Annotated in this window: 205 protein-coding genes, 1 pseudogene and 1 riboswitch (2 of these 207 cut by a window edge); of the genes and pseudogenes, 100 read left to right on the top strand and 106 right to left on the bottom strand. The window is 43.9% G+C overall.

Annotated features, from left to right (window positions below; translation table 11 throughout):
* Both ABNE31_RS13860 and ABNE31_RS13855 read right to left on the bottom strand, forming a co-directional pair.
* On the bottom strand, window positions 1-50 hold the beginning of the coding sequence (locus ABNE31_RS13860) for a helix-turn-helix domain-containing protein (protein ID WP_036385881.1). 532 nt of this gene lie to the left of the window's left edge; 50 of the gene's 582 nt are visible here — the first part of the coding sequence; it begins with the start codon at window positions 48-50; its stop codon lies off the left edge, out of view.
* An 869-nt stretch (window positions 51-919) separates the two neighbouring features.
* Window positions 920-1,099: a hypothetical protein gene (locus ABNE31_RS13855; RefSeq protein ID WP_139297725.1), complete on the bottom strand. Its 180-nt coding sequence runs from the start codon at window positions 1,097-1,099 to the stop codon at window positions 920-922.
* A 136-nt stretch (window positions 1,100-1,235) separates the two neighbouring features.
* Here ABNE31_RS13855 and ABNE31_RS13850 point away from each other — a divergent pair, with 136 nt between their 5' ends.
* The 18 genes from ABNE31_RS13850 to mobB all read left to right on the top strand — a co-directional run bounded on the left by ABNE31_RS13850 (window position 1,236) and on the right by mobB (window position 23,817).
* A complete protein-coding gene (locus tag ABNE31_RS13850; RefSeq protein ID WP_051947534.1) occupies window positions 1,236-1,616 on the top strand; it encodes a hypothetical protein in 381 nt (126 codons plus the stop codon).
* 104 nt (window positions 1,617-1,720) lie between these two features.
* On the top strand, window positions 1,721-5,557 hold the full coding sequence (locus tag ABNE31_RS13845; protein ID WP_349351556.1) for an efflux RND transporter permease subunit: 3,837 nt from the start codon (window positions 1,721-1,723) through the stop codon (window positions 5,555-5,557).
* A gap of 1 nt (window position 5,558) precedes the next feature.
* On the top strand, window positions 5,559-6,782 hold the full coding sequence (locus ABNE31_RS13840) for a TolC family protein (RefSeq protein ID WP_275648307.1): 1,224 nt from the start codon (window positions 5,559-5,561) through the stop codon (window positions 6,780-6,782).
* Between the two features lie 4 nt (window positions 6,783-6,786).
* Complete coding sequence (locus tag ABNE31_RS13835; protein ID WP_349351555.1) at window positions 6,787-8,628, top strand: efflux RND transporter periplasmic adaptor subunit; 1,842 nt, start codon at window positions 6,787-6,789, stop codon at window positions 8,626-8,628.
* A 25-nt stretch (window positions 8,629-8,653) separates the two neighbouring features.
* Entirely contained in the window at window positions 8,654-11,110 is a 2,457-nt protein-coding gene (locus ABNE31_RS13830) for a multicopper oxidase domain-containing protein (RefSeq protein WP_275648766.1), read from the top strand.
* Window positions 11,111-12,418, top strand: coding sequence for an APC family permease (locus tag ABNE31_RS13825; RefSeq protein WP_036385867.1), 1,308 nt, complete (start codon window positions 11,111-11,113; stop codon window positions 12,416-12,418).
* 131 nt (window positions 12,419-12,549) lie between these two features.
* Complete coding sequence (locus tag ABNE31_RS13820; protein ID WP_119647252.1) at window positions 12,550-13,179, top strand: DUF3347 domain-containing protein; 630 nt, start codon at window positions 12,550-12,552, stop codon at window positions 13,177-13,179.
* Window positions 13,180-13,638 carry a heme-binding domain-containing protein gene (locus ABNE31_RS13815; RefSeq protein ID WP_036385864.1) on the top strand — a complete coding sequence of 153 codons (459 nt, stop codon included), beginning with the start codon at window positions 13,180-13,182 and terminating at the stop codon, window positions 13,636-13,638. It begins immediately after the preceding gene.
* A 340-nt stretch (window positions 13,639-13,978) separates the two neighbouring features.
* The gene (locus tag ABNE31_RS13810) at window positions 13,979-14,476 is read left to right on the top strand and encodes a nuclear transport factor 2 family protein (protein ID WP_275648305.1); all 498 of its coding nucleotides are present in this window, start codon (window positions 13,979-13,981) and stop codon (window positions 14,474-14,476) included.
* Window positions 14,476-15,177 (top strand): PepSY domain-containing protein, encoded by a 702-nt coding sequence (locus ABNE31_RS13805; protein ID WP_225604824.1) that lies wholly within the window; start codon window positions 14,476-14,478, stop codon window positions 15,175-15,177. The genes ABNE31_RS13810 and ABNE31_RS13805 overlap by 1 nt, the downstream gene beginning before the upstream one ends.
* Before the next feature lie 320 nt (window positions 15,178-15,497).
* Window positions 15,498-16,037 (top strand): AraC family transcriptional regulator, encoded by a 540-nt coding sequence (locus ABNE31_RS13800; protein WP_081894514.1) that lies wholly within the window; start codon window positions 15,498-15,500, stop codon window positions 16,035-16,037.
* Window positions 16,038-16,241: 204 nt separating this feature from the next.
* Complete coding sequence (locus tag ABNE31_RS13795) at window positions 16,242-16,466, top strand: heavy metal-associated domain-containing protein (RefSeq protein ID WP_090294903.1); 225 nt, start codon at window positions 16,242-16,244, stop codon at window positions 16,464-16,466.
* 111 nt (window positions 16,467-16,577) lie between these two features.
* Window positions 16,578-17,141, top strand: a complete 564-nt coding sequence (locus ABNE31_RS13790) for a DUF305 domain-containing protein (protein ID WP_036385854.1) — start codon at window positions 16,578-16,580, stop codon at window positions 17,139-17,141.
* A 297-nt stretch (window positions 17,142-17,438) separates the two neighbouring features.
* Window positions 17,439-19,697, top strand: a complete 2,259-nt coding sequence (locus tag ABNE31_RS13785; RefSeq protein WP_275648303.1) for a heavy metal translocating P-type ATPase — start codon at window positions 17,439-17,441, stop codon at window positions 19,695-19,697.
* A gap of 27 nt (window positions 19,698-19,724) precedes the next feature.
* Complete coding sequence (locus ABNE31_RS13780; RefSeq protein ID WP_090297511.1) at window positions 19,725-19,934, top strand: heavy-metal-associated domain-containing protein; 210 nt, start codon at window positions 19,725-19,727, stop codon at window positions 19,932-19,934.
* Window positions 19,935-20,706: 772 nt separating this feature from the next.
* Complete coding sequence (locus ABNE31_RS13775; RefSeq protein WP_349351554.1) at window positions 20,707-21,942, top strand: site-specific integrase; 1,236 nt, start codon at window positions 20,707-20,709, stop codon at window positions 21,940-21,942.
* A gap of 262 nt (window positions 21,943-22,204) precedes the next feature.
* Complete coding sequence (locus ABNE31_RS13770; protein WP_349351553.1) at window positions 22,205-22,789, top strand: BfmA/BtgA family mobilization protein; 585 nt, start codon at window positions 22,205-22,207, stop codon at window positions 22,787-22,789.
* 5 nt (window positions 22,790-22,794) lie between these two features.
* Entirely contained in the window at window positions 22,795-23,817 is a 1,023-nt protein-coding gene (mobB, locus tag ABNE31_RS13765) for a MobB family relaxase (RefSeq protein WP_349351552.1), read from the top strand.
* Window positions 23,818-24,048: 231 nt separating this feature from the next.
* On the opposite strand, the gene ABNE31_RS13760 is transcribed toward mobB, so the two are convergent.
* The 3 genes from ABNE31_RS13760 to ABNE31_RS13750 all read right to left on the bottom strand — a co-directional run bounded on the left by ABNE31_RS13760 (window position 24,049) and on the right by ABNE31_RS13750 (window position 25,848).
* On the bottom strand, window positions 24,049-24,459 hold the full coding sequence (locus ABNE31_RS13760; RefSeq protein ID WP_127137598.1) for a HipA N-terminal domain-containing protein: 411 nt from the start codon (window positions 24,457-24,459) through the stop codon (window positions 24,049-24,051).
* 4 nt (window positions 24,460-24,463) lie between these two features.
* Entirely contained in the window at window positions 24,464-25,483 is a 1,020-nt protein-coding gene (locus tag ABNE31_RS13755; protein ID WP_349351551.1) for a HipA domain-containing protein, read from the bottom strand.
* A 149-nt stretch (window positions 25,484-25,632) separates the two neighbouring features.
* On the bottom strand, window positions 25,633-25,848 hold the full coding sequence (locus tag ABNE31_RS13750) for a helix-turn-helix transcriptional regulator (protein WP_127137602.1): 216 nt from the start codon (window positions 25,846-25,848) through the stop codon (window positions 25,633-25,635).
* Window positions 25,849-26,002: 154 nt separating this feature from the next.
* Here ABNE31_RS13750 and ABNE31_RS13745 point away from each other — a divergent pair, with 154 nt between their 5' ends.
* From ABNE31_RS13745 to ABNE31_RS13715, 7 genes are all read left to right on the top strand, one after another.
* On the top strand, window positions 26,003-27,193 hold the full coding sequence (locus ABNE31_RS13745) for a hypothetical protein (RefSeq protein ID WP_349351550.1): 1,191 nt from the start codon (window positions 26,003-26,005) through the stop codon (window positions 27,191-27,193).
* 10 nt (window positions 27,194-27,203) lie between these two features.
* Window positions 27,204-27,587 (top strand): hypothetical protein, encoded by a 384-nt coding sequence (locus ABNE31_RS13740; protein ID WP_349351549.1) that lies wholly within the window; start codon window positions 27,204-27,206, stop codon window positions 27,585-27,587.
* A 547-nt stretch (window positions 27,588-28,134) separates the two neighbouring features.
* Window positions 28,135-30,876 (top strand): TonB-dependent receptor, encoded by a 2,742-nt coding sequence (locus ABNE31_RS13735; RefSeq protein WP_349351548.1) that lies wholly within the window; start codon window positions 28,135-28,137, stop codon window positions 30,874-30,876.
* Window positions 30,876-32,183 (top strand): DUF4249 domain-containing protein, encoded by a 1,308-nt coding sequence (locus ABNE31_RS13730; RefSeq protein WP_349351547.1) that lies wholly within the window; start codon window positions 30,876-30,878, stop codon window positions 32,181-32,183. Before ABNE31_RS13735 ends, ABNE31_RS13730 begins: the two co-directional genes overlap by 1 nt.
* Window positions 32,168-33,406 carry a DUF4249 domain-containing protein gene (locus tag ABNE31_RS13725; RefSeq protein ID WP_349351546.1) on the top strand — a complete coding sequence of 413 codons (1,239 nt, stop codon included), beginning with the start codon at window positions 32,168-32,170 and terminating at the stop codon, window positions 33,404-33,406. The genes ABNE31_RS13730 and ABNE31_RS13725 overlap by 16 nt, the downstream gene beginning before the upstream one ends.
* Window positions 33,407-33,417: 11 nt before the next feature.
* Entirely contained in the window at window positions 33,418-35,196 is a 1,779-nt protein-coding gene (locus ABNE31_RS13720; protein ID WP_349351545.1) for a hypothetical protein, read from the top strand.
* A 747-nt stretch (window positions 35,197-35,943) separates the two neighbouring features.
* A complete protein-coding gene (locus ABNE31_RS13715) occupies window positions 35,944-38,220 on the top strand; it encodes a hypothetical protein (protein WP_349351544.1) in 2,277 nt (758 codons plus the stop codon).
* Between the two features lie 148 nt (window positions 38,221-38,368).
* Here ABNE31_RS13715 and ABNE31_RS13710 read toward each other — a convergent pair whose 3' ends face one another.
* From ABNE31_RS13710 to ABNE31_RS13685, 6 genes are all read right to left on the bottom strand, one after another.
* Window positions 38,369-39,046 (bottom strand): ABC transporter ATP-binding protein, encoded by a 678-nt coding sequence (locus ABNE31_RS13710; RefSeq protein ID WP_179384104.1) that lies wholly within the window; start codon window positions 39,044-39,046, stop codon window positions 38,369-38,371.
* Between the two features lie 10 nt (window positions 39,047-39,056).
* On the bottom strand, window positions 39,057-40,319 hold the full coding sequence (locus ABNE31_RS13705) for an FtsX-like permease family protein (RefSeq protein WP_349351543.1): 1,263 nt from the start codon (window positions 40,317-40,319) through the stop codon (window positions 39,057-39,059).
* Window positions 40,316-41,401, bottom strand: a complete 1,086-nt coding sequence (locus ABNE31_RS13700; RefSeq protein WP_349351542.1) for an HlyD family efflux transporter periplasmic adaptor subunit — start codon at window positions 41,399-41,401, stop codon at window positions 40,316-40,318. The genes ABNE31_RS13705 and ABNE31_RS13700 overlap by 4 nt, the downstream gene beginning before the upstream one ends.
* Before the next feature lie 108 nt (window positions 41,402-41,509).
* Window positions 41,510-41,923, bottom strand: a complete 414-nt coding sequence (locus tag ABNE31_RS13695) for a response regulator (protein WP_349351541.1) — start codon at window positions 41,921-41,923, stop codon at window positions 41,510-41,512.
* Between the two features lie 9 nt (window positions 41,924-41,932).
* Window positions 41,933-42,139: an ATP-binding protein gene (locus ABNE31_RS13690; RefSeq protein WP_349351540.1), complete on the bottom strand. Its 207-nt coding sequence runs from the start codon at window positions 42,137-42,139 to the stop codon at window positions 41,933-41,935.
* The gene (locus tag ABNE31_RS13685) at window positions 42,136-43,743 is read right to left on the bottom strand and encodes a hypothetical protein (protein ID WP_349351539.1); all 1,608 of its coding nucleotides are present in this window, start codon (window positions 43,741-43,743) and stop codon (window positions 42,136-42,138) included. Before ABNE31_RS13685 ends, ABNE31_RS13690 begins: the two co-directional genes overlap by 4 nt.
* A gap of 477 nt (window positions 43,744-44,220) precedes the next feature.
* On the opposite strand from ABNE31_RS13685, the gene ABNE31_RS13680 reads away from it, so the two are divergent.
* From ABNE31_RS13680 to ABNE31_RS13655, 6 genes are all read left to right on the top strand, one after another.
* Window positions 44,221-45,210, top strand: a complete 990-nt coding sequence (locus ABNE31_RS13680) for an AraC family transcriptional regulator ligand-binding domain-containing protein (protein ID WP_349351538.1) — start codon at window positions 44,221-44,223, stop codon at window positions 45,208-45,210.
* Window positions 45,211-45,313: 103 nt separating this feature from the next.
* Window positions 45,314-45,814, top strand: a complete 501-nt coding sequence (locus tag ABNE31_RS13675) for a DUF1772 domain-containing protein (protein WP_349351537.1) — start codon at window positions 45,314-45,316, stop codon at window positions 45,812-45,814.
* A 20-nt stretch (window positions 45,815-45,834) separates the two neighbouring features.
* Window positions 45,835-46,236, top strand: coding sequence for a DUF5367 family protein (locus ABNE31_RS13670; protein WP_349351536.1), 402 nt, complete (start codon window positions 45,835-45,837; stop codon window positions 46,234-46,236).
* Window positions 46,237-46,290: 54 nt separating this feature from the next.
* The gene (locus tag ABNE31_RS13665; protein WP_349351535.1) at window positions 46,291-47,136 is read left to right on the top strand and encodes an NmrA family NAD(P)-binding protein; all 846 of its coding nucleotides are present in this window, start codon (window positions 46,291-46,293) and stop codon (window positions 47,134-47,136) included.
* Window positions 47,137-47,229: 93 nt separating this feature from the next.
* On the top strand, window positions 47,230-47,424 hold the full coding sequence (locus ABNE31_RS13660) for a hypothetical protein (protein ID WP_349351534.1): 195 nt from the start codon (window positions 47,230-47,232) through the stop codon (window positions 47,422-47,424).
* A gap of 193 nt (window positions 47,425-47,617) precedes the next feature.
* On the top strand, window positions 47,618-50,629 hold the full coding sequence (locus ABNE31_RS13655; RefSeq protein WP_349351533.1) for a hypothetical protein: 3,012 nt from the start codon (window positions 47,618-47,620) through the stop codon (window positions 50,627-50,629).
* Window positions 50,630-50,707: 78 nt separating this feature from the next.
* Here ABNE31_RS13655 and ABNE31_RS13650 read toward each other — a convergent pair whose 3' ends face one another.
* Together ABNE31_RS13650 and ABNE31_RS13645 are read right to left on the bottom strand one after the other, a co-directional pair.
* Window positions 50,708-50,926 carry a hypothetical protein gene (locus ABNE31_RS13650; RefSeq protein WP_293282067.1) on the bottom strand — a complete coding sequence of 73 codons (219 nt, stop codon included), beginning with the start codon at window positions 50,924-50,926 and terminating at the stop codon, window positions 50,708-50,710.
* Window positions 50,927-50,935: 9 nt separating this feature from the next.
* Window positions 50,936-51,433: a DinB family protein gene (locus ABNE31_RS13645; RefSeq protein WP_349351532.1), complete on the bottom strand. Its 498-nt coding sequence runs from the start codon at window positions 51,431-51,433 to the stop codon at window positions 50,936-50,938.
* 224 nt (window positions 51,434-51,657) lie between these two features.
* Between ABNE31_RS13645 and ABNE31_RS13640 the strand changes: the two genes are divergently transcribed.
* The 12 genes from ABNE31_RS13640 to trxB all read left to right on the top strand — a co-directional run bounded on the left by ABNE31_RS13640 (window position 51,658) and on the right by trxB (window position 64,859).
* Window positions 51,658-52,620: a YafY family protein gene (locus ABNE31_RS13640; protein WP_349353053.1), complete on the top strand. Its 963-nt coding sequence runs from the start codon at window positions 51,658-51,660 to the stop codon at window positions 52,618-52,620.
* Window positions 52,621-52,629: 9 nt separating this feature from the next.
* Window positions 52,630-53,241, top strand: coding sequence for an alpha-ketoglutarate-dependent dioxygenase AlkB (locus tag ABNE31_RS13635; protein ID WP_349351531.1), 612 nt, complete (start codon window positions 52,630-52,632; stop codon window positions 53,239-53,241).
* A gap of 92 nt (window positions 53,242-53,333) precedes the next feature.
* Window positions 53,334-54,164, top strand: coding sequence for an endonuclease/exonuclease/phosphatase family protein (locus tag ABNE31_RS13630; protein WP_349351530.1), 831 nt, complete (start codon window positions 53,334-53,336; stop codon window positions 54,162-54,164).
* 183 nt (window positions 54,165-54,347) lie between these two features.
* On the top strand, window positions 54,348-54,803 hold the full coding sequence (locus ABNE31_RS13625; protein ID WP_127141510.1) for a (2Fe-2S)-binding protein: 456 nt from the start codon (window positions 54,348-54,350) through the stop codon (window positions 54,801-54,803).
* Window positions 54,804-54,821: 18 nt separating this feature from the next.
* Entirely contained in the window at window positions 54,822-57,023 is a 2,202-nt protein-coding gene (locus ABNE31_RS13620) for a molybdopterin cofactor-binding domain-containing protein (protein ID WP_349351529.1), read from the top strand.
* Window positions 57,024-57,490: 467 nt separating this feature from the next.
* Window positions 57,491-58,945: an arginine decarboxylase gene (locus ABNE31_RS13615; protein ID WP_349351528.1), complete on the top strand. Its 1,455-nt coding sequence runs from the start codon at window positions 57,491-57,493 to the stop codon at window positions 58,943-58,945.
* 19 nt (window positions 58,946-58,964) lie between these two features.
* On the top strand, window positions 58,965-59,900 hold the full coding sequence (gene speB, locus ABNE31_RS13610) for an agmatinase (RefSeq protein ID WP_349351527.1): 936 nt from the start codon (window positions 58,965-58,967) through the stop codon (window positions 59,898-59,900).
* The gene (locus tag ABNE31_RS13605) at window positions 59,893-60,867 is read left to right on the top strand and encodes a deoxyhypusine synthase family protein (RefSeq protein ID WP_179384087.1); all 975 of its coding nucleotides are present in this window, start codon (window positions 59,893-59,895) and stop codon (window positions 60,865-60,867) included. The genes speB and ABNE31_RS13605 overlap by 8 nt, the downstream gene beginning before the upstream one ends.
* Before the next feature lie 2 nt (window positions 60,868-60,869).
* The gene (locus ABNE31_RS13600; RefSeq protein ID WP_179384086.1) at window positions 60,870-61,178 is read left to right on the top strand and encodes a hypothetical protein; all 309 of its coding nucleotides are present in this window, start codon (window positions 60,870-60,872) and stop codon (window positions 61,176-61,178) included.
* Window positions 61,179-61,207: 29 nt separating this feature from the next.
* Entirely contained in the window at window positions 61,208-61,993 is a 786-nt protein-coding gene (locus tag ABNE31_RS13595; RefSeq protein WP_349351526.1) for an RMD1 family protein, read from the top strand.
* Between the two features lie 13 nt (window positions 61,994-62,006).
* The gene (gene rimK / locus ABNE31_RS13590; protein ID WP_179384084.1) at window positions 62,007-63,377 is read left to right on the top strand and encodes a 30S ribosomal protein S6--L-glutamate ligase; all 1,371 of its coding nucleotides are present in this window, start codon (window positions 62,007-62,009) and stop codon (window positions 63,375-63,377) included.
* 510 nt (window positions 63,378-63,887) lie between these two features.
* On the top strand, window positions 63,888-64,859 hold the full coding sequence (gene trxB, locus ABNE31_RS13585) for a thioredoxin-disulfide reductase (RefSeq protein WP_349351525.1): 972 nt from the start codon (window positions 63,888-63,890) through the stop codon (window positions 64,857-64,859).
* Window positions 64,860-65,025: 166 nt separating this feature from the next.
* Here the strand turns inward: trxB and ABNE31_RS13580 are convergent, their stop codons facing one another.
* The 7 genes from ABNE31_RS13580 to ABNE31_RS13550 all read right to left on the bottom strand — a co-directional run bounded on the left by ABNE31_RS13580 (window position 65,026) and on the right by ABNE31_RS13550 (window position 71,551).
* Window positions 65,026-65,469, bottom strand: a complete 444-nt coding sequence (locus tag ABNE31_RS13580; RefSeq protein ID WP_179384082.1) for a hypothetical protein — start codon at window positions 65,467-65,469, stop codon at window positions 65,026-65,028.
* 195 nt (window positions 65,470-65,664) lie between these two features.
* The gene (locus ABNE31_RS13575) at window positions 65,665-66,711 is read right to left on the bottom strand and encodes a pyridoxal phosphate-dependent aminotransferase family protein (RefSeq protein WP_349351524.1); all 1,047 of its coding nucleotides are present in this window, start codon (window positions 66,709-66,711) and stop codon (window positions 65,665-65,667) included.
* Window positions 66,711-67,721 carry a dipeptide epimerase gene (locus ABNE31_RS13570; protein ID WP_349351523.1) on the bottom strand — a complete coding sequence of 337 codons (1,011 nt, stop codon included), beginning with the start codon at window positions 67,719-67,721 and terminating at the stop codon, window positions 66,711-66,713. The genes ABNE31_RS13575 and ABNE31_RS13570 overlap by 1 nt, the downstream gene beginning before the upstream one ends.
* A 107-nt stretch (window positions 67,722-67,828) precedes the next feature.
* On the bottom strand, window positions 67,829-68,551 hold the full coding sequence (locus ABNE31_RS13565) for a head GIN domain-containing protein (RefSeq protein WP_179384079.1): 723 nt from the start codon (window positions 68,549-68,551) through the stop codon (window positions 67,829-67,831).
* A 168-nt stretch (window positions 68,552-68,719) separates the two neighbouring features.
* On the bottom strand, window positions 68,720-70,456 hold the full coding sequence (locus ABNE31_RS13560) for a PspC domain-containing protein (RefSeq protein ID WP_349351522.1): 1,737 nt from the start codon (window positions 70,454-70,456) through the stop codon (window positions 68,720-68,722).
* Between the two features lie 9 nt (window positions 70,457-70,465).
* Window positions 70,466-70,795, bottom strand: coding sequence for a PadR family transcriptional regulator (locus ABNE31_RS13555; protein ID WP_036385693.1), 330 nt, complete (start codon window positions 70,793-70,795; stop codon window positions 70,466-70,468).
* Window positions 70,796-71,068: 273 nt separating this feature from the next.
* The gene (locus ABNE31_RS13550) at window positions 71,069-71,551 is read right to left on the bottom strand and encodes a DUF4870 domain-containing protein (RefSeq protein WP_349351521.1); all 483 of its coding nucleotides are present in this window, start codon (window positions 71,549-71,551) and stop codon (window positions 71,069-71,071) included.
* Window positions 71,552-71,720: 169 nt separating this feature from the next.
* On the opposite strand from ABNE31_RS13550, the gene ABNE31_RS13545 reads away from it, so the two are divergent.
* Together ABNE31_RS13545 and ABNE31_RS13540 are read left to right on the top strand one after the other, a co-directional pair.
* The gene (locus tag ABNE31_RS13545; protein WP_349351520.1) at window positions 71,721-72,176 is read left to right on the top strand and encodes a DUF4442 domain-containing protein; all 456 of its coding nucleotides are present in this window, start codon (window positions 71,721-71,723) and stop codon (window positions 72,174-72,176) included.
* Window positions 72,177-72,344: 168 nt separating this feature from the next.
* The gene (locus tag ABNE31_RS13540) at window positions 72,345-73,145 is read left to right on the top strand and encodes a TIGR00266 family protein (RefSeq protein ID WP_179384075.1); all 801 of its coding nucleotides are present in this window, start codon (window positions 72,345-72,347) and stop codon (window positions 73,143-73,145) included.
* Window positions 73,146-74,154: 1,009 nt separating this feature from the next.
* Here the strand turns inward: ABNE31_RS13540 and ABNE31_RS13535 are convergent.
* Window positions 74,155-75,585, bottom strand: coding sequence for a BspA family leucine-rich repeat surface protein (locus tag ABNE31_RS13535; protein ID WP_349351519.1), 1,431 nt, complete (start codon window positions 75,583-75,585; stop codon window positions 74,155-74,157).
* A gap of 981 nt (window positions 75,586-76,566) precedes the next feature.
* Between ABNE31_RS13535 and ABNE31_RS13530 the strand changes: the two genes are divergently transcribed.
* Complete coding sequence (locus tag ABNE31_RS13530; RefSeq protein ID WP_349351518.1) at window positions 76,567-76,659, top strand: DUF2461 family protein; 93 nt, start codon at window positions 76,567-76,569, stop codon at window positions 76,657-76,659.
* Window positions 76,653-77,225, top strand: a complete 573-nt coding sequence (locus tag ABNE31_RS13525; protein WP_349351517.1) for a DUF2461 domain-containing protein — start codon at window positions 76,653-76,655, stop codon at window positions 77,223-77,225. The genes ABNE31_RS13530 and ABNE31_RS13525 overlap by 7 nt, the downstream gene beginning before the upstream one ends.
* Here ABNE31_RS13525 and ABNE31_RS13520 read toward each other — a convergent pair.
* Window positions 77,222-78,778 carry a M81 family metallopeptidase gene (locus ABNE31_RS13520; RefSeq protein WP_349351516.1) on the bottom strand — a complete coding sequence of 519 codons (1,557 nt, stop codon included), beginning with the start codon at window positions 78,776-78,778 and terminating at the stop codon, window positions 77,222-77,224. The two genes, ABNE31_RS13525 and ABNE31_RS13520, sit on opposite strands and share 4 nt — an antisense overlap.
* Before the next feature lie 80 nt (window positions 78,779-78,858).
* On the opposite strand from ABNE31_RS13520, the gene ABNE31_RS13515 reads away from it, so the two are divergent.
* The gene (locus ABNE31_RS13515; RefSeq protein ID WP_349351515.1) at window positions 78,859-79,446 is read left to right on the top strand and encodes an NUDIX domain-containing protein; all 588 of its coding nucleotides are present in this window, start codon (window positions 78,859-78,861) and stop codon (window positions 79,444-79,446) included.
* Here ABNE31_RS13515 and ABNE31_RS13510 read toward each other — a convergent pair.
* Window positions 79,440-80,723: a D-alanyl-D-alanine carboxypeptidase gene (locus tag ABNE31_RS13510; protein WP_349351514.1), complete on the bottom strand. Its 1,284-nt coding sequence runs from the start codon at window positions 80,721-80,723 to the stop codon at window positions 79,440-79,442. The genes ABNE31_RS13515 and ABNE31_RS13510 overlap by 7 nt on opposite strands.
* Before the next feature lie 120 nt (window positions 80,724-80,843).
* Here ABNE31_RS13510 and ABNE31_RS13505 point away from each other — a divergent pair, with 120 nt between their 5' ends.
* Window positions 80,844-81,041 carry a hypothetical protein gene (locus tag ABNE31_RS13505; protein WP_179384070.1) on the top strand — a complete coding sequence of 66 codons (198 nt, stop codon included), beginning with the start codon at window positions 80,844-80,846 and terminating at the stop codon, window positions 81,039-81,041.
* A 34-nt stretch (window positions 81,042-81,075) separates the two neighbouring features.
* Here ABNE31_RS13505 and ABNE31_RS13500 read toward each other — a convergent pair whose 3' ends face one another.
* Together ABNE31_RS13500 and ABNE31_RS13495 are read right to left on the bottom strand one after the other, a co-directional pair.
* Entirely contained in the window at window positions 81,076-82,017 is a 942-nt protein-coding gene (locus ABNE31_RS13500) for a LysR substrate-binding domain-containing protein (RefSeq protein WP_179384069.1), read from the bottom strand.
* 138 nt (window positions 82,018-82,155) lie between these two features.
* The gene (locus tag ABNE31_RS13495; RefSeq protein WP_293282104.1) at window positions 82,156-82,575 is read right to left on the bottom strand and encodes a DUF2141 domain-containing protein; all 420 of its coding nucleotides are present in this window, start codon (window positions 82,573-82,575) and stop codon (window positions 82,156-82,158) included.
* A 212-nt stretch (window positions 82,576-82,787) separates the two neighbouring features.
* Between ABNE31_RS13495 and ABNE31_RS13490 the strand changes: the two genes are divergently transcribed.
* The gene (locus tag ABNE31_RS13490; protein ID WP_349351513.1) at window positions 82,788-84,953 is read left to right on the top strand and encodes a TonB-dependent receptor; all 2,166 of its coding nucleotides are present in this window, start codon (window positions 82,788-82,790) and stop codon (window positions 84,951-84,953) included.
* A gap of 1 nt (window position 84,954) precedes the next feature.
* Here the strand turns inward: ABNE31_RS13490 and ABNE31_RS13485 are convergent, their stop codons facing one another.
* Complete coding sequence (locus ABNE31_RS13485; RefSeq protein ID WP_179384066.1) at window positions 84,955-85,377, bottom strand: DoxX family protein; 423 nt, start codon at window positions 85,375-85,377, stop codon at window positions 84,955-84,957.
* A 120-nt stretch (window positions 85,378-85,497) separates the two neighbouring features.
* The gene (locus ABNE31_RS13480; protein ID WP_349351512.1) at window positions 85,498-85,971 is read right to left on the bottom strand and encodes a GNAT family N-acetyltransferase; all 474 of its coding nucleotides are present in this window, start codon (window positions 85,969-85,971) and stop codon (window positions 85,498-85,500) included.
* 275 nt (window positions 85,972-86,246) lie between these two features.
* Between ABNE31_RS13480 and ABNE31_RS13475 the strand changes: the two genes are divergently transcribed.
* Window positions 86,247-88,034 carry a PorP/SprF family type IX secretion system membrane protein gene (locus ABNE31_RS13475; protein WP_349351511.1) on the top strand — a complete coding sequence of 596 codons (1,788 nt, stop codon included), beginning with the start codon at window positions 86,247-86,249 and terminating at the stop codon, window positions 88,032-88,034.
* Between the two features lie 4 nt (window positions 88,035-88,038).
* Here ABNE31_RS13475 and ABNE31_RS13470 read toward each other — a convergent pair whose 3' ends face one another.
* Complete coding sequence (locus ABNE31_RS13470; RefSeq protein ID WP_349351510.1) at window positions 88,039-88,650, bottom strand: FMN-binding negative transcriptional regulator; 612 nt, start codon at window positions 88,648-88,650, stop codon at window positions 88,039-88,041.
* A gap of 181 nt (window positions 88,651-88,831) precedes the next feature.
* On the opposite strand from ABNE31_RS13470, the gene ABNE31_RS13465 reads away from it, so the two are divergent.
* The 7 genes from ABNE31_RS13465 (at window position 88,832) to ABNE31_RS13435 (ending at window position 93,093) form a co-directional block, all read left to right on the top strand.
* Complete coding sequence (locus ABNE31_RS13465; RefSeq protein ID WP_349351509.1) at window positions 88,832-89,455, top strand: hypothetical protein; 624 nt, start codon at window positions 88,832-88,834, stop codon at window positions 89,453-89,455.
* A 6-nt stretch (window positions 89,456-89,461) separates the two neighbouring features.
* Complete coding sequence (locus ABNE31_RS13460; RefSeq protein WP_349351508.1) at window positions 89,462-90,790, top strand: 2TM domain-containing protein; 1,329 nt, start codon at window positions 89,462-89,464, stop codon at window positions 90,788-90,790.
* A 199-nt stretch (window positions 90,791-90,989) separates the two neighbouring features.
* Window positions 90,990-91,268, top strand: coding sequence for a 2TM domain-containing protein (locus ABNE31_RS13455; RefSeq protein WP_179384060.1), 279 nt, complete (start codon window positions 90,990-90,992; stop codon window positions 91,266-91,268).
* Window positions 91,269-91,312: 44 nt separating this feature from the next.
* Window positions 91,313-91,615, top strand: coding sequence for a 2TM domain-containing protein (locus ABNE31_RS13450; RefSeq protein ID WP_257023967.1), 303 nt, complete (start codon window positions 91,313-91,315; stop codon window positions 91,613-91,615).
* A gap of 2 nt (window positions 91,616-91,617) precedes the next feature.
* On the top strand, window positions 91,618-91,938 hold the full coding sequence (locus ABNE31_RS13445) for a 2TM domain-containing protein (RefSeq protein ID WP_349351507.1): 321 nt from the start codon (window positions 91,618-91,620) through the stop codon (window positions 91,936-91,938).
* Complete coding sequence (locus tag ABNE31_RS13440; protein ID WP_349351506.1) at window positions 91,928-92,260, top strand: 2TM domain-containing protein; 333 nt, start codon at window positions 91,928-91,930, stop codon at window positions 92,258-92,260. The genes ABNE31_RS13445 and ABNE31_RS13440 overlap by 11 nt, the downstream gene beginning before the upstream one ends.
* Window positions 92,261-92,337: 77 nt before the next feature.
* Window positions 92,338-93,093: a LytTR family DNA-binding domain-containing protein gene (locus ABNE31_RS13435; protein WP_349351505.1), complete on the top strand. Its 756-nt coding sequence runs from the start codon at window positions 92,338-92,340 to the stop codon at window positions 93,091-93,093.
* 91 nt (window positions 93,094-93,184) lie between these two features.
* Here ABNE31_RS13435 and ABNE31_RS13430 read toward each other — a convergent pair whose 3' ends face one another.
* On the bottom strand, window positions 93,185-94,375 hold the full coding sequence (locus ABNE31_RS13430; protein WP_349351504.1) for an LETM1-related biofilm-associated protein: 1,191 nt from the start codon (window positions 94,373-94,375) through the stop codon (window positions 93,185-93,187).
* Window positions 94,376-94,541: 166 nt separating this feature from the next.
* Between ABNE31_RS13430 and ABNE31_RS13425 the strand changes: the two genes are divergently transcribed.
* The 3 genes from ABNE31_RS13425 to ABNE31_RS13415 all read left to right on the top strand — a co-directional run bounded on the left by ABNE31_RS13425 (window position 94,542) and on the right by ABNE31_RS13415 (window position 97,344).
* Window positions 94,542-95,234 carry a DUF4331 family protein gene (locus ABNE31_RS13425; RefSeq protein ID WP_349351503.1) on the top strand — a complete coding sequence of 231 codons (693 nt, stop codon included), beginning with the start codon at window positions 94,542-94,544 and terminating at the stop codon, window positions 95,232-95,234.
* Window positions 95,235-95,253: 19 nt separating this feature from the next.
* Window positions 95,254-95,988, top strand: a complete 735-nt coding sequence (locus ABNE31_RS13420; RefSeq protein WP_349351502.1) for a hypothetical protein — start codon at window positions 95,254-95,256, stop codon at window positions 95,986-95,988.
* Between the two features lie 66 nt (window positions 95,989-96,054).
* A complete protein-coding gene (locus tag ABNE31_RS13415) occupies window positions 96,055-97,344 on the top strand; it encodes a hypothetical protein (RefSeq protein ID WP_349351501.1) in 1,290 nt (429 codons plus the stop codon).
* 92 nt (window positions 97,345-97,436) lie between these two features.
* Here ABNE31_RS13415 and ABNE31_RS13410 read toward each other — a convergent pair whose 3' ends face one another.
* Window positions 97,437-97,976, bottom strand: a complete 540-nt coding sequence (locus tag ABNE31_RS13410) for a mechanosensitive ion channel domain-containing protein (protein WP_349351500.1) — start codon at window positions 97,974-97,976, stop codon at window positions 97,437-97,439.
* A 71-nt stretch (window positions 97,977-98,047) separates the two neighbouring features.
* On the opposite strand from ABNE31_RS13410, the gene ABNE31_RS13405 reads away from it, so the two are divergent.
* Both ABNE31_RS13405 and ABNE31_RS13400 read left to right on the top strand, forming a co-directional pair.
* Complete coding sequence (locus tag ABNE31_RS13405; RefSeq protein WP_349351499.1) at window positions 98,048-99,028, top strand: CorA family divalent cation transporter; 981 nt, start codon at window positions 98,048-98,050, stop codon at window positions 99,026-99,028.
* 134 nt (window positions 99,029-99,162) lie between these two features.
* A complete protein-coding gene (locus ABNE31_RS13400) occupies window positions 99,163-99,810 on the top strand; it encodes an OmpW family outer membrane protein (protein ID WP_179384049.1) in 648 nt (215 codons plus the stop codon).
* Between the two features lie 75 nt (window positions 99,811-99,885).
* On the opposite strand, the gene ABNE31_RS13395 is transcribed toward ABNE31_RS13400, so the two are convergent.
* The 9 genes and pseudogenes from ABNE31_RS13395 to ABNE31_RS13355 form a co-directional block, all read right to left on the bottom strand.
* A complete protein-coding gene (locus ABNE31_RS13395) occupies window positions 99,886-100,689 on the bottom strand; it encodes an anti-sigma factor (RefSeq protein WP_313781201.1) in 804 nt (267 codons plus the stop codon).
* Window positions 100,686-101,213 (bottom strand): sigma-70 family RNA polymerase sigma factor, encoded by a 528-nt coding sequence (locus tag ABNE31_RS13390; protein WP_179384048.1) that lies wholly within the window; start codon window positions 101,211-101,213, stop codon window positions 100,686-100,688. Before ABNE31_RS13390 ends, ABNE31_RS13395 begins: the two co-directional genes overlap by 4 nt.
* Window positions 101,214-101,288: 75 nt before the next feature.
* Window positions 101,289-101,918 (bottom strand): hypothetical protein, encoded by a 630-nt coding sequence (locus ABNE31_RS13385; protein WP_349351498.1) that lies wholly within the window; start codon window positions 101,916-101,918, stop codon window positions 101,289-101,291.
* A gap of 105 nt (window positions 101,919-102,023) precedes the next feature.
* Window positions 102,024-102,611, bottom strand: coding sequence for a superoxide dismutase family protein (locus tag ABNE31_RS13380; RefSeq protein WP_179384046.1), 588 nt, complete (start codon window positions 102,609-102,611; stop codon window positions 102,024-102,026).
* Between the two features lie 77 nt (window positions 102,612-102,688).
* Window positions 102,689-103,387, bottom strand: a complete 699-nt coding sequence (locus ABNE31_RS13375) for a DUF2490 domain-containing protein (protein WP_306013215.1) — start codon at window positions 103,385-103,387, stop codon at window positions 102,689-102,691.
* Complete coding sequence (locus ABNE31_RS13370) at window positions 103,384-105,303, bottom strand: alpha/beta fold hydrolase (protein WP_349351497.1); 1,920 nt, start codon at window positions 105,301-105,303, stop codon at window positions 103,384-103,386. Before ABNE31_RS13370 ends, ABNE31_RS13375 begins: the two co-directional genes overlap by 4 nt.
* Window positions 105,304-105,310: 7 nt before the next feature.
* Window positions 105,311-108,520 (bottom strand): annotated as a pseudogene (locus ABNE31_RS13365) (hypothetical protein).
* A gap of 160 nt (window positions 108,521-108,680) precedes the next feature.
* Window positions 108,681-109,937 carry an amidohydrolase family protein gene (locus ABNE31_RS13360; RefSeq protein ID WP_349351496.1) on the bottom strand — a complete coding sequence of 419 codons (1,257 nt, stop codon included), beginning with the start codon at window positions 109,935-109,937 and terminating at the stop codon, window positions 108,681-108,683.
* 14 nt (window positions 109,938-109,951) lie between these two features.
* A complete protein-coding gene (locus tag ABNE31_RS13355; protein WP_349351495.1) occupies window positions 109,952-111,361 on the bottom strand; it encodes an amidohydrolase family protein in 1,410 nt (469 codons plus the stop codon).
* Window positions 111,362-111,458: 97 nt separating this feature from the next.
* Between ABNE31_RS13355 and ABNE31_RS13350 the strand changes: the two genes are divergently transcribed.
* The gene (locus ABNE31_RS13350) at window positions 111,459-112,718 is read left to right on the top strand and encodes an MFS transporter (protein WP_349351494.1); all 1,260 of its coding nucleotides are present in this window, start codon (window positions 111,459-111,461) and stop codon (window positions 112,716-112,718) included.
* A gap of 188 nt (window positions 112,719-112,906) precedes the next feature.
* Window positions 112,907-116,290 carry a ThuA domain-containing protein gene (locus ABNE31_RS13345; RefSeq protein ID WP_349351493.1) on the top strand — a complete coding sequence of 1,128 codons (3,384 nt, stop codon included), beginning with the start codon at window positions 112,907-112,909 and terminating at the stop codon, window positions 116,288-116,290.
* An 87-nt stretch (window positions 116,291-116,377) separates the two neighbouring features.
* Here the strand turns inward: ABNE31_RS13345 and ABNE31_RS13340 are convergent, their stop codons facing one another.
* From ABNE31_RS13340 to ABNE31_RS13325, 4 genes are read right to left on the bottom strand one after another with little or no spacing between them, the layout of a single operon-like run.
* Entirely contained in the window at window positions 116,378-117,988 is a 1,611-nt protein-coding gene (locus ABNE31_RS13340; RefSeq protein ID WP_349351492.1) for a M1 family metallopeptidase, read from the bottom strand.
* 44 nt (window positions 117,989-118,032) lie between these two features.
* Entirely contained in the window at window positions 118,033-119,364 is a 1,332-nt protein-coding gene (locus tag ABNE31_RS13335; protein WP_349351491.1) for a M28 family metallopeptidase, read from the bottom strand.
* A gap of 36 nt (window positions 119,365-119,400) precedes the next feature.
* Window positions 119,401-120,924, bottom strand: a complete 1,524-nt coding sequence (locus tag ABNE31_RS13330; protein WP_349351490.1) for a nuclear transport factor 2 family protein — start codon at window positions 120,922-120,924, stop codon at window positions 119,401-119,403.
* Window positions 120,921-123,131 carry a bifunctional alpha,alpha-trehalose-phosphate synthase (UDP-forming)/trehalose-phosphatase gene (locus ABNE31_RS13325; RefSeq protein WP_349351489.1) on the bottom strand — a complete coding sequence of 737 codons (2,211 nt, stop codon included), beginning with the start codon at window positions 123,129-123,131 and terminating at the stop codon, window positions 120,921-120,923. Before ABNE31_RS13325 ends, ABNE31_RS13330 begins: the two co-directional genes overlap by 4 nt.
* Before the next feature lie 103 nt (window positions 123,132-123,234).
* Here ABNE31_RS13325 and ABNE31_RS13320 point away from each other — a divergent pair, with 103 nt between their 5' ends.
* Window positions 123,235-125,034 carry a glycoside hydrolase family 15 protein gene (locus ABNE31_RS13320; RefSeq protein WP_349351488.1) on the top strand — a complete coding sequence of 600 codons (1,800 nt, stop codon included), beginning with the start codon at window positions 123,235-123,237 and terminating at the stop codon, window positions 125,032-125,034.
* Between the two features lie 208 nt (window positions 125,035-125,242).
* Here ABNE31_RS13320 and ABNE31_RS13315 read toward each other — a convergent pair whose 3' ends face one another.
* From ABNE31_RS13315 to ABNE31_RS13285, 7 genes are all read right to left on the bottom strand, one after another.
* On the bottom strand, window positions 125,243-128,275 hold the full coding sequence (locus tag ABNE31_RS13315; protein WP_349351487.1) for a hypothetical protein: 3,033 nt from the start codon (window positions 128,273-128,275) through the stop codon (window positions 125,243-125,245).
* 54 nt (window positions 128,276-128,329) lie between these two features.
* Window positions 128,330-129,100, bottom strand: a complete 771-nt coding sequence (locus tag ABNE31_RS13310; protein ID WP_179384032.1) for an outer membrane lipoprotein-sorting protein — start codon at window positions 129,098-129,100, stop codon at window positions 128,330-128,332.
* A 303-nt stretch (window positions 129,101-129,403) separates the two neighbouring features.
* Window positions 129,404-131,209, bottom strand: a complete 1,806-nt coding sequence (locus tag ABNE31_RS13305) for an acyl-CoA dehydrogenase family protein (protein ID WP_293290606.1) — start codon at window positions 131,207-131,209, stop codon at window positions 129,404-129,406.
* A 41-nt stretch (window positions 131,210-131,250) separates the two neighbouring features.
* Complete coding sequence (locus ABNE31_RS13300) at window positions 131,251-131,604, bottom strand: four helix bundle protein (protein WP_179384030.1); 354 nt, start codon at window positions 131,602-131,604, stop codon at window positions 131,251-131,253.
* Between the two features lie 38 nt (window positions 131,605-131,642).
* Complete coding sequence (locus tag ABNE31_RS13295) at window positions 131,643-132,833, bottom strand: acetyl-CoA C-acyltransferase (RefSeq protein WP_179384029.1); 1,191 nt, start codon at window positions 132,831-132,833, stop codon at window positions 131,643-131,645.
* A 78-nt stretch (window positions 132,834-132,911) separates the two neighbouring features.
* On the bottom strand, window positions 132,912-135,317 hold the full coding sequence (locus ABNE31_RS13290) for a 3-hydroxyacyl-CoA dehydrogenase NAD-binding domain-containing protein (protein ID WP_349351486.1): 2,406 nt from the start codon (window positions 135,315-135,317) through the stop codon (window positions 132,912-132,914).
* A gap of 15 nt (window positions 135,318-135,332) precedes the next feature.
* The gene (locus ABNE31_RS13285) at window positions 135,333-135,782 is read right to left on the bottom strand and encodes a MarR family transcriptional regulator (RefSeq protein WP_293282168.1); all 450 of its coding nucleotides are present in this window, start codon (window positions 135,780-135,782) and stop codon (window positions 135,333-135,335) included.
* Window positions 135,783-135,985: 203 nt separating this feature from the next.
* On the opposite strand from ABNE31_RS13285, the gene ABNE31_RS13280 reads away from it, so the two are divergent.
* The gene (locus tag ABNE31_RS13280; protein WP_349351485.1) at window positions 135,986-137,758 is read left to right on the top strand and encodes a BspA family leucine-rich repeat surface protein; all 1,773 of its coding nucleotides are present in this window, start codon (window positions 135,986-135,988) and stop codon (window positions 137,756-137,758) included.
* 218 nt (window positions 137,759-137,976) lie between these two features.
* On the opposite strand, the gene ABNE31_RS13275 is transcribed toward ABNE31_RS13280, so the two are convergent.
* The gene (locus ABNE31_RS13275; protein ID WP_349351484.1) at window positions 137,977-139,746 is read right to left on the bottom strand and encodes a long-chain fatty acid--CoA ligase; all 1,770 of its coding nucleotides are present in this window, start codon (window positions 139,744-139,746) and stop codon (window positions 137,977-137,979) included.
* 126 nt (window positions 139,747-139,872) lie between these two features.
* Window positions 139,873-143,574 carry a phosphoribosylformylglycinamidine synthase gene (gene purL, locus ABNE31_RS13270; protein WP_349351483.1) on the bottom strand — a complete coding sequence of 1,234 codons (3,702 nt, stop codon included), beginning with the start codon at window positions 143,572-143,574 and terminating at the stop codon, window positions 139,873-139,875.
* A 195-nt stretch (window positions 143,575-143,769) separates the two neighbouring features.
* Here purL and ABNE31_RS13265 point away from each other — a divergent pair, with 195 nt between their 5' ends.
* Complete coding sequence (locus tag ABNE31_RS13265) at window positions 143,770-143,928, top strand: hypothetical protein (protein ID WP_349351482.1); 159 nt, start codon at window positions 143,770-143,772, stop codon at window positions 143,926-143,928.
* A gap of 74 nt (window positions 143,929-144,002) precedes the next feature.
* Window positions 144,003-145,595 (top strand): amidohydrolase, encoded by a 1,593-nt coding sequence (locus ABNE31_RS13260; RefSeq protein WP_349351481.1) that lies wholly within the window; start codon window positions 144,003-144,005, stop codon window positions 145,593-145,595.
* Between the two features lie 345 nt (window positions 145,596-145,940).
* On the opposite strand, the gene ABNE31_RS13255 is transcribed toward ABNE31_RS13260, so the two are convergent.
* Complete coding sequence (locus ABNE31_RS13255) at window positions 145,941-147,155, bottom strand: methyltransferase domain-containing protein (protein WP_349353052.1); 1,215 nt, start codon at window positions 147,153-147,155, stop codon at window positions 145,941-145,943.
* A gap of 59 nt (window positions 147,156-147,214) precedes the next feature.
* Here ABNE31_RS13255 and ABNE31_RS13250 point away from each other — a divergent pair, with 59 nt between their 5' ends.
* Both ABNE31_RS13250 and ABNE31_RS13245 read left to right on the top strand, forming a co-directional pair.
* A complete protein-coding gene (locus ABNE31_RS13250; protein WP_349351480.1) occupies window positions 147,215-148,246 on the top strand; it encodes an oxidoreductase in 1,032 nt (343 codons plus the stop codon).
* Between the two features lie 160 nt (window positions 148,247-148,406).
* Window positions 148,407-149,378, top strand: coding sequence for a GNAT family N-acetyltransferase (locus ABNE31_RS13245; protein ID WP_349351479.1), 972 nt, complete (start codon window positions 148,407-148,409; stop codon window positions 149,376-149,378).
* A gap of 11 nt (window positions 149,379-149,389) precedes the next feature.
* Here ABNE31_RS13245 and ABNE31_RS13240 read toward each other — a convergent pair whose 3' ends face one another.
* From ABNE31_RS13240 to ABNE31_RS13180, 13 genes are all read right to left on the bottom strand, one after another.
* A complete protein-coding gene (locus ABNE31_RS13240) occupies window positions 149,390-150,316 on the bottom strand; it encodes a hypothetical protein (protein WP_349351478.1) in 927 nt (308 codons plus the stop codon).
* Window position 150,317: 1 nt separating this feature from the next.
* Entirely contained in the window at window positions 150,318-151,694 is a 1,377-nt protein-coding gene (locus ABNE31_RS13235) for an MBOAT family O-acyltransferase (protein WP_349351477.1), read from the bottom strand.
* 111 nt (window positions 151,695-151,805) lie between these two features.
* Window positions 151,806-153,041 (bottom strand): GNAT family N-acetyltransferase, encoded by a 1,236-nt coding sequence (locus tag ABNE31_RS13230; protein ID WP_349351476.1) that lies wholly within the window; start codon window positions 153,039-153,041, stop codon window positions 151,806-151,808.
* Entirely contained in the window at window positions 153,034-154,116 is a 1,083-nt protein-coding gene (locus ABNE31_RS13225) for a GNAT family N-acetyltransferase (protein WP_349351475.1), read from the bottom strand. The genes ABNE31_RS13230 and ABNE31_RS13225 overlap by 8 nt, the downstream gene beginning before the upstream one ends.
* A 373-nt stretch (window positions 154,117-154,489) precedes the next feature.
* The gene (locus ABNE31_RS13220; RefSeq protein WP_349351474.1) at window positions 154,490-154,639 is read right to left on the bottom strand and encodes a hypothetical protein; all 150 of its coding nucleotides are present in this window, start codon (window positions 154,637-154,639) and stop codon (window positions 154,490-154,492) included.
* Window positions 154,640-154,734: 95 nt separating this feature from the next.
* Window positions 154,735-155,178 (bottom strand): hypothetical protein, encoded by a 444-nt coding sequence (locus ABNE31_RS13215; protein ID WP_349351473.1) that lies wholly within the window; start codon window positions 155,176-155,178, stop codon window positions 154,735-154,737.
* The gene (locus tag ABNE31_RS13210) at window positions 155,175-155,525 is read right to left on the bottom strand and encodes a hypothetical protein (protein ID WP_349351472.1); all 351 of its coding nucleotides are present in this window, start codon (window positions 155,523-155,525) and stop codon (window positions 155,175-155,177) included. Before ABNE31_RS13210 ends, ABNE31_RS13215 begins: the two co-directional genes overlap by 4 nt.
* Window positions 155,509-155,703, bottom strand: a complete 195-nt coding sequence (locus tag ABNE31_RS13205; RefSeq protein ID WP_349351471.1) for a hypothetical protein — start codon at window positions 155,701-155,703, stop codon at window positions 155,509-155,511. The genes ABNE31_RS13210 and ABNE31_RS13205 overlap by 17 nt, the downstream gene beginning before the upstream one ends.
* A 32-nt stretch (window positions 155,704-155,735) precedes the next feature.
* On the bottom strand, window positions 155,736-156,278 hold the full coding sequence (locus ABNE31_RS13200) for an RNA polymerase sigma factor (RefSeq protein WP_293282186.1): 543 nt from the start codon (window positions 156,276-156,278) through the stop codon (window positions 155,736-155,738).
* Window positions 156,279-156,456: 178 nt separating this feature from the next.
* Window positions 156,457-158,283 (bottom strand): ABC transporter ATP-binding protein, encoded by a 1,827-nt coding sequence (locus ABNE31_RS13195; protein ID WP_349351470.1) that lies wholly within the window; start codon window positions 158,281-158,283, stop codon window positions 156,457-156,459.
* Between the two features lie 4 nt (window positions 158,284-158,287).
* Window positions 158,288-159,994: a phospho-sugar mutase gene (locus ABNE31_RS13190; RefSeq protein WP_349351469.1), complete on the bottom strand. Its 1,707-nt coding sequence runs from the start codon at window positions 159,992-159,994 to the stop codon at window positions 158,288-158,290.
* 58 nt (window positions 159,995-160,052) lie between these two features.
* On the bottom strand, window positions 160,053-161,000 hold the full coding sequence (locus tag ABNE31_RS13185) for a glycosyltransferase family 2 protein (protein ID WP_349351468.1): 948 nt from the start codon (window positions 160,998-161,000) through the stop codon (window positions 160,053-160,055).
* Between the two features lie 43 nt (window positions 161,001-161,043).
* Complete coding sequence (locus ABNE31_RS13180) at window positions 161,044-161,565, bottom strand: DUF4199 domain-containing protein (protein WP_293282193.1); 522 nt, start codon at window positions 161,563-161,565, stop codon at window positions 161,044-161,046.
* A 158-nt stretch (window positions 161,566-161,723) separates the two neighbouring features.
* Between ABNE31_RS13180 and ABNE31_RS13175 the strand changes: the two genes are divergently transcribed.
* Both ABNE31_RS13175 and ABNE31_RS13170 read left to right on the top strand, forming a co-directional pair.
* Window positions 161,724-161,993 carry a type B 50S ribosomal protein L31 gene (locus ABNE31_RS13175; RefSeq protein ID WP_166522010.1) on the top strand — a complete coding sequence of 90 codons (270 nt, stop codon included), beginning with the start codon at window positions 161,724-161,726 and terminating at the stop codon, window positions 161,991-161,993.
* Between the two features lie 80 nt (window positions 161,994-162,073).
* Window positions 162,074-163,255, top strand: a complete 1,182-nt coding sequence (locus tag ABNE31_RS13170; RefSeq protein ID WP_349351467.1) for a GlmU family protein — start codon at window positions 162,074-162,076, stop codon at window positions 163,253-163,255.
* 80 nt (window positions 163,256-163,335) lie between these two features.
* Here the strand turns inward: ABNE31_RS13170 and ABNE31_RS13165 are convergent, their stop codons facing one another.
* The 9 genes from ABNE31_RS13165 to ABNE31_RS13125 form a co-directional block, all read right to left on the bottom strand.
* Window positions 163,336-164,046 carry a hypothetical protein gene (locus ABNE31_RS13165; RefSeq protein WP_349351466.1) on the bottom strand — a complete coding sequence of 237 codons (711 nt, stop codon included), beginning with the start codon at window positions 164,044-164,046 and terminating at the stop codon, window positions 163,336-163,338.
* 67 nt (window positions 164,047-164,113) lie between these two features.
* Window positions 164,114-165,193: a family 16 glycoside hydrolase gene (locus tag ABNE31_RS13160; protein ID WP_349351465.1), complete on the bottom strand. Its 1,080-nt coding sequence runs from the start codon at window positions 165,191-165,193 to the stop codon at window positions 164,114-164,116.
* A 439-nt stretch (window positions 165,194-165,632) separates the two neighbouring features.
* Window positions 165,633-166,226, bottom strand: coding sequence for a hypothetical protein (locus ABNE31_RS13155; protein ID WP_349351464.1), 594 nt, complete (start codon window positions 166,224-166,226; stop codon window positions 165,633-165,635).
* Window positions 166,227-166,421: 195 nt separating this feature from the next.
* Window positions 166,422-166,913, bottom strand: a complete 492-nt coding sequence (locus tag ABNE31_RS13150) for a VOC family protein (protein ID WP_349351463.1) — start codon at window positions 166,911-166,913, stop codon at window positions 166,422-166,424.
* A 186-nt stretch (window positions 166,914-167,099) separates the two neighbouring features.
* Entirely contained in the window at window positions 167,100-167,390 is a 291-nt protein-coding gene (locus tag ABNE31_RS13145; protein WP_349351462.1) for a helix-turn-helix transcriptional regulator, read from the bottom strand.
* 1 nt (window position 167,391) lies between these two features.
* Window positions 167,392-167,694, bottom strand: coding sequence for a type II toxin-antitoxin system RelE/ParE family toxin (locus tag ABNE31_RS13140; RefSeq protein WP_349351461.1), 303 nt, complete (start codon window positions 167,692-167,694; stop codon window positions 167,392-167,394).
* A gap of 235 nt (window positions 167,695-167,929) precedes the next feature.
* Window positions 167,930-169,975 carry an amidohydrolase family protein gene (locus ABNE31_RS13135; protein ID WP_349351460.1) on the bottom strand — a complete coding sequence of 682 codons (2,046 nt, stop codon included), beginning with the start codon at window positions 169,973-169,975 and terminating at the stop codon, window positions 167,930-167,932.
* 73 nt (window positions 169,976-170,048) lie between these two features.
* On the bottom strand, window positions 170,049-171,002 hold the full coding sequence (locus tag ABNE31_RS13130) for a hypothetical protein (RefSeq protein WP_349351459.1): 954 nt from the start codon (window positions 171,000-171,002) through the stop codon (window positions 170,049-170,051).
* Between the two features lie 297 nt (window positions 171,003-171,299).
* The gene (locus ABNE31_RS13125) at window positions 171,300-172,601 is read right to left on the bottom strand and encodes an alpha-L-fucosidase (protein ID WP_349351458.1); all 1,302 of its coding nucleotides are present in this window, start codon (window positions 172,599-172,601) and stop codon (window positions 171,300-171,302) included.
* A 314-nt stretch (window positions 172,602-172,915) separates the two neighbouring features.
* Here ABNE31_RS13125 and mtaB point away from each other — a divergent pair, with 314 nt between their 5' ends.
* Window positions 172,916-174,244 (top strand): tRNA (N(6)-L-threonylcarbamoyladenosine(37)-C(2))-methylthiotransferase MtaB, encoded by a 1,329-nt coding sequence (gene mtaB / locus ABNE31_RS13120; protein ID WP_349351457.1) that lies wholly within the window; start codon window positions 172,916-172,918, stop codon window positions 174,242-174,244.
* Window positions 174,245-174,292: 48 nt separating this feature from the next.
* Here mtaB and ABNE31_RS13115 read toward each other — a convergent pair whose 3' ends face one another.
* The gene (locus ABNE31_RS13115; protein WP_179384006.1) at window positions 174,293-174,586 is read right to left on the bottom strand and encodes a GNAT family N-acetyltransferase; all 294 of its coding nucleotides are present in this window, start codon (window positions 174,584-174,586) and stop codon (window positions 174,293-174,295) included.
* Window positions 174,587-174,751: 165 nt separating this feature from the next.
* Between ABNE31_RS13115 and ABNE31_RS13110 the strand changes: the two genes are divergently transcribed.
* Window positions 174,752-175,414 carry an alpha/beta hydrolase gene (locus tag ABNE31_RS13110; RefSeq protein ID WP_349351456.1) on the top strand — a complete coding sequence of 221 codons (663 nt, stop codon included), beginning with the start codon at window positions 174,752-174,754 and terminating at the stop codon, window positions 175,412-175,414.
* A gap of 48 nt (window positions 175,415-175,462) precedes the next feature.
* Window positions 175,463-176,431: a lytic transglycosylase domain-containing protein gene (locus ABNE31_RS13105; protein WP_349351455.1), complete on the top strand. Its 969-nt coding sequence runs from the start codon at window positions 175,463-175,465 to the stop codon at window positions 176,429-176,431.
* Between the two features lie 7 nt (window positions 176,432-176,438).
* Here the strand turns inward: ABNE31_RS13105 and ABNE31_RS13100 are convergent, their stop codons facing one another.
* The 3 genes from ABNE31_RS13100 to ABNE31_RS13090 all read right to left on the bottom strand — a co-directional run bounded on the left by ABNE31_RS13100 (window position 176,439) and on the right by ABNE31_RS13090 (window position 178,359).
* Window positions 176,439-177,098: a peptidoglycan DD-metalloendopeptidase family protein gene (locus ABNE31_RS13100; RefSeq protein ID WP_349351454.1), complete on the bottom strand. Its 660-nt coding sequence runs from the start codon at window positions 177,096-177,098 to the stop codon at window positions 176,439-176,441.
* 144 nt (window positions 177,099-177,242) lie between these two features.
* The gene (locus ABNE31_RS13095; RefSeq protein ID WP_349351453.1) at window positions 177,243-177,767 is read right to left on the bottom strand and encodes a hypothetical protein; all 525 of its coding nucleotides are present in this window, start codon (window positions 177,765-177,767) and stop codon (window positions 177,243-177,245) included.
* Between the two features lie 76 nt (window positions 177,768-177,843).
* Window positions 177,844-178,359, bottom strand: coding sequence for a DUF2892 domain-containing protein (locus ABNE31_RS13090; protein ID WP_349351452.1), 516 nt, complete (start codon window positions 178,357-178,359; stop codon window positions 177,844-177,846).
* 166 nt (window positions 178,360-178,525) lie between these two features.
* Here ABNE31_RS13090 and rpmH point away from each other — a divergent pair, with 166 nt between their 5' ends.
* On the top strand, window positions 178,526-178,684 hold the full coding sequence (gene rpmH / locus ABNE31_RS13085) for a 50S ribosomal protein L34 (protein ID WP_072882462.1): 159 nt from the start codon (window positions 178,526-178,528) through the stop codon (window positions 178,682-178,684).
* Window positions 178,685-178,779: 95 nt separating this feature from the next.
* Complete coding sequence (carB, locus tag ABNE31_RS13080; RefSeq protein ID WP_293282220.1) at window positions 178,780-181,632, top strand: carbamoyl-phosphate synthase large subunit; 2,853 nt, start codon at window positions 178,780-178,782, stop codon at window positions 181,630-181,632.
* Between the two features lie 38 nt (window positions 181,633-181,670).
* Here the strand turns inward: carB and ABNE31_RS13075 are convergent, their stop codons facing one another.
* Window positions 181,671-182,258 (bottom strand): hypothetical protein, encoded by a 588-nt coding sequence (locus ABNE31_RS13075; protein WP_349351451.1) that lies wholly within the window; start codon window positions 182,256-182,258, stop codon window positions 181,671-181,673.
* 217 nt (window positions 182,259-182,475) lie between these two features.
* Here ABNE31_RS13075 and ABNE31_RS13070 point away from each other — a divergent pair, with 217 nt between their 5' ends.
* The 4 genes from ABNE31_RS13070 to ABNE31_RS13055 all read left to right on the top strand — a co-directional run bounded on the left by ABNE31_RS13070 (window position 182,476) and on the right by ABNE31_RS13055 (window position 188,810).
* Entirely contained in the window at window positions 182,476-182,877 is a 402-nt protein-coding gene (locus ABNE31_RS13070) for a hypothetical protein (protein ID WP_179383999.1), read from the top strand.
* Between the two features lie 140 nt (window positions 182,878-183,017).
* Window positions 183,018-184,100 carry an efflux RND transporter periplasmic adaptor subunit gene (locus tag ABNE31_RS13065; RefSeq protein WP_306013171.1) on the top strand — a complete coding sequence of 361 codons (1,083 nt, stop codon included), beginning with the start codon at window positions 183,018-183,020 and terminating at the stop codon, window positions 184,098-184,100.
* 20 nt (window positions 184,101-184,120) lie between these two features.
* Complete coding sequence (locus ABNE31_RS13060) at window positions 184,121-187,393, top strand: efflux RND transporter permease subunit (protein ID WP_349351450.1); 3,273 nt, start codon at window positions 184,121-184,123, stop codon at window positions 187,391-187,393.
* Window positions 187,383-188,810: an efflux transporter outer membrane subunit gene (locus tag ABNE31_RS13055; protein WP_349351449.1), complete on the top strand. Its 1,428-nt coding sequence runs from the start codon at window positions 187,383-187,385 to the stop codon at window positions 188,808-188,810. The genes ABNE31_RS13060 and ABNE31_RS13055 overlap by 11 nt, the downstream gene beginning before the upstream one ends.
* Window positions 188,811-189,002: 192 nt before the next feature.
* On the opposite strand, the gene ABNE31_RS13050 is transcribed toward ABNE31_RS13055, so the two are convergent.
* The 9 genes from ABNE31_RS13050 to gndA all read right to left on the bottom strand — a co-directional run bounded on the left by ABNE31_RS13050 (window position 189,003) and on the right by gndA (window position 197,001).
* Complete coding sequence (locus ABNE31_RS13050; protein WP_349351448.1) at window positions 189,003-190,175, bottom strand: amidohydrolase family protein; 1,173 nt, start codon at window positions 190,173-190,175, stop codon at window positions 189,003-189,005.
* A 40-nt stretch (window positions 190,176-190,215) separates the two neighbouring features.
* Window positions 190,216-191,136 carry an amidohydrolase family protein gene (locus tag ABNE31_RS13045; RefSeq protein ID WP_349351447.1) on the bottom strand — a complete coding sequence of 307 codons (921 nt, stop codon included), beginning with the start codon at window positions 191,134-191,136 and terminating at the stop codon, window positions 190,216-190,218.
* A gap of 11 nt (window positions 191,137-191,147) precedes the next feature.
* Entirely contained in the window at window positions 191,148-191,981 is an 834-nt protein-coding gene (locus tag ABNE31_RS13040; RefSeq protein WP_349351446.1) for a helix-turn-helix domain-containing protein, read from the bottom strand.
* Window positions 191,982-191,994: 13 nt separating this feature from the next.
* Window positions 191,995-192,525 carry a hypothetical protein gene (locus ABNE31_RS13035; RefSeq protein WP_349351445.1) on the bottom strand — a complete coding sequence of 177 codons (531 nt, stop codon included), beginning with the start codon at window positions 192,523-192,525 and terminating at the stop codon, window positions 191,995-191,997.
* Window positions 192,526-192,554: 29 nt separating this feature from the next.
* A complete protein-coding gene (locus tag ABNE31_RS13030) occupies window positions 192,555-193,589 on the bottom strand; it encodes an amidohydrolase family protein (protein WP_349351444.1) in 1,035 nt (344 codons plus the stop codon).
* A gap of 30 nt (window positions 193,590-193,619) precedes the next feature.
* Window positions 193,620-194,108, bottom strand: a complete 489-nt coding sequence (locus ABNE31_RS13025; RefSeq protein WP_349351443.1) for a DUF4440 domain-containing protein — start codon at window positions 194,106-194,108, stop codon at window positions 193,620-193,622.
* A 117-nt stretch (window positions 194,109-194,225) separates the two neighbouring features.
* Window positions 194,226-195,077: a ChaN family lipoprotein gene (locus tag ABNE31_RS13020; protein WP_349351442.1), complete on the bottom strand. Its 852-nt coding sequence runs from the start codon at window positions 195,075-195,077 to the stop codon at window positions 194,226-194,228.
* Entirely contained in the window at window positions 195,074-195,571 is a 498-nt protein-coding gene (locus tag ABNE31_RS13015; RefSeq protein WP_349351441.1) for a hypothetical protein, read from the bottom strand. The genes ABNE31_RS13020 and ABNE31_RS13015 overlap by 4 nt, the downstream gene beginning before the upstream one ends.
* Before the next feature lie 20 nt (window positions 195,572-195,591).
* A complete protein-coding gene (gene gndA, locus ABNE31_RS13010; protein WP_349351440.1) occupies window positions 195,592-197,001 on the bottom strand; it encodes an NADP-dependent phosphogluconate dehydrogenase in 1,410 nt (469 codons plus the stop codon).
* 163 nt (window positions 197,002-197,164) lie between these two features.
* Here gndA and zwf point away from each other — a divergent pair, with 163 nt between their 5' ends.
* Both zwf and pgl read left to right on the top strand, forming a co-directional pair.
* A complete protein-coding gene (gene zwf / locus ABNE31_RS13005; RefSeq protein WP_349351439.1) occupies window positions 197,165-198,697 on the top strand; it encodes a glucose-6-phosphate dehydrogenase in 1,533 nt (510 codons plus the stop codon).
* Between the two features lie 101 nt (window positions 198,698-198,798).
* Window positions 198,799-199,524, top strand: a complete 726-nt coding sequence (pgl, locus tag ABNE31_RS13000; RefSeq protein WP_349351438.1) for a 6-phosphogluconolactonase — start codon at window positions 198,799-198,801, stop codon at window positions 199,522-199,524.
* On the opposite strand, the gene ABNE31_RS12995 is transcribed toward pgl, so the two are convergent.
* Window positions 199,505-200,050, bottom strand: a complete 546-nt coding sequence (locus tag ABNE31_RS12995; protein ID WP_127141615.1) for an acyl-CoA thioesterase — start codon at window positions 200,048-200,050, stop codon at window positions 199,505-199,507. The genes pgl and ABNE31_RS12995 overlap by 20 nt on opposite strands.
* Window positions 200,051-200,107: 57 nt before the next feature.
* On the opposite strand from ABNE31_RS12995, the gene ABNE31_RS12990 reads away from it, so the two are divergent.
* Window positions 200,108-200,506 carry an endonuclease domain-containing protein gene (locus ABNE31_RS12990; RefSeq protein ID WP_349351437.1) on the top strand — a complete coding sequence of 133 codons (399 nt, stop codon included), beginning with the start codon at window positions 200,108-200,110 and terminating at the stop codon, window positions 200,504-200,506.
* A 48-nt stretch (window positions 200,507-200,554) separates the two neighbouring features.
* On the opposite strand, the gene ABNE31_RS12985 is transcribed toward ABNE31_RS12990, so the two are convergent.
* The 5 genes from ABNE31_RS12985 to ABNE31_RS12965 all read right to left on the bottom strand — a co-directional run bounded on the left by ABNE31_RS12985 (window position 200,555) and on the right by ABNE31_RS12965 (window position 205,502).
* Window positions 200,555-200,920: a 6-phosphogluconate dehydrogenase gene (locus ABNE31_RS12985; protein ID WP_179383988.1), complete on the bottom strand. Its 366-nt coding sequence runs from the start codon at window positions 200,918-200,920 to the stop codon at window positions 200,555-200,557.
* 19 nt (window positions 200,921-200,939) lie between these two features.
* Window positions 200,940-202,277, bottom strand: a complete 1,338-nt coding sequence (gene rmuC, locus ABNE31_RS12980; protein ID WP_306013159.1) for a DNA recombination protein RmuC — start codon at window positions 202,275-202,277, stop codon at window positions 200,940-200,942.
* A 262-nt stretch (window positions 202,278-202,539) separates the two neighbouring features.
* Window positions 202,540-203,319 carry an ABC transporter ATP-binding protein gene (locus ABNE31_RS12975; protein WP_349351436.1) on the bottom strand — a complete coding sequence of 260 codons (780 nt, stop codon included), beginning with the start codon at window positions 203,317-203,319 and terminating at the stop codon, window positions 202,540-202,542.
* On the bottom strand, window positions 203,319-204,350 hold the full coding sequence (locus ABNE31_RS12970; protein ID WP_349351435.1) for an iron ABC transporter permease: 1,032 nt from the start codon (window positions 204,348-204,350) through the stop codon (window positions 203,319-203,321). The genes ABNE31_RS12975 and ABNE31_RS12970 overlap by 1 nt, the downstream gene beginning before the upstream one ends.
* On the bottom strand, window positions 204,351-205,502 hold the full coding sequence (locus ABNE31_RS12965) for an ABC transporter substrate-binding protein (protein WP_349351434.1): 1,152 nt from the start codon (window positions 205,500-205,502) through the stop codon (window positions 204,351-204,353).
* 55 nt (window positions 205,503-205,557) lie between these two features.
* Window positions 205,558-205,789: riboswitch (cobalamin riboswitch) on the top strand.
* Between the two features lie 68 nt (window positions 205,790-205,857).
* Here ABNE31_RS12965 and ABNE31_RS12960 point away from each other — a divergent pair.
* Window positions 205,858-207,720: a TonB-dependent receptor plug domain-containing protein gene (locus ABNE31_RS12960; RefSeq protein WP_349351433.1), complete on the top strand. Its 1,863-nt coding sequence runs from the start codon at window positions 205,858-205,860 to the stop codon at window positions 207,718-207,720.
* A 31-nt stretch (window positions 207,721-207,751) separates the two neighbouring features.
* Here the strand turns inward: ABNE31_RS12960 and ABNE31_RS12955 are convergent, their stop codons facing one another.
* A complete protein-coding gene (locus ABNE31_RS12955; RefSeq protein ID WP_349351432.1) occupies window positions 207,752-209,245 on the bottom strand; it encodes a S41 family peptidase in 1,494 nt (497 codons plus the stop codon).
* A 213-nt stretch (window positions 209,246-209,458) separates the two neighbouring features.
* Between ABNE31_RS12955 and ABNE31_RS12950 the strand changes: the two genes are divergently transcribed.
* The 5 genes from ABNE31_RS12950 to ABNE31_RS12930 all read left to right on the top strand — a co-directional run bounded on the left by ABNE31_RS12950 (window position 209,459) and on the right by ABNE31_RS12930 (window position 212,552).
* On the top strand, window positions 209,459-209,968 hold the full coding sequence (locus ABNE31_RS12950; protein WP_349351431.1) for an RNA polymerase sigma factor: 510 nt from the start codon (window positions 209,459-209,461) through the stop codon (window positions 209,966-209,968).
* Window positions 209,955-210,389, top strand: a complete 435-nt coding sequence (locus ABNE31_RS12945) for a hypothetical protein (RefSeq protein WP_349351430.1) — start codon at window positions 209,955-209,957, stop codon at window positions 210,387-210,389. Before ABNE31_RS12950 ends, ABNE31_RS12945 begins: the two co-directional genes overlap by 14 nt.
* 13 nt (window positions 210,390-210,402) lie before the next feature.
* Window positions 210,403-210,942 carry a DUF4252 domain-containing protein gene (locus tag ABNE31_RS12940; RefSeq protein ID WP_293287906.1) on the top strand — a complete coding sequence of 180 codons (540 nt, stop codon included), beginning with the start codon at window positions 210,403-210,405 and terminating at the stop codon, window positions 210,940-210,942.
* 114 nt (window positions 210,943-211,056) lie between these two features.
* Window positions 211,057-211,596, top strand: a complete 540-nt coding sequence (locus ABNE31_RS12935) for a DUF4252 domain-containing protein (RefSeq protein ID WP_127141627.1) — start codon at window positions 211,057-211,059, stop codon at window positions 211,594-211,596.
* A gap of 140 nt (window positions 211,597-211,736) precedes the next feature.
* Entirely contained in the window at window positions 211,737-212,552 is an 816-nt protein-coding gene (locus tag ABNE31_RS12930; RefSeq protein ID WP_349351429.1) for a mechanosensitive ion channel domain-containing protein, read from the top strand.
* A gap of 71 nt (window positions 212,553-212,623) precedes the next feature.
* Here the strand turns inward: ABNE31_RS12930 and purB are convergent, their stop codons facing one another.
* Together purB and ABNE31_RS12920 are read right to left on the bottom strand one after the other, a co-directional pair.
* Window positions 212,624-213,967, bottom strand: coding sequence for an adenylosuccinate lyase (purB, locus tag ABNE31_RS12925; RefSeq protein WP_349351428.1), 1,344 nt, complete (start codon window positions 213,965-213,967; stop codon window positions 212,624-212,626).
* Between the two features lie 46 nt (window positions 213,968-214,013).
* Window positions 214,014-214,586 (bottom strand): hypothetical protein, encoded by a 573-nt coding sequence (locus tag ABNE31_RS12920; RefSeq protein ID WP_349351427.1) that lies wholly within the window; start codon window positions 214,584-214,586, stop codon window positions 214,014-214,016.
* 34 nt (window positions 214,587-214,620) lie between these two features.
* Between ABNE31_RS12920 and ABNE31_RS12915 the strand changes: the two genes are divergently transcribed.
* Window positions 214,621-215,073 carry a heme-binding domain-containing protein gene (locus tag ABNE31_RS12915; protein ID WP_349351426.1) on the top strand — a complete coding sequence of 151 codons (453 nt, stop codon included), beginning with the start codon at window positions 214,621-214,623 and terminating at the stop codon, window positions 215,071-215,073.
* On the opposite strand, the gene ABNE31_RS12910 is transcribed toward ABNE31_RS12915, so the two are convergent.
* The 3 genes from ABNE31_RS12910 to ABNE31_RS12900 are packed head-to-tail and all read right to left on the bottom strand — an operon-like array spanning window position 215,057 to window position 216,701.
* Window positions 215,057-215,755 (bottom strand): NAD-dependent deacylase, encoded by a 699-nt coding sequence (locus ABNE31_RS12910; RefSeq protein WP_349351425.1) that lies wholly within the window; start codon window positions 215,753-215,755, stop codon window positions 215,057-215,059. The genes ABNE31_RS12915 and ABNE31_RS12910 overlap by 17 nt on opposite strands.
* A 39-nt stretch (window positions 215,756-215,794) precedes the next feature.
* Window positions 215,795-216,277 carry a glutathione peroxidase gene (locus ABNE31_RS12905; RefSeq protein WP_349351424.1) on the bottom strand — a complete coding sequence of 161 codons (483 nt, stop codon included), beginning with the start codon at window positions 216,275-216,277 and terminating at the stop codon, window positions 215,795-215,797.
* A 1-nt stretch (window position 216,278) separates the two neighbouring features.
* Entirely contained in the window at window positions 216,279-216,701 is a 423-nt protein-coding gene (locus ABNE31_RS12900; protein WP_349351423.1) for a MauE/DoxX family redox-associated membrane protein, read from the bottom strand.
* 185 nt (window positions 216,702-216,886) lie between these two features.
* Between ABNE31_RS12900 and ABNE31_RS12895 the strand changes: the two genes are divergently transcribed.
* The 3 genes from ABNE31_RS12895 to ABNE31_RS12885 are packed head-to-tail and all read left to right on the top strand — an operon-like array spanning window position 216,887 to window position 218,493.
* Window positions 216,887-217,540, top strand: coding sequence for an RNA methyltransferase (locus tag ABNE31_RS12895; protein ID WP_349351422.1), 654 nt, complete (start codon window positions 216,887-216,889; stop codon window positions 217,538-217,540).
* A gap of 41 nt (window positions 217,541-217,581) precedes the next feature.
* Complete coding sequence (locus tag ABNE31_RS12890; RefSeq protein ID WP_349351421.1) at window positions 217,582-218,109, top strand: SRPBCC family protein; 528 nt, start codon at window positions 217,582-217,584, stop codon at window positions 218,107-218,109.
* Window positions 218,110-218,112: 3 nt separating this feature from the next.
* Window positions 218,113-218,493, top strand: coding sequence for a VOC family protein (locus tag ABNE31_RS12885; RefSeq protein ID WP_257023963.1), 381 nt, complete (start codon window positions 218,113-218,115; stop codon window positions 218,491-218,493).
* Window positions 218,494-218,498: 5 nt separating this feature from the next.
* On the opposite strand, the gene ABNE31_RS12880 is transcribed toward ABNE31_RS12885, so the two are convergent.
* The 4 genes from ABNE31_RS12880 to ABNE31_RS12865 form a co-directional block, all read right to left on the bottom strand.
* A complete protein-coding gene (locus ABNE31_RS12880) occupies window positions 218,499-220,184 on the bottom strand; it encodes an alpha-amylase family glycosyl hydrolase (RefSeq protein WP_349351420.1) in 1,686 nt (561 codons plus the stop codon).
* 97 nt (window positions 220,185-220,281) lie between these two features.
* Window positions 220,282-221,064, bottom strand: a complete 783-nt coding sequence (locus ABNE31_RS12875; RefSeq protein WP_349351419.1) for a carboxypeptidase-like regulatory domain-containing protein — start codon at window positions 221,062-221,064, stop codon at window positions 220,282-220,284.
* 75 nt (window positions 221,065-221,139) lie between these two features.
* Window positions 221,140-222,900 (bottom strand): DEAD/DEAH box helicase, encoded by a 1,761-nt coding sequence (locus ABNE31_RS12870; protein ID WP_293287880.1) that lies wholly within the window; start codon window positions 222,898-222,900, stop codon window positions 221,140-221,142.
* A 144-nt stretch (window positions 222,901-223,044) separates the two neighbouring features.
* Window positions 223,045-223,626: a non-canonical purine NTP diphosphatase gene (locus tag ABNE31_RS12865; protein ID WP_349353051.1), complete on the bottom strand. Its 582-nt coding sequence runs from the start codon at window positions 223,624-223,626 to the stop codon at window positions 223,045-223,047.
* A 58-nt stretch (window positions 223,627-223,684) separates the two neighbouring features.
* On the opposite strand from ABNE31_RS12865, the gene ABNE31_RS12860 reads away from it, so the two are divergent.
* A complete protein-coding gene (locus tag ABNE31_RS12860; protein WP_293282280.1) occupies window positions 223,685-224,137 on the top strand; it encodes an isoprenylcysteine carboxylmethyltransferase family protein in 453 nt (150 codons plus the stop codon).
* Between the two features lie 364 nt (window positions 224,138-224,501).
* Window positions 224,502-226,394, top strand: coding sequence for a phosphoglycerate dehydrogenase (serA, locus tag ABNE31_RS12855; RefSeq protein ID WP_349351418.1), 1,893 nt, complete (start codon window positions 224,502-224,504; stop codon window positions 226,392-226,394).
* Between the two features lie 164 nt (window positions 226,395-226,558).
* On the opposite strand, the gene rlmH is transcribed toward serA, so the two are convergent.
* Window positions 226,559-227,032 carry a 23S rRNA (pseudouridine(1915)-N(3))-methyltransferase RlmH gene (gene rlmH / locus ABNE31_RS12850; protein WP_349351417.1) on the bottom strand — a complete coding sequence of 158 codons (474 nt, stop codon included), beginning with the start codon at window positions 227,030-227,032 and terminating at the stop codon, window positions 226,559-226,561.
* 204 nt (window positions 227,033-227,236) lie between these two features.
* Here rlmH and ABNE31_RS12845 point away from each other — a divergent pair, with 204 nt between their 5' ends.
* The 3 genes from ABNE31_RS12845 to ABNE31_RS12835 form a co-directional block, all read left to right on the top strand.
* The gene (locus ABNE31_RS12845) at window positions 227,237-229,420 is read left to right on the top strand and encodes a BspA family leucine-rich repeat surface protein (RefSeq protein WP_349351416.1); all 2,184 of its coding nucleotides are present in this window, start codon (window positions 227,237-227,239) and stop codon (window positions 229,418-229,420) included.
* Between the two features lie 286 nt (window positions 229,421-229,706).
* Complete coding sequence (gene nadC / locus ABNE31_RS12840) at window positions 229,707-230,564, top strand: carboxylating nicotinate-nucleotide diphosphorylase (protein WP_349351415.1); 858 nt, start codon at window positions 229,707-229,709, stop codon at window positions 230,562-230,564.
* Window positions 230,565-230,686, top strand: the beginning of a protein-coding gene (locus tag ABNE31_RS12835) for a YihY/virulence factor BrkB family protein (protein ID WP_306013131.1). It continues 859 nt past the right edge of the window; only the first 122 of its 981 coding nucleotides appear in the window; the start codon lies at window positions 230,565-230,567; its stop codon lies beyond the right edge, outside the window.

Raw genomic sequence — 230,686 nt, 5'->3', positions numbered from 1 at the left:
CATCGCCTACAGACCATATGCTTTATCCAGTATTCCTTTTTGGAATCCATGGTGTCTGAGTTATTGTTAAGCGTAAATAATATCGGGTCAAAACCCGATAGGAGAATCGATCAGGATATGCCGTCGTGGAGATAGCACACGACAAAAAAGGTCATTTAGTGGCCATGACCAATGTGAAGAGCGAACGATTGCATTGACGTTCCGCCAGTGTAAAAATCAAATTAGGAAAGTTTCATGAAGGACAAGGAGATCCTGTTCGATCCACGGGGGATCGTAGTCTTTAAAAGGGATTATGTTTTCCTGTAGCCCTTCGAAACAATCGATATGGTAAAAAATAAAGGCATTTAGAAATACAAGTGTGCCGAAATCAAGGTCAAAGGAATCCAGCATCAGGTCATCCTTGCCAATATTGGCATAGGTATCGGTGCTGCAGCAATCCTTTTGTTCCAAAGAGCACTTCCTTGAGGTGTTTTTGGGATTTTGAAGCTTTTGGTCGCAGGGTTTTGCTTTGCCGGTCACAGAAAAACTGACCAACTTGTTACAGCAAAAATGGGCATTCGATGCAAAGGAAGTGGTACTGATCAATACAGAACAGGCCAGAAACAGGGACAATATTTTCGATGTGGTTTGCTTCACTTCCTAAAGTTACTAAATTTTGTTTAACTCGCTAAAAATCAAACTGTAATCAATTATGCAGTTATCCATATGATTACTGTTTGTGTGTGATTTCAGCAGGATTTGGTTCCAAATGTAAGGTATGGGATTCGGAAAAAACATGACAAATATCAGGTTTACCAAAAGTACTGGCATTGGGCCACCACAAGGATCACAATACTATACTGGTATACAATATGTGGGGAAAGGAATGACCGTCAGCTGTCCAACGATCGGATTCGGTATCGAGGAACTTTAAGGTCTGTTATGGTTCGATTGAAGACAAGGGTTCCACCTTTAATCGGGTTGAAAATACAATGCTATTGGTCAGGGTTCCATCCGTTGCCAGTAAGGAGGGCCTTCGAACCACGATGTGCTTTATACCGTCCCGGACCAGATACGATGGTCGTATAAATGATTGATGGTCAAAAGTATGGGGTGCCATGGTCGGTACTTTGAAAAGCAGGGGCTTTATGCGGAATCCTTGTATAAATTGTGTTAAATTTAATGAGGTTGTTAAAATTTTTGTAGTTTTGTAACCGCTTATGAGAGTATTTTGGTTCAAAATATTATCTTGTTTTATGGCACTCAACGTGCTGGCATCCACCTTTTCCTTTGCGGTGGCACAACACTATTGTGGGGAAGATCTTGTTGATTTTTCCTTCTTCGGTAAAGCGGAATCCTGTGGAATGGATATGCAGCAGCCATCGGATTCACACCAGCACAAGCTGCAGAAAAAACAGTGTTGCGATGACGAAACGCTTTCCGTACAAGGAAATGGGGATCTATTGCTTTCCGTTGAAAATTTAAGTGTTGGGGAGCATCAGTTCCTGGTTGCCTTCACGTACAGTTACATCAATCTTTTTGAGGGATTACAGGAAAATATAGTTTCTGTCGTACATTACCCTCCGCCCCTTTTGGTCAAGGATATTCAGATTCTTGATCAAACTTTCCTTATTTAAGAGCATATCGATGACGTTTGGCCGTGCTATGGTTTTTGGCATGGCCCTAGGTATTTATTGCCTTTGGAACATTTTCACTATTTCCAACACAATAAACTCATGATATGCTTAATAAAATCATAAAATACTTTTTAGAGAACAAACTGGTGACCGTTCTCGTTTTAATAACGTTGGTTACCTGGGGGATTGTCACTTCCCCCTTCAATTGGAATACGGGCTTTCTCCCAAAAGACCCGGTGCCCGTGGATGCCATTCCCGATATTGGGGAAAACCAGCAAATTGTTTTCACGCAATGGCCCGGGCGATCGCCACAAGATATCGAGGATCAGATTTCTTATCCAATGACGACCTATTTACTTGGAATTCCAGGGGTGAAAACGATCCGTAGTTCATCCATCTTTGGATTTTCCAGTATCTATATCATTTTTAATGATGATGTGGAATTTTATTGGTCGCGCTCCCGGATCCTTGAAAAATTGAATTCACTTCCCGCAGGGCTGTTGCCCGATGGGGTAACCCCGACTTTGGGTCCTGACGCCACGGCATTGGGACAGGTATATTGGTATACCCTGGAAGGAAGGGACAAGGATGGGAACCCTACAGGAGGATGGGATCTGCACGAAATACGGACTGCCCAGGATTTTTATGTGAAATACGGGTTGAATGCCGTGGACGGGGTGTCCGAAGTGGCTTCGATCGGTGGTTTCGTCCAAGAATATCAAGTGGATGTAAATCCAGATGCCCTGAAAGCCTATAATATTCCTTTATACAAGGTCATGGAGGCCGTACGGAAGTCGAACAGGGATGTGGGCGCCAAGACCATTGAAGTCAATCAAGCAGAATATTTGGTCAGGGGCTTGGGATATGTCAAAAATACGGAAGACATAGAAAAGGCCGTGGTTGCCGTCTTTGACAATGTCCCGGTTCGGGTCAAGGATATTGGGGTGGTCAGCTTGGGACCGGCCACACGAAGGGGCGTGCTCGATAAAGGGGGCGCCGAAGTGGTAGGTGGCGTCGTGGTCGCCCGTTATGGTTCCAATCCTTTGGCGGTCATCAATAATGTGAAGGACAAGATCAAGGAAATCGCACCCGGTTTGCCCAAAAAGACATTGGCCAATGGTGTGGAAAGCCAATTGACCGTGGTCCCGTTTTATGACCGGACACAGCTCATCCACGAGACCATAGGTACTTTGGAAAATGCCCTGTCCCACGAAATACTGATCAGCATCATCGTTGTACTGGTACTTGTCCTCAACCTGAGGGCCTCTGTGATCATATCCAGTCTATTGCCTGTCGGGGTCCTAATGACCTTTATTGTCATGCAATATGCCGGGGTAGATGCCAATGTGGTGGCCCTTTCCGGGATAGCCATTGCCATAGGGGTGATGGTGGACGTGGGGATCGTGTTCGTCGAGAACATTATCCGTCATTTGGAAATGCCCGAGAACCATGGTGCCAAGGGCAAGGAACTCATTCAGGTAATATATAAGGCCACCGTGGAAGTGGCCTCGGCAATTACGACCGCATTGGCGACCACCGTCGTGAGCTTTGTGCCTGTCTTTGCCATGCAATCGGCAGAAGGGAAGCTATTTAGGCCCTTGGCCTTTACCAAGACCTTTGCCCTGTTGAGCGCCTTTGTGCTGGGAATCGTTGTGCTTCCGGCATTGGCCCATTTTGTAATGGGGGTGGATTATGACAAGAAACGGGTGCGACGGTTTTGGTCCATTCTATTGATATCCACCGGGCTTATTTTTGCATTTTATGCCCAGATGTGGTTGCCATTGGTCATTTCACTCATTGGGTTGAACAATTTGATGGAACCCAAATGGCCGGAGCACTATAAATCGTTTCCCAACTATATCAATTTGGGACTGACCGTTTTTATCGCTTCCTTCTTCCTGACCGAGGAATGGATGCCCTTGGGACCCCAAAACGGTATTGTGGTCAACTACTTTTTTGTGTTGTTCCTAGTGGGCATTATCCTGGCCGCTTTGATGGGAATCGTACATTTCTATACCCCGGTCCTAAAGTGGTGTCTGGAAAACAAAGGAAAGTTCATGCTCATCCCATTCGTGACCCTGTTTTTTGGGGTATTGGTTTGGCTGGGGTTCGATAGCACCTTTGGAATCGTGGCCAAAGGCTTTGAATCGGTAGGTTGGAAAAGTGTCAGACAGACCTCGGGATGGCAGGCAGCTTCCAAGAGATTCCCGGGAATAGGATCCGAGTTCATGCCATCGCTCAATGAAGGTTCGTTCCTGTTGATGCCGACATCCATGCCGCATTCAGGGGTGGAATACAACAAAAGGGTGGTTGGACAGTTGGATATGCTCTTGGGAAGCATACCCGAAGTGGACTTGGTTGTCGGTAAACTCGGTCGCGTTGAATCCGCACTGGACCCTGCACCCATTTCCATGTATGAGAACATCATCAACTATAAACCTGAATTCATTGTGAATGAAGACGGACATAGGGTCCGTTATAAAGTAGATCGAAAGGACAGGTTCATTACCCAGCATAAAGACACTTTGACCAATGAGGAGGCCTTGCAGTTAGGGATTGCCGAGAAGGACCTGATCGTGGATGAGGACGGTGAGTTTTTCCGAAACTGGAGGCCTCATATCAAATCCCCCAACGATATCTGGGATGAGATCGTAAAGGTCACCAAGATCCCGGGCATAACCTCTGCTCCCAAATTACAGCCCATAGAAACCCGGTTGGTGATGTTGCAGACCGGAATGCGCGCTCCCATGGGGATCAAGGTTTTTGGTCCCGATCTGAAGACCATCGAGGATTTTGGGATGCAATTGGAAGGTATCTTGAAGGAAGTGCCCTCGGTCAAGGCAGAAGCCGTATTCGCCGATAGAATAGTGGGCAAACCTTATTTGCACCTCAATATCAACAGGGACGGGATATCCCGATATGGTTTGAACATTGAAGATGTGCAGCAAAGCATCGAAACAGCGATCGGTGGGATGAAAATCACCTCCACCGTTGAAGGTAGGGAACGTTTTCCCGTGCGGGTGCGCTACCCGAGGGAATTGAGGGACGACCCGGAATCGTTGAAGAAAATTTTGATTCCCACACCGGTAGGGGCGCAAATTCCCTTATCCCAAGTGGTGGATTTTGAATATGTCCGCGGGCCTCAGGCCATCAAGAGCGAAAACACCTTTTTGGTAGGCTATGTGCTTTTTGATAAACGGGACGGTTTTGCGGAAGTCGATGTGGTGAACGATGCCCAGGAAGCCATCCAGAAAAAAATCGATGCAGGGGAATTAACGGTTCCCGCCGGAATAAGCTATAAGTTTTCAGGGAGTTATGAGAACCAAATCAGGGCAGTGAAAAGACTGTCCATTGTCATACCGATCAGTTTGATTGTGATTTTCTTGCTCCTGTTTTTTCAGTTCAAGACGGTCATCGCATCCTCCATCCATTTTTCCGGGGTTTTTGTTGCTTTTGCGGGAGGTTTCATAATGCTCTGGCTCTATGGTCAGGATTGGTTCATGAATTTTGCCATTTCAGGGGTCAACATGCGGGATCTGTTCCAAATGCACACGATCAATTTAAGCGTTGCGGTTTGGGTTGGTTTTATCGCACTTTTCGGTATTGCCACCGATGATGGTGTCATCATGGGTACGTACATCCACCAGGTTTTTGAGGAAAAGAACCCTCAAACCGTACCGGATGTAAGAGCGGCGGTTTTGGAGGCAGGGAAAAAAAGGGTCCGTCCCGCCATGATGACGGCCGCCGTGGCCATCATCGCCCTTTTGCCGGTACTGACCTCGACCGGAAAAGGGGCCGATATCATGATTCCCATGGCAATCCCGACTTTTGGGGGAATGGCCATACAGATCATGACCATGTTCGTGGTCCCGGTACTCCAAGCATATTGGAGGGAAACAGTCATTAAAAATCGCAACAAAGCATTGAAAAAAATACAGTAAAATGAAAAATGTATTGACCATCCTATTTGTCTTGACAAGTATCCTTTCCAACGGCCAGACCTTGGAGGATTACTTTAAGGTAGCGGCTGAGAACAACCCAGGGTTGCTTTCACAGTACAAAGATTTTGAGGCGGCGTTACAAAAAGTACCGCAGGTGAAGGCTTTACCAGATCCAAACTTGTCCTTTGGGTACTTCATCTCCCCGGTCGAAACCAGGGTAGGGCCCCAAAAAGCAAGGTTTTCACTGACCCAGATGTTTCCTTGGTTTGGAACGCTAAAGGCCCAAGGTGATGCCGCTGCACTTATGGCAGAGGCCAAGTACCAGTCCTTTTTGGACGCCAGGAACAAACTTTATTACGAGGTTTCGGCAGCTTATTTCCCATTGTACGAACTTAAGGAGTGGGTACGGATCGAAGAGGACAACATCGCCATTTTGGAATCCTACAGGACGGTTTCCAATACGAAATTCAAAAATGGCCTGGGATCATTGGTCGATGTCTTAAGGGTGGACGTGCTTTTAAAGGAAGCCCGGACGAATTTGGGCGTCCTGAAAAACAAGGAAATCCCCCTTTTGGCGTCCTTCAATAAACTATTGGACCGTAAGGAAGATGAACAAATAAACATCCCTGAGACCTTTGGGGTCAATGTACTGCCCATTGATTATGTCAAAGATTCCTTGGTAGTGGACCATCCGCTCTTGAATTCCCTGGAATTAAAGGTCAAGGCTGCAGCGGCATCCGAAAGGGCAGCCCTTAAACAAGGCCTGCCAAAAGTGGGGGTCGGACTGGACTATGTAATGGTTGATAAGCGTACCGACATGGTGGTTCCCGATAATGGCAAGGATGTATTGATGCCCATGGTTACCTTGAGCCTGCCCCTATTCAGGGGTAAGTACAGGGCAGCCGAAAAGGAGGCCCAATTGATGCAGGAAAGTTATGCACTGCAAAAAAAGGAAGTCACCAATACATTGAAGACCAATTATGAAATGGCCGTTTTTGACATAAGGCAGCAGACGGATTTGATTTCCCTCTTTGATGAACAGATCATGGAATCGGAACAAGCACTCAATCTGTTGTTCACAGCCTATGGGAATTCCGGGAAGGACTTCGAGGAGGTGTTGCGAATGCAGCAACAATTGTTGAAGTATACTAAATTGAAAATAAGCGCATTGACGCAATATGAAATAGCGTTGGCCAAGTTTAACTATATCACGGCAAAAAAATAATCAGATGAAATCAGAAACACAAAAAATAGTAAAAATAGCCTTGTCCACCTTGGTTCTTGGACTTTTGCTGGGATGGCTATTGTTCGGGGGCTCCAAGGGCAATGCCACAGAGGAACACCAACATACTTCGGAAGTATCGGGAGAAACCATTTGGACCTGCTCCATGCATCCCCAGATCAGACAGACGGAACCGGGAGATTGTCCCATTTGTGGGATGGACTTGATCCCTTTGGAAAATGACAACGGTTCGGAACTTGACCCCATGGCCGTTAGCATGTCGAAAACCGCCATGCAGCTTGCCAATGTCACTACGGAAATCGTGGGCAAGACCGCCCCGGTCAAATTGATCGATCTTAATGGCAAGGTGGAAGCGGATGAACGATCGATCTATTCCCAATCTTCCCATATTCCCGGCAGGGTGGAAAGGCTAATGGTGAATTTTACAGGGGAGTATATCAAGCAGGGGCAGATCATCGCCTATATTTATTCCCCTGACCTGGTCACTGCACAAGAGGAACTTTTTGAAGCAAGAAAGGTGGCGGACACCCAACCGCAGTTTTTTAATGCCGCCAAGGAAAAATTAAAAAACTGGAAGCTTTCCGACAACCAAATCGCACAGATACTTCAATCCGGGACCGTTAAGGAGGAATTGCCGATACATGCCGATGTTTCAGGCTACGTTACCGAAAAAATGGTAAACCTTGGCGACTATGTCAACAAGGGCAAGGCATTATATCAAATTGCCAACCTGAACAGCGTTTGGGTACTGTTCGATATTTATGAGTCCGACATGCCCTGGGTAAGAAAAGGCGATGAAGTGGTCTTTACCATACCCTCGCTCCCGGGCGAAAACTTCAAAGGCAGGATTTCCTATATCGACCCGGTGATCAATCCCATGACAAGGGTTGCCAAGGCCAGAATCGAGATCGGGAACACCGGTTTAAGGTTAAAGCCGGAAATGTTCGCTTCCGGAACCGTAAAAGCAAAACAGCCCATTGCATCAGAAGCGATAACCATTCCTAAGTCGGCAGTGATGTGGACCGGGGAACGTTCTGTGGTATACATCAAGAATACCACATCCAATGGGGTGAATTTTGTGTTGCGCGATGTCACCTTGGGACCATCGTTGGGAAATGGTTTCATTGTCAAGGAGGGGCTGCAAGAAGGGGATGAGATCGCGGTAAACGGGACCTTTAGTATCGACGCGGCGGCCCAATTGGCCGGGAAACCGAGCATGATGAATCCTGAAGGTGGGCCCGCCATGACGGGACATAACCACGGAGGCATGAAGATGGGGGATGACAAGGGTACAGGCGGTAGCGATCATTCGGAAATGGATATGGGGGATGTCAAACAGGAAAGTAAAACGGACCATTTCGACATGGACCAGCGAATAGCGGCGACAGGGATATTTCAGAACCAATTGAAACAGGTGTTGAGCGCCTACTTGGAGTTAAAGGATGCGCTTGTCAATGATAATGCCGCCAAGTCCAATGCCGCTGCAAAAAAAGTGTTGTCGGCCTTGGAACATGTGGATATGAAACAATTGACGGACAAAAAGGCGCACGGCCATTGGATGACGATATCGAAGGAAATCTCCAATTCGGCGAATTCCATTTCAAAGATATCGGATATCAAAGCGCAACGCGATCATTTTAAACATCTGTCCGCCCATCTATCCAAAGGTGTCAAGCTTTTTGGGGTCGATCAAAAGATATACGAACAGTTTTGCCCGATGGCCGATAACAACAAAGGTGCCTATTGGTTGAGTACGACCAAAGAGATCAAAAATCCCTATTTCGGAGAGGCTATGTTGACCTGCGGTGAAATCACCGATGAAATGTAATTGAACAAATGTAAATGAATGAATGATGAAAATATTGAAATCTAAAATCTTGTTTTTTGTCCTAACTGCCTTGACGACCCATGTTTTTGGGCAAGTGGGGACAAATGGTGAGGACAGAAAAGAGGAAGGTAGACCCGTTCGGGAATACAATCTTGTACTGGAACAGAACAAATTGACCCTCGGTGGGGTCACTGCCGATGCAATGACCATCAATGGGAGTATTCCGGGACCGGTCTTGGAATTCAACGAGGGTGACCTCGCCCTGATCAACGTGACCAATAAGATGGATGTGGAAACCTCCGTACACTGGCATGGATTGATCTTGCCCAATTTTTATGACGGGGTTCCCTATTTGACCACACCGCCCATAGAACCTGGCACAACTTTCCAATATCGGATTCCGATCAACCAATCAGGTACCTATTGGTACCATTCCCACACCATGCTGCAAGAGCAAAAGGGGGTGTATGGCTCGATACTGATCCATCCCAAGGAAAAGACGTTGGACTACGATAAGGATTTGGTCGTGGTGCTTTCCGATTGGACGAACGAAAAGGCCATGAACGTGCTCCGAAACCTTAAACGGGGAAACGAGTGGTACCAGGTCAAAAAAGGGACCGCGGTGCCCTTGAGCAGGGTCATCAAGGAAGGTGCACTAGGTGCACAGCTCAAATTTTGGCGAGATCGTATGGAGGGAGCGGATATTGCGGATATCTACTACCCCGCATTTTTGACCAATGGGAAAACATTGGCCGAATACCCTGATTTCAAACCAGGGGAAAAAGTGCGGCTCAGGTTCGTCAATGCCTCTGCCTCCACCTATTATTGGATGGATTTCGGTGGCGGTAACCCCATGGTGGTTTCCGGGGATGGTGTCGATGTGGAGCCTGTTTCCAAAAGTCGTTTTCTTTTTGGCATTGCCGAGACCTATGATGTCATCGTGACCGTTCCTGAAGGCACTTTGGAGGTAACCGCCACGGCACAGGACGGCTCCGGGCATACCTCGTTGCACTTAGGTCAGGGAACGCTTTTTCCCGCAACGACCATCGATAGGCCCGACAAAGTGGCGATGATGAAACAAATGGCCCGAATGGACATGAAAATGGGGGCTCCGGCAATGGCCGGCAACAAAAAAAAGAACACACCCGAATATCTCATGCACAAGTACGGAATGCAGATGGACATGAAGGATGGCAGCATGGATATGGGTATGCACAATGGGATGTCTATGGATAAGACCAAAATGAGCGGTCAAAAGGATAAACCCATTGCGAAGATGGATGATAAAAGGCCTATGAATGCGAATGAAGATCATAGGCACATGGAGATGGATAAAAAGATGGGGGATATGGCAGGAATGGAAAAGGATTCAACGTCAATGAAATCCACCGGACATAAGGACAAGATGGAAAACCCTATGGTTCAGACTATGCCAATGATGCAGAAAGACACTTCAGCTTTTGATTACGATACCCGTAAAACGTATTTCAACTATGACTTCTTAAAAGCAAAGGAAAGTACTACCTATAATGCCGATCTGCCCGTCAATGACATTCTGTTGAACCTGACGGGAAATATGCAACGGTATATCTGGAGTATGAACGGTGTGCCACTTTCAGAAACCGATAAGATCAAGATCAAAGGTGGGGAAGTAACCCGGATCACCCTCAACAACCTGACCATGATGCACCATCCGATGCACCTCCATGGGCATTATTTCAGGGTCATCAATGAGAATGGTGAAAAGTCACCCTTGAAACATACGGTCAATGTGCCGCCCATGCAGAAAGTGGTCATCGAATTTTATAATGAAGAGTACGGGGATTGGTTTTTCCACTGTCATATCCTCTACCACATGATGGGGGGCATGGCCAGGGTTTTCAGTTATGATACCCCAAGGGATCTGAGGATGAAGGATTTTCCTGTTCAAAAGTTGGTAGATGAAACTGACCATTATTATGCTTGGGGTGCTGCCAGATTGGGTTCCAATTTTAATGAACTCTTCCTTGTTTCAAGTAATATCAGGAATGAATTTGGGGTACGGGCAGAATTTGACTACGACCAAAATGCCGAGGTGGAAGTCAATTATAACAGGTATCTCAATGACTGGGTACGGGTCTATGCAGGGGTAAACACGGAAACCTCCATCCCTGATTCCTATGACCGTTTCAATACAGTGGGACTGATAGGGGTCAAGTATTTTACCCCATACCGCTTTAATATGGATGTGAGTATGGACCACCAGCTGCGTCCAAGAATAAGGTTGGATAGGGAACTATTGCTTTTTCCCAGGATTTTCCTCGAGGGGGAATATGAATTTCGGGCCGATTTTGGATGGGTCAACGATTTGGGGAATTCATCCTATGAAAGTGAGACCCAATGGCTGGTAGGGGCCTCCTATATCCTTTCACGTAATTTTTCAATCCAGGCCAATTACAACAACCGATATGGTTGGGGCGGAGGCCTGCTAGCCCGTTTTTAAATGGCAGAATACAAAAAAAATAGCCTGAGTCTGACCAATACCATTGCTTTGGGAACCGGTGTGATGATCGGTGCGGGAATTTTTGCGCTCTTGGGTCAGGTTGCCGAACTCTCCGGCCAATGGTTTCCCTTTGCTTTTTTAATCGGGGCAGTCATCTCAGGTTTCAGTTCCTACACCTATGTCAAAATGTCCAATACCTACCCCTCTGCCGGGGGCATTGGCATGTACCTCAAAAAGGTTTACGGTAAAACGGCCTGGACCGCCACCGGTGCACTGCTGATGGCCCTTTCCATGGTCATCAATGAGAGTTTGGTGGCCCGGACGTTCGGGACCTACGTATTGGAGCTTTTTGATGTGGAGTCGAAAGGATTCTGGCCCCCGATCCTTGGGGTATTGTTGTTGATCACAGCCTTTATTGTCAATGTGATGGGAAACAAAGCTATCGGGGGATCGTCCTTGGTCATGGCCATACTAAAAATCGGCGGGATAGCGGTTTTTGCCATTGGTGGCCTTTGGGCAGCTGGATTTACCTTTGATCAGGTCGTTCCTTCCCAGTCCTTGACCGAGCATTCCCTGGTGGATTATTTGGGGGCATTGGCACTGTCGATATTGGCCTATAAGGGTTTTACCACCATTACCAATAGTGGGGATGAGATCGTCGATCCCAAACGTAACGTGGGACGGGCCATTGTCATTTCTTTGGTGATATGTACCCTGGTCTATCTCATGGTGGCATTTGCGGTCTCTTCCAATCTTTCCATCCAGGAAATCATTGCGGCCAAGGACTATTCGCTGGCCGAGGCATCCAGACCCGCTTTTGGAAAATATGGGGTCTGGTTCACCGTTGGTCTGGCGATCATATCCACCGTTTCCGGGGTCGTTGCCAGCATTTTTGCCGTTTCCCGGATGACCACCATGCTCACTGAAAAGGAATTGATACCACATCGACATTTTGGGATTCCCGGGGACATACAGAAACATATGTTGGTGTATACCGTGGTGATTGCCATAGGGCTCACCATGTTGTTCGATCTGAGCCGGATCGCTGCATTGGGGGCCATCTTTTATTTGATCATGGATATCGGGATCCATTGGGGGGTCCTAAACAATCTACGAAAGGAAATCGGTGCAAATCCCATTATCCTCATTACGGCCCTTGTGCTGGATGTACTGGTGTTGGGCGCCTTTATTTGGTCAAAGGCCGGTAGTGATCTTTTGGTGGTCATTGTTGCCCTGGTATTGATGGTGCTTATTTTTTTCGGGGAACGATTGTTTTTGGGGAAAAAGCGTACGGTCGAGGAAGAATAAGGGTAGAGTGCCTGCGTGGGAGAAATGGAAAATTAGATGAAAAAATTAAAATAGCAACAATAATGGGGGATAATACAAATATGCCGACCCTGGGCAATCAAAATGAGGAATTAATCTTAAAATCAATTACAATGAAAAGAACAACAGTTACATTAAGTACAATTGCCATTGCGCTTTTGACCATTACCGTGATTTCCTGTAAGGACGGTAAGAAGGAAACAAATGACAAGGAAGGAGCCCATATGGAGATGGGAACGGAAGAGGGCCATCACCATGAGAGCTCTGCGGGGGAAATGGACCACGGGACCATGGACCATGATATGGGTTCGTCCGATGCACAGGGCACATCCGTGATCGATAGCTACCTCCAACTGAAGGATGCCCTGGTGGCGGACAATAAGGATGAAGCGGCCAAATCGGGCCAAGCCTTGGCCAGTGCCTTGGGCAGCTTTGATATCAGCGGATACGATGAACAGCAACAGAAGGAGCTGTCCGATATCATTGAAGTGGCCAAGGAACATGGGGAGCATATCGCCAAAAGTGATATCGGTCACCAACGGGAACACTTTGAGGGACTGGGCAAGGATATGGTCGATTTTATTGCCATAACCGGGACTTCCAAAACCTTGTACCAACAATTCTGCCCCATGTACAACAACAACCAAGGAGGAACGTGGCTCAGCGCAAGCAGCGAAATCCAGAATCCATTTTTTGGAAGTAAGATGTTGACCTGTGGTAAGGTGCAAAAGGAAATCAATTAAATGAAAGTACTGAAAATCATAGTATTGGTAGTGCTGTTGGGATTTGTGGGCATCCAGTTTGTGCCCACAGATCCCAACTTGAGCGATGTGGTTCCCGATACGGACTTCATGTCGGTGAACCAGGTTGCCAAGGATATCGAACACGATTTGCGGGTATCTTGCTATGATTGCCACAGTAACAACACCCAATACCCGTGGTACAATAAGGTCCAACCCATCGCCTGGTTTTTGGAAGAACACATCAAAGAGGGAAAGGAAGAACTCAATTTCAATGAATGGGGCGACTATTCGGATCGAAGAAAAAGGAGCAAACTAAAGTCCATCGCAAGTCAGATCGAAGACGATAAGATGCCCCTATCTTCCTATACCCTGATCCATAAGGATGCAAAATTATCGGTGGAAGAGAAAGAACGGATATTGACCTTGGTAAATGATCTAATGGAAGAATTGGATAATTGAAAATGACATGGAAATTACCCTAAAACCGGGACAAACGATATTGCTATTGTTGTTGGTCATGTCCGGTTACTATGAATGAGGAAATAAAGTCCTGAAAGGGAGGGGAACACCCAAAGTTGATTGGTTGGTGAGTTAGTTAGTTAATCGTTCCCTTCCCTTGTCAGGCACTAATGGAAAAAAAGGATGAAAGATTGTTGTCGTGACAATGGACCTGTGCAGCCGAAAAAGGCCATTTTAAAAAAATGGTTGGCCCATATCCTGTATGGGATCGTCATTTCGATTGTCCTGGGAGCCTTTATCATACAATATATACTAACCTAAACAATGTTAAAACAAACCAATGAAACGTATTACTTTACAGATTTTTCTAATGGCCGTATTTCTCACAGGGACAAGCTTTGGCCAAACAAACCCTAACAAGGAAAACCTAGACCAGGACAGGGCCGCTGTGCTGAGGATATTGGAAAGCTATAAAGAAGCACTGCAAAACTTGACCACGGAAGGTACCTTGGAGCTTTTTGCGGAAGATTCCGAAGTTTTTGAATCCGGGGGCGTGGAAGGCACCTATCAACATTATCTCGACCATCATATAGGTCCAGAACTCGGACATTTCAACAGTTTTAAGTTTTCGGATTATACCATCGAGGTGAAGGTGGAGCTACCCTTTGCCTTTACCACGGAAAGCTATGTCTATACCATTGGCCTAAAATCGGAAAATGGAGGTGAGGGCAAAATGATCAGCAGAAAAGGGGTTGCCACCTCAATCCTTAAAAAAATGGATGGGGAATGGAAAATTGTGAAGATGCATAATTCCTCACGGAACAACTGGAAGAACTAATGGTCGGAAGAAAAACATCGATGAAAGTCAGAAAGATACATAGGTATCTTGGCCTATTTATTGGTATCCAGTTCCTTATGTGGACTATCAGCGGACTATATTTTAGTTGGACGGACATTGATGAGATCCATGGGGATCAATTCATCAAGGAGCATGTGAGCCAGCCCGAGTTTGGCAATTTGATTGCTCCCAATGGACACGGGAACGTTAAGGTCACATCTTTGGAATTGAGAAATATAGGGGGAAGTCCCTATTATTGGATCAATGGTGGGGTTTTGATGGATGCACAAACGGGGGAGATCAAAAAGGGTATCGATGAACAACAGGCCTTGGCCGTTGCCTCACAGTATATGTTGCCAGAACTTAAGGTCAAAGATGTCGAAAGACTCACCCAAACAGGTGGGCAGCACGAGTATCGGGGACGTCCATTAGCGGCCTATGTGATAACCTATGAAACGGATGAAAACCTGAAAGCGTATGTCTCAGAGGCCGATGGGTCGTTCCAACGTGTGAGGCATCGGGCCTGGAGATGGTTCGATTTTTTATGGATGACCCATACCATGGACTATGAGGGACGGGACGATTTTAACACCATGGTTTTACGGATTTTTTCCCTGATGGGATTGATTACCGTTTTGAGCGGATTCTTGTTGTGGTATGTCAGCTCCCCAACGATCAGAAAACTATGGAAAAGGCGATAGTTCAAACACATTGACATATTATTTGGCAAAGGACTCCTGTTAGGAGCAAATAGTTGACCATTGAACCAGTTGAATCATTGTTGGAAAAATGAGCGAATTTAGGAGACAAAGGCGAAAGAAAAAAAGGGAGCTGGTAAAAAGGAAACAGAGTCGGGCCAAGAAAAAAAAGGAAAGAAGAATGAAAATCCTTGGCATATTGGCATTAGTGCTGATTGTAATATTGGCAGTGGTCGTCATTTTTTTGAAGGCCCTGTGGAAATTCACTACATAATATGGAAGTTGGGTCCAGTAAATCGAAAGATGTGTTGTACATCAAAAACATGGTCTGTCCGAGATGCATCATGGCCGTCAAAGGTATTTTGGACGATGAGGGCATTCCCTATATGAATGTGTCGTTGGGTGAAATAACCCTCAATGGGAAAATCACGCCTGAAAAACGGGAAGGTCTCAACGAACGACTTGAGAAAATTGGATTTACGATCATCAACGATCGTAAAGGTCAGTTGATAGAACAGATCAAAAACCTAGTGATTGAGGCGATACACTACACCGGACCCATGGAAAAGGTCAAATGGCCCGAATACCTTTCCGATGGATTGCATCTTGACTATAAGTATCTTAGTTCGCTGTTTTCCGCGGTGGAAAGCATTACCTTGGAGCAATATATCATCAACCAAAAGATTGAAAAGATCAAAGAGTTTCTTGTTTATGACGAATTGGGCTTAAAAGAAATAGCGTTTCAATTGGACTATAGCAGCGTTGCCTATTTAAGCAACCAATTTAAAAAAGTAACTGGAATGACACCTACACAATTTAAGAAAAGTGCCATTCAAAATAGAATATCGCTTGATGATATTTAACCTCTACCATTAAGGGCGCAATACCTTTCCAAGGAACCAGCTTCCTAAACGCTATTTAAAAAACATCTTTCTTCGCAAATGGGTCAAGGTTTGTTTTTTTTCAAACAATGCCCTTATACAGAAAGTGTTACTTTTCCCATACGTGTTGGAACCAACATTGTTGATTCTATGTGTAAAATTGTTAAAATATAAAATCATCACAACATGAAAAGAAGATACCAAATAGAAGGAATGACTTGTGATGGCTGTAGGGGGCACGTTGAAGAAGCTCTTTTCAATGTGGCCGGTGTAGCCGATGTAGCGGTCAATCTAAAAAACGCAGAAGCTACAGTGGAGTCGCAATTTGAGGTCCCCCTTGAAAATCTACAAAAGGCATTGGAAAATAACGGAGGTCAATATAAAATACAAGCGATGAGCAAAGCCAATTGAACCAATATATGATAACTGGGACAGGTAAATTGTCAGGCCTACAATTGGAATGGAACAATACAATAATCGAAAGTCAAGGAATAATCACAATAACCAGATAAAATTTGCACAATGGAAGATAGTCAAAGGAAATCCAATAATTATTTAAAGTTTTTTGCGATGATTGGCACCTCAATGGTCGCCATGTTTTTTTTAATGTACACCCACTCATATCAAATCATTGATCATTTTTGGTATAGTGAGACTAGATTTTTCATGACTTTGATAATGGGGGGATCGATGATCATTATTATGCTGCTATATATGCTACAGATGTATAAAGACCGACGCAAGAACATGTCAATTTTAGCCTTGGGTGTTTTGTTGATTGCAGGTGGGATATGGCTGGTCAGGAGTCAGGTTACCGTTTCAGGAGTCGACTACATGGAAGGAATGATACCCCATCATTCCATTGCTATTTTGACCAGTAAACGTTCTCAAATAAAAGATGTCAGGGTACGTGAGCTTGCCAATGAAATTATCAAGGCGCAACGCAGGGAGATAATGGAAATGCAATGGTTGATAAACGACATCAAGGAAAATGGAATAGTGGAAACCGAAGCTGGGAAAGAAAAGCGGCCTATTCCTAAATTCGAGGGATCGCTTAGCGAAGAAACAAAGAATCTGGCCGAATGAGAGGCGATTACTTACTACCAATGCTTTCGTTTTGCCCCAAGTTCACTACAATGGTTTGTCCTATCGAATATATTCTAAACTGATCGGGGCAAATTCTCCAAAAAAGATTGACGTGGGCGAACCTGATCTCATAGATGTTGCCGAATTCTAAAAACCACTCACCAATTAAGGTTAAGTACTTGACGAAGAAAGGTAAAGGTTGATTTTTCGGAAAATTCTACAACTCTTTCAGTAAATAACGTAACAGTGCATTTTAGGTCTATTCTGAAATTTGTACCATACAAATCGGAGTAGAAAATGGATGCAATCGATATTATTGAGGACACCGAAAGGAAACCGAAGACGGTGTCAAAAAAATCTTTCCCGGTCACTGGAATGACCTGTGCTGCCTGTGCATCCAGCGTGGAATCCATGCTAGGCCATACGGAAGGGGTCTACAATGCCAGTGTCAACTTTGCCAATAGTACGGTCCTTGTGGAGTATGACAGTGCTATGGACCTAAGCGATCTTCAAAATGCGGTACGTCAAATCGGTTATGATATAATTGTGGATGCCGAGGATCCTACCGAAGTACAGGAAGAGCTTTCGAAAAAGCATTATGTATCCATAAAAAAGCGAACCCTTTGGTCCGCTATTTTGACACTTCCCATTTTCCTTCTGGGGATGTTTTTTATGGATTGGGTCCTGGGTAGGTGGATTTCGTTGGTACTTGCCGTTCCTATCCTGTTCTGGTTTGGCCGAAGTTTTTTCATAAATGCCTTCAAACAGGCCAGATTCGGTAAGGCCAATATGGATACCTTGGTCGCACTCAGTACGGGCATTGCCTTTTTGTTCAGTGCATTCAATACCTTTTTTCCTGAATTTTGGCTCAGTAAAGGCATGGAACCCCATGTATATTATGAGGCGGCCACAGTGATCATCACCTTTATTTCATTGGGGAAATTATTGGAAGAAAAGGCGAAATCAAATACATCCTCCGCCATAAAGAAATTGATGGGGTTGCAGCCCAAGACCTTAAAGGTGATAGAAGATGGGGAGGAAAGGGAAATCTCTATTTCTTCGGTCAAGGTAGGTCAAACGATATTGGTCAGACCGGGAGAGAAAATCCCTGTGGATGGAACAGTGTCCAAAGGAAGTTCCTATGTTGATGAAAGTATGATCACGGGCGAACCCGTCCCTGTAGAAAAGACAAAGGGTGAAAAAGTTTTTGCCGGTACCGTAAACCAAAAAGGAAGCTTTCAGTTTGTAGCTGACCGGGTGGGAGGGGAGACCCTTTTGTCCCAGATCATCAAGATGGTGCAGGAAGCACAGGGGAGCAAGGCGCCCGTACAAAAATTGGTGGACAGGATTGCCGGTATTTTTGTTCCCGTGGTAATGACGATTTCAGTGGTGACATTTATCACCTGGATGTTCCTGGGAGGTGAGGACGCTTTTACCCATGCACTGTTGACCGCAGTTGCCGTATTGGTAATAGCTTGTCCTTGTGCGCTGGGTTTGGCAACCCCCACAGCCATCATGGTGGGAATCGGCAAGGGGGCCGAACACAATATCCTCATCAAAGATGCGGAAAGTTTGGAGTTGGGTTACAAAGTAAATGCCATTGTCCTGGATAAAACGGGAACCATAACAGAAGGAAAGCCAGTGGTGACCGATATGGTCTTTGCGGACCATGTGACCGATCACAGGGGCCTGGAGCAAATTTTATATGCCATGGAAGGACAGTCCGAACATCCCTTGGCTGAAGCCGTGGTCTCCTTTTTAAAAAATAGAAAGGTAAATCCGATCGAAATTTTGAACTTCAATAGTATTACAGGAAAAGGTGTTCGAGCTGAGGCATTGGATGGAACCCAATACCTTGTGGGCAATCATAAGTTGATGGTCGAAAAAGGAATCGCCATGGATGACAACCTGGGGCACATGGTCGAAGGGTTAGAGCAGGAGGCCAAAACGGTCATATACTTTGGCGGTGGAGGCAAGGTAAAGGCGATTTTGGCCATTATGGATAGCATAAAAAAGTCCTCAAAGGAAGCCATACGGGAAATGCAGGGGAATGGTATGGAAGTTTACATGATGACCGGTGATAACAAGATGACAGCCGAAGCCGTATCACAACAGGTGGGTATCAAAAGCTATGAAGCCGAAGTGCTCCCATCAGAGAAAGCTGATTTTGTAAAAAGGCTTCAAGAAAGTGGAAAGGTGGTCGCCATGGTGGGCGATGGTATCAATGATTCGCAGGCACTTGCCCAAGCAGATGTCAGCATCGCCATGGGCAAAGGGTCCGACATAGCCATGGATGTCGCGAAAATGACCCTGATCACCTCTGATTTAAATGCGATTCCCAAAGCGCTGAAGCTCTCCCATAAGACCGTTATAGGTATAAGACAAAATCTTTTTTGGGCCTTTATATACAATATCATTGGAATTCCTATAGCTGCAGGGCTTCTATATCCAATCAATGGATTTTTGTTGGACCCGATGATAGCTGGTGCCGCTATGGCCTTTAGCAGTGTATCGGTCGTATTGAACAGTTTGAGGCTTAAAACGATTAAACTATAGTAATTTTCTAATTTAAAATCGATGAACATGAGTACATTACAATTCAAATCAAATATTAAGTGCAGTGGGTGTGCCAATACCGTAAAACCATTTTTGGATAAGGTGGATGGCGTGACCGATTGGTCTGTAGACTTTGCCTCCCAAGACAAATTGTTGATCGTACAGACCACAAGTGCCACGGAAGAGGAAATCACTTCTGCCGTTGAATCGGCTGGATATCATTTGACCAAGAAATAAAAGGAACGTCCAGAAGAATATATTAAAAGGTTCGAATAGGATTGGGGGTTACCTTAATCCTATTCGGGTTGTATAAGTTTATTGGATTTTTCTACACAACTTCGGTATAGGCATGGTCATTGGTAGTATTGAAAACATCACAAGATTCAGGTATCACTGCAATCAAAATCTCTAAACTCGATCGTGTCCATCATGTAAGGTGGACCAGTAATGGCTTGGCTGGAACACCGGTGGCAAAAATCTAAATCTTGTAATTTATACGGCTAGGTTAAAATTGACAATCAAAGTTCTTATTATATCTGCTTGTCGATAGGCCGAATAGATGCTTAACTTGTTTGTGATGAGCTTTTGAACTCACAAAAATTCCTTTGTCTATTTTGATTTAAAATTAAATAAAACAAGATGGTGTGGTTTGATTTTAAATATCGATATTTACGTTGTGAAAATCATTATTTCACACGAAGATGTCCTATGGGATGTCCTATTTTGGGAAAATCGACATAATATTCTGGATATTAATGGGTTAGCACCTCGTCAAGAGGTCAGTCATCCCGACGAACCACTAAATAGGTGGTATCAAAGCACTGTCAACTGACTGATTGACAGTGCTTTTTGTTTTTTATGCATTCATTTGATATCATTTAAATACATATAAAAGGTGTAGAGTTCGGTGAATGGTTCGGTACGTTCCTTGTGCATAATTTAGCTACAGTTTGACGCTGTTTATGGGTGTTTTGCAAACCTGTTTTGTCAACCCTAAAAGTTATGTATTATGCGCAATTCCAACACTTTAAAAGTACTTCTCTTCACACGGGACATTTCAAATAATCCCCAAAAGTTGACCATTTATGCCCGTATCACCGTTAATGGGAAGAGGGCAGAAATCAGTCTGAAACGCTATGTTTCGGTGAATGATTGGGACGAAAACAAGGGAAGGCTCCATGGACTTACCCACAAGGCCCGTTTATTGAACAGCTACCTTGATGAGGTCTATGCTGCAATCATGGACACCCATAAGGTATTGTTGCGGGAAGAAAAGGTCATCACGGCACAGGCAATCAAAGCCCGTTATCTAGGGCAGGACGAGCAACATAGTACCCTTCATGAACTTATCGAGTATCATAATAAAACACAAAAGAGTGTGCTCCGCCCCGGAACTATGAAGAACTATTATGGGACCAAAAAGTATCTTTTTCGCTTTTTGGAATCCAAATACAAACTCCCCGACATCCGATTGAAACAATTGAACTATAAGTTCATTACCGATTTTGAACACTATCTGTTGAACGGCCCACAACTCCAAAAGGGAAAGAAATGTACCAATAATGGGGCCATGAAACATTTAGAACGTTTGATGAAAATGGTCAAGCTGGGCGTTAAGTTGGAATGGTTGGACAAAGACCCTTTCATTAACTATAGGCTCAGGTTTCATAAAACTGAACGAAGTTACCTAACGGAAAGAGAACTTAAGCGAATTGAGGAAACGAACTTCACTGGAGCAGGCTATGAAAAAGTCAAAGATGCATTCCTTTTCGCCTGTTATACTGGCCTATCCTATATCGATGTCCGGGAACTTGAAAAGAATCAACTGGTTTTGGGTATTGATGGAAACCAATGGATCTATACCAAAAGGGAAAAAACATCGCAAAGTGTGAAACTGCCTTTATTACCCAAAGCAAAAGAAATCATTGAAAAGTATTGGGACAGTCCAGAGACCAATACTAAAATACTACCTGTACTCTCTAATCAAAAGACAAACAAATATCTAAAAGAGATTACCAAGGCTTGTGGTATTTACAAGACCATATCCTTTCATTCGGCCAGGCACACTTTTGCAACAACGGTAACCCTTTCCAATGGAGTGCCGATAGAAACCGTTTCAAAAATGCTCGGCCATACCAAACTTTCCACTACCCAGATCTATGCAAGGGTACTGGAGCATAAGATAGGGGAGGACATGCAAAACCTTATAGAACATATGCAGACCAAAAAAGCAGCCGAAGGATGAGAAGGCTGTATTTCTTCGGTCCCGCTTGCGGGACGTAGGAATAGCAAGAGGGTGATGCGCAAATTGCGCCATCACCGTTGTTTTCGGGTCTTCAACAAGTTGAAAACCAGTCAATTGAACAGCATTTGAAATACTGTGCAAAAATTGGGGCTACAGTAGACTTTTCCGAAATCTACAGTAAACCCTTTGGGAAGCCCTGTAAACACTGGAAATTTTTGACGAAAAAATTGACGCAATTTCACTAAAAAACAAAATCATACCTATGGAAAAGCAAAAAACAAATGGCAGAACAAAGAAAGGAACAGGAGGTTATTCCAATATCACGGTAAAGAAGGAAACGGCCACACGCTTTCGCACTTATTCCAAAAGGTTCAACAAATCGCATAGCGAAGTGTTGGATGGAATGATAAGCTACTTCAAGGAGAACAACCTTGACCCTTTTGGTGAGGGAACAAAGGTCATCCTTGACAGTATCAAAAAGCTGGAAGTGAATATGATGAAAAAATTCGATAGGCTCATCGCCATTATCAAGAACATGGAGAAGACCAGTATAAGGCCCACTTATGAAATGATGCTCATTCTTTACGAGGCCTATGTAAAGGATGGGAGAAAACCTAAACGTGAACCCGTCAAGATGCATGAAGAACGAATGGATTTTTTGGAACCTAGGAATACCGTTCCAAAAGTGGAGCACGATAGAATGCTAAAAGAATTTCAAAGCTATAAGAAACGCTGTAATGAGATTCTGCACAATGTTGAGAAGGTGGAGCCAATGATGGGAAAGCCATATCTAAAGATCAATATGGGCTTTGGGGATTTTGAAAGCCTGAAACATCAATTAAGATAACGCCCATGTACCTTACCATCTCAGCACAGAAAATGGGCAGTACCTACAACTCCAGTGTGGGGAACTATGTGGACTATCTGGAAAAGGAGAACGAGGATAGGTCGCCCGAACTCAGGGAGGAATTCTTTGACCAAGAGAACGACAACGTAAGCCCTCAAACGGTTATCGATGAAATAGATGCCAATACGGCCAAACTGAGGCAGAAGGATCCAAAATTCTATTCCATAGTGGTCAGTCCCAACCAAAGGGAACTTAAGGCCATTGGAAATGACCCGAACATGCTAAGGGAATACACAAGGAAACTCATGGAGGACTATGCCAAGAGTTTTCATAGGAACCAAGAGGTCAAGGCCGAGAACCTGAAATATTATGCCAAGATAGAGCATGAGCGCACCTATCGGGGATTTGACAAACAGGTTCAGGAGAATGCGCCGTACCGTGGTGAAATAGCTAGACTCAGGAACGAGATACGGAAAGTGGAACGGGGCGAATCCATCGGGAATGTCAATGAGCTTGAAAAAAGGATCAAAGAGCAAGAAAGATTGGCCCCACATAAACAGAACGAGCAATTGGTGGCCGCAGGAATGCAAAAAGAGGGGCCACAGACCCACATTCATATCATTGTCAGCAGAAGGGACGTGACGAACACCTATACGCTTTCCCCAATGGCAAAGCACAAGGCCTCGGAAGTGGAACTGAACGGAAAGACGGTCAAGAGAGGATTTGATCGGGACAGTTTTTACCAAGCAGCCGAGAAGACCTTTGACAGGACAACGGGCTTCAAGAGGAACTATGTGGAATCCTATGTTGGTAGAAAAGCCCATGCCAAGGAACCGGGAAAGTTCTTTGCCAAGGTCATGGGTCTGCCCACCAAGGAAAAGGACATGGCCTTTAAACTACTTAAGACCATGGGGGTCAAAGCTCCCAGTATCCCGACCAATAAAGTACAGATTGCGGCCAAGATTATCAAAGCCCTTGGAAGGAGTATCGATAAGGGCAGAGGTACTGGTGAGGACATGGGCTACTGAAATCCAACAAGTAGGTTGCGCCCTATCGGGTTTTTGCTTTACGCTTATCTGCCTGAACGCTACAAAAACCCGACAGGATCCATGCGCAAAAGTTGGGGGTAAAATTTGGGGGCTATTTTTATGCTTTTAAAAACAATAATATATAAGGATTTACATAATGTCTTATAGAATCTAGCGGTAACAAAAAAAGGCCAACAAATTGTTGACCTTTTTCTATGAATTCTTAAAGCTTTATATAAAACTTAATTCAAAAGGATTATTAATAGATTTCTTTCCGAAAATCCTCAACATAGACACTTCACTTTTTTTATTTCCATTAAATTTTTTAATCTTCTTCTCATGATAAGGTTGGTTCAAATTTGGAATTCGAGCAGCAAAAAATGGCATCAAATGCTCAAATTCATAAACCTTATTAACATTTGGAAAATCAATCAACGGTAAAAGAGGTTTCTCCGAAATAAATTCATCAGAATATTTAAAAGTCCATTTTGAATCATCGTATTTCAAAAAACCAATTATATTGTTTTCAAATTTAAGTTCAAACTCTCCATGATCATTTTCATTTTTGAAGTCTGACTTAATATCCGGATCCACCGCCCAAGGCGTCAGTTTTTTAAATACGTCTTTTATAACTTCTTTCATGGTGCTAAATTAATGTATTTCTAATTACTTCAACTCGATATCTTAAAATATCCTTAATTAATAAACGTCTATTATTGCTTAATAGTGTTTTGTAATTCTTATCAATATTTTCCAGAACTTGGTCCAAAACTTCAGGTTTAAGGGAATTCTTCACCAAATCAAGTGTTTTAAAATATTCTTTATGAACTTCGATTAATGTAAAGTGATTTATTTTGCTTTTTCCTTCAACACCTATTTTTGGTCGGCTAGCATTGCAATAACTTTCTATTGATAATTTTGTTTGACCACTATTTAAAATATTATCTATCTTTTTTTCAGTATAATTCCAGAGCAAACCTCGTGCCGAATCATAAATTGGCGCATATTTTGCGTTCTTTATGCCAAATAAATCTCTTATGACACCCCAATTGTACATATGTCGGTCATTATTTCCCACCAAAGCATCAAAAAAAAGCATCTCCATAAATCTGGCAAACAACTCTTCTTTAGTGTCCTTAAAAAAATGACTTAATGTTTCTTTTGTAAAATTCACTGTGAAAAAAGATTGAGTCTGTTGGGCAAGTTCTACTTCATCAACAAATTGCTCATCATTTAAATACCCGGCATACAAATTAGCCCCATGATATAGCTGTTCCTTGTTTCTAGATAAAAAGTATTTGGATAAAAATCTAATTTGACCACCTAGGACACATAATTTAGAATCCGCAAGTAAAAACCCCAACCATCTTCCAATATCTGAAATAAGTTGTTCTGTTATTGATTCACAGGGATACCATTTATGGCCTAATTTTGCAATATATATAGGCCAACCATTGAAATTTGTTTTTCTTCCGCATCCATATTCGTAAAGCCTTATTAAATCCTTGGGTGCGTCTCCTCCAACAGCTACATCCTTTATTACTGAGTAAGAATGTTTTTTAGCTACCAATAGACCAGACATACCATGTTTATAACCACTCTTGCCAAGAATAGGTAATGGCTTTAGGTGTATAAAATTATCACTTTGGTCCAATTTTTTCTTCATGATAAAAGTCTGAGTAAATTATTGCTTACGAAATCAATTTTATTTCTCAAGCCCAATATAAATGAAAAAAAATTTAGCGCCGAACGAAGTAGATTGCAGTTTAGTCTGACAAAATCCTCTAAACCTAATTCACGATTGCGGGGAAAACATTAATTAGGAAGCTTCAGGCCTCCATATAACTCTTTGATTACTTCACAGGGGTCGATGTCAATGGCCAATGAAATAAGGTAGAGTTCCTCCGCCCTAAGTTTAGTGGTTGGGTTGGAACTCAATTGACTTATCCTTGATTTGCTTATGCCAGTCCGTCTCGCTACTTCCGCTTTGTTGATGGACTTTTTGGCCAAATATAATCCTAGGTCTGTCATTATAGGGTAGGTAAAATTTTGATACATAAAGATAGATTTTAGATACACCTATATAAAATTTTATCCAATCGGCATAGAAAATGAGTATTTATTTTATACATTAGTACAGAAAATCTACACAATTGAATTGAAATTCAACTTAAAATATTGATATATGGACTCCTTAACGCAAAGAAAGAAACATGTTGACCCCCAGATACAGGGGCTTTTATCGGACATTATCAAAGTAATTCCGAATGTTGTACAGGTCTATCTGAACAAGGGCCTTAAAAAAAAGAACACCTTTAGATACAGGTGGAACATCATTATTGATGCATCCAAAAATGACATCAACAACAAGTTCCTTCCAATTGTCCAAGGGTTGTTTTTTGACCATCAAGATTATTTCCACAATATCTTTTCCCGTGATTACGCCAAAACGGAATTGGCAAATGGCAATCTTTATTTCATCAACCATTGTCGAACCGAACATCTAATCTTTGGAAATCAGGATATTGCCTTTCCTTGGAACCATTTTGAAGATATAACAAACGAAGACTTCCTGACAATCATTGAAGAGGACTTTCGGACATCCTTGGAAGGCTGTTTGTCCTTTCAAAAGGGGTTCATATACTTTATGTCGGATAACAACCTTTCCCAAGCCGCCTTTATGGCCCATCAAGGCTTTGAACTTGGATACCGGGTCTTGGAGGGCTTTCTCTGCGGAAAAGTAAAGATATGCCATAAGATTGAGGTCCATCAAAAGTTCTTGGAAAGGAACATAAACAGAACAAAGGGAATGTTCAACCTTGATGACAATGCAGAGATGGATTTATTGGAACTATTGGATAGGGCCTATTCCAGTTCAAGATATGATAACTCCTTCCATATGGAACGGGATCAGTTGGACATTTTGAAACAAAAGCTTGAATGCTTTTTGGATGAAATCAGGCGATTCTTCGAACAGGAACTTGAACTTCTACAGACTCTTGTTACAAGTGTAAAAAAGACTTCAGTTGAACCTCAAAATGTAGAAGGGGCCAACCTATTAGAATCGATTAGGCAATTGAGTAAGGAAAACTTTGAAATGATGAGACCTGCAAATCGAAGGACAAAAAAAGGATATTATCTCAACCATGTCTACGTCCACAGTCACTTTTCCCTTTTCTACACCTTAAAATCGACCCTTAATGTATGTATCCTGGCCTTAGACGAGCAATGTGACATGACCTTGGATATCAAAAACATCAAGGAGGATGTAAAGACCGTACTGGAGTTTGCGAAGAACCTCATACCCTCGGAAGAGGGTAACTATCTGGATGAAATGCGAGAACTCATGCTTTCCGATCAGGAAACCAAAACTTAACGAAGAAGACATGGAAAAGAAATTTGAAAGTCACAACAACGAAAAGGAACTAATGGATGAAGTGATTGGTTTGTTGAACCCAAGAAAACGAAGGTATCATGGCAAGGATGAACCGCAAGTCCAAGAAGTAGTGTTCAAGGTGGAAAACAATTCAGAATTGCGTTATGTCATCTCTTGCTTATTAAGGTTGTGTATGTCCACCATTGACAATGAAAACGAATTGGACTCCCCAAGACTTCCCTTTCTATCCAAGGATGATGCAGTGATCACCATACTGGAATTGGTCATTGATATTCTCCCGGATGACCAGTTGGACAGTTACGATCGGATAGAAAAACTCCTTTTAAAAAATAAACATGATTGGCAACCCAAAATGGATGAGCTGGATGGTTGATACCAGCAAAAACGGAAGATTTGAGAAACCCAATAATTGGCCTTAGTGCTTTGAAAGCCAAAATTATTTTTTAGTTCCAATAGTGCTCAATTTTATCCGGTGAGTACAGTATTCTATTCCCGGCGTTTCCATTTTTGCGCAAACCATATAGAAAAGAGACTCCACTTCGATGGGGTTCTGGCTTTATGCAGGCTGCAAGGAAGGATGTTGTTGCTTTGCCTACAAAAAAAAGAGTGGCTTGGGTTAGGTTGCTCAGAATCTAATTTATCAATAGTGTAGGGTTAAATTTTTGAGGTAACGAGCTGGTTAAGGGACTTTACAGCTAGGGAGTGCCAAAAAAATATCAAATACTCACCTATTAAATAAGTTTATTCTTACATTTGTTATTATTGATGTTAAAAATTGATGATTCGGTATTTTTTTAAGATTTCGTTGATTCTTTTCTATTGTGCAAAAGATTTTTATATTTTTCGGATGCTAACCATTCAAATTAAAACTATTGCTAGTTAAATTTTGTTCATTTTTCATCAAGTATGGAGTTGTCTTGGTGTTACTGTGTTTCGTACAGGTTTCTCTCGCTCAAGTTGAACCTAGTAACAGCGCAAGCACTTCGAAAACGGCTTCCGAAATCTTCCAAGAACTACAGCAAAAATCGGGATACACCTTCTTCTACCTTGAGGAATGGATGGATGGTCTGGCCTTGCCGGAAAATATACCCAACGCTTCCCTATCCGAGATTTTGGACACCCTTTTATCCGAAACCTCATTGAACTATTACATCCTGGAAGAAGAAAAACGGGTGTTCCTGTTGCAAAATACCATCATTTATGATGAACTGCCCCTAAGTTTCTATCAACAGAGCGATACCATTTTACAGTCCCAGACCGCCGAGACCCGGGGCAACCTTCCGCCCCCAACCTTTTTTCAGGATGAAGTTGTACAACGGCAACAACAATTGCCCGTTGCCCGTGTGGGACGTGCTGACGAACAGGACCTGAGGTCGAGCTACCGCTTATCGGGCCGTGTGCTCAATGCGGAAAATGGTGCGCCCATCCCGGACCTGGCCATAAGGAGCGGTGGACGGGTGGCCGTGACCGATGAACGTGGGGCCTATGAACTGGAACTTCCCGCAGGATACAATCTGGTTTCTACCAGTGCGATGGGAATCCAGGATTCGGAGCGCGAGGTGATCATGTACAACGATGGCACCTTGGATTTTGTGCTACAGGAAAGTTTGGAACAGTTGGAAGAGGTGGTAGTGGAGGCCGATGCGGTGAGCAACGTGGAGGATGCCATTTCGGGCAGCGAGGAAATCAACTCCGAAGAAGCCAAGGACATTCCGTTGGTGCTCGGGGAAAGAAACATTTTGGAAGTGGCCAAGGCACTTCCCGGCATATCGTCGGCAGGCGAGGGGGCCACGGGCCTGAACGTGAGAGGGGGCAAGACCGATCAGAACCTGGTGCTGCTGGACGATGCGGTGCTGTACAATCCCACCCATTTTTTTGGCATCTTTCAGGCACTCAACCCGTTCACCACCGAAAAGGTGAACATCTACAAAGGCGCCGCGCCCATGGAGTTCGGGGGAAGGCTCTCCTCCGTGCTGGACATCGAGACCAAGAACGGGAATACCGAAAAAATATCAGGGGAGGGCTCCATTGGGCCCGTGACCGGAAACCTGGCCCTGGAAATTCCATTGAAAAAGGACGTCTCTTCCCTGGTGATAGGGGGCAGGGGCGTGTATGCCGATTGGATATTGAGGTCCTTGGACGAAGAGTCCCTGAGCAACAGCGAAGCCTCGTTCTTTGACGGTATCGTAAAATACCACCATAAGTTTAACGAGAACAGCGAAATCAGGGGGACAGCTTACTACAGCCGCGACAATTTCAGCATCACTTCCGATTCCCTCTACAATTACAGCAACCGGTTGGGCTCGCTGCGCTGGGCGCACAAGCTCAACCAGAACACCACTGGGGTACTTACGGGAAGCTTTAGCAGCTATAATTTTGGGATTGACTACGAAGGCGAAGGGAACGGGAACTTTGAGCTGGACTATACCATCAACGAATCCGAGCTCAGGTACAAACTGAATACCCGATTGAACAGTGCCCATACGTTGGATTATGGTCTTTCGGCAAAATTTTATTCCTTACTGCCGGGCGATGTGAGGCCATCAGGGGAGAATTCCAATATAGCCCCCGTTTCCATAGACAGGGAGCAGGCCCTGGAAGGCGCTCTTTTTATTGGGGACGAATTCCGGGCATCGGACAGGCTGCTGTTCAACGTCGGGGTACGCTATGCCTTTTACGCCGCCCTTGGGGAAGGAACGCAAAACACCTATCAGAATGGCGCCCCGCGAAACCGGTCGACCGTACAGGACACCATATCCTATGGCTCAGGAGAATTTATCGAAACCTATGGCGGGCCAGAAGCACGATTTTCCGCACGATACTTGATCACTGACGATTTTTCGGTAAAGACGAGCTTCAACAATTCCTATCAGTTTATACACACGCTCTCCAACAATACCACGGTTTCGCCCATCGATACCTGGAAACTATCGGACCTGAACATAGCGCCCCAAAGGGGATATCAGGCCACCTTGGGATTCTTCAAGAACTTCAACGACAATATGTACGAACTCAGCTTAGAGGGATACTACAAGCGTATGGAGGATGTGCTGGACTTTAAAACGGGGGCCGACCTTTTGCTGAACGAGAATGTGGAGACCGAGGTGCTCCAAGGCCAGGGGAAAGCCTATGGTGTCGAATTCCTGTTGCGGAAGAACCGAGGTGATTTTAATGGGTGGCTCAGCTATACCTACTCCCGTTCCAAATATCGGTTCGATGGCAGTACCCCGGAAGAGCGTATCAATGATGGGGAGTTTTTCCCGTCCAATTTTGACAAGCCCCACGACCTGAGCGTCATCGCCAACTATAAGTTTACCCGGCGGTACAGTTTTTCGATGAACTTTGCCTATCAGACCGGGCGTCCGGTGACCTTTCCGGTGGGAACCTTTAGGTTCAACAATGCGGACTTTGTGGCTTTCAGCGATCGGAATGCCTTCAGGATACCCGACTACTACCGTTTGGATCTGGGCATCAATATAGAGGGCAACCATAAAAAGAACAAGTTGGCCCACAGTTTCATCACCATACAGGTATACAACGTTTTGGGCCGGAACAATCCGTATTCGGTATTCTTTGTGACCGAAAATGGGGAGGTAAAGGCCCTGCAAAGCTCCATTTTTGCCATGCCCATACCCTCCATAACCTATAATTTTAAGTTTTGATGAAATTTCTGAAAGTTTCATATCGCATTATTTTGGGAATCATTCTTCTAACATCGCTAGGGGCATGTTTGGATGAATTGGATATTCAAACCTTGAGCAATGAGGAGCAAGAGCCGGTTTTGGTAGTGGAAGCCGTGTTGACCGATGAGCTGATCACACAAAAAGTGTACTTAAGTAGGAGTAGTTTACGATTGGATCTTGAGACGGACACCGTTTACAACCCGAATGTTCCCCTTGGCAGGGGTCCCAGGGATTCCGTTGACATGGAAGGAGGGGCCACGGTTCGAGTGCTGGGCGAAAACGGTATTGAATTCAATTTTACAGAAGGTGAAGAGGGCACTTACCTTTCCAATCAACCTTTTGCGCTTGAAATGGGGGTGGATTACACCTTGGAAATCGTGACCAGCAATGGAAGGGAGTATGTTTCCGACCCATTGAACGTGCAAGGAAAGTCGCAACTCACCAATGTATATGCTGAAAAAGCTGTCAGCGATACCGGAGTGGAAGGAGTGGCCATATACCTAGACAGCGAACCGACGCAGGGGAATCCGAAAAACTACAGGTATACCTATGAGGAAACCTATAAGATCATTGCTCCATATTGGCAAGAGAACGATTTTGAATTGACCGATTATGACCCCACCACTACTCCCTTTCCTACCTATAATTTGGAAATAGTGCCTCGTGAAATACAGAACCGAATCTGTTACAATACGGTTTTTTCAAGCACAATTGACCAAATCAGCACTGTGGGAACTGGTGCTGGCATTCAACGGCATATGGTAAGGTTCATCGGCAAGGAAAACTTTATAATTTCCCACAGGTACAGCATTTTGGTGAAGCAGCAGGTGCAATCAGCGGATGCTTATTCCTTTTACGAAACCTTGAAGAGCTTTTCGCAGTCCGAGAATGTTTTTTCACAGGTGCAACCTGGTGCTCTCAATGCCAATGTGCGCAGGGTTGACGGTGCGGAAGAAAATATCTTGGGCTACGTGGAGGCGGTGACCGTATCTGAAAGGCGGTTGTTTTTTGATTATGAGGATTTTTTTCCTGGAGAGGAGCTTCCGCCATATGCTTTTGGCTTTAACTGTAATTTTCAAACGTCTCCATTATTCACAGTTCGTGGATGTCCACAAGGGGTTTTGGACAGGGTAGATTTGGGCCTTATAACATATTATGCTCCATATGACGAGAGTTTGGTTCCTTTGGCTACCTGTATTGGGCCATATGTTTTTGTTCCTCGGTTATGTGGTGATTGCACGCTCTTGGGTGATAATGTTGAACCTGATTTTTGGGTGGAAGAATGAGTGCTAAGACATACATATATGGTTTGGTTTTAGGCCGGTTGGTATCAGCTTGTGTAGAACCTTTTGATGCAACCTCGGAAATCCGTTCCGATACGAGTTTACTTGGTACTTTGGTGGTTGAAGCCAACATTACTAGCGAGGAAGAGATTCAGAGGGTTTTTTTGAGCAGTGTACAAGCTCTCCAAAATGGTGGAGAAGAAGGGCCACTTTTTAATACAAACACATCCAGAATAAAAGAGAACGGTATTGAAAATGAATTTGAAAGTAATGCTACCGTTGAAATTCGCACTGACAATGGTGCTGTTTATGCCTTTGAAGCAGTAGGAAATGGCTCCTACGAATCCTTGACTCCATTTGCGGCTATGCCCAATGTTTCCTACCAATTGTTCGTGTCCCTGTCCAACGGTTTGGAATATGCATCTTCAATGGTTAAAAATGAGGCTATTTCCGTCATTGATTCGGTTTATGCGATGCGTACGACCAGTAATGATGGGATAGAGGGCATCGGTATTTTTATTGATAGCAGGAACACGGCCAACACTGGAAATTTTTTTAATTACACTTACTTGGAAACGTATAAAATTATCGCTCCAAATTGGGATCCTTTTGAATTTATCAGACCTGGCGATGGTACTTTTTCAGTGGCAGCGAGAACCCAAGAGGAAAGGGTATGCTTCAACAGTAGGGAATCCAACGAAATCATACAGGCACCAAATGTAGACTTTGACTCGAATCGTTTGAATGGATTTATGGTTCGTTTTTTAGGTTCTGATAATTTTTTTATTTCCCATCGTTACAGTATCGAAATAAGGCAACAAATTCGGACACAAGAAGCGTTTGAGTTTTACAATATACTATCATCATTCTCGAGCTCGGAAAACATTTTTTCTCAAGTTCAGCCTGGATTTTTGGAAGGAAATATTAGAGCTGTAAATTCAGATGCCAGGGTAATCGGGTTTTTCGACGTTGTTTCGGTTTCAAAGAGAAGAATCTTCTTTAACTATGAAGACTTTTTTCCAAATGCGGCACTCCCTCCTTATCCTTTTGAATGTACCATCTTTACTCCCAGTATTGATGATGATATACTTGCAGGGAGAGTAGAGTTTGTTGGAAATAATGAAAATCCAGGGCCGGATGAGCTCCCCTATTTTGTTACGTTTACACCATGTGGTGATTGCACGCAATTAGGCAGTAATGTAGAACCCGATTTTTGGATAGAATAACCGCAAAGATTATGAAAACACATTGGATACTTTTTTGGGTTGTCGCATCCTTGGCCTTTCAGGTCAAGGCACAATACGTCATAGGCAGTGCGGAAGAATTAAAGAATCTCAAAAGTCTGCCGCAGGAAAAGGTCTATCTGCACCATACGGGCCCCATCGTGTTTACGGGAGAGTATGTGCATTACGCCTTTTATTGTTTCAATGCGCAGAACAACCGGGCCAGTGATATCAGTTTTACAGGCTACGTGGCCTTGGTCAACCAAAAAGGGGAATACGTGCTGGAACAAAAGGTGCGGTTGCAGAATGGCCTGTCCCACGGCGATTTTTTTGTCAACACCGACGTTCCTTCGGGAAACTATAAACTGTTAGGGTATACCCAATGGATGAAGAACAATGGATTGGAACAGGTCTTCAAGGATGATCTGGTCATCATCAACCCCTACCAACAGGACCAGTCACAACTGATGTCCACTTCTTTGGAAGAGGAAAGTGGCGTTATTGAAACAACACGACCTGTGGATTCCTCCATGGTGCAGATAAAACTGTCAGAAAAAAGGGTAGGCACCCGAACAAAAGTCAGTTTACAGTTGGTGAACTACAAGGCCAAGCTGGGTCATGGAACGTATACCTTAAAGGTCCAAAAAAAGGACGAAATCAAAACAAAACCTGCCGAAAACGCCATTTCCTATGCCCGTTCCTATTTTGATGTGAAGGGCGAGCTGGACAAGAAGGTGGGCGACAGCCTTTTTCTGCCCGAGCAGCGCGGGGAACTCTTGTTCGGTAAGGTGACCGACCCACAGGGGAACCCATTGCCCGATGCCAAAATAGTGGTTTCCGTGCCAGGTGAGGGTTTCTTGCTCAAATTCGCCACCACCGACGCACAGGGGAACTTTTACACCTATCTGAGAAAGGACTATAAGCAGGACAGGGCCATTATCCAGCCCACCGATCATACACAGGATGTTCGGGTATCCTTCGGCGCCTTGCCGAATCTGGATGCTTCGGGACTTGTATTTGGTGATTTTCGCTTACAATCCAGTGCTATTGAAGCGATAAAAAAGCGCAGTATTTACAATCAACTGGAAAACCAGTTCTTTTCTGCAAAGCCGGATTCCGTTCTTTTGGGAGACCCTGTAGACCCTTTTGATGGGGGAATACCCAATACCATTTATTTGGACGATTATACACGTTTCCCCACCTTTCAGGAAACCTTGGTGGAAGTCTTTAATTTAGCAGGCTACAGGAACAGTAGTAGTGGCAGTGACTATATCCGGATTGCGCAGGACTTTGAGAAGTATACCGAAGAGGCCAATAGTTATCCGGCCATTGTGTTGTTCGATGGGGTGTATATTCCCGACCATGAAAAAATAAAGGACTTTGATGCCCGTAAAATCGAATCCATCAGCACGGTTTCGGACCAGTTTGTGATGGCGGGAAAGGATTATCAAGGAATTATGTCCGTCAAAACCATAAAAGGCGATTATTTTGAAACCTACTCACCGGCCTATGGAATCAATGTGCCCATAAAAAAGCCCATACCACAAAAAAGCTATTTTGAACAACGTTACGGAGCCGAAGAAATCGACCAAAATAACATTCCTGACTACAGACGTATTCTGTTATGGGAACCACAGGTAGAGATTTCCGATGAGGACCTGCAGTTCGAGTTTTATACTTCGGACCTTACTGGGGAATTTGAAGTAGTCTTGGATGGATTCACCAGCTACGGAAAGCCAATCTATGTTTATGAGGTTTTTACCGTAAAAGCCAACGGTAGCGCTCAAAATTAAGTCTTGATTACTTTATTTAACAATGAACTTACAATTTTTATTGAGTTGGTTGTAGTTTTTTGTTGATAATTTATAGGGTATTTTTCTCAAAGATAAATTGTAGACAAAGTTCAATGAAATTATTTTCTTATTTTAGAAAAATTAAGAATTTAATTGGAATTTCAATAGACGAACTTGTATCTTTACTTAACAAAACATCCTTAAGTTTTGCCGCTGAATGTCCTGTTTTGAATACAGTTTAGAGTTCGGTTAATCAGTTCTAAAGTACAGTATAAGGCGTTGATTGTTAGAATGTTGTGTAGTCGACTTTCTTCCAGTCATCCCGACTTACCTTATTTAAGTAAAATCAAAACACTGTTAATCTTATGATTTTCAGTGTTTTTTGTTTGTAGCTTGTCTATCTTAAATAGCAAAGCCCACATTTTAAGTGTGCGATTCCCTTACAGCACTGAAGCGGTCCGCGGATAAACAATTAGGGATTCTTTTCTTTTCAGGTCTTCTATGTCGGGGTTTTCTCTTTAGTTTTCATATTAACTTTTCACTAACTCATATCACTCCCGAAAGTGGTATCTTTAAAAACATTCAATTTGTAAAATCTTTTCAATGTTATCCAAGAATTCGATTTTTGGTTTGTTATTGTTCTTCCTCGCACTCCCACTTTTTGGACAAAACTTATCCGTCACAGGTAAAATCAAGCCTGCTTTTCAGGAATACTTTGGCAATCCGCGCATATCTATTTTTCTACACATGAACAAAAGTACTTATGTACGTGGAGAGCATATCTGGTTTAAAGGATATATGTATAATCGTGTGAAGGCAGAGCCCTTTAAGGAAGCTGTAAATGTGTACGTGGGTATTTATGACAAGGATGGCAACCAGAAGGAAAAACACTTGGTGTTGAGTAAGGAGGGGCAGCTTCAGGGACAAATTGCCATAGACTCCTCTTTTGTGGATGGGCAATATTATATCAAAGCCTCCACCAGTTGGATGAAGGACCTTAAGGAGGATGATTCCTTTGTTCAGCAATTTATGGTGTTGAATAGCGAATTGGTGCTTGATAATAATAACACTTCAGAGGATTACGATATTCAATTTTTCCCCGAAAGCGGGCACTTGGTCTCCAATGTCCAAAGTGTTTTGGGTATTAAGATGATTGATGAAAATGGGAATGCCGGGGCCAATATGGTTGGTATCATAAGGAACCACATCGGAGAAGAAATAGTTCGTTTCAGGACCAATCGACTTGGTTTTGCAAAAGTGATAATGACCCCCTCTGCAAGCGAACGGTATTGGGCCACCTTGTCAAACCCTAATGGTAAGGAATGGAGGGTGCCACTCCCAGCTATCGATTCGTTGGGGCTAGTGCTATCCACCAGAAATATATCGGAAGATAGAATTCTGGTTTTGGTAGGCACCAATGCCGAGACAAAAAGGGAAATAGGTTCAAAGCCGTACAGTATTCTTATCCATAGGGATGGATTGCTCAAAAGTTTGGATGTAGTTTTCAAGGAAAATCAACTTTATGCCTCCCATATCTTGGATAAGCGCGAGCTCCATTCGGGCATGAATATTCTTACCTTGATAGATAACCGCGGAGTGCCCATTGCGGAACGACTGTTTTTCAATGATAAGCAAATAAAACCCCTATCGTTGGACGCGAATGTGCAAAAAGTGGACAAAGATTCCATGGAAGTGGCCCTCTCGGGGTTTGAAAAGCGTACAACCTCCTTCGCGAGTATTTCAGTGCTTCCGGTAGGCACCAAAGCCTACAATTTCAATTCCAATATCCTAAGCTCATTTTTGCTGAAACCTTATGTACGTGGTTATATCGAAGAGGCCGACCAGTATTTTACGGATTTTTCAAAACGTGCCATGGAAGATTTGGATATGTTGTTGCTCACACAGGGCTGGTCCAAGTATGATTGGGACAACATCTTCAACGAGCCTCCCCAAAAGAAAATACAGTATCGCGCAGGAATTGATGTATTCGGCTCCATTAACTCAAAGGTCCCCAAGAGTACCGACCTTTTGGTTTATGCTGGTAACCAAAGTGAACCTACCGTCATCCCATTATCGGAACAATCAGAAGCCTTTAGTTTGGACAATTATTTTGTGGAACAGGGCGAAGAGATGAGGCTTACCTTGCTCAACAAGCGTGGCGAGCTCTCCATGCCCAATCTTTTTTTGAGGTTGGATACAGGACAATCCACGGACAGAATATATGAACTGGAACCTTTTAGGGGAATAGAAAATGACGTGCTGGTGGATGGTTTGGGAGAATTTGAACTGCAAAACTTTGTTTTACCGGAACAAAATACGATTAGCCTTGAGGAAGTAGTGATAAGCGAAAACAGGGCTATCAAAAGAATCACCACACCCTTTGTGTCCGAAGGTAACCTAAAAGTTGTGACCGAGGAGACGGAGGGACTCTATCCTCGATTGCTGGATATTATACGTTCCAGTGGTTTCAATGTTTGGGAGGTTCCCAATGCTGGGTACGATAGGATACGCATTACCACAAAACGGGTCTTGTCCTTTTCTTTGGTACAACCATCCCCGATTCTATACATTGACGATGTCCGCTATCCAGATTTTGATATTTTGTTGGATTTCCCCACAACTAGGGTAAAAAGCTATTATATCGATCGTACCGGGGCCATGGAAGCCGGAGGGGCAGGGGGTGTCATTCGGGTCTATACCCGCAAGGAGGGCGACGTTGGTGCCGGGCACTCGGACAAATTCACGCCGGATGAAAGGTTTTTTACGCATAGGGTATCCAATGGGTTCATGCCCGCAAAGCAATACTATACGCCCAAGTACAACAACCTGTCCAGTGAGTCGTTCCGTTATTTTGGAAGCATTGGATGGTATCCTAACCCCACCATCAATAAAAACGGGACGTGTACACTAAAAATACCCGACTACGGATACGAAGAAATCTTTTTGTTCGTAGAGGGTATGGACGAAGATGGAAGGTTGACTTCTTCCATGGAACGGGTCAGGGTATCGTCCGCAGCCCAGTAGTTTAGTTTTCTTTTCATGTCCCTTAAGCATGGACCGATACAAACTCAGATGACCTCAGGGCGAAAGTTGGAGATATTGTATTCCACCTATGCAGATGCTTAAATCATCCGAGGTATTTTGCAAGCGGTCAAATGCAGGTAAATAGTTATCACTGCGACATAATTTTACCATCCTCCAATTGGACAATGCGATCGGTCCTTTTCGCAAAATCCTCATCATGGGTCACCACCAAAAGGGACAATCCTTGTTCCTCCTTCAGTTTTTTGAAGATATTGAACACATTGTCCGAGTTATGACTGTCCAAATTTCCCGTGGGCTCATCTCCCATCAAAATAGTGGGGTCGTTGATCAAAGCCCTGGCGATGGCCACACGCTGTTTTTCCCCTCCCGATATCCTGGAGGCCCGTTGATGCGCCAAATGACCAATGTGCAGCATTTCCAGTTTTTGTTGCGCATTGTGCTCAATTTCCGCAAGGGACTTTTCCCCAAGCTTTTTGGCGGGCAACATCACATTTTCCAAAACACTGAATTCCGACAATAAATAGTGGAACTGGAATACAAATCCAATGTTCTTGTTTCGTATGCGGGACAGTTCCTTATGCGATTTACCAGTAATCAGTTGATCATTGAGGTATAATTGCCCCTCATAATCCGTATCCATGGTAGACAAGATATAGAGCAAGGTGGATTTTCCGGAGCCGGACTTCCCCATAATGGACGTAAACTCTCCCTTTTTCACTCCAAAGGAGATATCCTTCAGCACATGAAACTCTTTTGGCTTACGAAAGTATTTGTTGATATGTTTGGTTTCCAAAACAAATTCCATAGCCCCCATATCAAGTTCCTCGAATAATTTTTACAGGGTCAATTTTTTTGGCCCTCAGGGAGGGCAGGTAACCTGCAATGAAAGTGGACAAAAGGGCAAAAACTATCCCGATGAGGTAATAAACGGGATCGTAATTTACCGGATAGGTGGTAATCGTCGGCAAAGCGTCAGTTTCAAAAGGGGTTTGATCGATAAGGCTTGAAAGTGAAAAGCCGATCAACAGACCCAAAGCACCTCCAACGATGCCTATGATGATGGCCTGACCCATAAAAATGAGCTGCACATCATTTCCCGAAAAGCCAGTGGCCTTGAGAATAGCAATATCCTTCATTTTCTCATAAATCAACATGTTCAGGATATTGTAGATACCAAATCCGGCTACGATCAACAAGGTGATGGAAACTGCATAGGTGATGAGGTTTCTAATGTTTGAACCCGTCTCAAACTGTGCATTGGCTTCATTGATTCCCATGGCCTGCACGTCAAACTGATTTTCCAAGCTTTTGGCCATGGATTCCGCCTGGGCAATATCCACCAATCTAATGTTGATGTCCGTAACATAATTTTCTGCCTCCCCCAAAATACGTTGTACCGTTTTTAGATTGGCAAAACTTTGAACATTATCTACCTCTGCAATCCCACTTTGATAGATACCTACAATTTTTAGCGGGAACACGGTGCCGGATACCGTACTGATCTGTACCCTATCTCCTGTGGTTAACGACATCTTTTCGGCCAAACCTGAGCCGAGGAGAATTCCATTAGCGTTGTTTTTCAGGTCCTCCGGGGAGCCTTCCACGATGTTATCCCGTAGATTGGACAATCGGACTTCCTCCATAATATCAACCCCTACCAAGTTTCCTCCAAGTTCCATGGAACCTGACAGATAGAAAATTTGGGCCCGTAGCTGCGGGGTTGCTCCATCTACGTTGGGTTGCTTTTTGAGATAACTGAGGATGGGGAGGGCATTATGGATTTTAGTTTGGCTCAGTTTGGGTTTAATGGAGTGAACTACGTTGAATCCGTTTTGGAACGCCTCGGTCATAGTGATGGGTTGATCATCGGAGGGGCGGATTTCATTATACAAATGGATATGTGGGGTTTGATTGAGTACCAGATTATCCAGCATGGTGTTCAGCCCCGTCATAAAACTTACCAAAGTAATATAGGCACCTATTCCAAAAGTGACTCCAAGGGTGGCGGTTATGGTGGATTTCATCTTGGTAATAAGATGGGTTTTGGCAATGCCCAATATGACGCTCCAATTGATCATGGTTCGGGAGGATAAAGTGCCGTATGTTCATCGATGCCGTCAAGGATTTCAACCATGGACATATTTTCCAGTCCTGTGGTTACCTGTGTTTCCCCCTCATCCGTCAACACCGTGCTACCATTGATCAGATATGTTTTTGGAATCACCAATGCCTCCTTGGTTTCCGAAATAACAATATTGCCCTCTCCCGAAAGCCCCGGATATAATGTCTTTGGAGGGGTGTTGAATATGGCTTCCACTGTAAAGGTCTGTGAGCGCTCATCTTTTCGAGGATAGATTTTGTGCACCGTACCTTCAAATACGATATCGCCATAGGAATCCAAGGTAATATAGACTTTTTGTCCCCTGCGCAGTTTGATGATGTCGACCTCATCCACCAACAGTTCCACAATAAACCTATTGGTCATGCCCAACGTTGCCACGGGTTCTACGGTATTGACAATTTCTCCAAGATTTTTGTGCAGTGCATATACCGTTCCGTTAATCTTGCTTGTAATGGTAAAATCGTTGGTGTTGGTAAGCGAGGATCTGTAATTGTTTTCCGCTTGCCTTAACTGTGTTTCAAGTTCATTTTTGGTTCGTTCAAATTTCTTTTTTAGGGCATCGAGTCGGTTACGGGCAAGTTCGTAGGCCAGCTTTTTGTTGTCAAACTCCACTTTAGATCCAATGTTTTGGTCCCAAAGCTTTTTTTGTCGGTAAAAGTTGATGGAATCATTGCCCAATTGCAACACTGCTGCTTCGATTTCATCTTTGATGCTGTTCAATACGGCAGATGTGCTCGTATAATTTTTTTGGGCCAGTTCAAGGGCCAGTCGCGCATTTTCCTTGTTCATTTCCGGGGAAGTATTGTTAATCTGAAGCAGCAAATCCCCTTTGGAAACGGTGTCGCCTTCTTCCACCCAAATATGTTCAAGAATACCGGTGGCCACGGAATAGGCATGGTACAGACTGTCCGGCTGAACGGTCGCCGAAGCATATACGGATTCCGTCATGGGTAGTTTTTGCGGGTACGTCTTTTCCTTTGGCCCCGAACAAGCCAATAGGAGGTAGGCACCAATCACCGAAAACACAAGGTACTTCATGGTAACTAAGATGGAATATGCCTCAAAGTACCAACAAAATCCCGAGTTGGGATATGAGCAAAATCAGCAAAGTCTTAGAAACCCCCTAAAACAGGGTCAAAACATGATCTACCAATTTTCATCGTATACATCTGTTAGAATTTCTGCCAACTTGTCCTCGAAAACAGGTTTTACAACGTAGCCTGTAACTTGTTCAAATTCCTTGGCCCGTTCCATATCGTGCGGGTCATTGGAAGAGGTGACCATATAAATGTTCACTTCTCTCTCCGCCAGTTTGGGCACCAATTTTTTGAATTCCGATAAAAAGCCCCACCCATCCAAATAGGGCATATTGATGTCCAGCAAAATAACTCCCGGTAGCGGGTTGTTCTCCTGTGTGCACGTTTGGATGAATTCGATGGCCCGTTCCCCATCATTAAAGGATTTTACGGAAATATCATCGGACATATTGGCCAAGATTTTCTTGGTCACGTAGATATAGACTTCGTCATCATCCACTAAAAGGATACTGGGATTTCTCATTTCTTCTTATTACGAATTGTTGAATATGATTTTGAATGTGGTACCAACTCCGACCTCACTGTCTACGGTAATGGAAGCGTTCATGGCCTCCAATTGGGATTTTACAATAAAAAGCCCCATGCCCTTACCGGAAACATCGCGATGGAACCGCTTATATAATTTAAAAAGGTTGTCGCCATGCCGCTCTAGGTCAATGCCAAGACCGTTATCTTTCACATAAAGAACTTTCTTGCCGCTTCCCAAGCGGTTTCAAAAATGATATGGGATTTCACATCGGGCCTTCGGAATTTGAGGGCGTTGGACAACAGGTTGTGCAAAATGCTCCTCATATAGAATCTATTGCATTTTAAGGCATGCCATTCATCAAAATGATATTCGATGGTAAAGTTTTGTTCTTCCTCATCGAGTAGTCGTTCCACAAAATCCTTTTCTACCTCCTTTAACTTTAAAAGGAGGTTGATGTTCTCCAGTTTCAACTTCCGTTTGTTCAAAATGGACACATAGGTTTGCACATCATCCGTTAGGGTTTGGATGTTGGACGAAATGGTTTCCAGTTTTGGGAACAGTTCCTCAAACGTTTTCTGGTCAGGGGACTTGCTCAAAAGGTCCACAATAATATTCATACTGCTTACTGGAGCCTTCAGGTTATGCGCCACTACGTAGTTAAAATCTTCCAGTTGCTTATTGCGAACCCTTAGTTGCTCATTGGAGCGTTCCACTAGCTTATTGGATTCATGGAGTTTGGCCTCACTGGCCAAAAGTTCTTTGTTTTTTCTTTTGAGCTGGGCAACAAAGTTTCGCTTTTCCTTTTGGGTGTGGGCATAGCCAAAACCAATTAAGCCGATGACACCCAATGTGAGTACGTTAAAAAGAATCAAGTTTTTACGAATGGTATCCAAACGGCTCCTTATGTAGGTGGGCGGAATTTCTTGGACAATGGCCCAATCGTTATCGGAAACAATTTCCGCCATGCCCGCATAGCGGTTCATGCCCACATCCCTTTCATATCCTGTTCGCACATTTTGATAGGTCCAGAGACTCCCGTTTTCCATAAAAAAGGTATCCTTCTTAAAAATGAGGTTTTTTAGCTCCAATCTTTTTTGGATGGAGGAGTCCTTTGGGGTCATCTTATTTTGATGCGCAAGGGTATTAAAGTCAAGATTGGAGGTAATGATACGGCCATCGGTGTCCAGCAAGAAAAAGTTATCTTCAGTAATTCGTGATTTCATAAAACTGAAAATGTTGTCCATGTTAAAATTGACCACGGCCAATCCTACCTGCACATCGTTGCCATCAAAAATTTGGGTCACCCCTCGCAACACCGGTCTGTGGGGAACCTCAATCACACCATTTTCCTTATTCAGTTCAATGGGGCTCACATAGACTTGGCCTCTCTCCAAGGCTAGTCCTCTTTTAATATAATCCCTATCGATTTTGTTTTGCAGTTCTTTAGGGGCCATGCTGTCTAGGGCTATTCTTTCAAACCGTAGCACCTCGTCCCCATGCAAGTCGATAAACCGCAATTGGTCATAAATGGGGTAACCCTGCATAATTCGGATGTAGTTGTTGATGAAGGTAGCATCAAGGGGGTTGGTTTTTGAAAAGGCTTCAGGGAAGTTGATATCCGACCAAAAGGAGGTTATACTGATCAAATTGATGCTTTGATCGATCAAGTGGTAGCTTTTATTGAGAATGTTCCGCTGCTGTATGCTTCCCATACTTTGTATGAGGCTTTGCTTTTGTACATAACCCCAATACAAAGAGAAGATGAGAAGTGGAACGTACAGCGCAACAGCGGCTTTTAGTATATTTCTCCACATAGGGGATAAAATAATTGTAAACTTTTAAAATTCTTTTTGTAGGAGAACTACCGATGAAGTTATAAATATTTTTCATAAAAAATAAATCCTATCGATTAGATGTGTTAAAATGTTGGAAATTGTAATCTGATTATGGGGATGAGGTTGCAATTATGTCGAAAATCTAGGTTTCCTCAAATGATTTATGGAGCGTGGGCATAGAAGATACACTTATACGTTCAGATGAAACGAATAAATAGCTTATCACCAAAGGTGCTATCTATTTTGATACTATTATTCATTGAAAAATAGATAGGTCTCTAATGCCACATTCATGCATTAGGGGGTTATATCCCCAAAGATGCCTATATTGAGCTATCGAATCTTTTTTTGATCGTCCTTCGGACCAAATAATGGGCATATCAAGCATTTTTGGTTTACTGAAAGTTTGGAGATGTTGAGATACAAAGTGGGGTGGTCGTCAAAATTTTCATAAGGATGAAATATACCGCCGTAAGCCTTTATCGGAAAATGATGGACTGTGCCCTGAAAGAGGGGGTGGCCATGGCTTATCTCAATGCATTCAAAACACCTTATAAGGATTTGGAAGCGGTTAAAGCGGTTCCAGCAGAGGAATTCTTTGAACTCCACGAACGTTTGGATGATACGCTGGGACCGGGGTTTTCCATAAGGGTAGGGCAGCAAATGAAAATCGAGGACTACGGGGTTTTGGGACTTTCGTGGCGCACTTGTTCCTACGTGGGGGAAATCTTTGAGCGCTCGGAGCGGTATTTTAAGATGCTGTCCAACACCTATGTTTTTAAGGTGGAGAAGGGAAATCCCTTTTCTGTCATCCATTTATTGAGGGAACCCCACCGCAAGGGATTGGAGTTGTCCAACGAAGCCACACTTTCGGCAACGGTTGTCGTGCTTCGGGCTATGTCGGAGTCCAACATCTCTCCGACCGAAGTTTGTTTTAAACATAGTGCCCCTTCGGATATCAGTACCTATGAAAAGTCGTTCAATTGTCCCATTCACTTCAATCAACCCCAGTATTCCATCTCCTATACCACGGCAGATTTGGCAATGCGAACGGCAAAGGCCGATGTAAACATCAACCGCTTTTTGGTGGAGCGCGTAGAGGAGGAGACCAAGGGAATGGAAATCAATGCCAATAGAATTGCCAGCGATTGTGAAAACTTGATACAGGATGCCCTGCCCAGCGGTATCCCTAGCATACATCACATTGCAAGCCTTATGGGGATGAGCAACCGTACCTTGGCCCGCAGGCTTGCGGATAATGGAGTGTCTTTTCGGGATCTCATCAAAAAAACACAGGAACGTATCGCCACGAATCTATTAAGGAACAGTTCAAGAAGTATAGCCGAAATCGCTTTTGAAACTGGCTTTTCCGAACAGAGTGCTTTTAACCGTGCCTTTAAAAGATGGACTGACCTGACACCTGTGGAATTCCGTAATCAACAGTAAAACAGCGAGTTTGGCTTAAAATGTCAAAAGATTGGCAAAAAGGGTCAAGCATGGCCGACCCAATCATCCCAATTTTACACCCAGAATCAAAAACAGGTGTATCATGGATGTTTCTATCAAAACAATTTCTCTATTTGCTTCGGTCGTATTGACAGGATTGTCGGCGGGTTTGTTTTATGCTTGGTCGGTATCGGTAATCCCTGGAACCCTGAAAATATCGGACCAGTCTTATCTAGAGACCATGCAATCCATCAACAGGGCCATACTCAACCCCTTATTTTTCATTGTTTTCTTTGGAAGTATTGTCGCTTTGGGAGTTGCGGCCAGTTACCAATTTCAAACGGATAAGTTGGCCTTTGGCCTGCTGTTGGCGTCATCCTTACTATATCTTTTGGGTACCATCACAGTTACCGGTATGGGGAATGTCCCTTTGAACAACGAGTTGGAGGCCATGGACCTCTCCGCACTTGATTTGGAAAGAATGAAATCGTTTAGGGACTATTACGAAACCAAATGGAATCGGTTTCATACCATCCGCACCCTTTTTGCTTTAGCGTCCTTTTTGATATCGCTCATCACGGTATTCACAAAAATTAAATCATAACAATCAAAAAACGAACAGTCATGAAACATGTAAGAGCTATTGGGATAGGTATTTTTATCTGGATTATCGGGGTGAGCCTATATACTTTATCATTTTATATCCCGGTTTTGGAGAACCCTGAGCTACAAGCCAATATATTTCTGTCCATAGGCGTAGTACCGTTGGTTTGGTTCGGGTCAAAATTATACTACAGGAAAAATTACACCACCAAAGGTTACTGGTTAGGGCTTGTTTTCTTTTCGATTGCAGCGGTTTTGGATGCATTGGTCACAGTGCCCCTGTTCATAGAGCCCTATGGAGGAAGTTATTACAGTTTCTTCACCGCCATTGGCTTTTGGCTTATCGGAATGGAGTTTGTCATCACGGCAACTTGCTATTGGTACGTCGAGGTATATGGAAAAAAGGAAACAGTCAATTCCTGATCATACCAATCATTTTTTGAAGTAGAACAAACATTAAAACTAAAAATAACAGTCATGAAAACAGAGAACATCTTAGTTATTGGCGGAACCGGAAAAACGGGCCGTCGTGTTGCAGAAAATGTAATTCAATCAGGCCACAACGTAAGGGTTGTTGGCAGAAAAACGAGCCCGGCATTCGATTGGGAGGACCCATCCTCCTATGCCGCCGCCTTAAAGGGGATGGATAGGGCCTACATTGTATACTATCCCGACCTTGCCGTCCCTGGGGCTAAGGAAGCCATTGAAAAACTTACGGAGGCTGCCTTGCGCGAAGGATTGGAAAAGGTGGTGCTATTATCCGGAAAAGGGGAGAGGGAAGCTGAGGCTTGCGAAGAAATTGTGGCCAATTCGGGTTTAAACTACACCTTGGTACGTGCTTCTTGGTTCAACCAAAACTTTAGTGAGGGCGCTTTTTTGGAGTTCGTATTGAACGGTCAAGTGGCCCTCCCCATGCCAGAGGCGGAGATTCCCTTTGTAGATGCTGATGACATCGCAGATGTAGTGGCCAAAGTGTTAGTGGATGATCGCTACAACGGACAGACGATTACCGTAACCGGACCTCGAAAAATGACCTTTGGGGAGGCTGTGGAGGCCATGGCCGCAGGAATCGGAAAGGAAATACAGTTTCACCCCATCACCATTGAGGAGTTCAAAGCGGGAATGAAGCAAGCCGGATTGCCCGACTCCTATGTTTGGCTCTTCGGATACCTGTTCCAAGAGGTGTTGGGCAACCCGGATAATCAAGAGATATCCTATGATGTGGAAGAAGTTTTGGGACGGCCTGCAACTGATTTCAACACCTACGTAGAAAAAACCGTAGCCACGGGGATTTGGAACCAAGACCTCTCACATACCGTTTAAGGGAGGGTAATGTTTAAAACGGCAACTCGACCTAACCGTTGGAATTAATCATGCACGTGCCAAACTGGTTTGGTACGTGCTAAACATAATTGTATGACCAAAGAGGAACGAATTGCAATGATAAACGTTAGCTGGGAACTGCACAATCAAATAGAAACGGCCTATATGCAGCACCCTGCCCAAAAAAATGATGAAGCCTGGTTGGAAAAACAGCGTTTGCTTTTGGCCGATATGGCCCTTCATCTTTTACAAACGTCTATAACTCCCGAAGAGGTTAAGTTAGATTGATTACGGGACAACTTGCATGCGATTTTGACCATTTCAGATCAGTTTTTGCCTGAGGTTGGTTTGAAAAGGATGACGGATCATTTGTACTGAGAGCTTTCGTTGGTCATAAAATCCTGCAATTCTATTCCCGACCGTTTCAGATTGGCTAGGTATTTAGTAGATTTGGGGTTCAACCAAACTATTCAACTGACTCATGAGCTTAAAGCAACGTTCTTTTTCTTTTCTTTTTTCATTTTTACTGAGTTGTGCCCTTTTTGCACAGGATTTTGAAGCCTTGCAATACCGTACCATAGGACCCTCCCGGGGAGGCCGTGTAACTACGGTAACCGGAACTCCTCTGCAACCGGGAACCTTTTATTTTGGGGCTTCTGGTGCCGGTGTCTGGAAAACCGAGGATTATGGAACCTCTTGGCATAATGTTTCTGATGGCTTTTTTAAAACACCTTCCATCGGTGCGATTGAAATCGCTGCCAATGATCCCAACATTGTCTACGTCGGAACGGGTTCTGACGGTATACGAAGTAATATTATCTCTGGTAAAGGCGTATATAAGTCCATTGATGCCGGGAAAACATGGGAGCACATCGGCTTAGAGAATGCGGGCCAGATTGGTGCCGTGGAAATAGACCCCACCAATAGCAATATAGTCTGGGTGGCGGCTATTGGAAACGCCTTTAAACCCAACGAAGAACGAGGTGTTTTTAAAACCACCGATGGCGGAAAAACCTGGGAAAAGGTATTGTATGTTTCCGAAGAAACCGGTTTTGCCGACTTGGAATTATTGCCAGGAAATCCCAACGTGGTGTACGCAGCCGCATGGAAAGCGCGAAGGACCCCATGGACCATAGATTCTGGGGGTAAAAACAACGAAGGCGGTATCTATAAATCCGTGAACGGAGGGAAAGATTGGGTGAAACTGGAAGACGGACTCCCAAAAGGTTTGATCGGTAAAATTGATTTGGCCGTGTCACCAGTGGATTCCAGTATCCTTTACGCCGTTGTAGAAGCCCCGGGAGATGAACGAGGATTGTACAAATCGGTGGATCAAGGAAAATCCTTTGTCCATGTTTCGGATGATGAACGTTTGGTCAACCGACCATTTTATTATACCAATATTGAGTTGGACCCCACCAATCCCGATATTGTGTATTCCAATGCCAACCCATTGATCAAATCCGTGGATGGGGGCAAGACTTGGACACGCATGAGTGTCCCCCACGGAGATAACCACGATATATGGTTGAACCCGGATAATCCCGATTTGTTGATCCAATGTAACGATGGCGGAGCCAACGTATCGCACAATGGCGGAAAAACATGGTCCACACAATACAACCAACCTACCGCCGAAATCTATCAAGTAGCGGTGGACGACCAATATCCCTATTGGGTCTATGGCGCACAGCAGGACAATACCACCTTGGCCATTCCAAGCATGGCGCCTTCGGCAACTTCTCCAATAAATGGACCCGTGATGTTGGATGTAGGGGGATGCGAAACTGGACCGGTGATCCCTATGCCCGGCAACCACTACATCGTTTACAACAATTGTAAAGGACGCTTTAGCGTATACAGCAAGAAAACTGGACAAAGCCGTGAATATTCCATTGGGGCATCCAACATTTACGGACACAATCCAAAGGATTTAAAATATAGATTTCAGCGTGTGGCACCCATCCATGTGTCCCCTTACGACCCCGAAACCGTTTACATGGGGTCCCAATTTTTGCACAAAACCAGCAACGGTGGTCAAAATTGGGAAATTATCTCACCAGACCTTACGGCTAACGAACCCGATAAGCAAGTAATCTCTGGTAATCCCATTACCCGCGACATTACAGGGGAGGAATACTACAGCACCCTATATTCCATCAGGGAATCGAAAATCAGCAAGGGCTTGATTTGGACCGGCTCCAACGATGGGATGATCTCTGTGACCAAGGACGGCGGGAAAACATGGAAGAACGTCACACCCAAAAAAATGCCCAAAGGGGGCAGAGTGGAGTCCGTGGAACCATCACAGTTCAATCCGGCCAAGGCCTACATCGCTGTGGACCGTCATTTATTGGGCGATGAAACACCCTATCTCTATAAAACCGATAACTATGGGGAAAGTTGGGAGCTGATCAGTACAACTTCCAACGGAATTCCTTCCGATTACACCACAAGGGTTTTACGGGAAGACCCCGTGCGTGAAGGATTGCTCTACGCGGGAACTGAATATGGAATGTTCGTGTCTTTTGACGACGGCACTACGTGGAAAAAATTCCAGCAAAACCTGCCCGTCACCCCCATTACCGATATAACCCTATTCCGAGGGGATTTGGTATTGAGTACCATGGGCCGTGGTTTCTGGATCTTGGACAAAGTGACCACGCTTCAGGATGAAAAAATCACACAATTGGGCGATAGTCCTGTATTGTTTCAACCCGACGACACCTATCGCTATCAAACCCCATGGGGAGGTGATTTCCCAAATTACCCATCAACAAGCGTAATTATTGATTATTATTTGCCTTCTGATATCAAGGACGGGGTGAGCCTGCAAATTTTGGATGCCCAAGGCAAAGAGGTGGCCACCATTGTCAGCGACTCCACCCAGTTGAAATCCACTTCGGAGAAAGTGGAGGATATGAGCTTGAGCATGACCTTTGTGTACATGGATGAAAAATTGGAAACCAAAAAGGGTATCAATCGTTTTGAGTGGAACTTGGAACAAAAAGGGGCTTGGGCGAAGAACAAAAGAAGACGTTACCGAAATGGCCCCATGGCCTTGCCGGGCAAGTACACCGCCAAGTTGACCGTTGGTAACCAATCTTTCGAAAAACAGTTTGAGATTTTGATGGATCCGAAATTGGAGGATGATGGCGTTACCATGGCCGATTTGCAGGCCCAGCAGGCCCTTCAGTTAAAGGTGATAGATTTATTGTCGGAGGCTCGAATGCTTCAAGATAAGGTAGAGGAAAAGATAAAGGAACTTGAAAAGGCCAATGCCACTGAAAGTCAGCTTCAGCCTTACAAAGATATTTTGAAGGAACTCAAAAATGATGATGGCGCTTATCCCGAGGTAGTAATGGTGGCCCAAATCTCCTATTTATATTACATTTTAAGTAGTGGCGACAAAGTACCCGGGCAAGAAGAAAAAGACCGTTACCAAGAATTGTTGACTCAGTTCAATGCACTCAAACAAAAAGCCAATTTATAATTTGGACATGGTTTGAAAGGTATACATCATTCTGAAGCCCTGCTTTTTTGGCGGGGCTTCAGAATTCTTTGATGAGCTTCAATGCAATTCTTCACAATAAAATCCTTGGTTTTTCAGGAGTGAAGCAATCGTTGGAGCGTGAAGGCTTTGTGTTTCCACCCGAAGAATTTTATCGCAATCCTCCAAGTCAAAGTTCCAGCACCCATTGCTATTGACCAACTTGTTCAACCACGGACGAAGTTGGTTCACTTCGCCCTTTTGTTTTACCGAGGTTTTGAATACGAGTATAGTCTTCATGGCTTCAATTTAATCGCGATCGTAAAAAAACGGTGGTTCAATCCCCAAGGAACGCAGGTAAACATACCCCTGGCCTCGGTGGTGCACCTCGTTGTCAATAAAATAAAGGATAGAAGATTGCACAGAACCTTCGTATTGGCCAAAAAGTTTCACGTGCTCCTGATAGCGAACTTCCGAAATTTTTGCCCACAGCTTGTTGATGTCCTCGGTGTCTTGGTCCCATTTTGCCAAAAACTGGGCTTTGGTATTCCCAAAATCCCGATGCTCATCAAAATCTCCGACTTTACCGGAAACAATTTCGGTGAGTCCGGGAACCGCAATGGCGAAAAGCTCTTTCACCATCTCGGAAAAGGGTCTCATCCCACCAATACTATGGGTAAAAAACTCTTTTTCGGGAAAGGCCTCGATGAGTTTTCGTGTAAGCCGCCTGTGACCTTGGTAATGTTCCAAGAATTGTGCGGGGGTAATGACTTGGGCCGATGTTTGTTCATTAATGGTGTTTTCCATGAAATTGTGATTTAAAGGTTTATTGTTTCTGAAACCAAAATTAGGAGGGGTGGGTGACAGCCATGTGTCAGCAGTAAAAAACAACATCAAAAAAAATCGTGTTGACAGTCCGTTGTCACTGGTCAACCCTAGTTTTATCAAATTATAAATGATTACATATGAGCTGGAAAAGAACTCCCATCCACGGACTGAAATCCTATCTTTGGGATATAGCTCACACAATTATGGGAATGGACACCGTAAAACGTTTTGACCGAATAGTAGCCATTTTGGTACAGTTACAAAGTAAGCGTATTGTTAAGGCACAAGAGCTTGCAGACCGTTTTGAGGTTAGTTTGCGCACCATTTATAGGGACATCAGAACCCTCGAAGCCTCCGGCGTGCCCATTGTGAGCGAGGCCGGGGTGGGCTACTCCATCATGGAGGGCTACCGTTTGCCCCCGGTGATGTTCACCCGTGAGGAAGCGGGAAGTTTTGTAGCAGCCGAAAAACTGATGCAAAAATTTACCGATAAATCCTTGGGGGCCTATTACGAATCTGCCATGTTCAAGCTCAAATCCGTATTGCGCGGCAAGGAGAAGGATTGGGTGGAAACATTGGAGTCCCAAGTATCCATTGTTCCCGGTCAGGTGTTGTTCAATGCTGAGGTGCCCGATGCCCTGGAAATTTTGTTCGAGAGCATTGCCGAACGCAAACAGGTATTCCTGCGGTACGAATCCCTTCGGGAAGAAGCACCCTCTGAACGCCGCATTGAGCCAGTGGGCCTTTTTCATGAAAACGGTTTTTGGTATATTCTGGGCTACTGCCATCTGCGGACCGATTATCGTCATTTTAGGACAGATAGAATCCATAAAATCAACAGAACATCTTTGGATTTTATCCTAGAACACGGTACTATGGACGAACATCGCCAGAAAACCGAAGCGGTGGAAAAAACCAAGGTGAAGATAATGGTGGATAAATCCGTGGCCAAGTATATTCGCGGACAGTGCAAATATTACGGGCTGATCTCCGAACACACCAAAGGTGACGAAGTGGAAATGACCTTTATGACCACCGACTGCCATAACGGTTTTGCCCGTTGGTATCTGATGTTTGCCGACTATGCGAACATAGTGGAACCCCAAAAACTCAAAGATCGAGTGGGAGAAATATTGACGAACAGCCAAAAAAGATTGTTGACCTAAAAAAAGGAAATGGATTTATTTACGGAACAGATTGATCCATCCAAAAATTGGTTGCCCAAGGATGGGGTAGTGAACTATTTTGGCCCGATCATACCCTTGGAGCAAGCCGATGACTTCTTTAAAATCCTTGCGGATACCATTCCGTGGGAAGCGGATGTGGTGCATATGTTCGGCAAGCGCATCGTAACCAAGCGAAAAGTGGCCTGGTATGGCGACCAACCTTATGATTATACCTATTCCAACAGTACAAAAAAGGCGTTGCCATGGACTCCGGCACTAAGGGAACTCAAGGAAATGGCCGAAAACCTGACCAACGAAACCTATAATTCATGCCTGTTGAACCTGTACCACACAGGAGAAGAGGGGATGGGCTGGCATACGGACAACGAAAAGGAACTAAAAAAGAATGGAGCCATAGCCTCCTATAGTTTTGGGGCGGAACGCAAATTTGTATTTAAGCACAAAACCACCAAAGAAAAAGTGGAATTGCTGCTGGATCACGGAAGCCTGCTGGTGATGAAAGGGGCAACACAAAACCATTGGTTGCACCGTTTACCGCCCAGCAAAAAGGTGAGGTCCGCTAGAATTAATCTTACGTTTCGAACAATAATCTCCCAATAGATCAATAGGAACAATTTAATGATACGGTAATGGAGGACAGCTGCATGTTTCGGCAAGACCTCTTATCTTGCAACAGCGTTAATTCAAACATCGTGAAGCACATTTCTTTTATTATTTTTTTCTTTGGATTGATGGTACAAGCCAATGCGCAGACCATCGATTTGATTTCCTATAATATCCGGTTTGATAATCCGGGAGACGCGCCCAATCATTGGGACAACCGAAAGAATTTTTTGATTTCCCAACTCAAATTTTACCAACCCGATGTATTCGGTATTCAAGAAGGATTGATTCATCAGGTGAAAGAAATTGATAATGGTCTAAAGGAGTACGCCTATTTTGGGGTGGGTCGTGACCATGGGGATGAGCGTGGGGAGCACACCGCGGTTTTTTACAACACCACAACGGTGAAACTCATCGAACAATCCACCTTTTGGCTGTCTACCACCCCCGAAAAGCCATCCAAAGGCTGGGATGCTGCTTTGCCCCGAACCTGTACCTACGGTCTTTTTGAAAAAAGGGAGGATGGCACCCGTTTCATGGTTTTCAATACCCATTTTGATCATGTGGGTGCCCAAGCTAGGGAAGAAAGTTCCAAATTGATTTTGGAAAAAGCCAAGGAGCTGAACACTGAGGATGACCCCGTGGTGATTATGGGAGATTTCAATCTGGAAAGTGATAGCAAAGGGGTTCAGGTAATCTTGACCGCAATGGCCGATGCCCACATTGCAGCAGGAACCAATGCTTTTGGTCCAAAGGGGACATTTAATGGGTTTAAATTTAGAGAGCCTGTGGAGCGGAGAATTGACTATATTTTTGTTTCGGACGATTTCGAGGTGCTTAAAAGCGCCATTTTGAGCGATTCCAGGGATACCCGATATCCTTCCGATCACTTGCCTGTTTTTGCCCGATTGGCCTACTAAAAAATAAAGCTTGGCTTGTTGCACTTATCACAGTCCAAATACCAAATATGGCCGAGTTATTTATACTGGTTTTAAGTAAGGGCAAAAAACCAAAAAACAATGTTAATTTTAACAGGATGTTTAGGTTTCGCCACTCATTTTAGACAATAAATCTTTAACTTGAAGGACAATTAATCAACTCATATGGCTTCATTTACACTCAACATTAATGGAAAACAACAGGAGGTGGATGTAGATCCGTCTACACCCATGCTCTGGGTTTTAAGAGATCACCTCAATTTAGTGGGAACAAAATATGGATGTGGTATCGCACAATGCGGTGCTTGCACGATTCATTTGGATGGAACGGCAACAAGGGCTTGCATGCTCACCGTGTCTTCCGTAGGAAATTCGGAGATCACTACGATAGAAGGATTATCGGAAGAAGGCGATCATCCGGTCCAAAAAGCTTGGTTAGAGGTGGATGTGCCCCAATGTGGATATTGTCAGGCGGGTCAGATCATGACCGCTTCGGCGCTTTTGGAGAAAAACCCAAACCCGACCGACGAGGAAATCGAAATGGCCATGAACGGTAACATCTGCCGTTGTGGTACCTATACCAGAATCAAGAAAGCCGTCAAGCTAGCGGCCAAATCATAAATCCAAAAAACAGTAATCATGACACTTGTAAAGACTAAAATAGGACGACGCGCCTTTATTCGGAATGCAGGATTGGCCAGTGGTGGACTCGTTATTGGGTTTAATTGGTTGGCTTCTTGTAAAATGACGCCCGAGCAGGTCAACAGCCTACCCAAGGAGTGGTTCGAACTGAACGGCTTTTTAAAGGTGGGCGACAATGGTTTGGTAACCATTATGTCCCCAAACCCTGAAATAGGGCAAAACGTAAAAACATCCATGCCCATGATCGTGGCCGAAGAGCTCGATGTGGCCTGGAAAGACGTTATTGTGGAACAAGCACCCCTAAACACTGCTATCTTTACCCGGCAGTTGGCCGGAGGTAGCCAGTCCATCCGACAAGGGTGGGAAGGTTTGAGAATGGCCGGTGCTACCGCAAGATATATGTTGAAAGAGGCGGCAGCTCAGGCATGGAGCGTGCCAGCCAACGAAATCACCACTAAAGATGGAACGCTGACCCATGAAGCCAGCGGAAAATCGGCTGGATATGGTGAAATGGCCTCTGCTGCAACGAGCATTGAAGTGCCCGACGAAGTGGAACTCAAGGACAACGATAGTTTTTCCATTATCGGTACTGATAAGAAAAACGTGGATGGTAAAGCCATTGTAACCGGTAAACCCTTGTTTGGATTGGATGTATACAAGGAAGGTATGTTGACAGCGATGATCGTTCATCCCCCTGCGTTCGGAATGAAATACAAGGGAATGAACGCCGATGCCGTAAAAACAATGCCCGGAATCAAAGATGTTTTCCACTTTGAGGTCTATCCCGAAGGCATGGAAAAACAATGGTCCGATCAAGGAGGTATTCCAGAATTGGTGGCCATCGTAGGGAACAGCACTTGGGAATGCATGCAGGCAAAAAAAGCGCTCAATGTAGAGTGGGAGCAAGACTCCAAGGCCGAAAGCACCTCCTATCACGAAGAGTCCTTGGCCCAACTGTTGGAAAAGCCCACAGAGACTCCTGCAAGAAAAGATGGTGATGTGGATGCGGCTTTCAAAAAGGCGGCAAAAATTGTGGAAAGCACCTATTCGGCACCTTACTTGGCGCACAATACCATGGAGCCGATGAACTTTTTTGCGCATGTTACCCCAGAAAAGGCTGAATTGTTAGGGCCCATACAGACCCCGGAATTTGCAGAAAAATCTTTGGCTGCCCGTTTGGGCATGCCCTTGGAAAAAATAGATATCATGATGACCCGAATGGGCGGTGGTTTTGGTCGTAGACTTTATGGCCCGTTCGTAATCGAGGCCGCCGTGATCTCCCAAAAAATGAATGCACCCATAAAATTGGTGTACACAAGGGAAGATGATATGACCCAAGGTACTTACAGACCTTCTTACAAGGTTAAGTATAGGGCAGGTTTGGACGAAAATGGCAATTTGATTGCATGGCACGTTCGCGGAGCAGGAACCAACGATGATTTGGTTTTCGAAAATCGTTTCCCAGCGGGTGCCGTGGATAATTACCTGGCAGAAAAGCATAGCTTGTCCACCAATGTAACTACTGGAGCTTGGAGAGCACCGCGTTCCAACTTTATTGCCGGGGCCGAACAGGCCTTTATGGATGAGGTGGCGGAAGCTGCCGGAAAAGACCCATTGGAATTTAGATTGGAACTTTTTGATAGGGCCATCAACAACCCTGTGGGCGATCCGGAAAAGAACGATTACGATCCAGAACGATATGCAGGCGTCCTTAAGTTGGTCAAAGAAAAAGCCAATTGGGGTACCGATACGGGCAAAGCGCGTGGGGTAGCGGCCTATTACTGCCACAATTCCTACGTTGCACAAGTACTGGAACTGGAAGATGGGGGCGATATGCCCAGAGTGGATAAAATCACCTGCGCTGTGGATTGCGGTATAGTAATCAATCCACTGGCAGCCAAAAACCAGATTGAAGGAGGTATGATCGATGGTATCGGTCACGCCACCTACAGTGCCCTGAGCTTTGAAAATGGTAGACCGGAGCAGTCCAATTTTGATACCTATCGACTCATTCGTCACTCCGAGGCACCGAAGAATATTGAGGTACACTTTGTGGACAACGGTATCGACCCGACTGGGTTGGGAGAACCTTCCCTGCCCCCGGCAATAGGTGCATTGTCCAATGCACTGTACCAAGCAACGGGAAGACGCTTTTACAAGCAGCCGTTCATTAACGACAAGCCACCATTGGTAGGTTAGGTAGTACCGTTCAACATATTTTTAAAAACCTAAACTGGTCAGTAGCGTTTTGTTACTGGCCAGTTTTTCTTTTCACGAATCGTTATTTTGATTTTTAAGACATAAAATATTGATAATCATTGGTTTGTGTTGATGAATTTTTTATGTAAAAAAACTTGCAGTATTGGATTTTTAGTTATGTTTGCCCCATAAATGAGTCCAACCAAATTGGACGCATTGCCTATAAGCTTTGAAGACTTTTTTCATGTTCGGGCTTTTGGGGATAAGAAAGTCTACCCAACAAGCCGTCTTAAGAAGAAGACACCGGATACACGGGCTGACTTTCGAAAAACCACATGATATCAACCGTGATATTTCACGGATTCCCTACTTTGTACCCTATACCGTATTTGAATTTCGTATTTGAGAAATGGTGATTTTTCTGGTTCTATATTTCTCACTATCTTTTATTCAACAACGAAATTTAAATGAAAACAAAGTACATCGATCTGATCGAGCAAACCTATGATTTCCCACAAGAGGAATTTCAATTGAACAACAACAGACTGGAGTTTCACGGTATTGATTTATTTGGATTGGTCCAAAAATACGGTAGCCCGTTAAAGTTTACCTATTTGCCCAAAATATCCGACAATATCCAAAGGGCAAAGGGTTGGTTCAATGCAGCCATCAAAAAGCATAAATATGCCGGTAAGTACCATTATTGCTACTGTACCAAAAGTTCCCATTTTGAGCATGTCCTCAACGAAGCCTTGAAAAACGACATCCATATCGAGACCTCGTCAGCCTTTGATATCAACATTGTGCAGCACCTGAAGAAAGCTGGTAAAATTACCAAGGATACTTTTGTGATCTGTAATGGTTTTAAACGAGATCAATACATCAACAACATCGCTGGATTGATCAACAATGGACACAGGAAGTGCATTCCCATTATCGATAATTACGAAGAGATCAACTTATTGGGCGAAGCTATTGATGGCAGGTTCCAGATCGGGATTCGGATTGCATCCGAGGAAGAACCCAAGTTTGAGTTTTATACCTCAAGACTGGGTATTGGTTACAAGAATATTGTACCCTTCTTTAATCAATCCATAAAACCAAATGAGCAAGTTGAGCTTAAAATGCTCCATTTCTTCATCAACACGGGAATTCGCGATACCGCCTATTATTGGAACGAGCTGCTCAAATGTTTGAAGGTGTACATCAATCTAAAAAAGGTGTGTCCTACGTTGGATAGCCTTAATATAGGAGGTGGGTTCCCCATCAAAAATTCCTTGGCATTCGAGTATGATTATGAGTACATGGTGGATGAAATCATCCATCAAATTGGTCAGGCCTGTCAGGAAGCAGGAGTGGAGCCTCCCCATATTTTTACCGAATTCGGAAGCTTTACCGTGGGCGAAAGTGGTGGTACCATTTACGAAATCCTCTACCAAAAGCAACAGAACGACCGCGAAAAGTGGAACATGATCAATTCCTCCTTCATCACAACCATGCCGGATTCTTGGGCCATAAGCAAAAGATTTATCATGCTGCCCATCAACCGCTGGAACGACGAGTACGAGCGTGTGCTTTTGGGCGGACTTACCTGCGATAGTGACGACTATTACAATTCGGAACAGCACATGAACGCCATTTATCTACCCAAATATCGAAAGGACAGGCCACTTTACATTGGATTTTTCAATACAGGAGCCTATCAAGAAACGATCGGTGGATTTGGAGGATTGCAGCATTGTTTGATTCCTCATCCCAAACACGTTTTGATCCAACAGGATGAAGAGGGCAACCTAGAAACATCGGTTTTTGCCGAACAACAGACAGCTGGAGAGTTTCTGTCCATTTTGGGTTACGAAAGCAAGGATAAGACAGATGAATTGGTTGAAGCCGATGATGTGTCGGTATCTAGCAATAATTGAAAAGGAAATCAATAAAAAAATGAAAACAGAAAGAACATATGCCGGTATTCCAAAGGAATACGGTTCGGCCGAAAAGGCCAAAGTAGTATTGTTGCCCGTTCCCTACGATGGTACCAGTACTTGGGGCAAAGGTGCGGACAAAGGTCCGGAAGCCTTCTTGGAAGCCTCGGAGAATATGGAAATTTACGATATTGAAACGGATAGCGAAGTGTACAAACAGGGCATTTATCTGGCCGATGCCCTAGATGGTTTTGATACACCCGATGCTATGGTGGAATCTGTTCACAAAACGGTGAAGGATTACATCAACCGAAATAAAATGGTAACCATGTTTGGTGGGGAACATTCCATTTCCATTGGAGCGATCAGGGCATTCAACGAGTGTTTTGAAGACCTTACCGTTTTGCAAATCGATGCCCATGCCGACTTGCGAAAAGAATACGGTGGTACCAAATACAATCATGCCTGCGCGTTGTACGAAGCCAATGAGACCACCAATTTGGTACAGGTGGGGATTCGTAGCATGGACCATACCGAAACCTTGGTGATGGACAGGGACAACGTATTCTTCGCCCATGAAATGGTTTCCGATGATTTTTGGATGGATGCCGCCTTGGACTTGATGACGGACAACGTATACATTACCTTCGATTTGGATGCCTTCGACCCATCCATACTGCCATCGACCGGAACACCAGAACCTGGTGGGCTGTTTTGGTACGAGACCCTAGACTTTTTGCGCAGGGTTTTCAGTGAGAAGAATGTCGTAGGTTTTGACATCGTGGAACTATGCCCCAATGATGTGGACCGCTCGTCAGATTTCTTGGCAGCCAAGCTCTACTATAAAATGTTGAGCTATAAATTTTCAAACAATAACGAATTCATGGATGAAAGTTTTGAGGACGATGACGACTTCAAAAAATCCAAAAACAATTTAGAAGATTACGATGAGTAACAAAGGAGAAATATCAAAATTCATACAAAAATACTTTTTGCACTTTAATTCGGCCGCCCTTGTGGATGCCGCTAAAGGGTACGAAGATCAACTGGAAAAAGGTTCCAAAATGCTGGTTTCCTTGGCGGGCGCCATGAGTACGGCAGAACTGGGAAAAATCTTTGCAGAGATCATCCGTACCGATAAGGTCCACATTGTCTCCTGTACCGGAGCGAACCTCGAGGAGGACCTTATGAATTTGGTGGCGCACTCGCACTACAAAAGAGTGCCCAACTATCGCGATTTGACACCACAGCAGGAATGGGACTTGTTGGAAAACGGACTCAATAGGGTCACCGATACTTGTATTCCAGAAGAAGAGGCATTCAGAAGGCTACAAAAGCATATTTATGATATTTGGAAAGAGGCTGACGAAAAAGGAGAGCGGTATTTTCCACATGAGTTTATGTACAAGCTGCTGTTGTCCGGTGTTTTGGAGCAATATTACGAGATAGATATCAAAGATTCGTGGATGTACGCCGCAGCGAAAAAGAACCTGCCTATCGTGGTTCCAGGCTGGGAAGACAGTACCATGGGGAACATTTTCGCCAGTTACGTAATCAAAGGAGAATTAAAGGCCAGCACCGTCAAATCCGGTATCGAGTACATGACCTTTTTGGCCGATTGGTACCAAAAAAATTCGGAAAACGGGATAGGTTTCTTCCAAATTGGAGGCGGTATTGCAGGGGATTTCCCGATTTGCGTAGTGCCCATGTTATACCAAGATTTGGAACAGACCGATACCCCTTTCTGGAGCTATTTCTGCCAAATTAGTGATTCCACCACAAGTTATGGCTCATACTCCGGAGCTGTTCCCAACGAAAAGATTACCTGGGGCAAGCTGGATATCGACACCCCAAAATTCATTGTAGAATCCGATGCGACCATCGTGGCGCCTTTGATTTTCGCTTATTTACTAGACATGTAATCATGAGGAAAGGACAAACCCCCGCTTTAAAACGAGTGATCGTAGATTTTAAGAAATTGGACAAACACATGCTCAACCTTCTGGTGGAAAAATTTCCCGATGGTTACGATGATGACGATATCGTGACATACAGGAACGCCAATAACGAGGTGGTGGAGTGTGTTGAAGTCCGTACCGAGGACACGGCCTATCTGGTCAAGGTGAGCAAACGATTGGTTATGGCCATGGAGGATTTTGATGATTCGGACAACGATTCCGAGGACGAATCAGATTTGAACACCGACGAACTGGAAGGTTCCGAGGAGGAATAGTTGCAACAATAACTTCATATTTTACCGAAATGGCATCAGAGGCATTGGCCCTGCATCTTGCCACCAGTATCAATATAACTGCGTGCAGGAAAGCCTTGGACAAAGAACTGATTGTAGGGGATAGGGACGAGCTTTTCTATTCCGATGCATCGCGTTACCTCTATATATTCAGGTATGGGGTGGTCTCGTTTTTTGGGTATTCGGAGCCTGAAATAGCCCAACTTTTGAAAGAAATTGAGCCCTATTGTGAAGAATGGCGTCCATCCGACATCAACGAAACCATGGAAATGGAGTTGGTGTCCGATCGGGAAAACGCAAGCATAGAAAATGAAAAGGTGCTTCTGCCAAAATCAAACGTAGAAGGCATACGTTTGGCCCTGTTACATTTGTCGCAGTCCGTGGCAATGGATTATTATGCAGGTCTGTCCGAACAGGCCATGAAAGAGACTCGCGAGCATACCACCTATTTGGAGGAAAACGGGAAATTGGACATCGGCGGCAAAAAGCTAAAGCGGCATATTGCAAAAGTATTGAACATAAACAACCAGATTTCCGAAAACCTGTATATTTTTGATTCCCACGAAGTAGTTTGGGAAGATTTGGAACTGGATCGATTGGATAAGGGCCTCAAACAAATCTTTGACCTAAAGGAAAGGTATAGGAACATAAAGGAACAAGGACATGTGATCAAGGAAAACCTGAGCCTTTTCATGAATATAATGGACCACAGGGAGAGCAGTAGGCTCGAGTGGATCATTATTATATTGATTTTGGTAGAGGTGGTAGACTTGTTCATTATGCGATTAATCAGTTAAAAAAGACAGTATTTTGAGCGATATTAAAGTTTTGGGCAGCGAAGAATGGTGCCGTTTCGATGATTTGGGAATTCCGGCCATAAAGGCCAGAGTGGACTCTGGGGCAAAAACATCATCTATCCAAGCCAGTAAGATCAAAGTATTCAACAAAGGATTGGAAGAATGGGTTAGGTTTGAGGTCAATCCTGTTCAAGACAATAGAAGCATAGGAATTCTTTGCCAAGCCAAATTGGTCGATGTACGAAACGTAAAAAGCTCTGCTGGTATCGGTGAAGAACGACCGGTGATACGGACCAAAGTAAATATAGCAGGTAATGTGTTTGAAATAGACCTTACCTTGGCCAATCGGGATACCATGGAGTATCGGATGTTATTGGGCCGTGAAGCCATGAATGGAAGATATCTGGTAGATCCTTCCCAAAGTTTTCTTCAAGGGGACATTACAGATGATGAGTTAGAAGAGAAGTACAAGCCCTATACCACAGAAAAAAAGGGCTTGCGCATAGGGCTTTTGGCCAGTAACCCCAATTTGTACAGCAACAAGCGCATTATCGAGGCTGGCGAAATGAGAGGTCACAAAGTTGTCTTTTTGAATGTGGAACATGTGTACATGAAGTTGGATGCGGCCACCCCCGAAATCAGATACCGCGGAGGGAACATTTTGGACAAGTTCGATGCCGTGATTCCCCGAATCAAACCTGCTGTCACTTTTTATGGCTGTGCTTTACTGCGACAGTTTGATACCTTGGGTGTCTATTGTTTAAATTCAGCTGACTCTATTGGTAGATCTCGTGATAAATTATTTGCCTCACAATTGTTCTCCAAAAACGATATTCACATTCCAACAACGGGCTTCGCCAAATCCCCGATGGACACCAAGGACCTTATCCGTATGGTGAGCGGTGCCCCTTTGATCATAAAATTATTGGAGAGTACCCAGGGAAAAGGTGTAGTGCTGGCAGAAACCAATAAGGCTGCAGAAAGTGTAATCAATGCCTTTAAGAGTGTACAGACCAACATCTTGGTACAGGAGTTTATCAAAGAGGCCAACGGACACGATATCCGTTGCTTTGTGGTGAATGGCAAGGTAGTGGCCTCCATGCAACGGACTGCGCAAAAAGGCGAGTTCCGTGCCAATATCCACCAAGGAGGAGCGGCTTCAAAGGTGAAAATCACTCCAGAAGAGCGTAAATTGGCCATCAAATCCGCCAAGGTCTTCAATCTGGATGTGGCCGGTGTAGACCTTATTCGTTCCAACAAAGGACCATTATTGTTGGAAGTAAACTCTTCTCCCGGTCTTGAAGGTATCGAAAATACCACCGGCAAGGATATTGCCAATGTAATGATCGAAACCATTGAGCGTAAACTGAAATACAAGCAATAATTTTGTTTTTTTGATTAAATAGCTGGAATTCAACATTTTGCTATTTTTGTCATATTTTCCTACGCGAGGTCCAAAAAACGCATCGATCAATTCAAAAGGGGCATCCGTCAATTCAGAAGGGCCATCCGTAAATTCACCCACTAAAAATCCAACGGGCAGCACTATGTTTGTACCAGATAACGAAAGCTGCCAAGCTTGAGTTAAAACCTTAAATAGGATTGGGGTGATTTATAGGGTACTAAGTGTTCTTTGCCTGACATCTTATTTGTTAACAAGGTTTACGTTGCTCCAAGGGGTTTTTTGAGGTTGAGCCCCTTGGTTGTAACGGTTTCTAAGATCAAATATATGTTCCCATAAATTTGACCTACTTTTTATTTATGGGCTTTTTTTGCCCGAGAAAGGTCCTTCACCCCAATTGTTTACATCTTTTAAAAAAACTGGAAAACCTGATGGTGTAAGTTTTTGGACAAAAAACCTACTTTTGTAAGGTAATTTATCAGGAGAAGATTTATGTCAGAACAAGTGGAAAGAATCAAAACATTGATTATCGGATCGGGTCCAGCAGGGTATACCGCTGCCATTTACGCCTCTAGGGCGGATTTAAAACCAGTTTTGTATACGGGAATGGAGCCCGGTGGCCAGTTGACCACCACTACTGAAGTGGACAACTTCCCAGGGTACCCCGAAGGAGTGGATGGTCCTACCATGATGATGCAGTTGCAACAACAGGCCGAAAGGTTTGGAACGGACGTGCGCATAGGTATGGTAACCGCAGTGGAGTTGAGCGATGAAGTAGGAGGTATCCATAAAATTACCGTGGATGATAGCACACAGTTGGAGGCCGAAACTGTTATTATTTCAACCGGAGCATCCGCGAAATATTTGAATTTGCCCAGCGAGCAACGTTTAAGGGGCGGAGGTGTCTCTGCTTGTGCCGTTTGTGATGGCTTCTTTTATAAAGGACAAGAGGTCGCCATTGTTGGGGCAGGGGATACAGCCGCCGAAGAGGCATCCTATTTGGCCAATATCTGTACCAAAGTGACCATGCTCGTCCGTAAGGATTACATGCGTGCCTCCAAAGCCATGCAACATCGCGTGAACAGTTTGGATAATATTGAAATTCGATACAATACAGAGGTTGAAGAAGTATTGGGCGAACAGGTGGTAGAAGGCGTTCGTGTGGTGAACAACGAAACAGGGGAGAAAGAAGATATCCCAGTAACAGGACTGTTTATAGCAATCGGTCACAAACCGAACACGGATGTGTTCAAAGGACAATTGGATATGGATGATACGGGCTATATCATCACCCAGCCCAAATCCACCAAAACGAACAAGCCCGGCGTTTTTGCCAGTGGTGATGCACAGGACAAAATCTATAGGCAGGCAGTTACCGCTGCGGGTACGGGCTGTATGGCAGCCTTGGATGCCGAACGCTATTTAGCAGCCGTGGAGAGCAAAGAGCTTCAGACTTCGGAATAAATTGGAGTTTTCCTCAAAAAAACGCTGTCTAAAAGGCTTTTATATTTGAACATTGTCAGGTTGAGCGCAGTCGAAACCCAATGGTCGTGAATGATTATTAAGTTCTCGACTGCGCTCGAACTGACAGATAATTCTCTTTTTAGACAGCTTTTTTTGTGATTGTAATTTAATCAATCCGCTTGTAATTTTCGGAAAACGTTCGGTTACCCTCCGAATCAACCGTAATTTGGCTGAAGGAGTCCTCGTTTAAAATGAGTTCAAATGTAAAGTTTCTCATGGTATCCAAGGCCTTCATCATGTCGTCGTCCCCGTATTCGATAACCTCTATCAACGAGTTGTCAGTTACCTTGTATGATCCGTAGCCAAACCTTCCGTTGGGTTCGTCCGGAACATATCGGGTCCACATAATTTTCTCCTTGGAATACATTTTAACCTGTCGGTAACCATCCGATTTTTCAATCGTATCTATGACGTTTTCGCCGTCATAGTTGTAAAAACTCTCTAATTCCCACGTTCCTTCAATGCTAGGGCTGTTTGGATAAGGTCCTGTAAAGCTTACTGCCATCAAGAGAACCAGGATAAATGCGAAAAGTAAAACTGATTTTTTCATAGTGCCCTACCTTTTAAGTTCCTAAATGTGATATCTAAAAGGTAAGAATAAATTTTAACAATATTAAATTATACCCTATATAAATTATGTAAAGTGTATTTTTAAGTGTTTTTTGTTGTTAAAATCATAATGATAATTCAATTTTACTGAAGAATATAACAGGTAGGAAATTTGGTGGAGGCCATAGCGCGTTTTTTAGGGCAACAAAGTGTCCAGCGCAGCACAGAGTTGCTCTATATCTTTTTTGGTATGATAGGCAGATAATACAAGGCGGCTAACCAAAGGTCCGTTTGCATCCGGGTAGTTGAAATTGGTGAACAAAAATCCCTTTTGTTCCAATCGCGAAGCCAAAGTGGCGTTCTGGAATTCAAATGTGGGATGACCCGGTAAATGAACAAAGAAGCTCGGGGATTTCAACAGGGAACGAAAATGATGATAGTTTTCTCTTAAAATACGTAAGCGTTCCGAATAAAGGTCCTTAGCTCCCAAAAGCGTGGCCATAAATGCTGGTGATGCAGGACTGGCACCACCAAAAAAGGGGGTAGATTCCAACACTTCGATGTCCACCAAATTCCCAAAAACAGCTCCTGCCTGTATGCCCATGGCTTTTCCAAGTGAACAGCAGACCAATAGCTTTTGTGCTCCCAATGTTTGTAGCATCCCAAAACAACCGTTTCCATTACTCCCAACAAGACCGATACCATGAGAGTCGTCCCCCACCAAAATCAGTTGTTCCAAAGGTAGTTGGCGTAATCCATCAAAGTTGGGGTACAGTTTACCGGAAAAGTCGATGGTATCAAAAAGGATAACAGGGGCCAAAGCGTTTTTGGATAATTTTTGGGAAACCAAGGTTTCCAATTCATCAAAACTTTGAGTTGTCATTACCCCATTAATTCGAAGCGCAGTGTGCGCATCGGGGGTTGCAATGACCGGATGCCCCTTTTTGATAAAATGATCAACGACCAATTGTGCAGCCAAATAGCCGCTGGACATACTCAAACAGTCTTCACTGCCTACCCAATGGGCCAAATGGTCTTCCGTTTCTTTATAAATGTCCAATGCAATGTTCGCTTTGCGCGAAGCGCCGTAGTGCATGCCAAACTTGGATATATTTGTAAGGTAAAGCTCCTTGAAGGGAGCATAATTTTGAAGGCCCAAATAGGCCGTACCTCCAAAATAGAGGTAGGATTGTCCATCAATTAGGATTTCCCTATCCGGTATGCGCTGAACCGAATGTGCCATTAGAGCAATTCTATGCCGCTACCGGGCAGTTCTGGAAAAACGACTCGTCCACCTTCCAAAATGGTTACACCTGTGGCAATATCGCTTTTTAACAGCATTGCGCCATCCATATCTACATAGTCCAATTGCGGCAATAGTTGGGCGATGGCCGATATACCTACAGTAGACTCTGTCATGCAGCCCACCATCAACTGTAGTCCGAGTTCTTTACCTTTTTTGATCATGCGTCGCCCGGGCGTCAACCCACCACATTTGGTCAGTTTGATATTGATGCCATGAAAATAGGGCCCACATCGCTCTACATCCTCCTCCACAATACAGCTTTCATCGGCAATTACGGGAAGTACCGACTTTTCTTTTACCAGTGCCATACCTTCCCAATCATCAGCCTTGAGGGGTTGTTCCAAAAATTCCACGCCCAATTCTTTCAATAATGGTGCATTTTTAATGGTTTCCTCCGCTGTCCATGCGGTATTGGCATCAATTCGGAAAATACTATCGGTATGTTTGCGCAGTTCGCGCACTATGGCGACATCATCAGAAGTACCTAATTTGATTTTGTACAGGGGCCACGGTTTTTCTTGCAGTTTGGCTACCATTTTTTCGATGGTATCTATACCGATGGTGTAATTGGTCATTGGATATTTGTCAACAGAGGTACCCCAAAGCTCATAAAGCGGTTTTCCCCGAAGCTTGCCGTACAGGTCGTTGGCGGCCAAATCCAAGGCGCAAAGGGTAAATTTGTGGAGATCGAGTGATTCCAAAAACTCGTAAAACCTTTCCGGAGTGTCAAAATCATAGGCTTCAATTTGGCTTCTGACGCCTTCGATTTCGGCCATCATCCCTTCAATGGTAATTTTGTAGTAATCGTTGGAAGTCGCTTCCCCGTATCCTGTTTTGCCATTTAGGGAGAGACCTACGATAAGAGTGTCTTGTTCGTCCCGCGATTCCCTGGAAATAGTGAAGGTATGGGCAAGTTGGAGTATGTATTTTTTAAGGACTATCTGCATAGGTGGTTTGTATTGCGTCTTGCTAAGATAGGACTTCACCCAAACATAATAAAGACAAAAGCCCACCGAAAACTCGGCGGGCCTTTGCATATTTAAAGGGAATTGGATTAATATTTGCTCACGCTTCCAGAGACGGATTTTTTGGTCTGTACACTGGCATCACCAGTATACCGAATGTCTGCTCCACTGCTGGCATCGGCCACTAGGGATTCTGAAACGTTTACCGAAATGTCGGAACCGCTACTGGCATCTGCATTGCACCTTTTTACCATAAGGTCCTGCGCCTTAATATCGGAACCACTGCTGGCATCGGCAAAAAGAGCATCTGCCTGACCTGATATTTTGATATCGGCGCCGCTACTGGCATCGGCAGAAACTTCTCCGGCAACCAGCTCTACGTGCAAATCGGAACCGCTACTGGCATCCAGTTCAATATTCTGGGCCTTAACTACATTTTGTGCGATAAGGTCGGCTCCACTGGAACTCTCCAAAGCCGTGATTTCCGGTAAGGTTACGTAAACGTTTTTGGTGGCCCTGCCAATGTTTTCGATAGCATGGATCCGTAATCTTCCATCTTTGATGTCGGTTCCGATAAGGTCGATAATGTTCTCGTCGGCCTCCACGGTGATGTTGAATTCGGAACCTTGGGTAACAAATACATCTATGCCCTCCGAGGCGGACACCACGTCAAAGTCTTCCTTTACATCGCGGCTTTCTTCCACGATTTCACCGTTTCCGGTTTTTCCATTGCCAAAATTCACATCCATCATGCAGGAGGATGCGAAGAGGGATAGTAGTGCGGCGATTGCTAATCTTGCTAGTGTTGTCATGATTGTTGTTTTTTTATGCTCAGCTTGACTGGGTATCTCTTAGCTTGACTGGGCATCTTGATTGATGTTGAGATTGATTTTAAAATTACTGAAACAAATTCAGTGTAAATGTCTGATTATGTGCTTTATTTTGGTATTTAAATCTACTGAATTGACGAAATAAGCGACTCAATTGTTACTTTTTTCGTTAGCCTTCACTTTTACGCCGTCTTCATTGATCTTCATTTCAAAGGAATCTTGGTCGTCCTTAATGTCGATATCGATACCATCTTCGTTGATAATGATCTTGCCCTTGCCGTTTCTATCCTCATCGTCATCATCTTCGGGGCAATCCAAGCATTGCAACTCTCCGTCGTCATCCATCAACCAGTATTGGCCTGCAATACCACTTCGGTAGTAGCCTTGGTCGTTATCGATTCCCCTGCCGATATAGCGGCTGGTGTTGTCGTCGAAATAAACGGTCTTCCCCTCTGGAACATAAATGGTAACGGTCACCTCTTGATTTCTTGCCTTGTTGGCTGTTTCCGTGGTCAAATACTTGTCCAGTAGGATCTCGTTGCCAGTTAGGCTATACCCGTAGGAGATGTTTTTGGCTCGGTCCCTCGCGGCCAAGGTGGAGTTTCCATCGGCATCTTTTCGAATGTTGATGCTGATGGAGTCACTTTCGGCCCTTCGTATTTTGATATCCACTTCGTCCGATATCAAAATCCGATTGTCGTTGTCGTCATATCCAAAGGTCATTCGGCCAAAATGGATATCTTCCCGGTCGTATTCCCTAAAACCGTCCTTCATGGTGATCATCAAGGTATCGGAGGGTATTTCGAAAGCCAGTTCTGTTCTTTCGTTTACACTTCCGGTGTACGAGAACTCAGCAGCTTGCCGTATGCCGAACACAATCAAGGTGCCCACGGAAATCAGCCAGAGACCCAACAAAGCGAATTTGGCAATATTTCCGATGGATTTCAGGTTGTTCACCAAAATCTTCAAACCTAGATATAGAACGAAGAAGAACGGAATGCCCACGGCGAAAAACAACAGGATGGATACCAACCAAACCGGCGCACCAGAGGTGTTCACGATTTCGTAAAAATCTACACCTGGTACATTTACGGCATCGAACATACCTACTGTAAACAATCCGAAGAACAAGCCTACCAGAGTGGATGCCCCGATAATAATCAACAATATGCCTATGAACTTGCCAAATACCTTGAACAGGAACAGGATAATGTCCCCGATGGTATCGAAAAAGGTCTTGGAGCCGCTTTTGACCTTGTTGCCCACTTTTTCGTAGTCAACGTTTTTTACTTTGTCTGCAACATCATCAAACCCCTCTTTAACTTTGCGTTCTATATTGCTGATGTTGACGGGCTCCCCCCGCATGTCCAATTTTTGGGAGGTAGTGGCGGCCTCGGGAACCAAAATCCATAAAAGGATATAGGCGATGAGCCCAAAACCACTGGTAAATACGGCCAGTAGGATAAAGATTAGCCTTACCCAGAGGGCATCGATGCCCAAATAATGTTCCAAACCGGCACAAACACCACCAATATATTTATGGTCGATGTCGCGGTACAATTTTTTGGCCCGGGTTACGGGTTGTGCGTAGCTCTTTTTGGGTTCGTCCTCAAAAATGTCCTCGTCCACCATGTAATCTTCGGGTTGTCCCATTACATCAATTACCTGATCTACCTCTTTGTTGGTGATCACTTGGCGTTCGTTTTCCATTTTTTCGAGAAAGAGTTCGGCGATCCTGGCCTCGATATCGGCAATGATCTCGTCGCTGCCCTTGGTACCGGAAAAGGAGCGCTTTATGGACTCCAGGTACCGTCTCAGCTTGTTATACGCGTCGTCGTCGATATGGAAAAGCGTATTTGCTAAATTTATATTTACTGTCTTGTTCATTTTTTGATTCTATTTTGTGTTGGTTACCAGATTGACTGCATTTCTAAGTTCATCCCAGGTGCCGTTGAGCTCGTTGAGGAACAACTGCCCTGTTTCGGTGAGCGCGTAATACTTGCGGGGAGGTCCCGATGTGGATTCTTCCCAACGGTAGTTGAGCAGTCCCGCGTTCTTTAGCCTTGTGAGCAAAGGGTATATGGTACCTTCCACTACTAACATCTTTGCGTCTTTCAAGGCTTCCAGAATTTCTGAGGCATACTTGTCGTCATCCTTTAAAATGGACAAGATGCAATACTCCAGAACCCCCTTGCGCATTTGTGCTTTTGTGTTTTCTATGTTCATAATTTCATGGTTCTAAATTTATGCTGAACTGGGTTCGGCATCTGATTAACAGTTTTTTCTTGTTCTCCAAACTTGGTTTGGTTTCGTTTCCACTCCATTCCCCTGAATTGGGCAGGGGAGTGGAAACGGTCCTTTGATTGATGATTGTTTCTTTCGTTTTTTGATTGACCCTTTGCTTCGACTACGCTCAGCATAAACTCGCTCAGGGCTAGTGATTAAACTCCTTTTTCTTTGATCGATGATGAATGCTTTGGAGGTGATGAAGCTCCTATGTTATTTGATAAATTTTATGGTAAATGGATATTTAAAATATTCCCCTTCGTTGGTTCGTATCGTGGCCAAGATGGTAAATACGATGTTCACCACGGCCAAGGCCACTTGTAAAAAACCGGATATGCCTACGGGCCAAATCAGTCTCCCAAACCTAAAATCGTCACTATCGAAATGAATATTTAGGTTGTTAAGGTCGCTCAACCCGTGGAACCCGAAAAAGTTCCAATCGAACAAGTCTGGCCAAAACCCGATAAAAAACGGAATGGTGACCAAACCTGCCACGATGGAGTAAAGCAACATACTAATCTGAAAGTTGAGCGCCTGTTTGCCGTTGTAATCGACAAACGCGTGCTCTTTTTTGTTGGCGGTCCACAAGATCAACGGAAGTATAAAATTCCCAAACGGGATAAAGTACTTCGAGAACATGGACGCGTGGATGATCGCGGATAAATTTCGTTCGTGTTTGGTGATAGTAGTTGCCATTTTTTGATTGCTGTTTTTTGATTGTAAAAGGGTTAACCTATTAGCTTACGATGCAAATATATATCCAAAAGATGGTACTATGCAAAACAAAGTACTATAATTTAACATATAATTAACAGTAATAGATAATTTCTTTTTACCTATTTTTAGGCTGACATAAATCAAGGATATGGCACTGACACCCAGTAAAATCAATATGTTCACATTTATGAAGCTCCCCTCGGCATGGTGGTGCGGAGTGCGTCTAAAATATATTGACGAAAAAAAGGCTACAACTACGGTAAAGCATAAATGGATCAATCAAAATCCGTTTAAATCCATGTTTTGGGCCGTTCAAGGCATGGCTGCCGAGCTGAGTACAGGCGCATTGGTGATGAACGAAATCCAGAAGAGCGGCAAAAAAGTTTCCATGCTCGTAGCGAATAACAAAGCCACCTTTACCAAAAAAGCTACGGGGCGCATCAATTTTACTTGCGAGGATGGCGAAAAGATTGCCGATGCGATAAAAAAAACCGTAGAAACAGGAGAGGGCCAAACATGCTGGATGAAAGCTGTGGGCGTAAACCAAGATGGGGTAGCCGTGTCTACTTTTCATTTTGAGTGGACCGTCAAGGTGAAGGCGTAACAGGGGTAAAGGCTGAATGCTTAAAGGTCAAACTTTCATTAATGGTGAAAGGATTTTTTATTGAATGTAACAAAACCACTAACAAATCAACAAATAAACAGAACAACAAGATACCCAGTCAAACTGAGAGATACTCAGTCAAGCTGAGTATAAAAAAACAATCAAAAAATGAACGCACACGAAATAGACTACCACATTTACGGCGAAGAAATGCAATATGTGGAAATAGAATTGGACCCCCAAGAAGCTGTTGTGGCCGAAGCGGGCAGTTTTATGATGATGGACCAAGACATTAAAATGGATACCATTTTTGGCGATGGATCCAATCAAGATACCGGGGTTTTGGGTAAACTCTTTTCCGCGGGTAAACGCTTGCTTACCGGCGAAAGTCTGTTTATGACGGCTTTCCTCAATATAGGCCAAGGAAAAAAGAAGGTGAGTTTTGCCTCGCCCTATCCTGGAAAAATCGTGCCCATCGACCTATCCGAAAAAGGCGGGAAATTCATTTGCCAAAAAGATGCTTTTCTCTGCGCCGCCAAAGGTGTTTCGGTAGGGATTGAGTTCTCCAAACGTTTGGGACGTGGCTTTTTTGGCGGTGAGGGCTTTATCATGCAGAAACTGGAGGGTGATGGAATGGCGTTTGTACACGCCGGCGGTACCATGGCAAAAAAGACCTTGGCAGCAGGGGAGACCTTACGTGTGGATACGGGCTGTATTGTTGGTTTTTCCCAGACCGTGGACTACGACATTGAATTTGTGGGCGGCATCCGAAATACCGTATTTGGTGGTGAAGGGCTCTTCTTTGCTACACTTAGAGGTCCTGGAACCGTTTATGTTCAATCCCTACCATTTAGCAGGTTGGCCAGCCGTGTTTGGGCCGCTGCACCAAGAGGAGGTGGAAAAGACAAAGGTGAAGGCAGTATCTTGGGTGGATTGGGTGACCTTTTGGATGGTGACAATCGGTTTTAATCTTTAGGAGACAGGAGTTACGATTTTTGGGTAGTAGTCCGAAGTCGGGAGTCAGGATTTATGATGTCATTTCGAGCGCAGTCGAGAAATCTTTACTGGAAACAAGAGTCAAGAATCAAATTCAGGAGAGGAAAGAAGATAGAAAATAGACTTGGTTTGATGGGCAGGTGGAAGTCCGAAGACCGAAGTCCGAAGTCAGGATTCAGTTGGCAGTATGCAGTTGATGGTCTTGTAAGATAGGGGGTCAGTTCGAGTGTTTTTTGGCGGTTTTTTGCAAAAAAAAGAGGCAAAAAATGTATCGAGAACCTTGTTCAGTGGGGAGCCAAGAACCAAGAACCAGGACCCAGGAGAAAAAAGACGATGGAAAATAGACTTGGTTTGATGGGCAGTTGGAAGACCGAAGACCGAAGACCGAAGTCGAAAGACAGGAGTTAAGATGTCATTTCGAAACGAAGTGAGGAATCTATTGGGAGTCCGAAGACCGAAGTTGGGAGTTGTGAGTTTAGAGTTGCGTGTTTCGTATTGCGTATTAGTAGGTAGTTGACACTAATTTCACGAATTAGCACGAATAGGGTTCTTTGTCATTTCGAGCGCAGTCGAGAAATCTTTGATGGACGTCGGAAGTCCGAAGTCTAGCGTTGCGTGTTTCGTGTTGCGAGTTGTGAGTGGGCAGTTTCCAGTTGAGCCATCAAAAAAAAAATAGCCATGCCGATTCGGCTTGCCGAAAATCACCAAAAAATCACTTTTCAACCTTCAACCCTCAACCTTGAACTTGTCCATTGAGTTTGAACTTGAATTTGATCTTGAGTTTTTCAAAGAGATTTCTCAATCGATGCATTGCATCTCATATCGAAATGACTTATTGCCTTCATGCTGAACTGGTTTCAGCATCCCACAAAAATGGATTCCGCATCAGGTATAGAATGCAAAAACCACCGGAAACCCGAAAGTCGCCAGTGGCTCTTTATGTCCTTAATCAGAAATGGACAAAATCGTTATTAGATAGGTTTTAAGGACATTCAATCGATGATCCAACATTAATGATCCATCCATTAAAATTCTCCAAAACAACTTTTGAAAGGTAACCTTCACCACACGCTTCAAGGGATGCCATTCCTAACTTAATATCTTTAGGACCGTCGTTATTGCTAACAAACTCTTCCCATCCAACTAATGTGGCATTTACATTTTCTGTACTTAAGTTGGTGTTATCCAACATATTTTCCATTTGAGTGACACTGGCTATTTCCCACGCACCTAAATTTTGGTCAAAAGCAGCCGCTTTGTCAAACATATAACTCATATCAGTGACATTGCTTACATCCCAACCACTAATATCTTGATTGAAAGCTTTTGCTTCCTCAAACATACTTCCCATATCGGTAACCTTACTTGTGACCCATTTGCTTAAATCTTGATTAAACACCTCTGTTTGTCCAAACATGTAAACCATAGAAGTTACACTATTTGTTGCCCAATTTCCGATATCTTGATTGAAACTAGTAGCTCCAAGAAACATAGAAGACATATCAGTAACATTGTTGGTAACCCAATTGCCAATTGCTCCATTAAAATTTACTGCACCTAAGAACATGGAACTCATATTTGTAGTCTCTGACCAATCTGGTTGATCTGTGGCGCTAAACTCAACTATATTCTGACAGTTTTTAAAAGCATTTTGCATAGACTGCCATTTTTGTGCACCCCACTGTACCACATCAACCAAGGCATCCCTGCTGTCTTGAAGGCCATCTTGAGCATCTTGATACATCTTTAATGCCGGAAAGTTACCCTTGATAGCGACCAAATAAATATCTTCATTAAGATATTCGTGCGTTGGATTTTGGAGAGTAAGGGTTTCTTCATCAGAACCATCGCCCCAATCTATGGTGTAGTCGTATTCAAACTCAGAATTAGTTCCAATAGTCAAAGCTTGCCCAGCAGTAACCTCAAACTTTAGAATAAATGATTCAGGATCCTCAAAAAGGTTCTCTATCACATTAACCACCTTAATGTTAACCGTAAATTCAACAGGTTCGTTGATGCCGTCGCTTACATGGAGTGTGAGACTATAACCAATAGTGGTCTCAAAGTCTAGACTCTTGCCTTCGGCCAAGGTAATCTCACCATTTTCTGCGACTAGGAAAAGTTCGCTGGCATCTTCTACCAAGCTGTAGGTAAGGGGGTTACCCTCAAGATCTTCGGCTTCTACTACACCAATTACGTCGCCTGCGACCGCATCTTCGGCCACCTCAAACTTTTGCGCATTGGCTGTAGGGGGTTGATTGGAATTGCCACTATCCGTATTGTCTGGATTTCCAATAGGATTTTCGTTGTTTAGTGGTGAAGGTGTCGGCTCGTCATCTTTGCTACATGATGTCGTATATATCAACGCAAATGTTGCGAGCATTAAGACTGAAATTTTTGAAATTCTTTTCATTGTAAAACTGTTTAAAAATTTATTAGGCGGCCAAATTACATTGTATAAGCTCACGCCAAGGCTACGATCTGACGGATGCAGGCTACGATCTGACGAATGCCCTGTTTGATCTGACGGATTTTTTTGAGCATATGGATTTTAGGGGTGGGAAATGGGATTTTAGACAGTCGAGAGTTATGAGTTCGGAGTTAAGATGTCATTTCGAGCTGTAACCCTGAGCGAAGGTCATTGAGCGCCCGCCTGCCGGACGGGCAGGAAGTCGAAATGAGCCGAGGGGGCAGTCGAGAATTCTTTACTGGAAACAAGAGTCAAGACTCAGGAAAGAAAAGACCATAGAAAATAGACTTGGTTTGATGGGCTACCGGAAGTCCGAAGTCGGGAGTCCGGAGTCGGAAGTTGCGAGTTAGTGGCCAGTTGAAATTGAAGGTTTTGTAAAAAGTTTGTCAGTTCGAGTGTTTTTTGGCGGTTTTTGAAAAAAAGAGGCAAAAAATGTATTGAGAACCTTGTTCAGTGGGGTGTTAAGAACCAAGAGCCAAGAATCAGTAGGGAAAAGATGATGGAAAATAGACTTGATGTGTTGGGCAGTTGGAAGTCCGAAGACCGAAATTGGGAGTTGCGTGTTTCGCATTGCGGGTTAGTAGGTAGTTGACACTAATTTCACGAATTAGCACGAATAGGGTTCTTTGTCATTTGAATTAACCCTTAGAAGTTCAACCTCAAACTTTGAACTTGAAACTTAAATTTGAGTTTGAGTTTTTCCACTGGATTTCCCCATCGTCACTTTGTTCCTCATGTCGAAATGATGATAGAAACTGAACCATTATTGGTAGGCAGTTTGCAGTGGGCAGTGAACACCAAACGTCCAAAACCCCAAACCCTAAACTCTAAACTCTAAACCTTAAAACTACGTAACCATACAAAATCCAATCATCCGTCAATCCAACATCCATTATCACAAATCCCAAAAAATTCACTTCTTTTGTGCATATGGATTTCAACGACCTGTTCCATTTTCTGGAAGAATTGCAACAAAACAATAACAAGGAATGGATGGATGCCAACCGTAAATGGTAAAATCCCTCCGCAACGATTTCATCACTTGGTTGGATGATTTGGATATGACCATGGGCCAGCTCCATGATGATTATTACCCAACTCCTGGAAAAAAAGGCATCAACAGAATCAACAATAATTTGATGTTCCACCCAAACAAACCCATTTATAAAGATCATTTTGGTGCTGGTTTAGACAAAGCACCCAATTCCGCCGATTTTTATATCGAAATTGGTCTAAAACAATGCTTGCTGGCCGGAGGTCGTTGGCGCCCCGATTCCAAAACACTTCGAAGTATCCGTGATGCCATCGATTACAATGGCGAGGAATTGCAAAAGATTTTGGACAAACCATCGTTCAAAAAAATGTTCGGTGGACTGTACGAAGATGAAAAATTAGTATCGTCGCCCAAGGGATTTTCCAACGATCACCCCCATATTGAATTGTTGCGCAACAAAACCTTCGCCGTGGAGTACAAACTAACCAAGGCTCAGGTGCTGAGCCCTGATTTTAAGGAAAGAATCATAGCTGTTTACAAAGAAATGCTTCCGTTCCGTCAATATTTGAACCAAGCGGTTACCGTTTAATCCAGCTCGTCGGAAGCTTCTATCAAACGAGCCGATAAGTCTGGCCGTTCCATATCCTCATCATAAGGAAACATGGGCCTAATGATTCTTTTGTGACCCAACCGTTGAAGGTCTTGGTCCACGCCACCCGGGGTTAGGGCCATAACCCAATCTCCCCTCATATCATAAAGTTCGGGCACCAAATACCCGATTTTGACCACGACGATGTCGGTTTCACTTGGATTCAGTCCCAAGTTGGTAAAGTCAGACTTTCTATGATAGGGTTTCCTTTTTTTGGTGACGATAATATGGGCATTGTCCACTTTTACCACCACCTCGGTTTCAGCATGCACATCTCCCTGGCGAATAGCCGTTACTTCACCAGTTAATAACAGCGGTGGGGCATATCGGTCATCGATTTCAGCACCGACCGGTGCACTTGCTTTTCCACCGACACCCACTTTAAGGGCCTCTTCCACAAGCTTTGGCCCAGGAATGGAGGCGTAGATCAATGACTTACCTTCGGAGGTGTGGAATTCCTCCCGTTTTAAGAGTTCCGTCAAGGTCCAAGTGACATCACCAGCACCGCCTGCGGTGGGGTTGTCACCCATATCGCTTAGGATAAACGGTTTTTTGCTGCTAGCCAAGGCCTGCTCCAACGCCTCTTCGTAGGGCTTTGTAGGAGCAACGAATTCGAACTCCTCGCGGACATCCCAAAAACTATTGGCCAGTTTTTCCGCTCCTTGGGTTACTTGCTCCTTGTCGTCTCCAGTTACCATCACTACAGCATGGTTTCGCGGTTCATCCGCCCATGCGTAGCCAATCCAAATGGCAGCATCTATAACTCCTTCTTTTTGTTCCACTTCCGGCACTTGGGCATACAGGCTTTTTCCGGGTTCCACTCGGGTACTTGTTTTTTCGCCAGGCAATAAAATAGGAACTGGTACCCACGCCTTGTATTTGGGTTTGCCTTTTCCATTTTCCAGTCGGGACACCAAATTTTCCACAGCACGTTTCTTGGATTCGATGGCGTCCTCGTGTGGGGCCATCCGATAACATGTAATTAAATCGGTATGCTGTGCCAAGCGTTTGGACACATTTCCATGCAAATCCATGGAGGTGGAAATCAATACATCCGTCCCGACCACTTCACGAATTCGTTGGATGAGGTCGCCCTCCGGGTCGTCCAGTCCAACAACGCTCATGGCACCGTGAATATCAAAGAAAAGCCCATCGTATGGCATGTTTTTTTCCAATAGGGTCAGGGTTTGACCTACCAAGGATTCATAAGCTTCTCGGGTCACCGTACCTCCGGGCAGTGATTTTCCCACTAAAGTGGGAACCCATTCGGCCTGTTGCCTCAAGGTGGAATCGGCATCCATAAAAGGGTAGCGACCAAAAATGGAGTCCCCTATTTTGGCATGGAAGGCTTCCTCGTGGGTGAGCGCGGGTGAAAAGGTGCTGGACTCAATGCCCAGTCCGGCTATGGCTATTCGGGGCAATTGTGGTTCCGTTTTCTTCTCACAGCCCATCAGTAAGCCAAAAAACAACAATAAAAGTAAAGGGTTACGCATTTTATGAGGTTTGGTTGGTTTTTGATTCATTCAAGCATAAATATCGGTATAACCTTTATATTTAGAAAAACTTATTCATTTTGGCTAGCGACAGAATTAGAAACATAGAGCGGGAACTGCTTTCGGACAACTGGTACTCCCTTGAAAAAATCACTTTTGAATATTTGCGCGACGATGGCGTGTGGGAAAAGCAAATCCGAGAGGCATACGATCGTGGCAACGGAGCGGTCATTTTACTGTACAACGTGGAAAAAGGAACGGTGGTGCTCACCAAGCAGTTTCGGATGCCTACCTATGTGAACGGCAATGCCGATGGAATGATGATTGAAGCGTGCGCTGGTATATTGGAAAAGGGCAATGCCGAAGAAACCATTAAAATGGAAGTAGAGGAGGAGACAGGCTATAAGATCGAGAAAGTCAAAAAGGTCTTTGAGTCCTACATGTCGCCCGGATCGGTTACAGAAATCCTATATTTTTTTATTGGTGCCTATAAAGATGAAATGAAAATCAGCGAAGGTGGCGGAGCAGATGATGAAACGGAAAATATTGAAGTCTTGGAGCTCGATTTCAAAAAAGCACTTGCTATGATGAAATCTGGGGAAATAAAGGATGCGAAAACCATTATGTTGTTGCAATACGCCCAAATTGAGGGCATTTTCAATCAGTAATTAAAGTAGAGATGCTTTAGGGTGGTATACATTTGTTCCCTGATGACTTGTGAAGGCACCCTAAAATGATTGTTCATAAAGCTGAAGATGAGCAATTTACCGGATTTTGTTTTGATGTACCCGCTCAAATTATAATTGTTTCCCACGGAACCGGATTTTGCAAAAAGAAATGGTTCCGTGGTAGGGTCTTCCCATTTTTCCACCGTATGATCGGGTCCCCACATGGGGAAAATAGCGAATAGGCGCTCCTCTGGAAGTTGATCGTGCAATTTTTGAAGGATGTGGACAAACGACCGTGGGGTAAACAGGTTGTAACGCGAAAGCCCTGAACCATCCACCCAACGTGGCTGCTGCGCCAAATCTTTCAAATCGTTATCCAACATGTAGTCAATCGCTTTTTGGGTGCTCAGTGTGTCGGAAACCATAGCGGAAGCAGCCAACAGCAATTGTTCGGCCAAAAAATTATCACTTGCAAACAACATTCGCTTGTAAATGGAGTCGGTCTCCACTCCATAAATAACCTGTTTCTTCCCTTCGGGAAAATGATCGGACAGGGTGATTTTCCTTCCCAAAGCTGATTCCAGTAGTTCCTTGGTTAAGGTATCACTGGTCATGAAGGGGATTTCCAATGTATCCTGTTCGATTGGGGATATGTAAAATCGATTATGAAACTCTTCGCGATGTATCGTCGTGTCCTTCAGGATGATATGACTTTTGAAATTTGCTGGGGAAACCTCCAACCCCTCGTTGTTGAAAACCGTGACCACGTTCCCATAAAGCGGCAAAGTCGACTTTTCCGGGGAAAAATAGGTGTCGTAATCCTCCCAGGCCCAACCTGGACCATATCGATCCTCTTGATGGTTTTTCGTAAACAGGGCCAGATTTCCTTGTTTTTGGAGCCAACGGATGGCTGTGCTGTCCTTAAAAAAGGGGTGCAGCCAAGTGGGGTCGCCCGACCCCTCGAAAAAAACGGTGTCGTTCGCTACAACATATCGAAAGGAAGGGATGTTTTTGGGCAATAATTGCAGCCCTGTATAAAAGGTCACAATCTTGGTATTGCTGGCAGGAGTGAAGTAGATATCACCGTTCACCGCATAAATTTCCTCACCGGTGTTGGCATCGACGACCACAAGTCCGTGCAGGGAATGCTGAAAGGAGGCGTGGTCCATTCGTTGGTTCAAAGTTCTTTTTAGGGAAGAACAGCCCGTAATCAAGAAAACTAAGGTCAACGCTTTGAAAATCAAAAAAATGAGTGGTTTTTGGTTGGGTTTACGCATGGGAGGCCTTCATCGATTTTAACAACAAGATATTTATTTTTTAACTGGAAGTTAAGTTTTTTAAACCGCTTTTTTGCTAATTTAGAACACAACCTATTGACCCAATTTAATCAAATTATTATGCCTAGAGCTATGTTGGAATACACCAAAACTGTCCTGCAAAAGGTGAGTTTTGATGCTAAACTTTTTGCTAGGGAACTTCAAAAGGCAATTACGAGACTATTGCCCAATGAAGTGGAAGAGCTAAAAATCTGGTTGCAATTTTATATTGTGGACAAACCAGAATTGCGATCAACGTTATTACTATTAAAAACTTAAACACGAACCGAAGGGCCGCTGAAAAGCGGCTCTTTTAATTTTTGGCCAAAGGGCTGATAATCTTCACATCCTGAAAGGCAATGGCGCCCCGAACAATGCTCGAAATGACTTCCCGGAGTGCATCCGTAATCTGTATTTTAAGCTCGCTCTTGTGGTAGATCATACTTATTTCCCTAGCGGGTACCGGATTTTTGAAGGTTTTTAGATTCACCCTTTTTTCCTTGTCCAAATGCAGTGTGTTCAGATAGGGAAGCAGGGTCATGCCCATGCCCTCATCGGCCAAACTTACCAAAGTTTCAAAACTGCCGCTTTCTATCTTAAAATGTTCGCCACGTAGGTTCTGGGATGCTTTACAAAGGTTAATCACCCCTTCCCGAAAACAATGGCCATCTTGGAGTAAAAGCACATCGCTTACGTCCAAGTGCTCGGTGGTCAACAATTCTTCGGAAGCCAAACGGTGGTTTTTGGGCACATAGCCCACAAAAGGCTCATAATAAAGGGGACGTTCCTTAATAAATTCAATTTCCAGCGGGGTAGCTGCAATCCCGGCATCCAAATGGCCGTCCAAGATGTTTTTGATCATGGTTTGGGTGGACTGCTCCTTGATAATAAGGTTGACCTTGGGATATTTTTTGATGAAAGCGTTCAAAAACATGGGGAGCAGGGTGGGCATTACCGTTGGAATGATGCCCAAGGTGTAGTCCCCACCAATGTAGCCTTTGTCTTGATCTACGATGTCTTTGATGCGTTCTGCTTCTGCAACAATATTTTTGGCCTGCGCCACGATTTTTTTTCCGACTTCCGTAATGGTGATGGGCTTTTTGCTTCGGTCAAAAATGAGAACATCGAGTTCGTCCTCCAACTTTTGAACCTGCATGCTCAAGGTAGGCTGCGTCACAAAACTTTTCTCTGCGGCCAAGGTGAAATTCTTGTGCTCCGCTACGGCCAAGACATATTGTAGCTGGGTAATGGTCATCCAATAATAAGTTTAGGACATAAAAGTATGAAAAACCATCAGTCTAATCTATAGGAAATCTGGAATCGTGAATTACAGTGGTCCTAAAACAAAAGCCTGCACTATGGCAGGCCTTCGATTAATGTTTGGTTACTTTTATTAGAACCGGATATTGAGCTCCAAATTCTCATTGGCGACCTGAAATTGGGCGCTGTTGAAGTTCGGCGGACCCATCGTCATGTCGTTCCCGGACATTCCGTAGCTTTCTTTGGGCATTCCGTTTGGCTCATAATCCATGCGCTTGTTTCCGTTGGCATCGTGCAGGGCCATTATGGCATATGTACCAGGTGCAACATTGGTAAAGGTCATGGTCACTTTTCCATCTTCAATGTTGCTTTGGAGGTTTTGTATTCCTGGACCTTTCATAAAAGTTTCGGCGGTGTGCAGTCCCAAAAGCACTTGACCTTCATTGCTCTGTACATTGTCGATGGTTACGGTAATATCCACACCATTGTTGTCTTGCGCAATGGCGATCATACTTACCAAGAAAAAACTTAAAGCTAGTGTTACAGTTTTCATACGATTTGTTTTTGATGATTTGTATGCCCCAAAATTGCTACATGTACTTGCCACATCAAATTCAAGTTGACTGAAATGTGGAATTTTTGGAGTGAACTGCAACGGAAAAATGGCATATCAATTCAGTTGTAAAAAACGACAACTGGGTATTTGGTTTTGGTTTGGCTGAAAACACCGAGGCATTTTTGTCCCATCAAACAAAACGAACAGTCATGAAAAATACCATTTATATCATCCTTATCCTATTTAGTTCTGGAACGTTGCTCGCGCAGCATACCATTTCAGGAAGGGTAACGGATAGCAAGAACAATCCAATCGAGGGGGCCAACATTTATTTGGAGGGCACCTATGATGGTGCCTCCTCCGACGCCCAAGGGAAATTCACCTTTGAAACCGCCGAAGAAGGAATGCAAACCTTGGTGGTTTCCATGTTATCCTATGAAACGCATTACGAGGCTGGAGATATCTCCTTTTTCACCGATATGGAAGTGAAGTTGTTGGAATCCTTTAATTCGTTGGATGGAGTCACCTTGACCGCTGGCACCTTTGAAGCTGGGGACAACTCCAAGGCGTCAGTATTGAAACCTTTGGACATTGTGACCACGGCCGGTGCCGCTGGGGATTTTGTGGCCGCATTGCAAACTTTGCCCGGAACCACAACGGTGAACGAGGACGGCCGCTTGTTTGTTCGAGGTGGTACCGCCGATGAAACCCAAGTCTTTATCGATGGGCTCCGTGTTTTTCAACCCTTTAATGCCACTGCCAATAACACCCCGACCCGGGGTAGGTTTTCACCTTTTTTGTTCAAGGGTATCTCTTTTAGTACAGGGGGCTATTCCGCTGAGTACGGTCAGGCCCTCTCCAGTGTACTATTATTGAACACCACGGATGTTCCGGTTCAGGAGCAGACGGATATTTCCATTATGAGCGTAGGAGGTGGTATCGGACATACCAAAATATGGAATGAAGAACAATCGCTGAGCCTTAACATTAATTATATAAACCTTTCTCCTTATGAAGAATTGATTCCCTCCACCCAAGGTGTGCACTGGATAAGTCCGTATGAATCCATTTCCGGTGAGACTGTCTTTCGGAGCAAGGGCGAAAAAAGTATGTTCAAGCTTTACACTGGGTTTAACCATGCCAACTTGGATATAGAGCAAGAGGACATCAATTTTGATGACTTTGTGCGGTTCAGGCTAAAGAACAACAATTTGTATTTCAATGGGTCGTACAAGTACTATTTTGAGAATGATTGGAGCCTTATCTCCGGAGCTTCCATTGCTTGGGACACCAACGATATCGGCATTATGGAAGACCAGGTCGATACCAAGGAAACCTCCTCTCATCTGAAGTTGAAAGCTAGAAAAAACTTTAGCAATCGGTTCGATTTGAGTTTTGGGGCGGAGTATTTCCATACCGATTACGACGAAACCTTTGAGGATGCATCCAACAATCGGTTCGAGAATGGTTTTGTGGACGGTCTTTGGGCTGCTTTTGCGGAATCCGACATCTTTTTGTCCCATCAATTTGCGATGAAGTTGGGTGTTCGGGCCGAGCAGACGAGCCTATTGGATGAGTTTCAGTTATCCCCGAGGGCATCATTGGCCTACAAACCATGGGAAAATGGGCAGTTTTCCTTGGCTTACGGTGATTTCTATCAGCGACCGCTCACCGAGGTGGTGAAGTTTGATGCGGAAGTGGGCATGGAGAGGGCGACCCATTATATCTTGAACTATCAATATATCAACAATGGTAAAACTTTTAGGGCCGAAGCTTATTATAAGGATTATGATGGGTTGGTTCAATTCAACACTGAAATGCCACAGTTCAATTCCGTCTATACCAATGCAGGGGGTGGCTATGCGCAAGGAATCGATGTGTTTTGGAGAGATAGCAAGAGCATCAAAAACTTGGATTATTGGGCATCGTATTCCTATTTGGATACGGAAAGACAGTATAGGAACTTTCCGGAACAGGCCACTCCCAATTTTGCTCCCAAACACAACTTCTCGTTGGTCACCAAATATTGGGTAAACGATTTGAGGTCACAAATTGGTTTTTCATACGCCTATGCTACCGGTAGGCCTTATGAAAACCCCAATACCGCTGATTTTATGGGGGAACGTACAAGGCCGTTAAACAATTTGAGCTTCAACTGGGCCTATTTGATCGACCAACAAAAAATACTCTACTTTTCGGTGAACAATGTATTGGGCACCAATAATATCAGTAACTATCAGTACGCGAATACACCTAATTCTGATGGGTTTTTTGATAGGAGGGCCATTACTCCGCCAGCGGATAGTTTTTTCTTCGTTGGTTTTTTCTGGACCATCAGTACCGATGGAAAAAGCAATCAACTGGATAATTTATAGGTCACTGCTGCATTTTCAAGTAATAGTCCACCGAATGTTTTCCCGAACCGTACACCGCAAAAAAGAGCGTGGTCAGCAGTACAATAATGGCCAGCATAAGGTTATTGGTGTCCATCTGGCCCAAAAAATTGGTAAGGATGGCCCCTAATAGGATGGGCAATTGTGCAATGGCCGCCCAACGCGTAAGCAATCCCACAACAATCAGCAATCCCCCCACAAAGTGGGCCGGAATTAAATAATGTAGAAAAATCATACCGCCCGGCCACTCCTGAAAAGGACTTGCGAGCCGTTCCATCTCTTGGTAATTGTTCATGAATTCGATGCCTTTTACGAAAAAGACAACGCCCAGCAAGACCCGAACAAGGTCGAGTAGGAGATAGGTATGGGCATTTGCCCATTTATTGAGCTTTTTAATGAGACCCATGGCGAAAAGTTTAAAGTGTCTTTATAAGGTACTCATTTTTAGTGATATATGACAGGAAAAACGATTAAACCTTTCGTTGGGCGGGGATTTGTACAACTTCCCCTGCTAAATGGGTAGGGTTCAGTTGATGTTAAGCTCCATTTGAATATCACTCCTGCTGTAAGGCGATGCAATTTGGGTCATTTCGCGAAAGCCCAGCTTTTTGTAAAGGGATAGGGCAGGGCCCAGTTTTCGGTTGCTTTCCAAAAACAGTTTTTTAGCTCCCAATTCCTTTGCTTTGGCGATGATATGTTCCCCTAACAGCTTTCCAATGCCCTTTCCCTGTGCTTTTGGGGATACTCCCATTTTGGAGAGCTCAAAATCGTAACCTTCATGGGGACAGGGAATCAGGGCACAGACGCCAACGGCCATACCCTTCCATAGTGCTACGGCGATATAACCTCCCTTGTCCAAAATATATTCTTTGGGATGGTTCAGTGCTTGCTTGTCCATCTCTTCCAACTCAAAATATTTTACAATCCATTCCTCGTTGAGTCGTCTAAATGCGTCTTGATAGGCATCCGAATAGGGGATTATGCTGACAATTGTGTTCATTTTGGGAGATTTCCAGAGGTTTTGTGCTCAAAAATAGATCTAATTAAAATCGCATTGATCCATTGAAACCCTATTTCTATGGACCCAAACACCTTATCCGTCAATTGGGTATGCCGTTCAACGAAAAAATTACCGGTTGGTCGAGAAAATATTTAGTTTTACATTATAATTTAGTGGTAAATTTCTTACAAGGTCCCAAATCTTGCAAATGAAGAACTTAAAAATAGATGCGCCTGTTCCCATCAGGCACCTTAACCTACAAATTCCAATCGGCTATGGAGATAAAACTACCCCAGTTTCCCCAAACTGCATTCCCGTCCCAAGTTGAGCGCTACCTTTATGCGTTCTTGATTGTTCTTTTTCTTGGCCTTCCCATTCAGGCACAGGAAGAAAACAACCCTTATGTAAGTTACGATGTCCCGTTTCAAAATCTATTGAAGTTTAATAGGTTTTTGATCAATCCTACGTTTTCATCGATTCGGGAGGATAAATCGTACATCAATTTTTTTCATCGAAGCCAGGGTGCTGATTTCGATAACAACCGCCAGAATTACTTTTTGAGTTATAGCGGTAGATTGAGCGATAGGGTTGGCCTAGGCTTTAGCCTTTACAACCAAAGAGAGGGTGTCATTTCCAATCTAGGTTTGATGGCCAACTATTCCCACGGTATCCGATTGGGAGAAGAGAGCAGCCTAACGTTTGGGGTGAACATCCCTTATTATGTCAGTAGCTTTGACCCCAGCAGGGCCGTTGCCTTGGAGGACGACCCCGTACTCAATGAGGCAAGCAAAAGTTCCATTCTGTCCTTTCAGCCCGGACTAAATTTGAGCATAGGAAGTTTTGATTTTGGCGTCTTTGCCCAAAATCTGGTGGATTTCAATTTAAGGTCAGGTGAATCTTTGACCAACTTCAACCAGAAAACCTTTTCGGGTCATATTCAATACGTAAAGGAACTGGAAAATGGCAACGGGATTTTTGAAGATGCCCGTTTAATGCCTTTGGCACGTGTTCGGTTTGAGGGCGGTGAGGACGCGATTTTTGGAGGGGGTGTCATTTTTGACCTTCCCAAATTGGGTTGGATTCAGGGCGGATACGATCAATTTTATGGCGCTTCTGCCGGAACAGGCTTCAATTTGAACCAAAGGTTGTCCTTTGGCTATAATTTTGAGAAGAGCCTAAACAACAGTATTGCCAATCTGGGCGTCACCCATGAAATTTCGATTGCCTATTCCTTTGTGCCCAATTTGTCCAAGAACACCTTTATGGTTTCCAACGAAGATGAGGAGAAAAAGTTGGAAAATACTACCGTGGCCGATGCTGGTGAAGAAACGAAGAAAACCGAAACGAACAGTAAGCTGGATGCAAAGACTACCTTGAGACCTACAAATCAAGAAGATAGAGCCTACTGGGAGGAGCGTATAGCCCAATTGCAGCAAGAGCAAGAGGATAGCTATGCCGTAATCGACGACTTACTCTACAAAATGGATTCTATGAAGCAGAGTAGGGAACAGGATATGGAAAAACGCTTTGAAATGGTGATGCGATTGGTAAAACGCCACAACGGCGATGACATTCCCGATATCAAAGCCAAGGCACAAAAGTTATATACGGTGGATAGCCAGCAATTGGACTCGGTGTACAATTCCATTGAAAACTCCATGAACACTGCTTTGGCCCAGAACACCAAAAAGGCTGGTACTGCCACTACACCGAAAGAAGAAGGGACTTTCCATGGAGGTGCCTTTAAACCAATTGAAAAATACATCAGTTTGGAAGGTGTGGGACAAGGACACTACATTGTGGCCAATGTCTTCAAGAACGAGACCTACCTTAAAAACTTTATGGAAGAATTAAAGCGCCAAGGGTTGGAGGCGCAATATTTCAAGAACCCCGAAAACGGGCTCAACTACGTGTATTTGGCCAAATTTGAAGAGAATGAACTGGCTTATCAGGCCTATCAATCAAAAATGAAAGGAAAATACCAAGATGAAATATGGATCATGCACGTCGAAAATTCAAGATATGCCAATTGGGCAGACGCCATTTTCCAAGATATTGAATGAACCTTTACTCTTTGTTGTTTTGCATCAAAGACGCAACGCCCTGGCTCCCCGAGTCGGGGCGTTCCTTTAGCTCCGATATGATGGTTGCATGGTCCGCTGCGCGGGTCTGTGAAAGTTTATAAGTGGCCTGAATGTCGGATATGCGTATCTCAAAACCGACCACACCTTTTACTTGGCGAAGTGTTTGTGGAGACATATCATCCAAGGAGATGGGATTTTTGGAGTTTTTCTCGTATTTGTCCACCAATCGATACATTGAGGCCATGGTTTCTTCCTGGGTCAATACCCTTAGCGTGCCATACACATGTACGGCAACGTAGTTCCAGGTGGGCACCTCTTCTTCCTTGTACCACGAGGAGGACACAAAGGCATGTGGACCGTTGAAAATACAAAGGACTTCACTTTCGTCCTTAAAATACTTCCATTGCGGGTTGGCTTTGGCTATATGCCCGACCAAAACATCGTTTCCATGCTCATCCTGCTCCAGTTCCAAGGGAATATGGGTGCCCCAAGGTTTGTTTTCCATGACATTGATGAGAATGCCAAAACTATTTTGTTTGATAAATTCCTTGACTTCTTCGCTATTGTGATTTTGGTAATGTGGTGGAATGTACATAGGGATGGATTCAATAATTGATGATAAGGCTAAATTATACATTAAACATGGTATGGATTACGGTTCATCCTTGAATCTTTACAGTTCGGTAAAACTTCTTTTGGTGGGCACCTGGGTGAATTCATCTTTGTAGCATCAATAATCAATCCTGGAACTCCTCTAGCATCAAAAAAGAACAGTCATGAAAAAACTATTTTTGGCCGCAGTATTTTTGGCCGTATCCTTCGCAAATGCCCAAGACCGATATTCCAAAGGAATGGAAAAGGCCTTTGCCTTATGGGAAGACCAAAAAATGATGGAAGCCTCGCATCTTTTTGAGCGCATCGCAACCGCGGAGCCCGATAAATGGTTGCCCTATTATTATGTGTCGCAAATCAACACCTTGATTTCTTTTGGGGAAACGGACGAAGCCAAACTGAGCAACCAGTTGGAAAAGGCCAAGGAATTTTTGGATGTGGCCAAGGCCATATCGCCGAACAATCCGGAACTGTTGATTCAGGAAGCACTAATTAATACTGCTTGGATCTCTTTTGATGGTGCAACCTATGGGATGACCCTTTCCCCAAAAAATGCCCAGTTGTACCAAAAAGCCTTGGAGATCGCCCCAAAAAACCCAAGGGTCATTCTTTCAAAAGCGGAATGGGACATGGGTTCGGCCCTTTATTTTGGCAAGGATACCACTCCCTATTGCAAGGATGTGGAAAGGGCCTTGGAACTTTTTGCTACCTTTAATTCCGAAACACCGTTTTACCCTTCATGGGGAGAGGAAAGGGCCAAAGAAGTCCTAGCTAACTGTGGTAAATAGAAACGTATGAAACTCTTTGTCAGAGAACTTTTAAAAGCATTTTTAGTGGGGATCGCTATTTTTATAGTGTTCCTCATTATTTTCTTTATCAAGGGTTGGGAGCTCACCTACCAAGAGCTATGGGAAGAGTTTTGGGAAAGCATGATCTTTTCCACGATCATTTACATGCTGAATGCGGCTTCTTTTATTCTTTTGATGCGCAAGTACGATAAGGAGCTGTTTACCAAAAAGTATATCGCCTACGGTATTTTGGGTAACATAGTGGCCTCTATTGTGGGTATTGTGCTATCGAGGTTTGTGCTCATCGTACTGATCAATCAACGATCTTTTGCACAGTTCTTGGCAGAGGAACAATCTGAGTTCTATGTGAGTTCCTTTATTATTTCTATGGCCGTGGCACTTATGTTCTATGCAGCCTATTATTACAAATATTACAAGGAACGACAAGTCAAGGAGCAGAAAATTATTGCCGGTTCGGCATCGGCCCGATTTGATGCCCTTAAAAATCAATTAGATCCCCATTTTTTGTTCAACAGCCTGAACGTACTGACCAGTTTAATTGACGAAGACCCGCATCAGGCGCAGAATTTCACTACTTCACTCTCCAAGGTGTACCGTTATGTACTGGAGCAGAAGAACAAAGATTTGGTTACGGTGGATGAAGAGCTCAAGTTTGCCCGTACTTATGTGCGCCTGCTGAAAATGCGATTTGAGGACAGTATCATTTTTGACATTCCCGACCAATGCTCCGTACCCGAGGCCAAAATTGTGCCGCTCTCCTTGCAATTATTGTTGGAAAATGCGGTGAAGCACAATGTGGTGACCTCGTCCAGACCATTACATATCAAGGTGTATGAGGACAAGGGTATGTTGGTGGTCAGTAATAATCTTCAGGAAAAGCAGGTAGTCAAGAAAAGCAGTGGAGTGGGATTGCAGAACATCAAGCAGCGCTACCGTATTTTAACGGACCGTGAAATGGTCATCAACAAAACCACCAAGGATTTTAGCGTATCGCTGCCCATACTCACCCAAAAGTACACGGTGATGGAAACGCAGGAGAACTATATTGAGGAAAAACGGTACGCAAAGGCCAGGGAGCGCGTTCAGGCCATCAAAGACTTTTATGGGAACCTCATGGCCTATTGCATTGTGATTCCTTTTCTGTGGTGGCTCAATTTACGGACCACTGAGTTTCTTTGGGCCTTTTTTCCCACGATTGGATGGGGATTTGGGTTAACCGCCCATGGGATGGCCGCTTTTGGCTACAACCCCCTTTGGGGCAAGCGCTGGGAGGAGCGCAAGATCAAGGAATTAATGGATAAGGACGATTTTTAGAATTCCAAACTAGTCTGGAGGCCCCATGGTTTGAAACAAAATCTCCGGCCCTAACCTTTCACCCTTCACCCTTCACCCTTAACCCTTAACCTTCTTACCTACAACTCATCCCTATAAAATAACAGTTCAGAAACTCGTTTTTCTTTTTGCGCTTGGGTATGCCGAATTTTGGGATGTAATCAAATAAAAACGAACAGTCATGGAAAATTCAACAGAACTTAGATATGCCAAAGCCAAAGAAAGGGTGGAGTGTATCAAATCCTTTTATTACAATCTGACCGCTTACCTAATCGTGATCCCGTTGTTGGGATATCTCAATTACAGGACTACCACTTTCCCTTGGATCATTTTTCCTGCCGTAGGGTGGGGACTTGGACTGTTAGGTCACGGCATGTCCGCTTACGGATTCAATCCCCTTTTTGGCAAGGAATGGGAAGAGCGTAAGATTCAGGAGTTTATGAACGACAAAGAATTTTAAGAATGAGTACTTTTAACTATAACATCACCCCTAATAGCAACATCATGGATACAACGAATAAAGAGAACAAATATATAAGGGCTCGGGAGCGCGTGGACGAGCTTAAAAGTTTCTATGGGAACTTGACTTCCTATGTTCTGGTCATATCCGGTTTGGCACTTATCAATTATTTTACCAACGGATTTGGCTATATGTGGTTTTTATGGGCCGCTTTTGGCTGGGGGATAGGTGTTCTTTTTCACGCCATAAAAACATTCGACCTGAACCCATTTTTTGGAAAACAATGGGAGAAGCGCAAGATCGAGGAGATTATGCGCAATGAAGAACAGAACGATAAATGGAAATAATCATGGAAAACTTTAACACCGAAAAATACAATAGGGCCAAAAAAAGGGTCGACGAACTCAAGGGGTTTTATATCCACTTGGCCATTTATATCGTGATAAATACATTTATCTTGATCAACATCTTTCTTAGAACGGATGATTTTTGGAGATGGGAACATTTTATCACCTTGTTTGCGTGGGGCATTGGATTGTTCTTCCATGCTTCCAAAACCTTTGAATTCAATCCCCTTTTGGGAAAAAACTGGGAAGAACGACAGATCAAAAAGTATATGGAAGAGGACAAGGAAGAAATGAAGAAATTCAAGCAAGGCCATGACAGATAGAAATTTTGCTCGGGAAGCTGCGGAGAAACGTGTCAAGGAACTGAAGGGTTACTATCGCCATATCGCCATTTTTGTGGTCGTTAATGGTATATTGGTATTGCTTAAATGGGGAGTGCTCAACTCATTTTTACCGGAAGCCTTCCCAAAGGAAGCCTACTTTTATGATTGGATCAATGCAAATATTTTGATTTGGGGAGTGATCTTGCTTGTACACACCATTATTGTACTTCGTCACAAATTCTCATTTTTCAAAAAGTGGGAAGAGCGTCAGATACAAAAATATATCGATGAGGATAGGGACCATGTTGATAAGTACAAATAAGAATTTAACCATGGGAAGCTGACCTTTCCTATTTTAGATGAACCTGATTAGCCATAAAAACAAATACAATAACCACCATGAATGTCCTGATCATTGAAGACGAAAAACCAGCGGCACGACGATTGTCCAGATTGCTTTCGGAGCTCGAAATTGAGGTGTCCACCATGCTGCATTCGGTTGAAGATTCCATTGCTTGGTTCCAAGACAACCCACATCCTGATCTCATCTTTTTGGACATTCAATTATCGGATGGACTTTCCTTTGAAATTTTTGATGAAATAGAGGTGAAAAGTGCTATCATTTTTACCACGGCTTATGACGAATATGCACTGCAAGCATTCAAGCTGAACAGTATCGATTATTTGCTAAAACCGATTGATGAGGAAGAGCTGGAAAGTGCCGTAAAAAAGTATCGGAATTTTAAGCCCGAAAACCAAAAGATCCCCATCGATTTTAACGACATCAAAAACCTTTTGGTAAACCCCTTGGAACGGGAATACAAAAAACGATTTACAGCTCGGGTGGGACAGCATTTAAAAATTATAAATGCCGATGATGTGGAATGTTTTTATAGTGAAAACAAGGGTACCTACGCCGCCACTTCGGACGGAAGAAATTATTTGCTCGACACTACATTGGAACAGTTGGAGGAGGAGTTGGAGCCCCAAACATTTTTCAGGGTGAGCCGTAAGTTTTATGTGAACATCAATCACATAGGCGACATCATTTCATACACCAATTCAAGGCTTCAAATTAAGATGAAACGGTTTGATGAACACGAAATCATCGTTAGTAGGGAACGGGTAAAGGATTTTAAGTTATGGTTGGAATAATTTGCGTTAAGATTTTGGATTACAAATATTTAATGAAAATTAAAAAGTCACTATAAATTTTTCTTATAGTAGCTTTTTTGGTTAAAAAGGGCTAGTTGTCCTCCACTCGGTTGTCATCAAATGCGGAAGGGAGCAGTTTCGGAATCAATTTAATAAAAATGGGCAAAAGAATGGCTCCTCCGGGCAACATAAAAATGGCCAATGAGGGTATGCTCTTAAAAATATCCAACAACTGGTTCTGTACTTTTTTCTTTTCTTCGGCATTCAAATCCTTTACGGTGGATTTGGATAAAAGGGACACAAGTTCACGACTTTGGGCCAATTCTTTTTTGAGTCTTTTGCTGTTTCTCAAAATCAGTTTGCTCACATTTTTGGACATGCCATCATAGAATTGAACGGCCAAATTTTTGTTGCTCAAATAAGCAACTTTTTCCTTGTTCTGTTCAAAGAAATTTTCCACAAATCGAAGCTCGAAATCGACCTCTTTTTTCGATTTGCCAAGGTCCCTTCCCAAACCAAAAATGTAATCCGTTTCGGTGTAGTCCAAAGCCTTATCTTCCCATATGGTCAAACAGGCCATATCCAAAAAATAATCCTTCTCGTTTTTGCTGAAATTTTGGTTCAATAGATCAGCATATTCCCCCTCAAATTTTGCTTTGTCCAAGTCCACATAAGTTAATGACGAACCCAATACCTGGATCAATCGCGCATCCGATTCGTGGGTCTGTTTGGAATTGAGTGCGTGGTACACAATATTGATGGTGACGTACTCCAAAAGTTGGGCATGTTCCATCATATTCTTTTCGCCTTTTAAGTAGACAATAAAGATTAAGATATCGACATAGAGCAACGAATTGGTCAAACTATTTCCCAGGGCCCTGCTAAAAGTATTGTCGCTCAAATAGATCCGAGAGTCAATCAGTTTTTCCAATTGTGATTCGGTCTTGGAACCGGTCAAAATTTTGTTCAAAAAGGAAATCCGACTAACGTTCAGGGATTGGTAATATTCAAAAACCTTGTTTACAAAGGCTTCAAAATCCGTTTTTCCTACCTCGAAAGTGTAGGTGAAATACAAAGCGGTCAACAAGTTGATCTTGGCAATCTCATCCTCACTTAGGGTATGCTCCACGGGAATAAAGGACGGAATGCTTAAGTGTACACCATAGATAAAACCATTTGCCTTGAGTTCCCGATACAGGCTTTCAAAGTCGTCAAAGTAGGAAGACTCTTGATCTACGAGGTGACCAAACTTGTTGATCCATCCTGAGGCAGAAGGGTTCATGTAACTGAATTAAGAGGTCAAAGTAAAACAATTTCCACGACTTTGGTTTATGGTAAAGGAATGTCATTGCTAAAATTCAGTTAAGACAATTTTAACATTTCAAAACCAAACCACCCTTTACAAGGTTCCGTAGGTAGGGGTGAACGAAACTTAAAAAACAAGTAACATGAAAAAAACAACGAAATACCTATTAGGATTTGGTGTATTGGTCATCGCAGCAACCATTTTGGTGTCTGCAGACCATATTGACGCACCTTCATCGGCAGGAACCAGTGCGGATATTGCCGATTTTTATGCTTTTGAACCCAGCGAAGGTTCAGACAACACCGTGTTTGTGGTGGATTTGCAATCCAATGTATTGCCCGACTTGGCTTACGGCACATTCGATGAGGATGTACTGACTGAAATCAATATTGATTTGGATGGGGACCTTGTGGAAGATCAGGTCATTCAGGCCATTGCACGTGATGGCAGAATGTATTTTTTCGGTCCCACGCCACCCTCTCAAACCGGATTGAACAGTGAAGTGTACACCGATGCCGCATTGGGAGACGTTGAAATTTCTTCGAACACTGCAATTGTAGAGACTACCTCAGATGGGGTTTCCCTTTTTGCAGGACCGAGACAAGACCCTTTCTTTTTCGACTTTTTCCAATTCAACGCAGTTATTTCTCCAGAATTGGATTCGGCCCCGGGTGGATTTTTACCTCCAGAAGAAGCCGCCGACACCTTCGACGGTGCCAATACCATGTCCATTGTAGTGGAAATCCCCAATAGTATGCTAGGGACACCAACGGCAACCAATGCACTGGGACTTTCTGTGTACAAAACATGGGTGACCACAAATAGAAAACAATAAGAAACTTTAAAACTGTATTATGAAACTAAGACAATCTTTATATGTAACGGCACTTTTGCTGAGCTTTGGCCTAGTTATCAGCTGTAATAACGATGACAATGGAACCTACATGGACGACGACATGATGATGGATGATGATATGATGATGGACGATGATGATATGATGGGCGTTGATTTTACCGGAACATTTGCGCAGGTAGACCACATTGGCCGTCCAGGAATCAATACCACCTTAAGTTTTGATATGGAAGGCGAACCAAGCGTAAAGGATGCCCACAACACTACGGTCCCTTCTGAGATGACTGCAGCCTTCCAGGCTGGGTTTCAGGCGAGATTGGAGCAATACCACGATGTGTATGCCCTAAAATTAGGATTGGACCCCGCCGATGTGAACTACGAAAACAATATTTTGGGATTGGACGCGGCAACGTTGACCACCGTTTTATCGGCAGATGTTTTGGAGGTTGCTCCAGATTTGCCCACGACTTATTTTAATCCCGGAACAGACCTTGACAATGATGGCAACGTGTTGGTGCCGGATGGAGACGAGGTAGCCCTTACCGGTAGACACCCCAACGACGACATTATTGACGTTTCCTTGATCTTATTCTTTGGAGGAATGCAAGGCGACCGCTTTAGTGGACAGGATTTGGATGATGACGGTATGGCGGATTTGCCAAGACTGACATCGGACGGTGTTGGCTTAACAGCTAGTATATCGACTACATTTCCCTATTTGGGAGCACCTGAATAATTGCTATGAAAAGGAAGGGGAGGGGAAAGTTCTTTCTTCTCCCTTTTTTAATAAAACAACAACAAGATGAAAGCAACAAAATTTTATACCATTTTTATGCTGATGCTACTGTTCTTGGTATCGTGTCAGCAAAAGGAAACTGAATTCAGAACCAACAGTCAGGATTATGATCAATTTTTGGCCGCCCAACCGGTTAAACCCACTTCAAAGTATTTTCAGCTTTGGGACAACAAAATCAAATCGGATAGCTTGCAATTGCTCAGTTTGGGGAATGTGGCAGGTGAATACAACCGATTTTTTAGTGGAACCGGTAATATTCAATATTTAAAGGATGCTGAAAAATCCTTAAAAAAGGCAGTGGAAATTGCCGCCATTGGCAAAGCTGGATACCAAAGGGCCTTGGCCAGAAACTATATCTCACAGCACCGGTTTAGGGAAGCTTTGGATTTAGCCGAGAAGGCCCGGAAGTTTGGCAGTGGGGTAAAGGAGACCCAGAGCTTGCTATTTGATCTTCATATGGAATTGGGAAATTATGGCCTTGCCAACCAATATTTGGATAGCATCCAGAACATGTCCGATTTTGGTTACCTGATCAGAGTGGCCAAATGGAACGATCACAAAGGAGATCTGGATACCGCTATCAACTTTATGGAAAAGGCCATGGCTAAAGCAGAGTCTTCTAAAAACAAAGGATTACAGTTGTGGTCTTATACCAACTTGGCCGACTTCTACGGTCACGCGGGCAGAATTCAGGAGTCCTACAACCTTTATCTTCGCGCGTTGAATATCGATCCCCAAAATGCGTACGCAAAAAAGGGTATAGCGTGGATTGTTTACTCACATGAAAGAAATGGTAAAGAAGCCCTTCGGATTTTAGATTCCATCATGCAAAAGAACCAATCCCCTGAATACTATTTACTGAAAGCTGAGATTGCCGATTTTATGGGGAACGACATGCTGCGGGTACAAGCGTTGGACGATTATTACAAGATAGTGGGAAACAACCCTCAATATGGCGATATGTACAATGCCTACAATGTAGATTTTTTGTTGGAGATGGATGTGGAGCAAAAAGCCTGTAAACTTGCTCAGGAAGAGGTGAACAACAGGCCTACGCCAGAATCGTACGGATGGTTGGCCTACAGTTTGTTGCATCTTGGAGAAAACAAAAAAGCTCTGGAACTTATAGAAAAGCATGTAATGGGTGCCACTTTTGAGCCTGCTATCCTTCATCAAGCTGCTGAAATCTACAAAGCAAATGGTAAGATGGAAAAAGTAAGAGAACTAAAACAGGAATTGATGGAAGCGGCATACGAGCTCGGTCCCATAAAAGAAGCCCAGATAGCCAGTCTTTAGTTTTCCCCTGTTAAGAGCAAGGTTGGAGATCGTTACGATCTCGGCTTGGTTGTTGTTTTTAGGTGCGCCACGGCATTTTGCCGTGGCGTTTTTTATTCTTCAGGAACTGGTTGCTTGGGTTCAGCCACATCTTCATTCAGGATTTCTATGCCTTTTTGAATGACCAAGTTGGTTGGAATAGTGATTTGTTTTCCATCATCCGTCCGCATAAAAAGGTAAAACCCGCTAATATCCTCCACCTTTCCAGTCCAATCAAAATCCTTGTCCATAACGCGGATTCGGTCCCCTAACCGAAGTGGATGGTTAAAGAAAAGGATCACACTTGCCGTTAAATTGGATAGGATGGACCACTGGGCCACAAAACCAACGCCCAAAATGGCCAATACAGAAGAGATAAACACCGAAAAATCTTTCATGTTGACACCCCAAATCAACGAAATACCGATGAAGGCAAGCAGGTAGAAAAGCAAATTGCTCAGGTAAAATATGATTTTCCTGCTGTTCATATCAATAGAACTAGATCTGCCAAACCTTCTAATGGCTCTTTTGCTCAAGGAATTGAGCAAAATCAGTATACTCAAAAGAATAATGGTGAACAAAATCTCCGTTTTGTAGGGCATCGCTTCAATCATGATGGTTCTTAGTAAATTTGGTTTAACTTATAGAGCTAAACTACAAATAAACCCATCATATCATAACTACCATGAACACAGATTTTGAAGAAAATTCATGGGTGATCAATTACTCACCAGACAATTACTATAACCGAAAGTTCTCCCTACAAGAGGATATGCAGCTTTCCAAGGGAGATAAATCCATTACTTGGGTGAACACCTATGGTTTGGAGTATATGGATGAATTTAGGCAGATGGTCAACGAAAATGGGCTGGATGATTTCCTGTTGCGCCTATTGCTGAACCAAAAGATGGGAAACAAGGTCATCGTTCTCGAAGACCAGTTGTTTATTGCTGCCCGAATCCTGAAAACGGAACACGATAGCATGGAGTCCGAACAGATGTATTTTGTGGTTTCCAAAGACTTTATTTGGTGCATCCAAGAAATGTGGGGCGACCATTTTGATTGGATACGTCAGCGGATCTTTGAGAACAAGGGCATCATTCGAAAAAAGAAGGCCGATTACCTTTTGTTCTTTATTTTGGAAACCCTGATTACCAATTACAAGGAAAAATACGAAGATATCGTGGTCATGGAAAATGCCTTGGAAGCCCTTGTAAAGCGGGAGCCCACTCCGGAGTTTATGTTCGAAGTGGAACAGAAAAAAGCATTGATCCAAGAGTTTAAAAAAGCTTCCCATGGTCTGCGGGACATCATCATCCGATTGGAAAGAGTGGAAATTAAAGGATTCCAAACCAAATACTTTAGTGAATTGCGGGAGCAAATCAATGGGTTGATCACCGATATTGATTCCGACATTATGGAACTGGAAAGCCAGATCAACCTATTTTTTAGCGTTCAGGGCCATCGACTGAACGAGGTGATGAAAACCCTGACCATATTTTCCGTGGTGTTTATTCCCTTAACTTTTTTGGCGGGCATTTATGGGATGAACTTTGAGTATATGCCCGAACTGCAATGGAAAAATGGTTATTTTATTCTTTTGGGCCTCATGTTTGTGGTCACCATCATTTCCATCATCATTTTCAAAAGAAAAAAATGGTTTTAATGTATTGATTTCCAATATACTTATCGCATGTTTCCATTAGGTTGTATATTTTCGGATGTTTTCCAATGATAAACATCATATTCTCCGAAAAGTCCGCACGGTAGTTTTGTTCCATCAATATAAAATAACACACGATGAGAAAAAAATTACTTGTAGCGGTAGTAGCCCTCTTGGGACTCTCCAATTTCGCAATGGCTCAGGATGCTCCAGCAGATAATGGTGGCACATGGCAGTTCAGGTTGAGGGGAATTGTAATTTCTCCAGATGAGAGTGCCGATATTGAAGCCATTGGTGGCGATGTTGATATTTCCACTGCCGTGGTTCCCGAGTTGGACATCACTTACTTTTTTAATGAAAACTGGTCCATGGAATTGATTTTGGGTACGGCCAAACACGATGTTAAAGCCGTGGAAACCGCTGCCGGGGAAATTGATTTGGGAAGTGTATGGTTATTGCCACCAACGCTAACGGGTCAATACCACTTTACCGGAGGCAATTTTGTCCCTTACGTTGGAGCAGGGGTCAACCTCACCCTTTTTTATGGAGTTGATGAAGGACCTGTTGTGGACGACATTGAATACGATACGGCTGTTGGCTTTGCATTACAAAGCGGGTTTGATTATATGCTCAACGATAAATGGTTTTTGAATTTTGATGTTAAAAAGCTGTTCTTGAATACCACAGCAACCGTAAACGCAACCACCGCTTTGGGTGCCACCGTAGACGCAGATGTGGACATCAACCCATGGATCTTCGGATTTGGCGTGGGTATTAAACTTTAATATTCGATTGTTTTTTTTAGGTAATCTAAGTTTTGAAGGTGGTTCAGGTGAAACTGGGCTGCCTTCTTTTTTTGTTTACGCACCAACCGCACCTAGGGTGTACAATTGTTCCAGGGTTGGTGTTTCGCTTCCTCCCTCTGGTTCCAAGGTGATACCAAAGGCTTCGGATTCGTTGGCATTTTCCAAGGTGAAGAGCTTATTGTCCTGTGATGCAAAATCATCCAACAACCCTAGACTGGTGGGGGTAAGTGGGTCCAATTTTAAGGACCAAACTTGGTAGGTGAATCCCTCAGGAGGTTCGGGAAGCCCTTGGGCATCGATAATAACTTTCTGTTCTTCCTTGTTCCAATAGGCTTTTGCATAGGAGGAAGGAGAAACGGTTTGCCCGCCAAGGGCGATTACGGAAACGTCTTTATCCCTGATTTCCTGCAGCAGCATTTCCTTTGAAGTGATTTCCGCTTGGGTATCGGATAAGATATCTTCCAAGCTTTGCTTTTCTTGGTTGGTAAGCTCTATTTGGTTCTTCAGCTTGTTGTTTTCCGTGTATAACCAGAACAGACCTATGGCCAATAATACCGATGCTGCCCAGCCCAAATAGCTGCCCCAAGGAGTTCCGCTACTTTTGGAAGCTTCTGGTGTAAACGGAATAACATCGTTTATTTCTGCTTTTATCTTGGCAAAACCGTTCTCGGGCATTTTGGGCGAAGCAGCTTCCGTTAGCTCTAGAACAGCATTTTCGATTGCCTCGATTTCTTTTTGTATTTCAGGATACTGAAGGGCATAGTGCTGCACCTCAAGATTCTCTTCAGGTGACAGGGCTCCAGCTACGTAGAGTTCCAAAATTCCAGATGCTATGTATTCTTTCACATCCATGCTCATGCCATATTTTTTCTAATGCTCGAAATACAGCTTCTTATTCTTGTTTTTATCGTGCCAATTGGCGTATTCAGCTCTTTGGCGGCTTCTTTTTGGGTGTAGCCCTTAAAATAAAGCATATCGATCAGCAAAATACACTTTTCCTTCAATCCTTTTAGGAGAGACTGAAGTCCGATAGTGTCCATTTTACTGTTCAGATCTTCGCTGTTTTCAAAAATACCTACGAGAGAATCAACAGGAAGGTTCTTTTTTTGGTTTTTATGGCTTTTTGAACGCACTTCGTCGATGGCGGCATTCCTTGCGATGTTCAATATCCAGGTAAAAAACCGTCCCTTGGAAGCATCGTACTGGTCCGATTTTTCCCAGACCTTTACAAAAACATCCTGACAGAGCTCTTGGGAGCGCTCCGCATCCTTCACGATCACATTAATTACACCACATATGTTTTCCGCATACATATGGTACAAGGTTTCAAAGGCAGCACTATCCTTTTTTTGAAATTGTTGTATGAGGTTGTCCAAGTTCATTGAAGTGGCTAAATATATAAAAAAAGAGCTGCGATTGGCAGCTCTTTCCATAAATCTTTGTCTTATTGGAAATACTTATTGTTGGGTCAGCCATACCGAAGCATTAATGGCAACTTCGTCCCAGGTTTTGCTTACACCATCGGCACCGGTATGCAATATTTTACAAGCTTCATTGAGTGAGGCCAATGCATTGAGTGCATCCCATTGTTTTAAGTCCATAACCCCAGTAAAATTGACATGGTTGTCTTGCGTGATTTCATATTCCATGGGTAGTTCGGCTGATACCCCGTTCATGCTCAGTGTAACCGAACAGTTGTTGGCATCCTTTAGCGAGAATTTACCCGTTATGTTTTGGGTCTCCACCATTTTGTTGAAAAAGAACTCGATGATTTTGGGATCCCTTATGTTGGTAGGATCATTGGTGAAAAGGCTGCTCACCGGAATGGTGAATTCAAGTCCATCGATGGTTTCCTTTGGGGTTTCTCCTGCGGTATAGTTGACCTCCACTTGTTGGAAGGTACCGCCAACGGGAACCTTGTCGGTTGTCTTGTAGGCCGTAAAACGTACGTCGGTGGAATCTTGCACGAGGCTATAGGTTGCTGTAGACGCCTTGACTTCTGTTTTTTCCTCCTCTTTTTGGGCTTTTTTGCAGCTAAAGGCTGTTATGAGCAGTAGGGCCAAGGCTGCAAGTTGTAGTTTTTTCATTTTGAGTACATTTTTAATAAGCACTAAGTTAGCTCATAATTGAATTTGGGTCAATAAAAAAAGCCATCCAACGGACGGCTTTTTTCTTGTTTATGTATGCTCAGCTTACTGGATAATTCCTGTGCAAGCAATTCTTGCTCCAGCGGCACCAGAGGGCTGTGAAGTGTAGTCGTCCACGCCTTGGTGAACAATTACCGCTTTGCCTAAAATATCCTTGGTATCATCACCGCAACCGATGCACCATTCGTCGGTCATGAATTCAACGGTGCCATTACCATCGGCGTCGGCGGTAAAGTTGCCAATATCGCCTTTGTGATATCCATCTTCCGAGCCCCACTTGCCATGTTGCTCGTAGGTTGGGTTCCAATGTCCTCCAGTTGATGTTCCATCTGCGGATGAACAGTCTGCCTTTTCGTGCAAGTGGATGGCGTGCTCGCCTTCGTCCAACCCAAGAAAGGTGGCCCGCATAATCACTTGTCCTTCATCTTGCGTAAAAACCACTTCACCACTTACGTTGCTGTCACTTTTAGGCTCCATGGAGAAGGTGATGACCTCAGGATCCATTTTCTCCGCTACTTGTTCTACAGTTTCTTCTACTTCTTCGGTAGTCTCCTCCGCTTCTTTTTTTGCTTGTTTACAGCCAAATGCTGTTATTAATAGCAGCGCTAAGGCTGTTGTTTGTAATTTTTTCATTTAAAAATGATGTTTTTAAGATTAGCTAATAAGGTAGGCATTATTTACGCCTGTGTCAAGGATTACCCTCGGTATTTCTAAGGTTGCTTCTTTTTAAAAAGTCCTCTGAGGTCGGGATTGTAGAACACGGCAAACTGTAATCTGTCGAACACCGCATTGGCAAACTGATTTCTCAGGTATCCCAACTGTATGTTGCTATTTTCTGTGATATTCACTCCAAAAGCTGCGTATAGCCTGTTTTGGTCAAATAGATTATCCTGTAGGTTAATAAACAGTTCATCGTAAAAGTTGAGGAAAAACGTATCCGTTAGCGGAAGGGCAACCTGTATCCGATATCGTGCCCTATGCTGGGTATCCGTAACATCCCCAAAGTCAAAAAAGCGCTGTTCCAAACGGTAACGATGTTCAAAGAGGAACTCCCACACTTTGTCCCTTAATATAAATTGCTGAAAAATCCGGTTTTCCCTGCTGTCCACTTCACCCATGATGTCCTCAAAAGAGGTGTCCGTTTGAATAAAGGCATAGCCGATGGTGGCCATGGCATCTGGGTTGATGTGATAATTGAGACCAGTTCGTAACAGCATTTGATTAAAATTATCCGTGGTTTCATAGTACCGAAATTGTGCTTCGGAATGTATACTGAAACGTTCTGCAATTTGATTGGTCCCAAAATACATGAACCAAGCTCCCAGTTCTTCTTCACCGGGAGTTTGGGCATGTAGGTTTGCACTCAATGCTCCGGTCAGGAACACCAAGGTCAAAAGTCTTTTGATCATAAATTCTCTTCTTTAATAGGAGTACTCTTTTCTTCTTTCAGGTACTCATCCAAAAATTCCAAAATTTTGCTGTACGCTTTGATTTGGTTTTCTTTTTTCACAAATCCGTGTCCTTCGTCCTCAAAGAGCACGTATTCCACAGGTACGCCGTTTTGGCGGACGCCAGCTACAATTTCATCCGATTCCGCCTGAAGCACCCTGGGATCCTGTGAACCTTGGAGTACGATTAGCGGTTTGGTGACCTTGCTGGTGTGGAATAGGGGAGAAATCTGCTTTAATCGCACGGAATCTGCACTGTAAGGGTCTCCCAATTCCTTGTAAAGGGCATCCTTGAAAGATTCCCACCATGGTGGAATGCTTTTGAGGGTACGAATCCAGTTGGTAACACCGAATAAGTTTACTCCCACATCAAATTCTTCGGGAGTATAGGTAAGGGCCGCCATCGTCATGTAACCTCCGTAGGAACCTCCAATAATTCCAATTTTCTCACCGTCTATTTCTGGTTGTTGTGCCAACCAGTTCTTGCCTTCCACGCAATCTTTCAAATCCTTGTCACCGTGATTCAGGTCATCCATTTGATAGAACGTTTTACCGTATCCCGAACTACCACGGTTGTTTACCGCCAAAATGGCGTATCCATGGTTGACCAAATATTGGATGAAGGCACTGAAGTTTTGACGGGATTGTCCGCCTGGACCCCCATGCACCCAAACCAAAGCGGGCACAGGCGTTTCAGCGCTGGCTTGGTGCGGTTTGTAGTAGATGGCTGGAATTTCCAGTCCGTCAAAGGATTTATAGCGAACCACCTCGGCTTTGACCAAATCCTGTGCTTGAACCTCGGGATTCAAAACATCGGTCAATCGTTTTTGCTCCTTGGTCTCCAAATTGTACACATACAGATTGGAGGGAGTGTGCGAACCCCCGGCGTAGAATCGCATCATGCTTTCGTCATCCGAAAAACTTACGCTGGTAATCTCCATGTTTTCCACCGCAGGTAAATCAATATTCTTCCCTGTGGCCACTTCCATCACTTCAATGGTATTTTTGGCATCTTCATTAATGTAGGTGACTTGATAGGTTCCCTGATCGGTAAAATAACTTCCGGAAATATCCCAATCCCGTTCCATGGCCTTCTCGTAGGAGGCATCGGCCAAGTTGTACTTCATCAAATAGGAAAACTCGCTTCCATCATCGGTGGTGTAATAAAATGCCATTCCATCAGGTGAAAAATCCTGTGGCGCATTTCCACTTTGGTTTTCATTGATTTGGGTCATCTCCTTGGACTCTAGATTGTACAGGAACAAATCACTATCATTGGTATTGATGGATTTGCTCAAGGCGACATACTTTTCGTCCGGGGAGACTACGCCAACATCATAGCCATCGTTGTTTTCGTACACCAATTCGGAAGTCATACTTTCCAAATCCATTTTGTAGAGGTCCACAAAACGGTTGTCGCGTTTGTTGGAACCGTAGAAAAATGCCGACTTGTCCTCGGACCACTGATAAAATAGGGAACGCGCTCCTTCTTCCGGGGTTAGGTCTTTAAAGCTTCCATCCGTATCGCGAACGAAAATATGGTAGATTTCATCCCCATTGTTATCCATTCGGAACAACATCCGTTCATCTTTTGGAAAGTAGGAGATAGCAAATACCGATGAACTGTCCGATTGGGTAACGGGCATCATTTCGCCACCCGAAGTTGGGATGGTGTACATGTTGTAAATACCTGAACGGTTACTGGAGACCAGTAATTTGGACTTGTCCGGTGAAAAGCTTCCACCAGCGATGGACTCGTTGTCCATCATCTGTGAAATGGTGTAGGTCTTCATCGTCTCGGCGATGGAAGGTTCCTTTTTCTCTTCTTTACATGCCCAAACACCAACAATAAGGGCAAAGGCCAATAATTTTTTCATGAATTCTTTAATTTAGGTTAAAGCGTTCTGTCTCCTTGAAGGGAGAAAGGTCCAATGATTCAATGGAAGTCCGGTACGATTTCCATTCGTCATTAAAGAAGGCATTGGTCTTGTCCAATGCAGCCTTTAGTTCTTCTTCGGCAAACCGAATCATTCTACGTTCGGTGGCCGTTATTCCAGATTTTCGGGTGCCCACATAATAGGAAGCATCGCCCAATCTGGTCATCACATTGGGTTCTGGGTCGTCAGTGATGCCTTGACGCTTGTCTTCTTTGCCCAAGTACAGCGCAACCACGGAGTCAATCTGTTTTACAATGGCCTCAGAGGCCTTGATTTGCTCTTCAAATTTATCTTCATCCAATTCCTTGAGCTCTTTTTTGAACTTGTTCGCCAAATCCTTGCTTTCCACCAATTGTTTTACAGCATCCGCAGCGGTTTGGGTATAACCTTCCAGTTTTTTGCTGGTTTCGTATACTTCATTGATGGCAGCAAGGCTTACGTCCAACCTCGGGTCGGTCCTCACCGTTACAGATGTGGAGTCGGTCGATTCGCCATATACCACTTTAACTTTGTAGGTGCCGGGCTTTACTTCTACGCCTCCACGTTCTCTATCTCGCTTTCTGATGGTTCTGGATGGGCGGTCCGGGCCTTTTTCGTCCAAGTTCCAGTAGATCCTATGGAAACCGGCTTTCTCCGGAGTCTTGTATTTCAGGGTTCTGATGAGCCTATCGCCATCATAAAATTTAAAAAAGATGGAATCCTTGGTTTTTTCTTTTGACTTTTCGTCATCAGCGTTCTCCTCGTCTTTTTCCTTATCCTCTTTCCCTTCTTCTTTATCCTTTTTGCTTCCTTCTTTTAGATAATAGGTAATCATCGCCCCGGATTCACGGTTTTCGCCGTTAAAAATAGCATCCCCACCAAATCTTGAACCAGTAGGCTGTTGATAAGCAGCAAGGTAGGCATCTGGACTATCGAACAAACTGATGTCTTTTTGCAAGACTGAAGTATTGCCTGCCAACTTTCGCAATGGACGGATATCGTCCAACACCCAAGCAGCCCTACCGAAGGTTCCAATCACCAAATCCTGCTCCCTTGGATGAATCGCCAAATCCTTGGTGGATACCGTTGGGAAACCTTTGTTCCACTTTTTCCAGTTGCTCCCGGCATCCAAGGAAATATATAGCCCATCATCGGTTCCCAAGAACATCAAATTTGGGTTTTCAGGGTCTTCGATAATGGAAAGGGTATAGCCTTTTACATCATTTTCATCAACGATACGGGTCCAGGTTTTTCCGTAATCTTTTGTTCTGTAGGCATAAGGCGTGTAGTTGAACCTTCTGTAATCGTTGGCTACCAAAAGTGCTTCTCCTTTGTTGTTTTGGGAAGCTTTTATCTGTGGAACCCAACTTCCAGCAGGTAATCCTTTGATGTTTTTGGTGACCTCGGTCCATGTTTCACCGCCATTGAGGGTGTAATGCACACGACCGTCATCGGTTCCTACCCAAAGCATATTTTGCTCTACAGGTGATGGTTCTATTACGATGATGGTACAATGGTTCTCCGCGCCTGTGGCATCCATGGTAAGACCGCCACTTTCGCTCTGCTTCTGTTTTTCCTTGTCATTGGTTGTCAAATCGGGGGAAATTACTTCCCAGGTCAAACCTTTGTCCGTGGATTTGTGCACAAATTGACTTCCAAAGTAGACCGTGCTATTGTTAAATGGATCTTGACCAATGGCCGCATTCCAATTGAAGCGAAGTTTTGTGTCCGCATCCGGTGGGGTAGGGCGTACAATATAGCCATCACCGGTTTGCCAATCGTAACGGCTCACATACCCTTGTTGGCTCATCGCATAACCATATCGGCTATCATCTGGGTCGGGAACTACATCAAATCCATCACCAAAAGCGATTTCCTGCCAGTAGCTGTTACGAATGCCCTGCTGTCTCCATACATAAGCGGGCCCTCTCCAAGAACCGTTGTCCTGCATACCGCCATACACATTATAAGGGTACTCGTTATCGGTACTGATATGATAGAACTGGGCGACGGGTAAATTGCCGATAAATCGCCAAGTTTTACCGCCATTTTTGGTGATATTGAGTCCTCCATCGTTACCGTCCAACATAAATTGTCCGTTTTCTGGGTGAATCCACCACGCATGATGGTCGGGGTGAACGCCATTATCAACGCCATAGGCGGGCATTAATTGGCTGAAGTTTTTACCACCATCCTCTGAAACATTGATGTAGGTGAACACCGAATAGACCCTGTTTTCGTTTTGAGGGTCTACATAGATTTCGGAGTAATAAAACGGACGGTTTCCGATATCTTCCTTATCGTTGATTTTTTCCCATTTAAAGCCTCCATCGGTAGATTTGTACAGGGCATTCTTCTTGGCTTCTACCAAGGCGTAAACAATATTGGGTTTGTTGCGGGCAATGGCCACACCGATTCTTCCCAAATCGCCTTTGGGAAGCCCGTCTTCGGCAGTAATTTTTTTCCAAGTTTTTCCGCCATCATGAGTCATGTGCAATCCACTTCCCGCTCCTCCGGAGTTAAAGAACCATGGCTCTCGTTTGTGCTCCCACATGGCAGCGATGAGTTTATTGGGATTGGTAGGGTCCATGACCAGGTCGGCTACTCCGGTTTTATTGTTCACAAAAAGTACTTTCTCCCAGGTTTCACCACCATCGGTAGTTTTGAAAACACCGCGTTCCGGATGTTCTCCCCATGGCGACCCAATGGCTCCCACATAAACGGTGTTGGGGTCGGTGGGGTCGATAATGACCCGATGGATATGCCTGGTTTTTTCCAAGCCCATGGATTTCCAACTTTTTCCGCCATCCAAGGATTTGTAGATGCCATAACCTCCGTTCTAACTGTTTCTAGGGTTACCTTCGCCTGTCCCCACCCAAATGACGGATGGATTAGATTGTTGGATGGCCACAGCACCGATGGAAGCAGTCACTTCATTATCAAAAACGGGCTCCCATTTGATACCACCAGAGGTAGATTTCCACAAACCGCCCGAAGCGGTTCCGACAAACATGACATCTGGATTGGAATGGACCACATCGATTGCAGTTACACGTCCGCTCATTCCGGCCGGACCTATGTTTCTTGGTTTCATGTCCTGAACCAAATCCATGCTGAATTCCTGTGCTGAAATACTGGTAGCAATCAGCAGCAATACAAAGAAGATTGATTTTTTCATTAGTTGGGTTTGTAGTTTTTCTGAGTTAATATGACAGTATATGGGATTAAAATAGCTTTTGAACACGTCCCACAAAATTCTGCCGCCTAAAGATACCAAAAACACTTCCCTCATTTCTTAAAGGGATGTTAATGGAACTTGTATTTTGATGTTTGGAGTATTACTCGTTTTTATAAATTGTACCGTCTTTCATCACAAATTTTACCCGTCGCATTCTGGAAATATCCTGAACAGGGTTGCCTTCTAAAGCAATGATGTCCGCCAGATATCCCTCCTGAATCATTCCCAATTCCTGAAAATGAAGAATCCGTGCGTTTACAGAGGTAGCTGATTGCAATGCCTGTAAAGGCTTCATGCCATAATCTACCATGAGTTCCAGTTCCCGGTAATTTTCGCCATGGGTAAAAACACCCACATCTCCGCCAAATACAATTTCTACTCCAGACTCGAGGGCCAAAGCAAAGGATTTTTTCTTTTTGGCAATGCGTTCTGGGTCGGGCTCTTTGCCCTTCTGCCAACCTTTGTATTGTTCTATGGCATCACCGGCGGCCAAGGTTGGGCAAAGGGCTATTCCTTTTGTTTTCATCAGTTCAAAAATTTCTGCGGTGCCCCCATCTCCATGTTCTATGGTTTCCACGCCACCCATGATTGCCCTTCGCATCCCTTCGGGAGTGCTTGCGTGGGCGACCACATACCTACCTGCGGTAGTGGCTGTTGCTACCATGGCGTCGATTTCTTCTTGTAAAAAGGTAGGTTGTGAGGGCTCATCCTTTCCCCAGCGGTAATCGGCATATATTTTGATCAGATTGGCACCGTTGCCCAGTTGGGTTCGGACTTCTTCCATTGCTCTATCCTTCCCGGTCACGGGAACAGCACCCAACGGCACTTGTACACCATCATGGAAGCCTTTTGGGCCGTAGGCTCCGGTTGCTACTATGGCAGCCCCGGCCATTAAAGTGCGTGGTCCTGGAACTAATCCTTCATCAATGCTTTTTTTGAGATAGATATCCGTATAGCCAGCACCTTCAGAGCCTAAGTCACGCATGGCTGTCACTCCTGCCAGCAACGTTTTCTTGGCATGAACTACCCCGCGAATCGCTCTTTCTACAGGTGATTCCTTTAGTACTTGGTCATTCCATTCCGTTTCGTTATAAGGATGCAAGAGCAGGTGTGAATGACCTTCTATGAGGCCCGGCATCACCGTCTTTCCTTCAAGTTTGATAGTAATGTAGGGCTCTCCCTTTTTCAATCTCTCCAAAGGCCCTGCGTAGGTAATTTTGTTCGAATCAACAGCGACCACCCAATCGTCATGCATTTCCTTTCCATCAAATACCCTATCGGGAATCAATAAGGTTTGGGAGTGGAGTTGACTCAAACAAAAGACTAGGAAGGTAAGGATAAAATATTTTTGACGCATATTGATATTGGTTGTTAGTCTATTTTAGATGTGTTCAGTAATTCTTGAAGCTCGCTTTTTGAAAATATTTCGGAACCTTTGATTACGGTATGTATGTTTTGGGTATGCTCGATATTTTCCAAGGGATTGGCCTCCAAAATGACCAAATCCGAAACTTTTCCTTCGGAAATACTGCCATAATCTGTGGTCTGATTCAGGAACTTGGCTCCATTAACTGCTGAGGTACGAAGGGCATTCAAGGGAGAGATTCCATTGGCTACCATGGTTTGCAGCTCTTGGTGAAGGGATATGCCCGGGTAGGTATAGGAATTGTAGGCACCACTATCCGATCCAGCCAATAGCTGAACCCCGGCCGAGTCTAGAGATTTGACCAGTTTCCCGAAAAAGCGGTCCAATTCCTTTCGGTTTTCTCTTGCTTCCTCGGATGCACTAAGAGCTGATTGAATACGGCCTTCGTAGGTTTTGATGATACCCTGGCCCATGTAACTGAGGTATTCATCATTGCTGTGGTCCACTTCATCCAAATAACTCAAAGTTTTGCCAATGTGGAGTGTGGGAACAACAAAAACATCATTTTTCTTTAACCTATTGAAGGTAGCTTGAGCTGTGCTGTCGGTGTAGGCGTTCATAAGTGCTGGCATGGCATCCCAAAAGCCCATGTCACCGTTTTTTAGCTTTTCCGTGACCTCCGATTCATTGGCGGCACAGCCCTTCATTATGTAATATAGATGCTCAATACCGTCCATTCCTGCTGTTACAGTTTCTTCCAAGGTGACGGTGAACGGCATGTGTCCCGATACGGTAAACCCTCTATTTTTGGCTTCTTTTATGGCATTGAGATAATTCTCTGGAGAAATCCTGCTGTCGTAGATTTTAACGAAATTAACGCCCAATGCCTCTAGAGAATCCAAAGCGCGAACCACATCATCCACGTTTTCCACCTCCAGCGAGCCCGCCCAACTGGCATTGGGTCCATCAATTTTGGGGCCGGCGGTAAAAATGGTAGGTCCGTTCAGCTCTCCAGTAGCTATTTGCGCCTTCCAATTCATTACGGCATGCGTCAAATCCCCACCAGCATCACGTACCGTGGTGATTCCGTTGGCAATAAAAAGCTTTAAAAAGTTCTCGTTGTTTCCAATCAAGCTATCGCCCCCGCGCAAGTGGATGTGATTGTCCCAAAATCCCGGCAATACGTATTTTCCAGAGGCATCTATGGTAGTCCCGGCCTTGAATTCTTGAGTGGAATCCACCGCTTGTACGGCAGCTATTTTTCCGTCCACCAAGAAAATGTTTTGATTTTTGACCGTACCGGACTCCAAATGAATCACTTGGGCATTGGTTACGGCTACATCATAGGTTTGGACACTTTTTTCCTTACAGCTGGCGAGGATCAATACTAGGGAGAAAACGAGCAGTCGGGTCATATAGGGTTGATTTATGAATCCTTAAAGATACCTGATTTTATTTCGTCGCTTTTTGTGTTTCTCGGCTTTTTTGGTGATTTTTAGCAAAAACCAAAGTTTGAAGGCGACAAAACCGAGTTGGTTCTATTTGATTTTATTGATTCTCTCGGGTGAGGCCATTTTTATCCTTCCCTTTGTGTTGCCCCGTGTGTTTAGGCCCACTGTGCTGGATGTGTTGGAGCTGGACAACGTTGAATTGGGCCTCTGTTTTTCGGTGTATGGGCTGGTAGCCATGGTTTCCTATGTTTTTGGAGGTCCGTTGGCCGACAAGTACCAACCCAGAAAGTTAATAGCAGTCGCCTTATGGATGACAGCATTGGGCGGATTTTTATTTGCCCAATATCCTGCACTATGGGTGCTTCAGGTGTTGTACGGTTGGTGGGGATTTACCACGATATTTTTGTTTTGGGCACCCATGATCAAGGCGACCCGTATTTGGGGTGGAGCCAATTCCCAAGGTAGGGCCTTTGGTTTTTTGGATGGAGGACGTGGTCTAACCGGCGCTTTGTTCAGTTTGTTGGGAGTTCTGGTCTTTTCATTTTTTTTGACGAAACCACCTGATTTGGCCGATTTGCCCGACCGCAAAGCGGCTTTCACCTATGTCCTGTACACAGTCTCCATCATCATTATTTTAGTGGGTCTTTTGGTATGGTTTTTCATGAAGGCAGGAGATGAAGAAAAGGAAATGATTCTTGAGCGGATTTCATGGAAAGATATCAAACAAGTCCTAAAACTGCCCTCGGTATGGCTGTTGATGGTCATCATCCTTTGCGGTTATGTGGGCTACAAGATTACAGATATCATATCACAGTATGCAGAAGAGGTGATGCTGTACAATCAAGTGGAAGCGGCCAAAGTGGGAACGTTATTGCAATTTTTAAGACCAGCTACGGGCATTCTATTTGGGCTGATAGCAGATAGATTAAAGATCACATGGTTGTTGGTCGTTGGATTTTTCTTTGCGCTGATTGGTGGATTGCTATTTGCCAGCGGAATCATAGCCCCATCTACCACTACCTTATTTTTTATCTCCGTGTTGGTGATTGCCGTTGGCGTGTATGCGATACGGGCCTTATATTTTGGGGTCATGCAAGTGGGGAAAATCCCATTGACCCTTACTGGTACTGCTGTTGGATTGATTTCTTTGATAGGGTACACCCCAGATGTTTTTGCCGGACCAGCTTATGGGATGTTGTTGGATGCCCACCCTGGTGAAGAATTGGGACATCAACATGTGTTTTGGATGTTGAGTGCGTTCGCCTTTGTTGGCGGAGTGGCTGCCTTCATCTACCACCAAAAATACGGGAAGTCAAGCTAAACGGATGGTAACGAAAGTGCTCTTCAAATTCGTTACAGAATCGCACAGTATCGAGTAAATCGTTTATTTTTACAATTTGAGACAATAGAAGGTAGTTTTCAGCAAAATTGTATTTATATTGCCATTTTATCGGCATTTTGCTGATAAACAAACTAAACTTTAAGATTTTACAACAATTAGTTATGCACATGAAAAATTACATCTTAGGGGCACTTTGTCTCCTTTTTGTATTGGTTGGCTGTGAAAACAAACGTCAGGGTCCGCCAAAACTATTGGTTTTTTCAAAAACGATGGGCTTTAAGCATGCCTCCATTCCTGCTGGAATCGCCGCTTTGGAAAAACTGGGACAGGAAAACAACTTTGTGATTGATACGACCACCAATGGGGATATGTTTACCGACGAAAACTTGGCACAATATTCGGCCATCGTGTTTTTGAGCACCACGGGTAACGTACTTGATGCCGCTCAGGAGGCTTCTTTTGAAAGATATATTCAATCAGGTGGAGGTTTTGTAGGAATCCATGCTGCTACAGACACCGAATACGATTGGGGATGGTACAATAAACTGGTCGGGGCACAGTTCCTGAGCCACCCAGCTGGAACCCCCGAAACCGACTTCATCATTAAGGACAAAAGTCATCCGGCCACATCCTTTTTTACGGATTCCATTTGGCATAGAACCGATGAACTTTACAATTTTAAAAACTTCAATGAAGATGTAAATGTGCTTGTTACCGTTGATGAATCGACTTACGAGGGTGGCGAGAATGGCGATTATCATCCCATGGCCTGGTACCACGAATTTGATGGCGGACGGGCCTTTTACACGGCTGCCGGGCATACCGATGAAAGTTATACCGAGGAATTGTTCCTGAAGCATGTGCTGGGAGGAATCAATTATGTGATCGGGAAGAATTTGGAACTGGATTACGCCAAGGCCAAATCGCAGGTGCCACCGGAGGCCAACCGTTTCAGTAAAGTGACACTTTCCACAGGGCAATTTTATGAGCCTACGGAAATGACGGTGTTTTCAAATAACGATGTGTTGGTGGCCCAGCGTAGGGGAGAGATTATGCTTTACTCAGCGGAAACACAGGAGGTGACCCAGGTTGCCTTTTTGGATGTATACCACAAAACTCTGGAGACACCAGGGGTCAATGCAGAAGAAGGGATTATGGGACTACAAAAGGACCCAAACTACGCAGAAAATAACTGGATTTATGTATACTATGCACCTTCTGGCGATAAATGGGTGAACCGCTTATCACGATTTAAGTACAAGGACGGTAATTTTGACATGGATTCCGAGCAAGTCATCCTTGAAGTGGACAGTCAACGTGAGATTTGCTGTCACACCGGGGGGTCCATTGCCTTTGGTCCTGAAGGATTGTTGTATTTGTCAACAGGAGATAACTCGACCCCTTTTGATGATAAGGGTGCCAAATATGTGAATAGCGGTTATGCGCCGTTGAACGACATACCCGGCAAGGAAAATTTTGATGCAAGAAGATCATCTGCCAATACCAACGACCTTCGGGGTAAAATTCTTCGAATCAAGGTAAACGAGGATGGTAGTTATGACATCCCTGAAGGAAACCTATTTCCTGTGGGCACTGAAAAAACCAGACCTGAAATTTATACCATGGGTCACAGAAACCCTTACAGGATTTCCGTGGATATGAAACGAGGCTATGTATATTGGGGCGATGTTGGACCAGATGCACGGGTAGATAGCTTGGAAACAAGGGGTCCAAGGGGGTATGATGAAATGAACCAGGCTCGCGAGGCGGGTAATTATGGCTGGCCCATGTTTATTGGTGATAATTTTGCCTATAGCAAATACAATTACGAAACGGGGGAGACCGAAAGAAAGTTTGACCCCGAGAAACCTATCAACGATTCCAAAAACAACACGGGTCTGAGGGAATTGCCACCGGCCAAACCGGCTTACGTGTACTATCATTATGGTGAAATCCAAGATTTTCCGCAGGTAGGTTCCGGTAGCCGTAACGCTATGGCGGGACCAACCTATTGGTCCGATATGTATCCCAACGGGGGAGGCTTGCCCGCTTATTACGATGGAAAAGTGATCATTTACGATTGGATGCGCGGTTGGATGATGGCCGTTCACCTTTTCGAAGATGGTACCTTCAACAAAATGGAACCGTTTGCGAAAGATATTGAGCTCCACAATCTCATCGATATGGAAATGAGTCCAGACGGACGCGTTTACTTGTTGGAATATGGAAGTGGTTGGTTCTCTGCCAATCCGGATAGTGGCTTGAGCTATATTGAATACAATGGCGGTAACCGTGCTCCGGTAATCGATAGTTTTATCGTAGACAAGGATGCTGGTTCTCTACCCCTCACAGTTACCGCTACGGTAGATGCTTATGATCGAGAGGGAGACAGTATGACCTATGTTTGGGATTTGGGCGATGGCACTACGCAGGAAACCAATGAACCCACGGTGACCTATGCCTACAAGCAAGCTGGGTCCTATAAAATGAATGTAACCGTTAAGGATGTGGCGGGAGAGGCCGTATCCAGTTTGGATAAGACCATTATTGCAGGGAATGAGCGCCCTGTGGTCAATATTGATTTACAGCAGGCCAATTCTTCTTTCTACATTCCTGGTCAACCCATTAACTATAAAGTTACCGTGACCGATGCCGATAGTGAGGTTGATGAGGACAATGTGTACGTCTCTGTGGAATATCGTTCAGGAATGGATGAGGTAAACATGAACTTGGGACACCAACAGGTATCTGGGGCGGTAATGGGTAAAGCATTGACCCAAAGTTTGGATTGTAAATCGTGCCACAAGGAAAAAGAAGCATCCATAGGGCCAAGTTATTATGACGTTTCAGAAAAATATAAGGGAAATCGTCGTATTACCAACTATTTGATGGCCAAAATCATTGCTGGTGGTTCTGGTGTTTGGGGCGAAGTGGTGATGCCCGCTCACCCCAATGTAACACAATTGGAAGCTAGACAGATAGCCCAGTATATCCAGTCTTTGGCAGGCGGTGACAACAAACAACCTTCGTTGCCAATGGCAGGTAAGATTACCCCAGAAGCCAAAGAAAATGGAGAGGTATTCTTGTTGACGGCCAGTTATACCGATGAAGGGACAGGTGACGCATTGCCGCTCACAGGTTCAGAAACTATAGTATTGGCCAGTAATAGTGTGTCCTTCCCCGAAGGAACGCCAACAGAAGGCATGCAGGCCATGAGCTTTGGCGGTATGCAATTGCAGTTGTTAAATGCCGCCGAAGGATGGTTGAAAATGGAGAATACCGATTTGTCGGGAGTTTCCAGAGTAATGGCCATGGTAGGATGGCAAGAGCCACCAAGCATACCCTATACCATGGAATTGAGGGCGGGAGCCCCAGATGGCAAGGTATTGGGCACGGGAAGCTTGAATCCTTCAGGACTTGGAGGGCAGGGGACCGCAGTGGTCATCCCGATTGAAAAGACGGATGGCGTGCAACCCGAACTGTACCTGACCTATAAAGCTGGAGGTGAATCCTTCAGTCCATTCGCCATTACACAGCTACAGTTTAATTAAAGCGTAAATAACCAACCAACCATAAAAAGGGGCCAGCAGTTTTTGCTGGCCCTTTTTTCGTTTTATGGATGTTGTTCGGATTTTGACTTACAGTTGTTCCGTTTCGATGTAAAAATTCCTGTCGATTTTGAGTTGAGTTCCGTTGATGGATTCCGTTTTCCATTGCGCTGATGGAAACAACCATTTTTCCATATCTCCTTCCCAAACCCTAATGGGCATATCAAAACCTTCCACAATGTCCACATATCGATACGTAATGGAACCGTTTTCCAATTTGTATTCCAATTTTGGAATCATTGTCGTGCGTAAGTATTGATCAAAGAAGGCAGAGAGGTCCTTGCTGGTCTTTTGGGACAAGTACTGTTCTATCTGCTCCGAAGTAACGGTCTGATGGTAAAAATCCTTGTTGATATTCCTCAAAATCTGTCGCCACTTCTCATCATCCTCCACTAACTGCCGAAGGGTGTGCAGCATGTTGGCCCCTTTATAGTACATATCCCCCGAACCACTTTTGTTCACGCCATAAGGACCGATAATGGGGCGGTCGTTTTGGATATTGGCCCGAGTACCGATGACGTATTCTTCTGTCGCCTTGGTGCCGAAGTGGTAATCCAAATAGAGGTTTTCCGAATAGGCCGTAAAGCCTTCGTGTACCCACATATCGGCAATGTCTTTGTATGTGATATTGTTGGCGAACCATTCGTGCCCCGCTTCGTGGATGATGATAAAATCAAACTGCAAGCCCCATCCAGTTCCTGACAGGTCACGGCCCAAATAACCATTTTCATATTGATTTCCGTAGGTGACCGAGCTTTGGTGTTCCATGCCCAAATAGGGCACTTCCACCAGTTTAAAGCCATCCTCGTAAAACGGGTAGGGGCCAAACCAATGTTCAAAGGCCTGTAGCATCATTGGGGTCTGTACAAACTGTTTCTTGGCTTTCTCCAAGTTTTCGGGCAGCACATAGTAATCCAGTAGCAAGTTGCCCTTTTCACCCTCATAAATCTCTCCAAAATGAACATAATTGCCAATGTTTACGTTGACCCCATAATTGTTGATGGGATTTTTGACCACCCAATGGTAGGTGGTAACATCGTCTTGCTCCTCAACACTTTCCAATTGCCCGTTGGATACATCCATGAGATCTTTGGGAACGGTTACACTAATGCGCATACTGTCCACTTCGTCATACATATGGTCTTTATTGGGCCACCAAACGCTGGCACCAAGACCTTGGCACGAAGTAGCCACAAAAGGGTTACCCTGCGCATCCTGTTTCCACGAAAACCCTCCATCCCATGGAGCGCGAACAGCCTCTCTTGGATGCCCGGAATAGGTAATCTTCAATTCGTTGAAATCGCCGGGAACCTGTTTTTTCTTCAGTTGGATGAAATGCGCGTTGCCTTCCGAAGTAAACTTCAGCTTTTTGCCATCCTGTGAAACCGAATTGATTTTCATGGGTTCCTGTAGGTCAATTTGAAGTGTTTGTGCTTCTTCGAGCACTTTATACCGTACCACATTGTGTCCAGAGATAAACTTCTGGGATGGCTCCACTTTTACGTTGAGGTCGTAGTAGTTCAAGTCCCACCATGCCCTTTCGGGTGTGATGCTGCCGCGAAGTGTATCCTGTTTGGTAAAGTTTTGGGCGGATAAAACACCCAGCCCAAAAAAGAAAACGATAAGCGTTGTATGCTTCATATGGATTAAAATCAACTGGGTTCCTTTGAAAGGAGATTGCTTAGCTACCTAAATATCTTGTTAGGGAATACCACGGGACTTTCATGGCCATCCTTGCCCACAGCGGCAACACCAAAGAAGAAATTATCGATGACAATCCCTTCCAGGGTGTGTTCATTTACATCGCCTACGTACTTGTAATTATCCCAAGTGGGGGAGGTGGTATCCCTCCAATAAATTTTATAACCTACAGCGTTCTCCACCTTGCTCCAACGCAATTTGGCGCTTGGTTCTACAATTCCCCCGATTTCTACAGTTTCTGGAGCCGGTGGCGCCCAAGCAATGGAGGCTAGGTTGATGGCGTTCACAGCCGTTAGTTTTTTGGCATATTCAAAATTCACATGTTCCAAAACATCACCGTAAGCAATACCGTCTTCCACCCGAATATCTTGGTGCTGTTGGGTGTAGTTTTCATGGGCCTCCATAATTCGGATACCAGCATAGCCAAGATCATTAAAAGGTCTGTGGTGTCCCCCTCTACCAAATCTATCTAGACGATAAATCATCATAGGGTTCATTTCGGGCATATAGGTCTTGGTGGTTTTATAGACATATCGAGCCAATTGACGCGAAATCCCATCTACTTCTCCCCCATAAAAGCGTCTTGCCCGACGCTCTTGTTCTGTTTCGGTAGGTGGAACTGGTTCCGAAAAGATTCGGAAATCCCTATTGCTTACTACGCCATCGACTCCTGTAATGTTGCCGATCATATCGTTGTTAAGGATGCCCACAATGTCCCATCCTTTTTCCTTGGCGTATTCGGCAAAGCCTTTACCACCATAGAGTCCTTGTTCCTCGCCAGAGAGCCCCACATAAATGATGCTACTTTCAAATTTATATTTGGACAAAACCCTAGAGGCTTCAATGGTACCGGCCATACCGCTGGCGTTATCGTTGGCTCCGGGGGAATCCGAGGTGTAGTTGGTCGGGTCGCTCACACGGGAATCGATATCACCGCTCATAATGATAAATCGGTTGGGAAACTTGGTTCCTCTCTGAATGGCAACTACGTTAACCACTTCCACATCCTTTACGATTCGGGCATTATCTCCTTTTGGGATAAGATTTTTTTGATAAAACACCTCCAAACAATCATTGCAATCGCCTGAAATCTTTTCAAATTCTGATTTGATCCATCTTCGTGCAGCTCCGATACCGCGGGTTGTTGAAACAGTATCACTCAAAGTATGTCTTGTTCCAAAATTGACCAGCGTAGTCACATCACTTTCAATGCGTTCGGCCGAGACTGCATTGATGATGTCGTAAATTCGGGTATCGGTTTGGGAAAAACCAATAGACCCAATGGTCAACATAAGGAGCGTAAGTGTATTCTTCATTTTCATGAGGTTTAGTTAGTTTTATGGATTATTTCATTATTGAATAAAGGTAACTTTGACAATTTCGCCATTTTCAACTTCATAAATGGCAATCGCCTCGATAATTCTTCCGTTGACAGTTACCGATTCGTGATCGATTACTTTGTTTCCGATAACGATTCTATTCTGAATTTCACAGTGTAAATCGGGTGTGTTGTCAAAGAATGTGCTGTATTGCTGTGTTAATTTGGATTTGCCTTTCGAGTTAAGGGAGTTTGGAAAACTATAGAGTTCAATGCCTTCAGCATAGGTGTCGGCAAAAGCATCGATATCACGGTTGTTGTAGGCTTCCAATTGCTCTTGAACAATGGTTTCCGCATCGGTCAGGGGCCCATCGGGAAAGACAAACGTCATCGAAGCGATACGCCCGTTCTCCACTTTGTAAATGGCCACTTGATGACCTTCCCTGCCATCGACCATCGTCTTTTCCTCATCAATTATTGTGTTTCCGAGAACGATACGATTCACGACTTCCACGCTCGATTGTTTCACGTTTTCGAAGAAGCGTTCATAGTTCTCACGCATGTTGTCCGTGCCTTGGTACATTTTTTCGTTGGGAAAGCGCCGCACTTCCACATTTTCGGTGTAGCAGGACACAAATGCATCCAAGTTTCTGCTGTTAAAGGCCTCTACCTGTTTTTGGATAATTTTCACTGGGGAATCCTCTGCCACAAACGCGAGCCGTTTGCCATTGGGACTTATCGCTATACGACTGATGTTGTTGATTTCCTCCAATCCGAAGGACATTACGGTCTCCCAATCGGCATCATCAGCCTCCACATCCAATGTCAACAGTCTTTTGCCGGCCCCGGTCAGTATTGTTTGTCCGTTCAACCAACAAATATCCTCTTGCTGTCCAAAGGTGTCCGCTATTTTTTTAGTATCACCAGTTGCGGGGTCTAGAGATCGTATTTCCCAATTGGCGTTCTTTTTACTGATAAAGCTGACTAAATCACTACCCGGTATTCGGTGCAAGGATCGCCCCACGTTTTGAAAAACGGTCGTATGGGTGCCTTGTTCTAGGTCGATGACCACCAAATCCATACGGTTTTGTACCAAAACCGTTGTGACCAACACTTCCTTGTCAAACCAAACATGGTAACCGATTTTTAATTCCGAAAGCGGTTCGGAGGTGCTATTTTTGAGGTCATACTCATACAGCCGTTGCAGTCCGTCCACATCCAGCCGAATGGCGGAAATGGCCCTTTTTCCAGGAATACGAAGAGGAGAATATTCGCTGCCCGTTGTGGTATAGGTCAACCATGAAGAGGTACTGCCTTCGCTCACATTGAATTGAAGCACATCCGTTTGACCTTCGCGTGTGGAGGCAAAAAGGACGTGGTCATCATCCCAAAAAGAGGGTTGGTTGTCATAACCCGGATTATTGGAAATGTTTTTCGGATTGCTCAAAACAGGCTTTCCGTTGCTCATATCGAGGTCAAACAGATAGACCTCTGTCTCCATTTGCGACCATCCATGGATGGAACACAGGAAGCAAAAAAGCACTAATGCTCTCATCATGGTCGTGTAAATCGTTTTAAAAGTTCCCTTACCTTTTTGGTGCTCTCCACATGGTACTTGGCCTGGGTTTTCTTCAGTCCCACTTTTACCGTAATGGCAGAATCGGGTAGTTCTTGGAACATGAATTCATCGGTCCAGTCATCCCCAATGGCAAAGACAAAGTCGTAGTCGTCCTCGCTCAACATTCTGGTAGCGGCCCGCCCTTTGTTCACATTGCTGCTTTTGATTTCCATGACCTTGTTCCCGTTCAAAACGCTAATATCGTCATTGCCGATCAAACTTCGCAATACCGTATTGAGTTCCGTTGCCCGCTTGGTGCCAAAATCAGGGTCGGTGTTTCGATAATGCCAGGCCAATGAATAGTTTTTTTCTTCAATAAAGGAGCCCGGTGTCCGGTCCACGAAGGATTCCAACACTGGACGTATTTTTTTCATCCACTCGCCCTTTACCTGTTCCAGCATTTTAAATTCTTCCCCATTTCTGGAAATCCACACCCCATGCTCCACGATCATGTTGTAGTTTTTGGGCAAAAACCAGCGGCCAAAGGTTTGCTTGTCCCTTCCGCTGATCAAAAATACTGTAGTGTTTTCCTGCTGATTCAGGGCGTCCAACAGTTCATACAGTTCATCGTCGGGGGAAGCTTGCTGTGGGTCCTTGTGAAAATCTGCGAGGGTGCCGTCGTAATCCAAGAACAGCAATCGCTTTTTTGATTTGGCGTAGGCCTCTTCTATGGATATCAATATTTCGGATGACATTTTTTCGGAAATGAAAGCTTTTCCCAAGTCGCGATTCTCTTTTAGTGCATTCATAAACTCATTGGCCCACACCTCAACATTGTAACGTTCCAATCGTTTTTGGAGAAAGGTGTTTCGGGCAATCTGCTCGTCCAAGGGCATATTGAAGGCCTGCTTTAGCGTATCTGCCTGTTGTTCAAAATTATTCGGGTTGATGAGGAGGGCTTCGTTCATTTCGTAGGCGGAGCCGGCCATTTCGCTCAAGATCAACACCCCGGATTTATCCGTTCGGGTGGCAATATATTCCTTGGCCACCAAGTTCATTCCATCCCGAAGCGGGGTAAGCCAGGCAATGTCACTAGAGGTGTACAGATCGATCAAACTTTCAAAAGGAAGGGAACGGTAAAAATACCAAATAGGTGTCCAGTTCACGGTGGAGAGTTCACCGTTGATGCGACCTACCAGTTCATCCACCTCTCTTTTCAACAATTGATATTGTGGAACGTTGGAGCGGGACGGTACGGCCAAAATAATCAACCGGACCTTTTCTTTGTACTCCGGATACTTTTGAAGGAAATACTCAAAGGCATTGATACGCTTGGCGATTCCCTTACTGTAATCCAAACGGTCTATGGAGAGGATCAATTTGGTGTCCGGTGCCGATGCTTTGTGGTTATCCAAACGCAACTGTAGATCGCTTCGCTCTTCCATGCTTTTGGAATCGTGAAGAACAGCAGCGTCCCTAAACTTTTTGTAATCGATGCCCATGGGGAAGGAGTCCACTTTGATCACCCTGTTTTCCAGATAAATCTCATTGAAGCTCACATCCAAACCAATAAGTCTGCGAACGGAACTTAAAAAGTGTCTTTCGTAATCGTAGGTATGGAATCCAATGAGGTCGGACCCCAATAAACCTTCCAAAATTTCTTCACGCCAAGGCAAGGTCCGGAAAATCTCAAAGGATGGGAAGGGAATGTGCAAAAAGAAGCCAATGGTGGTGTTGGGGCGTTTTTCACGGACCATCTGCGGGACCAGCATCAATTGGTAATCGTGCACCCAAATGGTGTCGTCTTCGTCCGAATTTTCGATAATGGCGTCGGCGAATTTTTGGTTTACGGCCTTGTAGGTATCCCAAAAGTTGAGTTCAAACTCCGAATACTTCAAAAAATAATGGAACAACGGCCAAATGGTCCGGTTGCTGAATCCATAATAAAACCCGTCTATTTCATCTGAGTTGAGCTTTACCTTGGCGCAACCATGTTCCTTTAGGGCCTCATCAATTTCATCTTCCAGCTCTTCCGGTGTTTCCTCGTCGGTAAGGCCGGACCAACCGATCCAGAGACTTTCCCCTCCGCTGTGTACGGATTTCATTCCCGTGGCCAATCCTCCAACGCTCGGAATTGCGGTAAGGCTTCCATTGCTAATTTGTAATTGAACGGGTAGTCGATTTGAGATTATGATAGTTTTGGCCATGAATCGGTGATTTTTGACGTATTTTAATTTTTTCTTTCTTTAAAAATCGGGAAATTCGAGCGCAAAACCAATTCATTCGAACCCTTTTGAGAATTTTTGAGCTATGGACAACTTGAATTACGGAATTATAGGAAATTGCAGAAGCGCGGCATTGATTTCCAAAGAAGGCTCCATAGACTGGTGCTGTTTGCCGCAGTTTGACTCTACTTCGATATTTGCCAAGCTGTTGGATGAACAAAAAGGCGGCAGTTTTGAGGTGCATCCCAAAGGGGATTATTCCGTGGAACAGGAGTATTACCGCAACACTGCCATTCTCATTACGCGTTTTACCGAGGGTGACAATGTTTTTGAGGTGCACGACTTTATGCCGCGCCACCATAAAATGAACGGAAAATACAAGGCGCAGCCCGAGATTATCCGTTATATCAAGCATGTGTCGGGCTCTCCAAAATTTACGGTCAACTACGACCCCAAGTTGGAATACGGACTGGGAGAGACCAAGCATTATGTGAAGGAGGACTTTATCGCCAGTCTTACCCATAAATTGAAGTACGATACGCTTTTTCTATATACATCTTTTGATAAAGAGGCTGTTTTGGCCGGTGACGAAATCGTGTTGCAGGAGGATGGTTACTTTTTGATATGCTACAACGAAAAAATCATTAAGCCTACCACCGATACCATGGGATTGGAACTGGAACGAACCAAGGTGTATTGGTTGGATTGGGCCGCAAAAACTCCCGATTACCAGAAATTCAAGGATGAAATCATCCGTAGTGCCATTACCCTAAAAATGCTGACTTACGACAAAACAGGAGCGGTTTTGGCAGCAGCCACCACTTCCTTGCCCGAGACCATTGGTGAAGTAAGGAATTGGGACTATCGTTTTTGTTGGATTCGGGATGCTTCCATGGTGATCAAAGTGGTTTCGGAGCTGGGGCACAAGAATTCAGCCAAGCGTTATCTGCAGTTTATCATTGATTTGATGCCCGACAAGGACGAAAAACTTCAGATCATGTATGGCATCAACAAGGAAAAAACCTTAACGGAACGGACACTGGCCCATTTTGATGGGTATAAAGGCTCCAAACCCGTCCGTATTGGAAATGCAGCTTATAAACAGCGTCAAAATGATATTTATGGCATTTTGATGGATGTGATCTACGAACAGTTGCGCAATTTCAGTAACGATATTGAAAATGTGGAGGAGCTTTGGAGCATTACCAAAGGTATTGTTTGGATCGTGGGCAAACACTGGGAGGAGCCAGACAAAGGTATTTGGGAATTCCGAGGTGAGGACAAACACTTCACTTTTTCCAAAGTATTGTGCTGGGTGGCGCTGGACAGGGCCATAAAGGTGGCTCAAATGTTCGGTAAGGCCCGAAAATTGGAACGATGGGTAGCCCTCGAACAGAAAATTAAGAAAGACATTCACGATAACGCCTGGAACAGTGACATCAATGCTTTCGTGCAAAGCTATGGTTCCCGACACTTGGATGCTTCGGTTCTTTTAATGGAGCCCTACGGGTTTATTCATGCCAAGGACCCAAAGTACGTAAACACCGTTAAAGCAATCGAAGAGGGATTGAGCAACGACGGTTTGCTGTACCGATATAAGAACGAGGATGACTTTGGATTACCCTCGTCCTCTTTTACCATTTGTACCTTTTGGTTCATCAACGCCCTGTTCAAAATAGGGGAAGAGGAGAAGGCCTTGGAACACTTTGAACGTTTGTTGGGCTACAGTAATCATTTGGGACTCTTTAGTGAGGATATCGATTTTAAGACCAAACGTTTGTTGGGCAATTTCCCGCAAGCATATTCACACTTGGCATTGATTGAATGTGCAATCAACTTTTCCACCAAACAGAAGGACGAAAAAATATTGGAATCCATCGGGTAGGTTAGAGGAGTATTTGAACCATGCTAAGGGATACCTGAACAATGGATTTTAAAAAAGAGGCCGTCTAAAAGCATAATATTTCAACCTCGTCAGGTTGAGCGCAGTCGAAACCCATTGATTGTCAATGGATTTTAAGTTCTCGACTGCGCTCGAACTGACAGATAATAGCTTTTTTGGACAGCCTCTTTTAAGTTGTTCAAAAGACGACCTATTTACTTTCCAAGAAGTCTTCAAAAGTCATCAAGGATACAGCCTGCTTTTTAAGGTATTTATCTTTCAACTTGGCAAAATCCGTTTTAGCGGTATTGAACCGTTCTGCTATCACTTCCAAATTTTTAAGCTCCGCAGCGGAGGGCTTGTCATAGTTTGAGGCGACCTTGCTATACAGATCGGCCATTCGTTCCCGTAATTGTGGTTCCGCGGTACCCACATAATTATCGCCAGTGGTAATGACCAAGGTTTCTTTGAGACTATTTAATTTCTCTACCGTTTTTTTGTCTCCAGCAGTGTTTGCATTTTCCATGATTTCGTCCAATTCATAGACCAAATAGGCAAGCTCTTGGGTCATATCGTATAATTTCATGGTGGTTGCTTCCTTGAGTTCACGGTCTTTTTCCGTCAAGGGCGAGTTCTTGTCATACACAAGATTAAAGGTATGCTCAAATGTTTCCTTTCCCTTGGTAATTACTGCCTTGTAGGTGCCCGCGGGTACCTTTGGCGCTGTAAACCCACCAAAACTAAAGGTTTTTCCTTTGGCGACTTTAGGTACTTTTCGAGTGTAGTTCCAATTGACCACGTTAATGCCTTTTGATTTACCCGGACCTAATTCGGCAATCTGGTTACCTTCCATGTCTTCAATCACCATGGTCATTTTCCCAAAGGTGTGCCTTTTGTTGAGATAGTATTTGATTTGGACATCGTTGGTCTTATTGTTCCCCACAAATTGGGTTTCCGTACCAAAATTTCCACCAAAGGAACTGGTTTCGCTAATTTCGGTATCAGGGGTATCAAAAAAATGCAATGTTTTTCCCAATACTTCATTATTGATGCTTCGAAGAGGGGATATGTCATCCAAAATAATTATTCCTCTACCGTGTGTGCCCATGACCAAATCGTTGGTCTTTTTATGTAGTTCGATAAAGTGAACGGCCACTGCGGGCATATTGTTGGTGAATTTTTTCCAATTCTTTCCACCATCCATAGTGATGTACAGTCCAAATTCAGTTCCTAGAAACAATAGGTCTGGATTTTCGTAGTCTTCCTGAATGTTTCTGGCGAAACCGACCACATCATCAGAAATTATGCTCGTCCATGTTTTACCAAAGTCTGTGGTTTTAAAGGCATAGGGCGTCATATCGTTCATGGTGTGACCATCGAAAACAGCATAGGCGGTACCTTTGTCGAAAATACTGGCTTCAATATGATAGCACCATGTGTTTTTTGGTAGACCGGGAATGTTGGCCACGGTATTCGTCCATGTTTTGCCACCATCTTGGGTCACTTGAACATTCCCATCATCCGTACCCACCCAAATGACGTTTTCATCCAATGTGGATTCGGCAATGGTAAAAATGGTGGTATGGTTTTCCGCCCCTGAATTATCCATGGAAAGTCCGCCGGAATCTTCTTGATTTTGCTTGGCAGGGTCGTTCGTGGTCAGGTCGGGCGAGATGATTTCCCAAGTATCTCCCATATCTTCCGATTTATGCAGGTATTGGCTGCCCATGTAAAAACGGTCTGGTTGATGTGCGCTGATCGCCATCGGTGCATTCCAATTCCAGCGTAGTTTTTGGTCTTCGCTTACGGGAAGTGGTTGAATGGTCTTGGTCAATTGCCGTTCCGTGTCGATGCGCCACACATTTTCCGCTCCCTGCATCTCTGAATAAATGATGGGTTTCGTGGGATGCTTCAACACACGGAAACCATCCCCGGCACCTATGGAGTTCCAATCACGTGCCTCTACACCATTTGGTGAGGAGGAAGGTCCCCACCAAGAGCCATTATCCTGCAATCCTCCATACACATTGTAAGGTTCGGCATCGTCCACACTAACTTGATAAAACTGGGAAAGTGGAAGGTTTTCCACAATTTCCATGGTTGTACCGCCATCCCAGGTACGATATACACCTCCATCGGTTCCTACGTACATGATATTGGAATCTTTGATATTGAATACCATATCATGAATATCGGAGTGCATATTTCCTAGGTTTTTGAATGTTTTTCCACCATCTCTGGAAATGGAACCACTTAAACCGCCTTTCACAACTACGTCCTCATTTTTTGGGTCGACGACAATCCTAGAGAAATAGAAGGGTCTTACCGTAATTCCAAAATCGTTGTTCAACTGTTCCCAAGAGGCACCAGCATCGTTACTGCGGTACAGGCCTTTGCGCTCGTCCTTTTCTGCTTCGATGACCGTGTAAAGCACGTTGGGGTTTGAAGGTGCCACTGCAATGGCCAATCGGCCCAATTTTCCTGCTGGGAAGCCATTGTGGATTTTGTTCCAGGTCTTTCCTCCATCCGTAGATTTGTAGAGCGCACTTTTGTCGCCACCGGACTCAAAAGACCAGCCTGTTCTCCGGAATTCCCACATAGAAGCGTATAGAATGTCGGGATTTGTAGGGTCCATGGCCAAATCGGCACATCCTGTTTTTGGATCAACGTACAAAAGCTGTTCCCAAGTTGCTCCTCCATCGGAGGACTTGTACACGCCACGTTCTTCACTATCGCCCCAAAGCGCTCCCAAAACCCCAACATAAATTTCTTGGGAGTTGTTTGGGTTTACAATGATATTGGCAATCCGTTCCGATTTTTCAAATCCTATTTTGTTCCAGTTGGCGCCACCATCCGTGCTTTTATAAAGTCCATCGCCAATGGATACACTATTCCTGGTCCATGTTTCCCCAGTCCCTACATAAATGGTATTGTCTGGGTCGTTGGGGTCCAGTGCCACTGCTCCGATCGATTGGCAGTAATCGTCAAAAATGGGATTGAAGGTTGTTCCGCCATCACTGGATTTCCATACCCCACCGCCAGCGGTCCCGGCATACACAATGCGGCTATTGGTCGGGTGGGTTTCCATGTCGTTGATACGCCCGCTCATCAGCGCAGGCCCTATATGTCGTGCGGTCAAATCACCAAAAAGTGCTTTGCCGTCAATTTCCTCCAAGGTTTGGGAGTATCCCGCAGCCATAGATAGGACCGAAAGAACGGTCCAAACAAATTGTAGTTTTTTCATTCCATGTCAGTTTAAAAAAAAGACCCTAAAAAGATAGGGCCTTGGTATCGGATTTTATTTTTTTTCAGTCTCGCCCACTTCATCTGGGAAAGCAAATTCAGTATCTGCAATGGCAGGGTTGAGTTCGATGCTGTCAATGGTGATAGGCTGCGCTTGACCATCCTTTACGCCCTGTGTCATGGAAAACGGAAAGTACATGCCATTTACTTCTTGATAATCGCTCATGGTTACCTCGCTAACCTGTCCTTTAGCTGGTCCTGATTTAATTTCGGACTGCATTGCGATGGGCACAAAATTATCCTTGTCAAAAAAGTAATACGAAACATCATCCTGTTGCGTACCATCAATGGTAATGGGTTCTTTAACCAATTTTATCTTGAAGGTCTCCGTTCCATCGATAGTTTCGGTGCCAAGAAGCTCAACGGTGTACCCTTTTTCTTTGTAGTCAATAAAGGAATCGGGAAAGTCGTTGGTGTTCAGTTTAAAATTGGAGGTTTCCTCAGCATCCGATTTTTCCGCTTTCATGGTCATAAAATTATGGCTCCAGAGCGTTTCTCCATCAAATACTCCTTGTTTGATTTCCTTACCCTGAAAGGTAATTTTCGTCATTTGGCGACCATCTTTTAGATTATAGATTTCCAAAGGAATTTCCATACCGCCTTGGTTCACTTTGGCGGTCATTTTGATGCCCTCTAAATTTTTCCAATTGTCGAGTCCACCCGTGTTCTCAAAATAATTTTCAATGATTTCATCCGCAGTTTGCGCCTGAAGCGGCATGGCCAGGGCAACAGCGATAAGTGTAATGGTTAATTTTAACGCTTTCATTTTTAAGTTTTTATGTTGTAATGATTAGTATTAAAAATAATGAAATTGTTACATCATTTTAGAAAAGATTTGACAGAAAATACAAGAGAGCACAAACATTTTTTCAGTTTGCGTTTCCGGAGACCCAAATACTGTTTTCAACGCACAAAGCACATGTCGAAATAGATATCTGGAATTAAGTTGCTGTTCCCCCTGATGAATTGGAAAATGAAGGGCAATTTATTCAGCGGTGGTCACAAAAAAAACGCCCCGACCGGGGCGTTTTCAAATCTTGGAGGGTTTATTCCCCCATGATTATTGGAATTAGTCAAAGGTATACCCATTGTCAGCGGCCACTTTGTCCGCAATCTGCGTTCTAAGTTTTACCACATTGGGCTGGTTAGCGTACTTCGTGAATCTTTTAAGTCCCATTAACATCATGCGCTGCTCATCGCCTTCGGCAAAGGATACAATGGCTTCCTTGGCCTTTTGTTGGATGGTGTCCACCGCCCTGTACAAATACAGCTTGGACATGGCGATTTGGGTAGCTTGTGCCTCTTCGCCGAAGCGTTTTGCATTTTTCTCGGTTCTAAGGAGGGCTGATTCGGCCATGTAGATTTCAATCAAAATATCTGAAGCGGCCATCAACAACATCTGATGCTTTTCCAAGTCGGGTCCAAATTTTTGAACAGCACTACCGGCGACCATCAGGAATACTTTCTTCAATCGAGCTATCAAGTCCTTTTCTTCGGACAACAATTCTGAAAAATCAGGAGTGTCAAAAGATGGAATTCCCATCAACTCTTCACCCACGGCAGTGGCTGGCCCTAAAAGGTCCACATGGCCCTTCATGGCTTTTTTTACCAACATGCCTACGGAAAGCATACGGTTGATTTCGTTCGTACCTTCATAAATTCTAGAGATTCGAGCGTCTCTCCATGCCGATTCCATTGGAGTATCAGCGCTAAAGCCCATACCTCCAAAAACTTGGATGCCTTCATCCGTAGTATGTTGCACGTGCTCTGAAACGGCTACTTTCAAAATAGAGCATTCAATGGCGTATTCCTCTACACCTTTCAATTCCGCCTCTTGATGGGAGTTACCGCTGGCTTCGCGAATGGCGATTCTATCTTCGATATTTTTGGCGGCACGGTAGCATGCAGCTTCATCCACATAAGCGTTGGTGGCCATATCGGCAATTTTTGCCTTTATGGCTCCAAAATTGATGATCGGTGTTTTGAACTGAACACGCTCATTGGCATATTTCGTAGCCTCGTTGATCACACGACGTTGGGCTTCCAAACAAGCGGCAGCCAATTTGATACGACCTACATTTAAGGCGTTCATGGCGATTTTGAATCCATTGCCTCTCTCGGAAAGCATATTTTCCACCGGTACTTTGGTCTCGTTGAAGAACACTTGTCGGGTAGAGGAGGAGTGGATACCTAATTTCTTTTCCTCATCACCCAAGCTGATGCCATTGCTTGGATCGTTTTCAACAATAAAGCCCGTGATGTTTTTGTCATCTTCAATACGCGCAAATACAATGAACAGATTGCAGAAGCCTGCGTTGGAAATCCACATTTTTTGTCCTGTAATGCTGTAATACTTCCCATCTTCTGAAAGAACAGCTTTGGTTTTACCGGAGTTGGCATCCGAACCTGCTCCTGGTTCTGTTAAGCAATAGGCGCCAAACCACTCACCGCTGGCCAATTTGGGAACGTATTTTTGTTTTTGCTCCTCTGTTCCATATAGGGTTATTGGCATAGTCCCGATTCCGGTGTGCGCTCCAAATGCTGTGCTGAATGACCCTGTGGCCCCAGAAATATAGTCACACACCAACATGGTGGACACAAAGCCCATTCCCATACCACCATAGGATTCTGGTACGGCTACGCTCAGCAGACCTAGCTCACCTGCTTTTCGCATGCATTCTTCGGTGTAGGCGTAGTCTTTTTTCTCAAAACGCTCCCAGTGTGCCCATAGCTCTCTGTCTACGAACTCCTTGGTGCTTTCGCGCATCATCTTTTGCTCTTCATTGAGGTCTTCAAGGGTAAAAACGTCCTCACATTTGGTCTCTTTGACCAAAAATTGACCGCCTCTCAGTATGTCTTTTTCTGCTGTTTCCATTTTTGTTAATGATTAAAGAAGATAGAAAATAGAGGAAAGACCTATTCCAACCCGTTTTGAAAACCCATGGTCATCTTTTGCCATTCTTCAATTTTATCTTCAAGTGTTTTTAAAATTTCAGTATTAATATATTTTCTATGTTTTGCAACCAAAAGCTGTGTTCCTAATTCAAAGGAGGATCCCAAAGCAATATCTATGAAATACTTAAAAGATTTGTCCGTTCTCGCAGATCCTTCAGCTATATTGCTCGGCATGGACACGGAGCATCTACTTATCTGGGAACTTAGGTCATATCTTTCGTGTTTAGGGAAATGAATGAGCAAATCAGAAATGTCATTTGCAATTTCCAATCCAAGCGACCAGATTTTCAAGTTTTTATAGTTATGCCTTTTCATTTGGAACATCTCTTTTCTGTAGTCTTTTTTCTTTAACCTTAAGAAAGAAACTCAAATATTCCCGCCGCTCCTTGGCCAGTACCCACGCACATGGTTACCATACCATACTTTCCTTTCATGTCGCGTTTTCGCATCTCATCAAAAAGTTGAACGGATAATTTGGCTCCAGTACAACCAAGGGGATGACCTAGTGCTATGGCTCCACCGTTAACGTTTACGATGTCTTGGTTGAGTCCCAATTCACGAATTACCGCCAAGGATTGTGAAGCGAAGGCTTCGTTCAATTCGATAAGGTCTATTTGGTCTTGTTTCAATCCAGCCTGTTTTAGGGCCTTTGGAATAGCTTTTACGGGGCCAATTCCCATAATCCTTGGTTCCACACCTGCAGCGGCATAATTCACTAAACGTGCAACGGGTTCTAGATTCAGCTCTTTTACCATTTCTTCGCTCATCACCATTACAAAGGCAGCACCATCACTCATTTGGGATGAATTACCTGCCGTAACGCTTCCACCTTCGGCAAACACGGGTCTCAATTTGTTCAAGGTCGGTATGTTAGTGCCTTTCCTTGGACCTTCATCTTTGTTGACCGTGTAGGTCTTTGTCTCTTTCTTTCCTGCCTCGTTCACAAAGGTGTGTTCAACCTCAATGGGCACGATTTGGTCCTGAAAACGATTTTCCTCCTGTGCTTTCAGCGCTTTCATATGGGAGTTGAAGGCGAATTCGTCTTGGTCTTCACGGGAAACTTTGAATTGCTGGGCCACAGCTTCGGCTGTAAGTCCCATGCCCCAGTAGTAGTCCTCGTGGCCTGCCTTAGCAGTAGCATAATCCGGGGTAGGTTTGTAACCTCCCATGGGTATGTAGCTCATGCTTTCTGCACCACCTGCAATGATGCAATCCGCCATTCCTGATTGGATTTTCGCCGTAGCAATGCCAATGGTCTCCAACCCTGATGCGCAATAGCGATTCACGGTCACCCCGGGGACATCTTCGATATTCAACCCCATCAGTGAGATGAGCCGTCCCATGTTCAAACCTTGTTCGGCTTCGGGCATGGCATTTCCAACGATAACGTCATCAATACGCTTTTTGTCGAGCTGGGGCAACTCGTTCATCATGTACTCGATGGTCTCCGCGGCCAGTTCGTCAGGTCGCTTAAACCGGAACAGTCCCTTTGGCGCTTTGCCCACGGCTGTTCTATATCCTTTTACTATATATGCTGTTTTCATTCTTTCTTTTTGATTTTTAGATTCAAGAACCAAGAGTCAGGATTTTGGGTCTTGGCTCTTTTGTCTTGATTCTTGTGTCTAATTTCTCAAGGGTTTCCCCGTTTTCAACATGTGCTGGATGCGTTCCAATGTTTTTCTTTCGGTACAAAGGGACAAAAAGGCTTCCCGTTCCAAATCCAAAAGATATTGTTCGCTTACCATTGTCGCTTCGGAGAGGTCGCCGCCAGCCATGACGTAGGCCAATTTATCGGCAATCTTTTTGTCGTGTTCCGAAATGTAGTGTCCCGCTTCCATAGAGTCGGTACCTACCAAGAACATACCTAAAGCTTGTTTTCCAAGCACTTTGACATCCTTGCGCTTCACGGGTTTGGTATAACCTGCATCTGCCATGATTTTTGCATAGGCTTTTGCTGTTGCTATCTGACGGTCTTTATTGACCACAACTACGTCTTTTCCTTTTTGAAGGATACCCAAATCGAAGGCTTCGTAGGCTGAGGTAGATACTTTGGCCATACCGATGGTCAAGAAATACTCCTGAAGCACATTGAGCTCCACATCATTTTTTCGGAAGGTATCCGATGCACGGAGCGCCATTTCTTTGGAACCGCCACCGCCTGGAATCACGCCCACACCAAATTCCACTAATCCAATATAGGTTTCGGCCGCGGCCACTACCTTATCAGCATGAAGCGAAAGTTCGCAGCCTCCTCCCAAGCACATACCGTGTGGAGCAGCTACGGTTGGAATGGAACTGTAGCGCATGCGCATCATCGTATCTTGGAACATTTTGATAGCCATGTTGAGCTCATCGTATTCCTGTTCCACAGCCATCATAAAAATCATTCCGATGTTGGCGCCAACAGAGAAATTGGCCGCTTGGTTTCCGATAACCAAACCTGCAAAATCCTTTTCGGCAAGGTCTACGGCTTTGTTCAAACCGGCGAGTACGTCGCCGCCAATGGTGTTCATTTTGGACTGGAATTCACAGTTTAGGATGCCATCACCCAAATCCTCGATAACCACACCGCTATTTTTAAAGACCTCCTTGGTTTTTCGGATGTTGTCCAAAATAATAAAGGCATCCTGACCTGGAACTTTCTCCATAGTCTTCTTAGGAATATCGTAGAAATAGGTGTCACCTTCTTTAACGGTGTAGAAGGAATCCATTCCCGCTGCTTTCATCTCCGCCACCCAAGGGGCTGCTTCCAGACCTTCTGCCTTGATAAATTCCAAACCTTTGTCGAGTCCCACAGCATCCCAAATTTGGAATGGCCCGTGTTCCCAACCAAAGCCGGCTTTCATGGCGTCATCTATTTTGTATAATTCGTCCGTAATTTCTGGAATACGGTGGGTCACGTAAGCAAATAAAGCGCCAAAGCTCTTACGATAGAATTCTCCGGCCTTGTCCTTACCATCTACCAATACGGGAAAACGGTCTATGACCTTATCAATGGTCTTGGTGAGTTCCAAGGTTGCAAATTTTGCACTCTTTTTGGAACGGTAATCCATGGTATCCAAATCCAAGGTCAGGATTTCACTCTTGCCATTGTCTCCTTTTACCTTTTTGTAGAATCCTTGTCCGGATTTACTGCCCAACCATTGGTTATCCATCATGGTTTGGATAAAATCGGGCAGCTGGAACAGTTCATGACGTTCATCGTCCTTGCAGTTTTCACTGATACCATTTGCTACGTGCACAAGAGTGTCGAGTCCAACTACATCAACCGTACGGAAGGTGGCGGATTTGGGTCGACCAATAACTGGACCTGTCAGCTTATCCACTTCCTCCACCGTCATGCCCATTTCCTTAACGGCATGGAACAGACTTTGTATACTGAATATTCCGATTCGGTTACCGATAAAAGCTGGGGTGTCCTTGGCGATCACTGAGGTTTTGCCCAAGAATTGTTCCCCATACCCATTTAAGAACTCCAATACATCGGCCGATGTTTTTGGTCCAGGTATGATTTCGAAAAGTTTAAGGTAACGCGCGGGATTGAAAAAGTGGGTGCCGCAGAAGTGTTTTTGGAAATCCTCGCTTCTTCCTTCGCTCATGAATCGAATCGGGATTCCCGAAGTGTTGGAGGTAATAAGCGTTCCCGGTGTACGATGCTTATCTAAGGTTTCGAATACCTGTTTTTTAATGTCCAACCGTTCCACGACCACCTCGATGATCCAATCTACATCCGCTACTTTGGAAATATCGTCTTCCAAATTCCCGGTAGAGATACGATCTGCAAATTTTTTATGGTAAATAGGGGAGGGTTTGGATTTGAGGGCGGAAGCCAAGGAATCATTTACCAATCGATTACGGACCACCTTATCTTCCAAGGTAAGTCCTTTGGCCTTTTCTTGGTCGTTGAGTTCACGGGGAACAATGTCCAAGAGCAATACCTCGACCCCGATGTTCGCAAAATGGCACGCTATGCCACTTCCCATAATTCCGGAACCGATTACGGCAACTTTGTTTATATGCCTTTTCATGTGCGCGTTTGAAATTTAATTATTAGTTGTTTTTAGATAGATTTTCTTGTCTGAAATGAGTTTGTTGATGGTTTCTATAACTTTAAAGAAACCCGATAGGTCCTCTTGCGAGGTATGTTCTTTGACAACCTTGTTAAAACGCAGTACCACTTCTTTGGACTCTTCCCTTTTTTCAAGCCCCAGCGGGGTCAAGTAAATTAGGACTCCACGTCCATCATTCGGGTTACGTTTTCGTTGTATGTATCCTTTCTCTTCAATATTTTTCAATATCCTGGACAAACTGGTCGCTTCCATCCCCATTTTTGGTCCCAAGGTGGTACTGGGAGTCCCACCTTTAGGATCAATGCTCAACAGCGTAAAGCCTATGGCCATGGTGAGCCCATAGTTTTTGGCCTCTTCGTTGTACATTTTACTGACAGCTTGCCAAGTAGCCCTAAGGGCGTGATCAATGGTCAAATCTTTCATGGAACTGGTTTGGTGTTCTCAAATATATAAAAATTTATTATGCATGCATAATAAATTTAGGTTAAGTGCAAATGATTTTTTATTCAATTATTGACTGAGAAGGCTCATCCGTCAGATCAAAAGGGGCATTGATCAGATCGTGGGGTAAAATATGAAATGAATGTGTGATATTGTCCACATATCTATTCACCTAAATTTTACTTATGAACACCAAGAATTTGTTTTACACAATTATTTTGATTGGATTGCTGTGGTCTTGCGGCAAAGATGAAAGTCCGGAACCGGCAAAGAACAATGCTCCCAAAACTGAGGCACAAACTTTTACTGTGGCCGAGGATATTTCAGATGCTATAACCATCGGAACTGTAAAAGCCACCGATGCAGACCAGGATGAGTTGACATTTAGTATTAGTACCAATGACAACAATTTATTTGAGATTAGCAATTCCGGGAGTTTAAGTTTGGCTTCGGGGAAATCGTTAGACTTTTCAGTTAAAGCACAGCATCAAATCGTTGTTTCCGTTACTGATGGGCAAGATCAAAAGGAGGCGGACATAACCATAAAAGTGGAGAACGTTATAGAATCTTTAGCAGAGGAACCGGATTCATTTGTGACTTTATGGAATATTCCAGAAAGTAATTTTGAGATAATGGTAGGTACGAACATGGATTATGAATACAATTATACAATAGACTGGGGAGATGGTGTCCAAGAAAATTTAACTACACAAAACCCTAGTCATATTTATTCACAACCAGGTATTTACAAAGTCGCAATCCAAGGTAATTTCCCGGCAATAAGTATGGGTACCCTAAATCCATATTTACAATCACAGGTAATAAATGTTTGGGAAAGTTTGGTCGGTATTGAGCAATGGGGTTCAATTGAGTGGAAAAGTCTGAAGTACGCATTTGCATTCTGCCCGAATCTTGAATATCATGCCGAGGATGTGCCTGACCTACAAAATGTTCAGGATCTTTCTGGAATGTTTCTTACTGGTAATTTGGTAGAATTGGACTATAACCAACAATCAGTATTTAATGCTGATTTAAGTAATTGGGATGTGAGCAATATAACTAATATGAGTGCCATGTTTGCCAACGCCCGTGAATTTACTTCCGACCTTAGCAATTGGGATGTTAGCAACGTGACTGATATGTCGGGGATGTTTGGAGACGCCATGTCATTTAACTCAGACCTTAGCAAATGGGATGTAAGCAAAGTAACTGATATGTCTGGAATGTTTAGAAGGGCAGAAGTTTTCAATTCGGATTTGAGTGATTGGAATGTCAGCAATGTCACGAATATGGCTTCTATGTTCTTCGGGGCAACTTCATTTAATGCAGACCTCAGTAGTTGGAAGGTTGACAATGTGATCGATATGTCTTGGATGTTTACACAAGCCGAATCATTTAATTCAGATATAAGTAATTGGAATGTGGTAAATGTCACCAATATGAATAGTATGTTCTCCAATGCAATATTATTCAATGCAAATATTAGTAACTGGGAGGTGGACAATGTAACCGATATGGGAAGTATGTTTGCAAATGCACAATCTTTTAATGCTGATATCGGAGGTTGGAATGTCGGCAACGTTACTGATATGCAAGGTATGTTTGCATATGCACAATCTTTTAATGCTGATATAGGCGGATGGGATGTTAGTCAGGTAGATGATATGACCATAATGTTCTTAGAAGCTCCAAAATTTGATCAAGATTTAGAAAATTGGAACCTTGAAAGTTTAAAATTTGCATTTGGAATGTTTAACAATAGCGGTATATCCCCAGTAAATCTTAGTACAACTATTATCGGTTGGGCCAATAATCCTAGTACATCCACAGATGTTCCTTTTGGGATTGACGGTCTTTCCATTTGTGATACAAATGAATCACTTGATGCTTATACTAAGCTGAAAGAGAATCTTCAATGGGAAGTTGCCAATGACCCTAATTTTGTGGCATGTCAGTAAAATTTTAATAGAATTTAAAAAACCAACGGATTTCCGTTGGTTTTTTTTATTACTGGCAACTATGCTTTGAGAGATTCCTCATCCCGATAGTTTTCGGGACGTTCAGAACGACAGTCGTTTTTGGAACCTTCTTTATTGAATATATTCACGGTACTTGAGATTTCTCACATTCGTTCGAAATGACAGTTAATCAGTAATTATTGCTCACTGCTAACTAATCAATGCCCGTAGATATCGTTGTAAAGTTCGAGGTACATTTCCTTAATAGGCTTACGCTTGAGCTTCATGGTTGGGGTTAGGTGTCCGTCTTCCACGGTCCAAACATCGGGGGTGAGCCTAAATTGCTTTACCTTTTCCCATTTGGCAAACTCTTGGTTGGCCCAATCCACTTCTTCTTGGAAACGTTCGATGACCTTTTCATTTTTCACAATGTCAGCATTGGAACCCAGCTCCAATTTATGCCGCTTGGCCCATTCCTTGACAAAGCCAAAATTGGGCTGTATAAGGGCAGCAGGCATTTTTTCGCCTTCGCCTACCACCATGATTTGCTCTATAAAACGGGATTGTTTAAATCGGTTTTCCAATAATTGTGGAGCTACATATTTACCGCCAGAAGTTTTGAACATCTCTTTTTTACGGTCTGTGATGCGCAAAAAGCCTTCGGTATCTATCTCACCGATATCCCCGGTATGGAAATACTCCCCGGTCATCACTTCGGCTGTTTTTTCAGGATCTTTGTAGTAGCCCATCATCACATTGGGCCCCTTGCATAGGATTTCACCGTCTTCCGCTATTTTCACTTCCACACCATCAATAATTTTTCCAACCGTGCCTATCTTCCAACCTTTGTTGCGCTGATCGTTCACGGCAATTACGGGCGATGTCTCGGTGAGTCCGTAGCCTTCCATGACGGGCATATCCGCTGCTGCAAAAACCCTCGCTAAGCGAGCTTGCAGGGCTGCGCTTCCAGAAACCATTACCGATAGGTTGCCGCCCAAACCTTCTTTCCATTTGCTGAAAATAAGTTTGCGGGCCAGTCCCAATTTCTTTTCGTACCACCAACCATTGGCACCGTAAGGCTCAAATTTAAGCCCGGTTTCCACGGCCCAGAAAAACAATTTCTTTTTGATTCCGGTAAGTGCTGCCCCTTTTGCAATAATGGCGTCGTAAACCTTTTCCAAAAGTCGGGGCACTACGGTCATCACATCCGGTTTTACTTCTTTTACGTTGTCACTGATCTTATCCAGACCCTCGGCAAAGTGAATCTCAATACCGCAATATTGGTATAGGTAAAGAATCATTCGCTCAAAAATGTGACAAACGGGCAAAAAGCTCAACGCGGTGCCCCCAGTTTCAAAAGGTACCCTCACTTCGCTCGATATTACATTGGATACAATATTATTGTGGGAGAGCATTACGCCCTTTGGTCTACCCGTAGTTCCCGAAGTATAAATCAAGGTGGCCAAATCTTCGGCCTTAACGGCCTTCTTCAATGCTTCCACTTCATCCTGATTGGAGGTATCACTTCCCATGTCAAGGACTTCTTTCCAATTTTTGCAATCCTTCAGTTCATCAAAAGAAAAGACTTCCTTCAAATTTTTTGCCTTGGATTGGATGGACTTTACCTTTTCAAAAACCTCTTCGCAGGAGACAAAGCATAACCTAGCCTCTGAATGGTTCAAAATGTACTCATAATCATCTTCGGAAATGGTGGGATAAATAGGTACGTTCTGTGCCCCGATTTGAAGAATGCCAATATCAATAATGTTCCATTCCGTTCGATTGGTCATAGAAATGATGGCAACCTTGTCGTTGGGTTTAATGCCCATCCGGAGCAAAGCGCGGCTGACCGCATTGGCCTTATCCACATATTCCTGTGTGGAGGTCGCTATCCATTTACCGTCACTTTTGGTGACCAATGATTTTGCTAAGGGATACTTCTCAAGTTGATAGTATGGGAAATCAAATAATCGGGTAACAGTTTGCATAGTAAGTTTGTGTAAAGCGTTTGCAAAATAGCAAATCAGACTTTAAGAATGAAACAGATTTAACAATTACCTAAGGTAAATTTTACCAATTTCCCAATTTATTGCCGAAAGTAACCCTGTGGATTTTTAATCTTCCAAGCTCTCTAGCCACACCCTAGCATTTACAAATGCTTGAAGCCAAGGTGACACCACATCCGTTCTATCCTTTGGATAGTGCGCCCAATTCCACGGGAAGGTAGACCGTTCAATATGGGGCATGGTCACCAAGTGCCTACCTGTTTTGTCGCAAAGCATGGCCGTGTTGTAATCACTTCCGTTAGGATTCGCCGGGTAGCCCTCGTAGCCATATTTGGCCACAATGTGATATTGGTCCTCTGCATGAGGCAAACTGAACTTGCCTTCACCATGGCTTATCCAGACACCCAAGGTAGTCCCCGCCAAATTGGACAGCATCACCGAATTGTTTTCTTGGATTTTGACAGAGGTGAAGTTGCTTTCGTGTTTATGCGAATCATTGTAGGTCATTCTACCATGGGTTCCGTGTTCCGGGTTGATGAGGTCCAGCTCCATGAACAATTGGCAACCATTGCAGATTCCCACCGACAGCGTATCAGGTCTCGCAAAGAAATCTTTAAGGGCTTTGTTGGCCTTTTCATTGTATTTAAAGGCACCAGCCCATCCTTTGGCGCTCCCCAATACATCGGAGTTGGAGAAACCGCCCACGGCACCGATAAATTGGATATCCTCCAAAGTTTCCCTCCCCGTGATAAGGTCTGTCATGTGCACATCCTTCACATCAAAGCCGGCCAAGTACATAGCGTTGGCCATTTCGCGCTCGGAATTGCTTCCTTTTTCCCGAAGGATGGCCGCTTTTGGTCGGGGGCTTCGACTCCGCTCAGCCCTCGAAAGTTTTCCGTCAAAACCTTTTGGAAAAACATATTGGAGCGGCTGCTCTTTATAATTGTCGTAGCGATTTTTGGCCAAACCATTGGCGGTTTGTTTATTGTCCAACAGGTAGGAGGTTTTGAACCAAGTATCCCTCAAAGAAGTAATGTTCAGTCCAATTTCAACGCCGTTGTTTTTGATGTTCAAGGTACTTTCCGATGTTGGCGTACCGATTTTGGTAAATTCAATACCTTCAGCTTTCAATTCATTTTCCACCGAATCATCTTTGGCTTGGAACACCACACCACTGTTTTCTGAGAACAGAAGTTTGATGATGTCAGCTTCGCCCAAACTGGACAAATCCAAATCAGCTCCCAAATCAGTATCTGCAAAGCAAAGTTCCAACAGGGTGGTAATCAAACCACCTGAGGCTACATCGTGACCAGCCAAAACCTGACCGTTTTTAATAAGCTTTTGCAAGGTGTTGAAAGCACTCTTAAAGTAGTTGGCATCCAGAACAGAAGGTGCTTCATCGCCAATTCCGTTCAAAATTTGGGCGAACGATGAACCCCCTAATTTATGGCTGTCCTTGGATAGGTTGATGTAATAAATGTCACCGCCATTCTTTTGCAACACAGGCTCTACCACTTGGTTGATGTTGTCGCAATGGGCCGCAGCGGAGATTATGACCGTCCCCGGGGACAATACTTCCCCATCCTTATATTTTTGTTTCATGGAGAGGGAATCCTTTCCAGTGGGTACATTGATGCCCAAATCGATGGCAAATTGCGATAAGGATTCGACCGCGGCATACAAACGGGCATCCTCACCTTCGTTTCTGCAGGGCCACATCCAGTTTGCGGATAGGGAAACAGATGTAAGACCATTCTGTAAAGGTGCCCAAACAATATTGGTCAAGGATTCCGCTACGCTGTTTCTGCTTCCTGCCACCGGGTCAATCAACGCAGAAATGGGGGAGTGACCAATACTGGTGGCAATACCTTCCTTTCCTTTAAAATCGAGTGCCATCACACCACAATTGTTTAAGGGCAACTGCAATGGTCCCGCACATTGCTGCTTTGCCACACGTCCGCCCACACAACGGTCCACCTTGTTGGTCAACCAATCCTTGCAGGCGACGGCCTCCAATTGCAATACTTGCTCCAAATACTCATGGAAATGCTCCAAGGAGTAGGCAAGAACCGGATATTTTTGTTGGGAGGTCTTGTCCGCCATGATGGTTTTTGGCGAACTCCCGAACATATCGGAAAGTTCCAAATTCATTGGGGTTTCGCCCGTGGTCCCTGAGGTGAATTTAAAGGTATGGTCGCCCGTAACTTCACCCACATTGTACATTGGGGAGCGTTCCCGAGCCGAAATTCGGTCCAAAAGGTCTAGGTCTTTGTCTCCGATGACCAAGCCCATTCGCTCTTGGGATTCATTGCCGATCAATTCCTTTTTGGAAAGGGTAGGGTCGCCCACAGGCAATTTATCGGTATCGATGGTGCCTCCTGTTTCCTCTACCAATTCGGAGAGACAGTTCAAATGTCCGCCTGCACCGTGATCGTGAATGGAAACAATGGGGTTATCGTGACTTTCAAACAAGCCTCGGACAGCGTTCGAAGCTCTTTTTTGCATTTCTGGGTTGGAGCGTTGCACGGCGTTCAATTCGATGGCGGAGCTGAATTCTCCAGTATCTGCGCTGGATACGGCAGCACCGCCCATCCCGATACGGTAGTTGTCCCCACCCAGAACGACTATTCTGTCTCCTTTCCTTGGGGTATTTTTTAAAGCTTGGTCGGTTTTTCCATAACCGATACCACCCGCCATCATGATCACTTTGTCGAAGCCCAACTTTCTGGGTGTCCTATCGAGCGCAGTCGAGATATCTTTCGACTCATCATGCTCAAACGTCAACACTGAACCTGCAATCAATGGTTGACCGAATTTGTTACCAAAATCGGATGCCCCATTGGAGGCTTTGATTAAAATATCCATGGGGGTTTGGTACAGCCAATCCCGCTCTTTCATTCCCTTTTCCCATGGACGATTTTCTTCTAAACGGGAGTAGGAGGTCATATAAACCGCAGTCCCCGCCAAAGGCAATGATCCTTTTCCACCCGCTAAACGGTCCCTGATTTCCCCTCCAGAACCTGTTGCAGCACCATTAAAGGGCTCTACGGTAGTCGGGAAATTGTGGGTTTCCGCCTTTAGGGATAGAACAGAATCAAATTCTTTTTCTTCGTAAAAATCAGGTTTGTCCGCACTTTTTGGTGCAAACTGAATAGCTTTTGGACCTTTGATGAAGGCCACGTTGTCTTTATAGGCCGAAACAATATCGTTGGGGTTGGCTTCGGATGTTTTTTTGATCAGCTTGAACAAGGATGAAGGTTTCTCAACTCCATCAATCACAAAAGTGCCATTGAAAATCTTGTGGCGGCAGTGCTCGGAATTTACCTGACTGAAGCCAAAGACCTCTGAATCCGTCAACTTGCGTCCTAATTTCTTCGCCAATCCTTCCAGATAGGCCACCTCTTCCTCGCTAAGCGCCAATCCTTCTTTTTCGTTGTACGCTGCAATATCATCAATCTCCATAATAGGCTCAGGAACAATGTTGATGGTGAAAATATCCTGGCCCAAACTGGCGTATTTTTGGGAGAGCATCGGGTCAAAATCGGTATAATCTGCTGAAACAGCACGGAATTCCTCAATTCGGATAATCCCCGAGATGCCCATGTTTTGGGTGATTTCGGTAGCGTTGGTACTCCATGGCGTAACCATAGCGGCACGTGGGCCAACAAAAAAGGCGTCGAGTGACGCCGCTTCGATCTTAGGCTGGTTGCCAAACAACCAAGTCAGTTTGTTCGTGTCTTCCTGAGTGATTTCCTGAGCGGTTTGGACGGCAAAAACCTTGGTCGCCTTGTCCCCAAAAAAATGGATCATACAATCTTTGCGTTGAACGGTTTAAGAAAGTGCAAAAATACGATTTTACGGCGTAATTCGAGATACCAACGGCGGGTTTTGTTAACGAACCGCTGTTGATAGCGCATCCGTCAGATCAAAAGGGGCATCCGTCAATTCATTGTGCCAAAAACCCATTGATTTTCATACGTTTGATTTTGGTTCAACGAAATTGACATGAAATCCATAAAAAAAACGAAGTTTTCGGACCGGTTCATTGCAAGCATTTTGCTATTGATTTTGGGAGGTATTCTTTTGATGCTTCTGGATGATGACCCCAACTGGGTGAATTTTTTCAAACATTTGATCAAAAATATCCTTCGGAATGTATTCTGATAGTCCATCAGCAAGCAAAGATTAAAGTTGTTTCACTATCTTAGGAGCATTATAGCTAACTCAAAACCGACCTTATGAAAACGACCAACCTCCTATTGTGCGGGATACTTCTTTTCGCAGGCATAATCACTGCCACAGCACAAAAAAAATACTCTAAAAGTCAGATTAAAAAGTTAAAGGCCGAAGTGGAAGCCCTTGTGGAAGCGAATCATAAGCAAACACAGGTCATGGTGGACAAAATCTTCAGTTTTGCGGAGCTCGGTTTCCAAGAAGAGGAAAGCTCCAAATACCTTACGGGCATCTTGGAAGAAAATGGTTTTACCATTGAACATTCCATTTCCAATATTCCCACGGCATGGTTTGCTACGTGGAGCAACGGCGAAGGCCCCGTGATTGCTTTGGGAAGTGACGTAGACTGTATCCCAAAGGCCTCACAGTATCCAGGTGTGGCCTATCATAAACCCATTGTGGAAGGCGCCCCGGGGCATGGTGAAGGCCATAATGCAGGGATTCCGTTGAACATCACCTCCGCTTTAGCGGTTAAGCAAGTAATGGAGCGGGAAGGTATAGGTGGAACCTTGGTGGTTTGGCCCGGTATTGCCGAGGAATTGGTCGCAGCCAAGGCTTGGTATGTGCGTGATGGTCTTTTTGATGATATCGATATGTGCATTTTTACCCATGTGAGCAGCAATTTGAGCGTTTCATGGGGACCTACCCGTGGTACGGGCCTAATTTCTGTGGAATATTTGTTTGAAGGCGAAGCAGCACATTCGGCCGGAGCTCCATGGCGAGGTCGTAGCGCCCTTGATGCCGCGGAGTTGATGAATATTGGATGGAACTACAAAAGGGAGCATTTGCACCCATTGAAGCGTTCCCATTCCATTTTTACCGATGCGGGCGACCAGCCCAATGTGGTACCTTCCAAAGCAGCCATTTGGTTCTATTTTAGGGACGTCACCTACGAAGGCATTATGGAAATGTATGCCGAAGCCAACGATATCGCCAAAGGTGCAGCTCTAATGACGGGTACAACCATGAGCTCCCGCGTGTTGGGAACTGCCTGGCCAAGACATTTTAATAAGGTAATTGCCGAGACCATGTATGAAAATATCAAACAAGTGGGGCTTCCTAATTGGTCTGAAGCTGACCAAAAACTGGCCAAGGCCGTTCAAACGGAAATGAAGTCCAAAAAAATCGAGGGCTTGCCCACTGAATTATCAGAAATTGGACTGCCTGTCTTGGAGCCCGTGAGTGGAGGTTCGGACGATATCGGGGATATATCTTGGAAAGTGCCTACGGTTACCATGCGTTTTCCGTCCAACATTCCTGGACTGCCAGGTCACCATTGGGCCAATGCCATTGCCATGGCGACCCCCATTGCACACAAAGGGGTAACTGCCGGCGCCAAAGCGGAGGCCATGACCGTGATGGACTTTCTCTTGAAACCGGAATTGCTTACCCAAGCTTGGGACTATTTCAACAATGAACAGACCAAGGAAACCAAATACGAGCCCATGATTGCTGCGGATGATATGCCGCCCACCTATTTGAACAAGGATAAGCAGGATATGTTTAGGCCCGCTTTGGAGGAATTCTACTATGACGAAACCAAGTACGATACCTATTTGGAGCAGTTGGGCGTAGAATACCCTACGGTGAAACAATAAGTAAATCACTTGTCATATCCAGCGCCCGCCTGGCAGGCGGGCGCTGGAATGATAAATTCCAAAGAACAAATTCCGTCCAAGGGTCATTTCGACATGAGCAACATGGTTGCGATTGAGAAATCTTATTTTCTAATTGGTTCTTGTAGGTTTCTCACGCTCCCGTTTGGTGTGTTCGAGTGTTTACGGAGGGAACTATCGAGAACTTTTTTCAGCAATCCATTTCCGAGCAAAGTTTAAATCACTTCTCGATACAATTTTGACTTCGTCAAAACCACTCGAAGTGACGAACAACACCTAACATGACATTCCGTTTTGGATGCGTAATCCATGTTATTCAGCCGTTCATCATGCCTTTTTCTTCAACAAAGCCATGTAAAACCCATCAAAACCGGTTTCCGAAGCAAAGATGTTTTGCTCTTTCACAAACTCGAAATCCTTTCCATTTTCGGACTCCAAAAAGGTTTTGACTTGTTCGGAATTTTCTTGTGGAAGAATGGAACAGGTGGCGTAGACCATCTGTCCGCCTTTTTTGACCATTTTGCTGTAATTCTGGAGGATATCTTGCTGAACGCCCATAATGCGTTCCACAAATTCGGGTTCCAATTTCCATTTGGAGTCAGGGTTTCTCTTAATGACCCCCAATCCAGAGCAGGGCGCATCCAGTAGTAATCGATCTGCGCTATTGTGCAATTTTTTGATGACCTTATTGGAATCGATGACCCGGGTTTCCATATTGTGCACCCCATTGCGACGTGCTCTTTTCTTCAGCTTTTTCAATTTACTTTCATAAATGTCCAAAGCGATCAATTGCCCTTTGTTCTTCATTTGGGCTGCCAAGTGAAGGGTTTTACCACCCGCCCCGGCGCAGGCATCTATCACCCGCTGGCCCGGTTCCACTTCCAAAAAGGGGGCAACCAGTTGGGAAGAAGCGTCTTGAACCTCAAACAATCCATCCTTGAAGGCTTGGGTAACGAACACATTTTGGCGCTCTACGAGTTTTAGGGCATCAGGATAACCTTCAATGAATTCAGTGGCAATATCCTCCTTGGCCAAGAAGCTCTTCAGCTGTGGTTTGGGAACTTTTAGGGTGTTGGTGCGGAGAATGACATCGGCTTGCTGATTTTGAGCTGCAATTTCTTTGGTCCATAACTCACTGCCCAGTGATTTTTCTCCCAATTCATCCATCCAATCCGGGACGGATTCCCTGAACTTTCGGATTTTGGACAATTCATCGAACCGACCTTTTATGCGACGCTCCGGTGTGCCTTCCAATTGTTTCCAATCCGGGATGCGAATCCCGCGAAGCACACACCAAACCCCGAACAAACGGAACAGATGCTCTCTGCTATACGGCTCGTGCACTTCGGCAATTTCAGAGTAAAGGCGTTTCCAGCGAACGATTTCATAGGTGGTCTCTGCAATAAAGCCACGGTCGCGGGAGCCCCAGCGTTTATCGTAGCGCAATACTTTTTCAATCACCTTATCGGCATATTCCCCTTCATTAAAAATCATATGGAGGGCATCAATTACGGCAAATACCAAGTTTCTGTGTAAACGCATCATCTTAAATAAGGTTGCAAAGGTATGATTTCTGCGTACTTTTGAGGAAAATAAATACCATGAGAGCCATTCTTTCCTTTTTTGTTGCCTTACTTGTTATTTCTTGCGCAGAAGAACGCAAGGAGCAACCGTTTCAATCGGTAACGGTAACTCCTGTTTTTGAGGATTCGGTGAGTATCCGGGCCATTACGTTTCTGGATGGTAGAACCTTGGCGTTTGCTGGTAGCAATGGGGTATATGGAACGGTGGATGTAAATTCCAATAAAGTGCGAACCAATACGCAGTATTACGATTCCATCACCCCAAGTTTTAGGGCTGTGGGCGGTACGTCGGAAGATTTTTTTATGCTTTCTGTGGAAAGTCCGGCGTTGTTGTACAAAACAGGGGAACAGGGCAAAATGGAATTGGTGTACACCGAAAAGGGCGAGGGGGTATTTTATGATAGCATGGCTTTTTGGAACGATTTGGAAGGCATTGCCGTGGGTGATACGGTAGATGGTTGTCTTTCCATCATCATCACTAGGGATGGAGGCAAAACATGGGATAAATTAAGCTGTTCAGAGCTTCCACAGGGTATTGAGGGGGAAGGGGCCTTCGCGGCCAGCAACAGCAATATTGTCACGAAAGGGGATAAGGTTTGGATAGGCACCACAGCCGGCCGCGTGTATTTCTCCGGTGATAAAGGTGCAACTTGGTCCATCCAACAAACTCCCATTATTTCTGCTGAACCGACCCAAGGGATCTATTCCATGGACTTTTTTGATGAACAAGTTGGATTTGCCATTGGAGGCGATTACACCCAACCTGAATCCAATGTCGCCAACAAAATAAAAACCACGGATGGCGGGCAAATATGGCAGTTGATTGCTGATGGTGAAGAACCGGGCTACAAGAGTTGTGTACAGTTTGTGCCCAATTCCGAAGGTCAGGAACTTGTGGCCATTGGGTTTACGGGAATTTCATATTCATTTAATGGGGGTGAAACGTGGCGGGAACTAAGCGAAGAGCCCTTTTTTACGCTACGCTTTCTTAACGATTCCACGGCTTATGCCGCAGGAAGTAAGAGAATAGCTCACCTACGTTTCCAATAATTGAGTTTATTGCATTAGAAATCTGCGAACTGGTATAATACATCGAAATGTATGGACCTTCAACTTTTTTTCCTGTTTATTTTTATAGAAAACCCTAGATTTAATGGGGATGCTTTATATCCCTAAGTACATCATATTTTTAAATAGAAAAAAAGGATTAATGATTCTCGAATCAGGGTTTGTTTTTAATCTTTTCTTAAGGAGAGTCCTATCTCCATTTTATGCCAATCCCATCTCTAACAAGATAACGGGGAAAGTATATGATACAACTCCAATTCAACCATTATCCATTGGAAGGAGAGCTTTTTTCGTTGAGAAGGATATTCCTGAATACTTAACGGCCGAAACTGTTGATTCACTTTCGGATTTTAAAGTGAAACCAATACGACAATATAAAGGTTTCGCGTGCAATCTGGATGGGTATACTGATGTTGCCGATTATTTAAAAGAAAACTTGGGAAAATCAACCATTAAAAATATCAGAACCAGAAAAAGGCAGCTTGAAAGTAGGTTTAATGTTGTTTATAAATTTTATAGCGGAGAAATTGATAAGGAGCACTACGACTTTTTGTTCGATAGGTTTTATCACATGTTGAAAAATAGGTTTGATGAGAAGAAAACCTACAACAGATATTTGTTGGATTGGAAACATTATTTTGAGATGATTTATCCGATGCTGTTGAAAAATGAAGCTTTGCTTTCCGTTATTTATGCAAATGATGAACCTATCTCAATTTCTTTGGAATTTTGTTTGGAAGACATATGCTTCGGCTACATTCATGGCTATGATTCAAATTATCACAGATATCAACTCGGTGACATTAGAATGGTTATATTGCTTGAATGGTTGATTGCCAATAAATTTAGGTTTTTCGATACCTTAATGGGTGAAACTGTGTTCAAGGCCAAATGGTCAAATCACATCTACAATTTCCATTATGATGTGTTCTACAAGAAAAATTCAATCTCCTCCTTGGTGAGACTCAATTATCTAGAATTTAAACTTCGGTTTAAACAATGGTTACGGGATAAGGGCATTCTAGGCAAATGGTTCAAAATGGATAAATTTTTATATAAGAGAATGGCCAAAAAACTAAAGAATCATAATTGGAAAAACATGGAGGTGAGCTAACCATTGAACATTTACAGTCCTAAGTGCTCTATGATACTTTTGGCGACCAAACTTCTGCCATTGTTATTCCAATGCATATCGTAAATCAAGGTAGTTGGTCTCTTTGACTGCTCAAATTCACTCCCAAAATCAATTATATCAATACCTTTTTCCGTGCAGTGTTCTAAAAATTTTGGAGAAGTATTTCTTTTGTCCAATAAGATGCTTGTTTTTGTTGGGTTAATGGGGTATACTTTCAATAATTTGTCAAAATTGCCAATATAAAGACTATCCAACACGGTTTCTTGCTCAGTGTTTGATGCTTTTTTGGCATCTTGTTTTTCTGTCATTAGGTTTTTTACAGGGTCCAAAAACCCGATTTGAGAAGCATAATAGAGCAATTTTATGTTATCCCTTATTTTAAATGGGATAGAATTCAACTGTTTTATCCGGCCCGTGTTGGGTTCGTAGGTAGCCCTTCCCAAGTCCATAGGGTATTTCATATAGATTACAATAAGGTCTATTTTATCAAAGTCTTCAGCGTAGGCCTGTAACAAATGTAGCTGGTCGGCTAGATCCCAACCGGCATACCCATATTCATAAACTTCAAGGTCTTTGGTTCTATTTTCGATTTTTTTACCGATGGAGTTGTAATAATTTTGGTGAAAACCTTGTATGTAAGAATCTCCGATTATGGCCAATTCTTTTTTTGAATAACTAGGTGTAAACTCTCGGTAAGAGTTGAAACCTTGGTTGTTGATATGGTATTCCGAAAAGTTTTGCCTTCTGTTTCCCGTCACACTAAAACCATTATAATTTGGAATTCTTTTCTCGACACCCATTTCGTCAATAAACCTTGGTGAATCTTCTGGATACAAGTGAAAGACCCTGACCAACAGCTCTAATGAAAGAACAATCAGGATAAGGTATAGCCATGTTTTTAGAAATAATTTAATCATATCAGAACTGGAAATAAATAAATGAACGATCGACCCCGTCGTCATAAAATAATAAAATACAGAATATTACCAGGGTATATGCAATAAACCTAACAATGGGCGATTTAAATTTGAATGGATTTCTCTCGTCCCTTCTCATCCTGAATTCGTAAAGAACGAAAATGGCAAGTAGAACAAAATAATCTATCATTCTATATCCCATAGGGTGGTGGTAAGGTTCCCAATGAAACTCCGTGAAGAGTCTTTTAATGAACACAAAAGAGTCTGTCAACGATTCCGATCTAAAGAAAATACGTGAAAACGTTACAATCACGAAGGTTGTAAATAGTTGTCCTATTTCTTTAAAGGTCGGGAATAGAGTGTTTTCGGCAACAACATTATTTTTATAAATGGTATTTCTTCCCATCAGAAACACAGGAATATAGGCCAGGGCATGGAAACCTCCCCAAAATATAAAGGTCCAATTGGCACCATGCCAAAATCCGCTAACCAAGAAAATAATGCAAATATTGCGGATGGATTTTAGTCTACTTACCCTTGACCCGCCCAGAGGTATGTACAGATAATGTCGGAACCAAGTGGAAAGTGAAATATGCCAACGCTGCCAATATTCTGCCACATTTCTAGAAAAATTGGGGAACTTAAAGTTGGACATCAGCTCGATTCCAAAAAGTTTCGCCGTACCAATGGCGATATCGGAATAACCCGAGAAATCCCCATACACTTGAAAACTAAATAACGAGACCCCTAGCACCAGGGTAGAGGTGGGCATTGTATCGTAGTTGGCAAAAATATCATCCACCATTGGTGCGATACCATCGGCTATGACCATTTTTTTAAAGAGGCCCCAAAGTATTAATTTGAGTCCTTCCACGGCCTGTTCGTATTTAAAGGAACGTTTATTCGTAATTTGTCCGAGCAAATTGGACGCCCTTTCAATCGGGCCGGCGACCAATTGGGGGAAAAAAGCGACAAAGGTTGCAAAATCGAGAAAATTATGGGTCGGTTTTATTCGTTTAAAGTAAATATCCAACGAATAGGACATGGTTTGGAAGGTATAAAAGGAAATACCTACCGGAAGTATAATGTTCAAAGTCCAGGTGCTTTGTATCGGGTAGCCAAAAAGGAGTACCATATCCACAAAGGCATCCACAAAGAAGTTATAATATTTAAAAAAACCCAGAAGGGAAACGTTGAACAAAATACTCAGCCAAAGTAATAATTTTCCCTTATCACCTTGAGTTTGTTTTTTATGTATGGCAAGGCCAACAAAATAATCGACTATTGTACTGGCTAGTATCAAAAATAGGAAACGCCAATCCCAAAGACCATAAAAAATATAACTGGCTGTTAAGATCAATCCATTCTGAACCTTCAAGTTGTTGAACTTTGCAACCATCCAGTAAATAATAAATACCAGAGGTAAAAAAATCAGATATTCGACCGAGTTAAAAAGCATAATTCCTGTCTAGTTTTTATAACTTGAAAATTAAGTTAAACTTATAATCTTAGAGGTTTTTTTTCCTTTCAATAAAAATTGATTCTCCTTTTCTTCCAGTTTAAATATGTTTACATCTTGCGAATTTTCACCATAGAGATATAGAAAATCAAAAAGCACCTTTTTGATTTTTGGATCATAACGATCAATTTCAACTATGTCCACAGCGTCCATAACATCATAATCCTCAAATATTGGATTGCTTGGTATTTTTCCATCCTTTTGTGGCTTATGATCCCCGCTATTTTTTAACGCAAAGCGGACTTTATTGAGTACCCTATTGATTCCTTTATCCCTTAGATATTGTTTGGTCTTGAAAAAAGTGGTTAAAAAGAAGGCTTTTGTTCGAGAGATGGTTGATTTGGGATTGTAGAGTATATGATATTCAAAATCATATTTTTTGGTGGACCACCTTACTTTATAATCGAAGTACCCTTTTGAAAAATCCAAGATTTTGTAATTTTTGGCTATGCCCCATTCAATCAAAAACATGATATTGACGGATCCCAAATGAAATTTGGAATAATCAATATCAAAAACAGTGATAGCGTCGAAAATTATGTCTTTAGAAAAATAGACCAGTGTAATGGCAATGGGCATCCCATGATCTTGAATAACAAAAAGCCCTGCTTTACTTTCTTTGATCATGGGGAGGACAACTTTCTTATAAAATTCCCATTCTTGCTTATCCAAGTTGTTGTTGTGTTCCCCTTTGTCCTCAAATCTCTTTTCTAGAAGTGTTCTAAACTGCTTAAAAATAGTATGGTAATCCTTTTCAGCGATTTCGCCTGTGAACATTTTATACTGAATGTCAAAACACTGTGTAAGCCTCTTTTTGTATTTATTTAGTTTGTACCTACTTGATTTTTTAAACTTTTTGAGCATAAAGTCTCCCAGGCTGTCAAAGCCTTCCAATTCAATTAAGAAGCCAGGATATTGCCTTATTTTTTTAAGTCTGAGTGATTTTTTTGGTATATGTTTAGGGCAATTAAAGTAAGAGGGTACATCATGGATCAACAGGGTTTTGTTTTTGATTTGGAATTCGTTCGTCATGGAATAGTAAATTCCTTTGGTATGGGTTTCCCCTGAATTGATATAAAGGCCGGAACCGCTTTGGTAGAACTCGGTTCCCTCAATGTCCTTTATCTTGATCCTAGAGCCTGCTTTATCAAAATGTTTGAACCATGTATTTATAAAAACCTTCGTAGCATAAGGGTTATCAATCATTGGACAGACAATTTATTTCGGAGATTTCGATATCATCAGAATCCATATTTTGGCGATATAGTGGAAAGAAACAGGAACTTCTATCGATTGGCTCTTCCAATCCTTCCTTTTCCCTTAATAATTGATTGTATTTTGGTTCGTCCACAATGTATTGCCATGAGTTGAACTCACGATAATCTTTGGAAAACCCTGATTTGAAATAGAAAAGGGAATCTTTTTCCTGTCCGCCCAATCCACCTCCCAGGTTAAGATTGGTAAACCCTTCTTGGGAACCTATTGTTTTGGCGTGGTCTATCAGAAGTTTTATCGGATTGAGGTGAAAAAACTTAGCTCTGACCCCGGATAGGTGATACTGCATTGTTGCTCCCTTTTTTGTAAATATAGCGCCACCTGCAAATTCACCTGAATCTTTGTGTATTGCGGCCATGAGTTCCGCATTGATTTGTCCGCTTGCCAAAAGTTCGTAGAAATAGTTTTTGCCAAAAAAGTAACTAGGCTTGGCATTCACCCGCTTCATATTTTCGCAGTAGGTTTTTATAAAAGAGTCAAGGTATTTTTCGCAAGCACCATCGATAATTTCGTATTCCTTAATCTCTTTATTGATGTATGTTCTTAACCTTCGTTTGTAATCTTTCTTTTGTTCTTCTTCACTTTTTGTAAGATCAATATTCACAACCTTGCCATGAGAAACAATTTTTCCAATGTTTTTTAAGATTTGATGTTGGTTTGCAATATAGGGGTGCAGTCTGGAAAAAACGGATATTATTTTATTTTCCCTCAAATAATTATCCAATTGTCTTCTGAATTCTTCGTTGTCGAAATCCGTACCAATGTTTTTCCCCAAGGGTCCTACATATCCATAAACGGATGTAGCATCTTTAAGGTCCGTGCCTTCAATGTTTCTGATCAATAATGGCAATAGGATATGGGTGTTGCCATGTGAATATTTAAGCAAAACAGGTTTGTCTCCTTCTTTCTTAGATATTATATGGTAATCATAAGTATGGTAGAAATCGGATTGGTAACATTGATCAATAATCTCACTCCATACGTTCCTGTTTTCAATCGCAAGCATATTTATTGAGATTTCTGCTATTGTGTTGTAAAATTACATAAGATTGGACAAATTGAGTTATGACAAATCTCATGTTCTCTAAGACGAAAGATGTCTTGCGTGCAAAATTCGATGAAATTCACTTTAAGCAGAATAAAAAGCGACGATATCGTCGCTCCTATTATTAATCAACTAATAACAAATCAATCAAAAACTAAAAGTTTGCAGCCACGTTGTGGTGTATACCTCTTTTGTGCCATACTCCCAGATATGGTATAATCTTCTCCCATTTCAGTAAGTTACTTTGCTGACTTTGGGCAAGGCTCTGACTAATACACAATCTTTTCCTCTCAGCATATACCACACGCCATCGGCGTAGTAGTAATTTGTTTTTTTAGTGAAAAATCACTCTTGGATTGGAACTTGTTTTTACAACGGTGCCATGTTTTGGATAGACCCTTACTACCGTTCTTGTCCATGCATAGGTCCCAAGCATGATTCCCAAAAAGGCAACCGTAACCCAAATTACCTTTATTATTTTCATAACAAATGATTTTAATAGTTAGACTATGGGTTATTGCCAAGGTTTAATAAAAAAGGTTTCAATGTACTATTTATAATTTTTTGGTTTTGAACGACTTATCCGCCACCACGCCGCTTTCGGAATTCTTGAATCATCTGCCGCTTAAAGTCTTCTTCGGCCTTGACCAATAGGAGAACCTTTTTGGCGGGAATCACGGTTCGCAATCTGGATAAAAATTCCCGATCTACCTTTTGTTTTTCAGATTGTAGTTCGAGCAATCTGTCCAACAATCGTTCAGAATCAGTGTTGGAAAGGTCTTGTGCCCTAGCAATATTGACCTCTAATTCCGCACGTTCTTTGCGACGGATTTCTTCCAGGTTATCCTCGTGTTCGTTGTAAATGGGCCAAAATTGTTGGGCTTCTTCGCTGGTCAACCCCACCCGTTCCGTAATAAAGGCCACTTTTAGGGTTTTGATGCGGTCTCGCACAGGTCCTTGGGCATGCATTAGAAAAGAGAAAAGCAATAGGGTGCAGCTTATGAGTGTTCGTTTTGTCATCATGGGGTCGCTTCTAAGTTTAATTCTTCAATATCATCCACATTTTCATCCAAATAATCCATAAGGATGTCATCTTCCAGATCATCGCTCAACACATCGTTGAGTTGAATATCCGTTACGGAAACCACTTCGGCAATTTCATAGGAACTCATGTCGAGGTCGGTCTGCTCAAAATAGGCTTCTATTTCTGCATTGGCCAGATCATCGAAACTGATGGGCTCGGTATTCGGATTCCAGTTGATGCCAAACAACAGCACCAATAAGGCAGCAACGGCTGCGGCTCCGTAATAAAAATTACGATTGGGCTTGAATGAAATGACCTTTGGCTCCTTCTCAACGGACTTGGACAAAATAGTAGGGGGTAAGCCCATCCAAATAGCCATCGGGAACCACAAAACCATCGGTTTTGGGAATACGGCTTTCCGCTTCTTTCACTTCTTCCTCGTGGATTCTATCCATCAAACGGTCGTTGAAGCTTTCGAAGTAGCCCTCGGGAGTTTGAAAATTATTTTTTTTGTCCTTTTTCATATGTTGTTTTGACTGCTGAATGTGCCAAAGGTTTAATTTTCTTTAAGATACGTTTCTATTTTTTTAACCGCCAAATGGTAGGAGGTCTTCAATGCGCCCACCGAGGTCTCCAAGGCTTCCGAAATATCGGTATACTTCATTTCCTGAAAATACTTCATGGTAAACACCAATTTTTGCTTATCGGGTAGGGTGGAAAGCGCTTTTTGCAGTTTCAGCTGTATCTCATCACCTTCAAAATACACATCTGCCTGCAGGTTTTCCACCATTCTGTCCTTCAATTCTTGGTCGCTGACTCCCATTTTCTTTGACCGTTGCTTCAAAAATGTCAAGGATTCGTTGGTCGCAATGCGGTACATCCACGAATAGAGCTTGCTGTCGCCCTTAAATTGGTCGATATTCCGGTAGACCTTGATAAAAGTGTTCTGGAGCACATCGTCCGTATCGTCATGATTGAGTACAATCCTTCGGATATGCCAATACAAACGTTCTTTGTAAGTGTTTACCAACACCTCAAAGGCTTTTGCACGGCTGGCTTCCTGCTGGAGCTCTTGGACCAAAGTTTCCTCAGCGATCAATATTCTTATGGTTTGATGCTTAGACTAAGGTACAAGGAAAAGGTTTAATTCTTCTATGAACAATTTTCAATGAGCAATTAACAATCTACAATGGTAAAGGGGCAATGGATAAAGGATGAAGGTTGAAGATTCATGTGAGTCAAACCGGAAAAATCTAAAAACCCAATTACCAAGTCATCTATGAAGCAAATGATTGCATCTCCACCAGCTTTTTATAGCTTTTCGCGGATTTCATGAGCTCTTCGTGGGTGCCTTGTTCCACAATTTCGCCTTTGCTCATCACCACAATGGTATCCGCATTTTGTATGGTGGACAGTCGATGCGCAATAACAATCGAGGTTCGGTTTTGCATCATTTTTTCCAGGGCATCCTGCACCAATCGCTCACTTTCGGTATCCAAGGCCGACGTAGCTTCGTCCAAAATCATAATAGGTGGATTTTTGAGTACCGCCCTTGCAATGGACAAGCGCTGTTTTTGCCCGCCGCTCAATTTGTTTCCACTGTCGCCAATATTGGTGTCGTAACCATTGGGCAGCTCCATGATAAAATCATGTGCATTGGCCACTTTTGCGGCTTCCATAATTTCGTCCATGGTAGCATTTTCCTTGCCCAAGGCGATATTGTTTTTTACCGAATCGTTAAAAAGGATGGAATCCTGCGTTACCAAACCCATTAAGCTGCGTAGGGATTTTTTGGTAATATTTTTAATGTTGGTGCCATCAATTAAAATATCACCTTGGTTCACATCGTAAAAACGCGTTACCAAATTGGCCACGGTGCTTTTTCCGCTTCCGGACTGCCCTACCAGCGCAACGGTTTTTCCTTTGTCCACCTTTAGGTTGAAGTTTTTGAGGACGTAATCATTCTCATATTTAAATCCAACTTCTTTTAATTCAATTCCACTAGTAAAGGATGATTTTTCTTCGGCTCCTTCCAAATCCTTGATGGGATTGTCGGACTCAAGGATTTCCAGAACACGTTCTGCCGCAGCATTTCCTTTTTTGACCCCGTAGGAAGCTTTACTGATGGCCTTGGCCGGGGTTAAAATATTATAGGCCAGACCCATGTAGGCAATAAATGAAGAGGCATCCAAAGTTTTATCCACCAATACCATTTTACCACCAAACCACAACAATACGCCAATGACCAAAATACCTAGAAATTCTCCAGTGGGTGAGGCAAGGTTTTGCCGATTCAACAACGAGTTGGAAAAATGAAAAAAGCGGGTAGTGGAATGTTTAAAGGTTTGATAAAACCGGGATTCTGAATTAAAGGCTTTGATGACGCGAAGTCCGCCCAAGGTCTCCTCCACAATGGATAGGAACTCACCTTGTTCTTTTTGTACACGGTCCGATTTTTTCTTTAAGGACTTTCCGATTCGGGATATGATCATTCCCGCTACAGGAATAAAAACAAAAACAAAAATGGTCAGTTTTGTGCTGATGCCGAACATCACCAAAATCGTGAAGAATATGGTGAGCGGTTCACGCACGATCAACTCTAAAATGGACAAAAAGGAATGTTGTATCTCCAAAACGTCAGAAGTGATTCGTGCAATGACGTCCCCTTTGCGTTTTTCCGAAAAGAAGGAAATGGGCAGGTCCACAATTTTCTGGTACATTTTGTTTCGGATATCCTTGAGTACCCCATTCCGAAGAAAGGTAATGAAGTACATCGCCAAATAATTGAAGAGGTTTTTCAACAAAAATAAACCAAGTACCAATCCAATGACCAACACCAATCCTTTCATCTCATCATCACCAGAATAGGCCGTAACCCGATAGTTGATATAGTCCTGCAAATAATCCTTGAGGGAAGAAAAACCCTGATAAACGGGTTTGGTAAACACTTTCTGCTCTGGTTTGAACAGCACATCCAACATGGGAATCAAGGCCGCAAAGGAGAGGGCACTGAAAAGTGCGTAAAGAATATTGAAAAAAATATTCAGGGCTCCGTATCTGCGGTATGGTGCCGCAAACCGAAGAATCTTTTTAAAGTAGTTCATTCACTTATAAATTCAGCTCTGAGAGGATACCATCTATTTTGGTTTCCAACTGCGAATTTACGGATTTATAATCTGCCGCCTTCTCCAATTTTGCATTTGTGCTGATGTAGAACTTCACTTTGGGTTCGGTTCCGCTGGGTCGCGCCGCAATTCGGGTGCCATCCTCCGTTTCGTAAATGAGCACGTTGGATTTGGGCAAGTGCAGGGTGTACTCTTCTCCTGTCTGCACATTTTTGACGATAGAGGTGTTATAATCCTCAATGTACAGCAGTTTGGAACCTTGCACGCTGTCCACGGGGTTTTCCTTGAAATCCTTCAACATTTGTTTGATTTCTTCCGCACCGCTCATTCCTTTTTTGGTGAGGGAAATCAGTTTCTCCTTGTAGAACCCAAATTCCACGTAGGCATCTATCAAATCCTGATAAAAGGAGCTGCCGTTGGCTTTGGCATTGGCAGCGATTTCGCAGGCCAGTAGGGTAGAGGTAACGGCATCCTTATCGCGGACAAAGTCGCCCACCATGTACCCAAAACTTTCTTCGCCTCCGCCAATAAATTGGGAATTCGGGAAGTCCTTGATCATTTTACCGATCCATTTAAACCCAGTGAGCGCTGTTTTGAACTCCACGCCGTAGGCTTTTGCCATTTGCTGCATCATGGGTGTGGACACAATGGTCGTAGCAATGAACTCATTGCCCTTGAATCCTTTGGCCTTGTATTGGTCCAACAGAAACTTGGTCATGAGCACCATGGTCTGGTTCCCGTTCAGCAGTTCCATTTTCCCTTCGAGGTTGCGCACGGCGATGCCCAAACGGTCACTGTCCGGGTCGGTACCCACCACCATATCTGCTCCGATTTCCTCGGCTTTGGCAATGGCCATGGAAAGGGCTTCCGGCTCTTCTGGGTTGGGCGATTCCACGGTTGGAAAATCACCATCGGGCTTTGCCTGTTCCTCGATAATGGTCACGTTTTTGTATCCTGCACGCTTCAATACCTCTGGAATGGCAGTGATGGAGGTGCCATGTAACGAGGTAAACACGATTTTGAAGTCATCTTTACCTTTGGCTCCAAAGCTTCCGTTCTTTACCGAAGCTTCAAAAAAGGCTTCATCCACTTCTTCATCAATGTGGTGGATTAACTTTTCATTCTTATCAAATTTGATGTCCTCAAAGGAAAGGGCATTGATCTCTGCAATGATTTCCCCATCCTGAGGTGGTACAATCTGCCCACCATCGGCCCAATATACTTTGTATCCGTTGTATTCTGGAGGATTATGGGAGGCTGTAAGCACAATTCCAGCATGGCAACCCAAGTATTTTACGGCAAAGGATAGTTCGGGCGTGGTCCGCAGATCGGAAAATAGATGCACTCGGATGCCATTGGCCGAAAATACATCGGCCACGGTTTTGGCCAAGGATTGCGAATTGTGGCGGCAGTCGTAGGCAATCACCACTTTTAAATCATCATCGGTGTACGATTTTTTAAGGTAATTGCTCAATCCCTGCGTATTTTTTCCAAGCGTGTACTTGTTGATCCTGTTGGTGCCAACGCCCATTACACCGCGCATGCCACCCGTACCAAACTCCAAATCCTTATAAAAGCGTTCCTTCAGTTCTTCGGGGTCGTTATCCATAAGGTGTTTGATTTCCTTTTTCGTGTCTTCGTCAAAAAAGTCGGTTAACCAAGATTGCGCTGTTGCTGTAATGGAATCCATAGTTGTTTATCGTTGTTTAGATTTCTAAAATACAAAGTTTAGAGGGTTTGGAAACACCTTAAAGGTTAATTTTATCCGAGATATTGTATCGCGTATCGTTTTTTCGGGACCGAACCATGATCTCGCCCAAGAAACCGGCCAAAAAAAGCTGCGTACCAATGATCATGGCCGTTAAAGCGATATAAAATTGGGGGCGTTGTGTGATCAAACGACCAGCGGGGTTCAAAAAGAGCTTGTCGATACCCAGGTAGAGTGCAAATCCAAAGCCTACCACGAACATCAATACGCCCCAAGCTCCAAAGAGGTGCATCGGCCTACGGCCAAACTTGGAAACGAACCAAATGGTGATCAAATCCAAAAAGCCGTTGATAAAACGTTCTGCACCAAATTTAGTGGAACCATATTTTCGAGCCTGGTGCTGCACTACCTTTTCAGTGATATCGGAAAAACCCGCATTTTTGGCCAAAACAGGAATATAGCGATGCATTTCGCCGGAAACCTCAATAGTTTTGACCACTTTGTGGTTAAAGGCTTTCAGCCCACAGTTAAAATCATGAAGCTTGACGCCGGATGTTTTGCGGGCGGCCCAGTTGAAGAGTTTGGAGGGGATGTTTTTGGTGATAACGGAATCGTACCGTTTCTTTTTCCATCCCGAGACCACGTGGTGCCCGTCTTGCGTGATCATGGCGTAGAGTCCGGGGATTTCTTCGGGATTATCCTGCAAATCAGCATCCATGGTGATCACTACATCGCCTTCGGCGGCCTTGAAACCGGCATGGAGGGCCTGCGACTTGCCGTAATTCTTTAAAAATTGGATACCCTTGACGTTTTCATTGCTTTGGGACAGTTCGGAAATGGTCTCCCATGACCCGTCGCTGCTGCCATCATCAATAAAAATGATTTCATAAGAAAAATGATTGGATTGCATCACTTGCACAATCCAATCATGTAGTTCTTTTAGCGATTCTTGCTCGTTAAGTAAGGGAATTACAATGGAAATCTGCATTGTTCGATTCTGGAATTCCCTTCAAAAGTAGCATTTTTTTGGATTAATATTCCGGTTGGGACTTTTTCAAGATCAGTCCGGAGATAAGACCCAAGATCAATCCCAGTACGGAGTTCATGATCAACAGCACGGGATATTGGATCCAAGCAAAGCTTTTTTGCATCTCAACGCCTTGTTCCCACTGTTCCTCGGTCATGTTCGGGTTTTGCGCCATTGCCTTTGGTTTGGCCATTTCCATAACCTTGTCCATAAAGTCAGGTTCAATGAAGTTGGTCAAAACAAATTGATAGATCAAAGAAATGATGGCGGCCACCAAGGCGACGCCTACGCCCACCTTTAGGGCTTGGGAGATGGTCAAAAATCCGCCGTTGGCCTTTTTAAAGGCATTGACCGCAAAGAAAACGATCGCAGCGAGAATGACGATGGATATTACGATAACGGCCGTGCTCGTTTCGTAATGCATTTTTTGGGTGTACAGCATTACGCCGAATACCACAGAGATCAACCCGGACAACAGTCCATAGTTGAGCGCAAATTTTCCAGTTTTAGCTTGTTGTTCTTCCATTGTTTAAAAATTAGTGTTGCTTACAGAGGTTAGTTATCGAATGCTTACATTTGTTACAGATAAATTTACTTTTATTTTTTTAGTGATTTTAAGTTGGAGGTGTCAAAGAAATCATTAAATTTGCACCCTGAAAATTCTGAGATTAAGCATTTAAGACGATGAGAAAAGGTATACACCCAGAAAACTATAGATTGGTTGCTTTTAAGGACATGTCCAACGACGATGTGTTCATTACAAAGTCCACTGCTGAAGCGAAAGAGACCATCACTGTTGATGGTGTTGAATACCCTTTGGTAAAATTGGAAATTTCAAGAACATCACATCCTTACTACACTGGTAAGACCAAATTGGTGGATACCGCTGGTAGGATCGATAAGTTCAAGAACAAGTACAAGAAATTCAAGAAAGAAGAGAAGGAGGCCGAGTAGGTCGCACCTTTCATCGAAATATAGGAACGCCCTCGATACTTTCGGGGGCGTTTTTTATTTTTGATATTTAAAGTTGAACCATGAACTATATCCTATCCGACGGTTACCACCGCGAAGACCTTTTCCCGTTTACGTTTACACGTCCCGTCGCAGGCATTCGGGTGGGTATCCTCACCATTCACGAGAAGTGGGAAAAATGGCTGAACGCTTCGGTAAGCTTTCAAACGGAGGAATACCTTTCCCAAAAGTTTCCTTTGACCACCGCAAACGAAAATATGGTAATCAACGGGAGCTATTTACCAAGCGCAAAATTGGTGGAGGCCATTGGTAACCTGAACATAGGCGAAGCTTTGATAGGGGACGAGGGCTATATCGCCTACGTGACCGAGAACTTGGAAACGGGTTTTGAAGAATCGGCTTATACGGCCATTCCTTTTGAGGAGGAGGTACTGACCATTAAAAATACTTGGGACATTTTTTCCAAGAACGCCGAAGCACTTCAAGCGGATTTTGATTTGGTGACCCAAGGAAAGAAAAGTCAACCGATACCCGACACCAATCAGGTCAAGAGTCCAGAAAATATTTTTATCGAGGAAGGCGCTACGGTGGACTTTTGTATTCTGAATGCCTCCACAGGGCCCATTTACATTGGTAAAAACGCCTTGATGATGGAGGGCTGCACTGTTCGCGGAGGACTGGCACTGTGCGAGGGAGCCGTTTTAAAAATGGGCGCCAAGATTTATGGAGCCGTCACCGCAGGACCGGGCTGCAAATTGGGGGGAGAAGTGAACAATGCGGTCCTTTTTGCCAACTCCAACAAGGGACACGATGGGTTTTTGGGCAATTCCGTTTTGGGTGAGTGGTGCAATATCGGGGCGGACACCAATACGTCTAACCTTAAGAACAATTACGCCCCTGTACGACTTTGGAACTACAAAACCGGAGGTTTTGCCAAAACGGGCCTACAGTTTTGCGGACTTATGATGGGCGACCACAGCAAATGTGGTATCAATGTGATGTTCAACACAGGAACCGTGGTGGGGGTGAGTGCCAATATTTTTGGCAGTGGCTTCCCCAGAAACTTTATTCCCAGCTTCAGTTGGGGCGGTGCTGCGGCAGGGTACACTACCTTTAAGACGAACAAGGCCTTTGAGGTGGCCGAAGCCATGATGAAGCGCCGAAATATGGAATTTAACGAGACCGAAGCCCAAATTTTACAACATGTATTCGAGTTGACGCAGCAGTGGCGGAATTTTTCCTAAAAAAAAATGTTGATTCCGAAGGAAATCCACATGTTGGCAACACAATACTATCCATTTCAATGGTGTACCCAGATTTTCATTCAGTTCTTGCTATAATCGCAGGGTGCATTGATCACAATTTGTTTGTTTATGGTTTGAGAGGCGCTCAGCCGTTCCCTTGAATCTAAATCTCCATAAAAATCAGTGATGTACGTTTCAAATAGTAGTCCGTTGGGAAGGTCAGGTGCTGTCTTCCATTCCTCGTAAGCTGTAGGGAAATCCAATAAGGGCATATGTTCAACAGTTCCCTTATCGACTATGTAAAACTGAGTTGCCAGTTTGAGCCGTTTTATCCTTTTTGGTCTAATAGAGGTTAGTTTGTAGCGATAGTAGGATTTGTTGCCTACAATCGTATCGGTCAAAGTGACAAAATCATAATTTTTGACCTGATATTGAAACGGATTTTGGTATTGCCTCACCAATTCACAGGGTACTTTAAAAAGTTGATTTTCATAAAAAACCGACTTTGAGATTTTAAAACGAAACGTTACCCCTTCATAATCCCTAAAATCCATCATAAAAGTGAGGCTATCCAATTCGGTCAAGATTGCCCTGTAATTGTTTCGTTGTGAATGGGTCAGATATATTTTGGTGTAGGTGGTATCCGTTTCCCTGAAAATATGGGAATTTTTGCGAAGCGAATCTTTAAAATAGGTCACCTCATATTCCAAATGATGGTCAAACTCATACGTTTTCTGAGAAAAAGCCAAATGTGAAATGAACAGCGGAAGCAATAGAAAAAGCGGTTTCATAAAGATTGATTATGCGTCCCATATCGATGGTCTTAAATGTAGCCAAATCTACTGAACCTCCCGAATCTTATTCCAACTTCCCGATTAATCCCCAACCGTTGGCCTTATCAATGACGACGCAGTGCAGCATATTGCTACCTTTTTTAAGATGCAATGGGATTTTGTAAGCTCCGAGGCCCAAATGCCCCTGAAATTGGTTGTTTTTGGACCGAAAGGCATTGTTTCCGTAAAAAATAGGTGCTCCATTTAAATATAGGATGATCTTATCGCTATAATCGAACGAAAACCATTGGGTGAGTGCTTGGTTGGTGCTTATGGTGGTCGATGCCACGGTATACACCTCTGGATTGCCCTCAAAATTTCCAGAACTGGGTTTGGGCACATATTTGGAAATGGGCAATAGGCCCGAAGTTTCCGTTTGTGCCCTTTGGGTAGGCATTTGCGCAAAACTGGCGGGGTCGATGTTCCCTTCCTCGTATAGTTTGGCCTCGGTGAGTTCCCATTCGGTGATCATCCCTACGGGAGGGGTGCGGATAGGGTAAGGCTCCTTGGCGACGGCCTCGCCTGTGAGGGTAACCCTGATATTGGCAAACCGGTTTCCGAACAAGGCCCAAATACCAATGGTACCGGAGAGGTTCCCCGATTTAAGATGGTCCACTTGCAGCGCTTGTTCACCATTCACAAAAACAGTGGCAGCAAGGTCCTGCACCTCAATGCGCAACTGGTTCCACCCTTCGGTAAGAAAGGCCACCTGTGCCTGATGTTCGGGGTAAAGCTGCCAATTGCTCTCTCCATGGTAGGTAGGCGTGTACTGCACGGCATCCACTTGGCGGGATTTGTGAATGCGCATGTAGATTTCCTCAAAGTTTTGCTGCTGTTTGCGGAACAGAAATCCGGCAAAGCTGCGCTTTTGGTTGGCGTATACCTCCAGTTCCAGCACGCCGTTGGAGAAGTCGATGTCATTAGCAAAGGCCTTACCGTTGAGTAGTAGGGTAGGGCGACCGTCAAAGGTTTCGAAGGTGAGCTCACTGCCCGGTTGGGCGGTCCATGCGCTTGGTTGCAAGGGAATATTTTGTGTGGTTTGGGCTTGGAGCAAGTGGGTGGCTGCAAGTATCATCACCCAAAGGGTGTTGCGTAAAAATGTCATCTGTTCGTTTTATGATATACTATTTGGTCGGAGGGGTTAGGGAATCCTGACGTGGGGGAAGCGAAAAAAGGTGGGCATTGGAGATTTTCGGGTTAGTATTATTTAAATCATATACTGAATTTAGCGTTAATCAATATCGAAATTGAATTATTCAAACAACCAATTTTATTTTCATACTTAGTATTATTGATTGTATAAGACCTTTTTAATTTTAGCAATACTCACTTTTCTTCGTGTATGGTAATTATCATTAGTGCTTCTAGGGTGTACCTTCGATAAAACTTCATGAAAGCCATAAAAAATATATAGGAAACAAATCCTAAAACTATTGGGTAATAGATGGGAATCCTATTGTTGGCCAGAAAAACTTTTTCGTATATCAAAAACCAAAATATGGAAACACTAATTAGAGTAAGTGAACGAAGAAATCCATAAAGAACTACATAATTAATTTGCTTTGATGATTGTTTGTTTTTTCAAACGCATAATGCTGTAAAACTCTGAAAAAATCGTAGTCACCTATTTCTTTTGATATTTCGTGTGTATCATTATGCGGAACTATTCTGTTTAATATTTTGACGCTTTTTGTTTTAACACAAAACACCAAGAAATCGTCTAAAGGTTGTGCATAAAGCGTTTTAAACTTTAAAAAATGACCAAATACCAAATCCAAAACTGAAACTGGAAGAATCGATATTAATATTAAGATTCGCTTTGCAGTTATGGTTTTGTAACTAAATGATTTCTGAATCTTTAAAAGATATTTCGAGGGATAGTCATAAATCCAATTTGCGTATTTTTCTACTATAACTGAAGATAAGTAATTGTTTAAATGTCCGACAGCATAGCTAATGATTACAAAGAAAAAGAAACCCTCTAACTTTATATTGTCATCTCGGAAAAACTCAATTAATTTCATTTCATAATTTGAAGAATTTTGGGAAGAAAAAAATAGATAAAGATAAATCAGAGTAGCGCCAGGAATGAAATAACCAAGAAAATCGTAAAGTGAGAATGGATTCTGTTTTATCATTTTTAAAAATAGTATTTACAACCTTACAGGAAATCAATTATTTAAATTGATATATATATCAGTAAATTCTAAAATTAGAAGAAAAATATTACAAGTTCTTGATGTTTAAAAAACTAATTTCCAGTAATTATCAACACAACCCATTGTCTTCAAGTGGGTTGGGTGTAATTGCAGTAATTGGGAACTGTATTTGTTCTAGCCATTCAACTCCGCCAACAGGTCATGGAGGTCGAGGGGTCTGGTGTACATTTGAATGCTTCCATCGGGTTCTTGTGGCCAGTCCTCTCGGGGGCGGTCCCAGTAGAGTTCCACACCATTGCCGTCGGGGTCGTCCAAGTACAGCGCTTCGGAGACACCATGGTCCGCCGCTCCCGTCAAAGGGTAGTCGGCCTCCCGTAAACGTTGTAAGATCTGCGCCAAGTCCTTACGGGTGGGGTATAGGATGGCCGTATGGAACAGTCCCGTGCTATTGGGCGGTGGTGGTGGCCCGTTTTTGCTCTGCCAAGTGTTTAGGCCAATATGGTGGTGGTAGCCCCCGGCTGAAATAAAGGCAGCTTGGTCGCCCATGGTGGTAATAATTTCAAAACCTAAAAGCTTGTGGTAAAAGTCCAAGGCGCGTTGCAGGTCTGCCACCTTTAGGTGCACATGACCTATTCGGGTGTTTTTGGGCAGTTGGTAGGGTTCCATATCATTCGATTTTGGTGATGAAAAAAGGCTGTCTAAAAGGCAATCATCTTTGAACTTTGTCAGGTTGAACGCCTGCCTTCCGCAGGCGGGCGCTCGAACTGACAGATAAAAGCTTTTCAGACCGCCTCTTTAGTTGTTATTCGTTTTCCTAGGGTTTGTCCATAAAAGGGTGGGTGCGGTACTTGTTTATTGAATTGAGATGTTCAGATTTTTTCCTAGTCCAAGTTCTATCAATTTGTAATAGGTTGAAACTTGGATATCGCTCAAACCGCGCTCAATTCGTGATATGTAACTTTTTTTTGTCCCAGTCCTTTCCGCAAGCTCTTCTTGGGTCAGGTTAGCTTCTTTTCGTGCTTCCTTGAGCATTGCCCCCAGTCGGAAAGCAAGAGCTTCCGCATCATATTTGTCGCGCTTTTCAGTTCCCTTTTTTCCGTATTTTTGAATAAGTATGTCTTCAAAATCAGTTAAGTTTTCCATATTAGCCTATCTTATTTTTTATGTATTCTTTTTTCAATCGTTCGGCAAGTTTGATGTCCTTTCTTGGTGTCTTTTGGGTTTTCTTCACAAGACAATTGGTGAGCACGACTACGTTTCCATCATCGAAAAAGCAAAAAATCCGAATGCTCTTGAACGTGGTGATAACCCGAATTTCATATATACCATCACTGTTTTCCAGTGATTTGAAAAACTTTTTTGGGACTTGTTTTTCAAATCGAACCAAGTCAAGAACAAATTCTATCTTTTCCTGTACCTTGGGTTCCTGCGATTTGTAAAAGTCCAAGAAGTAGTTTTTTGTAAGCTATAATTCTTCTTGCCACAGCACAAAGTTAACTAATTAGTTTACAAGTAACAAATGGGATTTTGAGAAGTGACCATCATTTTTGTGCTGTTGCCCACATTTAATTTATGCTAGGTTTTATGGATCACATCAATGGATGACGAATTACCTATAGGAATAGAATTAAAAAACCAGTAGCGAAAACTACTGGTTTTTGATGTTATCCGACCTACGGATTTTATTCGCTTACCTCAGGTTTGTCCGTAAAAGGGGTAATGCCAAAGGCAGGATAGACTTCGCTGGGGTAGTAAAAGGTTCCTCCGCGCGATACCAAGGATATGGTCTTTATAGCCTTGATGCTGTCCACCGGGTTGCCGGGCACCAAAAAGAAATCGGCCCACTTTCCGGGTTCAATGCTGCCCAAGTTTTCGTGGCCCAAGTACTGCGCCATATCGTAACTGGCCAGTTTGAGTACTTCGGCCGGTGTGTATCCTAATTGTTCGGTGTACAGTTCCAGTTCGCGGTGCAGGTTAAAGGCGCCGCCCAAATCGGTTCCCGCTACGATCAGAATCCCTTTGTCCTTCATCATTCTCAAGGTTTCCACGATTTTATCATAGGCTTCACGATAGGCCTTGTCCTCCTCGGCATCGGCAATTTGGGCCAGTGCCACCTTAAGGCTACGCTGCTCGTTCGGCGGCATATTGTCCACATAATCCAAGGCACCGGGCGTAACTTCTCCGTTGCGGGAGAGCATCAGGCGCTCATGAATGGCCAGGGTAGGGTCCATGGCCGTTTCGTTGGCTACAAAAAGGTCCATGGTTTCCTGCACTTTGTCGCTGTTGAGATCAAGTTCGGGAAAGCGTTTCATGGCGGTGAGGCGCAATAGGGTCCGGGTGTCCTCTTCGGGCTCCAATACCCAGCCGAGCATGGTTTGGTTAATGTGGGTCATTTCGTCGTACCCAGCGCGTAGCATGGCATTGGCGTTGGAGAACGCGGGCACGTGTCCCGTAACGAACAGGCCTTGGTCGTGTGCTTTTTTCACGATGGCCGGGGCCCAATCGCCGTTCATGCTGTTGTATAGTTTGATGCCGTAAAACCCAAGGCTATCATAGGTGTCCACAGCGGCCAGGGCTTCTTCTTGGGTTTCCACCAGAATACCGTTGTTGCTACTGTACGGACTTTTCCCTTCGATAAACCCGAGTCGGGTTACGCGGGGTCCTGCCAACACACCGGAATTGATTTTTTCGATGAGGTTGCTGAGCACTTCGGTATTGTTCCCCATATCACGGAACGAGGTCACTCCCGCCAAAACGTTCAGCAACGCACCGTTGTCGCCGGTATGGGCGTGCATTTCGTAAAGTCCGGGCACCAAAGTGCCTCCGTTCCCCTGAATCACCACTTCGTTGTCGCCAGTGGCATCAGCCGCATCGATAGCGGAAATCTTTTCACCTTCCACTACCACGGAAACGGGCTCGGTAAGGGATAGCGTTTTGGGGTCGAACACCTTTACATTGGCAATACGTACTTTTTTATCGTAGTTGTGGGCGTATTCCTTTTGCAGTTTTTCATAACGCTCGGCGGAATAGTTTTCGGCCAATTGACGCAGTTCTTTTTCTTCGGGCTCGTAGCCATCACGAATTACAATGTAGCGAGGTGAGATAAACGCAAAAAAACGGTCGCTATCATCCATGATGAAATAGGTGGGGTTCATCTCCGCACCGGAAAGCGCATAGGTGGTCAGGGCCAATTCCCCTTCGCCGGAGGCATGGGGCACGGTCAAATCCTCCATTTTGGTCAGCGTTAGGTTCCCTGCAGGCAAAACGGGCAGGGTATTGTTCGGGGCGTCCATGAGCATGCGTGCGGACAATACTGCGGAATACGGACTGCCAAATTGGTTTACGTAGAGCTGTGACGCATCCAAGGCGGCACTTCCAGAACCTGTGGCATCGGTCCAAGAGGCTTCGCCGTCTGATTGGGTAAACTGCTCGTCCACGGCATTGCCAAAGGTGGTATTTCCTGTGACTTTCCAGCTTTTCGGATAGCCTTCGGCATTGAGCACAATGATCTCCTTCATGGTCGGACCACGGCCGTTGTTCTTGTAATCATAATCAATTTGAATGGTATCGCCAAGGGTGTTGACTTTCATATAGCCGACCTTGGTCTCGCTAATGATTACGGAATAGTTTTCCTCGCCTTGGTAGTCGGCCAAGGAGGAAGTGTGTTCTGTTTTACAGGAATAGCCCGCCATTAGGACAAGGCCGATCAGGAATAGTCGAAGTTTCATAGAGTTGATTTAAAATCGGTTTAAGATAACGATTTTAAATCAACGCTTAACCACGAATATCTGGCCAAATGGATTATAACCTGTCAACCAAGGTGGAGTCGTTATATTTTTGAAATTGAATGAGCTCTGAATTGTAATCCACCTTAACCTTAAAATGCTTGAGCAAGGACCCACCAATGGCACCTTTTACGACTTTGTCCATGGATTGGGCCATCATTTCGGACCAAACATGATCTGGTCGCCTGGAAAATAACACGGGGCCTACTTCTTGGCCCGCAATTTTTACCACGGGGACCTCAATGATTCCTTGGCTTCCATCTGATTCGGGATAGTATTTCCAATCGGGATGATCAGTTCTCCATTGATCAAAAATACTGGCAGCAATAAAAGATCCTGCCAAGGTGTTTTTTTCAGTATTGAAGTACTCCTTCCCTTTATCGGATAACACAAAACTGGCTCCAGTATCGAACAATACTTCAATCTCCTCACCCTCAATTTCAATCTGCATCCTAGGGTGCCCATACACAGCAACTCCATGGGTGTTTTTCTTAAACCCTAACGAAAGCACATTAGGTTTCTTGCTATCCGTTGATTTTATTGGAGTGTTGACCCATACTTCTTGTTTAGGATAGTCAAAAGTCCATGCTCGCCCCATAAAAAAGCCCTGTCCCAAAAAAGCATCCAACATCGGCATTTTATCTATTTTTTGCTGAAGATCGTCAGTTAAGGGCGGTATGACCAGATATGATTCCTGAACACGGGCAAGAGGCTTTCTTAGAATGAAATTTGGAATAGGCGAGGGTGAGGGAAACTTTTCAATGTTTACCATGTCATTGAATATTACATAACTCATTGGCATTAATCCTTTGACTAATCCCTTCTTTACATATGGGGCAATTTCTGGACGGTCTTGTCGGGATGGCATTAACATGCTTATGCCTCCTCCAGTATCGCAATACGCCAGAAGAGTGTCCTCCTTGGCTTGCAAAGGCAATTTCACCATAAATCGTGCACTGTCCAAAAACATGGAAGGCAGTTTCAGTGGTTTTTGATTAATGATTTTTACACCGATTTCTTGGGAATCTTCGAAATTGCGGTCTAATTTTCTAATGACAAGAAATTGGATAACTCCGATGATTAGGAGTATACCAATGATTAGTAAAACATACTTAACAACCCTTTTCATTTCAGTAAGGCGTATTTAAAAATTGGCGGGGTTATGCCATCGCATGCTTCTGAATGTCAGCTAATTTAATATAAATCTTCGTTTCAACGGATTTATGTTTTGTTAATTTATGGGTTGGTCATGCATTTATTTTTTGCACTATTTCAGGCTTACTTCGAGCACAAAATCAGCTTGGTCAGGGTCACGTTCCTTGGGCAGTGCCACTAAGGTGCCGTAGGTGTTGGTCTGGTACTTTAAGCTTTTCTTCGTTTGGAAATCGGTCACCGAAGTAATCTTACCTTCCATGGTAGGAAAAAAGAAATTGTCGGTTTTCCAATCCATAATGTGGAGATACACCTTGTTGTCTCTTTGTGTGGATACACCCCAACTCTGCGGTGGGATTGGACCCCCGCGCGTTCCGTAAATGGTGGGGCCATAGCTATTGGTCCACTCACCAATGGCTTCAAGGGTTTCGATAAATTCCGGTTGTATCTTGCCATTGGGCATAGGTCCAACATTCAACAGAAAATTGGAGTTGTAACCCGCAGCTTTCACCAAATACTGAATGAGCTCTTTGGTGGATTTATAGGCCTTGTCCTGAAGGGAAAAACCCCAACGATGGGCCATGGTTTCGGCGGTTTCCAAAGGAAGGGACCCCACTTTGGAATCGCCACTGAAGCCGCCATTGTTTTCGCCGGGCAAGTCTTTTTCAAACATTTGAAAATCTTCCCCCTCGTTTGGAGCTTGGTGGTGGTTGCTCCCGATCATGGCCTGTGGTTGTAGTTGGTGGATGAGGTCGTAGGTTTTCCGGATTTGCCAATCGGCTTCCTTTTTGTCCCACCAGCCATCAAACCAAATGCCGCCAATATCCCCATAATTGGTGAGTAGTTCGGTGAGTTGGCCATTCATGTAGTCCAAATAGGCCTCCCAATTGCCATTATCGGGCCTGCCCGCTTTTTTTCCGGTGTCGCCCCGAGGGTAGTAATCGTTGTGGTGCCAATCCAATTGGGAATAGTATAAGAATAGTTTGAGGCCATGTTTGCGGCAGGCTTCGGCCATTTGTTTGATGATGTCTTTTTTGTAAACGGTTCGGTCCACGATGTCCCAGTCCGATATGCTACTGTCGAACATCGCAAAACCATCATGGTGCTTGGTGGTAATGGTGATGTATTTCATCCCGGCGGATTTGGCCAAAAGTACCCAAGCTTCGGCATCAAACTCGGTTGGATTAAAGAAAGCAGGAAGTTTTTCATAAGTTGCCTTGTCTATGGATTGGGTTTCCATGACCCATTCATGTACGCCCAAAACAGAATATACTCCCCAATGGATGAACATGCCAAACTTTGCATCCTGAAACCATTCCCTGTTTTCCAAATTGGCTGCTGTGGGTTGGTAATCCTGTGCGGGCAATGGGTTGATGAAAATCAGAAGAGTCAGGGCTAATAAAGCAAGTCTTTTCATGGCTAGGTTGTTGAGGTTGGTATGTACAGGCAAGTTAATCAAAAGATGTTGTAAATGAAGCGGGCAATGGGCAACAGACAGTGCATTTTAGAACCCCATGCCCTAATCTCTAAATTTTGAAATACCATGTTACCGGGTATGACGGTTGAATTCCTAACATGAAACCCAAAACTTTAAACCAAAACCCAAAACCCAAAACCCAAAACTCAAAACTCAAAACCCGAAACCCGAAACCCGAAACCCTAGTCTTTCAACAGTTGCGATAACTCCCAACAAATCACTATCTTTGCGCCCCTAAAACGCTAGGCAGGCTTATGAACAAAAAGGTTGCATTTTACACGCTGGGCTGCAAGCTCAATTTCTCTGAAACTTCCACCATTGCGAGAGGTTTTGAAAAGGAGGAGTTTGAGCGTGTGGACTTTTCGGAAGCAGCTGATGTGTATGTGATCAATACCTGTTCGGTAACGGAAAATGCCGATAAGCGATTCAAGACCATTGTAAAGCAGGCCCAAAAAGCCAATCCCGAAGCCTTTGTAGCGGCAGTAGGTTGCTATGCGCAACTAAAACCAGAGGAATTGGCGGCTGTGGATGGCGTTGATTTGGTATTAGGTGCCACGGAGAAGTTCAAAATCACCGATTACCTGAACGACCTTACCAAAAATGATAGGGGAGAGGTACACTCCTGTGAAATCGAGGAGGCTGATTTTTATGTAGGCAGTTACGCCATCGGAGATCGTACCCGTGCCTTTTTGAAGGTCCAGGATGGTTGTGATTACAAGTGTACCTATTGTACCATTCCTTTGGCGCGAGGGATTTCACGAAGTGACACCTTGCAGAACGTACTGAAAAATGCCAAGGAAATTGCTTCACAAGACATTAAGGAGATTGTGCTGACAGGGGTGAATATCGGTGACTACGGGAAAGGTGAGTTTGGCAATAAAAAGCACGAGCATACCTTTTTGGATTTGGTGAAGGCTTTGGATACCATCGATGGGATTCACCGTCTCCGAATTTCTTCCATCGAACCCAATTTGCTCAAAAACGAGAACATCGATTTTGTAGCGCAAAGCAATTCCTTTGTGCCCCATTTTCATGTGCCCTTGCAGAGTGGGAGCGATGATATCTTAAAAAAGATGCGACGTCGGTATTTGTCCAATCTGTATGTGGATAGGGTGAATCGCATCAAATCAACAATGCCACATGCCTGTATTGGCGTAGATGTGATTGTTGGCTTTCCCGGGGAAACGGACGAGCACTTTTTGGAAACCTATCACTTTTTGAACGAATTGGACATTTCTTATCTTCATGTGTTCACTTACTCGGAAAGGGACAATACCGTAGCTGCCGAAATGGAAGATGTGGTCCCCAAAAAGGTACGCAACAAGCGCAGCAAAATGTTAAGGGGATTATCGGCCAAAAAGCGCAGGGCCTTTTACGAGAGTCAACTGGGAAGCGTTCGAACGGTATTGTTCGAAGGGGAAAACAAAAAAGGCTATATTCATGGGTTTACCGAGAACTATGTTAAGGTAAAGGCGCCTTGGGACCCTTCTTTGGTGAATACGCTGCACCAAGTGGAGCTAACGGATATCGATACGGACGGACTGGTGCGTTTTGAGTTTGTTTCCGATGCCATCACAGCATAAAAAAACCTCCCGGTAGAGGAGGTTTACATTTTTCCGAAGATGGTTAGATCAAATACGGATACCAACTGGTAGCATTTCCTTGTATTGCCTGTTTTTTCTCAAAAATCCAGCAATTTGGGGGCTTGTAGGTACAACTCTTAGGTTGTTCTCTTGAATTTCGTTCAAAACCGCTTTGATGAAATCCTCTTTAAAGCCCTCTTGTGTAATTTCTTCCGGAATAACCAGCTTGGTCAAAAATACTTTACGCTCTTGTGAAGAGTACTCAATTTTGGCTAAATGCCCATTGACCTTAGTTTCAAATTGACGCAAGAAACTATTGTCAGTGATTTCCATTGTTGTCATATAGTACTTGTTTTTTTAATGACTTGGCGGAACTACCCGAAAAAGGCATTTCCATTCCCCCTGAATTATAAATATCTATTACATAAGCGGGGTTGGCTGCAAAAGGGATACAAAATTAGTCAAAATATTGTTAATTTCCTAGTCCTTATCGATATTTGGTGCCATATGTCCGATGATAAAATCCATATCTATCTCATGCCGGGAATGGCAGCCAACCCTTCCATTTTTGAAAATATCAAACTGCCAGACGACCAATTTGTAACGCATACCTTGGAATGGTTTGTACCCGAAAAGGGGATGAACTTAAGGGAATATGCGGAGCACATGTGCGATAAAATTAAGGAGCCCAATCCAGTGTTGCTGGGCGTTTCCTTCGGGGGCATGTTGGTACAGGAAATGGCCAAAATCAGGTCGACACGCAAAGTGATTGTGGTCTCATCCGTTAAGAGCAAGCACGAACTGCCCAAAAGAATGCTGTTTGCCAAGTACACCAAAGTACACAAGCTGTTGCCAACGGGCCTGGTGAACAATGTGGAACTATTGGCCAAATATGCCTTTGGGGAAACAGTGACCAAGCGATTGCACCTTTACGAAAAATACCTCTCCATTCGGGACAAGTATTATATCGATTGGTCCATCGATCAAATCGTGAATTGGGACCAAGAAGTCCCACCTGATCATGTGGTTCATATTCAGGGCGAAAAGGATGCTGTTTTTCCCATTTCCAACATCAACGATTGTATTTCCGTTAAAAATGGCACCCATACCATGATCATTCACAGGGCCAAATGGTTTAATGAGCACCTCCCCACAATTATTTTGGAATAAATTCGTCTTTATAATAGTATCTTTACGTAACAATTTAAAAGGGAAGACATGAAATATCTTAAAAATATATTGGCATTTATCGGATTGATAGCTGTGGTAAGCACCTTGATTTTTGCCGTTCAGTCGAATGCAATGGAAGAACAACCCGTAAAAACGGTAACCGAACCCGAAACCACGGATAAGAATGTGGCGGATACCTACCAAATCAGCGCCATAGAAATACCAAAGGATCTGAATTTCGCAGGTGAGCCGGTTCCCCAAGACGACCCTGAGATCATGGAGCGTGTTGACCGTGAATTTTTGGTGAATACCTATTGGCAGTCGAACGCCCTCTTATTGATGAAGCGTGCCAATAAATACTTTCCGATCATGGAGCCCATTCTTAAAAAGAATGGCATCCCGGATGACTTTAAGTATCTGGCGGTTGCCGAAAGTGGCCTTGAAAATGTGGTTTCCCCTGCAGGCGCCACTGGTTTTTGGCAAATCATGAAAGGAACTGGCCGCGAATATGGTTTGGAAGTAAACGATAACGTGGATGAGCGCTACCATATTGAAAAAGCGACCCAAGTGGCATGTGATTACCTTAATAAATGGAAAGACCGTTTCGGTAGCTGGACGTTGACCGCTGCGGCCTATAATGCAGGTCCTGCCGGTATCCAAAAATATATGGACATCCAACAGGTGAACGATTACTATGATTTGTTATTGGGACAAGAGACCGGCCGTTATGTGTTCCGTATTTTGGCAATTAAGGAGATTTTATCCAATCGTGATAAGTATGGTTTCCAGTTGGAAGAAGACGATATGTACACCAAAGTTCCCACCTTTACCGTTGAAGTAGATACTGCGGTAACCAATTGGGCCGATTTCGCGGAGCTATACGAAATCAACTACAAGGTTTTGAAGCGACATAACCCTTGGTTGCGCGAACCGCATTTGAACAATGCTTCCCGTAAAAAATATACTATCGAAATACCGAACAAAGGATATTATCGAGTAGGGAGTACTGGAAAATAGTTTCGGCTTAGTATTTAAATAGAAAATAAGGCGAAGGGAAATAGGTTTCTACCTTTGGCAGTAACACTGGCGAAATATACCCCCAGTCGGAATATCCCGCATCCATGGCCTCTTGTGTGAGCACTTGAAGATGAACGTGGCAAAACCAGCCGCCGCTATCACTTTCTTCTCCTATGTGAGCAAACTTTTGACCGGCCTTTATTTTGTCCCCAACATGGACCAAGTGAGGTGTCTTTAAGTGTCCATACAACGAATAAAAAACTACTCCATTCATCTCATGTTTTAGAATGATATAACCTCCGTAATTGCCCAGGGTAGTTTCTTTTGCAGTTTTGTATACTTCGGCTTCCAAAGGGGCAAACATGGGAGTGTTGTAGGGTACAATGATGTCCAGACCCAGATGATAATACCGTTGTTCCTCAATAATGTTAGGGTAGGACCGCAACAGACTTTTCCGTTCTTCCAAATACCTGCCAATGCCCCAGCTTCGGGATGCATTCTTTAATTCATCAAAAACCATTTGGTTGAACTGATGGAAATCCGTGAGTGGGTACTCTAGTGTTTTTGGGTTGTTGGACGAAAAATCAAAGATGTACGGCTTTCCTTTTAGTAAATCACCGAATAAGGGGTAGATATCGACCCCATTGAGGCAAAGTGGGTAGTACATAAGAAATCAAAATGTAAAGCTACATAAATGTAGGGATACCAAATTGGGCTTAATTTTGACTCATGAATTTTAGCTAACCAAACCGTAAAAGAACGTCAGCGGGTTGGAAAAACAGATGACTACTAAAAGGATATATTGATTGGATTAAGGATTTTGAGGTTCATTTAATCTAGATTTCAATTCCTCCAAGTATTCAGTCCACCAATCAATTGCTTCTTGTATCCATAAGTCAAGTCTTTTTTGTTCAACTTGATTCGTTTTTGAGGCGAAATGTACCGTTTTTCTTTTGTCCATAAACGCCATTCTTTCTCCTGATTGATCTAGTAATGGGGCTCCGTCTTGAAATAGAATTTCATTATCTGTTTCAACTTGATAGGTATCTGGTTCAAATAAAAACTTATATTCCTTTAAAGCATCATTTCTCTCCTCATCAATGAACTTTATAAAAATCTGATCAACTTTTTTTTCGCACCATAGAGTAGAAAAAATATCTTGGTGATCAGGATAGTTCTTTTTATCAACCTTGTCAAGAACATGTCCAACCATTCTTAATAAGGTTAAACAGGTAATCCAATTTATCCTAATCTTCTGCCTGTTGTTAGTTTCTAAAGAATCCTTCAGTTCATTTTTGCAGAAAATACAATCTTTAAGTACTTCATTGGCTTTCATATCAAATAGGTTGGATAAAATGGAGATAACCTTTTAAAGTCGATATGTTTGCAGCTGGTGGCAAGAAAAAATTCATCTAAATCTTCTTCATCTGCTGCTGCATCATTTTGATTTGCTCCGTAAGCATGTTGTTTTTATCCAACTTCTTGGCTTCCTGCAACAAAGTGGTGGCCTCACGTTTTCTGCGCTTTTGCATGGCAATGCCCGCTAAGCTCAATTTGGCCATGGCCACGTCATAGTCCATGGTCAATCCCAGCTTCAGGGCCTTTTTAAAGTACTTTTCGGCTTGGGTCAGGTTTTTTTGTGAGTAAATAATCCCGTGTAGATAGTTGTAGTAACCCTGTTGTTTTTTGATCAGGGCAGCCTGTGGATTCTTGATCTTGGCCAACCATTGTTGTGTGCCCTCCAAGTCCTGCTTCCTCATTTTAAGAAAGGCCAAAAGGATGAACTCATTTCGGAAGTATAGAAAAATGAATACGAGGGATAGCAAAATCAGTGCGATTCCGTTGCCAATATTACCCTCTATAAACTGGTAAACGGCATAAGCGATGATAAGGATGGCAATGACGAGCTTTATATTTTTATTGAACATACAGTCTGGTGATTTTTACCTTTAGTTAAGTGCCCGCAAAAGTACTAAAAACTAAATTAAATATTTTAGGTTTGGACTTGCCAAAGTAAAAAGTCTTCGTATATTTGCGCCCAGAATTTTTAGGGGAGAAAGCTTCCCATCAACAAATCCATAAAACAGTTCGGAAATGAAAAGAACGTATCAACCATCCAAAAGGAAGAGAAGAAACAAGCATGGTTTTAGGGAGCGCATGGCGACTGCCAATGGTAGAAAAGTTCTTGCGAGAAGAAGAGCCAAAGGAAGAAAGAGATTAACTGTTTCCTCTGAGCCAAGACATAAAAAATAATGATAGTATTTATTATTTAAATTAAAGGTGTTACTTTTCTAGGTAACACCTTTTTTTTGACATATAAGCAGATAACCGAGAAACCCCTATAGAAAATGCCCAAAAGAAAAGATTTAAATTCCATTTTGATTATTGGTTCTGGTCCTATCATCATCGGCCAGGCATGTGAGTTCGACTATTCTGGTTCCCAGGCCCTTCGTTCCCTTCGGGAAGATGGGATTGAAACCATTTTGATCAATAGCAATCCCGCTACCATCATGACCGATCCGGCCATGGCGGACCACGTGTACCTAAAACCGTTGACCACAAAATCTATCATAGAAATACTAAAAAAACACCCAAATATTGATGCGGTATTGCCAACCATGGGCGGGCAAACTGCATTGAACCTTTGTATCGAAGCTGATGAAAAGGGTATTTGGGAAGATTTTGGCGTGGAAATTATAGGGGTGGATATTGATGCCATCAACATTACCGAAGACCGTGAAAAGTTTAGGGAGTTGATGTTAAAAATTGGAATTGGAATGCCGCCACAGGCGTCCGCAACATCCTTCCTAAAAGGAAAAGAGATTGCCCAGGAATTCGGTTTTCCTTTGGTAATCCGGGCTTCTTTTACGTTGGGAGGCGCAGGGGCCGGTATCGTTTATGATCCAGAGCATTTTGATGATATGTTGAGCCACGGCTTGGAGGTATCACCGATTCACGAAGTGATGATCGATAAGGCTTTGATGGGCTGGAAAGAATATGAGCTGGAGCTCCTACGCGACAAGAACGACAATGTGGTCATTATCTGTACCATCGAAAATATGGACCCCATGGGTATCCACACCGGGGATTCCATCACCGTGGCGCCTGCAATGACCCTCTCGGATAGGACGTTCCAGCGCATGCGGGATATGGCCATCCACATGATGCGCAGTATAGGGGACTTCGCCGGAGGATGTAATGTACAGTTCGCCGTAAGTCCTGACGAAAAAGAGGACATTATCGCCATCGAGATCAACCCGAGGGTTTCCCGATCTTCCGCTTTGGCTTCCAAGGCAACGGGATACCCGATTGCAAAAATTGCGGCCAAACTGGCGATAGGGTATACGCTGGACGAATTGGACAACCAAATCACACAGTCCACTTCGGCCTTGTTCGAGCCGACATTGGATTACGTAATCGTTAAAATACCACGTTGGAACTTCGATAAGTTCGAAGGTTCCGACAGGACTTTGGGGCTTCAGATGAAGTCTGTGGGTGAAGTAATGGGAATTGGGCGTTCGTTCCAAGAGGCGCTGCACAAAGCCACACAGTCGCTCGAAATCAAACGAAACGGTCTGGGTGCCGATGGCAAAGGCTACAAGGATTATGAAACCATCATCGAGAAATTGCGCGTGCCCAGTTGGGACAGGGTATTTGTTATCTATGATGCCATTCAACTTGGAATACCCTTAAAACGCATCCACGAAATCACCAAAATAGATATGTGGTTCCTAAAACAATACGAGGAACTGCACTTCTTGGAGATGGAAATTTCAAAATATACCATAGAAAGCTTGCCAAAAGCATTATTGTTGGAAGCGAAACAAAAAGGTTTTGCGGACAGACAGATTGCCCACATGTTGGATTGTTGGGAGAGCGAAGTGCATAGCAAACGAATGGATTTGAACATTAACCGTGTGTATAAATTGGTGGATACCTGTGCCGCTGAGTTCAAGGCGGTTACACCGTACTACTATTCCACATTTGAGGAAGAAATCGAAACGCCAAGCGGAGAGCGCTACGTGGCCAACGACAGCCAGGTGACCGATAAGAAAAAGGTGGTGGTGCTCGGTTCTGGGCCCAACCGAATCGGACAAGGAATCGAGTTCGATTACTGCTGTGTGCACGGGGTTTTGGCGGCTGCTGAATGCGGTTACGAGACCATTATGATTAATTGTAACCCAGAAACCGTTTCTACAGACTTTGATACGGCGGATAAATTATACTTTGAACCTGTTTTCTGGGAACATATTTACGATATCATCCTTCATGAAAAACCAGAGGGTGTCATTGTGCAGTTGGGCGGACAGACCGCGCTGAAGCTTGCCGAGAAACTGGACAAGTACGGTATCAACATCATCGGAACAAGTTTCCAATCGCTGGATTTGGCGGAGGATAGGGGGAGTTTCTCCACCTTGCTGAAGGATAATGGCATTCCCTACCCAAAATTTGGGGTCGCAGAAACAGCCGACGAAGCCCTGGATTTGGCGGAAGAATTGAAATTCCCGTTGTTGGTGCGACCATCCTACGTATTGGGAGGTCAGGGGATGAAAATTGTGATTAACAAGGAAGAGCTGGAAGCCCATGTGGTGGACTTGTTGCGCAAAATACCGAACAATAAATTGCTTTTGGACCACTACTTGGATGGTGCCATTGAAGCTGAGGCAGATGCCATCTGTGATGGTGAGGATGTGTACATCATTGGGATCATGGAGCACATTGAGCCCTGTGGAATCCACTCGGGCGACTCCAATGCTACCTTGCCTCCCTTCAATTTGGGTGAGTTTGTGTTGCAGCAGATAAAGGATCATACCAAAAAGATTGCCTTGGCACTCAATACGGTGGGCTTGATCAACATTCAGTTCGCTGTGAAGGACGATATTGTGTACATTATCGAGGCCAACCCAAGGGCATCACGTACAGTTCCCTTTATTGCGAAGGCCTACAAAGAGCCTTACGTAAATTATGCGACCAAGGTAATGTTGGGCGAGAAAAAAGTGAAGGACTTTACCTTTAACCCGCAATTGGAAGGTTATGCCATAAAACAGCCGGTATTCTCTTTTAATAAGTTCCCGAACGTAAACAAGAATCTGGGACCTGAAATGAAGAGTACAGGAGAAAGCATTCTGTTCATTGATAGTTTAAAGGATGATGAGTTTTACAATTTGTACGCAAGAAGAAAAATGTATCTGAGCAAGTAAACCATCTCTTTGTCCATACAGACCTTTAAAGCGGTTAGCTAGTCTATCAATCGAAAAGATTCGGCAATCGTTTTAAAGGTTTTTTTATGTTCTTTTTTTCTTTCCTTCAAAGTCCATCCCATCACCATATACACCTTTTCCCCACCATTAATAAAGGTCAAGAAATAGGAAATCTCGTTGTCCATCCCATTCACCTTGGCATCGAGCTCCACGGATTCTGCGTTCAGGCCATGAATCAATCGTGATGTATTGGCGGATTTATGGATGATTTGGGTGGTACGCGATAAAATTTGTAGCCGGGCATCCCTGTAATTTTGTATGACAGAGAGCGAATCATCATATTGTCCCAAATCGCGATAAACCTCTTCAAAATCAGCTTTTGGCTCATCAATCACCAAAAGATATGCTTCCTTGATGAGGCTTTGGAACTGCAAAGAGGCTTCTTCATTCAATCCTGTGGTTCCCGTCATAAAATTGGGGACATCAATGTTATAATTTCCATTTATGGAATATGTATGAAAGGTGTCCGCACCAAAGGTGTCCACTTCTTTTTTGTTCTTGGAATCCTTGCATGAAACCAAGCAGAGAACAAGTGCAATTACGGGAACAAGGTAACGGTAACGCATATGGAAGCCTTTGTTTTTCAGGTACAACGAAGATAGAGTTTTAATGCTTTTGTGCCAATTTGGGTAATTTTCGACAAGTCAATTTTATATTTATTTGATTTTTCAGCAGTCTTTAGGAATTTTTCATCAAAAAAAATCACCAATAAATCGATTTTAACCATAATTAACAACAACCATTTGTTCGGGAAGTTCAGGTAACATAGCTTTGCTCCTCGAAATGAAAAAAGCATTCATAAAATATTTGTTTCCACTTGTTGTCCTATTAGTAAGTGGATTCGTCAATTTATATGCAGATTCGCAAGAGAATATCCCTGCGGAGGATGCCTGCTATCTTCAGACTTTAGAAAACCAACATTCCTCTGAAACACTTCACTCCCTTGAACTGGGATTGGAAAAAAGGTACTGCACCGAAATAGATGTTGAGGAACAGGAAGAACGCGAAGAAGAAGTAGCTTCCCACGGTTTTTCTATAAAATATGGCAAGTCCTTTGCCGCTCATGAATTTGCCGCCTCTTGGGGGCAACTCTTTTTGGAATCCAACACCAACTATGGGTTATCTAGGCCCAAGTCAGCTTCATCCATAAAGAAGCATGTGAGGTTCCAAGTATTCCGAATTTAGAATTCACAGCCGGCAAGGCCTTACTTGTGCTTTGCAACCAGCAACCCTTTGGGTAAAAATCAATAACCAAGGGTAGGTCCCTTTATGTGGATTCGGACTTCCCTTGACCTTTTCAAAACATTTTTTAAACCAGTAAAACTATGAGGAGATTTTCTATCTTCATCGGCTTGTTTGTAGTGTTGTGCTATGCGAGCTGCGAATCCAAAAAACACGAAAACAAGGAAGAGACCAAGTATCTCGTATCAAGTCCAATCCAAATGGACACGTCTATCACCAAGGATTATGTCTGCCAAATCCATTCCGTTCGCCATATTGAACTTAGGGCTTTGGAAAAAGGGTATTTACAACATATTTATGTGGACGAAGGGCAACATGTAAAAAAGGGACAACAAATGTTCCACATTATGCCCAATGTGTACCAAGCCGACCTACAAAAGGCTAAAGCGGAAGCCGAAGTCGCTGAAATTGAATATAAAAACACCAAATTACTGGCAGACGGGAACGTTGTTTCGGCCAATGAGCTGGCCATGGCCAAAGCAGAATTGGATAGGGCCAAAGCAGAGGTTAGTCTGGCGGAAACCCATTTGGGCTTTACAGACATCCGGGCCCCTTTCGATGGCATAATGGACCATCTCGAAGTTAGGGAGGGAAGTCTTTTGGATGAAGGAGAGCTGCTGACCAAACTCTCTGACAATTCCAAAATGTGGGTCTATTTCAATGTGCCCGAAGCAGAGTATTTGGATTACATAACCACAACCAAAAAGAATGAAAAGCAGGAAGTGGAGCTTTTGATGGCCAACAATAAAAAGTTCAATCAGTCCGGGGTAGTGGAAACCATAGAAGGGGAATTCAACCACGAAACCGGAAATATTGCTTTTAGGGCCACTTTCCCCAATCCTGATGGGATTTTGAGACATGGAGAAACAGGGAGTATTTTAATGAAGGTTCCGTTAAAGGAAGCTATGCTGATTCCCCAAAAGGCCACTTTTGAAGTATTGGACAAAAAATTTGTCTTTGTGATCGATGAAAACGATACCGTTCAGCAAAGGGAAATCGAAATCGGTGCTGAATTGCCTCATCTTTTTGTTGTTGAAAAGGGACTCTCCTTGAACGACAAGGTACTATTGGAAGGTATCCGAATGGTTCGGAACGGGGAAAAGATTCATTACGAATTCGAAAAACCCGAATCCGTATTGTCACACCTAGAGTTGTATGCTGAGTAACAATCCCATAATCATAAGCAATGTTTAAAAAATTTATACACAGGCCGGTATTGGCCATTGTGATTTCGGTCATAATCGTGTTTACGGGACTGTTGGCCATAAAACAACTGCCTATTTCGCAGTTCCCACAAATCGCCCCCACCACGGTCAATATATTTATTGCCTATCCGGGTTCTAGCGCCGATGTTCTTGTAAAATCAACCCTTATTCCCCTAGAAACGTCCATTAACGGAGTACAGGGTATGCGGTACATCGCTTCCGATGCCACAAGTGCGGGTGAGGGAACGCTTAGGGTGATTTTTGAACCGGGCACCGACCCCAACCAAGCAGTAGTAAGAGTAAAAACACGGGTCGACCAAGTAATGCCGTTGCTGCCGGAGTTGGTGCAGCGTGAAGGGGTGATCATTACCCCGGTACAGCCCAGTATGTTGATGTATGTGAACCTGTACAGTGACGCCAAGAACAATGATGAAAAGTTCCTGTACAATTATGCATATACCAAAATTATTCCCGAAATACAGCGAATCAATGGTATCGCCAGTGCCCAAATTCTGGGTAGCCGCAAGTTTGCCATGCGCGTTTGGTTGAAACCCGATAGAATGAGGGCATATGACGTTTCCGCCGAAGAAATCCTCACGGCCATGGAAGAGCAGAGTATTTTGGCCCGTCCAGGTCGCTTGGGGCGTAGCTCGGGGAAACGTGCACAGTCACTTGAGTATGTATTGGTATATCAAGACCGATACAATGAGCCTGAACAGTACAAGGACATCATTATTAAAGCCAATGATGAGGGTGAGATGCTGAAACTTGGTGATGTTGCCGATGTAGAACTCGGAAGTGAGTTCTTTGATATTTATTCCAACTTGGATGGCGATCCATCCGCTTCCATAGTGCTAAAACAGACCTTTGGTAGTAATGGTAGTGATGTTATCGATGCCGTAAAGGAAAAGCTCGTGGAGCTTGAGGAGGAAATGCCCCCAGGAATCGATTATAAGATAAGCTATGATGTGTCCAATTTCTTGGATGCTTCTATAGAACAAGTGCTACATACCCTACGAGATGCATTTATCCTTGTTGCAGTGGTGGTATTCCTGTTCTTGGGCGATTGGCGTTCGACTTTGATTCCGATCATTGCGGTACCGGTATCACTCATTGGAGCTTTCTTTGTAATGCAGCTCTTCGGACTGTCCATTAACCTGATTACCCTATTTGCCCTGGTGTTGGCCATCGGTATTGTGGTGGATGATGCCATTGTGGTGGTAGAGGCCGTCCATATGAAGATGGAAAAGGAAAATTTGACAGCCTACAAAGCATCTTATGAGGTGTTGGGAGAAATTGGGGGAGCCATTATTGCCATTACCATGGTAATGGTGTCCGTATTCATTCCCATTTCCTTTATGACGGGCCCAGTTGGGGTATTCTATCGACAGTTTTCCATCACCATGGCCGGTTCCATAATAATTTCAGCATTGGTGGCACTTACCCTTACACCGGTATTATGTGCCATGATGTTGAAGAACAACCATGGAAAGCCGAGAAGAAAATCACCCATAAACCGATTTATTGATTGGTTCAATCGCAAGTTTGAAAAACTCACAGGAAGATATATCGGTGTATTGAGCAAGATTGTGAATCGAAGGGTGGTCACATTTGGTGTGTTGATCGTTTTCTGTGCCGGAATATTCTTTACCAATCAGACACTTCCTGCAGGATTCATTCCCAATGAGGACCAAGGAATGATCTATGCGATCATCCAGACGCCTCCCGGTGCCACGTTGGAACGGACCAACGATGTGGCTAGAAAGCTCCAGGCCATTTGCGAGGAAACCGAAGGTGTGGAATCTGTTTCATCTTTGGCGGGATATGAAATCATGACCGAAGGGCGGGGCTCCAACGCTGGTACCTGTCTCATCAACTTAAAGCCATGGTCACAGCGGGAACATTCCGTTCATGAGATCATGGAAGAATTGGAGGAGGAAACCAAAGACCTAGGAGCGGTCATCGAATACTTTGAACCGCCAGCCGTACCCGGTTTTGGTTCATCAGGTGGTTTTGCCATGCGTTTGTTGGACAAGACTGATGGTACAGATTATCATGAGTTTGAAAGAATCAACAATGATTTTATGGATGCCTTGCGTGAACGCAAAGAACTCGCAGGTTTGTTTACGTTCTATGCTGCCAATTATCCGCAGTACGAGTTAAAAATCAATAATAAAGCGGCGATGCAAAAAGGAGTTTCCATAGGAAAGGCCATGGAAAACCTGAACATTCTTATTGGTAGTACCTACGAGCAAGGGTTTATCCGTTTTGGGCGTTTCTTTAAGGTGTATACCCAAGCTGCTCCTGAATATCGCAGTATGCCATCCGATTTGGAAAAACTCTTTGTCAAGAACGAAGAAGGGGAAATGGTGCCCTATTCTGCGTTTATGAGCATGGAAAAAAGATTGGGCCCCAACGAGATTACCCGATATAATCTATACAACTCGGCTGCCATTCGAGGTTTGCCAGCTTCAGGTTTTACAAGTGGCGACGCCATAAAAGCCATAGAGGAGGTTGCAGAACAAACCCTGCCAAGGGGCTACGACATTGCCTGGGAAGGGCTTAGCTACGATGAAGCGCAGCGCGGAAATGAATCACTCTATATCTTTATAGTGGTACTCATCTTCGTGTACTTGGTGCTCGCCGCGCAATATGAGAGCTTCTTGCTGCCCTTGGCGGTGATTTTATCACTTCCAGTTGGTATTTTCGGCTCTTTTTTCCTTTTGAAGGCCATGGGGCTCGCCAACGATGTGTATGCCCAGATCGGAATTATCATGCTGGTGGGGCTGCTGGGTAAAAATGCTGTTTTGATTGTAGAGTTTGCCGTTCAAAAACGTCGCGAAGGTTCCAGCATTCGGGATGCGGCCATAGAAGGAGCCAGACAACGTTTCCGACCTATTTTGATGACATCCTTTGCCTTTATCGCAGGCTTGATTCCATTGGTAATAGCCACAGGTGCCGGTGCCATTGGAAATAAGACCATTGGCGGTTCGGCGATGGGGGGCATGATTGTAGGAACCATTTTCGGGGTCCTATTGATTCCTGGTCTGTATTACGTATTTGCAAAAATGGCTGATGGAAAAAGTTTGATCAAGGATCAGCATGACGAACCGATGTCGGAGGAGTTTTTCCATCGAAATGACACGGTGTTCAAATTGAAGGCCCGCCTGCGCTTGATGAATCAACGTTTGAAAAAAATGACGACTGCAAAAAATGGAAACAAGAATAAAAAAGGCAATCAGGATGAATCATAGAAAAACACTTTTAATTGGAATGATAGGAATGATTGTCCTTTATTCCTGTGTGCCCACAAGAGAAATCAGGGATGAGGACGTAGCAGTTCCAAAAAACTATCAAAACCAATCAACCGATACCTTAAATACTGGTTTGGTGGAATGGAAGGAGTTTTTTAAAGACCCCAATCTCATTGCCTTGATCGATACTGCCTTGGTCAAAAACCAAGAGTTGAACATTATGTTGCAACGAGTGGATATGGCCCAAAATAGGATTCAAGCCAAAAAAGGGGAGTATTTACCCTTTGTGAACATCCAGGCGGGAGCTGAGGTCGACAAAGTAGGTGAGTACACCCGAAATGGCGCCGTTGAAAAAAACCTAGAGGTAAAGGAAGGCGAAGAGTTCCCCGAACCCCTGACCAATTATGGGGTCGGGGCGTTCGCTACATGGGAGCTCGATGTATGGAAGAAGTTGCGCAATGAGAAGAAGGCCGCCGTATACGAATACCTTTCCAGCGTAGAGGGCAAAAACTTTATGGTGACCAACTTGGTCGCGGAAATTGCCGATTCATATTATGAATTAATGGCATTGGACAACCAAATGGTCATGATAGACCAAAACCTGGAGATACAGCAGAATGCCCTTCGTATGGTGAAATTGCAAAAGCAAGCCGCCCGTGCTACGGAGTTGGCAGTGAAGCGCTTCCAAGCTGAGGTAATGAAAAACCAAAGCCATAAGTATGAAATCCAACAGCAGATCGTGGAAGTGGAGAACCGATTGAACTTTTTGATCGGACGTACCCCTCAACATATCAATAGGGCCTCCGATAGTTTTATTGATGCACCTATCGATACCATGTATGCCGGAATACCATCGCAATTGTTGCAAAATCGTCCCGATATCCGTAAAGCCGAATATGAACTGGCAGCCGCCAAATTGGACACCAAGGCGGCAAAGGCCAATTTTTATCCGCAGTTTACGATAAAGGCAGGTCTAGGGCTGGAAGCCTTTGATACGAAATACCTGACCACTACTCCGGAATCCGTTCTATATTCGGCCATTGGTGATATGGTAGCGCCTTTGATCAACAGAAATGCAATAAAGGCTCAGTACAAAAGTGCGACCGACCGACAGTTGCAAGCTGTTTTTGAATATGAAAAGGCCATTTTGAATGCCTATATCGAGGTGGCCAACCAGTTGTCCAATATCGATAACTTAAAAAAGAGCTATGAATTAAAGGATGGTCAAGTACAGGCCCTAACGGAATCCATAGACCTCTCTACACGATTGTTCCAATCCGCAAGGGTGGAATACATTGAAGTGCTTTTGGCACAGCGTGAGGCTTTGGAATCCCGAATGGAATTGGTTGAGACCAAAAGAGACCAGTTGTTGGCCCAGGTAAATATGTACCGCGCCTTGGGCGGCGGCTGGAATTAGAAGTCCCAAATCGATAGTTTTACCTACTGTTTTGGCTATTGATTTACCCAAATGAAGCCCGGTTTACATTTGTAAATCGGGCTTCTGATTTTTATCGAAGTTAGATTGATAGGTGCTAGGTTCCCTGGGATAAAACCATGCTTTCACATTGCCTTTTACGAGGCAAATACAGTTTTTATGTCGTAGTAAGTCTTATTCCCTTTTGCCATTTTTCCACACTTCGCCAATGTTTTGAAGATTTGCGATGTCTTCCAAAGGGCTGTCGTTCAATACAACAAAAGTGGCTTTACTACCCACGAATAATTCGCCTATGGGCAAATTGAACGCTTTCGCGGCGTTTCCGGTTGCGGTTTTAAGTATTTCGGTGTTTGATAGCCCCGCCATTTGGTACAGGTCTAACTCCAAAAAGTAATCTTTGCCAAAATCCATCTGACCCTCTTGCGCATCGGTACCAGCTACTAGTAAAATGTTGTTTTCGTGATATTTTTTTATAATGGCTGCCCTTTCCGTTGCGTTCAGGAGGTTGGCGTTGACCCACTCGATCATAAATGGGGGAAGACCATCCATGGATTTTAGGGATATTCCGCCAGTGGGGACAATAAAGGCACCGCTTTGTTGTATAGTTTGATAGTAGGAGTCATCAATCGGCAATTCATCCTTATAGTCCACCATATGTACAAAACCATCGGGTTTAAACGCAGCAATCTCCAGCATTCCTTCTACCGTAGTGGCATGGACAACCACTTTATATCCCTTTTCGTGTGCATAGTCAATGATTTCCTTGATTTGTGGGTAATCCAATGTTGGTTGCGCGGGATTGCCCATAAAACTGCGGTTTTCATGAATCACCTTGATATAATCGACCCCATTTTGAATACGGTTGTCGACCCATATTTTAATGGACACGGAATCGTTTATGGTTTCCATACCGGGACTGAACTGTGTAGGATGGCCATTGGGAACCGTGGCGGCATGCCCAGCGCCATACAAGGAAGAAAAACCGACGGAATCACGGGTCATTTCTTTCCAGTCGCTCTCCCTGTCTTCGAGTCCCGTATGCATATTGAGCAGAGTCAGTATGCCATGTTCATACCCTTGCTGTAAATGCTCCAATTCGGAGGCGTGAACATGGGCGTTGACCAAACCTGGAACAATAAATTTACCGGCTCCATTTATAATGGAGTCACCCGATATTTTTTCGGAGGTAATCGCAGCAATGGTGTCTTTGTTGATGCCAATATGTACCCTTCCCATATCCTTGTAACCATCGAATAAATGGACATTTTCAAAAACCATATCATACGTTACGGGTTGGGAACAGCTGCCCATAATGGCAAACAGCAATAGTAATAGGAGTTTTTTCATTTTTGGTATTTTTTGTAATTGTTGAAGGAGGGTTTAATAGTTACTTTTGTTTGTGTTTATAGGTCATAGATGCTGATAGTCCTAGAAAATTTGCAGCATTATCATAGAATATATCCTCTTTCTGTTCCAAGGTCAAAAAATCAGCGGAGTTGATGGCCTCCACGGCAATATCTATAGTCTCGGGCCAAACCATTTGGTCAGTTCCGAACATAATCCTTTTCCCGAAACCTGCATCTACCAATCCTTTAATAAAGTTATGGAACTCTGCCTGGGGCAGCACCCAGTCAATCGCGGCCACATCCAAATACAATTGCGGATGCATATAAAGCATGGCCTTCATATCTTCCAAATATGGCCACCCACCATGCATAACGTACACTTTAAGATTGGGGTGACTCACCAAAACTTTCTCTAGTTGTTTGGGGTTGGCATTCTTTACCCGGATTAGATCCATTCCCAAATGATAAAGTCCGCCAGGAGGTCCGCCGGGCATTACATGAAATCCTACTGGGATCCCCAATTCCTCAGCAAGGTCAAAAAAAGGTTTTTGTGAAGTGTCATCCGCAGTAATCCCACCATAAAATGGATTGAGTTCGCCAATGGCCGCCAATTCTCCTTTTAACGCCATCTCTTTTAATTGGTCCAATGGCATATTTCGTCCGCTTACCAATATGCGTTCAGGATTTTCGGCTTTCCATAATTGACCATCGGAGGTGAGCGCCAACACAATGTTGTGTTCGTCCATTTTTTTAAAGGTCTCCGTTTTCTGCTCTTCTGGCGTTTTTACTCCTTTGTACCTTTCGTTTTTGAGTGGATTGGGGTGGTCCATACCAAACATCATGCCTCCAAGTTCTTGATTGTAAGCATGCACGTGCATATCGATAATAGGTCCAGAGTAGCGTTGGGCATAAAGGGTTCCCAAAACAGATATGAATAACAATCCGGTAAATATTTTTTTCATGTTTCGATAATTTAGTGGTTGAGGTCAACCAAGGTATCCAACTTGGTAATCCGGTAATTGTAAAAATCCGAACGATTAGCTTTGTACCGTAAAAATTCAGAAGGAGAAAGACCACCAAACTCTCTAAAGTCTTTAATAAAGTGGGCTTGGTCAAAATAACCACAGGCATAGGAAATCTGTGTGAGTGAACTTTCGGAATTCATCGAAAGTAACCGAACCGCTTTATTGAAACGAATGATTTTGTGGTAGTAGGAAGGGCTCATGCCAATATGCTTTTTAAATAGTTTTTGCAATCCTCGGTTTGAAATACACAAGGATTCGCTCAAGGCATCAATGGAAATGGAGTGCCCCGAACTGAACAGATCTAAGGCATAGGGGAGTCTTGGGTCCACTTCTGGAATTCCTACTTTCTTGCTGATGAACATCTCCAAAACGGAAAACTTATCTGTAATGGATTTACTTTCCTTCAATCGCATTGAGATGCGATCAATCTCGCTCATCGAAAAAATCAAATCCAGATGGCTCAGCGTATCCAAAAGTTCATGGGCCGGGATTTTTTTTACATACGAAAGCCCATAACCACTAAATTGAACGGTCATAAACTTCATGCCTACGTATGGTTTAAAAAACACAGTTGAACTGCATGAAGTATAAATGGAGTTAACCGTCGAGGTTTGATTGACAAGTATGTCGTCATCCAAACTAAACATCATGTTTGTAGTAGCGTTGGGGAAGATGGCCGTCCATCCGTCCAAAATGTCCTCTTTGGTCAACTCCACATAGGTCATAAATTTCACCACTCGTGAAAGGGCTGGGTTTTTGGGTATATGGAGTTGTTGAATCACTGGATGGTTTATTTTACTCTACCATGGTCGAATCCGGAGCTTGGCTGGGCATGGGAAGCTCGGTAACGGGTGCGTCCCAGAGAACTTTCCATTCCCCTTCCATTTTTTCCCAGAGCACCAAATAGTTGCCTTTATCTTCCATCGCGGGAATGGGTGAGGTTTCATTGGGTGTAAATGTTAAGCTGTATTTGCCGTATTCTGTCGCCAAATGGCCACTGGCCTTCACTTCTTGGGTATTGAGCTCCAACTGCCATTTTCCAAACTGGATATTTTGTTTCCACGCTGCTTTGTAGTTCTCAATCCCTACAATTGCGGGTTGATTGGGCATAAATTGAATGCAATTATCTGCAAAGTGTACAGCAGCGGAGTCAATCATGCCCGAAGCATAGAATCCTTGGATTTTTTCATTTTTTGCTTCAATGATTTTTTGGATTTCAGCGGAATAGGCTTCCCCTGACATCGGTTCAGCTGTGGTTTGCTCACAACTAGCAGCAAACAGAACTATCAGCAATGTTGAAAGAATACAGACGAATTGATTTTTCATAATGATATAGTTAATGGGTTATTTGATATTCAATTTTTGGACAGCCTCAAAAAGCGGGCTGCGTTGTTGTAAAAGATATCTGCCTTCTGTTCATAGGTCAGAAAATCAGCATTATTTATAATGGCTATGGATTCTTCTATCAATTCTGGCCAAATAATCATATCGGAACCGAACATGATACGCTTTCCAAAGCCAGCATCTATCAATTTTTTAAGATGACTTTGATAAAAATATTCACGTGGATAGCACCATTGTATACCTCCCAAATCCACATATAACTGTGGGTAATGGTACATCATCGCAATAAGTTCGTCAATGAACGGCTCCCCATAATGGGCAATGGATATCCGCATCTTGGGATATTTTTTCAAAATTTCTTCCAAAAGCAAGGGATTGGAATGGCCCACTTGGTACTCGGGATTCAGAAACAAAGGGGTTCCGGGAAGCCCACTTCCCATATGAAGCAGAATCGGAACATCCATTTCCTCGGCCATGGCATAATATGGATACATTATAGGGTCGTTAGGAGCAATACCTCCATATTGATTGCTTATTTCCCCTAAAATGTCCATTCCCTCATTTTGTACTATGGACTTGAGACTGTCTACAGCGATACTGTCCCGATTAATGCGAAATTGAATCCCTCGCATGAATTGGTCGGGGAAATGGTCCATCAATTTTTTAGTTGCTTGGAGGCTACCACTGGTTACGGCTGTAATCTTATAGGTTTTAACCTGATGGTTGAGTCTATCCACATATTCCTTGTAGGTTACAGGAGACCAATAGGGATTTGTACAATCTGGATTAACCGCTTTCCCCCAAAAAATATCGCCAAAGTCATTCTGAGGGTCAAAATGTTGGACGATGGTGGAAAGGGGGGTGCACATCGCCATAGGTTCTGGCGACAGTTCATTGTCCTCCAGAGCATGGAGATGCATGTCGATTATAGGCCCTTCATAGGCCCTTTGTTCGCTCAATTCGTTCTTCTTGTTTGTACTGGGGGAACATCCTAAAAGGCAAATACAAACTGTAAGGAACACGTAATTCTTTACAGTGATTTTCATAATCAGAATGTGTATGTACAGGATTGAAAATTAGTCTATTACTAAAGATGATGCAAGTTCCCTGTGCAACTTCCATTCACCGTTCTTATTTTTTTTCATGATGACCAAAAAAGTATCCTCCATTTCGTGTACCGTTCCATTTTCATCGGTGTAGTATACGGAGCTTACACCAAAATCATAGGCCATGGTGTCGGACAATATCACGGTTTCCTTTGGATTCATTTTGATGCTATCATAACGAAATTTGTTTCCGTGCTGTTCCCTCAGTTTTCGATAGGCAATCCAATCTTCACTGCCAGGACCAATTGAAATCATATCCTCTGTGGTAAACTTGCCCAGATCGCCATAGCGTTTTTCCTTGACGGTTTGCTCGAAGGATTGTCGTACCTCTTCAATCTTGGCCAATTCGGCCGCAACATCAATTGTATCGGTGTGAACGGGCTCTTCAATCGCTTTATCCTGTTTTTCTCCACAGGACAGGAAGGTCACTGCTACAAGAATTAATACTAGTATTTTCATGGTCGGTTGATTTTTTCCCTATCCATATATTGGCAATACGAATGGATAGGGTGTATAATTTCCTAAAAATAAGGAAATTATCCCTTGTTGGAACATACCTCTGAAAAAGTAGTGCAATTAATAGGTTGTGGTCATGTTTTGATCCACACAGATAATGAAATCAGCCAAATTTTCATTTTCCTCTTCTAGTTTGTGGACGTTTTCCTGTGTTACGGTGGAAATGGTTCCGTAGTCCAAATCAGGTCGTTGCAATTGCAAATACCAAAGAATACCTTCATAATCGTTGGAATGGTAGGCCCCGTTGTAGTGCAAAAACAGGGAGCCTTCCTTATAATTTTGAAGGATAAAGTGGGCCATCGTGGCATCTTTAATGGCTTGTGCCATCACCAAGGTGGGACTGCCATGGTCGCCCATCATTTCTAGAATGTTTTTGTATCCGGGCAGTTCAGGGTCATAGGCAATGGGCAAAGGAGCAATCCATGCCTTTTCTTGGGCTGGGAGCGAATCCAAAGCTTCGAAACCACCTCTATACACCATGCTGGCGTAGCGTCTGGGCACATTGGAGGCCACAAACACCAAACTACTGTCCCTGGCAAAGTCCACCAATGGGGCATAATCTGTTTTATGGTTGTTCCAGAGCCGCGCAGTGGAGTCCAGTGCTTTATAATCGATTTTTCCCGATAGGTAATCGTTGAGTTCATCCTGATTATCGGCCTCGATCATTTCGGCACCCAAAATAAGTTGGCGTTTGGAATGCAGGTCTGCCGTAAGCTCATATTGCAACCAATGCGCAATGGGATTGTTGTGAAGCTCCCCGAAGAGCACCATATCCTTATCCTCAAGGGTTTTGAGCATTTTTTTATAGGAGACCTTTTTCCCTTTCGTGTTGTAAATAACATAGGGTGCTTTTTGAGCGGTTACGGTCAAAAAGGAAAGGGTGAAGGCTAAAAGGAAAAGCAGTTTTTTCATTGATTATCAATATATATTTCAGACTCGGAATTGTTGTTAACACCATCAACTACAAATTTTATTTCCTTTTTTGATTTCGGAATTTGAACAATCAAAAAAGGACTTAGTCTTTTATCATCATTGGTGTTATCTGAATTGATGAAATTGTATTCAATTAGTATTTTGTCTTGACCTTCTTTTATTCCCTTTAAATAGATTTTATCGAAACCGTTATTAGCAGTATTTGTTCTAAAAATCTCAACAAGCATTTGTTTTTTATACAAACTTTTATCATTTAAGTTGTATTTCTCACGAAAATCAGATGGGAGATAGTCTTTGTTAAAGAATTTATTGAAGCAAACAATTTGTAAATCTTCAATCGGAGAATCAATTCCTTCGGCAATAATTTTATACTCTACATCTTTATAACCTTTACTTTGGGAGAAACCAATATTCGCAAAAAAACAAATGGTGATGACAAAAGTTAAGTTTAATAAAACGGTTTTTAATCCCATAGATTAACGTTTTTTTGATTTTACCTATCCCATTCAGTATGAAAAATACCTTCACGATCTAAGCGCTCGTAGGTGTGAGAGCCAAAATAATCGCGTTGCGCCTGAATCAAGTTCAACGGCAAACGGCTGCTGGTGTAGGCATCAAAATAAGTGAGTGCGTTGGACAATCCCGGCAACGGAATGCCGTTGGCTGCTCCATAACTGACCAATTCCCGTGCGGCATTTACCGTACTTTGTACTTTTTCCACAAAAGAAGGGGAGAGCAGGAGGTTTTGTAAATCTTTATCGGCTTGATAGGCTTCGGTAATATCGGCCAATAAGGCTGCCCGGATAATACAGCCCGCGCGCCATATTTTGGCAATTTCACCCAGCTCCAGTTCATAACCGTATTCCTTGGAGGCATCCGCCAATTGGTGCATGCCTTGCGCATAGGTAATGATAAAGGCAAAGTACAGTGCCTGTTCCGCTTTTGCGGTAAAATCAGCCTTATCCACCCCTTTAAGGGTAGGACGGTCGTACAATTCGTCCGCTTTGATGCGTTCGTCTTTCAATGCGGATATTTCCCGCATGCTCACCGCAATATCGATAGTGGGTACTGGGATGCCCAAATCCATGGCATTTTGGGAGGTCCATTTTCCGGTTCCCTTTTGCTTGGCCTTGTCCAAGATCATATCCACGAGATCATTATCGGTCAGCTCGTCCTTTTGTGCAAAGATTTCCGATGTGATTTCCACCAAGAAGGATTGTAATCGTCCCTCGTTCCATTCAGCATAGGTCTTATGAAGTTCATCGTTGGTGAGTCCGCCCGCTTTTTTGAGCAGGTCGTATATTTCGGAGGTCAACTGCATCAATCCGTATTCGATGCCATTGTGCACCATTTTCACATAATTTCCTGCAGATTTTGGTCCCAAATAAGCTACACAGGGTTCCCCGTTGTATTTGGCGGAGACCGCCTCAAAAATTGGTTTTACGTGCTGATAGGCTTCTTTGGAACCACCAGGCATGATGCTTGGTCCTTTTCGGGCTCCTTCGGCACCTCCGGAAACCCCGGCCCCAAAAAAGTTAATCCCCTTTTCCTTTAAATAAGCTTCCCTACGGTCGGTATCGGTATAAAAGGAGTTTCCTCCATCGATAATAATATCTCCTTTGTCCAAGTGGGGCAACAACCCTTCAATAACACTATCCACAACTTTTCCTGCGGGCACCAACAGCATGATTTTCCTTGGGGTTGACAACCACTTTACAAAGGTCCCGACATCCGAAGTGGCATTTACCTTGGCAGGATCACCCCCTTCTTTGATCAATGCGCTCACTTTTTCCTCATCCAGATCGTTGCCAAATGCAGTGAAGCCATTATCGGCCACATTCAAAATAAAATTACGTCCCATTACCCCAAGGCCCACAAGGCCAAAATCATACGTGTCTGTCATTTTGGTATTTCTTCTTCTTTTGATGTTAAGACAACCCAAAGGTTGTGGTTTCTTCAATTAAGAACCTAAAATAAACCTTATATTCGTCATGCTCAAAAATAATGACACCTTTTGCATGGAGCGGTGTTGAAGGAGCACAATCTGCCAGAAACCAAAGAACACTATGAAAAAGACCGATAATCAAATGCTCGTAATTTTTGGGGCTTCGGGTGATTTGACCGCTAGAAAGCTGATACCTTCCCTGTTCAACCTTTACATGGCCAAGCAACTCCCGGAAAACTTTGTGGTGCTTGGCGTGAGCCGAAGTGACCTATCGGACGAGGCATTTCGTGACCGTGTGGTCTATGAGAGCAAATACTTGGCTGCGAAAACCGAAAAGCTGGACAAAGACAAGGTAAAAGGTTTTGCGGACAAGCTGTTTTATGAGGATTTGGGCAAGAGCTACGATACTGATTATGGTGCACTCCGCAAACGGGTAGAGTCCCTCAAGGAAAAGTACAATACTTCGGGAAATATCATTTATTACCTCTCCACACCGCCCACACTTTACGAGACCATATCGCATAATCTTTCCGAAGCGGGCATGAACGCCCAAAACAATGGGTGGAAACGCTTGATCGTGGAGAAGCCCTTTGGTTATAGTTTGGAGACGGCACAGAAACTCAACAAAGGACTTCACAAATATTTTAAAGAGCACCAGATTTATCGAATCGACCATTATTTGGGGAAGGAAACGGTGCAAAACTTACTGGTGACCCGTTTTTCCAACAGTATTTTTGAGCCTTTGTGGAACCGAAATTATATCCAACGGGTGGAAATCACCAATGCCGAAAGTGTTGGTGTAGAAAAACGTGGTGGCTACTATGATAAATCGGGTGCCCTTCGGGATATGTTCCAAAACCATTTGTTGCAGATTGTTTCTTTGGTCGTCATGGAGCCCCCCATTGGTGCAGATGCCGAAGAAATCAGGAATGAAAAAGTAAAGGCATTGAAGTCGCTCCGTATCATGACAGACGAAAAGGAGCTTTTTGAAAATACCATTCGGGCCCAATACGTGGCTTCCAAAGTGGATGGAAACGATGTAAAGGGCTACCGTGAAGAAGAAGGGGTGGACCCCAATTCCACTACTGAAACCTATGCGGCCATTAAATTTTATGTGGACAACTGGCGCTGGCACGGTGTGCCCTTTTATGTGCGGACCGCCAAACGTATGCCCACCAAAGTGACGGAGATTGTCATCCATTTTAAAAAGCCGCACCATCAAATATTTAAGGGGTCTGAAATGCAAGAGATGGACAATAAATTGATTATCCGTATCCAACCTGATGAGGGGATTCTTATCAAGTTCGGTGTGAAGGTTCCGGGACAAGGATTTAAGGTAGAGCGCGCCAATTTGGATTTTTACTACGCCAATTTGGCTGAAACTTACGTGATGGAAGCCTATGAACGCTTGTTGTTGGATGCCATGCAAGGGGATGCTACGCTCTATGCCCGCGCCGATGAGGTGGAGGCAGCATGGGAATTTGTAGACCCTATTTTGAATTATTGGAGCAGTGGCAAGGATGTTCGCATGTACGGCTATGCGGCTGGTGCCTGGGGACCTGAAAATGCGGATGATTTGATTGAAGATGATGGGTATTGGCGTAATCCCAGCGAAAACTTGGCCGATGACCCCGGTTATTGCGTAATCTGCTAGATACGATTATCAACAAGCAATAGACAATGATCATTTTTCTGTTCGAGATGTCATCCTGAGCGCAGTCGAAGGAAAACTCGAGAAACAAAAATTAATTCAAGATGAATTTGAAAATATATAAAGACAAACAAAAGGTAGCTGAACAGTTTTCCAGCTATTTTGTGGATCAAGTGAAAGACAAGGGCACGTTTCATGTAGCCCTTTCGGGCGGGAGCACCCCAAAAATAGTTTTTGATGTACTGGCCGAAAACTTTTCGGATAAGGTAGATTGGAATAAGGTACATTTTTATTGGGGAGACGAACGTTGTGTGCCTCCTTCCGATGATGAGAGCAACTATAAAATGACAGTGGAGCACCTGTTTTCCAAAATTGAGCTGCCCAAGGAGAATATTCATAGGATATTGGGAGAAAAAGACCCTAAAGGCGAAGCCTTGCGTTATGCCAATCTGCTCGAAATCAATTTGGATAGGGTAGAAGGCGTGCCCCAATTCGATTTGGTCATTTTGGGTATGGGCGATGACGGACATACGGCTTCCATTTTCCCTCATGAGATTGAACTTTGGGATGCGGAAGACCATTGCGTGGTGGCCACCCACCCTGATTCGGGGCAAAAACGGGTGTCCATCAATGGAAAAGTGATCAATACTGCTAAAGAGGTCGCTTTTTTGGTCACAGGGGCATCAAAATCGGAGAAAGTGAAGACGGTGGTGGAGAAAACCGAAGGTTCGGAAGCGTATCCGGCGTCTTTGGTGCATCCAGCATCTGGGAATTTAGTTTGGTTTTTGGATGAGGAGGCTGCCGCAGAGCTCAATCAAAATCCATCTTAACGTTTTCGCCCTGTAAAAACTCCAAGTACTCGTTTACCTTAAAATTGTTGGATTCGTATTTGCTATCGCGCTGAAAGGCCGATTGTTTGCGTTCCTTGCTACGCGCAAAACGGCGAATGTCCTGTTTGGTCTTGAGGATCAACCCGGGAACTGTTTTGTTTTTTCCGTCCTTTCCCTTGGCTACCATGGTAAAGTAGGAAGAATTGCAATGTTTGACCATACCTGTGGTCACATTTTCAGATTCCACCCGTACGCCAACCACCATTGAAGTTTTACCTGTGTAGTTAATCGAAGCTTTTAGAGTGACCAATTCCCCCACATCAATGGGATTCAAAAAATCCACACGGTTCACGGAGGCCGTTACACAATAGCTTTGCGAATGTTTGGATGCACAGGCAAAGGCTATTTGGTCCATTAGGTTCAAAATGTGTCCACCATGCACTTTGCCGCCAAAATTGGAGTGGGAGGGCAGCATAAGTTCCGTGATGGAAACCCTGCTTTCTCGGGATGATTTGAATTTTTTCATATTTTGATGGGGTTTTTAATAGAATCCTTTTTCTCGGGGGAGTAGCTATGATGCATTATGATTATCAAATATAACCCAAAGCTCAAGGAACTCGCAAGGTTACTTAGAAGGAATGCCACCAAATCTGAAATTAGATTATGGCAAAAGCTAAAGCGTGACCAAATGCACGGATATGATTTTCATAGGCAAAAACCGATTGACGAGTATATTGTTGATTTTTTCTGTAATAAATTGAGGTTGGCGATAGAGCTGGATGGCTATTCTCATCAATTGGAAGGGACTTGGAAGAAGGATGTTGTTAAGACAAAAAGGTTGAATGAGCTTTGTATTCAAGTGTTACGATTTTCCGATACCCAAGTATTGTGCGATATGGATAATGTTTTGAGGGCGATTGAGGAATATATTTTTCAATTTGAAGCGAATGGAAATACACCTCCCTCAATCCCTCCTTTCTAGGAGGGACGCAACGTTCCCCTCTAAAAAGAGGGGTTAGGGGTGTGTCATCTAGTTCCTAAAAATAGGGGACTTCTCCGATTTCACCTCTGTGATAAAATATTTGGTATCGCCCAGCCAGAAAAAGGTAGCGTAGCGTTCCTTGTAGGTGACTTTGATGTACTGCCCTTGGTACTCCTTCATTTTTTCAATAATCTCCTTTTCGCCATCTTCCACGGAAAACGAGAATACATTGGTACCCGATAAACCCTGACTGATTTGCCCTTCCCAGGTTTTCACCATGACGCCCTTTCTGCTGAACTTTATCAATTCTCCGGAACGATAGCCTTCACTGTATGGCACGTAATACACAAAAGCAAAATAGCCCACGACACCAATTACAATGGCAGCTATAAGAATGGTTATAATTTTTTTCATGGTCAGTGTTTATGGTGTTTTATTGATCTAACTCTTCAAAATCGTCATCATGGGCCCTTTTTAAAATAGGTTCGGGAAGGGATTTTTTGGCCTTGGCCCCCATTTTTTTCAACTTTTCTATGGTAGTCACGATATTGCCGCGTCCCTCAACCAATTTGTTCATGGCACCACGATATTCACTTTTCGCCTCATCCATCTTCTTCCCGACTTTGGTCAAATCGCTTACAAACCCTTCAAATTTATCGTAAAGTGCACCTGCTTGTCGTGCAATCTCAATGGCATTGCGTTGTTGCTTTTCATTGCTCCACATCGAATCTATCGTTCGCAACGTAGCCAATAAGGTTGATGGGGTAACGATAACAATATTTTGTTCAAACGCTTTGTTGTACAGGGAGTTGTCTTCGTTGATGGCAATGGCGAAAGCAGGTTCTATGGGCACGAACATCAACACAAAATCGGGGCTCTCCATTTCGTAAAGGTCTTCATACTTTTTGGAGGAGAGTTGTTCCACGTGCCTTCTCAAAGAGTTGATATGGTCTTTCAAGTATTTGGGTCGATCTTCTTCTTCCGCGTTGGTGTATCGCTCGTAATCCGTTAACGAGACCTTGGAATCCACTACCATTTTTTTGCCATCGGGTAGGTGGATAATAACGTCGGGCATTACCCGAGTGCCGTCCTCTCGTTGGAAGCTTTGCTGAACGCTGTATTCACGATCCTTTTCCAATCCAGATTTTTCCAGAACGCGTTCCAAGACCAATTCGCCCCAGTTCCCTTGCATTTTGCTATCGCCTTTCAAGGCTTTGGTCAGATTTTCGGCTTCTTGGGTAATCTTCAGATTTTGTTGTTGCAAACTTTCCAACTGCTGTTTAAGGGAAGAGTTGATGCTGATGTTCTCCTTTTGCGATTTTTCGACTTTTTCCTCAAACTCTTTAATTTTTTTGTTCAGAGGGGTGAGGATGTTTTCAATATTTTCCTTGTTGCTCTTGGTGAACTTTTCGCTCTTCTCGTCGAGAATCTTGTTGGCCAGATTTTCAAACTCCTTGGTGAATTTCTCTTGGAGCTTTTCTACTTCCTCCTTTTGTTCCTTGTTTTTTAGCTGTAGATTTTCCAAATCCGCCTGATAACGGACAATCTGATTGCTCTGCTGCTCTTTTTCCCGCTGTAACTGCTTCTGTTCCTCATCACGCTGCAGTAATTTATCGTTTAGGGATTTGATGGTTGCATTCAATTGCTGTTCCCGTTCCCCCCACACACTTTCGGTGGATTTGGTCTTCAGTTTTTGAATGTACATGCCTGCAAACAACCCAATTGCCAAAGCAATAAGGCCAACGATTACATAGATCAATTCTGTGCTCATGAAAAATTTTATGAACGATAAAGATAACAGATTACAAAGATAATATGTCATTCTGCGAAAGCAGAAATCCATAAAATGAATATTGAAATTTGTCAGTTCGAGTGTTTTTTGGAAAAAAATGTACCTGCCTGCCGGCAGGCAGGTCGAGAACTAAAATTTCAAATCCAAAAACTAATTCTCGATACAAAATTCCTTTGGAATTTCACTCGAATTGACAGTTCTTTGATTAAAGTAACTTTCTGTACGCAACTATCGTCAGTCTCTATTTTGAAACCTTAAACGAACCCGTTTTAGCATCAAACTGTACCATTTCCGAAGGAAACAGACTATCAAAGTGTTTTTGCTCAATAAGTTCGCAAGGGTCTCCGAAGGGATGCTCCTTACCATCCAGTATCAGGATTCGGTCACATAACTGTATTGCCAGTTCAATTTCGTGTGTGGTAAATAAAATGGTTTTTTGACGCTCGTGCGCCAATTGTTGCAGCATTTTTAAGATCTGTACCTTGTGATATAGATCCAAATGCGTAGTGGGCTCATCCAACAAAATCATAGCGGTATCCTGTGCCATGGCCCTTGCTACCAATACTCGTTGTAGTTGGCCATCACTGAGTTCATGGCATTTATTGCCCCTGAGATCGTTCAACAAAAAGGCTTCCAAACTCGCTTCTATCTGTTGTTTGTCGGTTTTTGTCAAGGTGCCCAACCAGTTGGTGTAGGGTTGTCTTCCCAAAGCGATCAATTCCTGTACGGTAAGGTTTTTGGAAGCGGGTGGTTCCGTCAGTACCACGCTTAGTGTCTTGGATAGGGCGGTGGAGCCTAATTTTTCCAACGGTTGACCATTCAAGTAGATGCCGCCACCAAGTTTGGGTTGAAACCCACCCAAAGTACGTAACAAAGTAGATTTCCCGATGCCATTAACACCCACAACACCGCATAGCATTCCGGCTTCCAAATCAAAATTGATGTTGTTGGCCACACTTTTGTTCCCGTAGCCAATGGACAGGTTGGTAATGGACAGTATGTTTTTCTCCGTTTTTACCATCAGAACATCATTTTACGCTTACGCACCAAAAGCCAAATCACTACTGGCGCCCCGACCAAGGAAGTAATGGCATTTATGGGCAAAACACTGGCGGAATTGGGCAATTGTGCCAAGGTATCGCACAACAACATCAAAATGGCACCATACAGCATTACGGCAGGAATCAAAACTTTGTGTTCCATGGTATCAAAGATTTGACGGGTAAGATGCGGCACGGCCAAGCCCACAAAAGCAATGGGTCCGGCAAAGGCCGTAATACCACCTGCCAATACTCCCGTGGCAATGATGATGATCAATCGGGATTTGTTGAGTGATACGCCCAGACTTTGTGCATAATGCTCGCCCAAGAGAAAGGCATTCAACGATTTTATGGAGGTGATGCTCAACATAACACCTAAAAGTACAATGCCCCCTAACAGCAACAACTGATTCATGGACAAATTTCCCACACTCCCAAACGACCAAAATATGAAGCGTTGCAAGTTTTCAGCGCTTGAAAAATAGGCCAATACGCTTACAATGGCCGAGGTAATGCTTCCGAACATCAGTCCTATAATCAATAAGGCCATGGTGTCCTTTACGCGCTGTGCAACAATCATGACCACCAAAAGCACCAAAAAGCTGCCAACACTGGCTGCAACGGCCAAGGAAACATCGCCCAAAAATCCAAATGCGGTGTAGCCTGCCAGCAGGGAAGCGCCCATCAACAATAAAGCTGCACCCAAACTGGCCCCTGAACTAATGCCCAAGACAAATGGGCCAGCCAACGGATTTCTGAACAGGGTCTGCATCAAAAGCCCACTCAACGAAAGACCTGCACCGACCAAGATGGAGGTAAAGGCCTTGGGTACCCGATACTCCCAAACGATGTACTCCCAAGAAACAATATCGGGTGTTTTTCCCCACAAAAGCGAAACTACATCGAAAAACGGAATGCTTACTGACCCCGAACTAATGTTCAATAGTAGAGCGCATAGGAGTGCTAATGCTAAAAGCACGAAGGAAATCCGATATGTCCGCGCGGCTAGCATTTAGGGCAAGGGTTTGATGAATTGGAGTTGATGCTCCGGCAATAACGCTGGATGCAATATTTTGATGAGGTCTTTGAGCACGATATCCGGGTGTTGCGGAGCGGTTTCGTAGAAGATGAGTCCGCCCTTTTCTCCTTTTTCAATGGCGTTGGAATAGACCTTTTTGTTTTTAAAGGCGTCAAACTCCATATGATGGGTGTTGGCTTGGGCCAATTCATCGTAGGTAATCTGTGCCGAGGGATTGAACCAGAACTCTGCCTTTTGTGCTTTGGCCAATACGGTTTCCAAGCTCAGACCGATGCTTCCTGTTTCAGCAGTGTTGGCCCACAAATAATCGGCGTTCGCATCCTCCAGAAATTGGGCCATCCAACTTTTTCCACCTGCTACGTACCACACATCTTTGTATAATCCACCTGTTAACACTGTGGGTTTTGAGGTCGCTTTTTGTGCAAGTTCCTTAGCATTACGGTAGGAAGCTTCAATTTCTGAAAAAATGCTATCTCCCAAGGTTTCCTTTTGAAAGAAGGGCGCAAAAAACTTCACCCATTCGGCTTTGCCCAACGGACTTTGCTCCACCCAATCCCCATTATACACCACTGGAATGCCTGCCCGTCGCATGATGTCGTAAGCATTGTTATCCTCATTGATGCTGAAACCAACAATGAGTTCGGGATTCAGTTCGAGCACCATCTCGGTATTCAGCCTGTCGTTCATTCCCAAATCCTTGATGGCTCCCTGGGCAATGCGCTCCCTTGCCGCTGGGGACGAGATATAATCGGTGTTCGGAAAGCCCACAACAGCGTTTAGCTCCCCAAGCTGTATGATGGGTTCCATATGCGTGGTGGAAGTAAGTACTATGTTTTCAACAGGCGTCCCAATAATAGCATCGTAGGCATCACGAGGGAAGGTCATACTGGCAAGTTTTTGCTTCGGGACCAAAGCATAGGTGAAACTTTTTGCCCCAGGCCATGCAGCGGTAACTTCAATAAGGGTGATGTCCCCCTCTTTTATAACGGTAAAACCTTTGGCGTAGCTTATGGACGATGGTACTGTTTCATTGTGATGGAGCTCTGCTTTTTTTTCCTGTTTGCAGCCCATCAACACAAACAAAACAAATCCTAGGATTGGAATTGACCATTGCTTTTTTGCCATGGGTCAAAAGTAAGATTATTTAAGTTTTGCAGAAAAAGATTAAACGGAATGACTAGCTTTGGGCTTGAATTTTGGTTCGCACGGATGTTTCCGTGGGATTAAAAGGGAATCCGGTGCAAAACCGGAGCTGTTCCCGCAACTGTAAGCTGTGCCGAATCGGCACTGATGTTTTTGAGCATCAGTACGTAGTAGGTGATTGTCTCAACTTTAAAACCACTGCCCGACCGGGTGGGAAGGTAGACGACAATACGCAAGCCAGGAGACCTGCCAGATTCAAACAAACAATGTTAAACTTTCGGGATAAAAGTTTACGTATGCATCACATACTATTCTCCCGTTTATTCAATTAAACGAAATGAAAAAAAATCATTTATGGTTGATTACCGCCTTATTGGCGGGTAAGGGGGTCTTTGCGCAAAATGTACCGCAAGATTCACTTAAACTGCAGCAACTGGACGAGGTTGTTGTCAGCGATTCAAAATTTGAGCTGAAACGAGAAAACTCCGGTAAAACGGTGATCAAGATTACCGCAGAGGAACTGCAACGGAACCAAGGTAGGACCGTTGCCGAAATCATCAACACCAAAAGCGGTATCGAAATTGCGGGAAGCCGCGGTAGGGATGGCGCCGTGCTGGGGACGTTTGCCCGTGGTGGACGGGGTCGCCAAGTGCTGATCGTGATCGATGGGGTTCGGGTATCGGACCCATCCACCTTTTCGGCAGAGTACGACCTTCGCTTGCTTTCTCCCAACACTATTAAGTCCATCGAAATTATTAAAGGGGCGGCCAGCACGCTTTATGGTACCAACGCCGCAACCGCCGTGATCAACATCACAACAAAGAAAAGTTCCGAGAAAGAGGTCGCTGGTGCTTTTGAGACCAGTGTCGGAACCAATCAAACTGCTGATGACCAGAGTTACGACTTGGGAAGCATCCAAAATTCGGCCAACGTAAACGGTACGTTGGGCAAGTTGAATTACGGGGTCGATTTTTCCAATCGATACAGAAGTGGAATGTCGGCAGCAGTCACACCACAGAACGAAGAGGACATTTTTTCCCACTTCAGCACCAACGTGCGGTTGGGGTATCGGTTTTCAGAACAATTTGAGCTTCAGGTATACGGAAACCAGACCAAGTTCAAAAATGAATATGATGCCAGCATGATGGATGCCCCAAATTTGGGCGAGAACGAACAACAAAGGGTAGGGCTATCCTCGGAATATACCTATGGCAAAGGTTCGGTACATTTGAATGCGGCGTATTCGGATTATGAGTCCGAGGCCAACGACACCTTTGGTGAGAGCATTACGGAGGGGAATAACTGGGTGTTCGACTTGTACCATAAATATGTGTTAGGGAAGCAATTTCATACCATTTTGGGGGTAAACTACATCAAAGACGAGGCTGTCTTCACGGAGGAAGTTGATTTCACCATTGTGGATCCTTATACCAATGTGGTCTATGTTTCTGATTTTGGTCTTAATTTGAATGCAGGGGCGAGACTGAACAATCATTCGGAATACGGGAACCACTTTGTGTACAACGTAAATCCTTCTTTTGTTTTTGATACTGAAAAGGGATATGTGAAACTATTGGGCTCCTATGCCACCTCTTACATCACACCTAATTTGACCCAATTGTTCGGTGCCTTTGGGGGAAATCCTGATTTGGAACCCGAAGAAAACACCACCATTGAAGGGGGCGTGGAGTTGAAAGTGGATAACACTTTTAGGATCAGCACCCTTTATTTTGATAGGAATGAAACCAACGCGATTGGTTTCGATTCTAATTTTACGAACATCAATGTAGCGGATGAAATCGATGCCAATGGGGTAGAGGTAGAGGCCTCTTGGTTGCCATGGAGCGATTTTCGGGTCAATGCCAATTACACCTTTACGGAGCGAAAAGGGGACAATGCCATCCGTATTCCCAAACACAAGGCGAACCTATCGCTTTGGTACGAGTTCTCGGAAAGTACCAACGCATCATTGGACTATGCTTATACCGGCGAACGTTTTGACACCGATTTTAATACCTTTTCGGATATCGCCTTGGAACCATTTTCCCTTCTGAACTTTGCCATTCGGCATGAGTTGATCAAAAATAAATTGAACGTATTCCTGAATGCGGATAATTTATTGAACGAGGATTATAGGGAATTGCTTGGATTTACCACAAGGGGACGCAACTTTAGATTGGGCTTTAGCCTCAATCTTTAAAAAAAGAAAAGCGGCCATCTGGCCGCTTTTTTTATTTGTTCAATTGCAAAGGTTTTTCCAAATACATATGGTCCCTTACAGGTGTATGGATCCTTGAAGTGGTAAACGCATCTGCTGGCATTTCCACTGTAAAGTCAATTTTGGTGACACCTGGGGCAATCTCTTCCAGCGCACGCGCCAACAACGGCTCGGATACTTCTCCCAAAGTTCCAAGATCGGTCAAATCTTCACTGATGGCAATATCGGGAACCAGACCGTCAATATAATCGGAATTTCCGGCTGCGTTTACATTTATTCCCACCAAAGGCTGCAATCCCCAACTGTTTTGTGGATTGATATTACCTTCACGGTCACTGTTGTAAACAAAGGAGTTGCCCGGGTCGTCTACCAATGTGATTGAGAACTCGATTTTACCAGCAGTGGTTTCTCCAATGTGAATTACATCTACATAGGGGGCAAGCCCGTTCATGACCAGTTCGCTGGCCGAGGCCGAACTCTCGGTAGCAATGACAAAAACCCTACTTAAATTCAAGGAGTTAATTGGACTGCTTCCTGTGGAGTTGGCAAAGTAATCGGTTAGGAAATCCTCCGACAACTGCGCTTGTATCTTATCGTTCCATTGTTGTTTAATATACACATCACTGGTATTGGTACCATAAATCATACTGGCCAAAAGGCGGGAAGTGTTCACAGAGCCTCCTGGATTGTAGCGCATGTCCAAAACAAGTTCGGTTGCACCCTCTGCCTTAAAGGTGGCAAAGGCATCGTTTAAGTCCTCATTAAAACTGCTCAAAAAGCGATTGTACATCAAATAGGCCACTTTGGTTCCGTTCACATCCAGGGTTTTGGCCACAAGGATAGGGTCTTCCACTTGGTTTTCTATTTTGGTCAAGGTGACCTCCTTGGCACTATCGGAGATAACACCGTTGGAAACCGTAGCCATCCCAAGGGTGTAGGTGCTGTTGTCTCCAAACAACAATTCAATATAATTCCCTGTCGTCAATTGCACTCCATCCACACGGGTAAAGAACTCCCCACGGGATATATTTTTGGTAGATGCATCAGAATCGGGCCAAATATATTGTACAAAACCAAAAACATTATTGGTGTCGCCTATAAGCCCCAATCCAAATTCCACCCCGTTACTTTGGGAGATGCCGGAAAGACTATTCACCAAATCCTTGTAGTTTTCGTTTTCAGAACTGAAACGATCAGTTGCTGCTTGAGTTCCTACTATTTCTCGATGATTGTTACAGATGGTATAATAAAAGATTTCTGGATCATTATATGATTCCAAAAAAGCCGTGTACTCTGCATCGGTAGCAAATCGGTCGTCGGCGAGGTCGGCGACATCGCCCTGCCAGAAATACCAGAGGTTCATGGCTTGCCACATAAAATCTTGTGCAATTACATTGGCACTTGGGTTGGGATTCGGGGTAGGTCCGTTTTGGATGCCATCATCATCGTTACTACAGGATAAAACAAACAGGGATAGCCCCAAAAACAGGAAGAAACACTTTTTCATAATTCAATTTTTAGTGAATTTACTCAAATTTTGTTCCAAATGTATCAGATGTAAAGGTTGATTTGAGTAAAATTACATAGTCGACTTTACAATATTCCCCTGCAAAATAGGCTTATGGAGGCATATTTCAAATTTTTTGTAACAAATTTCGATATGTGTCGTCGTGATAGTGTAGGTCGATAAGAAAGACACAAAAACAACGAAGACAACCAAATGAAACAAACAGAATTTTTAAATGTGGTTTTACCTTTTCAGGATAAACTGTACAGACTCGCAAAGCGACTGTTGGTTTCCCGGGAAGAAGCAGAAGACGCCACTCAGGAAATTTTGTTGAAGCTATGGTCAAAGAACGAGTCCATGTCAGAGTACAAAAATGTAGAGGCCTTTGCCATGACGATGACCAAAAACTTTTGTTTGGACCGCTTAAAGTCCAAACAAGCAGGGAACCTAAAACTGGTCCACAGCAATTACAGCGATGACAACACCTCCCTACAAAAACAATTGGAGGCCGAAGACAGTGTAAGTTGGATGGAACGGATCATGGAAGAACTGCCGGAACAACAAAAAATGATATTGCAGCTACGGGATGTAGAGCAATATGAGTTCGACGAGATATGCGAGCTCTTGGACATGAAACCCACCGCAGTGCGCGTAGCGCTGTCGAGGGCAAGAAAAACAGTACGGGAAGAATTAAAAAAAAAACACAACTATGGAATTGGGTAACATAGAGAAAATATTGGAGAAGTACTTCGAGGCCACTGCCACAGTGGACGAAGAAAGAACACTTAGGGCGTATTTTGCACAAGATGAGGTTGCACCCCACTTGGAACAGTACAAACCCATGTTCAACTACTTTTCCATGGCCAAGGAAGAAAAGTACACCAAGCAGGTACCATTAAAACCTAGAGTAAACTATTACAAGTGGCTATCCGTAGCAGCGGCCGTAGTTCTCGCCTTTGGCATTTATTTTGGCAATCAGTACCAAGAAACAAAACGCTTGGAACAGCAAAAGGCGGAGTACGCCTATCAGGAAACCAAAAAAGCTTTTGAGCTCCTCGCAGAAAACTTTAGCCGGGGAACAGAAAAAGTGGCCTACCTGAACGAGTTTGAAGAAGCAAAACAAAAAATTTACAGTAACAATTAAAAAACGTAACAAAATGAAAAAGTATATTTTAATCGCAGTAATGACCGTGTTGCCTTTGGCAGGATTTTCACAATCCCTGTTTGACAAGTTCGAGGATTTGGACGAGGTAACCTCGGTAGTGGTGAACAAAAGCATGTTCAACCTATTGGCTAAAATTGACGTGGAAGTAGACGACCCCGAAGCCCAGGACTTTATGGATATTGCCAGCAGTCTTAAAAGTTTGAAGGTATTTACCACGGAAAACAAGAAAATCGGTGACGACATGAAGGCTTCCGTGGATAGCTACCTGTCCAGTTCAAAGATGGAAGAATTGATGCGGGTAAAGGACAAAGAGGCGAACGTCAAATTCTATATCAAGGAAGGTAAGGATGCGGATCATGTGAGCGAACTGCTGATGTTCGTCACTGGAATGAAGAACGTAGAGGCTGATGGCCGAAAGTTCGAGACCGTGATTCTATCCCTAACAGGTGATATTGACCTGAACAAGATCAGTTCTTTGACCAAAAAGATGAACTTGCCCGAAGAATTGAACGAAGCAGGCAAAAAGAACTAAATAAATCTATCGGTTGACAGTAATCGGGTGCGACTTGTAACAAAACACAAGAAACAACAACTCATTACTGTCAACCAATTTTTCAGATATTCTATCAATCAAAAAATGAAACAGATGAAACATATTGTAAAAACGCTAGTGTTGGCCGGAGCAGTGCTTCTGGCTTCCTGTGCTTCGCAGCCCAGTCTGCAAGAATATTATGTGGACAACTCCGAGAATCCAAACTTTTTGTCCATTGATGTACCCGCAAGTATCCTAAAATTGAACGAGGAGGATTTGAACCCGACCCAAAAGGAGGCCATCGAATCCCTGCGAAAGTTCAACCTGCTGGCTTTCAAAAAGAATGCGGACAATGCAGCAGAATATGAAATCGAGAAGAAAAAAGTACGCGAAATCCTTAAAGGAGACGACTTTGTGGAGCTGATGAAAATCAATTCCAAATACGGCAAGGGCGTCATTAAATATTTGGGCGACGAAGATGCCATTGACGAAGTGATCATTTACGGCGACAGCGAAGATAAGGGCTTTGCCCTGGTGCGTGTACTGGGCAAGGATATGAACCCCGCCCACATTATCCAATTAATGCAGGCCATTCAAAAATCCGACTACAAAGGTGAAGGGCTTGGCGAAATCGGGGACTTTTTAAAAGGCTAAGACCAATCATCATAATCAATGTAATCAGGGCGACTTTTGTCGCCCTTTTTTTATGTTCAACGAAACTCCATTCCCTAAAATGTGACTTGGTTTAGTATCTTAGTGTCTCATAACAAGCACACTAACAAAAATTCAACCTCATGGAAAAAGCACAGGAATGGTTCGATTACGGTATTGAACTTAGTAAGGAATTCGGTCCCAAATTGCTCACGGCCCTCATCATCTATATTGTGGGGATGTGGGTGGTCAAGAAAATCATCAAAGGGACCCGCAAGGTAATGTCCAAAAGCAAGTACGATGAATCCCTCCAAAAGTTTTTGTTGAACCTGTTCTCTTGGGCACTCAAAATATTCTTGATCATTATTGTGATTTCCCGTTTGGGGGTTGACGTCACTACCTTTGCCGCAGTTATCGCCGCTGCTGGTTTGGCGGTAGGTCTGGCCTTACAGGGCTCCCTCTCCAATTTTGCAGGAGGGGTGCTCATCATGATTTTTAAGCCGTACAAAATCGGCGACTTGATCGAGGCCCAAGGTGTTTTGGGCAAGGTAAAGGGCATTGAAATATTTACCACAAAATTGGTTACTCCACAAAGTCGATTGGCCATTGTGCCCAATGGTGCCATGGCCAATGGGAACATCGTTAATTACACCGCCGAAGGAAAAGTTCGGGTAGATACGGTGATTGGGGTCGGTTATGGGGAGGATATCAAAAAAACCAAGGAGGTGTTACTGCAGGTGCTGACCTCCAACCCCAAAGTGTTGAAAGACCCGGCTCCCTCCGTAAATGTGTTGGAGTTGGCAGATAGCTCCGTGAATTTTGCCGTACGGCCCTTTTGCGAGCCAGATGATTACTGGGACGTGTACTTTGACACCTATGAAAACAGTAAATTGGCCTTGGATGAAGCTGGCATTGAAATCCCATATCCACACCAAGTAGAAATCCACAAAAAGGCTTAGGAATAATTGTCACATCGAGCGCAGTCGAGATGTCTTAATTGGTTCTCGACTGCGCTCGAACTGACACAAACTTAAACCCCGGTATAATTCGCTGGGGTGATCTGTTTCAACTCCGCCTTAATCGCATCCGACACTTCCAAGGTTTCAATGAAATCTGCAATGGATTTCTGGTTGATCTTGGCATTGGTACGTGTCAAACCTTTTAGCGCTTCGTATGGATTGGGATAGCCTTCCCTGCGCAAGATGGTTTGAATGGCTTCGGCTACAACGGCCCAGTTATCCTCCAAATCCTCTTCAAATTTAGTAGGGTTCAACACCAATTTGTTCAAACCCTTTAAAGTGGATTGGAACCCAACCAAGGTATGGGCAAAAGGAACGCCCACATTGCGTAAAACGGTACTGTCCGTCAGGTCGCGCTGCAATCGGGAAATGGGCAATTTGGCGGACAAATGCTCAAAAACCGCATTGGCCAAGCCTAAATTTCCTTCGGAATTCTCAAAATCGATAGGGTTTACCTTGTGCGGCATGGCAGAAGAGCCTACTTCACCCTTTTTAATTTTTTGTTTAAAGTAATCCATCGAGATGTAGGTCCACATATCGCGGTCCAAGTCAATCAAAATGGTATTGATGCGCTTCAAGCAATCGAACAAAGCGGCCATGTGGTCGTAATGCTCAATCTGTGTGGTGGGGAAGGAGTGGTGTAAACCTAATTTCTCCTGCACAAACTGCTTTCCAAAGGCCCTCCAATCGTTATTTGGATAAGCTACTTTGTGTGCATTGTAATTTCCCGTTGCTCCGCCAAACTTTGCGGCACTTGGAATGTCGTTCAATAGGTTGAACTGCTCCTTGAACCTTTCCACAAACACCTCGATTTCCTTGCCCAAACGGGTAGGGGAGGCCGGTTGCCCATGGGTACGGGCCAACATCGGGATATTTTCCCATTCCTTTGCCAATTCCTTCAATTTTTCAAATACTTCCAGATAGGCAGGCACATACACATCGTTCATCGCCTCTTTGATGGATAACGGAATGGCTGTATTGTTAATATCTTGGGATGTCAATCCAAAATGGATGAACTCCTTGTATTTTTGAAGGTTGAGTCCATCAAACTTTTGTTTGATGAAATATTCCACTGCCTTTACATCGTGATTGGTCGTTTTTTCTATGTCCTTGATGACTTGTGCATCTTCCGTAGAAAAATCCTGATAAATTTTTTGGAGCTGAGGAAAAAGCCCTTTGTCAAAATCGGCCAATTGGGGCAAAGGAATCTCGCAAAGCGCAATAAAGTATTCAATTTCAACAAGAACCCTATATTTAATCAGGGCTTCCTCCGAAAAATAGTCCTTTAGGGCCTTGGTCTTGTTTCGATACCTACCGTCAATAGGTGAAATGGCATTTAGTTGGGTGAGCGACATGTTCCAGAAAATTTTGAAAGCCCCAAAGATACTTAAAGTCTACAGTTTAGACGCCCAATCGGGCCAACTTATCCAGAGTTTTTTTGGCCCTGTTTCGGTAACCACTGGTCCCGTTAGGATAATTGTCCTCCAAAACCTGCTTCAATTCGGGGTGGACCCAATCAAATTTAAAGCCTAGGTAATACAGGCTGCTCATGGCGAACACCTTGGGCGCAATATTCATGGGTCCGATGAGCCAATCAAAACAGGCGGTCATTATTTTTTCCAACTGATTATTGGTGACTGTTTTTATAAAAATAGGGTCTTTTTTCTTAAAGTAGGCTTCGCACACCATTTCGCAAACGTGGGCGATGGGCCGAATACAGGATTCTGATTGCAGTTGCGAAAGCCCATTGGTAAAGGTTTCCATAAAGGGTAACAGATAGTGAAGCTGTTTTCGCATTAAGTGGTCAAACGTCCAGCTTGCATTAAAGGTACCTTCTTTGTCTTCTTGTAAAACGTATTGAAAAAGCACCTTTGCCAGTTCTGGTTCTTTCTCCAATTGCCCAACCAATATATCGATTTGCGCTTTGGAAATCCTACTGGCAAAAAGAGAGGTATGCAGCTGTTTCTCGGTCATGAAAATTCAATATATTTACCAAAATCCTTATCCAATGAAAATAGCAAAAAAAATCGCATTGGCACTCTTGGTGGTGCTAGTTGGGATGCAATTTTATCGTCCGGAAAAAAATGTGGCAGCAGGTGACTATGTAGCTGCTTTTGAAACCGAGACCAATCCTTCCCCAGAGGTAAAGACCATTTTGAATACGGCTTGTTACGATTGTCATAGTGACAACACAGAATATCCTTGGTACAACAACATCGCTCCTGTTTCCTATTGGTTGGCAGACCATATCGAAGATGGGAAGAAACACTTGAACTTTTCTGATTGGCAGAATTACGACACCAAGAAGAAAGACCATAAATTGGAAGAACTTATCGAAGAGGTGAAAGAAGGAGAAATGCCCTTAAAAGAGTACACGTGGACCCACGGGGATGCCAAGCTTTCCCAAGAACAGATAAGCACCCTGGTGGCTTGGGCCGATGGTGTTAGGGCCAATTATTAAGAAGTTCCTCCACCAAATTGGGAACGCCTTGGGCCGCGGTTTTGGGAATCACCGTTAGTTGTTCAAAATCCGAAGAGCGGATGTTGGGTCGCGGGTCGATGAAATAAATTGGCGTTCGGTTTGGGGCATAATGAATCAAACTGGCGGCGGGATATACCTGCATGGAGGTACCGACGACAATCAATATTTCCGCTTGTTGGGTTATCTCTGCTGCAACTTCCAGCATGGAGACCATTTCGCCAAACCAAACAATATGTGGCCGCAATTGATGCCCGTTAGGGTCGGTATCGCCCAAAACGAGGTCCTTTTGCCAATCCAAAACATGGCTTTCATCCACGGTGCTACGCACTTTGAACAATTCCCCATGCAAATGAATCACATGCGAACTGCCTGCCTTTTCATGCAGATTATCCACATTTTGGGTCACAATGCTTACGTCAAACGCTTGCTCCAGTTTGGCCAAGGCTTGGTGTCCAGCGTTCGGGGATACTTCTAACAGTTGCCTTCTCCGCTGGTTGTAAAATTCCAGCACCAATTCAGGGTTTCGGGCAAAACCTTGGGGCGAGGCAACTTCCATTACATCATGACCTTCCCAAAGCCCGTTTTCGTCCCTAAAGGTTTTCAACCCACTTTCGGCACTCATCCCTGCTCCCGTGAGCACTACTATTTTTGGTTTGGACATATAGGCTTCAATTAATTTTGAAAAGCTGATGAGAAGTGATCACAGTAGTTTTTCGATATGCTTTTCCAAATCCTTGGGTATGGTGGTTGGACCGAATCGCTTTTTAGGAACCCCGTTCTTGTTGATCAAGAATTTGGTGAAGTTCCATTTGATCTTGCTGCCAAAAATACCACCGCCCAGTTTTGACTTTAAAAATTTAAATAAGGGATGTGCACTGCTTCCATTGACCTTTATTTTCTCGAACATAGGAAAACTAACCCCATAATTTACTTGGCAAAACTCCTGTATTTCTTCGGAGGTGCCACTTTCTTGGTTGCCAAATTGGTTGCAGGGAAAACCCAGAACCACCAACCCCTTATCCTTGTACTTTTGGTACAATTTTTCCAAGCCTTTATATTGTGGGGTCAATCCGCATGCACTTGCGGTGTTCACGACCAGAATGGTCTTGCCCTTAAATTGCTCCATGGAGGTTTTTTCTCCGTTTAAACCATTGGCCTCAAAATCATAAAAAGATGTATTCATGTTAATCTTTTGATTTGTTCATCAAGTGTTTTAATGCTCCTGTGGACCACAGGGCCCAAAGAATCAATACGGGTTGAAAGAACAACCGGATGAATCTTTTTCGGTCCGTGTCCAATCCAAAGGCATCGATGCCATTTGTGTATTGTGAGATATTTCCCGGAAAGATAAGCACATAAAAAATAGCCAATACAATCCCCACTTTAATTTGATGCTTCCAAAGACATATCATGGCCAACCCAAGGCCAATTTCCACAACGCCCGAAGCAACGACCACAAAATCCATGAATTCGGGACTACTGGGCAACCATCGCGGGACTTGGGCCTGAAATTCTTCCCGTTGAAAGGTAAGGTGTCCGATGCCGGCAAGCACCATCAATCCTCCCAAAATAATCCGCATTGTTTTTTGAAGTACGCTAGTTTTCATCTGTCGCTAAAATTTGGAGCTTGTTTGATAAAAGATAGGGAGTTTTCCGCAAAAAGAAAACACTTGGAGCAGTTAGGCTCAATGTGATGGTCAAAGTTACTCAGGTATAGCTCCACCATCAAGCAATAACATATAGAAAAAATGCACTACGAGTCAAAAAAGCCATTTTTTCCTATCTTGGTTTTATGATCGATCATGATTTGCTGACATACTTGGAGACCTATCTTACTGAGGAACGAAAACAGCGATTTTTGGACGTGCTCCAAAAACGGACGAAGCATATTACCGTAGCGGTGGAAGATGTCTACCAGTTGCACAATACCAGTGCCATTCTTCGTAGTTGTGATGTGTTCGGGGTACAGGAACTTCATGTCATCGAACATCGATTTGGGAAGCGATTGGACAAGAATATTGCGATGGGTGCCGAACAATGGGTGGATGTTCACCGGTACGGGACCACCGCAGATTGCGTTGCCAAACTAAAAAGCGAAGGATATCGGATTATTGCCACAACACCCCACAACGATTCCAGTCTGCTGCCCGATTTTTTTCCTTCTGAAAAATCGGCTTTATTCTTTGGTACCGAAAAGGAAGGTCTTTCCGAAATAGTGATGCAGCAGGCCGATGGTTTCCTCAAAATCCCCATGGTCGGTTTTTCAGAGAGCCTTAATGTTTCAGTTTCCGCAGCCATTATCATTCAGCAATTGGCACAAAAAGTCAGGGATTCAGACCTTGATTGGCGTTTGACAGAAGCAGAACTATTGGAAAAACGTTTGGACTGGACCAAAAAATCCATCAAGCATGTAAAAGGGATCATCAAAAGATACGTATCCGAGTAATTTTTTTTGTATTTTTAATTGACAACCAATGAATTACAGACATGATTGTACTTTATATTCTTATGGCCATATTGGCCTTGATTCTTCTGTTGGCAGCCATTGCCCCAAAAAGGTATGATGTTTCCCGATCTATCGAAATCAATCGACCCAAAAGCGTTGTTTTTGGTTATCTCCAATTATTGAAAAATCAAGATGAATGGTCCCCATGGGGCAAGCGCGACCCGAACATGGTAAAGAATTTTACGGGTACAGATGGCGAAGTGGGTGCCGTAAGCAGTTGGAAAGGCAATAAGGATGTTGGGGAAGGGGAGCAGGAACTTATGCGAATTGTGGACGGCGAGCGCATCGAATCGGAACTTCGGTTTCTAAAGCCCTTTAAATCCACTTCCAATGCCTATATGGAGACCAAAGCGGTGGATGCAGATACTACCCAGGTAATTTGGGGCTTTTCGGGCAAAAATAAGTTTCCCATGAGTATTATGATGCTTTTTATGAGCATGGACAAGGCCATCGGGAAGGATTTTGAAGAGGGGTTGGCAAGTTTAAAACAGATTTTAGAAAACAATTAAGTTATGGATTTTAATATGGTGGGCTGGTTCGAAATCCCCGTAGTGGATATGGACCGGGCCAAAACGTTTTATGAAGCGGTTTTTCAAGTGAAGATAGAACTACAGGATTTTGGGGGCACCAAAATGGGGTGGTTTCCTTCGGATATGGACAAACCGGGAGCGGCGGGCTCACTGATTCAAAACAAGGATTGGTACAAACCGAGCGATAGCCAAGGGGTACTGGTGTATTTCAATAGCTTGGATGTACAAAACGAATTGGACCGTATCGAGTCCAATGGAGGAAAAATTGTGCAGTCGAAGACCCAGATCAGCCCTGAAATCGGCTTCATGGCCGTTTTTTTGGATACGGAGGGCAATCGGATCGCTTTGCACTCCAGACAGTAATGGAACTACTCGACTAATTCCAATAGGGCAATGTCATACGCATTGTCCAAGACCACCTTTCCATTGGCCACGGTGACCTCTGTTTCGGAATAGGTATCGTACAGCACGGTGCCATCTCCAAAAAAGCCTTTTACCCATAGCGATTTTTTACCTTTAGGTAAATCCAACCCTACTACCACTTTGTCCCTATAGTCTCCGTTAACATATGTTCTGGAGAATACGTAGGGCGATTTGGCCAGACGCTTATGTTTTCCAGCACCAATAGCCGGATGGTTGGCTCTGAACTGTCCCAGTTTTTGCCAATGTTTGTGTATGTTTTGTATTTCGGGAAGGCTATCCAAATCTTCCCAATTCATGAACGAGCGCAACGTGGCATCACCTTCGGTCCCTTCTATGATCAAACTACGGGAGGTTTCGTCCCCATAATACACTTGTGAGGCACCGGGCGTCAACAGCAAAACATTGGCCGCACGATAGGGTTTTTTTCGCTCCTTGTCATAAGGCGCGCCATCATCGTGGGAAGTAAGATAGTTGAGTACGCTTTTGTCCTTTAATTTGGTCTGGAGCAGTTTGTTGTATTTTGAAAAAATCGCCTCATAGCTTTTATCTGCGTCGTTTTTCAGCTCAAAATTGATAAGGCTCTTGAATCCATAGTCAAAGAAATCTACTTTTTTGTCGCCAAAATCAAAATCGCGTCCGCCAGAAATACCGTAGTTGTAGACTTCGCCAACCATGTAAAATGGATTCTCGTCCAAAACTTGGTCCTGGTGTTTTTTCTTCCACATTTCAAAGGCATAAGTTGCTTCCGTATATAGGTCGGACCAAGCATTTTCGTTGACGTGTTTTACGGTATCCACACGGAAACCATCCACCCCTAAATCATTGATGTAATCCGTAAGCCATTTGATGATGTAGTAACGGGGTGCCCTTGGATAGCCCGTACGTTCAAAAAAGAGTTGCAGTTCGTCCAGTTCCTTGCTCAATCGCCCTTCCTGTTTCCATTTGGCCAACAGGGCATCGGGTAGTTCCACTGCTTCGTCAGACTCGGTCAGAATATCCGGTAGGTTCTCCACCAAAGTACAGGCCGTTGTATTTTCGTAGGTGGTGAACTCGCATTTGGGACCGGTGCGTACCCAATCATCGGGCCATACGGGGTCTTTTTCCGTGACCGGTCCAGTATGGTTCAACACCACATCCAATAAAATCCGGATACCCTTGCTGTGGGCTGTTTTTACCAACTCTTCCAAATCCTTTTTGGCACCAAAATTGGGGTCTATCGCTGTCCAATCCTTTGCCCAATAGCCGTGGTAACCATAGGTTTTTCCAGTGCCTTCGTCTGTTGCGCCATGGATTTGCTCCACTATAGGGGTAAACCAAATGGCATTGATGCCCAAATCGGTGAAATAACCTTCCTTGATTTTTTGGGTGATACCTTGAATGTCCCCGCCCTCAAAACCGCGTAAAACGCCAGTTTCCTCAGTCCTGTCAAAATTGATGTCGTTATCCGGATTGCCGTTGTTGAAGCGATCGGTGAGCAAAAAGTAGACATTGGCGCCTTCCCATACAAAAGGCACTTCTTTTTTAGGGCTTTCCTGTTCAACTACCTGTGTTACGACTTCAGGTTCCTTTTTAACTTTCTTGCAGCCAATAAATAAGGGAATAGAAAACAAAACAACAAGCAGTTTTTTCATGGATTGGGATTTTGTCTAAAACTATAAAATGCGAGCGTAATAAGAAAATTTATTTGCTGTGCACTTGGACTTGCCCAATCGGTTATGGGTGAATGGATTATTGGTTTCGGTTCAAAACACGATACTCCTCATAGCAACTGGAAATGGCATCCAGAATTTGAAGGTCGTTCGCTGTTTTTATAAAGGATCTGGAATAGTTGCAATTGTTCAGGATGTCTTCAATGTCCACTTTTTCGAGTTGCAACAGTTCGGTCAATGTCTCCCTATCAAATTTGGAGGCCAAAAGGTCCCTGATGTTGTCATCTTCCTTTATTTGACGCAATTTGCGCATCTGACGAGGCTTTTTGCCGAAAAGGTTCCGCAATAGGTCTGCCGGGTTCAATATGGCCCCCAACACCTTGGTCACGGCACTGGGGCTTTTGTTTCCGGCCTCGTAGCTGGCATTTAGTCCTGATATGCTGTATTGATAGGCATTGTTCACGGGCAGGTTCTTCACGTCTATTTCCAAATATCCTGTGAGTTGATATGGCCTAACCACCACTTCCTCCAAGGCATAGGCCAATTCGGTAAGGGCGATTTCCGTATTGCCAAAGCGCAACATATCGTTGGTTACCCGTACTTTCTGTGTCTTAAACCCAAGGTAGGAGAAATATAGCGTATCATTCACCGCAGCGGGAATGGTAAACTTTCCATCCGGATTGGTAATGGTACCCTTTACCTGGTTCAAGTTGACCACGTGAACGCTTTCCAAAGGAAATTCCGTTTGGGCATTGATCACCGTCGCGGTAAACTCTTGGATTTCTTGGGCTTCATTACCTTCGACCTGGGAAAAACCTAGCAGCGGAGTTAGGGACAATAGTATAAGTAGTACTCTTTTCATGCAATCTTTGGAATGATAAAAATACTAAACAAAGAAAAATAAACAGCAGCGACCTACCTTTTAATATAGAATTAACTAATAAAAGCCCTGTCTTTTTTTACTGCCCTTTTTACCATATCCTCCTTTTTTACCGCCTTTAAAAGACTTGTTGCCACCTTTGCGATGACCACCACCGCCACCTTTACGGCCACGACGTTTTTTACCGCCTTTTCCTCCACCACCGCTTCCGGGGTTTTTGGAAACCTCAACATTGATAAAACGCCCATCTACCTTAAAATCGGTAAAGGTTTGAAGGATAAATTCCGTAAGTTGGGCATCCGTGTTAAAGAAAGAGAAGGAATCCTTGGTGTCTACGTTATAAACATCTTCCTTTTCAAGGTTCAAGGTGTCGCGAAGGAAATCTTTTAAGGACATCCAATCGTATCCATCCCGCTCCCCAATATTGATAAAGTAGCGTACAGAACCTTCCGTTGGGATTTCACCTTTGGTACTTCCTGTGTCTTTTCCAGCATCTTGACTATTGAGGTCCTTGGTTTTGCTGTAGTAGTTGTAGAATTGGGTAAACTCTACGGAAAATATTTTTTTGATAAGGTCTTCTCTGTCAATGCCATCCAATACATCGTTGATGGCGGGCAAGTAACTTTCGATTTCCTTGTTGATTTGGGTTTCCTTGATCCTGTTGGCCAAATGGTACAACTGGATTTCGCAGATTTCGATACCATCAGGAATCTTTTTGGCTACGAAATCTTGCTGGATCTTTTTCTCGATGGCCTTGATCTTACGAAGCTCGGAGCGTGTAATGATGACCATGGAAATACCTGATTTTCCCGCACGGCCCGTACGTCCGCTTCGGTGGGTATAGGTTTCTATCTCGTCCGGCAATTGGTAGTTGATGACGTGGGTTACATCATCCACATCGATTCCACGGGCGGCAACATCCGTAGCTACCAACATTTGCACCTGCTTTTTACGGAAGGAGTTCATCACCAAATCCCGTTGGTTTTGGCTTAGGTCTCCATGCAAAGCCCCTGCGTTGTAACCATCTTCGATCAATTTTTCGGCAACTCGTTGGGTATCGCGTTTGGTACGGCAAAAAACCACGGAGAAAATTCCGGGATTGGCATCTGCCAAACGCTTAAGGGCTGCGTAGCGGTCGCGTCCGCCAACCACATAATACTCGTGCTGTACGGTAGAGGCACCAGCATTTTTGGAACCAACAGTGATTTCAACAGGCTTGTGCATAAACTTTTTGGCGATCGTAGCCACTTCTTTGGGCATGGTCGCCGAGAACAGCCAAGTAAGCTTTTCCTGCGGGGTATTCGATAGAATGTCCTTAATGTCCTCATAAAAGCCCATGTTCAACATTTCATCGGCTTCATCCAATACACAGTAATCAATTTTGGAGATGTCCACCATATTTCGGCCGATCATATCCTTCATACGGCCGGGAGTGGCCACAACAATCTGTGCACCTCTCTTAATTTGTTTGGCCTGTTCCGTAATGCTCGCACCACCATAAATGGCGACCACATTCAGTCCTTTAATATATTTGGAGTAGAGTTTGAGTTCGTTGGTGATCTGCAGGCACAGTTCCCGTGTAGGGGATAGGATCAACCCTTGTGTGGTCCTGCTTTCCGCTTGGATCTTTTGAATCATCGGAAATCCAAAAGCGGCGGTTTTACCAGTTCCTGTTTGGGCCAGGGCCACCAAATCGGTTTCCTGTCCCAATAAAACGGGGATTGATTTTTCTTGTACTTCAGAGGGGGATTCAAATCCAAGATCGGAAATAGCATCCAATAGGGGTTTGTCCAACCCCAAGGCTTCAAATTTAGTCATAGCGGTGTATATACCTTAAATCGCAAATATGTTGTGTTGCATCGAGCGATTTGTATATAACCCATTTGAGCCCATCGCAACACCTTGCCCATACCGGCGGCGTTAATAAAGCGGCAAAGGTACACTTATTTTGATCGGTGCAAGCTACTGTGCCTTCTTTTTTAGGAATTCCACCAATTTTTCAATGGCCCGCCCCCGATGACTTATGGCATTTTTAACGGCAGAAGGCAGTTCGCCAAAGGTGTTGTCGTATCCGTTGGGCTTAAAAATGGGGTCGTAGCCAAAACCGCCCTCTCCATGCATTTCCGTAGTAATTTGGCCTTCCACGATGCCCTCAAACGTATAACTCTCTCCATTAAGATTGAGATGGACCACCGTTTTAAAGTGCGCTGAGCGATCAGTTGCACCTTTCAGTTCGGATAATAGTTTTTCCATATTGTCCGAAGCACTTTTCTGCCCACCGGCATATCTGGCGGAATACACACCGGGCGCTCCGTTCAGGGCATCGACCAATAAACCGGTGTCGTCGGAAAAACAGTCCAAACCAAAGGTTTGGGTCACATAATCGGCCTTTATTTTGGCGTTTTCCTCCAACGTATCGCCCGTTTCCGGGATTTCTTCCAAACAATTGATATCCTTTAACGATAAAATTTCAATGGTGTCTGGCAGAAGTTGCTGCACTTCCTTCAACTTATGGTCATTATGGGTGGCAAAAACGAGTTTCAATATAAAAGGGTTCTGTGTGAGTTTCAAAAGTAGTAATTTCGGGTTTTAACCCATAGTTATGCAATTGAAAGTACCACCTGCGTTGGTGATGTTGATTTTTGGAGGCTTGATGTATGTTTTGGACCGTTTTTTGCCCGTCGGCGAATTCGATTTTTTCGGAAGACGATTTTTGATGCTGTTCTTGTTCGGTCTTGGGCTAGTGGTAATCCTAATTTCCGTGATACAGTTTTTCATCAATAAGACCACGACGGACCCATTGCACTTGGATAAAAGCAGAAAGCTGGTCACCAATGGCATCTATAACTTTACACGGAACCCGATGTACTTGGGAATGCTGTTGTTCTTGTTGGCCTTTGGCCTAAAGCTGGGCAATGCCTTCAATACCTTGGTGGCAGCGGGCTTTGTTTCCTACTTGAACCATTTTCAGATAAAACCCGAGGAGGAAGCCCTCAAAAAACAGTTTGGTCAGGAATATACCATCTATTGCAAGCTGACACGGCGGTGGTTTTAATAGATTTTGGGCGACAGGAGACAGGAGACAGGAGACAGGGAACAGTAAACAGGAGGCAGTTGACAGGAGATAAGTCTAAAAATCTAGGCATACAATGGTCCATTTCCTAAATTAATTCGTGAGCATTAGTGCAATTCCTTGAGTTATTGAATTGGAAAAAGGCCTTTCATTTGAACTTGTACTTGCACTTGAGTTTGATTCCTTTAGGGTTCCAACTTGCAAAAAATCAGGATTTGGGTGCCATTTCGAACAAATCGCAGTGGATTTTTGATTTATCCGCAAATGTGTAAGGTTTTTGATCAGTTCCGATTATAAGGATGGAATTAATGTTTAATTTTACCCTTTAATTTTTTGAAGCGACCCCATGGTACACACTGGACGCAAATATGTGTTCGATTTTGATAGCACGCTTACCCGTGTTGAAGCATTGGATGTTTTGGCGGAAATGACCCTGCAAGGCAACCCAAAAAGGGACGAAATTGTATCGGAAATCCAAAAAATCACCAATTTGGGGATTGATGGAGACATTTCGTTCACCGAATCCCTGGAGCGAAGGATCCGTTTGCTCAGCGCGAACAAAAGCGACCTAGAGGATTTGGTAAAGGAACTCCGTCAAAAAATTTCCAAATCCATCGAGGCCAACAAGGAGTTTTTCCACGAGTATGCGGAAGATATTTATGTGATCTCCTGTGGTTTCAAGGAATTTATCGACCCCATTGTGGAGGAATACAATATCCCCTCCGAACGGGTTTTTGCCAATACCTTTACTTTTGATGCCGAAGGTAATATTACCGGTTTTGACGAAACCAATGTTTTGGCGTCCCATAATGGGAAAATTGAATGTTTAAAGAATCTGGATTTGGATGGCGAGGTCCAGGTCATTGGCGACGGCTACAGCGATTATGTGATGCGCGAGGCCGGAATTGCCCATAAATTTTTCGCCTACACTGAAAATGTGCATCGGGAAAAGGCGGCCAACAATGCCGACCACGTTGCACCGAACCTAGATGAATTTTTATTTGTGAACGATTTGCCAAGAAACTTATCATACCCCAAGAACAGAATCAAGATCCTTTTATTGGAAAATGTCCACCCTGCAGCCTTCGAAAACCTTTCGGAAGAAGGGTTCTCTGTGGAGTTGATCAAGACCAGCCTTTCCGAGGACGAACTCATTGAGCGAATCAAGGGAGTCCATGTGCTGGGCATCCGTTCCAAAACGCAGGTGACCCAAAAAGTGTTGGACGCTGCCGATAAACTATTGGTTGTAGGTGCCTTTTGTATCGGAACCACCCAAATTGATTTGGAATACAGCAAAAAGAAAGGCGTAGTGGTCTTTAATGCACCGTACAGCAACACCCGTTCCGTGGTGGAATTGGCCGTAGGGCAGACCATTATGCTCATGCGAAGCATTTTTCCGCGCAGTACCGAAATCCACAATGGCGAATGGAACAAGACCGCCGCTGGTTCACAAGAAGTACGTGGAAAGAATTTGGGTATTGTAGGCTACGGAAACATCGGGAAGCAAATGTCCGTTTTGGCCGAAGCTATGGGGATGAAAGTTTACTATTATGATGTAAATGACCAATTGGCCTTGGGAAATGCTGTAAAATGTGACACTTTGGAGGATTTGTTGAATGTTTCCGATGTAGTGACCTTGCATGTGGACGATAACAAAGCCAACAAAAATTTCATTGGTGAGCGGGAAATTGACCAAATGAAGGATGGTGCCAAGCTCATCAACCTTTCTAGAGGCTTTGTGGTAGATATTGACGCTTTGACCAATGCTTTAAAAAGTGGCAAACTGGGTGGAGCGGCCATAGATGTGTATCCATCCGAGCCCAAAAGTAATGGAGCCTTTGAAACCCCGTTGCAGGGATTGCCCAACGTAATTTTGACTCCCCACATTGGCGGAAGTACCGAAGAGGCGCAGCGAGACATAGCAGAGTTTGTGCCGAACAAGATCATGGATTACATCAATACGGGAAATACGGTGGATGCTGTGAACTTTCCCAATATCCGACTTCCCAAACAGAACAAATCGCACCGCTTTTTGCACATTCACCGCAATGTACCGGGTATCATGGCCAAAATCAATGAGATATTGGCACAGTATGGACTCAATATTTCTGGTCAGTACCTTTCGACAGACAGCGAGGTGGGCTACGTGATTACTGATTTGGACAAGGAGTACGACAAAGACGTGATCAAAGCGCTCAAGAAAATCGAGAATACCATTAAGTTTAGGGTGCTTTATTAGGAGAAATTCAAGTATCAAGTATCAAGTGTCAAGATAAAAGGGAGTTCTTGTTTTTTGGAATTTGGTGCTTGACATTTGGTTACGGGTTGTTTACGCTGTGTTATTGAGTTGCTGCCCCATGTCTTTTATCTTTTCTCTCGGAGCGAAGCGGTCTTTTGTCTAATTTATTGGTGATGATAAGGTTCGTTCCGTAAAATCGTGAACCCTCTATAGATTTGCTCCACGATGAAAAGGCGCACCATTTGGTGGGAAAAGGTCATTTTGGAAAGGCTAATTTTACCTGAACTCTTTGCATAAACGGCTTCACTGAACCCATAAGGTCCACCAATGGCCAGAACCAGATTTTTGATACCACTGTTCATCTTTTTTTGTAGGAATTGAGCAAAATCCACAGAGCTGTACTGCTTTCCCTTTTCGTCCAATAGCACCAGCGTATCCGTGGGTTGCAGTTGCGCCAAGATCAATTCCCCTTCCTTTTCCTTCTGTTGGGCTTCCGAAAGGTTTTTCCGGTTTTTAATATCCGGAATCATCTCCATTTGAAACTTGATATAGTGCTTCAACCGTTTTTCGTAAACGGAGATAAGTGACTCAAGTTCAGTTTTATCGGTTTTGCCAATGGCCATCAAGGTAATCTGCATGCCCAAAAATAGATTTTTCTAGCAACAAACTGAAGTTTGCCAAGAAAGTTAGCTATTTCCGGATTCTGAACCCACACCCCAAAACCCCATCCGTCAGATCAAAACCCCCATCCGTCAGATCGGAAGGGGCATCCGTCAGATCGTGCCCTAAAAACCCGTTGGAATTGACGACATTGCTCCTATTTAACAAATACCTACCCAAAAATGAACAACAAGACCTACTTTTTGGCCCTTTTGAGCCTTATCCTATTCTGGAGCTGTGGCAAGGACGATGCACCACCACCGCCCCAGAACAATGCGCCCAGCATTGCGGCGCAGACCTTTCCCGTGCCCGAGAACATCTCCGATGCCCAACTCATCGGAACCGTAAAGGCCACCGATGCGGACAAGGATGACGAACTCACCTTCTCCATTGCACAGAACGACAACGGACTTTTTGAGATCACCAAAGCGGGCGGTCTGAGCCTGGCAACGGGCAAATCCCTAAACTACGAGAACAAGACCAAGCACACCATTACCGTAGCGGTGACCGATGGCACCGACGAGGCCAAGGCCCAGATGACCATCAACGTGACCCAAGTGGACCCCGAAAACTTACCGCCCACCCTAGAACCGCAGACCTTTACCGTCTCGGAGAACATTCCCGATACGCAGGTCATAGGCACCGTAACGGCCAATGACCCCGAAGAGGATGAACTTACGTTTAGCATCGCCGAGGATGCGGACGCACTCTTTGAGATGACCATAACAGGGGAACTTTCCCTTTTGGAAGGCAAAGCCTTGGATTTTGAGACTAAAACAGAGCACACGGTAACGGTGCAGGTAAGCGATGGCAATAGTTCCGTACAGGCCACCATCACCATAAAAGTGGTGCAGTCCGACCCAGAAAACAAATTGCCCGTTATGGAGGCACAATCGTTCGAAGCCAATGAGGACATCACCGATACCGATGTCATTGGTACCGTGTTGGCCAGCGACCCAGAGGAGGAAACCATAACTTTTGCCATAGTGGAAGATCTGGACGAACTTTTTGAAATCACCGATTCCGGCGAACTCTCATTAGTGGAAGGCAAGACCTTGGATTTTGAGACCAAGCAAGAACATACCATTACCGTAAGCGCCAATGACGGCAATGGATTCGTCCAAGCGGTCGTCACCATCACTGTGGGCGATGTGAACGAAGCTCCCACGGCAGAACCCCAAAGCTTTGAAGTAGCGGAGGACATTGCCGATACCGAAATTATCGGAACTGTAGTGGCCAGCGATCAGGAGGAAGATGGCCTTAGCTTTAGTATCGTGGAAGATCTGGATGGGCTCTTTGAGATCACCGAAGCAGGCGAACTATCCTTGGCAACGGACAAGACTTTGGATTTTGAGACCAAAACAGCACATGAACTCACCGTCGGGGTTAGCGATGGTAACAATGAAACGGTAGCACTGAACATAACCATAACCGTGACCGATGTGGAAGAGGGTGTAAGCTTGTTCGATGATCCTGCTTCATTTATTACCAAATGGGTAGTGACTTCAGGACAGGTGTTAGCCATAGGAACTAACGCTGATTATGATTACAACTTCATTATAGATTGGGGAGATGGTAGTCCTCAAGAGAATATAAATGGCGTTAACCCTAATCCCTCACATGTATATGATGTAGGTGATGAGTATTTAGTTGCGATAAAAGGTAGTTTTCCTGCTCTTCGAATGGGTGGAGCAGATAAAGCAAGCCAAGATGCTCTTGTAGATGTCACGCAGTGGGGGGAACAGAAATGGCAGTCTATGAGTTATGCATTTCAGGATTGTGATAATTTAGTGGCTTTTTCCGCTGGTGAGCCGCCCAATTTGTCTGAGACGACTTCCATGGTGCGAATGTTTAGGTGGGCTGACCAGTTCAATGGGGACATTGGAAACTGGAATACTAGTAATGTAACTAATATGGAAGATATATTTAACAATGCTATAGCTTTCAATCAGGACATCGGAGGGTGGAATACAAGCAACGTGACCCTTATGACAGGAGCATTTGCTGGTGCTACCATCTTTAATCAGGATTTGAGCGGTTGGGATACATTTAATGTAATCAATATGTTTGGTATGTTCAGTTTTGCTGAGTCATTCGACCAAGATTTAGGCGGATGGGATATAACAAATATTACATCCATGTTTGGGATGTTCAATGGTTCTGGCATGTCCCATACCAATGCCAATGCTACTTTAGCTGGATGGGCGGACTTTGTTCTGCAAAACGACGGACCATTCAATGTGTCATTGGGAATGGAAGGTGTTCTGCTTTGTGGAGAACAGGGTGATTATGCTTTAGGTGTTCTTATGAGTGTTGATTACGGTTGGTATATTACAGGGATTCAATATGATATTAATTGTCCATAAATAATTTAGTTTTTAAGTATAGGGGCAACCACAGGAAAATTTGCTCTCGTTTTCCAGTGGCTTGCCCCAAACTTGTTTTTGGGTCTTTTTTATGCCTCACCACAAAACAAATGATAGCCTTGTTTCCCAAACAAACAGCAACCCGCAGCTAACAACCCGCAACCCTTAACCCTTAACCCGCAACCAAAACCCCATCCCCCACAGGCATTATTTTTAGGAATAACTCCACAACATAATTGTATACCAACAACAATGTTTTTACTATTTTCGTGAAAACCCCAAGTGGATGATTTCCGAAGCACAATTTCAACACGAACTGGATCTGATCATTGCCAATGCCGTTAGGGAAGATGTTGGCGATGGCGACCACAGTTCCTTGGCCTGTATTCCCGCATCGGCGCAGGGAAAGGCTAAACTGTTGGTCAAGGATGAAGGCATTATTGCCGGAGTGGCCTTTGCCAAACAGGTCTTTCAATACGTGGACCCCCAGCTCCAAATGGAGATTTTGATGGAGGATGGGTCCCCCGTGAAATACGGCGATGTCGTTTTTTATGTGGAAGGCAGCTCGCAAAGCATCCTAAAGGCTGAACGTTTGGTGCTCAACGCCATGCAGCGCATGAGTGCCATTGCCACCAAAACCCAAGATTTCGTTTCCCTTTTGGACGGTACGGAGACCAAAATTTTGGACACCCGTAAAACCACGCCCGGGATTCGTGCTCTCGAAAAATGGGCCGTCACCATCGGCGGTGGGGAAAACCATCGGTTTGCCCTTTACGATATGATCATGCTCAAGGACAACCATATCGATTTTGCCGGGGGTATCACCAAGGCCATTCAAAAAACAAAGGATTATCTGAAGGAGCAGGGGAAGGAATTAAAGATTATCGTGGAGGCCCGGAATTTAGATGAGGTAGACGAAATCCTGCAATCCGATGGGGTCTATCGCATCCTTTTGGACAATTTTGACTACGATGACACCCGCGAAGCGGTCAAACGGATAGGGGAGAAGTGCCTTACGGAATCCTCCGGTGGAATCAACGAGGAAACCATCAGGACCTATGCCGAATGTGGTGTCAACTACATTTCTTCAGGAGCACTTACCCATTCCGTTTACAATATGGACCTAAGCTTAAAAGCCGTTTAAATGTCAGCAGCCATCGAAGAGCAGTTGGAAAAGATACCCGTCATCAATTGGATGGTCCGGATATTGAAAAAGATAAAGCTCAAAGCTTTTGAAGGACTCTCTTTGTATGACTTGATCGAAAT

It is taken from the genome of Flagellimonas sp. MMG031, from assembly GCF_040112705.1.
Lineage (GTDB): Bacteria > Bacteroidota > Bacteroidia > Flavobacteriales > Flavobacteriaceae > Flagellimonas.
Note: the sequence above shows the minus strand (reverse complement) of the source record. Positions and strands in the feature narration are given on the sequence as shown.

What these genes read in the sequence shown, in the direction of transcription:
- ABNE31_RS13855 (WP_139297725.1), bottom strand. Translation starts at nt 1,099, where the DNA reads ATGGCACCCCATACTTTTGACCATCAATCATTTATACGACCATCGTAT.
- ABNE31_RS13850 (WP_051947534.1), top strand. Translation starts at nt 1,236, where the DNA reads ATGGCACTCAACGTGCTGGCATCCACCTTTTCCTTTGCGGTGGCACAA.
- ABNE31_RS13845 (WP_349351556.1), top strand. Translation starts at nt 1,721, where the DNA reads ATGCTTAATAAAATCATAAAATACTTTTTAGAGAACAAACTGGTGACC.
- ABNE31_RS13840 (WP_275648307.1), top strand. Translation starts at nt 5,559, where the DNA reads ATGAAAAATGTATTGACCATCCTATTTGTCTTGACAAGTATCCTTTCC.
- ABNE31_RS13835 (WP_349351555.1), top strand. Translation starts at nt 6,787, where the DNA reads ATGAAATCAGAAACACAAAAAATAGTAAAAATAGCCTTGTCCACCTTG.
- ABNE31_RS13830 (WP_275648766.1), top strand. Translation starts at nt 8,654, where the DNA reads ATGAAAATATTGAAATCTAAAATCTTGTTTTTTGTCCTAACTGCCTTG.
- ABNE31_RS13825 (WP_036385867.1), top strand. Translation starts at nt 11,111, where the DNA reads ATGGCAGAATACAAAAAAAATAGCCTGAGTCTGACCAATACCATTGCT.
- ABNE31_RS13820 (WP_119647252.1), top strand. Translation starts at nt 12,550, where the DNA reads ATGAAAAGAACAACAGTTACATTAAGTACAATTGCCATTGCGCTTTTG.
- ABNE31_RS13815 (WP_036385864.1), top strand. Translation starts at nt 13,180, where the DNA reads ATGAAAGTACTGAAAATCATAGTATTGGTAGTGCTGTTGGGATTTGTG.
- ABNE31_RS13810 (WP_275648305.1), top strand. Translation starts at nt 13,979, where the DNA reads ATGAAACGTATTACTTTACAGATTTTTCTAATGGCCGTATTTCTCACA.
- ABNE31_RS13805 (WP_225604824.1), top strand. Translation starts at nt 14,476, where the DNA reads ATGGTCGGAAGAAAAACATCGATGAAAGTCAGAAAGATACATAGGTAT.
- ABNE31_RS13800 (WP_081894514.1), top strand. Translation starts at nt 15,498, where the DNA reads ATGGTCTGTCCGAGATGCATCATGGCCGTCAAAGGTATTTTGGACGAT.
- ABNE31_RS13795 (WP_090294903.1), top strand. Translation starts at nt 16,242, where the DNA reads ATGAAAAGAAGATACCAAATAGAAGGAATGACTTGTGATGGCTGTAGG.
- ABNE31_RS13790 (WP_036385854.1), top strand. Translation starts at nt 16,578, where the DNA reads ATGGAAGATAGTCAAAGGAAATCCAATAATTATTTAAAGTTTTTTGCG.
- ABNE31_RS13785 (WP_275648303.1), top strand. Translation starts at nt 17,439, where the DNA reads ATGGATGCAATCGATATTATTGAGGACACCGAAAGGAAACCGAAGACG.
- ABNE31_RS13780 (WP_090297511.1), top strand. Translation starts at nt 19,725, where the DNA reads ATGAGTACATTACAATTCAAATCAAATATTAAGTGCAGTGGGTGTGCC.
- ABNE31_RS13775 (WP_349351554.1), top strand. Translation starts at nt 20,707, where the DNA reads ATGCGCAATTCCAACACTTTAAAAGTACTTCTCTTCACACGGGACATT.
- ABNE31_RS13770 (WP_349351553.1), top strand. Translation starts at nt 22,205, where the DNA reads ATGGAAAAGCAAAAAACAAATGGCAGAACAAAGAAAGGAACAGGAGGT.
- mobB (WP_349351552.1), top strand. Translation starts at nt 22,795, where the DNA reads ATGTACCTTACCATCTCAGCACAGAAAATGGGCAGTACCTACAACTCC.
- ABNE31_RS13760 (WP_127137598.1), bottom strand. Translation starts at nt 24,459, where the DNA reads ATGAAAGAAGTTATAAAAGACGTATTTAAAAAACTGACGCCTTGGGCG.
- ABNE31_RS13755 (WP_349351551.1), bottom strand. Translation starts at nt 25,483, where the DNA reads ATGAAGAAAAAATTGGACCAAAGTGATAATTTTATACACCTAAAGCCA.
- ABNE31_RS13750 (WP_127137602.1), bottom strand. Translation starts at nt 25,848, where the DNA reads ATGACAGACCTAGGATTATATTTGGCCAAAAAGTCCATCAACAAAGCG.
- ABNE31_RS13745 (WP_349351550.1), top strand. Translation starts at nt 26,003, where the DNA reads ATGGACTCCTTAACGCAAAGAAAGAAACATGTTGACCCCCAGATACAG.
- ABNE31_RS13740 (WP_349351549.1), top strand. Translation starts at nt 27,204, where the DNA reads ATGGAAAAGAAATTTGAAAGTCACAACAACGAAAAGGAACTAATGGAT.
- ABNE31_RS13730 (WP_349351547.1), top strand. Translation starts at nt 30,876, where the DNA reads ATGAAATTTCTGAAAGTTTCATATCGCATTATTTTGGGAATCATTCTT.
- ABNE31_RS13720 (WP_349351545.1), top strand. Translation starts at nt 33,418, where the DNA reads ATGAAAACACATTGGATACTTTTTTGGGTTGTCGCATCCTTGGCCTTT.
- ABNE31_RS13715 (WP_349351544.1), top strand. Translation starts at nt 35,944, where the DNA reads ATGAACAAAAGTACTTATGTACGTGGAGAGCATATCTGGTTTAAAGGA.
- ABNE31_RS13710 (WP_179384104.1), bottom strand. Translation starts at nt 39,046, where the DNA reads ATGGAATTTGTTTTGGAAACCAAACATATCAACAAATACTTTCGTAAG.
- ABNE31_RS13705 (WP_349351543.1), bottom strand. Translation starts at nt 40,319, where the DNA reads ATGATCAATTGGAGCGTCATATTGGGCATTGCCAAAACCCATCTTATT.
- ABNE31_RS13700 (WP_349351542.1), bottom strand. Translation starts at nt 41,401, where the DNA reads ATGAAGTACCTTGTGTTTTCGGTGATTGGTGCCTACCTCCTATTGGCT.
- ABNE31_RS13695 (WP_349351541.1), bottom strand. Translation starts at nt 41,923, where the DNA reads ATGAGAAATCCCAGTATCCTTTTAGTGGATGATGACGAAGTCTATATC.
- ABNE31_RS13685 (WP_349351539.1), bottom strand. Translation starts at nt 43,743, where the DNA reads ATGTGGAGAAATATACTAAAAGCCGCTGTTGCGCTGTACGTTCCACTT.
- ABNE31_RS13680 (WP_349351538.1), top strand. Translation starts at nt 44,221, where the DNA reads ATGAAATATACCGCCGTAAGCCTTTATCGGAAAATGATGGACTGTGCC.
- ABNE31_RS13675 (WP_349351537.1), top strand. Translation starts at nt 45,314, where the DNA reads ATGGATGTTTCTATCAAAACAATTTCTCTATTTGCTTCGGTCGTATTG.
- ABNE31_RS13670 (WP_349351536.1), top strand. Translation starts at nt 45,835, where the DNA reads ATGAAACATGTAAGAGCTATTGGGATAGGTATTTTTATCTGGATTATC.
- ABNE31_RS13665 (WP_349351535.1), top strand. Translation starts at nt 46,291, where the DNA reads ATGAAAACAGAGAACATCTTAGTTATTGGCGGAACCGGAAAAACGGGC.
- ABNE31_RS13660 (WP_349351534.1), top strand. Translation starts at nt 47,230, where the DNA reads ATGACCAAAGAGGAACGAATTGCAATGATAAACGTTAGCTGGGAACTG.
- ABNE31_RS13655 (WP_349351533.1), top strand. Translation starts at nt 47,618, where the DNA reads ATGAGCTTAAAGCAACGTTCTTTTTCTTTTCTTTTTTCATTTTTACTG.
- ABNE31_RS13650 (WP_293282067.1), bottom strand. Translation starts at nt 50,926, where the DNA reads ATGAAGACTATACTCGTATTCAAAACCTCGGTAAAACAAAAGGGCGAA.
- ABNE31_RS13645 (WP_349351532.1), bottom strand. Translation starts at nt 51,433, where the DNA reads ATGGAAAACACCATTAATGAACAAACATCGGCCCAAGTCATTACCCCC.
- ABNE31_RS13640 (WP_349353053.1), top strand. Translation starts at nt 51,658, where the DNA reads ATGGGAATGGACACCGTAAAACGTTTTGACCGAATAGTAGCCATTTTG.
- ABNE31_RS13635 (WP_349351531.1), top strand. Translation starts at nt 52,630, where the DNA reads ATGGATTTATTTACGGAACAGATTGATCCATCCAAAAATTGGTTGCCC.
- ABNE31_RS13625 (WP_127141510.1), top strand. Translation starts at nt 54,348, where the DNA reads ATGGCTTCATTTACACTCAACATTAATGGAAAACAACAGGAGGTGGAT.
- ABNE31_RS13620 (WP_349351529.1), top strand. Translation starts at nt 54,822, where the DNA reads ATGACACTTGTAAAGACTAAAATAGGACGACGCGCCTTTATTCGGAAT.
- ABNE31_RS13615 (WP_349351528.1), top strand. Translation starts at nt 57,491, where the DNA reads ATGAAAACAAAGTACATCGATCTGATCGAGCAAACCTATGATTTCCCA.
- speB (WP_349351527.1), top strand. Translation starts at nt 58,965, where the DNA reads ATGAAAACAGAAAGAACATATGCCGGTATTCCAAAGGAATACGGTTCG.
- ABNE31_RS13605 (WP_179384087.1), top strand. Translation starts at nt 59,893, where the DNA reads ATGAGTAACAAAGGAGAAATATCAAAATTCATACAAAAATACTTTTTG.
- ABNE31_RS13600 (WP_179384086.1), top strand. Translation starts at nt 60,870, where the DNA reads ATGAGGAAAGGACAAACCCCCGCTTTAAAACGAGTGATCGTAGATTTT.
- ABNE31_RS13595 (WP_349351526.1), top strand. Translation starts at nt 61,208, where the DNA reads ATGGCATCAGAGGCATTGGCCCTGCATCTTGCCACCAGTATCAATATA.
- trxB (WP_349351525.1), top strand. Translation starts at nt 63,888, where the DNA reads ATGTCAGAACAAGTGGAAAGAATCAAAACATTGATTATCGGATCGGGT.
- ABNE31_RS13580 (WP_179384082.1), bottom strand. Translation starts at nt 65,469, where the DNA reads ATGAAAAAATCAGTTTTACTTTTCGCATTTATCCTGGTTCTCTTGATG.
- ABNE31_RS13575 (WP_349351524.1), bottom strand. Translation starts at nt 66,711, where the DNA reads ATGGCACATTCGGTTCAGCGCATACCGGATAGGGAAATCCTAATTGAT.
- ABNE31_RS13570 (WP_349351523.1), bottom strand. Translation starts at nt 67,721, where the DNA reads ATGCAGATAGTCCTTAAAAAATACATACTCCAACTTGCCCATACCTTC.
- ABNE31_RS13565 (WP_179384079.1), bottom strand. Translation starts at nt 68,551, where the DNA reads ATGACAACACTAGCAAGATTAGCAATCGCCGCACTACTATCCCTCTTC.
- ABNE31_RS13560 (WP_349351522.1), bottom strand. Translation starts at nt 70,456, where the DNA reads ATGAACAAGACAGTAAATATAAATTTAGCAAATACGCTTTTCCATATC.
- ABNE31_RS13555 (WP_036385693.1), bottom strand. Translation starts at nt 70,795, where the DNA reads ATGAACATAGAAAACACAAAAGCACAAATGCGCAAGGGGGTTCTGGAG.
- ABNE31_RS13550 (WP_349351521.1), bottom strand. Translation starts at nt 71,551, where the DNA reads ATGGCAACTACTATCACCAAACACGAACGAAATTTATCCGCGATCATC.
- ABNE31_RS13545 (WP_349351520.1), top strand. Translation starts at nt 71,721, where the DNA reads ATGGCACTGACACCCAGTAAAATCAATATGTTCACATTTATGAAGCTC.
- ABNE31_RS13540 (WP_179384075.1), top strand. Translation starts at nt 72,345, where the DNA reads ATGAACGCACACGAAATAGACTACCACATTTACGGCGAAGAAATGCAA.
- ABNE31_RS13535 (WP_349351519.1), bottom strand. Translation starts at nt 75,585, where the DNA reads ATGAAAAGAATTTCAAAAATTTCAGTCTTAATGCTCGCAACATTTGCG.
- ABNE31_RS13525 (WP_349351517.1), top strand. Translation starts at nt 76,653, where the DNA reads ATGGTAAAATCCCTCCGCAACGATTTCATCACTTGGTTGGATGATTTG.
- ABNE31_RS13520 (WP_349351516.1), bottom strand. Translation starts at nt 78,778, where the DNA reads ATGCGTAACCCTTTACTTTTATTGTTGTTTTTTGGCTTACTGATGGGC.
- ABNE31_RS13510 (WP_349351514.1), bottom strand. Translation starts at nt 80,723, where the DNA reads ATGCGTAAACCCAACCAAAAACCACTCATTTTTTTGATTTTCAAAGCG.
- ABNE31_RS13505 (WP_179384070.1), top strand. Translation starts at nt 80,844, where the DNA reads ATGCCTAGAGCTATGTTGGAATACACCAAAACTGTCCTGCAAAAGGTG.
- ABNE31_RS13500 (WP_179384069.1), bottom strand. Translation starts at nt 82,017, where the DNA reads ATGACCATTACCCAGCTACAATATGTCTTGGCCGTAGCGGAGCACAAG.
- ABNE31_RS13495 (WP_293282104.1), bottom strand. Translation starts at nt 82,575, where the DNA reads ATGAAAACTGTAACACTAGCTTTAAGTTTTTTCTTGGTAAGTATGATC.
- ABNE31_RS13490 (WP_349351513.1), top strand. Translation starts at nt 82,788, where the DNA reads ATGAAAAATACCATTTATATCATCCTTATCCTATTTAGTTCTGGAACG.
- ABNE31_RS13485 (WP_179384066.1), bottom strand. Translation starts at nt 85,377, where the DNA reads ATGGGTCTCATTAAAAAGCTCAATAAATGGGCAAATGCCCATACCTAT.
- ABNE31_RS13480 (WP_349351512.1), bottom strand. Translation starts at nt 85,971, where the DNA reads ATGAACACAATTGTCAGCATAATCCCCTATTCGGATGCCTATCAAGAC.
- ABNE31_RS13475 (WP_349351511.1), top strand. Translation starts at nt 86,247, where the DNA reads ATGGAGATAAAACTACCCCAGTTTCCCCAAACTGCATTCCCGTCCCAA.
- ABNE31_RS13470 (WP_349351510.1), bottom strand. Translation starts at nt 88,650, where the DNA reads ATGTACATTCCACCACATTACCAAAATCACAATAGCGAAGAAGTCAAG.
- ABNE31_RS13465 (WP_349351509.1), top strand. Translation starts at nt 88,832, where the DNA reads ATGAAAAAACTATTTTTGGCCGCAGTATTTTTGGCCGTATCCTTCGCA.
- ABNE31_RS13460 (WP_349351508.1), top strand. Translation starts at nt 89,462, where the DNA reads ATGAAACTCTTTGTCAGAGAACTTTTAAAAGCATTTTTAGTGGGGATC.
- ABNE31_RS13455 (WP_179384060.1), top strand. Translation starts at nt 90,990, where the DNA reads ATGGAAAATTCAACAGAACTTAGATATGCCAAAGCCAAAGAAAGGGTG.
- ABNE31_RS13450 (WP_257023967.1), top strand. Translation starts at nt 91,313, where the DNA reads ATGGATACAACGAATAAAGAGAACAAATATATAAGGGCTCGGGAGCGC.
- ABNE31_RS13445 (WP_349351507.1), top strand. Translation starts at nt 91,618, where the DNA reads ATGGAAAACTTTAACACCGAAAAATACAATAGGGCCAAAAAAAGGGTC.
- ABNE31_RS13440 (WP_349351506.1), top strand. Translation starts at nt 91,928, where the DNA reads ATGACAGATAGAAATTTTGCTCGGGAAGCTGCGGAGAAACGTGTCAAG.
- ABNE31_RS13435 (WP_349351505.1), top strand. Translation starts at nt 92,338, where the DNA reads ATGAATGTCCTGATCATTGAAGACGAAAAACCAGCGGCACGACGATTG.
- ABNE31_RS13430 (WP_349351504.1), bottom strand. Translation starts at nt 94,375, where the DNA reads ATGAACCCTTCTGCCTCAGGATGGATCAACAAGTTTGGTCACCTCGTA.
- ABNE31_RS13425 (WP_349351503.1), top strand. Translation starts at nt 94,542, where the DNA reads ATGAAAAAAACAACGAAATACCTATTAGGATTTGGTGTATTGGTCATC.
- ABNE31_RS13420 (WP_349351502.1), top strand. Translation starts at nt 95,254, where the DNA reads ATGAAACTAAGACAATCTTTATATGTAACGGCACTTTTGCTGAGCTTT.
- ABNE31_RS13415 (WP_349351501.1), top strand. Translation starts at nt 96,055, where the DNA reads ATGAAAGCAACAAAATTTTATACCATTTTTATGCTGATGCTACTGTTC.
- ABNE31_RS13410 (WP_349351500.1), bottom strand. Translation starts at nt 97,976, where the DNA reads ATGATTGAAGCGATGCCCTACAAAACGGAGATTTTGTTCACCATTATT.
- ABNE31_RS13405 (WP_349351499.1), top strand. Translation starts at nt 98,048, where the DNA reads ATGAACACAGATTTTGAAGAAAATTCATGGGTGATCAATTACTCACCA.
- ABNE31_RS13400 (WP_179384049.1), top strand. Translation starts at nt 99,163, where the DNA reads ATGAGAAAAAAATTACTTGTAGCGGTAGTAGCCCTCTTGGGACTCTCC.
- ABNE31_RS13395 (WP_313781201.1), bottom strand. Translation starts at nt 100,689, where the DNA reads ATGAGCATGGATGTGAAAGAATACATAGCATCTGGAATTTTGGAACTC.
- ABNE31_RS13390 (WP_179384048.1), bottom strand. Translation starts at nt 101,213, where the DNA reads ATGAACTTGGACAACCTCATACAACAATTTCAAAAAAAGGATAGTGCT.
- ABNE31_RS13385 (WP_349351498.1), bottom strand. Translation starts at nt 101,918, where the DNA reads ATGAAAAAACTACAACTTGCAGCCTTGGCCCTACTGCTCATAACAGCC.
- ABNE31_RS13380 (WP_179384046.1), bottom strand. Translation starts at nt 102,611, where the DNA reads ATGAAAAAATTACAAACAACAGCCTTAGCGCTGCTATTAATAACAGCA.
- ABNE31_RS13375 (WP_306013215.1), bottom strand. Translation starts at nt 103,387, where the DNA reads ATGATCAAAAGACTTTTGACCTTGGTGTTCCTGACCGGAGCATTGAGT.
- ABNE31_RS13370 (WP_349351497.1), bottom strand. Translation starts at nt 105,303, where the DNA reads ATGAAAAAATTATTGGCCTTTGCCCTTATTGTTGGTGTTTGGGCATGT.
- ABNE31_RS13360 (WP_349351496.1), bottom strand. Translation starts at nt 109,937, where the DNA reads ATGCGTCAAAAATATTTTATCCTTACCTTCCTAGTCTTTTGTTTGAGT.
- ABNE31_RS13355 (WP_349351495.1), bottom strand. Translation starts at nt 111,361, where the DNA reads ATGACCCGACTGCTCGTTTTCTCCCTAGTATTGATCCTCGCCAGCTGT.
- ABNE31_RS13345 (WP_349351493.1), top strand. Translation starts at nt 112,907, where the DNA reads ATGAAAAATTACATCTTAGGGGCACTTTGTCTCCTTTTTGTATTGGTT.
- ABNE31_RS13340 (WP_349351492.1), bottom strand. Translation starts at nt 117,988, where the DNA reads ATGAAGCATACAACGCTTATCGTTTTCTTTTTTGGGCTGGGTGTTTTA.
- ABNE31_RS13335 (WP_349351491.1), bottom strand. Translation starts at nt 119,364, where the DNA reads ATGAAGAATACACTTACGCTCCTTATGTTGACCATTGGGTCTATTGGT.
- ABNE31_RS13330 (WP_349351490.1), bottom strand. Translation starts at nt 120,924, where the DNA reads ATGATGAGAGCATTAGTGCTTTTTTGCTTCCTGTGTTCCATCCATGGA.
- ABNE31_RS13325 (WP_349351489.1), bottom strand. Translation starts at nt 123,131, where the DNA reads ATGGCCAAAACTATCATAATCTCAAATCGACTACCCGTTCAATTACAA.
- ABNE31_RS13320 (WP_349351488.1), top strand. Translation starts at nt 123,235, where the DNA reads ATGGACAACTTGAATTACGGAATTATAGGAAATTGCAGAAGCGCGGCA.
- ABNE31_RS13315 (WP_349351487.1), bottom strand. Translation starts at nt 128,275, where the DNA reads ATGAAAAAACTACAATTTGTTTGGACCGTTCTTTCGGTCCTATCTATG.
- ABNE31_RS13310 (WP_179384032.1), bottom strand. Translation starts at nt 129,100, where the DNA reads ATGAAAGCGTTAAAATTAACCATTACACTTATCGCTGTTGCCCTGGCC.
- ABNE31_RS13305 (WP_293290606.1), bottom strand. Translation starts at nt 131,209, where the DNA reads ATGGAAACAGCAGAAAAAGACATACTGAGAGGCGGTCAATTTTTGGTC.
- ABNE31_RS13300 (WP_179384030.1), bottom strand. Translation starts at nt 131,604, where the DNA reads ATGAAAAGGCATAACTATAAAAACTTGAAAATCTGGTCGCTTGGATTG.
- ABNE31_RS13295 (WP_179384029.1), bottom strand. Translation starts at nt 132,833, where the DNA reads ATGAAAACAGCATATATAGTAAAAGGATATAGAACAGCCGTGGGCAAA.
- ABNE31_RS13290 (WP_349351486.1), bottom strand. Translation starts at nt 135,317, where the DNA reads ATGAAAAGGCATATAAACAAAGTTGCCGTAATCGGTTCCGGAATTATG.
- ABNE31_RS13285 (WP_293282168.1), bottom strand. Translation starts at nt 135,782, where the DNA reads ATGAAAGATTTGACCATTGATCACGCCCTTAGGGCTACTTGGCAAGCT.
- ABNE31_RS13280 (WP_349351485.1), top strand. Translation starts at nt 135,986, where the DNA reads ATGAACACCAAGAATTTGTTTTACACAATTATTTTGATTGGATTGCTG.
- ABNE31_RS13275 (WP_349351484.1), bottom strand. Translation starts at nt 139,746, where the DNA reads ATGCAAACTGTTACCCGATTATTTGATTTCCCATACTATCAACTTGAG.
- purL (WP_349351483.1), bottom strand. Translation starts at nt 143,574, where the DNA reads ATGATCCATTTTTTTGGGGACAAGGCGACCAAGGTTTTTGCCGTCCAA.
- ABNE31_RS13265 (WP_349351482.1), top strand. Translation starts at nt 143,770, where the DNA reads ATGAAATCCATAAAAAAAACGAAGTTTTCGGACCGGTTCATTGCAAGC.
- ABNE31_RS13260 (WP_349351481.1), top strand. Translation starts at nt 144,003, where the DNA reads ATGAAAACGACCAACCTCCTATTGTGCGGGATACTTCTTTTCGCAGGC.
- ABNE31_RS13255 (WP_349353052.1), bottom strand. Translation starts at nt 147,155, where the DNA reads ATGCGTTTACACAGAAACTTGGTATTTGCCGTAATTGATGCCCTCCAT.
- ABNE31_RS13250 (WP_349351480.1), top strand. Translation starts at nt 147,215, where the DNA reads ATGAGAGCCATTCTTTCCTTTTTTGTTGCCTTACTTGTTATTTCTTGC.
- ABNE31_RS13245 (WP_349351479.1), top strand. Translation starts at nt 148,407, where the DNA reads ATGATTCTCGAATCAGGGTTTGTTTTTAATCTTTTCTTAAGGAGAGTC.
- ABNE31_RS13240 (WP_349351478.1), bottom strand. Translation starts at nt 150,316, where the DNA reads ATGATTAAATTATTTCTAAAAACATGGCTATACCTTATCCTGATTGTT.
- ABNE31_RS13230 (WP_349351476.1), bottom strand. Translation starts at nt 153,041, where the DNA reads ATGATTGATAACCCTTATGCTACGAAGGTTTTTATAAATACATGGTTC.
- ABNE31_RS13225 (WP_349351475.1), bottom strand. Translation starts at nt 154,116, where the DNA reads ATGCTTGCGATTGAAAACAGGAACGTATGGAGTGAGATTATTGATCAA.
- ABNE31_RS13220 (WP_349351474.1), bottom strand. Translation starts at nt 154,639, where the DNA reads ATGAAAATAATAAAGGTAATTTGGGTTACGGTTGCCTTTTTGGGAATC.
- ABNE31_RS13215 (WP_349351473.1), bottom strand. Translation starts at nt 155,178, where the DNA reads ATGATGACAAAACGAACACTCATAAGCTGCACCCTATTGCTTTTCTCT.
- ABNE31_RS13205 (WP_349351471.1), bottom strand. Translation starts at nt 155,703, where the DNA reads ATGAAAAAGGACAAAAAAAATAATTTTCAAACTCCCGAGGGCTACTTC.
- ABNE31_RS13195 (WP_349351470.1), bottom strand. Translation starts at nt 158,283, where the DNA reads ATGAACTACTTTAAAAAGATTCTTCGGTTTGCGGCACCATACCGCAGA.
- ABNE31_RS13190 (WP_349351469.1), bottom strand. Translation starts at nt 159,994, where the DNA reads ATGGATTCCATTACAGCAACAGCGCAATCTTGGTTAACCGACTTTTTT.
- ABNE31_RS13185 (WP_349351468.1), bottom strand. Translation starts at nt 161,000, where the DNA reads ATGCAGATTTCCATTGTAATTCCCTTACTTAACGAGCAAGAATCGCTA.
- ABNE31_RS13180 (WP_293282193.1), bottom strand. Translation starts at nt 161,565, where the DNA reads ATGGAAGAACAACAAGCTAAAACTGGAAAATTTGCGCTCAACTATGGA.
- ABNE31_RS13175 (WP_166522010.1), top strand. Translation starts at nt 161,724, where the DNA reads ATGAGAAAAGGTATACACCCAGAAAACTATAGATTGGTTGCTTTTAAG.
- ABNE31_RS13170 (WP_349351467.1), top strand. Translation starts at nt 162,074, where the DNA reads ATGAACTATATCCTATCCGACGGTTACCACCGCGAAGACCTTTTCCCG.
- ABNE31_RS13165 (WP_349351466.1), bottom strand. Translation starts at nt 164,046, where the DNA reads ATGAAACCGCTTTTTCTATTGCTTCCGCTGTTCATTTCACATTTGGCT.
- ABNE31_RS13160 (WP_349351465.1), bottom strand. Translation starts at nt 165,193, where the DNA reads ATGACATTTTTACGCAACACCCTTTGGGTGATGATACTTGCAGCCACC.
- ABNE31_RS13155 (WP_349351464.1), bottom strand. Translation starts at nt 166,226, where the DNA reads ATGATAAAACAGAATCCATTCTCACTTTACGATTTTCTTGGTTATTTC.
- ABNE31_RS13150 (WP_349351463.1), bottom strand. Translation starts at nt 166,913, where the DNA reads ATGGAACCCTACCAACTGCCCAAAAACACCCGAATAGGTCATGTGCAC.
- ABNE31_RS13145 (WP_349351462.1), bottom strand. Translation starts at nt 167,390, where the DNA reads ATGGAAAACTTAACTGATTTTGAAGACATACTTATTCAAAAATACGGA.
- ABNE31_RS13135 (WP_349351460.1), bottom strand. Translation starts at nt 169,975, where the DNA reads ATGAAACTTCGACTATTCCTGATCGGCCTTGTCCTAATGGCGGGCTAT.
- ABNE31_RS13130 (WP_349351459.1), bottom strand. Translation starts at nt 171,002, where the DNA reads ATGTTTTTGGACAGTGCACGATTTATGGTGAAATTGCCTTTGCAAGCC.
- ABNE31_RS13125 (WP_349351458.1), bottom strand. Translation starts at nt 172,601, where the DNA reads ATGAAAAGACTTGCTTTATTAGCCCTGACTCTTCTGATTTTCATCAAC.
- mtaB (WP_349351457.1), top strand. Translation starts at nt 172,916, where the DNA reads ATGAACAAAAAGGTTGCATTTTACACGCTGGGCTGCAAGCTCAATTTC.
- ABNE31_RS13115 (WP_179384006.1), bottom strand. Translation starts at nt 174,586, where the DNA reads ATGACAACAATGGAAATCACTGACAATAGTTTCTTGCGTCAATTTGAA.
- ABNE31_RS13110 (WP_349351456.1), top strand. Translation starts at nt 174,752, where the DNA reads ATGTCCGATGATAAAATCCATATCTATCTCATGCCGGGAATGGCAGCC.
- ABNE31_RS13105 (WP_349351455.1), top strand. Translation starts at nt 175,463, where the DNA reads ATGAAATATCTTAAAAATATATTGGCATTTATCGGATTGATAGCTGTG.
- ABNE31_RS13100 (WP_349351454.1), bottom strand. Translation starts at nt 177,098, where the DNA reads ATGTACTACCCACTTTGCCTCAATGGGGTCGATATCTACCCCTTATTC.
- ABNE31_RS13095 (WP_349351453.1), bottom strand. Translation starts at nt 177,767, where the DNA reads ATGAAAGCCAATGAAGTACTTAAAGATTGTATTTTCTGCAAAAATGAA.
- ABNE31_RS13090 (WP_349351452.1), bottom strand. Translation starts at nt 178,359, where the DNA reads ATGTTCAATAAAAATATAAAGCTCGTCATTGCCATCCTTATCATCGCT.
- rpmH (WP_072882462.1), top strand. Translation starts at nt 178,526, where the DNA reads ATGAAAAGAACGTATCAACCATCCAAAAGGAAGAGAAGAAACAAGCAT.
- carB (WP_293282220.1), top strand. Translation starts at nt 178,780, where the DNA reads ATGCCCAAAAGAAAAGATTTAAATTCCATTTTGATTATTGGTTCTGGT.
- ABNE31_RS13075 (WP_349351451.1), bottom strand. Translation starts at nt 182,258, where the DNA reads ATGCGTTACCGTTACCTTGTTCCCGTAATTGCACTTGTTCTCTGCTTG.
- ABNE31_RS13070 (WP_179383999.1), top strand. Translation starts at nt 182,476, where the DNA reads ATGAAAAAAGCATTCATAAAATATTTGTTTCCACTTGTTGTCCTATTA.
- ABNE31_RS13065 (WP_306013171.1), top strand. Translation starts at nt 183,018, where the DNA reads ATGAGGAGATTTTCTATCTTCATCGGCTTGTTTGTAGTGTTGTGCTAT.
- ABNE31_RS13060 (WP_349351450.1), top strand. Translation starts at nt 184,121, where the DNA reads ATGTTTAAAAAATTTATACACAGGCCGGTATTGGCCATTGTGATTTCG.
- ABNE31_RS13055 (WP_349351449.1), top strand. Translation starts at nt 187,383, where the DNA reads ATGAATCATAGAAAAACACTTTTAATTGGAATGATAGGAATGATTGTC.
- ABNE31_RS13050 (WP_349351448.1), bottom strand. Translation starts at nt 190,175, where the DNA reads ATGAAAAAACTCCTATTACTATTGCTGTTTGCCATTATGGGCAGCTGT.
- ABNE31_RS13045 (WP_349351447.1), bottom strand. Translation starts at nt 191,136, where the DNA reads ATGAAAAAAATATTTACCGGATTGTTATTCATATCTGTTTTGGGAACC.
- ABNE31_RS13035 (WP_349351445.1), bottom strand. Translation starts at nt 192,525, where the DNA reads ATGAAAAATCAATTCGTCTGTATTCTTTCAACATTGCTGATAGTTCTG.
- ABNE31_RS13030 (WP_349351444.1), bottom strand. Translation starts at nt 193,589, where the DNA reads ATGAAAATCACTGTAAAGAATTACGTGTTCCTTACAGTTTGTATTTGC.
- ABNE31_RS13025 (WP_349351443.1), bottom strand. Translation starts at nt 194,108, where the DNA reads ATGAAAATACTAGTATTAATTCTTGTAGCAGTGACCTTCCTGTCCTGT.
- ABNE31_RS13020 (WP_349351442.1), bottom strand. Translation starts at nt 195,077, where the DNA reads ATGAAAAAACTGCTTTTCCTTTTAGCCTTCACCCTTTCCTTTTTGACC.
- ABNE31_RS13015 (WP_349351441.1), bottom strand. Translation starts at nt 195,571, where the DNA reads ATGGGATTAAAAACCGTTTTATTAAACTTAACTTTTGTCATCACCATT.
- gndA (WP_349351440.1), bottom strand. Translation starts at nt 197,001, where the DNA reads ATGACAGACACGTATGATTTTGGCCTTGTGGGCCTTGGGGTAATGGGA.
- zwf (WP_349351439.1), top strand. Translation starts at nt 197,165, where the DNA reads ATGAAAAAGACCGATAATCAAATGCTCGTAATTTTTGGGGCTTCGGGT.
- pgl (WP_349351438.1), top strand. Translation starts at nt 198,799, where the DNA reads ATGAATTTGAAAATATATAAAGACAAACAAAAGGTAGCTGAACAGTTT.
- ABNE31_RS12995 (WP_127141615.1), bottom strand. Translation starts at nt 200,050, where the DNA reads ATGAAAAAATTCAAATCATCCCGAGAAAGCAGGGTTTCCATCACGGAA.
- ABNE31_RS12990 (WP_349351437.1), top strand. Translation starts at nt 200,108, where the DNA reads ATGATTATCAAATATAACCCAAAGCTCAAGGAACTCGCAAGGTTACTT.
- ABNE31_RS12985 (WP_179383988.1), bottom strand. Translation starts at nt 200,920, where the DNA reads ATGAAAAAAATTATAACCATTCTTATAGCTGCCATTGTAATTGGTGTC.
- rmuC (WP_306013159.1), bottom strand. Translation starts at nt 202,277, where the DNA reads ATGAGCACAGAATTGATCTATGTAATCGTTGGCCTTATTGCTTTGGCA.
- ABNE31_RS12975 (WP_349351436.1), bottom strand. Translation starts at nt 203,319, where the DNA reads ATGGTAAAAACGGAGAAAAACATACTGTCCATTACCAACCTGTCCATT.
- ABNE31_RS12970 (WP_349351435.1), bottom strand. Translation starts at nt 204,350, where the DNA reads ATGCTAGCCGCGCGGACATATCGGATTTCCTTCGTGCTTTTAGCATTA.
- ABNE31_RS12965 (WP_349351434.1), bottom strand. Translation starts at nt 205,502, where the DNA reads ATGGCAAAAAAGCAATGGTCAATTCCAATCCTAGGATTTGTTTTGTTT.
- ABNE31_RS12960 (WP_349351433.1), top strand. Translation starts at nt 205,858, where the DNA reads ATGAAAAAAAATCATTTATGGTTGATTACCGCCTTATTGGCGGGTAAG.
- ABNE31_RS12955 (WP_349351432.1), bottom strand. Translation starts at nt 209,245, where the DNA reads ATGAAAAAGTGTTTCTTCCTGTTTTTGGGGCTATCCCTGTTTGTTTTA.
- ABNE31_RS12950 (WP_349351431.1), top strand. Translation starts at nt 209,459, where the DNA reads ATGAAACAAACAGAATTTTTAAATGTGGTTTTACCTTTTCAGGATAAA.
- ABNE31_RS12945 (WP_349351430.1), top strand. Translation starts at nt 209,955, where the DNA reads ATGGAATTGGGTAACATAGAGAAAATATTGGAGAAGTACTTCGAGGCC.
- ABNE31_RS12940 (WP_293287906.1), top strand. Translation starts at nt 210,403, where the DNA reads ATGAAAAAGTATATTTTAATCGCAGTAATGACCGTGTTGCCTTTGGCA.
- ABNE31_RS12935 (WP_127141627.1), top strand. Translation starts at nt 211,057, where the DNA reads ATGAAACATATTGTAAAAACGCTAGTGTTGGCCGGAGCAGTGCTTCTG.
- ABNE31_RS12930 (WP_349351429.1), top strand. Translation starts at nt 211,737, where the DNA reads ATGGAAAAAGCACAGGAATGGTTCGATTACGGTATTGAACTTAGTAAG.
- purB (WP_349351428.1), bottom strand. Translation starts at nt 213,967, where the DNA reads ATGTCGCTCACCCAACTAAATGCCATTTCACCTATTGACGGTAGGTAT.
- ABNE31_RS12920 (WP_349351427.1), bottom strand. Translation starts at nt 214,586, where the DNA reads ATGACCGAGAAACAGCTGCATACCTCTCTTTTTGCCAGTAGGATTTCC.
- ABNE31_RS12915 (WP_349351426.1), top strand. Translation starts at nt 214,621, where the DNA reads ATGAAAATAGCAAAAAAAATCGCATTGGCACTCTTGGTGGTGCTAGTT.
- ABNE31_RS12910 (WP_349351425.1), bottom strand. Translation starts at nt 215,755, where the DNA reads ATGTCCAAACCAAAAATAGTAGTGCTCACGGGAGCAGGGATGAGTGCC.
- ABNE31_RS12905 (WP_349351424.1), bottom strand. Translation starts at nt 216,277, where the DNA reads ATGAATACATCTTTTTATGATTTTGAGGCCAATGGTTTAAACGGAGAA.
- ABNE31_RS12900 (WP_349351423.1), bottom strand. Translation starts at nt 216,701, where the DNA reads ATGAAAACTAGCGTACTTCAAAAAACAATGCGGATTATTTTGGGAGGA.
- ABNE31_RS12895 (WP_349351422.1), top strand. Translation starts at nt 216,887, where the DNA reads ATGATCGATCATGATTTGCTGACATACTTGGAGACCTATCTTACTGAG.
- ABNE31_RS12890 (WP_349351421.1), top strand. Translation starts at nt 217,582, where the DNA reads ATGATTGTACTTTATATTCTTATGGCCATATTGGCCTTGATTCTTCTG.
- ABNE31_RS12885 (WP_257023963.1), top strand. Translation starts at nt 218,113, where the DNA reads ATGGATTTTAATATGGTGGGCTGGTTCGAAATCCCCGTAGTGGATATG.
- ABNE31_RS12880 (WP_349351420.1), bottom strand. Translation starts at nt 220,184, where the DNA reads ATGAAAAAACTGCTTGTTGTTTTGTTTTCTATTCCCTTATTTATTGGC.
- ABNE31_RS12875 (WP_349351419.1), bottom strand. Translation starts at nt 221,064, where the DNA reads ATGAAAAGAGTACTACTTATACTATTGTCCCTAACTCCGCTGCTAGGT.
- ABNE31_RS12870 (WP_293287880.1), bottom strand. Translation starts at nt 222,900, where the DNA reads ATGACTAAATTTGAAGCCTTGGGGTTGGACAAACCCCTATTGGATGCT.
- ABNE31_RS12860 (WP_293282280.1), top strand. Translation starts at nt 223,685, where the DNA reads ATGCAATTGAAAGTACCACCTGCGTTGGTGATGTTGATTTTTGGAGGC.
- serA (WP_349351418.1), top strand. Translation starts at nt 224,502, where the DNA reads ATGGTACACACTGGACGCAAATATGTGTTCGATTTTGATAGCACGCTT.
- rlmH (WP_349351417.1), bottom strand. Translation starts at nt 227,032, where the DNA reads ATGCAGATTACCTTGATGGCCATTGGCAAAACCGATAAAACTGAACTT.
- ABNE31_RS12845 (WP_349351416.1), top strand. Translation starts at nt 227,237, where the DNA reads ATGAACAACAAGACCTACTTTTTGGCCCTTTTGAGCCTTATCCTATTC.
- nadC (WP_349351415.1), top strand. Translation starts at nt 229,707, where the DNA reads ATGATTTCCGAAGCACAATTTCAACACGAACTGGATCTGATCATTGCC.